231 protein-coding genes, 11 tRNA genes, 3 rRNA genes, 5 pseudogenes, 4 riboswitches and 1 other annotated feature (2 of these 255 running past the window's edge) are annotated in these 230,686 nt (G+C 41.5%); of the genes and pseudogenes, 178 read left to right on the forward strand and 72 right to left on the reverse strand.

What is annotated here, in order from left to right:
• From NST24_RS02475 to NST24_RS02540, 14 genes are all read left to right on the forward strand, one after another.
• Window positions 1-26, forward strand: the 3' end of a protein-coding gene (locus tag NST24_RS02475) for a DMT family transporter (RefSeq protein WP_342462275.1). 907 nt of this gene lie to the left of the window's left edge; only the last 26 of its 933 coding nucleotides appear in the window; its start codon lies off the left edge, out of view; it ends in the stop codon at window positions 24-26.
• 99 nt (window positions 27-125) lie between these two features.
• Window positions 126-1,181, forward strand: a complete 1,056-nt coding sequence (locus NST24_RS02480) for a tartrate dehydrogenase (protein WP_058336788.1) — start codon at window positions 126-128, stop codon at window positions 1,179-1,181.
• Between the two features lie 72 nt (window positions 1,182-1,253).
• On the forward strand, window positions 1,254-3,440 hold the full coding sequence (locus tag NST24_RS02485) for a DNA topoisomerase III (RefSeq protein ID WP_342462276.1): 2,187 nt from the start codon (window positions 1,254-1,256) through the stop codon (window positions 3,438-3,440).
• A 197-nt stretch (window positions 3,441-3,637) separates the two neighbouring features.
• Window positions 3,638-4,720 (forward strand): glycosyl hydrolase family 8, encoded by a 1,083-nt coding sequence (locus NST24_RS02490; protein WP_342462277.1) that lies wholly within the window; start codon window positions 3,638-3,640, stop codon window positions 4,718-4,720.
• A complete protein-coding gene (locus NST24_RS02495; protein ID WP_017358417.1) occupies window positions 4,701-5,552 on the forward strand; it encodes a GGDEF domain-containing protein in 852 nt (283 codons plus the stop codon). Before NST24_RS02490 ends, NST24_RS02495 begins: the two co-directional genes overlap by 20 nt.
• Window positions 5,542-7,257, forward strand: a complete 1,716-nt coding sequence (locus tag NST24_RS02500) for a DUF2334 domain-containing protein (RefSeq protein ID WP_342462278.1) — start codon at window positions 5,542-5,544, stop codon at window positions 7,255-7,257. The genes NST24_RS02495 and NST24_RS02500 overlap by 11 nt, the downstream gene beginning before the upstream one ends.
• Window positions 7,250-8,518, forward strand: coding sequence for a glycosyltransferase (locus NST24_RS02505; protein ID WP_058336784.1), 1,269 nt, complete (start codon window positions 7,250-7,252; stop codon window positions 8,516-8,518). Before NST24_RS02500 ends, NST24_RS02505 begins: the two co-directional genes overlap by 8 nt.
• A 4-nt stretch (window positions 8,519-8,522) precedes the next feature.
• Window positions 8,523-10,604: a cellulose biosynthesis cyclic di-GMP-binding regulatory protein BcsB gene (locus tag NST24_RS02510; protein ID WP_342462279.1), complete on the forward strand. Its 2,082-nt coding sequence runs from the start codon at window positions 8,523-8,525 to the stop codon at window positions 10,602-10,604.
• A gap of 66 nt (window positions 10,605-10,670) precedes the next feature.
• Window positions 10,671-10,818, forward strand: a riboswitch (cyclic di-AMP (ydaO/yuaA leader).
• A 112-nt stretch (window positions 10,819-10,930) separates the two neighbouring features.
• Window positions 10,931-12,757, forward strand: coding sequence for an APC family permease (locus NST24_RS02515; RefSeq protein ID WP_268430348.1), 1,827 nt, complete (start codon window positions 10,931-10,933; stop codon window positions 12,755-12,757).
• Window positions 12,758-12,827: 70 nt separating this feature from the next.
• Window positions 12,828-14,549: a pyruvate oxidase gene (locus tag NST24_RS02520; protein WP_039166136.1), complete on the forward strand. Its 1,722-nt coding sequence runs from the start codon at window positions 12,828-12,830 to the stop codon at window positions 14,547-14,549.
• 194 nt (window positions 14,550-14,743) lie between these two features.
• Window positions 14,744-16,486, forward strand: a complete 1,743-nt coding sequence (locus NST24_RS02525; protein ID WP_153007185.1) for a T7SS effector LXG polymorphic toxin — start codon at window positions 14,744-14,746, stop codon at window positions 16,484-16,486.
• The gene (locus tag NST24_RS02530; protein ID WP_039166134.1) at window positions 16,476-16,922 is read left to right on the forward strand and encodes an MORN repeat protein; all 447 of its coding nucleotides are present in this window, start codon (window positions 16,476-16,478) and stop codon (window positions 16,920-16,922) included. The genes NST24_RS02525 and NST24_RS02530 overlap by 11 nt, the downstream gene beginning before the upstream one ends.
• Window positions 16,923-16,939: 17 nt before the next feature.
• A complete protein-coding gene (locus tag NST24_RS02535) occupies window positions 16,940-17,659 on the forward strand; it encodes an endonuclease V (protein WP_342462280.1) in 720 nt (239 codons plus the stop codon).
• A 72-nt stretch (window positions 17,660-17,731) separates the two neighbouring features.
• Window positions 17,732-17,956, forward strand: a complete 225-nt coding sequence (locus NST24_RS02540; protein ID WP_041507158.1) for a hypothetical protein — start codon at window positions 17,732-17,734, stop codon at window positions 17,954-17,956.
• A 40-nt stretch (window positions 17,957-17,996) separates the two neighbouring features.
• On the opposite strand, the gene NST24_RS02545 is transcribed toward NST24_RS02540, so the two are convergent.
• The 4 genes from NST24_RS02545 to NST24_RS02560 form a co-directional block, all read right to left on the reverse strand.
• The gene (locus tag NST24_RS02545) at window positions 17,997-18,260 is read right to left on the reverse strand and encodes a hypothetical protein (RefSeq protein WP_008346966.1); all 264 of its coding nucleotides are present in this window, start codon (window positions 18,258-18,260) and stop codon (window positions 17,997-17,999) included.
• Between the two features lie 99 nt (window positions 18,261-18,359).
• On the reverse strand, window positions 18,360-18,929 hold the full coding sequence (locus tag NST24_RS02550) for a GNAT family protein (RefSeq protein WP_008346964.1): 570 nt from the start codon (window positions 18,927-18,929) through the stop codon (window positions 18,360-18,362).
• A gap of 67 nt (window positions 18,930-18,996) precedes the next feature.
• Window positions 18,997-20,274: an Nramp family divalent metal transporter gene (locus tag NST24_RS02555; RefSeq protein ID WP_008346963.1), complete on the reverse strand. Its 1,278-nt coding sequence runs from the start codon at window positions 20,272-20,274 to the stop codon at window positions 18,997-18,999.
• Between the two features lie 229 nt (window positions 20,275-20,503).
• Window positions 20,504-20,764 (reverse strand): GlsB/YeaQ/YmgE family stress response membrane protein, encoded by a 261-nt coding sequence (locus NST24_RS02560; protein WP_003214275.1) that lies wholly within the window; start codon window positions 20,762-20,764, stop codon window positions 20,504-20,506.
• A gap of 156 nt (window positions 20,765-20,920) precedes the next feature.
• Between NST24_RS02560 and NST24_RS02565 the strand changes: the two genes are divergently transcribed.
• Window positions 20,921-21,751, forward strand: coding sequence for an EcsC family protein (locus NST24_RS02565; protein ID WP_024720476.1), 831 nt, complete (start codon window positions 20,921-20,923; stop codon window positions 21,749-21,751).
• Between the two features lie 26 nt (window positions 21,752-21,777).
• On the opposite strand, the gene NST24_RS02570 is transcribed toward NST24_RS02565, so the two are convergent.
• Window positions 21,778-22,875 carry a TRAP transporter substrate-binding protein gene (locus NST24_RS02570; RefSeq protein WP_096881033.1) on the reverse strand — a complete coding sequence of 366 codons (1,098 nt, stop codon included), beginning with the start codon at window positions 22,873-22,875 and terminating at the stop codon, window positions 21,778-21,780.
• 67 nt (window positions 22,876-22,942) lie between these two features.
• Between NST24_RS02570 and NST24_RS02575 the strand changes: the two genes are divergently transcribed.
• The 8 genes from NST24_RS02575 to NST24_RS02610 all read left to right on the forward strand — a co-directional run bounded on the left by NST24_RS02575 (window position 22,943) and on the right by NST24_RS02610 (window position 31,634).
• The gene (locus tag NST24_RS02575) at window positions 22,943-24,562 is read left to right on the forward strand and encodes a sensor histidine kinase (protein WP_342462281.1); all 1,620 of its coding nucleotides are present in this window, start codon (window positions 22,943-22,945) and stop codon (window positions 24,560-24,562) included.
• Window positions 24,559-25,242, forward strand: a complete 684-nt coding sequence (locus tag NST24_RS02580) for a response regulator (RefSeq protein ID WP_039166112.1) — start codon at window positions 24,559-24,561, stop codon at window positions 25,240-25,242. The genes NST24_RS02575 and NST24_RS02580 overlap by 4 nt, the downstream gene beginning before the upstream one ends.
• Before the next feature lie 124 nt (window positions 25,243-25,366).
• Entirely contained in the window at window positions 25,367-26,635 is a 1,269-nt protein-coding gene (dctP, locus tag NST24_RS02585; RefSeq protein ID WP_007496516.1) for a C4-dicarboxylate transporter DctP, read from the forward strand.
• 209 nt (window positions 26,636-26,844) lie between these two features.
• Entirely contained in the window at window positions 26,845-27,867 is a 1,023-nt protein-coding gene (locus NST24_RS02590) for an AI-2E family transporter (RefSeq protein ID WP_007496515.1), read from the forward strand.
• 63 nt (window positions 27,868-27,930) lie between these two features.
• A riboswitch (cyclic di-AMP (ydaO/yuaA leader) is annotated at window positions 27,931-28,064 on the forward strand.
• A 77-nt stretch (window positions 28,065-28,141) separates the two neighbouring features.
• Window positions 28,142-29,383 (forward strand): dicarboxylate/amino acid:cation symporter, encoded by a 1,242-nt coding sequence (locus NST24_RS02595; RefSeq protein ID WP_025206789.1) that lies wholly within the window; start codon window positions 28,142-28,144, stop codon window positions 29,381-29,383.
• A gap of 126 nt (window positions 29,384-29,509) precedes the next feature.
• Window positions 29,510-30,436: an ABC transporter ATP-binding protein gene (locus NST24_RS02600; RefSeq protein WP_171465023.1), complete on the forward strand. Its 927-nt coding sequence runs from the start codon at window positions 29,510-29,512 to the stop codon at window positions 30,434-30,436.
• The gene (locus tag NST24_RS02605; RefSeq protein ID WP_024720482.1) at window positions 30,414-31,181 is read left to right on the forward strand and encodes an ABC transporter permease; all 768 of its coding nucleotides are present in this window, start codon (window positions 30,414-30,416) and stop codon (window positions 31,179-31,181) included. Before NST24_RS02600 ends, NST24_RS02605 begins: the two co-directional genes overlap by 23 nt.
• A 117-nt stretch (window positions 31,182-31,298) precedes the next feature.
• Window positions 31,299-31,634: a hypothetical protein gene (locus NST24_RS02610; RefSeq protein WP_017366657.1), complete on the forward strand. Its 336-nt coding sequence runs from the start codon at window positions 31,299-31,301 to the stop codon at window positions 31,632-31,634.
• Between the two features lie 98 nt (window positions 31,635-31,732).
• On the opposite strand, the gene fbpB is transcribed toward NST24_RS02610, so the two are convergent.
• Both fbpB and NST24_RS02620 read right to left on the reverse strand, forming a co-directional pair.
• The gene (fbpB, locus tag NST24_RS02615; protein ID WP_017366658.1) at window positions 31,733-31,882 is read right to left on the reverse strand and encodes a Fur-regulated basic protein FbpB; all 150 of its coding nucleotides are present in this window, start codon (window positions 31,880-31,882) and stop codon (window positions 31,733-31,735) included.
• Window positions 31,883-32,221: 339 nt separating this feature from the next.
• Complete coding sequence (locus NST24_RS02620; protein WP_008346934.1) at window positions 32,222-32,542, reverse strand: thioredoxin family protein; 321 nt, start codon at window positions 32,540-32,542, stop codon at window positions 32,222-32,224.
• A 184-nt stretch (window positions 32,543-32,726) separates the two neighbouring features.
• Between NST24_RS02620 and NST24_RS02625 the strand changes: the two genes are divergently transcribed.
• The 7 genes from NST24_RS02625 (at window position 32,727) to NST24_RS02655 (ending at window position 40,184) form a co-directional block, all read left to right on the forward strand.
• Window positions 32,727-33,809 carry a D-alanine--D-alanine ligase gene (locus NST24_RS02625; RefSeq protein ID WP_056703464.1) on the forward strand — a complete coding sequence of 361 codons (1,083 nt, stop codon included), beginning with the start codon at window positions 32,727-32,729 and terminating at the stop codon, window positions 33,807-33,809.
• 81 nt (window positions 33,810-33,890) lie between these two features.
• A complete protein-coding gene (gene murF / locus NST24_RS02630) occupies window positions 33,891-35,255 on the forward strand; it encodes a UDP-N-acetylmuramoyl-tripeptide--D-alanyl-D-alanine ligase (RefSeq protein ID WP_024720484.1) in 1,365 nt (454 codons plus the stop codon).
• 26 nt (window positions 35,256-35,281) lie between these two features.
• A complete protein-coding gene (locus NST24_RS02635) occupies window positions 35,282-35,974 on the forward strand; it encodes an alpha/beta fold hydrolase (RefSeq protein WP_008346929.1) in 693 nt (230 codons plus the stop codon).
• A gap of 127 nt (window positions 35,975-36,101) precedes the next feature.
• Entirely contained in the window at window positions 36,102-36,440 is a 339-nt protein-coding gene (locus NST24_RS02640) for a n-acetylglutamate synthase (RefSeq protein ID WP_113767287.1), read from the forward strand.
• Window positions 36,441-36,606: 166 nt separating this feature from the next.
• Window positions 36,607-38,106: a DEAD/DEAH box helicase gene (locus tag NST24_RS02645; RefSeq protein ID WP_041092982.1), complete on the forward strand. Its 1,500-nt coding sequence runs from the start codon at window positions 36,607-36,609 to the stop codon at window positions 38,104-38,106.
• A 112-nt stretch (window positions 38,107-38,218) separates the two neighbouring features.
• On the forward strand, window positions 38,219-38,698 hold the full coding sequence (locus NST24_RS02650; protein ID WP_342462282.1) for a PH domain-containing protein: 480 nt from the start codon (window positions 38,219-38,221) through the stop codon (window positions 38,696-38,698).
• Window positions 38,688-40,184, forward strand: coding sequence for a PH domain-containing protein (locus NST24_RS02655; RefSeq protein WP_282746646.1), 1,497 nt, complete (start codon window positions 38,688-38,690; stop codon window positions 40,182-40,184). Before NST24_RS02650 ends, NST24_RS02655 begins: the two co-directional genes overlap by 11 nt.
• Window positions 40,185-40,240: 56 nt before the next feature.
• Here NST24_RS02655 and NST24_RS02660 read toward each other — a convergent pair whose 3' ends face one another.
• Window positions 40,241-40,846: a rhomboid family intramembrane serine protease gene (locus NST24_RS02660; RefSeq protein ID WP_007496491.1), complete on the reverse strand. Its 606-nt coding sequence runs from the start codon at window positions 40,844-40,846 to the stop codon at window positions 40,241-40,243.
• A 94-nt stretch (window positions 40,847-40,940) separates the two neighbouring features.
• Here NST24_RS02660 and acpS point away from each other — a divergent pair, with 94 nt between their 5' ends.
• From acpS to NST24_RS02730, 14 genes are all read left to right on the forward strand, one after another.
• On the forward strand, window positions 40,941-41,306 hold the full coding sequence (gene acpS / locus NST24_RS02665) for a holo-ACP synthase (protein ID WP_017366663.1): 366 nt from the start codon (window positions 40,941-40,943) through the stop codon (window positions 41,304-41,306).
• A gap of 160 nt (window positions 41,307-41,466) precedes the next feature.
• A complete protein-coding gene (locus tag NST24_RS02670) occupies window positions 41,467-42,483 on the forward strand; it encodes an outer membrane lipoprotein-sorting protein (protein WP_007496489.1) in 1,017 nt (338 codons plus the stop codon).
• 135 nt (window positions 42,484-42,618) lie between these two features.
• Window positions 42,619-43,797: an alanine racemase gene (alr, locus tag NST24_RS02675; RefSeq protein ID WP_342462283.1), complete on the forward strand. Its 1,179-nt coding sequence runs from the start codon at window positions 42,619-42,621 to the stop codon at window positions 43,795-43,797.
• A gap of 297 nt (window positions 43,798-44,094) precedes the next feature.
• A complete protein-coding gene (locus NST24_RS02680) occupies window positions 44,095-44,376 on the forward strand; it encodes a hypothetical protein (RefSeq protein WP_003214273.1) in 282 nt (93 codons plus the stop codon).
• 4 nt (window positions 44,377-44,380) lie between these two features.
• Entirely contained in the window at window positions 44,381-44,731 is a 351-nt protein-coding gene (gene ndoA / locus NST24_RS02685) for a type II toxin-antitoxin system endoribonuclease NdoA (RefSeq protein ID WP_003214169.1), read from the forward strand.
• Between the two features lie 114 nt (window positions 44,732-44,845).
• Window positions 44,846-45,676, forward strand: coding sequence for an RsbT co-antagonist protein RsbRA (locus NST24_RS02690; RefSeq protein ID WP_058336383.1), 831 nt, complete (start codon window positions 44,846-44,848; stop codon window positions 45,674-45,676).
• A 4-nt stretch (window positions 45,677-45,680) separates the two neighbouring features.
• Complete coding sequence (rsbS, locus tag NST24_RS02695) at window positions 45,681-46,049, forward strand: RsbT antagonist protein RsbS (RefSeq protein ID WP_003214235.1); 369 nt, start codon at window positions 45,681-45,683, stop codon at window positions 46,047-46,049.
• Between the two features lie 2 nt (window positions 46,050-46,051).
• Window positions 46,052-46,453 (forward strand): anti-sigma regulatory factor, encoded by a 402-nt coding sequence (locus NST24_RS02700; protein ID WP_003214085.1) that lies wholly within the window; start codon window positions 46,052-46,054, stop codon window positions 46,451-46,453.
• Between the two features lie 10 nt (window positions 46,454-46,463).
• Window positions 46,464-47,471, forward strand: coding sequence for a PP2C family protein-serine/threonine phosphatase (locus tag NST24_RS02705; protein WP_017358394.1), 1,008 nt, complete (start codon window positions 46,464-46,466; stop codon window positions 47,469-47,471).
• A 59-nt stretch (window positions 47,472-47,530) separates the two neighbouring features.
• Entirely contained in the window at window positions 47,531-47,860 is a 330-nt protein-coding gene (locus tag NST24_RS02710; RefSeq protein WP_017358393.1) for an anti-sigma factor antagonist, read from the forward strand.
• The gene (rsbW, locus tag NST24_RS02715; protein WP_048001251.1) at window positions 47,857-48,345 is read left to right on the forward strand and encodes an anti-sigma B factor RsbW; all 489 of its coding nucleotides are present in this window, start codon (window positions 47,857-47,859) and stop codon (window positions 48,343-48,345) included. Before NST24_RS02710 ends, rsbW begins: the two co-directional genes overlap by 4 nt.
• A complete protein-coding gene (gene sigB / locus NST24_RS02720; RefSeq protein WP_012009000.1) occupies window positions 48,311-49,099 on the forward strand; it encodes an RNA polymerase sigma factor SigB in 789 nt (262 codons plus the stop codon). The genes rsbW and sigB overlap by 35 nt, the downstream gene beginning before the upstream one ends.
• On the forward strand, window positions 49,099-49,698 hold the full coding sequence (locus NST24_RS02725) for a PP2C family serine/threonine-protein phosphatase (RefSeq protein WP_342462284.1): 600 nt from the start codon (window positions 49,099-49,101) through the stop codon (window positions 49,696-49,698). Before sigB ends, NST24_RS02725 begins: the two co-directional genes overlap by 1 nt.
• A 76-nt stretch (window positions 49,699-49,774) precedes the next feature.
• A complete protein-coding gene (locus NST24_RS02730; RefSeq protein ID WP_342462286.1) occupies window positions 49,775-51,934 on the forward strand; it encodes a Tex family protein in 2,160 nt (719 codons plus the stop codon).
• 19 nt (window positions 51,935-51,953) lie between these two features.
• Here NST24_RS02730 and cmpA read toward each other — a convergent pair whose 3' ends face one another.
• Window positions 51,954-52,088, reverse strand: a complete 135-nt coding sequence (gene cmpA, locus NST24_RS02735; RefSeq protein WP_008346893.1) for a cortex morphogenetic protein CmpA — start codon at window positions 52,086-52,088, stop codon at window positions 51,954-51,956.
• Window positions 52,089-52,187: 99 nt separating this feature from the next.
• Here cmpA and NST24_RS02740 point away from each other — a divergent pair, with 99 nt between their 5' ends.
• From NST24_RS02740 to NST24_RS02820, 17 genes and pseudogenes are all read left to right on the forward strand, one after another.
• A complete protein-coding gene (locus tag NST24_RS02740; RefSeq protein ID WP_342462287.1) occupies window positions 52,188-52,661 on the forward strand; it encodes a SprT family protein in 474 nt (157 codons plus the stop codon).
• Window positions 52,662-52,852: 191 nt separating this feature from the next.
• Complete coding sequence (locus NST24_RS02745; protein WP_342462288.1) at window positions 52,853-53,830, forward strand: thiamine pyrophosphate-dependent dehydrogenase E1 component subunit alpha; 978 nt, start codon at window positions 52,853-52,855, stop codon at window positions 53,828-53,830.
• 20 nt (window positions 53,831-53,850) lie between these two features.
• Entirely contained in the window at window positions 53,851-54,888 is a 1,038-nt protein-coding gene (locus NST24_RS02750; protein ID WP_342462289.1) for an alpha-ketoacid dehydrogenase subunit beta, read from the forward strand.
• 17 nt (window positions 54,889-54,905) lie between these two features.
• Window positions 54,906-56,036 carry a dihydrolipoamide acetyltransferase family protein gene (locus NST24_RS02755; protein WP_342462290.1) on the forward strand — a complete coding sequence of 377 codons (1,131 nt, stop codon included), beginning with the start codon at window positions 54,906-54,908 and terminating at the stop codon, window positions 56,034-56,036.
• Between the two features lie 18 nt (window positions 56,037-56,054).
• Window positions 56,055-57,434 (forward strand): dihydrolipoyl dehydrogenase, encoded by a 1,380-nt coding sequence (gene lpdA / locus NST24_RS02760; protein ID WP_342462291.1) that lies wholly within the window; start codon window positions 56,055-56,057, stop codon window positions 57,432-57,434.
• Between the two features lie 108 nt (window positions 57,435-57,542).
• The gene (locus NST24_RS02765) at window positions 57,543-59,390 is read left to right on the forward strand and encodes a sigma-54-dependent Fis family transcriptional regulator (protein ID WP_342462292.1); all 1,848 of its coding nucleotides are present in this window, start codon (window positions 57,543-57,545) and stop codon (window positions 59,388-59,390) included.
• Window positions 59,391-59,599: 209 nt separating this feature from the next.
• A tRNA-Asn gene (locus NST24_RS02770) sits at window positions 59,600-59,674 on the forward strand.
• A 4-nt stretch (window positions 59,675-59,678) separates the two neighbouring features.
• Window positions 59,679-59,769, forward strand: a tRNA-Ser gene (locus tag NST24_RS02775).
• Window positions 59,770-59,778: 9 nt separating this feature from the next.
• Window positions 59,779-59,850, forward strand: a tRNA-Glu gene (locus NST24_RS02780).
• A gap of 25 nt (window positions 59,851-59,875) precedes the next feature.
• Window positions 59,876-59,950 (forward strand) — tRNA-Gln (locus NST24_RS02785).
• Window positions 59,951-59,982: 32 nt separating this feature from the next.
• Window positions 59,983-60,058 (forward strand) — tRNA-Lys (locus tag NST24_RS02790).
• A 7-nt stretch (window positions 60,059-60,065) separates the two neighbouring features.
• Window positions 60,066-60,148: transfer RNA gene (locus tag NST24_RS02795), tRNA-Leu, on the forward strand.
• A 46-nt stretch (window positions 60,149-60,194) separates the two neighbouring features.
• Window positions 60,195-60,278: transfer RNA gene (locus NST24_RS02800), tRNA-Leu, on the forward strand.
• Window positions 60,279-60,356: 78 nt separating this feature from the next.
• A pseudogene (locus NST24_RS02805) lies at window positions 60,357-60,723 on the forward strand (ATP-binding protein); the annotation flags it as partial.
• 823 nt (window positions 60,724-61,546) lie between these two features.
• Entirely contained in the window at window positions 61,547-61,744 is a 198-nt protein-coding gene (locus NST24_RS02810; RefSeq protein WP_327878021.1) for a hypothetical protein, read from the forward strand.
• Between the two features lie 370 nt (window positions 61,745-62,114).
• A complete protein-coding gene (locus NST24_RS02815; RefSeq protein WP_327878019.1) occupies window positions 62,115-63,176 on the forward strand; it encodes a hypothetical protein in 1,062 nt (353 codons plus the stop codon).
• A gap of 16 nt (window positions 63,177-63,192) precedes the next feature.
• The gene (locus NST24_RS02820) at window positions 63,193-64,653 is read left to right on the forward strand and encodes a hypothetical protein (RefSeq protein WP_327878018.1); all 1,461 of its coding nucleotides are present in this window, start codon (window positions 63,193-63,195) and stop codon (window positions 64,651-64,653) included.
• A 362-nt stretch (window positions 64,654-65,015) separates the two neighbouring features.
• Here the strand turns inward: NST24_RS02820 and NST24_RS02825 are convergent.
• Window positions 65,016-65,285, reverse strand: a pseudogene (locus NST24_RS02825) (tyrosine-type recombinase/integrase); the annotation flags it as partial.
• A 53-nt stretch (window positions 65,286-65,338) separates the two neighbouring features.
• On the opposite strand from NST24_RS02825, the pseudogene NST24_RS02830 reads away from it, so the two are divergent.
• From NST24_RS02830 to NST24_RS02845, 4 genes and pseudogenes are all read left to right on the forward strand, one after another.
• Window positions 65,339-65,513: pseudogene (locus NST24_RS02830) on the forward strand (hypothetical protein); the annotation flags it as partial.
• 59 nt (window positions 65,514-65,572) lie between these two features.
• Entirely contained in the window at window positions 65,573-66,430 is an 858-nt protein-coding gene (locus NST24_RS02835; protein ID WP_327878016.1) for a hypothetical protein, read from the forward strand.
• A gap of 469 nt (window positions 66,431-66,899) precedes the next feature.
• Window positions 66,900-67,694, forward strand: coding sequence for an alpha/beta hydrolase (locus tag NST24_RS02840; RefSeq protein ID WP_327878014.1), 795 nt, complete (start codon window positions 66,900-66,902; stop codon window positions 67,692-67,694).
• Window positions 67,695-67,960: 266 nt separating this feature from the next.
• Window positions 67,961-68,164: a cold-shock protein gene (locus NST24_RS02845; RefSeq protein WP_003214229.1), complete on the forward strand. Its 204-nt coding sequence runs from the start codon at window positions 67,961-67,963 to the stop codon at window positions 68,162-68,164.
• A 278-nt stretch (window positions 68,165-68,442) separates the two neighbouring features.
• On the opposite strand, the gene NST24_RS02850 is transcribed toward NST24_RS02845, so the two are convergent.
• Window positions 68,443-68,904, reverse strand: coding sequence for a CarD family transcriptional regulator (locus NST24_RS02850; protein WP_047947007.1), 462 nt, complete (start codon window positions 68,902-68,904; stop codon window positions 68,443-68,445).
• Between the two features lie 250 nt (window positions 68,905-69,154).
• Window positions 69,155-70,204 (reverse strand): NAD(P)-dependent alcohol dehydrogenase, encoded by a 1,050-nt coding sequence (locus NST24_RS02855; protein ID WP_047947367.1) that lies wholly within the window; start codon window positions 70,202-70,204, stop codon window positions 69,155-69,157.
• Window positions 70,205-70,427: 223 nt separating this feature from the next.
• On the opposite strand from NST24_RS02855, the gene NST24_RS02860 reads away from it, so the two are divergent.
• Entirely contained in the window at window positions 70,428-70,829 is a 402-nt protein-coding gene (locus NST24_RS02860; RefSeq protein ID WP_039169850.1) for a MerR family transcriptional regulator, read from the forward strand.
• Between the two features lie 42 nt (window positions 70,830-70,871).
• Here the strand turns inward: NST24_RS02860 and NST24_RS02865 are convergent, their stop codons facing one another.
• Window positions 70,872-71,603, reverse strand: a complete 732-nt coding sequence (locus tag NST24_RS02865; protein ID WP_268430869.1) for a glycoside hydrolase family 16 protein — start codon at window positions 71,601-71,603, stop codon at window positions 70,872-70,874.
• Between the two features lie 266 nt (window positions 71,604-71,869).
• Here NST24_RS02865 and NST24_RS02870 point away from each other — a divergent pair, with 266 nt between their 5' ends.
• From NST24_RS02870 to NST24_RS02890, 5 genes are all read left to right on the forward strand, one after another.
• Complete coding sequence (locus tag NST24_RS02870) at window positions 71,870-72,448, forward strand: TetR/AcrR family transcriptional regulator (RefSeq protein ID WP_039169846.1); 579 nt, start codon at window positions 71,870-71,872, stop codon at window positions 72,446-72,448.
• Between the two features lie 72 nt (window positions 72,449-72,520).
• Window positions 72,521-73,960 (forward strand): DHA2 family efflux MFS transporter permease subunit, encoded by a 1,440-nt coding sequence (locus tag NST24_RS02875; RefSeq protein WP_058336370.1) that lies wholly within the window; start codon window positions 72,521-72,523, stop codon window positions 73,958-73,960.
• 189 nt (window positions 73,961-74,149) lie between these two features.
• Window positions 74,150-75,043, forward strand: a complete 894-nt coding sequence (locus NST24_RS02880) for an alpha/beta hydrolase (RefSeq protein ID WP_019743361.1) — start codon at window positions 74,150-74,152, stop codon at window positions 75,041-75,043.
• A gap of 150 nt (window positions 75,044-75,193) precedes the next feature.
• Window positions 75,194-75,571 (forward strand): MmcQ/YjbR family DNA-binding protein, encoded by a 378-nt coding sequence (locus NST24_RS02885; RefSeq protein ID WP_159145438.1) that lies wholly within the window; start codon window positions 75,194-75,196, stop codon window positions 75,569-75,571.
• A gap of 111 nt (window positions 75,572-75,682) precedes the next feature.
• Window positions 75,683-76,444 (forward strand): SDR family NAD(P)-dependent oxidoreductase, encoded by a 762-nt coding sequence (locus NST24_RS02890; protein WP_342462293.1) that lies wholly within the window; start codon window positions 75,683-75,685, stop codon window positions 76,442-76,444.
• A 113-nt stretch (window positions 76,445-76,557) separates the two neighbouring features.
• On the opposite strand, the gene NST24_RS02895 is transcribed toward NST24_RS02890, so the two are convergent.
• Complete coding sequence (locus tag NST24_RS02895) at window positions 76,558-77,136, reverse strand: UPF0715 family protein (protein ID WP_342462294.1); 579 nt, start codon at window positions 77,134-77,136, stop codon at window positions 76,558-76,560.
• Between the two features lie 25 nt (window positions 77,137-77,161).
• On the opposite strand from NST24_RS02895, the gene NST24_RS02900 reads away from it, so the two are divergent.
• Window positions 77,162-78,310 carry a type II asparaginase gene (locus NST24_RS02900; RefSeq protein WP_342462295.1) on the forward strand — a complete coding sequence of 383 codons (1,149 nt, stop codon included), beginning with the start codon at window positions 77,162-77,164 and terminating at the stop codon, window positions 78,308-78,310.
• 35 nt (window positions 78,311-78,345) lie between these two features.
• Here NST24_RS02900 and NST24_RS02905 read toward each other — a convergent pair whose 3' ends face one another.
• From NST24_RS02905 to NST24_RS02915, 3 genes are all read right to left on the reverse strand, one after another.
• Entirely contained in the window at window positions 78,346-79,239 is an 894-nt protein-coding gene (locus NST24_RS02905; protein ID WP_045035190.1) for an alpha/beta hydrolase, read from the reverse strand.
• A 56-nt stretch (window positions 79,240-79,295) separates the two neighbouring features.
• Complete coding sequence (locus NST24_RS02910; protein ID WP_019743356.1) at window positions 79,296-79,748, reverse strand: MarR family transcriptional regulator; 453 nt, start codon at window positions 79,746-79,748, stop codon at window positions 79,296-79,298.
• Between the two features lie 103 nt (window positions 79,749-79,851).
• A complete protein-coding gene (locus tag NST24_RS02915) occupies window positions 79,852-80,037 on the reverse strand; it encodes a hypothetical protein (protein ID WP_024719177.1) in 186 nt (61 codons plus the stop codon).
• 137 nt (window positions 80,038-80,174) lie between these two features.
• On the opposite strand from NST24_RS02915, the gene NST24_RS02920 reads away from it, so the two are divergent.
• A complete protein-coding gene (locus tag NST24_RS02920; RefSeq protein ID WP_113767297.1) occupies window positions 80,175-80,780 on the forward strand; it encodes a TetR/AcrR family transcriptional regulator in 606 nt (201 codons plus the stop codon).
• Between the two features lie 31 nt (window positions 80,781-80,811).
• Window positions 80,812-82,014, forward strand: coding sequence for an MFS transporter (locus NST24_RS02925; protein ID WP_024719176.1), 1,203 nt, complete (start codon window positions 80,812-80,814; stop codon window positions 82,012-82,014).
• A 172-nt stretch (window positions 82,015-82,186) separates the two neighbouring features.
• On the opposite strand, the gene NST24_RS02930 is transcribed toward NST24_RS02925, so the two are convergent.
• On the reverse strand, window positions 82,187-82,603 hold the full coding sequence (locus NST24_RS02930; protein ID WP_342462296.1) for a hypothetical protein: 417 nt from the start codon (window positions 82,601-82,603) through the stop codon (window positions 82,187-82,189).
• Entirely contained in the window at window positions 82,600-83,040 is a 441-nt protein-coding gene (locus NST24_RS02935; RefSeq protein WP_144668404.1) for a LytTR family DNA-binding domain-containing protein, read from the reverse strand. Before NST24_RS02935 ends, NST24_RS02930 begins: the two co-directional genes overlap by 4 nt.
• Window positions 83,041-83,201: 161 nt before the next feature.
• Here NST24_RS02935 and NST24_RS02940 point away from each other — a divergent pair, with 161 nt between their 5' ends.
• Complete coding sequence (locus NST24_RS02940; protein ID WP_144668464.1) at window positions 83,202-83,990, forward strand: GNAT family N-acetyltransferase; 789 nt, start codon at window positions 83,202-83,204, stop codon at window positions 83,988-83,990.
• Here the strand turns inward: NST24_RS02940 and NST24_RS02945 are convergent.
• Window positions 83,982-84,455, reverse strand: coding sequence for a GNAT family N-acetyltransferase (locus NST24_RS02945; RefSeq protein WP_144668402.1), 474 nt, complete (start codon window positions 84,453-84,455; stop codon window positions 83,982-83,984). The genes NST24_RS02940 and NST24_RS02945 overlap by 9 nt on opposite strands.
• Before the next feature lie 51 nt (window positions 84,456-84,506).
• Between NST24_RS02945 and NST24_RS02950 the strand changes: the two genes are divergently transcribed.
• Window positions 84,507-84,776 carry a YesK-like family protein gene (locus NST24_RS02950; RefSeq protein ID WP_024719170.1) on the forward strand — a complete coding sequence of 90 codons (270 nt, stop codon included), beginning with the start codon at window positions 84,507-84,509 and terminating at the stop codon, window positions 84,774-84,776.
• 12 nt (window positions 84,777-84,788) lie between these two features.
• Here NST24_RS02950 and NST24_RS02955 read toward each other — a convergent pair whose 3' ends face one another.
• From NST24_RS02955 to NST24_RS02965, 3 genes are all read right to left on the reverse strand, one after another.
• Window positions 84,789-85,313, reverse strand: coding sequence for a GNAT family protein (locus tag NST24_RS02955; RefSeq protein WP_024719169.1), 525 nt, complete (start codon window positions 85,311-85,313; stop codon window positions 84,789-84,791).
• Window positions 85,310-85,705 (reverse strand): VOC family protein, encoded by a 396-nt coding sequence (locus NST24_RS02960; RefSeq protein ID WP_008346708.1) that lies wholly within the window; start codon window positions 85,703-85,705, stop codon window positions 85,310-85,312. The genes NST24_RS02955 and NST24_RS02960 overlap by 4 nt, the downstream gene beginning before the upstream one ends.
• A 68-nt stretch (window positions 85,706-85,773) precedes the next feature.
• Window positions 85,774-86,397 (reverse strand): GNAT family N-acetyltransferase, encoded by a 624-nt coding sequence (locus tag NST24_RS02965; RefSeq protein ID WP_047947336.1) that lies wholly within the window; start codon window positions 86,395-86,397, stop codon window positions 85,774-85,776.
• Between the two features lie 149 nt (window positions 86,398-86,546).
• On the opposite strand from NST24_RS02965, the gene NST24_RS02970 reads away from it, so the two are divergent.
• From NST24_RS02970 to NST24_RS02995, 6 genes are all read left to right on the forward strand, one after another.
• Window positions 86,547-87,098 carry a TetR/AcrR family transcriptional regulator gene (locus NST24_RS02970; protein WP_024719167.1) on the forward strand — a complete coding sequence of 184 codons (552 nt, stop codon included), beginning with the start codon at window positions 86,547-86,549 and terminating at the stop codon, window positions 87,096-87,098.
• A gap of 79 nt (window positions 87,099-87,177) precedes the next feature.
• The gene (locus tag NST24_RS02975; protein WP_024719166.1) at window positions 87,178-87,717 is read left to right on the forward strand and encodes a dihydrofolate reductase family protein; all 540 of its coding nucleotides are present in this window, start codon (window positions 87,178-87,180) and stop codon (window positions 87,715-87,717) included.
• A gap of 108 nt (window positions 87,718-87,825) precedes the next feature.
• Window positions 87,826-88,299 (forward strand): MarR family transcriptional regulator, encoded by a 474-nt coding sequence (locus NST24_RS02980; RefSeq protein WP_041507616.1) that lies wholly within the window; start codon window positions 87,826-87,828, stop codon window positions 88,297-88,299.
• A complete protein-coding gene (locus NST24_RS02985) occupies window positions 88,283-88,906 on the forward strand; it encodes a nitroreductase family protein (protein ID WP_144668398.1) in 624 nt (207 codons plus the stop codon). Before NST24_RS02980 ends, NST24_RS02985 begins: the two co-directional genes overlap by 17 nt.
• Before the next feature lie 17 nt (window positions 88,907-88,923).
• A complete protein-coding gene (locus tag NST24_RS02990; protein ID WP_047947346.1) occupies window positions 88,924-89,976 on the forward strand; it encodes an LLM class flavin-dependent oxidoreductase in 1,053 nt (350 codons plus the stop codon).
• A gap of 350 nt (window positions 89,977-90,326) precedes the next feature.
• Window positions 90,327-90,620: a hypothetical protein gene (locus tag NST24_RS02995; RefSeq protein WP_024719163.1), complete on the forward strand. Its 294-nt coding sequence runs from the start codon at window positions 90,327-90,329 to the stop codon at window positions 90,618-90,620.
• A 45-nt stretch (window positions 90,621-90,665) separates the two neighbouring features.
• Here the strand turns inward: NST24_RS02995 and NST24_RS03000 are convergent, their stop codons facing one another.
• A complete protein-coding gene (locus NST24_RS03000; RefSeq protein WP_041507617.1) occupies window positions 90,666-91,220 on the reverse strand; it encodes an XRE family transcriptional regulator in 555 nt (184 codons plus the stop codon).
• A 111-nt stretch (window positions 91,221-91,331) separates the two neighbouring features.
• On the opposite strand from NST24_RS03000, the gene NST24_RS03005 reads away from it, so the two are divergent.
• Window positions 91,332-91,919: a LysE family transporter gene (locus NST24_RS03005; protein WP_012009044.1), complete on the forward strand. Its 588-nt coding sequence runs from the start codon at window positions 91,332-91,334 to the stop codon at window positions 91,917-91,919.
• A gap of 4 nt (window positions 91,920-91,923) precedes the next feature.
• On the opposite strand, the gene NST24_RS03010 is transcribed toward NST24_RS03005, so the two are convergent.
• The gene (locus tag NST24_RS03010; protein WP_096881064.1) at window positions 91,924-92,475 is read right to left on the reverse strand and encodes a GNAT family N-acetyltransferase; all 552 of its coding nucleotides are present in this window, start codon (window positions 92,473-92,475) and stop codon (window positions 91,924-91,926) included.
• A 122-nt stretch (window positions 92,476-92,597) separates the two neighbouring features.
• Window positions 92,598-93,491 (reverse strand): LysR substrate-binding domain-containing protein, encoded by an 894-nt coding sequence (locus NST24_RS03015; RefSeq protein ID WP_268373957.1) that lies wholly within the window; start codon window positions 93,489-93,491, stop codon window positions 92,598-92,600.
• A gap of 198 nt (window positions 93,492-93,689) precedes the next feature.
• Here NST24_RS03015 and NST24_RS03020 point away from each other — a divergent pair, with 198 nt between their 5' ends.
• The 3 genes from NST24_RS03020 (at window position 93,690) to NST24_RS03030 (ending at window position 95,830) form a co-directional block, all read left to right on the forward strand.
• Complete coding sequence (locus tag NST24_RS03020; RefSeq protein ID WP_342462297.1) at window positions 93,690-94,679, forward strand: aldo/keto reductase family protein; 990 nt, start codon at window positions 93,690-93,692, stop codon at window positions 94,677-94,679.
• Window positions 94,680-94,833: 154 nt separating this feature from the next.
• On the forward strand, window positions 94,834-95,019 hold the full coding sequence (locus tag NST24_RS03025) for a CsbD family protein (RefSeq protein ID WP_012009048.1): 186 nt from the start codon (window positions 94,834-94,836) through the stop codon (window positions 95,017-95,019).
• Window positions 95,020-95,167: 148 nt separating this feature from the next.
• The gene (locus NST24_RS03030) at window positions 95,168-95,830 is read left to right on the forward strand and encodes an O-methyltransferase (protein WP_342462298.1); all 663 of its coding nucleotides are present in this window, start codon (window positions 95,168-95,170) and stop codon (window positions 95,828-95,830) included.
• 36 nt (window positions 95,831-95,866) lie between these two features.
• On the opposite strand, the gene NST24_RS03035 is transcribed toward NST24_RS03030, so the two are convergent.
• The gene (locus NST24_RS03035) at window positions 95,867-96,187 is read right to left on the reverse strand and encodes an AzlD domain-containing protein (RefSeq protein WP_159145448.1); all 321 of its coding nucleotides are present in this window, start codon (window positions 96,185-96,187) and stop codon (window positions 95,867-95,869) included.
• Entirely contained in the window at window positions 96,184-96,909 is a 726-nt protein-coding gene (locus NST24_RS03040; protein ID WP_342462299.1) for an AzlC family ABC transporter permease, read from the reverse strand. The genes NST24_RS03035 and NST24_RS03040 overlap by 4 nt, the downstream gene beginning before the upstream one ends.
• A 296-nt stretch (window positions 96,910-97,205) precedes the next feature.
• Here NST24_RS03040 and NST24_RS03045 point away from each other — a divergent pair, with 296 nt between their 5' ends.
• On the forward strand, window positions 97,206-98,081 hold the full coding sequence (locus tag NST24_RS03045; protein ID WP_342462300.1) for a DMT family transporter: 876 nt from the start codon (window positions 97,206-97,208) through the stop codon (window positions 98,079-98,081).
• A gap of 79 nt (window positions 98,082-98,160) precedes the next feature.
• Entirely contained in the window at window positions 98,161-99,180 is a 1,020-nt protein-coding gene (locus NST24_RS03050) for a S66 peptidase family protein (protein ID WP_342462301.1), read from the forward strand.
• Window positions 99,181-99,218: 38 nt separating this feature from the next.
• Here NST24_RS03050 and gltP read toward each other — a convergent pair whose 3' ends face one another.
• Complete coding sequence (gltP, locus tag NST24_RS03055) at window positions 99,219-100,469, reverse strand: glutamate-aspartate/proton symporter GltP (protein ID WP_024719154.1); 1,251 nt, start codon at window positions 100,467-100,469, stop codon at window positions 99,219-99,221.
• Window positions 100,470-100,837: 368 nt separating this feature from the next.
• Here gltP and NST24_RS03060 point away from each other — a divergent pair.
• The 12 genes from NST24_RS03060 to tsaD all read left to right on the forward strand — a co-directional run bounded on the left by NST24_RS03060 (window position 100,838) and on the right by tsaD (window position 110,086).
• Window positions 100,838-100,914: transfer RNA gene (locus tag NST24_RS03060), tRNA-Arg, on the forward strand.
• Window positions 100,915-100,929: 15 nt separating this feature from the next.
• Window positions 100,930-101,003, forward strand: a tRNA-Gly gene (locus tag NST24_RS03065).
• Between the two features lie 133 nt (window positions 101,004-101,136).
• Window positions 101,137-102,685 (forward strand): 16S ribosomal RNA (locus tag NST24_RS03070).
• Between the two features lie 183 nt (window positions 102,686-102,868).
• Window positions 102,869-105,799, forward strand: a 23S ribosomal RNA gene (locus NST24_RS03075).
• A 61-nt stretch (window positions 105,800-105,860) separates the two neighbouring features.
• A 5S ribosomal RNA gene (gene rrf / locus NST24_RS03080) occupies window positions 105,861-105,976 on the forward strand.
• The 16S, 23S and 5S rRNA genes sit together here with 4 tRNA genes alongside, the layout of an rRNA operon.
• Before the next feature lie 17 nt (window positions 105,977-105,993).
• Window positions 105,994-106,070 (forward strand) — tRNA-Met (locus NST24_RS03085).
• Window positions 106,071-106,119: 49 nt separating this feature from the next.
• Window positions 106,120-106,196, forward strand: a tRNA-Asp gene (locus NST24_RS03090).
• Between the two features lie 278 nt (window positions 106,197-106,474).
• Window positions 106,475-107,452, forward strand: a complete 978-nt coding sequence (gene thiL, locus NST24_RS03095) for a thiamine-phosphate kinase (protein ID WP_342462302.1) — start codon at window positions 106,475-106,477, stop codon at window positions 107,450-107,452.
• A 12-nt stretch (window positions 107,453-107,464) separates the two neighbouring features.
• Window positions 107,465-107,941 carry a tRNA (adenosine(37)-N6)-threonylcarbamoyltransferase complex ATPase subunit type 1 TsaE gene (gene tsaE, locus NST24_RS03100; RefSeq protein WP_256689041.1) on the forward strand — a complete coding sequence of 159 codons (477 nt, stop codon included), beginning with the start codon at window positions 107,465-107,467 and terminating at the stop codon, window positions 107,939-107,941.
• Window positions 107,922-108,611, forward strand: coding sequence for a tRNA (adenosine(37)-N6)-threonylcarbamoyltransferase complex dimerization subunit type 1 TsaB (tsaB, locus tag NST24_RS03105; protein WP_061418121.1), 690 nt, complete (start codon window positions 107,922-107,924; stop codon window positions 108,609-108,611). Before tsaE ends, tsaB begins: the two co-directional genes overlap by 20 nt.
• A 25-nt stretch (window positions 108,612-108,636) precedes the next feature.
• Window positions 108,637-109,065 carry a ribosomal protein S18-alanine N-acetyltransferase gene (gene rimI, locus NST24_RS03110; protein ID WP_008344382.1) on the forward strand — a complete coding sequence of 143 codons (429 nt, stop codon included), beginning with the start codon at window positions 108,637-108,639 and terminating at the stop codon, window positions 109,063-109,065.
• A complete protein-coding gene (tsaD, locus tag NST24_RS03115; RefSeq protein ID WP_024719329.1) occupies window positions 109,058-110,086 on the forward strand; it encodes a tRNA (adenosine(37)-N6)-threonylcarbamoyltransferase complex transferase subunit TsaD in 1,029 nt (342 codons plus the stop codon). The genes rimI and tsaD overlap by 8 nt, the downstream gene beginning before the upstream one ends.
• A 468-nt stretch (window positions 110,087-110,554) precedes the next feature.
• On the opposite strand, the gene NST24_RS03120 is transcribed toward tsaD, so the two are convergent.
• Window positions 110,555-112,477, reverse strand: a complete 1,923-nt coding sequence (locus tag NST24_RS03120; RefSeq protein ID WP_135010004.1) for an ABC-F family ATP-binding cassette domain-containing protein — start codon at window positions 112,475-112,477, stop codon at window positions 110,555-110,557.
• A 138-nt stretch (window positions 112,478-112,615) separates the two neighbouring features.
• Between NST24_RS03120 and moaC the strand changes: the two genes are divergently transcribed.
• Genes moaC through tatC form a run of 4 tightly spaced genes read left to right on the forward strand, consistent with a single transcriptional unit; the run spans window position 112,616 to window position 114,754 of the window.
• Entirely contained in the window at window positions 112,616-113,107 is a 492-nt protein-coding gene (gene moaC, locus NST24_RS03125) for a cyclic pyranopterin monophosphate synthase MoaC (RefSeq protein ID WP_026050052.1), read from the forward strand.
• Window positions 113,108-113,122: 15 nt separating this feature from the next.
• Complete coding sequence (locus NST24_RS03130) at window positions 113,123-113,776, forward strand: redox-sensing transcriptional repressor Rex (protein WP_008355687.1); 654 nt, start codon at window positions 113,123-113,125, stop codon at window positions 113,774-113,776.
• 27 nt (window positions 113,777-113,803) lie between these two features.
• Entirely contained in the window at window positions 113,804-113,983 is a 180-nt protein-coding gene (locus NST24_RS03135) for a twin-arginine translocase TatA/TatE family subunit (protein WP_008344374.1), read from the forward strand.
• Window positions 113,984-113,989: 6 nt separating this feature from the next.
• Window positions 113,990-114,754, forward strand: a complete 765-nt coding sequence (tatC, locus tag NST24_RS03140) for a twin-arginine translocase subunit TatC (RefSeq protein ID WP_096881072.1) — start codon at window positions 113,990-113,992, stop codon at window positions 114,752-114,754.
• Window positions 114,755-114,793: 39 nt separating this feature from the next.
• On the opposite strand, the gene NST24_RS03145 is transcribed toward tatC, so the two are convergent.
• The 3 genes from NST24_RS03145 to NST24_RS03155 are packed head-to-tail and all read right to left on the reverse strand — an operon-like array spanning window position 114,794 to window position 116,403.
• Complete coding sequence (locus tag NST24_RS03145) at window positions 114,794-115,420, reverse strand: NUDIX domain-containing protein (RefSeq protein ID WP_041506696.1); 627 nt, start codon at window positions 115,418-115,420, stop codon at window positions 114,794-114,796.
• Window positions 115,421-115,477: 57 nt separating this feature from the next.
• On the reverse strand, window positions 115,478-115,672 hold the full coding sequence (locus NST24_RS03150) for a YdiK family protein (protein WP_017366710.1): 195 nt from the start codon (window positions 115,670-115,672) through the stop codon (window positions 115,478-115,480).
• Entirely contained in the window at window positions 115,669-116,403 is a 735-nt protein-coding gene (locus tag NST24_RS03155) for a CPBP family intramembrane glutamic endopeptidase (protein WP_045034403.1), read from the reverse strand. Before NST24_RS03155 ends, NST24_RS03150 begins: the two co-directional genes overlap by 4 nt.
• Window positions 116,404-116,632: 229 nt before the next feature.
• Between NST24_RS03155 and groES the strand changes: the two genes are divergently transcribed.
• The 5 genes from groES to NST24_RS03180 all read left to right on the forward strand — a co-directional run bounded on the left by groES (window position 116,633) and on the right by NST24_RS03180 (window position 120,608).
• On the forward strand, window positions 116,633-116,917 hold the full coding sequence (groES, locus tag NST24_RS03160) for a co-chaperone GroES (RefSeq protein ID WP_003214120.1): 285 nt from the start codon (window positions 116,633-116,635) through the stop codon (window positions 116,915-116,917).
• Between the two features lie 56 nt (window positions 116,918-116,973).
• Complete coding sequence (groL, locus tag NST24_RS03165) at window positions 116,974-118,608, forward strand: chaperonin GroEL (RefSeq protein ID WP_007496015.1); 1,635 nt, start codon at window positions 116,974-116,976, stop codon at window positions 118,606-118,608.
• A gap of 375 nt (window positions 118,609-118,983) precedes the next feature.
• Window positions 118,984-119,436: a MarR family transcriptional regulator gene (locus tag NST24_RS03170; protein ID WP_039170043.1), complete on the forward strand. Its 453-nt coding sequence runs from the start codon at window positions 118,984-118,986 to the stop codon at window positions 119,434-119,436.
• Between the two features lie 21 nt (window positions 119,437-119,457).
• The gene (locus NST24_RS03175; protein ID WP_159159415.1) at window positions 119,458-119,976 is read left to right on the forward strand and encodes a GNAT family N-acetyltransferase; all 519 of its coding nucleotides are present in this window, start codon (window positions 119,458-119,460) and stop codon (window positions 119,974-119,976) included.
• A 20-nt stretch (window positions 119,977-119,996) separates the two neighbouring features.
• Window positions 119,997-120,608: an FMN-binding negative transcriptional regulator gene (locus NST24_RS03180; RefSeq protein WP_081114873.1), complete on the forward strand. Its 612-nt coding sequence runs from the start codon at window positions 119,997-119,999 to the stop codon at window positions 120,606-120,608.
• 35 nt (window positions 120,609-120,643) lie between these two features.
• On the opposite strand, the gene NST24_RS03185 is transcribed toward NST24_RS03180, so the two are convergent.
• Window positions 120,644-121,522: a D-alanyl-D-alanine carboxypeptidase family protein gene (locus NST24_RS03185; RefSeq protein ID WP_213406463.1), complete on the reverse strand. Its 879-nt coding sequence runs from the start codon at window positions 121,520-121,522 to the stop codon at window positions 120,644-120,646.
• A gap of 206 nt (window positions 121,523-121,728) precedes the next feature.
• On the opposite strand from NST24_RS03185, the gene NST24_RS03190 reads away from it, so the two are divergent.
• A complete protein-coding gene (locus NST24_RS03190) occupies window positions 121,729-122,154 on the forward strand; it encodes a hypothetical protein (protein WP_017366716.1) in 426 nt (141 codons plus the stop codon).
• 45 nt (window positions 122,155-122,199) lie between these two features.
• Here NST24_RS03190 and NST24_RS03195 read toward each other — a convergent pair whose 3' ends face one another.
• The 3 genes from NST24_RS03195 to NST24_RS03205 all read right to left on the reverse strand — a co-directional run bounded on the left by NST24_RS03195 (window position 122,200) and on the right by NST24_RS03205 (window position 123,954).
• Window positions 122,200-122,550 carry a DUF4064 domain-containing protein gene (locus tag NST24_RS03195; protein WP_277519363.1) on the reverse strand — a complete coding sequence of 117 codons (351 nt, stop codon included), beginning with the start codon at window positions 122,548-122,550 and terminating at the stop codon, window positions 122,200-122,202.
• Window positions 122,551-122,687: 137 nt separating this feature from the next.
• A complete protein-coding gene (locus NST24_RS03200; protein ID WP_342462303.1) occupies window positions 122,688-123,155 on the reverse strand; it encodes a hypothetical protein in 468 nt (155 codons plus the stop codon).
• Between the two features lie 124 nt (window positions 123,156-123,279).
• Window positions 123,280-123,954, reverse strand: a complete 675-nt coding sequence (locus NST24_RS03205) for a hypothetical protein (RefSeq protein WP_041093255.1) — start codon at window positions 123,952-123,954, stop codon at window positions 123,280-123,282.
• A 210-nt stretch (window positions 123,955-124,164) separates the two neighbouring features.
• Here NST24_RS03205 and NST24_RS03210 point away from each other — a divergent pair, with 210 nt between their 5' ends.
• Together NST24_RS03210 and NST24_RS03215 are read left to right on the forward strand one after the other, a co-directional pair.
• Entirely contained in the window at window positions 124,165-124,533 is a 369-nt protein-coding gene (locus NST24_RS03210; RefSeq protein WP_003213878.1) for an RlpA-like double-psi beta-barrel domain-containing protein, read from the forward strand.
• Between the two features lie 73 nt (window positions 124,534-124,606).
• Window positions 124,607-125,656, forward strand: coding sequence for a hypothetical protein (locus NST24_RS03215; protein WP_342462304.1), 1,050 nt, complete (start codon window positions 124,607-124,609; stop codon window positions 125,654-125,656).
• A gap of 218 nt (window positions 125,657-125,874) precedes the next feature.
• Here NST24_RS03215 and NST24_RS03220 read toward each other — a convergent pair whose 3' ends face one another.
• The 3 genes from NST24_RS03220 to gabP all read right to left on the reverse strand — a co-directional run bounded on the left by NST24_RS03220 (window position 125,875) and on the right by gabP (window position 129,532).
• Window positions 125,875-126,249, reverse strand: a complete 375-nt coding sequence (locus tag NST24_RS03220) for a carboxymuconolactone decarboxylase family protein (protein ID WP_146271517.1) — start codon at window positions 126,247-126,249, stop codon at window positions 125,875-125,877.
• A 267-nt stretch (window positions 126,250-126,516) separates the two neighbouring features.
• Window positions 126,517-128,046 carry a multicopper oxidase gene (locus NST24_RS03225; protein WP_342462305.1) on the reverse strand — a complete coding sequence of 510 codons (1,530 nt, stop codon included), beginning with the start codon at window positions 128,044-128,046 and terminating at the stop codon, window positions 126,517-126,519.
• Window positions 128,047-128,143: 97 nt separating this feature from the next.
• Window positions 128,144-129,532 (reverse strand): GABA permease, encoded by a 1,389-nt coding sequence (gene gabP, locus NST24_RS03230; RefSeq protein WP_024719380.1) that lies wholly within the window; start codon window positions 129,530-129,532, stop codon window positions 128,144-128,146.
• Between the two features lie 482 nt (window positions 129,533-130,014).
• Between gabP and NST24_RS03235 the strand changes: the two genes are divergently transcribed.
• The 5 genes from NST24_RS03235 to guaA all read left to right on the forward strand — a co-directional run bounded on the left by NST24_RS03235 (window position 130,015) and on the right by guaA (window position 137,113).
• A complete protein-coding gene (locus NST24_RS03235) occupies window positions 130,015-130,914 on the forward strand; it encodes a cation diffusion facilitator family transporter (RefSeq protein ID WP_008344349.1) in 900 nt (299 codons plus the stop codon).
• Between the two features lie 102 nt (window positions 130,915-131,016).
• Complete coding sequence (locus NST24_RS03240) at window positions 131,017-131,979, forward strand: MoxR family ATPase (RefSeq protein ID WP_144680139.1); 963 nt, start codon at window positions 131,017-131,019, stop codon at window positions 131,977-131,979.
• Window positions 131,976-133,166, forward strand: coding sequence for a DUF58 domain-containing protein (locus NST24_RS03245; protein ID WP_342462306.1), 1,191 nt, complete (start codon window positions 131,976-131,978; stop codon window positions 133,164-133,166). The genes NST24_RS03240 and NST24_RS03245 overlap by 4 nt, the downstream gene beginning before the upstream one ends.
• Before the next feature lie 9 nt (window positions 133,167-133,175).
• Window positions 133,176-135,386 (forward strand): transglutaminaseTgpA domain-containing protein, encoded by a 2,211-nt coding sequence (locus NST24_RS03250; RefSeq protein ID WP_342462307.1) that lies wholly within the window; start codon window positions 133,176-133,178, stop codon window positions 135,384-135,386.
• 185 nt (window positions 135,387-135,571) lie between these two features.
• Window positions 135,572-137,113: a glutamine-hydrolyzing GMP synthase gene (guaA, locus tag NST24_RS03255; RefSeq protein WP_017366723.1), complete on the forward strand. Its 1,542-nt coding sequence runs from the start codon at window positions 135,572-135,574 to the stop codon at window positions 137,111-137,113.
• 82 nt (window positions 137,114-137,195) lie between these two features.
• Here the strand turns inward: guaA and NST24_RS03260 are convergent, their stop codons facing one another.
• The 4 genes from NST24_RS03260 to NST24_RS03275 form a co-directional block, all read right to left on the reverse strand.
• Window positions 137,196-137,681 carry a YbaK/EbsC family protein gene (locus NST24_RS03260; protein ID WP_268356165.1) on the reverse strand — a complete coding sequence of 162 codons (486 nt, stop codon included), beginning with the start codon at window positions 137,679-137,681 and terminating at the stop codon, window positions 137,196-137,198.
• Between the two features lie 88 nt (window positions 137,682-137,769).
• Window positions 137,770-138,828 (reverse strand): helix-turn-helix domain-containing protein, encoded by a 1,059-nt coding sequence (locus tag NST24_RS03265; protein ID WP_342462308.1) that lies wholly within the window; start codon window positions 138,826-138,828, stop codon window positions 137,770-137,772.
• Complete coding sequence (locus NST24_RS03270; RefSeq protein WP_342462309.1) at window positions 138,829-140,490, reverse strand: 2-isopropylmalate synthase; 1,662 nt, start codon at window positions 140,488-140,490, stop codon at window positions 138,829-138,831.
• Between the two features lie 55 nt (window positions 140,491-140,545).
• Window positions 140,546-140,810 (reverse strand) — a binding site (T-box leader).
• Between the two features lie 588 nt (window positions 140,811-141,398).
• Window positions 141,399-142,616 (reverse strand): MFS transporter, encoded by a 1,218-nt coding sequence (locus tag NST24_RS03275; RefSeq protein ID WP_342462310.1) that lies wholly within the window; start codon window positions 142,614-142,616, stop codon window positions 141,399-141,401.
• Between the two features lie 219 nt (window positions 142,617-142,835).
• Between NST24_RS03275 and NST24_RS03280 the strand changes: the two genes are divergently transcribed.
• Both NST24_RS03280 and NST24_RS03285 read left to right on the forward strand, forming a co-directional pair.
• The gene (locus tag NST24_RS03280) at window positions 142,836-143,279 is read left to right on the forward strand and encodes an Lrp/AsnC family transcriptional regulator (RefSeq protein WP_342462311.1); all 444 of its coding nucleotides are present in this window, start codon (window positions 142,836-142,838) and stop codon (window positions 143,277-143,279) included.
• Between the two features lie 27 nt (window positions 143,280-143,306).
• Window positions 143,307-143,472 (forward strand): annotated as a pseudogene (locus tag NST24_RS03285) (GNAT family N-acetyltransferase); the annotation flags it as partial.
• A gap of 54 nt (window positions 143,473-143,526) precedes the next feature.
• Here the strand turns inward: NST24_RS03285 and NST24_RS03290 are convergent.
• The 5 genes from NST24_RS03290 to NST24_RS03310 form a co-directional block, all read right to left on the reverse strand.
• Window positions 143,527-144,354: a hypothetical protein gene (locus tag NST24_RS03290; RefSeq protein WP_342462312.1), complete on the reverse strand. Its 828-nt coding sequence runs from the start codon at window positions 144,352-144,354 to the stop codon at window positions 143,527-143,529.
• A gap of 19 nt (window positions 144,355-144,373) precedes the next feature.
• A complete protein-coding gene (locus tag NST24_RS03295; protein ID WP_342462313.1) occupies window positions 144,374-145,102 on the reverse strand; it encodes a CPBP family intramembrane glutamic endopeptidase in 729 nt (242 codons plus the stop codon).
• Between the two features lie 95 nt (window positions 145,103-145,197).
• Complete coding sequence (locus NST24_RS03300) at window positions 145,198-145,608, reverse strand: hypothetical protein (RefSeq protein WP_342462314.1); 411 nt, start codon at window positions 145,606-145,608, stop codon at window positions 145,198-145,200.
• A gap of 5 nt (window positions 145,609-145,613) precedes the next feature.
• Window positions 145,614-146,066 (reverse strand): LytTR family DNA-binding domain-containing protein, encoded by a 453-nt coding sequence (locus NST24_RS03305; protein ID WP_342462315.1) that lies wholly within the window; start codon window positions 146,064-146,066, stop codon window positions 145,614-145,616.
• Between the two features lie 15 nt (window positions 146,067-146,081).
• Window positions 146,082-146,657 carry a GNAT family protein gene (locus tag NST24_RS03310; RefSeq protein WP_342462316.1) on the reverse strand — a complete coding sequence of 192 codons (576 nt, stop codon included), beginning with the start codon at window positions 146,655-146,657 and terminating at the stop codon, window positions 146,082-146,084.
• Between the two features lie 137 nt (window positions 146,658-146,794).
• On the opposite strand from NST24_RS03310, the gene NST24_RS03315 reads away from it, so the two are divergent.
• Entirely contained in the window at window positions 146,795-147,364 is a 570-nt protein-coding gene (locus tag NST24_RS03315) for a hypothetical protein (protein ID WP_017359832.1), read from the forward strand.
• Between the two features lie 52 nt (window positions 147,365-147,416).
• Here NST24_RS03315 and NST24_RS03320 read toward each other — a convergent pair.
• Window positions 147,417-147,581 (reverse strand): annotated as a pseudogene (locus NST24_RS03320) (Fe3+ hydroxamate ABC transporter substrate-binding protein); the annotation flags it as partial.
• A gap of 179 nt (window positions 147,582-147,760) precedes the next feature.
• Between NST24_RS03320 and NST24_RS03325 the strand changes: the two are divergent.
• A complete protein-coding gene (locus NST24_RS03325) occupies window positions 147,761-148,306 on the forward strand; it encodes a sigma-70 family RNA polymerase sigma factor (protein ID WP_047946429.1) in 546 nt (181 codons plus the stop codon).
• Entirely contained in the window at window positions 148,275-149,720 is a 1,446-nt protein-coding gene (locus tag NST24_RS03330; protein ID WP_342462317.1) for a DUF4179 domain-containing protein, read from the forward strand. The genes NST24_RS03325 and NST24_RS03330 overlap by 32 nt, the downstream gene beginning before the upstream one ends.
• A gap of 18 nt (window positions 149,721-149,738) precedes the next feature.
• On the opposite strand, the gene NST24_RS03335 is transcribed toward NST24_RS03330, so the two are convergent.
• Window positions 149,739-150,926, reverse strand: a complete 1,188-nt coding sequence (locus tag NST24_RS03335) for an MFS transporter (protein ID WP_342462318.1) — start codon at window positions 150,924-150,926, stop codon at window positions 149,739-149,741.
• Between the two features lie 100 nt (window positions 150,927-151,026).
• On the opposite strand from NST24_RS03335, the gene NST24_RS03340 reads away from it, so the two are divergent.
• The 21 genes from NST24_RS03340 to ablB all read left to right on the forward strand — a co-directional run bounded on the left by NST24_RS03340 (window position 151,027) and on the right by ablB (window position 171,481).
• Window positions 151,027-151,905: a LysR family transcriptional regulator gene (locus NST24_RS03340; protein ID WP_342462319.1), complete on the forward strand. Its 879-nt coding sequence runs from the start codon at window positions 151,027-151,029 to the stop codon at window positions 151,903-151,905.
• A gap of 126 nt (window positions 151,906-152,031) precedes the next feature.
• Window positions 152,032-152,133, forward strand: a riboswitch (purine riboswitch).
• A 145-nt stretch (window positions 152,134-152,278) separates the two neighbouring features.
• Window positions 152,279-153,604, forward strand: coding sequence for an NCS2 family permease (locus NST24_RS03345; RefSeq protein ID WP_056408255.1), 1,326 nt, complete (start codon window positions 152,279-152,281; stop codon window positions 153,602-153,604).
• Between the two features lie 206 nt (window positions 153,605-153,810).
• Entirely contained in the window at window positions 153,811-153,972 is a 162-nt protein-coding gene (locus NST24_RS03350; protein ID WP_008344307.1) for a hypothetical protein, read from the forward strand.
• 18 nt (window positions 153,973-153,990) lie between these two features.
• Window positions 153,991-154,173, forward strand: a complete 183-nt coding sequence (locus tag NST24_RS03355; protein ID WP_008344304.1) for a YezD family protein — start codon at window positions 153,991-153,993, stop codon at window positions 154,171-154,173.
• 217 nt (window positions 154,174-154,390) lie between these two features.
• Window positions 154,391-155,188, forward strand: coding sequence for a hypothetical protein (locus tag NST24_RS03360; protein WP_024719394.1), 798 nt, complete (start codon window positions 154,391-154,393; stop codon window positions 155,186-155,188).
• A 377-nt stretch (window positions 155,189-155,565) separates the two neighbouring features.
• The gene (locus tag NST24_RS03365) at window positions 155,566-156,120 is read left to right on the forward strand and encodes a DUF5698 domain-containing protein (protein WP_008344300.1); all 555 of its coding nucleotides are present in this window, start codon (window positions 155,566-155,568) and stop codon (window positions 156,118-156,120) included.
• Window positions 156,117-156,317, forward strand: coding sequence for an NETI motif-containing protein (locus tag NST24_RS03370; protein WP_073414453.1), 201 nt, complete (start codon window positions 156,117-156,119; stop codon window positions 156,315-156,317). Before NST24_RS03365 ends, NST24_RS03370 begins: the two co-directional genes overlap by 4 nt.
• A 79-nt stretch (window positions 156,318-156,396) precedes the next feature.
• Window positions 156,397-156,498: riboswitch (purine riboswitch) on the forward strand.
• 169 nt (window positions 156,499-156,667) lie between these two features.
• Entirely contained in the window at window positions 156,668-157,156 is a 489-nt protein-coding gene (purE, locus tag NST24_RS03375; protein WP_017359824.1) for a 5-(carboxyamino)imidazole ribonucleotide mutase, read from the forward strand.
• On the forward strand, window positions 157,149-158,291 hold the full coding sequence (purK, locus tag NST24_RS03380; protein WP_342462321.1) for a 5-(carboxyamino)imidazole ribonucleotide synthase: 1,143 nt from the start codon (window positions 157,149-157,151) through the stop codon (window positions 158,289-158,291). Before purE ends, purK begins: the two co-directional genes overlap by 8 nt.
• Complete coding sequence (gene purB / locus NST24_RS03385; RefSeq protein ID WP_342462322.1) at window positions 158,288-159,583, forward strand: adenylosuccinate lyase; 1,296 nt, start codon at window positions 158,288-158,290, stop codon at window positions 159,581-159,583. Before purK ends, purB begins: the two co-directional genes overlap by 4 nt.
• A 72-nt stretch (window positions 159,584-159,655) precedes the next feature.
• The gene (gene purC / locus NST24_RS03390; protein WP_007496901.1) at window positions 159,656-160,378 is read left to right on the forward strand and encodes a phosphoribosylaminoimidazolesuccinocarboxamide synthase; all 723 of its coding nucleotides are present in this window, start codon (window positions 159,656-159,658) and stop codon (window positions 160,376-160,378) included.
• Window positions 160,371-160,625: a phosphoribosylformylglycinamidine synthase subunit PurS gene (gene purS, locus NST24_RS03395; RefSeq protein ID WP_008344293.1), complete on the forward strand. Its 255-nt coding sequence runs from the start codon at window positions 160,371-160,373 to the stop codon at window positions 160,623-160,625. The genes purC and purS overlap by 8 nt, the downstream gene beginning before the upstream one ends.
• Window positions 160,622-161,305, forward strand: coding sequence for a phosphoribosylformylglycinamidine synthase subunit PurQ (purQ, locus tag NST24_RS03400; RefSeq protein ID WP_008344292.1), 684 nt, complete (start codon window positions 160,622-160,624; stop codon window positions 161,303-161,305). The genes purS and purQ overlap by 4 nt, the downstream gene beginning before the upstream one ends.
• On the forward strand, window positions 161,289-163,520 hold the full coding sequence (gene purL, locus NST24_RS03405) for a phosphoribosylformylglycinamidine synthase subunit PurL (protein WP_024719398.1): 2,232 nt from the start codon (window positions 161,289-161,291) through the stop codon (window positions 163,518-163,520). The genes purQ and purL overlap by 17 nt, the downstream gene beginning before the upstream one ends.
• Window positions 163,496-164,926 (forward strand): amidophosphoribosyltransferase, encoded by a 1,431-nt coding sequence (purF, locus tag NST24_RS03410; RefSeq protein WP_039168587.1) that lies wholly within the window; start codon window positions 163,496-163,498, stop codon window positions 164,924-164,926. The genes purL and purF overlap by 25 nt, the downstream gene beginning before the upstream one ends.
• Window positions 164,927-165,022: 96 nt before the next feature.
• Entirely contained in the window at window positions 165,023-166,063 is a 1,041-nt protein-coding gene (gene purM / locus NST24_RS03415; RefSeq protein WP_017366751.1) for a phosphoribosylformylglycinamidine cyclo-ligase, read from the forward strand.
• On the forward strand, window positions 166,060-166,629 hold the full coding sequence (gene purN, locus NST24_RS03420; RefSeq protein ID WP_342462323.1) for a phosphoribosylglycinamide formyltransferase: 570 nt from the start codon (window positions 166,060-166,062) through the stop codon (window positions 166,627-166,629). The genes purM and purN overlap by 4 nt, the downstream gene beginning before the upstream one ends.
• Before the next feature lie 15 nt (window positions 166,630-166,644).
• Entirely contained in the window at window positions 166,645-168,183 is a 1,539-nt protein-coding gene (gene purH, locus NST24_RS03425) for a bifunctional phosphoribosylaminoimidazolecarboxamide formyltransferase/IMP cyclohydrolase (RefSeq protein ID WP_008344287.1), read from the forward strand.
• A gap of 12 nt (window positions 168,184-168,195) precedes the next feature.
• Window positions 168,196-169,470: a phosphoribosylamine--glycine ligase gene (gene purD / locus NST24_RS03430; RefSeq protein ID WP_212361077.1), complete on the forward strand. Its 1,275-nt coding sequence runs from the start codon at window positions 168,196-168,198 to the stop codon at window positions 169,468-169,470.
• Window positions 169,471-169,621: 151 nt separating this feature from the next.
• Window positions 169,622-170,263 carry a hypothetical protein gene (locus NST24_RS03435; protein WP_071167948.1) on the forward strand — a complete coding sequence of 214 codons (642 nt, stop codon included), beginning with the start codon at window positions 169,622-169,624 and terminating at the stop codon, window positions 170,261-170,263.
• Window positions 170,264-170,635: 372 nt separating this feature from the next.
• Entirely contained in the window at window positions 170,636-171,481 is an 846-nt protein-coding gene (ablB, locus tag NST24_RS03440) for a putative beta-lysine N-acetyltransferase (RefSeq protein WP_342462324.1), read from the forward strand.
• On the opposite strand, the gene NST24_RS03445 is transcribed toward ablB, so the two are convergent.
• Window positions 171,476-173,134 carry a PucR family transcriptional regulator gene (locus NST24_RS03445; protein ID WP_019743753.1) on the reverse strand — a complete coding sequence of 553 codons (1,659 nt, stop codon included), beginning with the start codon at window positions 173,132-173,134 and terminating at the stop codon, window positions 171,476-171,478. The genes ablB and NST24_RS03445 overlap by 6 nt on opposite strands.
• Before the next feature lie 191 nt (window positions 173,135-173,325).
• Here NST24_RS03445 and NST24_RS03450 point away from each other — a divergent pair, with 191 nt between their 5' ends.
• The 4 genes from NST24_RS03450 to NST24_RS03465 are packed head-to-tail and all read left to right on the forward strand — an operon-like array spanning window position 173,326 to window position 177,310.
• On the forward strand, window positions 173,326-174,690 hold the full coding sequence (locus NST24_RS03450; RefSeq protein ID WP_342462325.1) for an aspartate aminotransferase family protein: 1,365 nt from the start codon (window positions 173,326-173,328) through the stop codon (window positions 174,688-174,690).
• 12 nt (window positions 174,691-174,702) lie between these two features.
• A complete protein-coding gene (locus NST24_RS03455; RefSeq protein ID WP_342462326.1) occupies window positions 174,703-175,389 on the forward strand; it encodes a CoA transferase subunit A in 687 nt (228 codons plus the stop codon).
• Entirely contained in the window at window positions 175,365-176,030 is a 666-nt protein-coding gene (locus NST24_RS03460; protein WP_286068280.1) for a 3-oxoacid CoA-transferase subunit B, read from the forward strand. The genes NST24_RS03455 and NST24_RS03460 overlap by 25 nt, the downstream gene beginning before the upstream one ends.
• Window positions 176,031-176,044: 14 nt before the next feature.
• Complete coding sequence (locus NST24_RS03465; protein WP_342462327.1) at window positions 176,045-177,310, forward strand: peptidase; 1,266 nt, start codon at window positions 176,045-176,047, stop codon at window positions 177,308-177,310.
• A 227-nt stretch (window positions 177,311-177,537) separates the two neighbouring features.
• On the opposite strand, the gene NST24_RS03470 is transcribed toward NST24_RS03465, so the two are convergent.
• Complete coding sequence (locus NST24_RS03470) at window positions 177,538-177,759, reverse strand: DUF2892 domain-containing protein (protein ID WP_008344274.1); 222 nt, start codon at window positions 177,757-177,759, stop codon at window positions 177,538-177,540.
• Between the two features lie 125 nt (window positions 177,760-177,884).
• Here NST24_RS03470 and NST24_RS03475 point away from each other — a divergent pair, with 125 nt between their 5' ends.
• Entirely contained in the window at window positions 177,885-179,627 is a 1,743-nt protein-coding gene (locus tag NST24_RS03475) for an adenine deaminase C-terminal domain-containing protein (protein ID WP_277519370.1), read from the forward strand.
• 532 nt (window positions 179,628-180,159) lie between these two features.
• Complete coding sequence (locus NST24_RS03480) at window positions 180,160-180,474, forward strand: YerC/YecD family TrpR-related protein (RefSeq protein WP_007496879.1); 315 nt, start codon at window positions 180,160-180,162, stop codon at window positions 180,472-180,474.
• A gap of 80 nt (window positions 180,475-180,554) precedes the next feature.
• Here the strand turns inward: NST24_RS03480 and NST24_RS03485 are convergent, their stop codons facing one another.
• On the reverse strand, window positions 180,555-181,070 hold the full coding sequence (locus NST24_RS03485; RefSeq protein WP_025206871.1) for a DUF3916 domain-containing protein: 516 nt from the start codon (window positions 181,068-181,070) through the stop codon (window positions 180,555-180,557).
• Between the two features lie 92 nt (window positions 181,071-181,162).
• Entirely contained in the window at window positions 181,163-182,743 is a 1,581-nt protein-coding gene (locus NST24_RS03490; protein ID WP_277519371.1) for an FMN-binding glutamate synthase family protein, read from the reverse strand.
• Between the two features lie 139 nt (window positions 182,744-182,882).
• On the opposite strand from NST24_RS03490, the gene NST24_RS03495 reads away from it, so the two are divergent.
• Window positions 182,883-183,113 carry a hypothetical protein gene (locus tag NST24_RS03495; protein WP_017366762.1) on the forward strand — a complete coding sequence of 77 codons (231 nt, stop codon included), beginning with the start codon at window positions 182,883-182,885 and terminating at the stop codon, window positions 183,111-183,113.
• A gap of 1 nt (window position 183,114) precedes the next feature.
• On the opposite strand, the gene NST24_RS03500 is transcribed toward NST24_RS03495, so the two are convergent.
• The gene (locus NST24_RS03500; protein WP_342462328.1) at window positions 183,115-183,516 is read right to left on the reverse strand and encodes a DUF2283 domain-containing protein; all 402 of its coding nucleotides are present in this window, start codon (window positions 183,514-183,516) and stop codon (window positions 183,115-183,117) included.
• A 273-nt stretch (window positions 183,517-183,789) separates the two neighbouring features.
• On the opposite strand from NST24_RS03500, the gene NST24_RS03505 reads away from it, so the two are divergent.
• The 5 genes from NST24_RS03505 (at window position 183,790) to NST24_RS03525 (ending at window position 191,186) form a co-directional block, all read left to right on the forward strand.
• A complete protein-coding gene (locus tag NST24_RS03505) occupies window positions 183,790-184,482 on the forward strand; it encodes a heptaprenylglyceryl phosphate synthase (RefSeq protein ID WP_008344257.1) in 693 nt (230 codons plus the stop codon).
• Between the two features lie 57 nt (window positions 184,483-184,539).
• Window positions 184,540-186,762: a DNA helicase PcrA gene (pcrA, locus tag NST24_RS03510; RefSeq protein ID WP_342462329.1), complete on the forward strand. Its 2,223-nt coding sequence runs from the start codon at window positions 184,540-184,542 to the stop codon at window positions 186,760-186,762.
• Between the two features lie 44 nt (window positions 186,763-186,806).
• On the forward strand, window positions 186,807-188,813 hold the full coding sequence (gene ligA, locus NST24_RS03515) for an NAD-dependent DNA ligase LigA (RefSeq protein WP_342462330.1): 2,007 nt from the start codon (window positions 186,807-186,809) through the stop codon (window positions 188,811-188,813).
• A gap of 42 nt (window positions 188,814-188,855) precedes the next feature.
• Entirely contained in the window at window positions 188,856-190,016 is a 1,161-nt protein-coding gene (locus NST24_RS03520; protein ID WP_223255677.1) for a CamS family sex pheromone protein, read from the forward strand.
• Between the two features lie 162 nt (window positions 190,017-190,178).
• Window positions 190,179-191,186, forward strand: coding sequence for a phosphotransferase (locus NST24_RS03525; RefSeq protein ID WP_342462331.1), 1,008 nt, complete (start codon window positions 190,179-190,181; stop codon window positions 191,184-191,186).
• 44 nt (window positions 191,187-191,230) lie between these two features.
• Here the strand turns inward: NST24_RS03525 and NST24_RS03530 are convergent, their stop codons facing one another.
• Window positions 191,231-191,929: an MgtC/SapB family protein gene (locus NST24_RS03530; protein ID WP_169476135.1), complete on the reverse strand. Its 699-nt coding sequence runs from the start codon at window positions 191,927-191,929 to the stop codon at window positions 191,231-191,233.
• A gap of 162 nt (window positions 191,930-192,091) precedes the next feature.
• Entirely contained in the window at window positions 192,092-193,573 is a 1,482-nt protein-coding gene (putP, locus tag NST24_RS03535; RefSeq protein ID WP_039168534.1) for a sodium/proline symporter PutP, read from the reverse strand.
• Between the two features lie 411 nt (window positions 193,574-193,984).
• Between putP and gatC the strand changes: the two genes are divergently transcribed.
• The 3 genes from gatC to gatB are packed head-to-tail and all read left to right on the forward strand — an operon-like array spanning window position 193,985 to window position 197,191.
• Complete coding sequence (gene gatC / locus NST24_RS03540) at window positions 193,985-194,275, forward strand: Asp-tRNA(Asn)/Glu-tRNA(Gln) amidotransferase subunit GatC (protein WP_003213898.1); 291 nt, start codon at window positions 193,985-193,987, stop codon at window positions 194,273-194,275.
• A 14-nt stretch (window positions 194,276-194,289) separates the two neighbouring features.
• Window positions 194,290-195,747, forward strand: a complete 1,458-nt coding sequence (gene gatA, locus NST24_RS03545; protein WP_007496857.1) for an Asp-tRNA(Asn)/Glu-tRNA(Gln) amidotransferase subunit GatA — start codon at window positions 194,290-194,292, stop codon at window positions 195,745-195,747.
• 13 nt (window positions 195,748-195,760) lie between these two features.
• A complete protein-coding gene (gene gatB / locus NST24_RS03550) occupies window positions 195,761-197,191 on the forward strand; it encodes an Asp-tRNA(Asn)/Glu-tRNA(Gln) amidotransferase subunit GatB (RefSeq protein WP_007496855.1) in 1,431 nt (476 codons plus the stop codon).
• Window positions 197,192-197,373: 182 nt separating this feature from the next.
• Here the strand turns inward: gatB and NST24_RS03555 are convergent, their stop codons facing one another.
• Complete coding sequence (locus NST24_RS03555) at window positions 197,374-198,219, reverse strand: TetR/AcrR family transcriptional regulator (protein ID WP_017359798.1); 846 nt, start codon at window positions 198,217-198,219, stop codon at window positions 197,374-197,376.
• 131 nt (window positions 198,220-198,350) lie between these two features.
• Here NST24_RS03555 and NST24_RS03560 point away from each other — a divergent pair, with 131 nt between their 5' ends.
• Complete coding sequence (locus tag NST24_RS03560) at window positions 198,351-201,578, forward strand: efflux RND transporter permease subunit (RefSeq protein WP_342462332.1); 3,228 nt, start codon at window positions 198,351-198,353, stop codon at window positions 201,576-201,578.
• Window positions 201,579-201,806: 228 nt separating this feature from the next.
• Here the strand turns inward: NST24_RS03560 and NST24_RS03565 are convergent, their stop codons facing one another.
• Window positions 201,807-202,760: a nucleoside hydrolase gene (locus tag NST24_RS03565; RefSeq protein WP_342462333.1), complete on the reverse strand. Its 954-nt coding sequence runs from the start codon at window positions 202,758-202,760 to the stop codon at window positions 201,807-201,809.
• A gap of 181 nt (window positions 202,761-202,941) precedes the next feature.
• On the opposite strand from NST24_RS03565, the gene NST24_RS03570 reads away from it, so the two are divergent.
• The 4 genes from NST24_RS03570 (at window position 202,942) to NST24_RS03585 (ending at window position 207,482) form a co-directional block, all read left to right on the forward strand.
• The gene (locus NST24_RS03570) at window positions 202,942-203,850 is read left to right on the forward strand and encodes a diacylglycerol kinase (protein WP_007496845.1); all 909 of its coding nucleotides are present in this window, start codon (window positions 202,942-202,944) and stop codon (window positions 203,848-203,850) included.
• A 61-nt stretch (window positions 203,851-203,911) separates the two neighbouring features.
• Window positions 203,912-205,294 (forward strand): 23S rRNA (uracil(1939)-C(5))-methyltransferase RlmD, encoded by a 1,383-nt coding sequence (gene rlmD, locus NST24_RS03575; protein WP_342462334.1) that lies wholly within the window; start codon window positions 203,912-203,914, stop codon window positions 205,292-205,294.
• Window positions 205,295-205,547: 253 nt separating this feature from the next.
• A complete protein-coding gene (locus NST24_RS03580; RefSeq protein ID WP_286108770.1) occupies window positions 205,548-206,522 on the forward strand; it encodes a tRNA-dihydrouridine synthase in 975 nt (324 codons plus the stop codon).
• 105 nt (window positions 206,523-206,627) lie between these two features.
• On the forward strand, window positions 206,628-207,482 hold the full coding sequence (locus NST24_RS03585; RefSeq protein ID WP_342462335.1) for an SMI1/KNR4 family protein: 855 nt from the start codon (window positions 206,628-206,630) through the stop codon (window positions 207,480-207,482).
• 55 nt (window positions 207,483-207,537) lie between these two features.
• On the opposite strand, the gene NST24_RS03590 is transcribed toward NST24_RS03585, so the two are convergent.
• Complete coding sequence (locus NST24_RS03590; protein ID WP_024718616.1) at window positions 207,538-207,909, reverse strand: hypothetical protein; 372 nt, start codon at window positions 207,907-207,909, stop codon at window positions 207,538-207,540.
• Window positions 207,910-208,090: 181 nt separating this feature from the next.
• Here NST24_RS03590 and NST24_RS03595 point away from each other — a divergent pair, with 181 nt between their 5' ends.
• Window positions 208,091-208,528, forward strand: a complete 438-nt coding sequence (locus NST24_RS03595; RefSeq protein ID WP_342462336.1) for an Rrf2 family transcriptional regulator — start codon at window positions 208,091-208,093, stop codon at window positions 208,526-208,528.
• 64 nt (window positions 208,529-208,592) lie between these two features.
• Window positions 208,593-209,507: an NAD(P)/FAD-dependent oxidoreductase gene (locus NST24_RS03600; protein ID WP_342462337.1), complete on the forward strand. Its 915-nt coding sequence runs from the start codon at window positions 208,593-208,595 to the stop codon at window positions 209,505-209,507.
• Window positions 209,508-209,517: 10 nt separating this feature from the next.
• Here the strand turns inward: NST24_RS03600 and NST24_RS03605 are convergent, their stop codons facing one another.
• On the reverse strand, window positions 209,518-209,718 hold the full coding sequence (locus NST24_RS03605; RefSeq protein WP_045034441.1) for a hypothetical protein: 201 nt from the start codon (window positions 209,716-209,718) through the stop codon (window positions 209,518-209,520).
• A 113-nt stretch (window positions 209,719-209,831) separates the two neighbouring features.
• On the opposite strand from NST24_RS03605, the gene NST24_RS03610 reads away from it, so the two are divergent.
• Window positions 209,832-210,479: a DUF3885 domain-containing protein gene (locus NST24_RS03610; protein WP_342462338.1), complete on the forward strand. Its 648-nt coding sequence runs from the start codon at window positions 209,832-209,834 to the stop codon at window positions 210,477-210,479.
• 33 nt (window positions 210,480-210,512) lie between these two features.
• Here the strand turns inward: NST24_RS03610 and NST24_RS03615 are convergent, their stop codons facing one another.
• Window positions 210,513-211,841, reverse strand: coding sequence for a 6-phospho-beta-glucosidase (locus NST24_RS03615; RefSeq protein ID WP_056408143.1), 1,329 nt, complete (start codon window positions 211,839-211,841; stop codon window positions 210,513-210,515).
• Window positions 211,842-212,045: 204 nt separating this feature from the next.
• Here NST24_RS03615 and NST24_RS03620 point away from each other — a divergent pair, with 204 nt between their 5' ends.
• Window positions 212,046-212,777 (forward strand): MurR/RpiR family transcriptional regulator, encoded by a 732-nt coding sequence (locus tag NST24_RS03620; protein WP_017366780.1) that lies wholly within the window; start codon window positions 212,046-212,048, stop codon window positions 212,775-212,777.
• A 13-nt stretch (window positions 212,778-212,790) separates the two neighbouring features.
• On the opposite strand, the gene NST24_RS03625 is transcribed toward NST24_RS03620, so the two are convergent.
• Window positions 212,791-213,993, reverse strand: a complete 1,203-nt coding sequence (locus NST24_RS03625; protein WP_342462339.1) for an MFS transporter — start codon at window positions 213,991-213,993, stop codon at window positions 212,791-212,793.
• A 146-nt stretch (window positions 213,994-214,139) separates the two neighbouring features.
• On the opposite strand from NST24_RS03625, the gene NST24_RS03630 reads away from it, so the two are divergent.
• Entirely contained in the window at window positions 214,140-214,619 is a 480-nt protein-coding gene (locus NST24_RS03630; protein ID WP_024718610.1) for a YbaK/EbsC family protein, read from the forward strand.
• Between the two features lie 32 nt (window positions 214,620-214,651).
• Here the strand turns inward: NST24_RS03630 and NST24_RS03635 are convergent, their stop codons facing one another.
• A complete protein-coding gene (locus NST24_RS03635) occupies window positions 214,652-215,560 on the reverse strand; it encodes a LysR family transcriptional regulator (RefSeq protein ID WP_024718609.1) in 909 nt (302 codons plus the stop codon).
• 103 nt (window positions 215,561-215,663) lie between these two features.
• Here NST24_RS03635 and NST24_RS03640 point away from each other — a divergent pair, with 103 nt between their 5' ends.
• The gene (locus tag NST24_RS03640; RefSeq protein WP_268418094.1) at window positions 215,664-216,863 is read left to right on the forward strand and encodes an MFS transporter; all 1,200 of its coding nucleotides are present in this window, start codon (window positions 215,664-215,666) and stop codon (window positions 216,861-216,863) included.
• A gap of 63 nt (window positions 216,864-216,926) precedes the next feature.
• Here the strand turns inward: NST24_RS03640 and NST24_RS03645 are convergent, their stop codons facing one another.
• The gene (locus NST24_RS03645; RefSeq protein ID WP_039168562.1) at window positions 216,927-218,006 is read right to left on the reverse strand and encodes a DUF3900 domain-containing protein; all 1,080 of its coding nucleotides are present in this window, start codon (window positions 218,004-218,006) and stop codon (window positions 216,927-216,929) included.
• A 200-nt stretch (window positions 218,007-218,206) separates the two neighbouring features.
• Window positions 218,207-218,356, reverse strand: a complete 150-nt coding sequence (locus tag NST24_RS03650; RefSeq protein WP_008344201.1) for a DUF1540 domain-containing protein — start codon at window positions 218,354-218,356, stop codon at window positions 218,207-218,209.
• Between the two features lie 354 nt (window positions 218,357-218,710).
• On the opposite strand from NST24_RS03650, the gene rfbF reads away from it, so the two are divergent.
• Genes rfbF through NST24_RS03675 form a run of 5 tightly spaced genes read left to right on the forward strand, consistent with a single transcriptional unit; the run spans window position 218,711 to window position 223,492 of the window.
• Entirely contained in the window at window positions 218,711-219,475 is a 765-nt protein-coding gene (gene rfbF, locus NST24_RS03655) for a glucose-1-phosphate cytidylyltransferase (RefSeq protein ID WP_096881107.1), read from the forward strand.
• 4 nt (window positions 219,476-219,479) lie between these two features.
• Window positions 219,480-220,451 carry a GDP-mannose 4,6-dehydratase gene (locus NST24_RS03660; protein WP_025092661.1) on the forward strand — a complete coding sequence of 324 codons (972 nt, stop codon included), beginning with the start codon at window positions 219,480-219,482 and terminating at the stop codon, window positions 220,449-220,451.
• A 12-nt stretch (window positions 220,452-220,463) separates the two neighbouring features.
• Window positions 220,464-221,375 (forward strand): putative nucleotide-diphospho-sugar transferase, encoded by a 912-nt coding sequence (locus NST24_RS03665; protein WP_342462340.1) that lies wholly within the window; start codon window positions 220,464-220,466, stop codon window positions 221,373-221,375.
• Window positions 221,372-222,562 (forward strand): glycosyltransferase family 2 protein, encoded by a 1,191-nt coding sequence (locus NST24_RS03670; RefSeq protein WP_342462341.1) that lies wholly within the window; start codon window positions 221,372-221,374, stop codon window positions 222,560-222,562. The genes NST24_RS03665 and NST24_RS03670 overlap by 4 nt, the downstream gene beginning before the upstream one ends.
• Window positions 222,563-223,492: a putative nucleotide-diphospho-sugar transferase gene (locus NST24_RS03675; protein ID WP_024718603.1), complete on the forward strand. Its 930-nt coding sequence runs from the start codon at window positions 222,563-222,565 to the stop codon at window positions 223,490-223,492.
• A gap of 34 nt (window positions 223,493-223,526) precedes the next feature.
• On the opposite strand, the gene NST24_RS03680 is transcribed toward NST24_RS03675, so the two are convergent.
• Both NST24_RS03680 and NST24_RS03685 read right to left on the reverse strand, forming a co-directional pair.
• On the reverse strand, window positions 223,527-224,765 hold the full coding sequence (locus tag NST24_RS03680) for an MFS transporter (protein ID WP_342462342.1): 1,239 nt from the start codon (window positions 224,763-224,765) through the stop codon (window positions 223,527-223,529).
• 146 nt (window positions 224,766-224,911) lie between these two features.
• Complete coding sequence (locus tag NST24_RS03685; protein WP_342462343.1) at window positions 224,912-226,951, reverse strand: penicillin-binding transpeptidase domain-containing protein; 2,040 nt, start codon at window positions 226,949-226,951, stop codon at window positions 224,912-224,914.
• Between the two features lie 231 nt (window positions 226,952-227,182).
• Between NST24_RS03685 and NST24_RS03690 the strand changes: the two genes are divergently transcribed.
• Window positions 227,183-228,613 carry a DASS family sodium-coupled anion symporter gene (locus tag NST24_RS03690; RefSeq protein WP_024718600.1) on the forward strand — a complete coding sequence of 477 codons (1,431 nt, stop codon included), beginning with the start codon at window positions 227,183-227,185 and terminating at the stop codon, window positions 228,611-228,613.
• Here NST24_RS03690 and NST24_RS03695 read toward each other — a convergent pair.
• The gene (locus NST24_RS03695) at window positions 228,545-228,949 is read right to left on the reverse strand and encodes a hypothetical protein (RefSeq protein ID WP_342462344.1); all 405 of its coding nucleotides are present in this window, start codon (window positions 228,947-228,949) and stop codon (window positions 228,545-228,547) included. The genes NST24_RS03690 and NST24_RS03695 overlap by 69 nt on opposite strands.
• A 91-nt stretch (window positions 228,950-229,040) precedes the next feature.
• Between NST24_RS03695 and NST24_RS03700 the strand changes: the two genes are divergently transcribed.
• A complete protein-coding gene (locus NST24_RS03700; protein ID WP_017360415.1) occupies window positions 229,041-229,268 on the forward strand; it encodes a hypothetical protein in 228 nt (75 codons plus the stop codon).
• Here the strand turns inward: NST24_RS03700 and NST24_RS03705 are convergent.
• The gene (locus tag NST24_RS03705; RefSeq protein ID WP_008344182.1) at window positions 229,249-229,728 is read right to left on the reverse strand and encodes an Hsp20/alpha crystallin family protein; all 480 of its coding nucleotides are present in this window, start codon (window positions 229,726-229,728) and stop codon (window positions 229,249-229,251) included. The two genes, NST24_RS03700 and NST24_RS03705, sit on opposite strands and share 20 nt — an antisense overlap.
• Before the next feature lie 65 nt (window positions 229,729-229,793).
• Here NST24_RS03705 and NST24_RS03710 point away from each other — a divergent pair, with 65 nt between their 5' ends.
• Window positions 229,794-230,051 carry a hypothetical protein gene (locus tag NST24_RS03710; RefSeq protein WP_008344180.1) on the forward strand — a complete coding sequence of 86 codons (258 nt, stop codon included), beginning with the start codon at window positions 229,794-229,796 and terminating at the stop codon, window positions 230,049-230,051.
• 6 nt (window positions 230,052-230,057) lie between these two features.
• Window positions 230,058-230,291 carry a hypothetical protein gene (locus NST24_RS03715; protein WP_008344178.1) on the forward strand — a complete coding sequence of 78 codons (234 nt, stop codon included), beginning with the start codon at window positions 230,058-230,060 and terminating at the stop codon, window positions 230,289-230,291.
• A 35-nt stretch (window positions 230,292-230,326) separates the two neighbouring features.
• Here NST24_RS03715 and NST24_RS03720 read toward each other — a convergent pair whose 3' ends face one another.
• Window positions 230,327-230,686, reverse strand: the end of a protein-coding gene (locus NST24_RS03720; RefSeq protein ID WP_008344176.1) for an amino acid permease. 1,032 nt of this gene lie beyond the right edge of the window; the window shows 360 of its 1,392 coding nt (coding positions 1,033-1,392); the start codon falls outside the window, past its right edge; the stop codon is at window positions 230,327-230,329.

Genomic DNA, 230,686 nt, shown 5'->3' on the forward strand with positions numbered 1-230,686 from the left:
TGATGCAGGATAAAAAGGCGCTTTGATCAAAAAAAGCGTCTTTTGTCCATTGTAAGAACACGCACTCTTTAGTAAACTCAAATGAAACGGTCGACGGTCGACCGATAACAAAGGGGGAAAAATCAATGAAGCATGTTTCAATTGCAGCGATACCAGGTGACGGGGTTGGAAAGGAAGTTGTGCCTGAAGCTATTCGAGTTTTGAAAGCGGTATCAGATGTGCATGGCGGTCTGTCTTTCACCTTTCAGGACTTTCCGTGGAGCTGTGAGTATTATTTAGAGCATGGCGAAATGATGCCAAAGGATGGATTGGAACAACTAAAAGCCTTTGACAGCATTTTCTTAGGAGCAGTCGGAGATGCCAATTTAGTGCCGGATCATGTATCACTTTGGGGATTGCTCATTAAAATTAGACGTGAATTTGAGCAGGTGATCAACGTTAGACCTGCAAAACAGCTGAGCGGCATTCGCTCCCCGCTTGCTCACCCAAAGGATTTCGATCTTCTTGTTGTAAGAGAAAACGGTGAAGGTGAATATAGTGAAATTGGAGGCCGCATCTATCAAGGGGAAGATCAGCTTGCCATTCAAAATGCTGTTTTCTCAAGAAAAGGGACAGAACGAGCCATGCGTTTTGCCTTTCAATTAGCAGAAAAGAGACGAAAGCATGTGACAAGTGCAACCAAATCGAATGGAATCGTTCATACAATGCCATTTTGGGATGAAGTGTTTCAAGACGTAGCCAAGGATTATCCAAAGGTGACAGCAGACTCGCAGCACATTGATGCGCTTTCAGCCTTCTTTGTGACAAGACCTGAGAAATTCGATGTAATTGTTGCCAGTAATTTATTTGGCGATATTTTAACTGATCTTGGGGCAGCCATTATGGGAAGTATTGGCGTGGCGCCTGCTGCCAACATCAATGTAAATGGCAAATATCCATCAATGTTTGAGCCTGTACATGGGTCAGCCCCAGACATTGCAGGAAAAGGAATCGCCAACCCAATCGGTCAAATTTGGACCGCTAAACTCATGCTTGATCATTTCGGAGAGGAAGAACTCGGTACACACCTGCTCGAAATCATCGAGTCAGTCACAGCAGACGGCTTTTTAACGGCAGACATCGGCGGGGCTTATCGAACACAAGAAATCACAAACGAAATCATCAAGCGCTTGAAGAAATAATCCGTCATTAGAACCACATCTCCACGTCTGCTATAATAAAAGGATGGATAGAAGAAAGAGATGTGAAATTTAGTGTCAAAAACAGTTGTATTAGCAGAGAAACCTTCAGTAGGACGTGACTTAGCGCGTGTGCTGAAGTGTCATAAAAAAGGAAATGGTTTTTTAGAAGGAGATCAATACATTGTCACGTGGGCGCTTGGCCACTTGGTGACACTGGCTGATCCAGAAGGCTACGGGAAAGAATTTCAATCCTGGCGCCTAGAGGATTTACCAATTATTCCAGAACCACTCAAGCTTGTCGTGATGAAAAAGACAGGGAAACAGTTCCAAGCGGTCAAAGCGCAGCTGGCGAGAAAAGATGTAAAAGACATTGTCATCGCAACAGATGCTGGACGTGAAGGGGAGCTTGTGGCAAGGTGGATTCTTGAAAAAGCACATGTGAAAAAGCCTCTAAAACGTTTATGGATTTCGTCTGTTACAGACAAAGCCATTCAAGAAGGGTTCAAACGATTAAAAGACGGCAGAGAGTATGACAACTTGTACCGCTCTGCGGTGGCGCGTGCAGAGGCAGACTGGATTGTAGGGATCAACGCAACAAGAGCGCTGACAACGAAGTTCAATGCGCAGTTATCCTGTGGACGTGTGCAAACGCCAACGATTGCTATGATCGCCAAGCGAGAGGAAGACATTCAGCAATTCCAGCCGAAGCCGTTCTTTGGGCTGACTGCACAAGTAGACGGACTGACGCTGACTTGGCAGGATGCAAAGACAAAACAAAGCCGTACATTCCAAGAGGATGTAGTGAAGGAGCGTTTGGCAGCCTGTAAAGGAAAATCTGCAGTGATTGATGCACTGAAAAAAACAGCGAAAAAATCCTTTGCTCCAGGATTGTATGACCTGACAGAATTGCAACGTGATGCCCATAAACGCTACGGTTTTTCAGCAAAAGAAACACTGTCTACACTTCAGCGTCTGTATGAGCAGCATAAGCTCGTCACGTACCCGCGTACGGATTCACGTTTCATTTCGGCAGATATCGTGCCTACATTAAAAGATCGACTCAAAGGAATGAACGTTAGACCTTACGCGCAGCATGTGAATCGCATTTTACAATCAGGCATTAAAGCACATAAAGGCTTCGTCAACGACGCCAAAGTGTCAGATCACCATGCGATCATTCCAACCGAAGAAGAGCTGTATCCAGGTGCATTAAGCGATAAAGAGCGTAAATTATATGACCTGATTGCCAAGCGATTCCTCGCTGTACTGATGACCCCTTTTGAATATGAGGAAACAACAGTGATCGCCAAGATCGGCAGTGAGACATTCACAGCGAAAGGAAAAATTGTGCAATCAGCCGGCTGGAAAGCCGTGTACGATGATTCCTATGAAGACGAGGAATCAGCCGAAGCAGATCAGCACTTGCCGGCATTAACAGAGGGGCAGTCACTTGACGTACGCCAATTAAAAGAGACAAAAGGCGAAACGAAACCTCCTGCTCGTTTTAACGAAGCGACCCTTTTATCTGCCATGGAGAACCCGTCTGCATTTATGGAGAACAAGGAAAAAGACTTAGTGAAAACCCTTGGCGAAACGGGTGGATTGGGGACAGTGGCAACTCGAGCTGATATCATTGAGAAACTGTTTAACAGCTTCTTAATTGAGAAAAAAGGCAAAGACATCTTCATCACATCGAAAGGGAAGCAGCTGCTTTCTTTAGTACCTGAAGATTTAAAGTCACCTGCGTTAACAGCGGAATGGGAACAAAAGCTTTCTAAAATTGCGAAAGGCCAATTGAAAGCTTCTCAATTCATGAGTGAAATGAAGTCATATGCAAAACAAGCCGTATCTGAAATCAAACAAACGAACCAAACCTTTAAGCATGACAACATGACAGGCACACATTGTCCTGACTGCGGAAAACTCATGTTAAAAGTGAACGGTAAAAACGGCACCATGCTTGTTTGTCAGGATAGAGAATGCGGACATCGAAAAAATGTGGCAAAGAAAACAAATGCACGCTGCCCGAACTGTCATAAAAAGCTTGAGCTGCGCGGGGAAGGCGATGGCAAAATATTTGCCTGTGTTTGTGGTCATAGAGAGAAACTGTCTGTCTTCGAAAAACGTAAATCACAATCCAATCAAAAACGAGCCAGTAAGCACGATGTGTCTAAATATATGAAGAAACAAAAGAAAGTGGAAGAACCAATCAATAACGCACTTGCAGAACAATTGAAGAAACTAAAATTAGATCAATAGTTGTGTAAAAACCCATGTAAATTCGCATGGGTTTTTTGTTTGTTCGAGTATTTTGACATGTTGTTTTTCTGTAAATGGGAATATGTAAGCGAAAAGACTCGTAATTTGGTATAAAATATTTATTTTCATTTAAACAGAAACGCTCTATAATAAATCGTTAGATGCTTAGAGAGAACAAGGATTGAAAGGGGACACGAATGGATACACCCATACATCGTACAGCTATCGCTATACTCATTGTCATTCTACTAGGCGGATGTACCTGGAAACAGCAGCAACATTCAGCTCAACCAGAACCTGCAAAGCCAGTATTGTCAGGAGAGTACTTTATGACTCACCACTTAATGACAGATCAAGGCATGATCCGGACCTCGCTTGCGGAGCAGCCTACTTACTTATCAGAATCGCTCGGACTTTGGATGGATTATCTTGTTAGAAAAAAAGATCAAACATCTTTTGATCAACAGGTAGACGTCCTGCGCACTCAATTCTTACTGGAACATGATCTTCTTAGCTGGCAAATCGAATCTCATCAAAAAAGCAAAGTCAATGCTTTAGTTGATGACTTACGTGTAGTAACAGTACTTCAAAAAGCAGATCAATTGTGGCAGAAGTCAGTGTATCAAACCACAGCCAAAAAAATCGCAAAAGCGTTAAAAGACAAAAACATGTTCAAGGGTATGTTGACCGACTATTATGATGCATCGACAAAGCAAACTTCACATACAATCACACTTTCATATCTTGACCCAAAAGCAATCAAAGAACTAGTATCCCTCCACCTATTCACAGAACAAATGATGAACAACCAATTGGCCATTCTAAAAAATGCACCGAGACAAAAAGGATTTTTTCCAAAATCCTATGACATAGCGAAGAAAGTCTACTCGTTTGATCAGGAAATCAACTTGATCGACCAGCTTTATACGGCTCTTTATGCTGAACGTGCACAGGTTGATACAACAGTCATCATGAAATGGCTGAAAACCAACTTCCAAAAGGAAGGAAAACTGTATGGACGATATAAACTGAGCACATTACAGCCAGCAGTGACGTATGAATCACCTTCAGTCTATGCACTGGTGATCTTATATGCACTCAAACAAGGAGAAGATGATTTTGCAAAAGACGTCTATCACCGAATGAAAGAGCTGCAAATCCAAGATCCTCTCAAGCCTTATTACGGAGGCTACATGAACGAAAAAGATACACACTCATTTGATAATTTATTGCCTCTAATTGCAGAAAGGGAGCTTCTAAATGAAAAGGTTATTCAGTAACACCTATCGCACGTATTATACGGTGCTCCTCACGTTTGCGGGACTCATTTTATTTATGGGCTACTTGAATGGACGTGATGCGGAGAGTGTCATGATCATCACACTCACATTTGTCGTGATAGGATGCGGCATTTTATTTGGTATTTTGCCAGCATTGGTTTTTACTTTGTTGATTTTGTTCTTTATAGGAAGCGGGATGTTTTTTACAGAGCTTGGTCACACAAATTCACTCTTTTCTCATCAAACGTTGCAAGATGTCGTGATATGGGGCGTGGCGCTTCTCTTTTTTGCTATTTCTGCTGGAAATGTGCATGAGCGAATAAAAACGATGCGTCACACCATTGACCAACAAAAGAGGGCCATCAAACAATTTGTAGCGATTGACTCAACCACAGGCTTTGACAATGCAGAGCGGATGAGACTCGAGTTGTCTGAGGAAATGAAACGAGCAGAACGATACAAACAGCCATTCGTCTTTATCCTTCTTCATATGCACTACTCAGCGGAATTCAAAACATTATATGGAGAAAAAGAAATGCAGCATCTTTTCCAGCAACTCAGTATGAAGATACGCGAAAGTGTGAGAGAAACCGATAAGAAATTTCGATTATCCGAAGAACGAATCGGGCTGCTGCTCACTCACACACCTGCAGAAAACGTCTCGATCGTTCTTGAAAAGCTAAAGGATAAACTGCAAACGCATGTCCTGCTAAATGGTCGTGAAGTGACCTTAACTTTTCATGTCTGTCATTTAACAAGCAGCTCGGATTATCGGACACCAGAGCAATTTTTAGAAGAACTAGAAAACGAGATGATGATGAATGAACTTTAATGGTTTGACGAAATGTTGTTTGTTAATCGTTCTTTTCTCTATGCTTTCGATCAAAGACAGTACATCAGCCGGTGCACTTGAGAAAGAGTCCAGGACCCTCATCGTCTATTCCACACAATCAGGTGAGACAACGCCAACTGTTCATATGCTTGATGTACTTGTGGGGCATTTTTCCACACGAACGACCATTTTATCTGATGAACAAATCACTGAAAAGAACCTCAATGACTCTCAGCTAGTTATCTATATAGGTGAAGAAAAGAGAACGTTGAAAGCACAAACAATTCGTCTTATAAACGAATCAAAACGCTTAATCGCAATAGGATACAATGCGGAACAGCTTCGTCCATTCTCCAAGCTTACTTTTCACAAACAAGATCACATCAGTCAAATCAAAGATACTGATGATCAAGAATACCGTCAGTTAGAGAGAGGAATCACAGCTCAGACGGTTCAAGGGACAGATCTGCAACGTAAATTCTTATTGAAGAAAAATCAAGCTGAACAGCCATTTGTGATTCAAACAAAAGAAGGTGCGGCATATGTCGGAATGCTAAATATCCTTCAGCACGACAAGCTGCTTGCAGAGGTGCTGGAAAGTCTCCTGCCGGCTTCTAATCAAACGACGACAAAGTACTTACAGATTGGGAAGATTAACCCCGTCACGGAGGAGAAGAAGTTACTTGAACTTGGACGATACGTAACAGCTCGCCATATCCCTTTTCTGCTGGCGGTGACCCCTATATGGATTGATCCAGCAACAGGGGATGAAGTGACGCTCAGTGACCGGCCTAAACTTGTCCACGTGTTAACACAATTGCAAAGCAATGGAGCAAGTGTCGTTCTTCACGGGTTTAGCCGTACGTATCGAACGGAGGAGTCGGGTAAAGGCTTTGAATTCTGGGATGTCAAGTACGATCAGCCCGTTACGTCAAATGAACCAGAGAAAGCTAATCAACAGCTGAACAAAAGCTTTTTTCCAAATGAAAAAGATTTTAATGCGTATAACACATCCAATCAACATCAAGAAGCCATCTATACAGAAGAAAAGCTGACAAAAGGCATTGAACTGCTTGCGCAGCAGGGATTATATCCTCTTGCATTTGAAGTGCCAAATGACGCCATTTCCCTGCAAGGCTATGAAGTGATTTCCCGCCATGTGTCCAGTCTATTTGGACAGGTGCAGCTCTCAGACCGTACATGGAAAACAAGAAGTGCATCACCATTTTTGTCGACACCCGCCATGCTTCATGGCATGACTTTATATCCTGAACAGTCTATAGATACAGCGTCTGACCAAGAAGGTGCAAACATACTGACTGAGCAAACAATTCAATCCTTGCAGCATATCCAATCCGCCGCCATTGGGCTGTCCTATGATGTGGAAGCGGGGATAGATGGGCTGCAAGATGTAATCACACAAATGGATGCGATCCCTTCTAGTGAATGGCTAGATTTAAAGAAAACAAAACAGACTGTTCAAACTCAGAATGTCCAGATCAAAACAACAGGAAATGGACAGATTCAAATAGAGCAATCCAATATAGCTGAACCAAAAACAAACAAACGAAGCGGGATGGAAAATATGCTTCGAATACTCACAATGGTGGTGCTGCTCTTTATTGTGGCATTTGCTTTTTACACATTGTATTTAAGGCTGACGATGAAAAAACGGATCTTTAAGGAGAGAAAATCAGGTGGCTGATATCTTATTTTACCTATCATTAATACTGATTTGGATCATGCTCCTATATCATATGTTTCTGATGCAGGGAGGCTTTCAGCACTATTTAACTTACGAAAAAGTGCTGCCTAAATGGACAAAACAAGGGAAAGATCTGCCGACCGTCAGCATTCTCATTCCAGCACATAATGAAGAAGTGGTCATTCGGCAGACGCTAAAAGCCATGGTCCAGTTATCCTATCCCAAACACCTTCTTGAAATCATTGTGATTAATGACAATTCCTCTGATCGTACAGGGGAGATTGTGCAATCATTTAGTGAGCAATACGATCATGTCCATATGATTGAAACAAAGCCGCCATTTGCAGGGAAGGGGAAATCTACTGCACTGAATGAAGGCTTAAAGGCTTCGACAGGAGACATTATTTGTGTATACGATGCAGATAATATGCCTGAAAAGAAAGCCGTCTACCATTTGGTTCTTGGATTATTGAATGATCCTAAAGCAGGTGCTGTTGTCGGGAAATTCAGGGTCATCAATGCAGCCAAAAACCTCCTGACAAAATTCATTAACATAGAAACGATCTGCTTCCAGTGGATGGCGCAAGGCGGGAGATGGAAATGGTTTGGAATTGCGACAATACCAGGCACCAACTTTGCGATCCGTCGGCACATTTTAGAAGAGCTTGGCGGCTGGGATGTCCATGCACTAGCTGAAGACACTGAATTAACGATTCGTGTGTATAACCTGGGCTATGTGATTCGGTTCTTTCCTGCTGCGATTACATGGGAACAAGAGCCTGAAACATGGAAAGTCTGGTGGCGGCAACGAACACGCTGGGCTAGAGGCAACCAATATGTTGTGCTCAAATTTTTAAGGCAGTTTATGAAATTAAAACGAAAACGAATGATTTTCGATTTATTTTATTTTTTCTTTACGTATTTCTTATTTTTCTTTGGTGTACTGCTCTCCAATGGCATTTTTATCGTAAACTTATTCGTTGATCTTCACTTATCTGTGGGAGCTGTGGCACTCATCCTATGGGGGTTAGCCTTCTTCCTCTTTTTAACAGAAGTAATGATTACGTTAAGCATAGAGAAAACAGAGCTGACCAAACAAAACATTCTCATTGTCGTTCTCATGTACTTTACCTATTCCCAAGTATGGATTGCGCTTGTTGTGTACTCCTTATGTGTAGAGGTGAAAAGCCGATTATTGAAACAAGAAGTGAAATGGTACAAAACCGAGCGTTACAATCAACAACAAAAGAAAAGCGGGTGACATATTGAAATCGTTAAAATGGTTGATTTATATATTAGGATTATCCTTAGCGATCCAGCCTTTTTTCATGGCAGGTCAAGCAATGGCGCAATACAACCGAGTTCAAGTCAAAGATGATTGGGTTCAATCTTCAAAAGAAAGCAAAACAAAAACGCAGCATCTATCAGAAGACGTAGTGACCTTATATGGACAAGAAGACCGCACTGAATTTACCTATCAAGTGGATCAGGAAAAAACAGAGTCAAGCACATTGACGTTCAATATAGAGGCTTCACCATTATTGATTTCACCTTCCTCATTCACTGTTATGATTGATGGAGAGATCGAAAAGACCATCCCTGTATCAGGGAAAAACCAGAAGAAGTCGATTCAAATCAAGTTGAACAAAGCACAATTGAAAGAAGGTACTCATCGCATTCAGGTCACATTTTATGGTGTTTTAAAAGAAGGCGTGTGTATCAACCAAGACACACCTGCTAATTGGCTAAAAGTGTATCCTGAAAGTGAACTTACATTCAAAGGAATCCAGACAAAAGATTTCACATTAGATAGCTTTCCATCACCTTTTATTCAAACAGGTGATCAGAAAGAACAGACAGATATTGTAATTCCTAATTCACCGGATGCAGCTGAATTAGAAGCGGCCATCAAAGTATACCGTACGTTGAAAAACAAAGATCGCCAAAAAGAGATCAAACTTATCCAAGAAAAGGACATCAAGCAAGTGGCGCACCCAACGATTGCTGTGGGAGCTAAAGGAAGCTGGGATGGACGGATGAAATCGATTGAACAAGCTGCAGGAATTAAAACAAAAAGCAGTCATCTTACGGTAGCGATGAGAACTTTGACAGCAAAGAAAACAGAACAGCCCATTTTATTTGTGACAGCGGAAAAGCCTGTGACAATCGCTGGAAAAATCAATGTTCTGACTCTGTCAGAATTAACGGATCAACTGACTGGAACAGACCTAGTGCTTCAAAAGGCTGCAGCTCAAACGTCTAAACCATCTCACAAGATTCGTTTGAAAGATTTTGGCGGAGATGATGTCACGGTTGGGACCAACAAGACGGCATCCGACCACTACTATTATCCGAAAGCGCTACTGGCTAACCAAAAATCAGGTGCAAAGCTCAATCTTTCATTCAAAAAATCTGATACAGCGGCAAGCAAAACAGAACGGTTAACTGTTATGATCAATGACGAACCGCACGACGTACCATTAACAAAACTAGGCAGCAAAGATGCGAATGGATTCTATCATGTCTCGATTCCAGTCGATTCAAAGATACTTCAAAAAAATGAATATATTGATTTGCAATTTGTCACAAGTGGTTTTAAAAACATGGAATCTTGCAGACATACGGATGAAGAAGGCTGGATATTCATTGACAAAAATAGCTCTTTACAAATACCAGAAGGAACAACGAGTGAAAAGCCAGATTTAGCCGCATGGCCGCTCCCGTTCACTTCGAAAAATACATTGATCATCATACCAGATCAAATCAAACGTGAAACAATCAATCAAATGGCCATGTTGACGGAATCTTTTAGTCAGCCAGAAGTAGCTCAATATCATTTAATGAAAACTTCTCAAGTGACAAATGAACAATTGAAAAATCACCCTCTCATTTTCATCGGAGGCATTCAAACATTCTCTCTTCTGAAAGAAAAAGCAGCCGATCTCGTTGTTCCGGTGAAAAAGGATCAGTATGATGTATCTTCTTTCGGCATGATCAACGAAACAACGGCTCGAATTGTATGGACGCAGCCATCTGTTTGGAATAAAGAACAGACAATGACAGTCTTTTCAGGAATGACTGCAGCTGAAGCTAACGTGTCAAATGAAGTAATGCAATTTCTTCAAACAAATACAGAAAAAGCAACAGTTGCAATAGAGAGTAAAAACAAAGGCGTGTTTACTAATCATCAATCCGTCAGTAGCACATCGAGCAGTCTGAAAACAAGTGAAAAACAAAGCAGTAGCGAGTCTTGGATTTACTTTGTGTGTATCGCTGCACTCATCCTTTTGGTGCTTGTGATGATTGTCTATTTCGTACGAAAAAACCGTAAAAAGACTGAGTTCTAAACGATCAAAAGACCTTGAAAAAATCTCTTTACTTTGGTGTCAAACGGGAGTATGATCTCTTTTATAAAAGACCAATCGCTGAATCATTTCGATGAGCGGGGGAACCAATTGTGGTGGTATAAAACACCACGTGGGGTGAATCCTTTTAAGGTAGGGCAAAATCTCATGCGCCCGAATCCGTCAGCTAACCTCGTAAGCGTTAAAGAGAGCAAAGACCAACCTGTGATCTAAACAATAGGCACAGGGGCATTCTATTGCCTCTGTGTCTTTTTGGTGATCCAAATTTTGTAACTCAAATCGTTTGACACTAAAGGAGCGGGCAACACATGTACAGTTTGATGAAGCGTATTTTAATTGGTAAACCATTAAAATCACAGGCAGCAGGAGAACAAAAACTATCAAAAATCAAAGCTTTGGCATTATTGTCATCAGACGCATTGTCGTCAGTCGCATACGGTACAGAACAAATCTTAATTGTTCTATCAGTTGTCAGTGCGGCAGCGTTTTGGTACTCACTCCCGATTGCAGGTTGTGTATTAATTCTTTTAATGGCGTTAATTCTATCTTACCGCCAGATTATTTATGCTTATCCAGAAGGCGGCGGGGCGTATGTCGTCTCCAGCAGAAACTTAGGTGAAAAACCAGGGCTGGTTGCTGGTGGATCATTACTCGTCGATTACATTTTAACCGTAGCAGTGAGTATTTCTGCTGGGACCGATGCAATCACATCGGCTTTTCCAGCTCTATATCCATATCATGTCATGATCTCAATCGTATTAGTCCTAGTGATTATGGTGTTAAACCTTCGTGGACTGACAGAGTCGGCATCTATTTTGGCTTATCCTGTGTACCTATTTGTCTTTTCATTGCTCATTTTAATTGGGGTGGGCGGTTTTAAACTATTAACAGGGCAAGTGCCGCCAGAACCTGAACATACAGCATTTGGCACACATGTATCAGGCATCACGTTATTTCTTTTATTAAAGGCATTTTCGTCTGGCTGTTCTGCTTTAACTGGTGTTGAAGCGATATCTAATACAATTCCATCCTTTAAAAAACCAGCTGCACAAAATGCAGCGAGAACTTTATTGATGATGGGGGGATTACTGGCCGTTCTATTTGTAGGAGTGACATTGCTTGCGTTTGGTTTTGGCATCTCGCCAAAGCCAGAAGAAACGGTTGTGTCACAGATTGCATCAGACACATTTGGACGGACATTTTTCTACTATGTCATTCAAGCTGTCACAGCTTTAATTTTAATATTAGCGGCAAACACAGGTTTTTCAGCTTTTCCATTATTGGCTGTCAACTTAGCAAAAGATAAATATATGCCGCGCATGTTTACAGTGAGAGGAGATCGGCTCGGTTATTCCAATGGTATTATCTTTTTAGGTGTAGCTTCTATGCTGCTTATTTGGCTATTTGATGGGAAAACGGAACACCTCATTCCACTTTATGCTGTCGGTGTGTTTATTCCATTTACCTTGTCTCAGACAGGTATGTGTGTAAAGTGGATTCGTGAAAAACCACAGGGATGGAAAGTGAAAATGCCTATCAATATCGTGGGAGCACTTATTTCATTTACGGTTTTCATGATTCTCATTTTGACCAAGTTCCATCTTGTATGGCCGGTATTTGTTTTCATGCCAATTGTTCTATTTATTTTTTATTCTATTAAGAAACATTATCTGTCTGTTGGAGAACAATTACGTTTATTGAATGAAACCGAGCCTGTCGAAATCAAAGGAAATGTGGTCATCGTCCCAATAGCAGGTGTCACACGTGTCGTCGAACAATCTGTGCAATATGCAAAATCCTTATCAGACCAGGTCATAGCGGTTCATGTATCGTTTGATAAAGAGAAAGACAAGAAAATTGAAGCTGATTGGGAAAAGCTGAATAGTGATGTGCGTCTTGTGATTTTACATTCGTCTTATCGAAGTCTCATTCACCCGCTTGATAAATTTCTTGAAACGATTGAAGCGAAAGCAAATGCACATCAATATAGAGTGATGGTGCTCGTCCCTCAATTTATTCCGAAAAAAAGATGGCACACCATTTTGCATAATCAATCAGCTTTCTTATTAAGATTCCGTTTATTATGGAAACGGGATATTGTTGTCGCCACTCTTCCATATCACTTTAAAAAGTAACAAGAGCAAGTTGAAACGTTTGATCAAAAGGGTGCGGTGGTATGGAGTAAGAAAAAAGGAGTTTTCTCACATGCCGCAAAGAACCGCAGGAAAAGAAGTAACAGCGCTACTAGAAGAGTGGGGCGTGAAACATATTTATGGAATGCCCGGCGACAGTATTAACGAATTAATCGAAGAACTAAGGCATGAATCAAGCAAAATTCAATTTATACAAACAAGACATGAAGAAGTGGCAGCACTTTCAGCAGCAGCTGATGCGAAACTAACAGGCAAACTTGGTGTTTGTTTATCAATTGCTGGGCCAGGTGCTGTCCACTTATTAAATGGACTATACGATGCAAAAGCGGATGGTGCACCTGTATTAGCGATTGCAGGGCAGGTTGCCTCAACTGAAGTAGGCAGAGATGCATTTCAAGAAATCAAATTAGAGCGGATGTTTGACGATGTTGCTGTCTTTAATCAGCAAGTACAAACAGCAGAAGCTCTGCCTGACTTATTGAACCAAGCCATCAAAGCTGCGTATACCCATAAAGGGGTGGCAGTTCTCACTGTCTCAGATGATTTATTTTCTCAGAAAATTAAGCGGAGTCCCGTTTATACATCACCTCTTTATGTAGAGGGAGATGTGCGGCCGAAGAAAGATCAACTGCTAAAGGCTGCTCAACTCATTAACAATGCGAAGAGGCCAGTCATCTTAGCAGGAAAAGGATTAAGAAATGCTAAAGAAGAACTTCTTTCGTTTGCAGAAAAGGCAGCTGCACCGATCGTCATTACACTTCCTGCAAAAGGTGTTGTTCCAGACAGGCATCCATACTTTTTAGGAAACCTAGGTCAGATCGGTACGAAGCCGGCATATGAAGCGATGGAAGAGTGCGATTTATTAATCATGCTTGGAACCTCCTTCCCATATAGGGATTACTTACCGGAAGACACACCTGCCATTCAATTGGATATCAAACCGGATCAGATCGGTAAAAGATATCCAGTAGAAGTGGGGATTGTAAGTGACAGTAAGACTGGTCTTCATGAACTAACCTCTTATATTGAATATAAAGAGCAGCGCGGTTTCCTTGAAGCTTGTACAGAGCACATGATGAAGTGGCGAGAAGAAATGGATAAGGAAAAATCTATTGCCACATCACCGCTTAAACCGCAGCAAGTCATCGCTAGATTAGAAGAAGCGGTAGATGATGATGCCATTCTTTCAGTTGATGTCGGTAATGTGACGGTATGGATGGCACGTCATTTCGAAATGAAGCAGCAGGATTTCATTATTTCCAGCTGGCTTGCCACAATGGGCTGTGGTTTACCTGGCGCAATATCAGCTAAATTAAATGAACCAAATCGCCAAGCCATTGCTGTCTGTGGTGACGGAGGCTTCACAATGGTGATGCAAGATTTTGTGACGGCGGTAAAATATAAACTGCCAATTGTCGTTGTGATCTTAAACAACAACAACCTTGGTATGATTGAATATGAACAACAGGTAAAAGGCAACATCAACTATGGTATAGAGCTGGAAGATATTGATTTTGCAAAATTTGCAGAAGCGTGCGGTGGTAAAGGAATCTCGGTGTCATCACATGAAGAACTAGCACCAGCCTTTGATCAAGCACTTCAAGCTGAGAAACCTGTGATCATTGATGTTGCGGTGACCAATGAACCACCGTTACCTGGTAAAATCACGTACACACAAGCAGCAGGCTTTAGTAAATATTTATTGAAAAAATTCTTTGAAAAAGGTGAGCTGGATATCCCTCCACTCAAGAAAAGCCTTAAACGCTTTTTCTAAACAGCAGGTAGTCGGTCTTCTAATTAGAAGACTGACTTTTTTTGTTGAATAGGTAAAATCATTTCAATTGTCACTTGTTTTCTTCTATATAAAAATATACAGACTGGATTTTTTGCAACTTAAAGCCTATTTTTCCAATTCGGTGAGAAAGGTAAAATAGACTTTATGATCAATAATGGAGGGAGTGGCTTAATCTGGGCAAGATACTTGATGCAAAAGCACTAACCAGTGCCATGGATACAAGGGCAAAACACTATCAGGAACTCCGCGAACAAATGATAGATTTAAAAAAGGCATTACAAGGTGTTGCCAATCTCGGTGACGACTTCACTGGAAAAGGTGCCGATAACATTAAAAGCTTCTACAAAGAACTCGCCGGAAATGTGGACATGTTTATTAGCTTCATTGATAAACAAAAAGCCTTTCATGAAGGTGTTTCTGGAACGCTTGATGATACAAATTTTGGCGGCGACACCTTTGTAGAAGAACACTTTTTAGACAACGCTGTACATATGGGAATCAAGAATGCCAAAAGCATCGTGAAGGATCAAAAAAAGGCACTCAAAACGATTTTTCAAGATATTGATGACCTCATTTCTCTGGAGGTATTTGATAGTAAAACCTTTGACGAAAAGATTGCAGATGCGGAAGATGAGCGGAAGAAAACGGTTAAAGATTTAATAGAACTTGATCAAAATCTAAAAGATGAATATGCTTTGTCAGAGACTGAGGAGAAGGCTACAATGGCATTGTACGCAGAAATGATGAATGCGACAAATGACGGAAAATCCATTTTGCCTATGAATTTTGACAAGAAAGCGTATCAAAATAGCGAAATCTACAAGGCAAAAAGCGATATTGAGAAGCAAACTTCTGAATATCTAAAAATCAAAAAAGATCAAGAAGAAGCCCGCAAGATCGCAAAGGAACAAGAAGCGCTCGCCAACCGTCCTTGGTATGAAAAAGCTCTTGATTACGGAGGAAATATCGTCAATGAACTGACAGGCGTGAACGATGCAAAACGTGCCGCAACAGGTGTCGATCCGATCACAGGTGAAGAACTCACCGCAGGCCAACGAGTCGCCGCAGGCGGCATGGCAGCAGCAGGCTACATCCCTATCGTTGGTTGGGCAGGTCGCATTTTCAAAGGCGGAAAGGCTGTCTATAAAACCACCCAAGCCACGTCAGCCGCAGTCAGAGCGGTCGACATCTACAAGACGTCACAAAAATCTTTTGATGCCCTAAAGACATCCCAAAAAGGTTTATACGGGCTGACCGCGACCAACGGCTTCAGCGAAGCGATTACAGGTCGAGACATGTTTGGAAATAAAGTCTCGAAAGAACAGCAGGAAGCAAGTATGAATGCGGCGCTGGGGATGCTTTTGCCATTTGGGGCGAAAGGATTTCATGGGAAGATGGGTGCTGTAGAGAGTGGAAAACGTATAGATTATTTAAGAAATAAATATGGAACAATCAGTTCTAAAGAATTAAATGAAAGAATCAATTTGCGCGGTGAAACGATGAAAGAGCTAAATAAATTAAAAGGTACTGGTATTAGTAAGAAGAAAATGGGACCTGCTTTTGCTGGAGTTTATGATAAACAAACTGGGAAATATTCTTATGCAATAAATGATTATGATGGAAAGTTACCAGATTTTCATCCCTTAATAAAAAACAAATATGATAAAATGCCAAAAGAGGTTATAGATTCATATGCATTTACAAAAGGTGCGGGGTCACATGCCGAAGTGATTGCATTGAATAATGCCTTAAAGGAAAACCCAGGTGCTAGTTTAGATAATTTTATTTTGAATGTAGTTAGGACCGGTCAAAGTAGAGTGAAACCGGCTGGGATGATGTTTCCACGATGTCCACATTGTGCTTATCTTACGGATGGATCTAAAATTATCACGGAGGTTCCTAAAAATGTTAAATGATATATTACAAAAGGATTTTATTTTAGAAAATGGTACGGAGTTTGAAGAACATTTAGAGTATGGGGGTCCTTACGAACTAGCAATAGTGGAATATACCCCGGATGGTAACGAAAAACTATTTACGGGCTTAGCTTATGATAAATACGAAAATGGAAATATTGAAAGTTATTTCTATGTAGAGCAAGGTGTTAAGCAGGGAAAGTATGTTGAATTTTACTCAAATGGAAATGTGAAAAAAATAGGTAATATGAATAAAAGTGCTGCAGACGGATATCAAGTCGAGTTTTTTGAAAATGGAAATAAAAAGTATGAATCTGAATATATTGCTGGTCGAGAAATGACTTATATAAAATACGATGAAAACGGAAATATTGTAGAGCAAAAAGCAGAACCTGATGAATCTGATTTAAAATACGTCGAAAAATTCAACGATTAATAAGGATAAAGTGATATATGGTTAATCTGGATAATGATAAAATAGATCATTTAATAGAAAAATTTAAAAATGAACAAAAAGCTCTCTTGCCTAAAGTTAAATTGGAAAATAATTTCCGATTAGAAAACATACGGTTTATCGCAGGGGTAGATGTTTCTTATTTTGAAAAAAATGGAAAATCGAAAGGTGTTTGTTGCATAGTTGTATATGATTTGACAGAAAAACAAGTAATTGAAAAAGTGAATAGTTATGGAGAAATAAAGGTTCCTTATATATCCGGATTTCTTGCTTTTCGTGAATTGCCTTTAATTAAAGATGCAGTAAAAAAGCTGACGAAACAAGTAGATATCTATATGTTTGATGGAAATGGTTACTTACATGATAGACATATGGGTATTGCTACACAGGCATCATTTTTCTTAAAGAAGCCTACCATTGGTGTAGCAAAAAGCTATTTGAAAATCAAAGGAATAGATTTTACCCTACCCCAAAATAAAGAGAATGCATACACAGATATTATTATAGATGATGAAATTTATGGTCGAGTACTTCGAACCAGAATGAATGTTAAGCCCATTTTTATTTCATGTGGTAACTGGATTGATTTAGATACAACTACAAAAATTGTGATGAAACTTATTGATAAAAATAGTCGACTGCCGATCCCTGTAAGATATGCAGATATAGAGACACGCATTATTCGAAATGAGTTATTAACAAAAAAGGGTGAAATGTGAAGTACTCATTTTTTAAGATTTAGAAAATGACACTATCGAAACTCAATCACCACAAAAAAAGGGGAATAAACCATGCTATGGATTTTCACGCAAAACGAACAAAGTTTCGTTAATGTTCACGAAGTCACAGTAACCGGTAAAAAGATTGAAGGGTTTATCGCAGGCAGTGATTCTTGGGTCAAGACGCTCGGCAAGTATGACTCAAACGATCGAGCGTCAGAGATCCTTCAAGACATTGTGAAAGTAATTGAAAAAAACCCAAATGGTACGATGACCTATCGAATGCCTCAGCAGTAAAAAAAGAAACCACCTTTCCATCGCGAAAAGGTGGTTTTGTTTATGAAGGTGTTTTGGTAAAGGCTAAAAATAACGGGATGCCTGTGCCGACAAGTGTAGTGGCGAATAGGAACATACCGCAAATGAATAGAAAATGACTGGCTGAAAAGACGAGTGCCAGAATGAGAAACACGATGCTGAGTCCTGCCATGCTATATGATGGGACAAAGCGGCGTTTGTATGTGGCTTTCTTTGTTAGGAATGAGAAGAAAATGCCAAATAATAAAGGGACAATCCATAAGTAAAATAAAATAATAAGAGACATACATCATACCTCGATTTTTTCCTTCTATTTTATCAGATGCCAATCACAACGGATACTACAAAGCTTCACTTTGTAAAATAGTTCATGCAATCGACACAATTAAGTGGGCTGATTGATCGAATTCGTTTTTTGTTTCATATATTCAGGCTGTAAAAGTGCGTACACACAGTGATCGGCAAAGTGGTCGCCTAGCCATTCACATTGTCTTAATATGCCTTCAAGTGAAAAAGATAAACGCTCTGCGATGCGTCTGCTTTTTTGATTATCAACAGCGGCTCTTATTTCAATGCGATGCAGACCGCACTCTTCAAATAAATAGTGAATGACCGCTTTGCATGCTTTTGTCATGATGCCTTTTCCTTGATAGCCTTCCCCGAGCCAATAGCCAATGGAAACCGTCCGATTAATCCAATGAATTTGGTGGGTGCCAATGATACCAACGAGTTCTCCATGTGACCAGATTCCAGCCTGAAAACCATTGTTTTGCAAAGCTTGCTGCATGGCACCTTGAATAAACGCCATGCTGTCTTCTTCTGTCTGCGTCGAATCGACCCATAGCATCCATTCACGTAAGTGCTCTCTTGAGCGTTGGATGAGCAGATACAGACTTCTCGCGTCTCTTGGTTCAAGCAGCCGCATGGATAGATCTTGATCCTGATAAAAAAACATGTGATCACATCCTCTCAAGGGAAATTCTACCACAACCCGATATAAAAGACAGCCTGATCACTGTCTTTTACATAAACGTATCCACAATTAAAAACAGATTAAGTGCGACAACAAGAGCTGCTATCACCCAAGATATTCCGGTCACCCAGCGAGCATTCGTCAAATCGCCCATAATTCGTTTTTTACTTGTAAACAAAATGAGCGGAATTAAAGCAAACGCAATTCCAAAGGATAAGACCACTTGACTCATCACAAGCGCAGATGTCGGATTGACTCCAGATGCAATGATCGCAATAGGTGGAATGATGGTAATCAGCCGGCGGACATACAGCGGGATTCGGTACTGAATAAAACCCTGCATAATAATATCGCCTGACAGTGTACCGACAGAAGAACTGGAAAGTCCGGCTACAAGCAGACCTACACCAAATAAGATCGCTGATACAGGACCTGCGAGAGTTCCAAAATGCTGAAATGCTACATCTAAATCCTCAACAAAAAGACCATTTTTAAAAAATAAAGCAGCTGCTACAATCAACATGCTGGCATTGATGGCGCCAGCAACTACCATCGCAATGAGGATGTCTAAAAACTCAAAACGAAAAATCAGCTTTTTCTCTTTTTCCGTTCTGCCGACGACTCTTCTTTGCGTTAAGGCTGAATGGAGATAGATCGCATGCGGCATCACCGTAGCGCCTAAAATACCAGCGGCAAGCAGTACGCTGTCTGTCCCTTCAAACCTTGGAATGAACAGTCCACCGGCGACACTTGCAAGATCAGGTTTGGCGACAAAGGTTTGTACAGCGAAAGCAATCACGACAACAAACAGCATGCCGGTAATTCCTGCTTCTAACGCTCGATAACCTCGTCTTTGGAGCTCTAAAATGGCAAAAGAACCGATCGCTGCAATAATCGATGCTTCAAGCAGCGGGATACGAAAGAGTAAGTATAAACCAAGGGCAGCCCCGATAAATTCGGCTAAATCTGTGGCGATAATGACGAGTTCGCCCTGAATCCATAAACCGATCGAGACTGGTTTTGGAAACTCTTCTCGAGCAATTTCAGGTAAATTTTTCCCTGTTGCGATTCCAAGCTTTGCAGACAAAGACTGGATGAGTAAGGCCATGAGATTGGATATGAGAATGACCCATAACAGAAGGTAGCCATATTTCGAGCCAGCTGCAATGTTGGTCGCAAAGTTTCCTGGATCAATATAGGCAATGGCGGCGATAAAAGCAGGCCCGAGAAAAGGAAGGAGCCTTCTAAATCCTTTCACCTTTCCTTCAAGTGCACGCTCCGCTGCCACTGACATGTGGGCTTGTGCCTCGATGTATTTGTTTGTCATATGTCATCACCTAGATTCTACAAAGTTTTGCTTTGGCACAAAAAGTTTCCTCGATGCAATTTTTAATCATCATATGCCCATCTTCATGAAAAGTCAACTATCTGAACTAATAGGTTTGTTTATCATATGTAAGTGAAAAAAATAGATACCTTGTCAATCAACACATAAAAAACACCGCCTCTTATCTTAGGCGGTGCATCCTCTGCTTCCTCTTCTTTTGTATCGTTTTTTAAGAAACCCTTGATCCAACGCTGCGGAAGATCAAGCTTAAAATAATGACGAAAATGGCTGCTCCTAAGATCGCTGGAATGATCGCAAATCCTGCCAGACTAGGACCCCACGTTCCAAGTAATCCATGACCAATCCAAGCACCTGCAAGCCCAGCAATCATTGAACCGATCCAGCCTCCTGGTACACTGCCTCCAGCGAGTGCACTCCCAATGAGACCAATGACAATCGCCACAACTAATGAAATCAGAAATCCTAACATGTTGATCACTCCTCTTTTGTTTGTTTACTAAGCAATAACCGTTTTAAAAGAGATTAAAACCTTTCGGAACCACTTCAATGTTCGATACGTATGATGGACAAGGATTGTGTATAATAACAGACATATACTTGAACGGCATCTAAGGAGGCAAATGGCATGGAGGAAAGAGAGTGGCTAAAAGCACAATTAAAAGAGATTGAAAAATGGGAGAAAGACCAGCAAAAGGTATGGTTTTGGGAGAAACTCAGCCGGCTTCCATTTCAAATGCTGGACAAGCTGACCCCTGCCTTTATTCAAAAGAAAATCGGTGTGTTATTAGATGAGATGGGGCACTACATTCAATCAGGCGGTGTCTATTTGACGTCAGAGAAAGGCATTATTCATCAATTTCAAAAGAAATGTGCCGATGAATCGATTCAGCGTATTGAAGATATTGAGGCGGCTCCGATCGAGGTCATGGATGCCATTAGTGATCAGATGGGGAAAAACCGAACAAACCTCGCCACTGTGCAAGGTGCGACAACAGGTGTCGGAGGTATGTTTACATTAGCGGCAGATATTCCGGCTGTCCTCGGTCTCTCTTTAAAAACATTACAGGATATCGCCGTCACCTATGGCTATGATCCGAAAAATAAAGAAGAACGAGTCTTTATCATTAAATGTTTACAGCTGAATTCTGCTGACGTTGTTGGGAAAAAATCAATATTAAAAGAGCTGAAGAGCTATCATGCATCAGAAGGGAAGCACGAAAACATGATCTCTCAAATTCAAGGATGGCGTGAGGTCGTATATAACTACCGTGATTCGTTTGGCTGGAAGAAGCTGTTTCAACTTGTCCCAATTGCGGGTATTTTGTTTGGTGCAGCGTCCAACCGCTCACAGTTAAAAGGAATTGCCGAAACAGGCATCATGCAATATCGAAAGCGCAGAATATTAACAAGATTAGAGGAGCTCGCTCAGCAAGAACAGCGTGACTCCGGCGCATAAAAAAATCCCTTTCTCGAAGGGATTTTTTATTTGGTCTCAGCATCTTCTTCAAACGCTTGAATCGGAGAATATTCATAGCGTGCCCGGAGCTCGCGGATTTGTTTGATCAAGGTTGAACCGATGATCCTTTCTGCTTCATCATACAAAGGATCGAGCGCCTTCATCCATTTTTGCCGCTCTGCTGGTGTTAATTCGTGTATGGCAATTGGAGATTCGCGTTTAATATCCTCCAGCTGATCCTTGTTCATTTGTTCGGCATGTTTTTCATTCCATGCCGTTGTTTCTTCCATCGCTTCGAGTAAAATTCGCTTCGTCTCAGGTGTTTGACGATCAAAAAAGGATTGATCTGTTAAGACGACATACCCTAAATACCCGTGATTACTGATCGTCATATAGTCTTGTATATGATAGAATTTTTTTGAATAAATATTTGAAATTGTATTTTCTTCACCGTCTACTTTTTTTGTTTCTAGCAGCTGAAATGTTGAATTGAACGATTCCTGATAGGGTTTTGCGCCAAGAAGCTTGAATTGCTTTTCAATCATGTCACTTTGCATAATACGGAGAGATTGTTTTTTTAAATCACTAGGCTGCTTGATTGGGCCTTTATTCGAAGTGATTTGCTTAAAGCCATTTGTCCAGTAGGCCATTCCCTTTAGTCCGTCTTTTTGCAGTGTGCCGAACAGTCTCTGTCCAATCGCACCATGTAACCCTTCTTGGACAGCATCGTAGTTAGAAAAGGCAAAGGGCAGATCAAGTGCCAGCCATTCAGGGGACAGCATGCCGAGCTTTGACGTAGACGGAGCAATAAATTGAACTTGATTCTCTTTTAGTGCATTAATTTCTTCGATATCAGAATAAAGACTTCCGTTTGAAAAGATTTGAATGCTGATCCTGCCGTCGGATTTTTCATGAACAAGCTCAGCAAATTTCTTTGCAGCCAGCCCTTTTGGGGTATTATCTGCGACAACATGGCTGAATTTGAACACAAGCTGATCCTTCAGCCCAGTCTGTTCATCATCGAAGATCGTCGCTGATTTAGGCATCATATGATAAAAACCAAAGTATAAAGCGGTTACAAAACCGATGATGAGCAATAGCGTATAGGCGAGTAAATTCTTCATGCGTCAGATCCCCCTTATGTCAAGGATACTTGACAGAGGAAGAATTCGTAAAGATACAGGTGAAAAAATGATGAGAAATCGACTAAAATTACAACAATTATCTATTAGATGGAAGCTCACCATCCTCACATATTTCGTTGTCATTTTTGCCCTTTTAATCGGAGGAATTGTTCTAGTCGGGGGAATTCAGCAAACAGAGGAACGAGAACTTCGAAAAAGGCTCATGAACACGGCAAGAACAGTAGCTGAGATGAATGAGGTAAAGCAGGCATTGGATGATCAGACAAAGGAGCGTGCGCAGTTACAGCATGCCATTGAAGAGATTCGGATTATCCAAGATGCTGACTACATTGTTGTCATGGATATGGATCACGTGCGATTGACACATCCAGTGAAAACAAGGATTGGCCAGCGCTCTGAGGGGACAGATGAAGAACCTGCCTTTGCAGAGCATATCTATTTCTCAGAAGCACAGGGAGAGCTTGGCACAGCCATTAGAGCCTTTTATCCAGTAAAGGATGAAAAATTTAACCAAACAGGGGTTGTACTAGTCGGAAGAACACTGCCGAGTATGGCAGATATATTAGGAGAAATGAAGCGAGATATCCTCATGATCCTTTTGCTCACGCTCAGCTTTGGGCTTGTCGGTTCATTTTTGCTCGCCCGTCATATTAAACAGCAAATGTTTAAGCTGGAGCCACATGAGATTGTCAGAATGCTAGAGGAGCGCACCGCTACCTTTCATTCCATTAATGAAGGGGTCATTGCCATTGATAACCAGCACATGATCACCATTTTTAATGAAAAAGCAAAGCAAATTTTCAGCGTGACTGGTGATGTAGTGGGCCGAAATATTTGGGATGTGCTGTCAGATACAAGGCTTCCAGAAATCATTGACCGCGCAGAACCCGTCTACAATGAAGAAATTCATATGAGCGGAAAGCGGATCATGAGCAGCCGAATTCCGATTGTGATGAAAAAGAAAATCATCGGAGCGGTTGCGATTTTTCAGGACCGGACAGAGGCGGCCAAATTGGCGGAGGAATTAACCGGGGTGAAGAACTTCGTTGATGGCCTGCGGGTGCAAAATCATGAACATATGAATAAGCTTCATACAATTGCGGGATTAATTCAGCTGGGGAAAGCCGATCAAGCACTCGATTTAGCGTTCCAAACGACCGAAGAACAGGAGCATGTGACGGACTTTCTCCACCGTGTAATACAGCATGACGCAGTGGCAGGTTTATTGATGAGCAAGATAAGAAGGGGCAAGGAGCTAGGCATAAAGGTTGAAGTAGATGAAAATAGCAGTCTGCGCGATTTCCCAGAGCGGCTGGATCAGCATGATATGACGAAACTACTTGGCAACCTGATCGAGAACGCCTTTGCCGCGTATGATACTGTAGAAAGAGACACAAAACTCATTTCTATTAGTATTGATCAAACAGAGGATGTCCTCGCGATCTTAATTGAAGATTATGGTTCTGGAATAGAAGAGGACATGATTCCTCATATTTTCGACAAAGGCTTTACTCACGGTAAAGAAGGCGGAACAGGCTACGGACTGTATATTGTAAAAACGATTATCGACAAAGGAATGGGAAATGTAGAAGTCACATCAAGCATCGGCATTGGTACCACCTTCTCAATCGAATTCCCAATGACAATAGAGGAGAGAGACAGATGACTCAGATTAAGGTGCTATTAATTGAAGATGACCCGATGGTGCAAGAAGTCAATAAAGAGTTCATTAAGAGTGTCCCTGGCTTTCAAGTTGCGGCTGTAGCAGGAAATGGCGAGCAGGGCATCCAGCTGATCAAAGACATTCGCCCAGATCTTGTGGTGCTCGATGTGTATATGCCTAAAAAAGATGGCGTCAAAACACTGCAAGACATCAGAAAGCAAAAGATGCAGGTGGATGTGATTGTGATTTCGGCAGCAAAGGACAAAGAGACGATCGGCACCATGCTTCAAAATGGTGCCCGAGATTATATCATTAAGCCATTTAAGTTTGAACGGATGAAAGAATCTCTTGAAAGCTATAAAGCGTTCAAATCAAAAATTCGTACCGCAGCAGAATTTTCTCAAGAGATGCTCGATGATATCATACGAAAGCCTGCAGTTAAGCAGGAAGAGACATGGCTTCCTAAGGGGCTGAATGTGCATACGATGAATGAAATTAAAGCCTATATGCGTCTGCAAGAAGGAGCGCAGTCTGCAGAGGAAGTCGCCAATGCACTTGGGATTGCACGTGTCACGGCACGCCGTTATTTAGACTTCCTTGTAAAAGAAGGCGAGCTGAAATTAGATATGCAATATGGCGGGGTCGGACGCCCTGTGAATAAATATATCGTACATTCTGACTAAGAGACCAAAAAGACCAAAATGTACGATATGTCCATAAGCTTCCCAGCCTTTGATGAAATCGCTATCATTTACCTACAGATAACAGTTAAGCGTTTACATCAAAGGGTGAGGGAGTTGATTTTTTATGAAGAGGCTATTGAAGAACCTGACATTTCAGGTCATTGCAGCTGTCATTATCGGGATCATTGTTGGGATGGTTTGGCCAAACGTAGGGAAAGAAATGAAGCCGCTTGGTGACACATTTATTAATGCAGTGAAAATGGTCATTGCACCCATTATTTTCTTAACCATTGTTCTTGGAATTGCCAAGATGGGGGACATGAAAAAGGTTGGAAAAGTTGGGGGAAAAGCTTTTATCTATTTTGAAGTTGTGACGACGCTTGCGCTTGTCATCGGACTGTTTGTGGTCAATATCATGAAGCCGGGAGCGGGTCTTGACTATAGTAAGCTTGAAAAAGGGGATGTCTCGCAATATACCCAAAATGGGGGACAGGGTATCGACTGGATGGAGTTTGTCACACACATTGTGCCATCTAACATGGTAGATGCCTTTGCAAAGGGAGATATTTTACAGGTCTTATTCTTCTCTATTTTATTCGGTGTTGCGCTCGCTGCACTTGGCGAGAAGGGGAAAGGCATCATCGAATGGCTTGATAAACTGTCGCTTGTCTTCTTTAAAATCATTGGTTACATCATGCGTGCCGCTCCATTAGGGGCATTTGGAGCAATGGCTTATACAATCGGACACTTCGGTTTAGCTTCAATTAAACCACTGGCTAGTCTGATGCTTTCCGTTTATATGACGATGTTCCTGTTTATTTTCGTCGTGCTGAACATCATTTGTAAAATGTATGGCTTCAGCCTGTTCGGTTATCTCCGTTTTATCAAAGATGAAATTTTAATTGTTCTTGGCACAAGTTCTTCAGAATCTGTCTTGCCAAGAATGATGGATAAAATGGAACGCTACGGGTGCTCTAAGTCGGTTGTTGGACTTGTCATTCCGACAGGCTATTCCTTTAACTTAGATGGAACCTCAATCTACTTGTCCATGGCCGTGGTCTTCTTAGCGCAAGTGTTTGGGGTGGACCTATCCATCGGACAGCAAATCACGATTATCCTTGTTCTGATGCTCACATCAAAGGGAGCAGCTGGAGTCACAGGAAGCGGATTTATCGTGCTAGCTTCTACACTTGCTGCACTTCAGGTTATCCCGCTAGAAGGTCTTGCACTGCTATTAGGGGTCGACCGTTTCATGAGTGAAGGAAGAGCGATTACGAACCTGATTGGAAATGGAATTGCTACAATTGTTGTAGCGAAAAGTGAAGGGGAATTTGACGAAGCGAAGAGTAAAACAGCGCTACAGGAAATGCGAAATATCAAGCAGGCTGTTTAGTATAAAAACAAGAAAAAACCGAAACCTTATGTCTACATGGGGTTCGGTTTTTTCTTGTGTAAAAAAAGAAAAAACATAAAAGCTTGATTAATTTAGGACGAATCGTAAGACCTCATTGACCTTTTGTTATATAATTTACAGAAAGATCCGATATAATGAATATGAGATCCAACGAAAAATAGACTTTAGTCCTGGCAGGTGTGTAACGTATGGCGGCATTTTTTAAATTGTTCGAAAAACCTGGTGTCAAGAGGTTTTCAGTATTTGTAGTATTAGCCACAGCATTATATCTATTAAGAGGAATGATGAATTTAATCCTCCTGACCTTCATTTTCACTTTTTTAATGAACCGGTTAGAAGAGGTCATAAGAGGCTTTTTAAATCGCTTCCTGAAAATAGGACAGAAATCAGTCATCACCATTTTGTACATCCTTCTGGCTGGTGGATTGACGTTTGGCGGCTTTGTGTTTGTGCCCATCATTGCTAAACAGGTGGAACAGTTATTTCATTTAGGGAAAAAGATTGCAGATCATCCACAAGATTTACCCTTCTTTGACGTCGTCACCAATGTGTTCGGAGATTTCAAAATATCTTCTTTCTTCGAGAAAGGGTTTAATTTCCTCTATACATACTTAACAGATTTCAGCACGTTCAGTATCCAGGTCATTATGTCCTTAATATTAAGCATGTTCTTCCTGTTCGAAAAGGAACGCCTCATTCAATTCATGAATAAGTTCAAAACGAGTAAAATCTCCGTGTTCTATCATGAAATTGCCTTCTTTGGACGTAAGTTTTCCAGAACATTTGGTAAGGTACTTGAAGCACAGTTCATCATTGCAACAGTTAACTGTGTCTTAACGACAATTGCGCTTGGCATTATGGGCTTCCCGCAATTATTTGGATTAGCGGTCATGGTCTTCTTGTTAGGTTTAATTCCGGTAGCGGGTGTGGTCATCTCCCTCGTTCCACTCAGCATTATTGCGTATACACTTGGAGGCGGAATGTACGTCTTATACATTGTGCTGGTGATCGTGATCATCCATGCCATTGAAGCCTACTTCTTAAATCCGAAGCTCATGTCAGCTAAAACAGAGCTCCCTATTTTCTTCACGTTTATTGTCCTGATCTTTTCTGAACACTATATTGGCATTTGGGGACTGATTATCGGCATCCCAATCTTTGTATTTATCTTAGATATCTTGGAGGTCACGAATAAGGAAGAAAGTAATTAAAAAGTTCATATGAACCTGTTTACAATTTTCTAAAAATAAGGTATAAATAGTATGAAAATATCATATTACCACACGCTTAATCCTTCTAAAGGAATGGGGGACCCAAGTTTTTGGGGTGAATTTTTCTTATTTAAGAAAAAAGGACATCTCTTCGTCCTAACCCGTCAGCTAACCTCATCAGCGTGAAGAGAGTAGACAGTGGTACACGTATGGACACGCAGGCCCACGAGAAGACTCTCTCGTGGGCCTTTTTGACGAGGAAGGGGAGATTTTATTGAAGCTTGCGACGAAAATTATTATTGCTTTAATTGTAGGTGCAATCACAGGACTACTGCTCAACATTTTTGCTCCAAATGTATTCAAAGTGTTAGACCCTTATCTATTTACACCTCTAGGTCAAATCTTCTTAAACCTGATTAAAATGTTAGTTGTACCGATTGTCTTCTTTTCGATCACACTTGGTGTGGCAGGCCTTGGCGATCCGAAAAAACTTGGCAGAATCGGCGTAAAAACCATTACTTACTTTCTACTCACTACGACTTTTGCCATCATTATTGGCATTTCATTGGCCTTACTTATTAAGCCAGGCGCATTTGGCAATTTTGATACGAAAGCGGCAGAATATTCCGCTGAGGAAGCCCCATCAATGGCAGACACACTACTCAATATTATTCCAACCAATCCAGTCCAATCTCTAGTTGAAGGAAATATGCTTCAAATTATCGTCTTCTGTGTATTTTTAGGTCTTGGCATTGCCTTGCTCGGTAAAAAAACAGAAGGTTTGCTGAAGCTGTTTGAACAAGGAAATGAATTAATGATGTATCTTGTCGGTGTTGTGATGAAATTCGCACCGTACGGGACATTCGGTTTGATCGCAACGGCAATTGGCAGTCAGGGGCTCGATGCTATGAAAGCGATGGGACTTTACTTCTCAGTCGTCTTAATTGCGCTGATCTTGCATTTCTTCCTGACCTATGGGTCAACCGTTGCCCTATTAGCAAAACGAAATCCAATGGCATTCTTCAAAGGATTTTCTCCAGCGATGGTTGTGGCATTTAGTACATCAAGCAGTAACGCAGTACTGCCAGTATCAATGGAAACAGCTCAAAAGCGCTTAAAGGTGCCAGAACCTATTTCAAGCTTTGTGCAGCCGCTAGGTGCGACCATTAATATGGATGGTACAGCGATCATGCAAGGGGTTGCGACTATTTTTATCGCACAAGTGTATGGAGTTGAATTAACCCTTGTTCAAATGCTGACAGTTGTCTTAACGGCAGTACTAGCAAGTATTGGCACAGCAGGTGTCCCAGGGGTAGGGCTCATCATGCTAGCCATGGTTTTAAATTCCGTGAATCTTCCTGTTGAGGGCATTGCGCTGATCCTTGGCATAGACCGCTTATTAGACATGGCAAGAACCGTGGTCAATATTACAGGTGATGCAGCATGTGCGGTGATTGTTTCTGAAACCGAGAAGAAACATGAGAAGGAAGCACCAACACCTAATTTATCACTGTAACAACAAAAAGGGCTGACTGGATCAGCCCTTTTTTTCGTGGAACGTCTTGTCTAGCGTGATATACTTTTTACAGGATGAGCGGCCGTAACTGCCGCCATAGGTTTTACATCAGAAGGAGGAACCACTTTGCAGTCTGCTGTTTTACACATAGAGAACGTCGATAAACAAATTGGCCGGCATCAAATTTTGCAACATATTTCGATGGACATTAGGCAAGGGGAAATTGTCGGTTTACTTGGACCAAATGGGTCTGGAAAAACGACCTTGATTCGATTGATCGTTGGCTTGATGAAAAAAAACAACGGCCGGATCATCATGAATGGATATTCTCAAGATGATGATCATCTAAAGGCGATGTCATCTGTTGGAGCGATCATAGAAAATCCGGAATTTTATTCATATTTAACAGGTTTTGAAAACCTTGAGCTGTATGCATCTATGCATGATGGAGTTTCAGAAGAGCGCATTTTTGAAGTGGTAAAAAGAGTTCGTCTGGAGCACGCCATTCACCAGAAGGTCAAAACGTATTCACTAGGGATGAAACAAAGGCTCGGGATTGCACAAGCCATTTTGCATAAGCCCAATCTGCTCATTTTAGATGAACCAACAAATGGGCTTGATCCCGCAGGAATGAAGGAGTTTCGAGAGCACTTGCAAATGCTTGTACAAGAAGAAGGTGTCTCTGTGTTATTTGCTACACATCTTTTGCATGAAGTAGAAGAGCTTTGTGACCGCATGATCATCATCCAAAAAGGACAGATCAAAGCCAATACAAACCTTCGCGACATGGAAGGAAAAGAGCAGGTGCTGATGAATATTCAGCCAGTAGAAAAGGCAGTTTCATGGCTAGATACGCAAGGATATACATATGAACAAAGGGATCAACATGTGCTGGTTCAACTGAATAAAGACCGTGTGCCGGAGCTGAATAAACAGCTTGTCTTAGCAGAATTTGATGTACTTGAAATGACGCCTCAAAAACAATCAATTGAAGAGGCCTTTATGAAATGGACGGAAGGCGGGACGGCAGATGCTTCAACTCATCAAGAATGAACATAAAAAAATCACGAGACAAAAGATCACATTCATTGCACTTGGACTGATTGTTGTCTTTCAATTGACGATGGCTCTAGCATTGAAACGAGTCATTTCCGGGCTTGGCGGGCAAGATACAGTCGCGAACTATTTTGCTTATTCCACGAATGTTGTGTTTATTTTACAAGTGTTCGCTGTCGTGATTGGCGCCACATTGATCTCAACAGAGTTTCAAAAAAGAACCATCAAGTTCTTGTTGATCCGGCCAAAGACAAGGCTTCATATTTTCTTGTCAAAATACATCACGCTTGTGCTGATGGTCCTTTACCTGTTTGTTTTTTATTATGTGTTCGCTTTTCTTTTTGGCCTTATTTTCTTTGGTACTGATTTTGATGAAAGCACTGGGCGGTTATTTCTGCACACATTTGCTGTGATTGGATCACAGTGGGTGGAAGTGGTCATGATGGCAAGCTTTGCTTTTCTGTGCTCAAGTTTGTTTAGAAACAGTCTGATTGCACTTGTGACTTCATTTTTCGTCTTATACGCGGCGAAATCACTAGTGTCGATCATGTCTCTGTTAGAAAATCAGTGGGGGAAGATTCTACTTTTCGCTAATACTGACTTTACACAATACAGTTTTCAAGGTCCGCCGCTCTTTCAGGGCATGAGCCCTCTTTTTTCGCTATTCATTGTAGGGGCGCATTTCGTTTTTTTTGTTGGTGCTGCTTGGCTCCTTTTTTGGAAGCGTGATGTAAATGTGTAAAAATTGTGTCAAATAACAAGAAAAATTCGTGACATCTTTGTGAAAACGAATCTGTATTTCACGATAACCGGCTGATTTTGTCTTATAATAAGACAGAGTCATGGAGGTGGCACTATCGTGAAAAATTTTATTACGGCTTTACCTATTTTGCTGCTGTTGTCGTTTTCGTTTGTGTCTTTTGCCTTCCAGTTTGATCATCTTGTTTATTTCAGACTAGCGCTAGGGATCTTTTCATTAGCGGGTCTTTTCTTTCTGTATACACTTAAAAGAAACATGAAATGGTTCATGGTCTATTTATATGCGAGCTGGATCGTTCTTGCTGCCGTTACGACATTTGAAGAACCCGTGTTTTCACAATTCTTCTTCGGTGGTTTAACGATGACAATGGGTTATCTAACATATATGCTCATCTATTTAGGAATGAAACAAGACCGTGTAGCGAAATCACATTAAAACAAAAGCCGATAAAATCGAAGAATAGATTTTATCGGCTTTTTCTTTTCTTCAGGCAAATAAAAAAGCAGCCATCTGTTTGACTGCTCTTCTTGTGTTTATGATTCACGTCCAGCAGCGGCAAGCTGCTTCTGGTGCTTTTTGTCGATGGTTGCGTATATACTTTCCATCATCTTAGGGTCTCGCATGATCGCTTCTTTGTTTTCTTCAATCAATTGCTGATACGTTTTGATTTTCTTCTTAGACATGTAACTCAACGCTCCTTTGGTAGAATGGACTCTATAAGATTTCACACAGATGAAATTGATAATCATTTTCAATTAGCAACTCCATTATACAAAGCAGAATGTCATAAGTAAAGATTCAATTCAGAAAATTCACGTAACCGACATATTCCCATCCATATCGACGATGAATTCTTTCCCAGGAAATAATCCGCTGTCAAACCTTGTCATGAAATCAGATCAAACATTCCTGCCGATGTTGAAACATTTTAGCCGTACATCTCGTCTTATGAAGAGATTTGATTTAAAAGGATATAAAAAAAGACACCAGCATGAGTTGGCTGATGTCTCCATTCAAATGAGTTATGAAACGTGTTCTTGAAGAAACTCTGTTACTTCTTCAGGTGATTTAGCGTTGGCACTGTGTAAATGACCTGTTTTTTCGCCATTTTTGAAAATTAACAGGCTAGGAATTCCCATGACCTGATACGTTTCCGCTAACTCAGGAAAGTCGTCTTTGTTTATTTCAAACCATTCATTCTGAGCATAAGCCTCTAAGATGTCTGGAATGAACATGTCCATTCTAGTGCAATCAGGGCACCATGTCGCAAAGAATTTAACGATGACCTCTTTGTCTGATTGAATGATTTCGTTGAATTGTTCAGTGCTTGTAATTTTTTTCAATTTGTCACAACTCCTTTTCAATGTCATTTTAATATAAAATAAAGGCGAATGACATACAAATGCTCGGGGGGCGCTTACAACCTTTACAAATCATTTCAATTCCGTAACAACAAAAATTAATTAGAGCATTTTTGCTTGAAAGTGATAAGATAGTAAAGATGAATTTTAGTGGGGGGAGTATCCATTGAAAATAAGTTTAGGATTGGTTTACGGCGGAAAGTCAGCCGAACATAATGTATCACTGCAAACAGCCCTTGCAGTTACGAAAGCACTTAACACTGAGAAGTTCGATATACATCCAATTTATATTACAGAAGAGGGCGAATGGCTAAGAGGAGAAAAACTCACTGAACCAGTATCAAACGTCAAAATGCTTCAATTTGAACAAAATGCAAAGACGTTTTTACCAACTTCTTTAAATGAAAGCATGTTTCCACAGCCTGCATCAGCTGATGAAAAGATTGATGTTGTCTTTCCATTGCTACATGGGCCAAATGGTGAAGATGGGACCATGCAAGGGTTACTTGAACTAATGAATATCCCGTATGTCGGTAACGGCGTTCTCGCGTCTGCTGCGGGTATGGATAAAGTCATGATGAAAGATGTGTTTGCTCAAGCTGGGCTTGCGCAGGCAAAGCATCTTTCCTTCAATAAAAAGGATTATGAGAAAGCCATATCAGACAGTCTAGAACAGGTAGAAGCAGTTCTCGGGTATCCTTGTTTTGTGAAACCTGCCAACATGGGATCAAGTGTCGGAATTAGTAAATGCCGCAGCAAAGAAGAGCTGCAAACAGCATTTGATTTGGCTTTCCAATATGATCGTCGTGTCGTTGTGGAAGAAGGCGTTGTAGGACGAGAAATTGAAATTGGTGTATTAGGAAATGACGAGCCGAAATGCTCAGTCGTTGGTGAAATTGCACCTAAAACAGATTTTTATGACTACAAAGCAAAATATGAAGATGGCGATACAGATTTGATCATTCCTGCGAGTGTGACAGAGGAAGAGTACAAGACGATTCACGATATGGCGATTAAGGCTTTTAAAGCCATTGATGGATCTGGCCTCGTACGTGCAGATTTCTTCCTAACAGAAGAAGGCGAAGTGCTGATCAATGAAGTGAATACAATGCCAGGGTTCACACCTTTTAGTATGTTCCCGCTGCTTTGGAAACATACTGGTGTAGAGTATCCTGAGCTGATTGAGAAGCTGGTGTCACTTGCAATTGAACGCCATCAAGAAAAACAAACCATTAAAACCACTTTTTAATGTAAGAAGCAAGCAGACACTATCCTACAGGTAGTGTCTCTTTTCCTTCAAACGTGAAATGAGAAAGAGAGGCGAAAAAACATGATCAAACGTACAGTGAAACAAGTCGCCCAAATGGCTGGTGGCACATTATCGAATGAAGCTTTTGGCGAAGAACAGATACACGGAGTGACAACAGATACACGAAAAGTATCAAAAGGCGCACTATTTATCCCGCTTATTGGGGAACATTTTAACGGTCACACTTTTGCTTCAAAAGCAGTGGAGCTTGGAGCGGCAGCGGTTCTTTGGAATCAAACAGAAGCGAATCCACCGTTCGGTGTACCTGTCATACTTGTAGAGGATACTTTGACAGCACTCCAACAGCTTGCAAAATCATACTTAAAAGAGGAAAACCCTCGAGTTGTCGGTATTACTGGAAGTAATGGCAAAACAACGACGAAAGATATGATCCATTCTGTCCTACAAACGACATACAGAGTCCACAAAACAGATGGCAACTTTAATAATCACATTGGACTTCCACTGACCATCCTTGCGATGCCAGAAGGAACCGAGATTGCTGTACTAGAGATGGGCATGAGTGCAAAAGGGGAAATCGAATTTTTATCTAAACTCGCTGAACCTGATGCAGCTGTCATCACGAATATTGGAGAATCTCATATGCAGGATTTAGGATCAAGAGAAGCTATTGCAGATGCAAAATGTGAGATCACAAAAGGGTTAAAAGAGGATGGGACTTTTTATTATTTAGGAGATGAGCCTTTACTCCGCCAAAGAGCAAATGCCCTGGCACGCAGCGTAAAAACGTTTGGAGAATCAGAGGACTGTGATATCAAGGTGATTCACATTCACCAACTCGCTGAAGGCACTGAATTTCAAGTGGAGGGATATGCTCAAGGGTTTCTCATTCCTGTATTAGGGAAACACAATGTAAAGAATGCTCTTGCAGCTATTGCAATCGGCCAGCATTTCGGTCTGAATGAAAGACAAATTGCCCAAGGGCTGATGCAAACGAAATTGACAGGCATGCGTCTAGAACTGTTTAAAACAGATAAGGGCATCACGGTTATCAACGATGCGTATAATGCGAGTCCTACGTCAATGAAAGCAGCGATTGATCTTGTAGGAGATATGGATGGCTTTGCTAACCGCATACTCGTTCTCGGAGATATGCTGGAGATGGGCAGTGAAGAAGAGACCTATCATTTTGAAGTAGGGGAGTACATCAAGCCTGAGTTTATTGATCATGTTTTAACGTTTGGCCGTCTTGGCGCATTTATTGCTGAAGGAGCGAAGAAAGCATTTGGAGACGATCGCGTGTCTTCTTATATGGACAAAGAAGAACTGAAGAAAAAACTAGCGGATGTGGCAGGACCTGACGATGTCGTTCTGGTCAAAGCTTCCCGTGGCATGAGATTGGAAGACGTTATTACTGCACTATAAATCAGATCGGCAAAGAAGGTGACAGGGTGATTGGCTGTCTATGTATACACGGTTTTACTGGTGCCCCGTATGAAGTAGAGCCGCTTGCGGAATATTTAAAGCAGACGACAGATTGGACGGTACAATCTGTCACGCTTCCGGGGCATGGGGAGGAACTTCAGCTCAAAGGCATTCTCTATCAGGAGTGGATTGCCACCGCTGAATTAGAACTCTTATCCCTTTACCGAACATGTGACACCATTTATTTGGTCGGCTTTTCTATGGGCGGGATGATTGCCTCATATTTAGCAGCGAAGTATCCAGTGGCCCGTCTTGTTCTGTTAAGTGCTGCTGCTAAATATGTAAACCCAAAACAAATGATTCAAGACACAAGGCAGATGGTGAAGGAATCCTTGTCTGGTTTGATTGATACGAACCCATTGTATGATCGATATCGTCATAAGCTGACGAGTACACCGCTATCAGCAGCTGTCGAATTTATGAAATTAGTGAAGCAAACGAAAGGTTCTCTTGAAAAGCTCCATCTACCTGTCTTAATCGTTCAAGGTGAAAGTGATGGGATCGTCCCCGCTTCTAGTGCAGAATTCATTTATCATAAAATCCCGTCCCGTCAGAAAGAAATGTTCTATTTACCTGATTGTAAACATCACGTTTGTCATGAGCCTTGTGCACAGCAATTGTTTGAGAAAGTCGAACAATTTCTAAAAAAAACAATTTAATCTATAGAAAAGCTAAAATGTGGCTAAACTAATATAAATTGAATCCCACTTGTTAAAATTTGCATCATTTTTGTCGAATGAGTGACAGGCCTATGTTACAATAGGTAAGAAAAGGTGGTCGATTCGGTTGTTTCAATATGACGGAAAAACCTTTATCCCGCAGTCTAATTCGAGTAATGGGGAAGTATCGGAAGGAACCATATTTCAATATCGTCAGGACGGGAATATTTTAACGGGCACATATCAAGGCGGCAGTATTCAATCTGGCGTGCTTGTAGGAACTGTGAATATAGACGGAGCACTTCATTTTAGATATCATCATGTAAGTAAGGATGGCAGCATGAGAAGCGGTTCATGTCATTCCACTCCTAAGCAGCTGGATAACGGAAAAATTCAACTGTTTGAAAAGTGGAAATGGATGGACGGAGATCAAAGTGAAGGTGAATCGGTCATTGTCGAGCAGTAGATATATCCATTTCTGTCTTGTTGAAAAACAAATAGTGTAATGGTAAGATATAATGTAGGGTAATTCGGGCTTTGTATATAATGGACCTGTCCTTTCATACAAAGGGCAGTTTTTAATCATCATTCACGAGATTACTGAAACAGCAATTAGAAGGAGTTTGAATAATTTGACTATAACGTTTCAAGATTTTCAATTAAGCGAAAGTCTCATGAAAGCTATTAACCGCATGGGATTTGAAGAAGCAACACCGATTCAAGCGGAAACAATTCCTCTCGGTCTTCAGAATAAAGATGTCATTGGACAAGCACAAACAGGAACAGGAAAAACTGCAGCGTTTGGTATTCCTCTTGTAGAAAAAATCGACCCAGCGTCTCCAAATATCCAAGCGATTATCATTGCGCCAACAAGAGAATTAGCGATTCAAGTATCTGAAGAGCTATACAAAATTGGCCAAGACAAGCGTGCGCGCGTACTTCCGATTTACGGTGGACAAGATATCGGTCGCCAAATCCGTTCGCTCAAGAAAAATCCTCATATCATCGTAGGGACTCCAGGACGTTTACTCGATCACATTAACCGTCGTACAATGCGTCTTCAAAATGTTGAAACAGTCGTGCTTGATGAAGCAGACGAAATGCTAAACATGGGTTTCATCGAAGACATTGAATCGATCCTTTCAAATGTACCAAGTGAACACCAAACACTTTTATTCTCTGCGACAATGCCTGCACCAATTAAGCGTATTGCAGAGCGTTTCATGACAAACCCAGAACATGTAAAAGTAAAAGCGAAAGAAATGACTGTATCTAACATCCAGCAGTTCTACTTGGATATCCATGAACGTAAAAAGTTTGATACATTGACTCGTCTTCTTGACATTCAATCACCAGAGCTTTCAATTGTTTTCGGCCGTACGAAACGTCGTGTTGACGAATTGACTGAAGCATTAAACCTTAGAGGTTATACAGCTGAAGGAATTCATGGTGACTTGACTCAGGCGAAACGTATGGTCGCGCTTCGTAAATTTAAAGAAGGTTCAATCGATGTGCTTGTAGCAACAGACGTTGCAGCACGTGGACTTGATATCTCAGGTGTTACACACGTGTATAACTTCGACGTACCACAAGATCCAGAAAGCTATGTACACCGTATTGGACGTACAGGCCGTGCTGGACGTACAGGTATGGCGATGACATTCATCACACCACGTGAAAAAGATATGCTTCGTGCGATTGAGCAAACGACTAAGCGTAAAATGGATCGTATGAAAGAACCAACTCTAGACGAGGCAATTGAAGGACAACAACAAGTCACAGTTGACCGTCTACGCACAATCATTAGTGAAAACAACTTGAACTTCTACATGACAGCAGCAGCTGAATTGTTAGAAGATCATGACTCTGTCACAGTGGTTGCGGCTGCTATCAAAATGATGACAAAAGAGCCGGATGCAACGCCTGTTCGTTTGACAGATGAAGCACCAATGATTTCAAAACGCAATCGTAATAACCGCAGCTCTTCTAAACGTAGAGACGGCGGCGGTGGCGGAGGCTACCGTGGAAAAGGTAAGAGCACTCGTTCATCTTATGGTGATAAAAAGCGTTCTTCAAATGACCGCAATCGTTCTTCTAACGATCGTCGTCAAAAGAAATCTTATAACAGCTAACATACAAGAGCGAATCCTTTGCAGGGTTCGCTTTTTTTAACAGGCTTTATGAAACTTTTTAGGCTTTCTTTCGTAATATATTGATAGAAAAGTAAGAGAATGGGGGAAGAATGTGAGAAAACAGCCGCAACGTCAAATCAGCTTAAATGGATTAAAAGTATGGCGTCTTCAAAATGGAATTATCTCATTGATTTTCTTATTCATCATCATTGGGGTATTTGTAGCTAGTTATTATTTTCAATGGCCATATTGGATTGGAGCCATCCTCATCGGTTTGTGGATTTTACAGATCATCTTCGGAATCTGGCTCATTCCGAAAATCCGCCATCACATCTGGCGCTACGAAGTATTTGAGAACGAAATTGAAATACAGCACGGACTGATTCGTGTCACACGTGTCATTGTGCCAATGGTACGTGTTCAGCATGTGGATACATCCCAAGGGCCGCTTTTAAGGCGCTACCGGTTGGCATCTGTTCAAATTTCTACTGCTGCGACAGTGCATGATATTCCGGCACTGGAATTAGAAGAGGCAGATGAGCTTCGCGATTACATATCTCGATTAGCAAGGGTGACGGAAGATGATGTCTGAACCAAAACGTGTACATCCAATCTCGATGTTCATTGATTTTATATCAGATGCTGTATCCATGATCAAAAACTTCATTATCCCTTTTTTCGTGCTTATTTTTGTGAACTCGAATTCAAGTATTCGTTTTTATGCGTTTATCATTCTTGGTGTGCTTCTTTTATGGAAAGCTGTTTCAACCGTTTTAGCATGGAGACGATTCACCTATCGAATGGAAGACGATGAATTTCGAGTAGAATCAGGTGTCATCACCAAAAAGAAAAAGTATATCTCGTTAGAACGAATTCAAACGGTGAATACAAGTGAAGGCATCTTCCAGCGGATTTTCGGTTTGGTTCGGGTGCAAATCGAAACGGCAGGCGGGACGGATGGACCTGAAGTGAGCCTGACGGCCATTACAAAAGCAGAAGCTGAGCAATTAAAGCAATCGATTTTCAACCGGAAGAAAAGCTTGCAACAAGAAGAAATGAATGATGAAAATTTAGATCTAACTGATCCTCTGACAGCGCAACAACCTGTAGAAAAGGAAATCAGTGTTTCCTACCGAATGGGTATACCAGAGCTGCTTTTGGCTGCGACCACTTCAAGCGGAATCGGCGTCATTATTTCTGGGTGTCTCGCCATTTACACACAAATAGATGAAATTCTGCCTTTGGACGGATTCCTCAAACGGTTTTCTTTTTTAAGTCATGCGAGTGTTGAGATTTATGCGATTCTCATATTTATTGCCGTATTGATTGCGTGGATTCTTAGTGTTGGGGTAACAGCCCTTCAATATGCGAATTTTACCGCAAAACGAAAAGGGAAAGACATCATCATCACAAGAGGACTCATCGAAAGGCATCAAATGACCATTCCGCTTGCGAGAATTCAAGCAGTGAAAATCAAAGAAAATATTCTGCGTGAACCATTTGGTTTTGCGACGGTCATGCTTGTCAGCGCAGGAGGTTCCATTACAGAAAAAGAGACTTCTTCTGTCTTATTTCCACTCATACGGAAGAAAAAAATCAATGAATTGTTAACGCAATTTACAGATCAATATCAGCTGGCACCAGAAAGTGAATTGAAAAAAGTGCCGAAGCGTTCACTAAAACGTTATCTGATATCTTACGGATTTGTTCCATTACTTGTAGGTATAATCCTTTCTGTACGTTTTCCACCATGGGGATATTTGGCGCTGATTCCATTACCATTTGCCTTGTTTTTTGGGTATTTAGCCTATAAACAATCAGGATATGTGATCAAAGATCAACTGATTCAATTAACGACAAGAGGTATCGGCAAGACCACCGGAATTGTTTTAAGAAAACGAATGCAAAACTATACGATGACCCAATCCTATTTTCAAAAGAAAGGGCGGGTGGCAAGTATTCACACCTTCGTGAAGTCCTCTGCCTTGCTTGATTCCTTTGGTGTGCATCACCTTGAAGAGGAAGATGCTGCACGTGTATGCGATTGGTATTCCTATGAAACGAATCAATCAACTTAAACCAAAAAATGTCGATCAGCTCCCGTTAAACGGAGTGATCGACATTTTTTATGAGCTTAATAGCGTCGTTTTTTTGAATGGAAGAATAGGGTGATCGGTGCTAGGATCATGCCGCCTATCAATCCAAATAAGTGGGCCATGATGTTGATGTTCGAGTTGACGAACGTCATAATGACAGAAACGCCGAGAATCGTTAAGATGACCTGAGAATTACCACGGTCCATCATATGCGGTTTAAATAGGACAAGATAAAGATAGACGCCAAATAAACCAAATATCGCACCAGAAGCCCCGACATGTACATACTCTAAAGGCTCCACCCAATAGGTTCCGAGATTGCCAATGAATCCAGCACCCAGATAAATCACAAGAAATCGAACCTTTCCAAGCAAATACTCAAGTGCTGGAGCGAATAGGAAGAGCGACATGGAATTGAACAGAATATGTGTCAGACTTCCATGAAGAAAAATAGGCGTTAAAAGCCGCCACCATTCCCCTGCTGCAACACCATAATTAAAACCAACGAGATGGTCCTGCCCAAGCTGGATCATTGGAATAGGGATTGCAAATAAAAGCCATAGGCCGATTTGCAAAGCAAGGATCGCTGTTACGATTGGATACGATCTAATAAATTGTTGAAAGCTCTCCGTTCGAATAAACATAACAAACCCCTTTTGACTAGATAATGGTAAGTTTATAGTAACACGTTTATGAAGCGAACATCCAAATTAGTACGAGTATCATAGGAGGTACCTCATGATTAAAGGAATCGGTATGGATATTGTAGAGATCGGCCGGCTGTCACGAGTGCTTAGCAGGCAGCCCCGTTTACCAGAACGAATTTTGACTTTACGTGAACAGGAAGTCTTTCGCACACTAAGTGAAAAGAGACAGCTGGAGTTTCTGGCAGGACGTTTTGCGGCGAAGGAAGCATTCGCAAAAGCATACGGTACGGGAATTGGTCAGTATGTCAGCTTTCACGACATCGAGATACAAAAAGATGCGAACGGAAAACCTCTCATCAAAAGTGAGAAAACAAAAGAAGACTACGTTCATGTATCCATTACACACACAAAAGAATATGCTGCAGCACAAGTTTTAATTGAAAGGTTGTCAAGCTAGTCTGCATATTGTTTGTCCCCCCTTCATATATTGGGTAGTGCGATAAGGAAGGGCGAGTTGCTAACAGGCTTTGATGGTTCGCGGTACGCAGTTAACTCTTGAGGCGTACTGTTAAAGTCAAACAAGCGGTTTCTTCCTTTTAACACAATTAACGAAGGGGTTGAAAAGGGTGAGAAAAAGCTTTGTTTTGCTTGTAACGGGGATCCTTTTTGTACTGATTCTCTCCGCATGCGGTCAAAAATCTCAACAGGATATCGTTGGAGATTTAAACAAAAAGGCAGAGGAAATGACATCATACAAAGCCAAAGCAAAAATGACCATTGAGACAGGAAATGATCCGCAGGAATACCATGTGGAAATTTGGTACAAGAAGCCGGAGCTTTACCGTGTCTACTTAGAAAATCCGAAGAAGGATCAGAGTCAAGTCATTTTAAGAAATGGCAATGGTGTATTTGTGCTGACACCTTCATTAAACAAAAGCTTCCGCTTCCATAGCGATTGGCCGAACAACAGCAGTCAGGTGTATTTATTTGAATCACTTGTGAAAGACATTAAAAATGACAGTGCAGCTCAGTTCAAAGCAAAAGAGTCGAAGTACGTTTTTGAAACAAAAACCAACTATCAGCACAACCAAATGCTGCCGACCCAAGAGATTACTTTTCATAAAAAAACAATGGCGCCTGCTAGTGTGAAAGTACTGGACAGCGATAAAAAGCCAATGGTGAAAGTAGAATTCTCTCACTTTGAATTCAACAAATCCTTTGACAAAGACGCCTTTGATGAGAAGAAAAATATGACACTTTCTCAAATGGATGTTGCCACAAGTGCAGATCCATCTGACAGCTTTGCTGTGAAAACGCCTGTGGATATGCCAGAGGGCGTGAAGAAAATGGAAGAGAAAGAAATGACAACAGATGCCGGGAAGCGTTATGTGATGACGTATGGCGGAAAGAAATCCTTCACACTCATTCAGGAAAAAGCGCGGGTAGCAGAAGCGTCTACGCCTGTTACGATGAACGGCGAGCCAGTCGATCTTGGCATGACAGTGGGTGTTCTGACAGACAAATCTCTTTCTTGGACATCTGATGGAGTTGACTACTTGATTTCTTCAAGTGATCTATCGAAGGAAGAGCTCTTGATGGTTGCAAAGAGTGTAGAAGGCCAGTCAGCTAAATAAATACCTCAGGCGAGAGCCTTAGATATGAAACATCAGCCCTATACAAGGGCTGATTTTCTTTGATTTGTTTCACTTTATTCCTGATTTTTAGTATCATATGAGGGGATTGAATCATTCAACAGGGAAGTGTGACGGATGAACACAAACGCCTTTTATAGAGACACATGGGCAGAAATTAATTTATCAGCAATCAAGCATAATGTTTCACATATGAAAGATCATATCGGTCAAAATGTTCAACTAATGGCTGTGGTGAAAGCCAATGCATATGGACATGGAGATATAGAAGTGACAAGAGCTGCTCTCAAAGCAGGAGCAGACGTATTAGCCGTCGCCTTTTTAGATGAAGCCATTTCTTTAAGAAATAAAGGCATCAAAGCACCAATACTGGTACTCGGCGCTGTACCGGCTGAATATGTCAAAGTCGCCGTTCGATACAATGTCATCATGACTGCATACTCCATCGATTGGCTGAGAGACGTCACCAACATGATGAAAGGGCAGATGGGACAGCCTATACGATTTCATTTGAAAATAGACAGCGGAATGAACCGATTAGGTGTGAAAACGATTGAGCAAGTGAACGAAGTGAAAAAGCTTGTCAGCGAGCACTCTTATTTACAGCTGGAAGGCGTATTTACTCACTTTGCGACAGCAGATGAAAAGGATGAATCCTACTTTGATCGGCAGGTCGACACCTTTCAAACACTGCTTGAGCCGCTTCATACGGACAAGCTGCTCGTTCATTGCGCCAACAGTGCGGCGGGTCTAAGGTTTAAAGACGTCTTGTTTAATATGGTTCGCTTCGGTATCAGTATGTACGGGCTGTCACCGTCAGAAGAAATCAAGGATGAACTGCCTTTCAAGCTCGAAGAAGCTATGTCTCTTCATACAAAACTTGCCCATGTGAAGCACATTCAAAAGGGTGAGAGTGTCAGCTACGGAGCAACGTATACAGCCAATCAAGATACGTGGATCGGCACGGTTCCAGTTGGCTATGCAGATGGATGGATCCGGAAGCTGGCAGGAACGGAAGTACTTGTTGGCGGAAAGCGCCGGAAGATCGCTGGAAGGGTTTGTATGGATCAATTCATGGTTGAACTGAAAGACAAGCTTCCAGTAGGGGAACCGGTCGTTTTAATTGGTAAGCAAGGAGAAGACATGGTACCAGTCGATGAAATCGCTAAAAGACTTGAAACCATTAACTATGAAGTCACGTGCTCGATTGGCCACCGTGTTCCAAGAGTATATATAGAAGACGGCAAAAGAGTGCAAGTGCGGAATCCACTCCTTCAAGGCGGGTCAAGTTTTTAATAAACAACATTCAAAAAGAACGATAGTCAAACTGACTTCGTTCTTTTTTATTCGACAAAAATAGGGTAAACATTCTCCCTTTTTTAGAGATTTTGGAAATACCGTATGATTTTCGGAAAAAAGCGTATAATGGGAAAGAGGAACTCCATTATCATCTTGATTTACGGGTGGCGAGCCGCTTCATGTTCTAATAAGAAATCATGAAAAAACAGCTTTGCTTGTGCATTGAATAATGGTATGATTAGTCTTGGAATGGATCGAAACGGTATCCGTAAGTTTTGTGGAGGTGTATGTTTTTTGTCTGAATCCAGCGCAACAAACGAAATGAAGATTCGACTGCCGGAGGCTTTAATGTCTGAAATCGAACGAGTAGCAGAGCAGGATAAGGTAACAAGAAATGAATTGATCTACCGAGCGACAAAAACGTATATTCGTGAACGTAATATTCGACAAAATCGTGAATCGATGAGACGCGGCTACATGGAGATGGCGAAAATTAATCTGAATATCTCTTCAGAGGCACAATACGCAGAATTTGAGGCTGAGAATACAGTTGAGCGATTAGTCAGCGGGGGTTAAACATTTGATTGTTAAACGCGGTGATGTTTACTTTGCTGATTTATCTCCTGTTGTTGGCTCCGAGCAGGGCGGGGTTCGCCCGGTATTGGTGATTCAAAATGACATTGGAAATCGCTTCAGCCCGACTGCTATCGTTGCAGCCATAACAGCCCAAATACAAAAAGCGAAATTACCGACTCACGTCGAAATTAATGCAAAGCGCTACGGCTTTGAACGAGATTCTGTCATTCTTTTGGAACAGATTCGTACGATCGATAAACAAAGATTGACAGATAAAATCACACATCTTGATGATGAGATGATGGAGAAGGTTGATGAAGCCTTACAAGTTAGTTTGGCTCTTATTGATTTTTAATATGGTGATACTTGGTTGCTCTATTGGGAGCAACTTTTTTTGTGTTCAATTTTTTTTAACGTTATAATGAAGAAAGACTAAAGAAGAGCTTTAAATGTAAGTAGGGGGTAAAACATGTCGAATCATATCGTGTTAGCTTTTGCAAGAAAGCACCAAAAGGAATTAGAAACAGAGTGGACGGACATTTTAAAACGACTCGGAGAAAAAGAAACGGACATGATGCTGAACGACAAAATGTATGAAACCATCTGTTCGGAATATGTTCAACTCATCATTACATCTCTTTCAGAGGGGGATAATGAAGATTTTGAAGAAAAAGTGCAAAATTTTGCTTTGAAAATCGTTCAAATGGGTATATCACTTAAGTTACTGGCAAACGGTCTAACGGAAATCCGTACACATTTATATGAAAAAATGAACGATGACAAAGATACAACACAAGAAAGTCATGACCTCATCTGGCAAATCGATCGATTCATCACACCCATCCATAATGAGATCTTAAACCAGTATTCCATCTCATGGGAAAAAACCGTCAGCCTTCAAAAAATTGCGCTGCAGGAACTTTCTGCCCCGCTAATCCCTGTGTTTGAGCACATCACCGTCATGCCACTTGTTGGCACAATTGATACAGATCGTGCGAAAAAAATTATGGAGAACCTGCTTAATGGTGTCGTCAAACATCGCTCACAGGTCGTCCTGATTGATATCACGGGTGTACCTGTCGTAGACACAATGGTGGCACACCATATTATTCAAGCGTCAGAGGCTGTGAGATTAGTAGGAGCGAAGTGTTTACTTGTCGGTATTCGCCCAGAAATAGCCCAAACAATCGTTAACCTTGGAATTGATTTATCTCAGGTTACAACAAAGAATACCCTTCAAAAAGGAATTCAAACTGCTTTGGAAATGACAAATCGAAAAATTGTTTCATTGGAGGGATAACCAATTGAGAAATCACCCGAAGATTCCAATCTTAAAATTATATAATTGTCTTCTGATTTCAATACAGTGGGAGCTTGATGATCAAACAGCTCTTCACTTTCAAGAAGACTTACTGAATAAAATTCATGAAACAGGAGCAAACGGTGTGGTCATTGACTTAACATCCGTCGATATGATTGATTCATTTATCGCAAAGGTATTAGGCGATGTGATCACCATGTCCAAGCTCATGGGGGCAAAAGTTGTATTAACAGGAATACAGCCGGCAGTCGCTGTGACGCTTATTGAACTTGGCATTTCACTGGAAGAAATTCAGACAGCACTAGATCTTGAACAAGGGCTTGAGACACTGAAGCGGGAATTGGGGGAATAGATATGAAAGACCAATCCTGTGTAAAAATATTGACGGAATGGGACATAGTCGCAGCAAGACAATTGGGGCGGAATGTTGCAAAAGAACTTGGTTTTGGAACAGTTGACCAAGCAAGAATTACGACGGCCATTTCAGAATTAGCTCGTAACATCTATTTATACGCTGGTAAAGGTCAGATTTGTATAGAAGAAGTGATGGAGCGCGGAAAGCGTGGACTCAAAGTCATCGCAGCCGATGAGGGGCCTGGCATCATGGATATACGTAAAGTAATGGAAGACGGATTTTCTACATCAGGCGGACTTGGAGCAGGCTTGCCGGGCGTCAGAAGACTGATGGATGAATTTAAATTAGATTCCGCACCAGAACAAGGAACTGAGATACAAGCTGTCAAGTGGCTTCGCTAGGAGGGAAACCATGGATTTTAAGGAGGTAATGGAGCAGCGTTATCATCAGCTGCTCAGTCGTTATATCAGTGATTTAACTGAAACATCGCTTTATCAAGCTCAAAAATTTAGCCGTAAAACCATTGAGCATCAAATACCTCCTGAAGAAATAGTGAGTGTTCACCGAAAAGTGATTCAGGAGCTTTACCCTGATTTGCCGGAAGATGTCTTTCATTCACTAGACTTCTTAATTGAAGTCATGATTGGATACGGACTTGCCTACCAGGAGCATTTAACACTAAGAGGCATCCAGCAAGAAATTAAGTCGGAAATTGAAATTGCTGCAAATGTTCAGCAAACCCTTCTGGAAACGAAAATTCCAGAAGGAGACACATTTGATATCGGAGCCATCAGTGTGCCGGCAAAACAGATGAGTGGGGATTATTACCATTTCGTAACAGATCACGATACAATCAATATCGCGATTGCAGACGTCATTGGGAAAGGCATTCCAGCTGCGCTCTGTATGTCGATGATTAAGTATGCGATGGATTCCTTGCCAGAGTCTGGCAGCGGTCCAACGAAAGTGCTCAAAACCCTTAATCGTGTGGTCGAGCAAAACGTAGACCCAAGCATGTTTATCACCATGTTTTATGGCAGCTATAATAAAGAAACACATGAATTTAAGTACGCATCGGCTGGACATGAGCCGGGCTTTTTCTATTGCAAAAAAGAGAATCAATTTTACGATTTAGATGCAAAGGGTCTTGTGCTTGGAATTGCACCAGATTTTGATTATAAGCAGTATGAGAAGCATTTGGACGTAGGGGATATGGTGATCTTATTCTCTGATGGTGTCACAGAATCCAAATCGGAGGATGGCTTCCTAGAGCGTGAGGATATCAAAGCCCTGATATCTGAGAACCTATCCTATTCAGCTCAGGAAATGGTGGATTCCATCTATGACAGCTTACTCAAGCTGCAAGAATTTCAGCTGCATGATGATTTTACGTTACTTGTCCTCAAAAGGAAGGTTTAGAAAGTGCATAGACGGGTATATAAAATTCAAGGAAACAAGAATTTCGAGGTGAATGCATAATGAATATGTCTGTAAAAGAGCATCAAATAGATCAAAAAACAAAAATTAGTGTTAGTGGAGAAATCGATGTATACTCTGCTCCTCAGCTAAGAGAAACACTCATGCCTAAAGCCGAGGCGGGAGAGCATCTAGAGATCTGTTTGAAGGATGTTACGTATATGGATAGTACAGGATTAGGTGTATTTGTTGGGTTGTTTAAAGCAGCTCAAAAAGCAGGTGGAACACTAAAGCTTGAGAACTTGTCAGAGCGGCTTGTAAGGTTGTTTGAAATTACTGGATTAAAGGACATCATTGACATTTCTGCAAAGTCAGAGGGTGGGGTACAATGAACGAAACAGTAGATCTAATCGAGATGAAAATACCGGCAAAACCAGAATATGTAGGCATCATTCGTCTGACTCTTTCAGGCGTAGCGAGCCGAATGGGCTATGTCTACGAAGAGATTGAAGACTTAAAAATTGCCGTCAGTGAGGCTTGTACAAATGCAGTTCAGCATGCCTATAAAGGTGCAGATGGCGAAGATGGAGAGGTAGCGGTTCGCTTTCTTGTCTACGAAGATCGTCTAGAAATCATTGTCGCTGATAAAGGCGGTAGCTTTGACTTTAAGCAAAAGCAGGAAGACCTAGGGCCGTACACATCTGCTCATACGGTGGATCAATTGGCAGAAGGAGGTCTTGGTTTATACTTAATGCAAACATTGATGGATGAAGTCGAGGTGCAAGCAAACTCCGGAGTTACCGTGGCGATGACAAAGTTTTTAAACAGGGAGCGAGTTGACCATGACACAACCATCCAAAACTATGAAACTAACTAAAGATGAAGTGGATCGCCTCATTCAAAGCTATCAATCCAACCAAGACGAGCAGGCGCAGCTGACACTAGTTGAGTGTTATACAAATCTTGTGGATATGCTCGCGAAGAAATACTCCAAAGGAAAAAGCTTTCATGAAGATTTAAGACAAGTTGGAATGATTGGTCTACTCGGCGCAATTAAGCGTTATGATCCACTTGTCGGTAAGTCATTTGAGGCATTTGCCATTCCAACCATTATCGGGGAAATCAAACGCTTTTTACGTGATAAAACATGGAGTGTCCATGTACCAAGACGAATTAAAGAGCTTGGACCAAGAATCAAGATGGCAGTTGATCACCTGACAACGGAAACGCAAAAGTCACCTAAAGTACAAGAAATTGCAGAATATCTAGATGTAACAGAAGAAGAAGTTCTTGAAACAATGGAGATGGGCAAAAGCTATCAAGCGCTGTCTGTTGACCAAGGCGTAGAGGCAGATTCTGAAGGAAGCACTGTGACGATTTTAGACGTCGTCGGCTCACAAGAAGAAGGGTACGAACGTGTAAACCAAAAAATGATGCTTGAAAGTGTGCTTCACGTTCTGACGGATAGAGAAAAAGAAATTATCAATCTCACGTATTTGCAAAATAAAAGCCAGAAAGAAACAGGCGATTTACTCGGCATATCTCAAATGCATGTATCAAGGCTGCAGCGGAAGGCAGTTAAAAAGCTACGAGATGCATTGTCAGAAGATGCGTCTATGGAGCTAGGGTAATGAAGCAGATCGAACAGCATGAGCATGTAAACGCCATTATCTATCAATCGAACAAAGAAGGAAAATCATGCTGCGGGGACAGTTTTTTTATTAAAGCAGATGATGAAGAACTAATTTGTGCTGTAGCAGACGGATTAGGCAGCGGTCAGTTCGCCAATGAATCATCTTCTTTAGTCAGCGAAATTGTCGAAGAATATGGACATGAGGATGTAATAACCCTCATTGATAGATGCAATCAGGCCATGAAAAATAAACGCGGGGCCACTGTAGCCATATTAAAGGTGAATTTTTCCCAACAGCAGTTTACCTATTGTTCGGTTGGTAACATTCGTTTTATCTTGAATGCACCTTCTGGCGACTATATTTATCCACTTCCGACATCAGGATATCTATCAGGTAAACCTAGAAAATACAAAACATACACCTATTCCTACGAAAAAGGTTCGACATTCATTATGTATTCAGACGGGCTGAATGTGCCAAACATGCGAATGTGTTTAAAGCATAGCCATTCAGTTGCAGACATCGCAAAAGAACTTGAAACATACACACATGACAAGAAAGACGATCTCACCTATGTACTTGGTCAGCTTACATGAAATAGCTGACCTTTTTTCTGTTTTGCCGGTTTTTTTGATACACTAAAAGAGAAGACACAGTGAGAGGATGCAAAGTATGAAGACATCTGACTTTTTATTGAAACAAATTGCGACAGAATTAAAGCTTTCAACAAAACAAATTGGAAGTGTGATCCAGCTATTAGAGGATGGCAACACCGTTCCGTTTATTGCACGCTACCGGAAAGAGCAGACAGGCTCACTAGACGAGGTGCAAATTCAAACCATTTCTGAACGCTATACATATATCCAAAATGTGACGAATCGAAAAGAAGAAGTGATTCGCTTAATCGCTGAACAAGACAAATTAACAGATGAATTAAAACAGAAGATCGAACAGGCGCATAAGCTACAAGAGGTCGAAGATTTATATCGACCATTTAAACAAAAACGAAAAACGAAGGCAAATGTAGCCAAAGCAAAAGGACTTGAGCCGCTGGCGGAGTACTTACTGCAGCTGCCAAACGATGAGATCAAAAAGAAAGCATCGGCTTTTATTAATGAAGAAAAAGAAGTCACCACTGCAGAAGAAGCACTAGAGGGCGCCCAGCACATCATTGCTGAACAGCTTGCGGATGATCCTGATATGCGGAAATGGATTCGCAGTGAGACGTACCAAAAGGGAAGTCTTGTCACATCAGGAAAAGACGTTGAAAACGACGAGAAAAACGTCTATGAAATGTATTACGACTATCAAGAGCCGATTAAAAAAGTTGTGCCTCATCGTGTACTCGCGGTCAACCGAGGCGAGAAAGAAGGGATTTTGAAAGCAGCCATCGAACCACCTGCTGAAAATATTCGTTTCTACCTCGATAAACAAGTTTTAAAAGGCAAGCAAACGACGGCGAGGCCTTACATTGAAGCGGCCATTGATGATGCATACAAGCGCTTGATTCAGCCTTCAATTGAACGGGAAATACGAAAAGAGCTGACAGAAAAAGCAGAGGAACAAGCCATTCATATTTTCGCTGAAAACTTAAGAAAGCTCCTTCTTCAACCGCCGATGAAAGGGAAACGTGTACTTGGGGTGGACCCTGCGTTTCGTACAGGCTGTAAATTAGCCGTCGTGGATGATACAGGAAAAGTCCATCATATTGGCGTCATTTATCCGCACCCGCCTGTGCAGAAAAAAGCGGAAGCCAAACAAAAAGTGAAAGAAATCATTCAATCATCCAACATTGAAGTCATTGCGATCGGAAACGGAACAGCCTCAAGAGAGACCGAACAATTCATCGCAGACTTGATCCAAGAGCTGGACCAGCCAGTTTCATATTTGATCGTGAATGAAGCAGGGGCAAGTGTATACTCTGCATCTGCACTGGCAAGAGAAGAGTTTCCAGACTTGCAAGTGGAAGAAAGAAGTGCCATTTCCATCGCCAGAAGGTTGCAGGACCCATTAGCAGAGCTCGTAAAAATAGATCCAAAATCTGTCGGTGTAGGACAATACCAGCACGATGTGAGTCAAAAGCAATTAAACAGCTCGTTAACCTTTGTGGTAGAGACGGTTGTTAACCAAGTCGGTGTGAACGTTAATACAGCTTCACAGGCACTGCTGCAATATGTGTCAGGTCTTTCAAAAGCCGTCGCAGGGAACATCGTCAAGCGCCGTGAAGAGATTGGGAGATTCACAAGCAGAAAAGAGCTGAAGGATATCCCAAGGCTTGGTGCAAAGACTTATGAGCAGTGTATCGGCTTCCTGCGCATCACAGATGGACAAGATCCACTTGACCGCACGGGTATTCACCCTGAAAGCTATAAAGAAACAAAACAGTTTTTACGCATGATTAAGATGACGCCAGACGATCTTGGTACAGAGCAGTTAAAAGAGAAAATCGCAGAGGTCAAGCTAGACGAAGCCGCACAGCAGCTTGACATTGGTCTAATTACACTCCAGGATATCATCGATCAACTGACAAGACCTGAGCGTGATCCGCGCGATGAAGTACCAAAACCTCTTTTGAAAACAGATGTGTTGAAATTGGAGGACTTGAAGCAAGGAATGGAGCTGCAAGGAACGGTAAGGAACGTCGTAGACTTCGGCGCATTCGTTGATATTGGTGTAAAGCAGGATGGACTTGTCCACATTTCCAAGCTAAGCAATCGCTTTGTGAAACATCCGCTTGACGTGGTATCAGTTGGTGACATTGTGACCGTATGGGTAGACTCCGTTGACCAGGCAAAAGGTCGGGTGGCTCTTTCGATGCTAAAACCAGATTAAATAAAAAACGAGGCGCACCTTAGGATGGGGTGTGCCTTGATGTGACTGAATGTTTTTTTCTATAGAAGTACCAGCATTGATTAAGCAATTTGATTTGATAATGATTTTTCTCATAAAATGCTTTCTGCATCTGATTTTTCAGCCAGTTGGGCATCGCCCATTCCTCCTTTGATCAAAACAGTGGGTGTACCTTCAATGTATGCAAAGAGGAAATTGTCCCGTTCGAGGTTTTTATAGAAAGGAACGATCTTGATTGAACGAGAGAGAGTTACAGCAGTTAACAGAAGACATTTCAGAGCAGTTCTTTGGTAAGGCGTTTCGCCATCAGGCTGTTTTCAATCCCCGTTTAAAAACGACAGGCGGGAGATATTTACTTGGAACACACAATATCGAATTGAACCGGCGATACCTAGAAGAACATGGACGAGAAGAATTAATCGGGATCATCAAGCATGAGCTGTGTCATTATCATCTGCATCTTGAGGGAAAAGGCTATCAGCATCGTGACCGTTCCTTTAAAGAGTTATTAAAACAAGTAGGAGCCCCGCGTTTTTGTACAGCGCTAAAGACCGTACAAAATAAACGACGTGGACAGAAGCGACAAGAATATGTTTGCACAGGATGCGATCAGTATTTTATCAGGAAAAGGCGAATTGATACCTCTCGTTATGTGTGCGGCGTCTGCAAAGGAAAATTAAAATGGCAGCGTACAATCGGTTCAGAGTGATATGCATTCCTTTATGGGATGCTTTTTTTGTGAGATGAAGTAGACATATTGAGACAAATAGAGACGCGAGTCTCATTTTGTCTCTTTTTGATCGATGTGAATCGCTCAAATCCTAAGCTTTCAAGCGCCATGATGTTGGCACGCTTTTTGCTTGTATAGAAGTGCAAGCAAAAAAGATAGGAGGTTTTATCATGGAAATGGCACTTACAAAAGAAAAAGCCGTTTGGATGTACCAAAAAATGCAGGAAATTCGCCAATTTGAAGATCAAGTACACACGCTTTTTACAAAGGGGATCTTGCCAGGTTTTGTCCATCTTTATGCTGGTGAAGAAGCTGTTGCTGTAGGAGTCTGCGCTCATCTGAATGAACAAGACAGTATTACAAGTACACACCGTGGCCACGGTCATTGTATCGCCAAGGGCTGTGATCTAAAAGGAATGATGGCAGAAATCTATGGAAAAGCCACAGGTCTTTGTAAAGGTAAAGGTGGATCTATGCACATTGCAGATTTTGATAAAGGAATGCTCGGTGCCAACGGGATTGTTGGAGGCGGCTTTCCACTTGCGTGCGGGGCAGCCCTCACGGCTAAATATAAAAAGAAAAATAATGTAAGCGTTTGCTTTTTTGGGGATGGTGCTAACAATCAAGGGACTTTTCACGAAGGAATCAATCTCGCCGCTATCTGGAAACTGCCAGTCATTTTCATCGCAGAAAACAATGGTTACGGGGAAGCGACGCCATTTTCGTATGCTTCAAGCTGCAAATCGATTGTGGATCGAGCCGCCAGTTATGGTATTCCGGGTATTCAAGTAGATGGAAAAGATGTGATAGCCGTTTATCAAGCAGCAGAACAAGCGATAGAACGAGCAAAAAATGGAGAAGGTCCGACATTGATTGAATGCATGACATATCGGAATTATGGTCATTTTGAAGGAGACGCTCAGCGCTACAAAACCAATCAAGAAAAAACCGAACATCAAGAAGAGAAAGACGCCATCACTCTTTTTAAAAATGAATTATTAAAGCAGCAGCTGCTAACGGATCAAGAAATATCAAGTATTGAAGCGTCTGTAGCAGAAGCGATAGATGAAGCCGTTAGATTTAGTGAAGAAAGTGAATATCCAAATCAATCCGAATTATTGACCGACGTATATGTTTCGTATCAATAAATCTGAAAGGAGAGAGGGAAATGACAAGAGAAATCAGCATGTCTAGTGCTTTGAATGAAGCGATTAAACTGGCAATGAGAAGAGACGAAGATGTCATTTTAATGGGAGAAGATGTTGCAGGAGGCGCTCATGTAGATCACTTACAGGATGATGAAGCATGGGGCGGTGTTCTTGGTGTAACAAAAGGGATTGTTCAGGAATTTGGGCGTGAACGTGTCCTTGATACACCGATTAGTGAAGCTGGCTATATAGGTGCGGCCATGGCAGCTGCTTCAACAGGATTAAGACCAATTGCGGAGCTTATGTTTAATGATTTTATCGGTACTTGTTTGGACCAAGTGCTGAATCAAGGCGCAAAATTTCGATACATGTTTGGTGGAAAAGCAGAGGTGCCTATCACGATTAGAACGACACATGGGGCGGGTTTTAGAGCAGCTGCCCAGCATTCACAAAGTTTGTATGCGCTATTTACAAGCATCCCTGGTTTGAAAGTAGTTGTACCTTCTTCACCATATGATGCCAAAGGGCTGCTGCTGGCAGCCATTGAGGATCAGGACCCTGTCATCTTTTTTGAAGACAAGACGCTTTACAATATCACAGGAGATGTGCCGGAGGGGTATTACACATTGCCGCTTGGTCAAGCAGATGTGAAGAGGGAAGGTTCTGATGTAACCATCTTTGCGGTGGGCAAACAAGTGTATACAGCACTCGAAGCGGCAGAGCAATTGTCTGCTCAAGGTATTGAAGCGGAAGTGATTGATCCAAGAAGCTTGTCGCCGCTCGATGAGGAGGCCATTCTGACTTCAGTAGAAAAAACAAATCGACTTGTCATTGTCGATGAAGCAAATCCAAGATGCGGAATTGCCGCAGATATCTCTTCTTTGATTGCAGATAAAGGATTTGATTTACTGGACGCACCAATCAAAAAAGTGACGGCTCCTCATACACCGGTACCATTTTCTCCACCTCTTGAAGATATATATTTGCCAACACCTGATAAAGTTGTGAACACCGTATTAGAGATGATTGGCAAGAGTCATGACAAGATCTTGAACTAAAGAAAGGAGAGAGGGAGATGGCTGTCGAAGTTGTGATGCCTAAATTGGGCATGTCGATGAAAGAAGGAACGGTATCTGTCTGGAATAAAGAGGTCGGTGAGACCGTAAATAAAGGAGAAAGCATTGCAAGCATCAACTCCGAAAAAATTGAAATGGAGATCGAATCACCTGCTGAAGGAACCATATTGGATATAAAAGTACCTGAGGGAGAAGGTGTACCGCCTGGCACGGTCATCTGCTATATCGGTGAAAGAAATGAACAGGTGGGGGAAAAGAAAGATAGAGACATCCAGTCAAAACCAAAGAAAGAGAGAAAGAAAATCTCCCCTGTTGCCCGTAAAATGGCGAATAGCGCAAACCTAGACATTGATACGCTGGTGGGGACAGGACCAGGTGGAAGAATTACGAAAGAGGATGTGCTTCGTGCACTTCCTGAACGGAAAGAGAAGAAACAAAACGAGACAGTGCAACAGCCTATTAACATGATGCGGAAAACAATTGCCTCAAGAATGATGGAAAGCCTGCAAACAAGTGCACAATTAACCATTACGATGAAAGCGGACGTGACAAAACTGAAAAACCTACAACAACAGCTGAATGAAACAGCCATCGCACGTTACGAGACAAGTTTGACCATCACCGATTTTGTAGCCAAAGCAGCGATCCTATCGTTGTTAGAACATCCTGCGATGAACAGTCAATATCATAACGGAGTTGTCGAAACCTTTGAGAATGTTCATCTTGGGATTGCTGCTGCGTTAGATAACGGATTGGCTGTACCGGTCATTCGGCATGCGGAGCGGTTAACGCTGATAGAGCTGGCGAAGGGCATTAAATTGTATGGTAAAAAAGCACGTGAAGGAAAGCTTCTACATGACGAAATCAAAGGTTCTACCTTTACCATCACCAATCTTGGAGCGTATGGTGTAGAGCATTTCACACCAATTTTGAATCCGCCGGAAGCGGGGATCCTTGGTGTCGGAACAATGTATGACACCCCTGTTTATCGAGAGGATGAATTGTGCAAAGGGACCATCCTACCACTCAGTCTTACGTTTGATCACCGCGTGCTGGACGGGGCGCCTGCCTCTGCATTTTTATCAACGGTCAAAGCACACTTAGAAGAACCAATATCCATTCTTTTATAGAAAGAAGGTGAATGTACCATGACACTGGTCATTATAGGAGGCGGACCAGCAGGTTATGTGGCGGCCATAACAGCCGCCCGTTTTGGCAGAGAGGTTGTGTTAATTGATCAAGGTCAGCTGGGAGGTACCTGCCTCAATGACGGCTGTATCCCGACCAAAGCACTTTTGCAAAGCGCCGATATGTATGAGCATGTGAAATCGGCTGGACATTTTGGAATTGAGCTTCCAGAACATGAGCCTAGCATTCAATGGAATGCTGTCCAAAAGCGGAAACAGTCTGTCGTCAAGCAGCTCACTGATGGTGTTCGTTACTTGATGAATAAAAACAAAATTACCGTGGTAAATGGGAAGGCTTCATTTCTATCAGCACATGAGCTATTCATAGAAAGTGAAGGAAATTCTGAAATCATTCAAGCAAAACAAATCATTATTGCAACAGGGGCTGTGCCTGCGGCTTTACCGTTTGCACCTTTTGATGGCGAATGGATCATTCACAGCAAGGACGCCATGTCACTTTCTTCGATCCCAGATTCACTTTGTATCATTGGGGGCGGGGTGATTGGCTGTGAGTTTGCGAGCATCTTTAGCAGAATGGGATCAAAGGTTGTTATGGTTGAACGGGCAGTGCACATTTTACCAGAAGAAGATCGTGATACAGCACAATGTCTTCACGAGCAGCTCGAAGAAACGGGTGTAAACATTTTGACGTCCGCCACAGTCAAACAGCTTGATTCCTCTTCAAGAAAAATAGTGGTGGAGAATAATCAAGGAGAGCGGTGTGACATCCAGTCGGATCTTTGCTTAGTGGCGATTGGCAGAACCCCGCAGCTAGGAGAGTTGAACCTGGATCAGGTTGGTATTGAATTTGATAGAAACGGAATCTATGTCAATGAACATATGCAAACCAATCTCCCGCATATCTATGCGTGCGGTGATGTGACAGGTGGGGTTCAGCTTGCTCATACTGCCTTTCATGAAGGAACGGTTGCGGCATCCCATGCATCAGGTGAACATCTAAAGGTCAATGAACAAGTGATTCCGAGGTGCATCTACACCTCTCCAGAAATCGCGCGTGTTGGTTTAAATGAAGAGCGTGCTAGAAAACAATATGAGGAGATTCGGATCGGGACATGTGCATTTTCTGCAAATGGGAAAGCATTAATCTTAAATCAACCAGCCGGTCACGTAAAGGTCATTGTAGAACCGCAATATCAAGAAATATTAGGCGTTTCAATCATTGGACCGAATGCAACAGAACTGATTGGACAAGCGGCGGTGATGATGCATGCAGAGTTGACCGCTGATACATTAGAGCAGTTTATTGCGGCACATCCGACACTTTCAGAGGCAATACACGAAGCCGTTCTGCAAATCATTGGAAGAGCGGTGCACTGCTGAAAGAGACTCCTTTTCTATCCAATTGACTTCTTGGGTTAGCCAATGATGATTGAAAGCGCTTTTATGTTTATCTATAATGAATAAAAAGCCCCCAGAGGAGAGGATGGAATGAATCCGACGCCTTGTTATTTAAATACGTGGAAACGTTTTGTTCGTGAAGGTTTGCTTGATCAGTCTCGTCTGAATAAGAGAGTGGCAGAATCATGGCACAGGTGTAAACAGGCAAATGTGAATCCGTATTTAGATAAAGGACAGTCGTTGTTAGAAAAGGAACGATTCAGTGCCCAAAAAAAGAAATATTCATTATTCCTAAATGCGGCTCTTCCTTACTTAAATAAAATCAATCAGCAATTAAAAGATTCTGATATGCTGGCCTTACTCATCGATGCAGATGGTTATGTGCTAAGTCTGACAGGAAGCGAAAGAACGATGGTGGAAGCCAGAAGAATTAATTTTATGGAGGGTTCACGCTGGACTGAAACAGATGTAGGGACAAATGCGATCGGAACGGCACTCGTCATCGGAGAAGCGGTGACGATCAACGGAACGGAGCATTTTTCTATCGCCTCTCATCATTGGAGTTGTTCAGCTGCTCCAATTCGCGATGCGGACGGTACGATCATAGGGGTGATTGATATCTCCTGTATGACGGATAACAAGCACCCTTTTATGCTTGGAATGGCTTCAACGGTTGCTTATGCCATAGAGAGAGAAATTCAAGTCGAGCAAAAAAGGAGAGAGATGGAACTGATCACTCATTGTCTCCAGCAGGTGGAAGCAGATGAACCGTATGTGGTCTGTAATGAAAAAAAGCAAATTGTGTCTGCCAGCAGGTCGATTAGAGATCGATTTTCAGACTGGCATGGAATGGATGTTGATCGGCTTAAGGATCATTCATTTGTTATCCGGGGAAAGCAGATCATTCAATCAGAGCAAGATGGGAAGGTGCTAGGCATATCCCTTTCTCTTGAAGAAGCAGCGAAAAGCAGCATGACCGTTTCTTTTGCTCAATTTCCCGGGGAATCAGGAACAAGTAAGGTATTTCAACAGACGCTTAGTGAGATGAAGAGAGCGGCACAAACAGATGCTCATGTGTATATTTGGGGAGAAACAGGGACAGGGAAGGAACTCGCCGCTAGAGCCATTCACTCCGCCAGTGAAAGGCATAAAGGGTCGTTCATTGCTGTTAATTGCGGAGCCATTCCTGAAAGCCTGTTAGAAAGTGAGCTGTTTGGCTATGCTGAAGGTGCTTTTACAGGAGCAAAACGTCACGGAGCTAAAGGGAAATTTGAACAAGCCCATAAAGGAACACTCTTTCTAGATGAAATAGGCGAAATCCCATATGCGATGCAAGTAGCGCTTCTTAGGGTGATAGAAGAAAGGGCAGTCGTACCGCTCGGCGGGACACACGAAATCCCTTTGGATATTCGAATCATTACAGCGACTCACCGTAATATGAACGAACTGCTGAAAGAAGGAAAAATACGAGAAGACTTGTATTACCGTCTTCATGTCTATCCGATCAATATCCCGCCGCTTAGAGAAAGAAAAGAAGACATTCATGATTTGTATCGTTATTACCAAAAGAAGCATCACTGGAATGCAGCGTTTCCTGAATCATTTTTTCAGAAATTACAGGCGTATCATTGGCCAGGGAATATACGAGAGCTTTTTAACCTGTTTGAACATCTAAGGGTCCTCTTTCCGAAAGGTGGATGGATTGGTGAATCGCAATATGCTTCAGTATTAGAGACGATTGATCAGAAAAAACAGAAGCTGCATCCAGCAGAGCCACCCGAGACTTCAAAAGAACTCACATTCAGGGAACGCATTCAAAAGCAAACAGTGATAGACGCACTGCATAAAACAAAAGGTCATGTGTCAGAAGCAGCGAGGTTAGCAGGAGTGCCAAGAAGTACTTTTTATAAGTGGATGCGAAAGTTTCATCTGTCTTAATCTTATGAGGAAGGCTGAATCAAGGCCCTTGGTCTACGTGGAGGTCGGGGGCTTTCTGCCAAGTTAAACAAATGGCATGGAAAAAGGCTTGACTGTTATATTAGTATATGTTAAATTATAAAAGCCGTCGCAAATGGAGCAGGAATGAAACGTTTAAAAATTCTTGACACATTTTTCTGGCATAGATATAATGAAACATGTCTTATTATTCCGCAGTAGCTCAGTGGTAGAGCTATCGGCTGTTAACCGATCGGTCGTAGGTTCGAGTCCTACCTGCGGAGCCATAATGGAGAAGTACTCAAGTGGCTGAAGAGGCGCCCCTGCTAAGGGTGTAGGTCGCGCAAGCGGCGCGAGGGTTCAAATCCCTCCTTCTCCGCCATTATCATATGGCCCGTTGGTCAAGCGGTTAAGACACCGCCCTTTCACGGCGGTAACACGGGTTCGAATCCCGTACGGGTCATGTTTTCTTTTTTATGTTGATTCGTTGGGCTATAGCCAAGCGGTAAGGCAACGGACTTTGACTCCGTCATGCGTTGGTTCGAATCCAGCTAGCCCAGCCATTTTTTTATATATGTTTTTCTGCATAGCAGATGAGCCATTAGCTCAGTTGGTAGAGCATCTGACTTTTAATCAGAGGGTCGAAGGTTCGAGTCCTTCATGGCTCACCATTGTCACGCGGGTGTGGCGGAATTGGCAGACGCGCTAGACTTAGGATCTAGTGTCTTTATGACGTGGGGGTTCAAGTCCCTTCACCCGCATTGTTTTTAAACAGTGCACTTATGAATATATGAGCACATCATACACGCGGTCGTGGCGGAATGGCAGACGCGCTAGGTTGAGGGCCTAGTGGGTGAATAACCCGTGGAGGTTCAAGTCCTCTCGGCCGCATCTAAGAAACCAAAGGTTATAGACCTTTGGTTTTTTTGTCTTATCTAAATGTAGCTGGCAGGATAGTTCAAGCTTCACCAAAAGCAAAAAATAGAGTATCAAATGAATGAGAGCGTATTAGGTGCGTTCTTACATTAATGCTAAGTTCTCCTTCTCACAATCAACAAAGGATGCTTTACATGATGATGACAAAGGAAACTTTGGTGTCGTTTTTGCATTTGACGAACCGAGTGAAAGGGAAGATGTCTTAAAATGGGTGAATCTTGAACCAAGTGAAGAAAATCAAAAGATGCTTGGATCAATGTTTCAAGGCCAATGCTTGTTTAAAGATATTTATGGGCGTACCTCTAAAATCTCAATTGAATGCTTGTTTGAAGAGTGGATGGGTGCTTTAAAGACCCTCAATAAAAGTGAAGTGGTATATGCTGAAAAGATGTATTTATAAATACCATGAGGGTTATAAATGATTACACTGTTTTATATGTAATTTGTTGTTTTATTTATGCGAATATATGTTATTTGTATTTTATTGATGCTATAATGAACTTGTCATTAAACAAAAGAATTGCAATTGAAGTGCAGCTAATGAGTGACTCTTTTTTTAAAACTTAAGCGCAACAAATAATTAAAAAACTCTTACTTTCTGATGATGTCTGCTTTGAGTAGACGGAGGAAATAAAGAAAGACCCGAAAATCGGGTCCATCTGTCACGCTTGCTTCTGTTTTAGTAATAAACAAATCGACATAGACGATGCGGCTATACTAAAACAATTGGAAATCAGCTCAATAGCAAGCATTAAGTTCACCTCGCTTTCGAGGGACTATTGGGAATACATGCTACTTGCGATAGCGTGTATTCTTTTTTATTGTACATCTTTTTGACTTTAGTTGAAACCCAAAAAAAGTGACTGCTAGATTAGCAACCATGTTTTTCTTTTTATAACTACAATTTTGTTTAACAAAATGCAATGATTAAAGGGAAAGGGAAATTAATAGCCACAAAAAATGAATTTGATTGTATAAAAGAAAAGCTTTAAAAATGTAGTCGTTCATAAATGAGCGGCTTTTTTTATTAAGAAATTAGGAGGTTGAAATGAAGAAGAGAAACTTTATAATTACTTTCCTAGCTCTAATGATGTTGGTTTCTTCTATAACTTTGTTGTCACAGGCTATTACTCAATATTTGATCACATTGGTTTAGTAGGGACCGATTCTGAAACGTGGAGTAAAGTTACAATCCAAGTTTTGTATTCTTTAAAAGTAGGCAAATGTATGGTGATATTGAAGACTTTGCGTTAGAAGCAGCTGAATACTTTAGAAGAGCTGGAAGATTTGAAATGGCTAGTGACTATTATCATATTGTCAATCTAGCTAGAACAAAAATTAATAAAGGAGAAATCATATATGAAAATAAAAATGATTATCTTGGTTTTGATGATAGTCGGGAGCATAGCTATCTCGGGTGAATTAACAAAAAGTGAAAATGCTTATTTTGAGAAGCCGTTAAAGGAGAATTTTAAAATATTAGCTGAAAGAGTAGGAATTTAAAATAAATTTGAAGAAATTAGATATCTTTAATACACACTTGAATGTCTTACTTTTGCCACTAAATATTGAATGCACCTTACTTCGTAATAAAGTGCATTTTATTTTTCCTAAACTTAAAAGCCCAATCTAAATAACCGATAATATTTCTATGGAAGTTTTTAATTGCTTCACAACAAATGGTAATCAACTTTTATAGAGAGAGAAATTATTTAGAGCTTTTAAGAATATGCTAAGTCATCATGTGTTTTAATTTCTCTTTCCAAATATTTTTTGGGAGGAAATAAATAAATGACGAATGTAAGAAGAATCTTTGATAGTATTCACCACATGGATATTAAGCAGAAAAAAATCACTGGAAAGGCTAATAATCATCCATCATTAGATAGATTTTTACAAGATCTTATGTATGATATTTTATCAAAAGAAGATAAGCGTTATTATATTTTTAATTCTGAAACAGTCGAAATAAACACACTAATATCTGGAGTGTTTGAACAAGATATAACTCAAGGTTCGTTAGATACTGATTTTCTCAAAGATGTTTGTAATACTATTGCTAATAGAGCTCTTGAAAAACATATCAATGCTCAGGAGAAGCATAGTATGATAAACATACAAGAGGGAAGTTTGATTCAATCACTAATTGAGTATGAATCAGAGTTGTATTTTCTGATTACAAAAGTAGAGCATGAAAACTTTTTGGATTCAGATAATTTCAGAGAAATTGTTGGTGTTCCTTATAATAAGAAGACAAGGAGTTTAAAATCTTGTTTAATTAAATTTGACGATGGAATAACAGATATTATAGTAACTGATACAAATACAACAATCGCAGCTTATTGGTACAGAGAATTTCTTGAATTAAAAGAATTGAATACAGATGGAAAGAATACTTTAAAGGCGTTTATGGCATTTGATAAAATTCTTAAGAAAGATGTATTAAAACAATCGGAGGCTGACTATACTCAGTTATATAATAGTCTTCTTGGTTATTTTAGAAATCATCAAAATTTTGCTGTTACAGGGGTTGTAAAGGAAGTTTTAGAAGAATATATTCCTGAAAATCCAGCAAAAATTAAGAACGATAAACTAATTGAAAAATTTCAAAATGAAATGAAAAAAGGAAAATTTGATACTAAGTTCACAATAGAGAAAACTGCAATTAAGAAAAGAATGAGAACGACATACAAAGTCAGTGAAAAAGTTGAAATTAGAATTAATGGGCATATTGAAGATCTTCGAGATAAAATATATGCTAAAAAAGATGAAGCACAAAATAGAGTTATTATCGTTAAAGTTGATGACGAAGAGAAATATAACGAGACATTTAGACTTTTAAAATTTAATTGATTAAGAAGGTGAAAGCTTGGATGTGATAAGGTTCCTGAAAGAGCATCTAAATCTTAAAATTATTAAAATCATTGAAGATTTAGATAGATGTGAAATTTTTATGCAAATTAATAAAGGTTCAACAGCAGAAGACTTTGAATTTTTAACTGAGGTTTTTTCTTGGATACATGAAAGAGATAGGGTGAATATTGATTTTAAAATAGATGATATCTTAGAGACCACTGTGAGAACTGCGGAGGATGTAAATGTTTTTATTGAAGAGATTGATGTTGCGATCGAACTGAATAATGAATCAGATTTGTTTTTGATTGTAAATATAATGAAAGGGTGTATTGATAATTCATTAACTCTTTATGATTTCTCTTCTTTTCAAGACTATTTCATGAATATGAGTTTAAAAACAATATTGGTTAAGTTCAATAATTTAATCAAAAGAGAAAACAGACTAAAATTTGAAGTTCAACATGAAGGGATTGAAGGTGGAACTAGAAGTTTTTATTTTTCGTCAACCAAAAATTTTCCAAACGAACCACCATTTGAAAGACAAAGAGTTATTTCAATAAGAAATAGAGTTAGTAACTTTGTTGAAAATTTCGCATTATATCTAATACCTCAAGATTTTAAATTGATAGATGCTAACAGTTTAGGAAGCTTAGAAAAAATTTTTAATAACTTGAATAACATATTCTCATTTGCTTTTCTTTCTAATAAAGTTGTTATGTTCAGTGATGATAATAATATTGTTGACTTTGAATTTTTAGGACATAGAGATTTAAATTTCACTATAGATTATAAGAATTTGAATTTCGATAATGATGTTATAACCTCAATATATCAATGGGTTTATGAAGGTTTACATCCATATGATAAGTTAGGATTAGCTAGAAATACAATAACAAAAGAATGTATTATAAAAGGTGACGGGAGAATTATTCTTCGTAAAGATTGTTTTAATTCATTAAAATCAAGTTACCAGCTATTTCAAAAAGAAAATATAGAAGAATATATAAGAGTTAAAGACACTCTATCTGATATGCTTATTTCTTTAACACAACAAACTAGTCAGATAGTAAGTGGGCTAGCTTCGTCTTTAAAAAGTAACCAACTTTTAATCGTTACTTTTTTCACTTCTATAGTTATACTCAATGCAATTTCAGAAAATAAAATTGAAGAGATTTTTACTAAAGATATCACTGTGATTTCATATGCAATTTTAATTATATCTTTTTTCTTTTTATTATCTTCAAAGTGGTATGCATGGATGGAACGTAGTAGATATAAAGTGCAATATAACCGTCTTAAAAAGATGTATAGTGATATTCTAAGTGATACAGAAATTAATGAGATTTTCGACTCTGATAGTGCTTATAATGAGGACCTCTTATTCTTAAAAAAGAAAATTTGGTTATTTACTATAACTTGGCTTTTGGAAATATTAATAATTTTGGGGACGATATTGTATTTAACAATCTGTTAATAATCTCAGAGATCAGTGATATGGGATTGTAACAGATTTTTTGTGTTTTCATAAGACCGCCGAAGCATAATCTAGAAAAATATATTAATATTTTAATATAGAGCTATAACCTAAATGTTCTTGAAAAACTCAATTCCCTATATAATAGATAACATAGAGAAAAAGAGTGTAATGAAATCAGCTTTTCGTAAGTGATAACAAAAACTTTATAGGTTGAGGGCCTAGCGGTGAATAACCCGTGGAGGTTCAAGTTCTCTCGGCCGCATAAAAAATAATCCCAAGGGTTTAATCACCTTTGGTATTATTTTTATGCGGAAATACAGCTATGCGAGAAGACTTGATTACCAAAACCCACCAGTTAATTAAAGTAATTCATCCAAACGGTCGGCAGTTTCTTAGGAAAAAGGTGTCCGTAAGAACTTATTGTGAAGACACGGAACAATGTCCTGATCGTTCTTTTATTATTAAATAATCTTCCCCTTGATGGATAAGCAAAGCTACATGTGAATGCCTCAAGTCATGGAAACGGATAGCTCCACATGTCTTCATCGACACATCTGTTTTATTTTTCTGCTGAAAATATCTTTGGTAGGGGATCTATCTTTGTATTGAAACATATAACTTTCTTCTGATGGGACTAATAAATTCTTTGAACTGCTTAGATTTCATACAAAAAACAGTGCTGGAATGCCTACATTAAACTATTGTTGTGGAAGGTGAAAGGGTCAGGGGTTTTTCTGAGTACAGATATACCTTTTATAAAACGAGGTACTGCCGAATGACCAAGAACAAGTGTATACGGAGAAACGCAGCAAAAAAGGGTGTTACATCTTGTAGCATTCTTTTTACTTTTTATCTAAAAAAGGAGAAATATATATGTTAAAATAACTTTAAATTCCTTTTTTAGTTGGAGATTGCAATGTCAAATCTTGTTTTAAATACTTTCACTTCCTTTAGTTCTATTTGTTATCCAAAAGATCTGAAAAAGGCTGCTGGCTTAAATGCTGCCAAGTTTCAAATATATATGATCATCCGTATACCTAAGATAACAATAGATTCAAACTCCTTAAAAGTATTTAGAAGTCATATAGAATTAGTTTTGAAATTTAAAACAGATTTTGGTGCCTTTAATGAAACGATAAAATGTCAATTTTCTTGTGATCGTGATCATACTATGTTCAATTATGAGATTGATAAATTAGGGAAGACTTTAAAAATCAAAGATGGTACAGATGAAGTTACTTTTAGGGCATTATTTCTACAAGGGAAATTTTCAAAAGCTATTCCCGCTGAAGTGCTTTATATCGGAAGAGCTTATGGGAAAAATGGAAATAGAACAGCGTTTGATAGATTAAAATCACACGAATCTCTTCAAAGAATTCTTGCAGATCATACTTATGAAGAAGTTATTGGGGATATTGCTATAGCTTTATTTGAAATCAATGCAAAGTTGATTGGTGAATTCATAGATATGGCAAATCCTTCGGAAGATATCTTTAACTTAGAATCTGTACTCTTATTAAAGAATCCGATAGCTATGAATCAAGTGATTAATATTACTGAAGCTGCCTTGATAAATTTTTTTAAACCTAAATATAATGATATATTAAAGAATAACTTTCCAGACAAAACTCACACAAGTTATAATGAATCTTTTAAGTTAAGGTATACATCAGTTACTGTAGAAGTTGATCAGGAGACTTTAAATATTAGACTTTTCACTAAACATAATAAATATAGCCCTTACGATTTAATAACGTATGTTCTTACTCCATAAGTTATTCTCTATATTATTTGCACATAAAAAGGATGTTACAGATGTAGCACTCTTTTTTATTTTCCTTGAAAAGAAAAGGCAAATAGAAAGCGAGATTTTGAGGTGAGGGAAGTTTTGAAAAGTATTAATGAATAAGCCTGTAAAGTTCCTTGTGGGGGATGAAAATGAGCCGAATTATGAAAAAATCACTCATTCTATTTATGAAAGAGCAATTAGAGACACATTGTGTATAACCGAATCAATTAGGACGGTTTACTTAATTGTTATGTCTCGAATGAACATTGGTATTTGTTATAATGAATTGAAATAATATAAAATTATTCATATTATTTGATCTTGTTAGAAGGTTTTTGAGGGCTCCTAACATGGTTTCCTAACAAAGACTTTATTCACTTTAACCTATGTTGAAGCAAAACAACAAAAAATCTTGAGATTACTAGGGAAGCGCTAGAAAAGGGGATGCAAATACATGTCAATTTACCATAAAGTCATTGGAGAAGGATTTCCGATCGTGATATTGCATGGTTGGACACTTGACCATCAAGTGATGTTCCATGCATTGGAACCGGTATTTGAAAAACAAAGCGGTTGGAAGAGAATATACATAGACTTACCGGGGATGGGACGTTCAGAGGCGCATCCATCTATTCAGAACTCTGATGATATGTTAGAAGCGGTATTGCGTCTTTTGGATGAGCTGATCCCTGATGAACAGTTTATTGTTTGCGGTTATTCATATGGAGGATATATAGCTAGAGGTATCGTTCATTCACGCCGGGAAAACATTCGTGGGTTGCTGCTGATAGCGCCAATGACTATACCCGAATTTGATAAAAGAGTTGTTCCAGAGAAGACCGTTCTGAAAAGTGACAGTCACTTGATTTCACAACTGTCTTCAGAAGAGGCGGATGAATTTTGCTCCATGGCCGTTGTGCAAGGAAAGATGGAATGGGAAAGATTCCGCGATGAAATTTACCTTCCTTCTAAACAAACAAATCATGAATTCATCAATAACATTCTTCAAAATGGATATGGCTTTACCTTCGATATTTCTTCTGAATTTCAGTATCCTACGCTCATTATGACAGGGCGTCGGGACAATGTCGTCGGATATCAAGATGCGTGGCGGTTGATCGAAGACTATCCAAGGGCCACTTTTGCAGTGCTTGATATGGCTGGCCACAACCTGCAGATTGAACAACCCGATGTGTTTCATTCATTAGTCCATAACTGGTTAAATAGACTTGAGCCGGAAAATGTGTAGTATTTATCAATAAGAGTTTACTGGAGTGAGACGGAACTAGATTATTCTTTTTACCATCAAGCCACCTCTCTTATTTGAGTCACTATATCATGTGTGATATGCTTTTAAATCAACAAATTGCAATAATTTCCGATTCATGTTACAATAAGAATAATTATTTTTGTTCGGCGTAAAGGATAGCATGAAGAAAGACTTTTCGTCTTGAGGATACTTTGGGCAAGGATAGTATAATACATTGTGTGGTAACGCACTAGGAGGCAACAAACATGGAACAAGGTACAGTAAAATGGTTTAACGCAGAAAAAGGTTTTGGATTTATCGAACGTGAAGAAGGAGACGATGTATTCGTACATTTCTCAGCTATCCAAGGTGACGGATTCAAATCTTTAGACGAAGGTCAAAAAGTAACTTTTGACGTAGAGCAAGGTTCTCGTGGAGCTCAAGCTGCTAACGTTCAAAAAACTGCTTAATCTTCATTTTTTAAAACAGGTTCTCTGTAGAGAGCCTGTTTTTTTGTGTTTTCATTTATTTCTGCAATAAAAAACCCTACTCAGCGTACAAGTAGGGAGATGTTACAAGGTAATCGTAAAAAAATTCATGCTTCAAAGGTTTATCAACAGTATAGCATATTGGATTTACAATATGCGGAATTTGCTTAAATAAATTCTTTTTTCTTTACTGGTCGAAGATAGAGGGATTTGTTCGTAGAGAAAATGTATTCAAAAAATGGGGAAGCAGGTAGACAATATTAGCAGAAACTCTTGATTTGTTTTTCAGTGATTCCTTTGATGACTTCTAGCTCACTAATCAAATAACCATAAGCATCGTCGAGCATTTTCTTTTCGCTTGCATTCAGTTTTTTTTCTTTCTTCATTCGCATGAGATCACGTACCACTTCAGCGCCTTCTAGTATGTCGCCCGTTTTGATTTTGTCGGTGTTGATTTTATATCTCTCTTTCCATGGCAATAACTTATCTGATGTTCCATTTTGAAAAGTGTGCATAATGTTCTTTAAGGCAAGTATATCTGTAACAGGTCTTATTCTTGACCTTGACATCTTCCTTGTAGGAATCATCACTTTCATATGGCTAACGGCCATCTTAATGACATAATACTGTTGTTTTTCATCAGAGAATTCTTTTTCTTCTATGGCTTCAATTATACCTGCTCCGTGCATTGGATAAACAATGTTATCACCAATTTGAAACATATCATCCGCCTCCATATCATGTATCTACTTTAAGGGTACCACACTTAGAGGTAAAATAATCAAATTTTTAATGATAACATGTTTATTTATTTTTTGTCAATAAATTTTGTTCTGAAAAAGAGAGATTTTTTCATGTGAATTTCGGATGGTTTTTGATCATATCCTCAAGAATCCTTGCTACAAGAAAAACAGAATATCCACCATTAAAAAAAGACCAGCCATTGAGCTGGTCTTTCCAAATAGAATTCGATCATAATGTCGAAATATCAATCACAAACCGATAACGCACATCACTTTTGAGCACACGTTCATATGCTTCATCGACTTGGTTTGCGTTGATCATTTCAATTTGTGGTGCGATATTGTGAGCAGCTGCGAAATCGAGCATTTCTTGTGTTTCTTGGATGCCGCCAACGAGTGAGCCGGCGATGCTGCGACGTCCCGTAATTAATGAAAACACATGGAAGTTGTCTGGCTTTGGTGGTGCACCGACGTTTACTAATGTTCCGTCAACACGAAGTAAGGACAAATAGGCATCCACGTTGATATTGGCAGAGACGGTATTGAGAATGAGATCATATTGACCGGCTAGTGTCTTAAACGTATCAGGGTCACTTGTAGCAAAATAGTCTTTTGCACCAAATGACAGGGCCTCTTCTTTTTTATTCAAAGAACGACTTAATACAGTCACTTCTGCGCCAAGTGCGCGTGCAAATTGAATGGCGACATGACCTAGACCACCCATTCCGACAATCGCCACTTTTTTGCCAGGCCCAGCCTTCCAGTGTTTTAACGGAGAATACGTTGTGATGCCGGCACAAAGAAGGGGGCTGGCGACATCGAGGGAAAGCTGGTCAGGAATATTGACAACAAATCGTTCTGTCACAACAATTTTCTGACTGTAGCCGCCGTAAGTTGGTTCTCCATCATAATCCAGGTTATTATAAGTTTGAATGACTCCTTTCTTGCAATATTGTTCATCTCCATTTTGGCAATATTCACATGTACCGCAAGAATCGACAAAACAACCGACGCCTACACGATCACCAATGTTGAATTTCGTGACAGCATCCCCAACAGCTGAAACAACTCCAGTAATCTCATGACCCGGAACCATTGGGAAAATACCGCCGCCCCATTCATCAAAGGCACTGTGGATATCTGAATGACAGATCCCGCTAAACTGAATATCAATTAAAATATCATGTGGACGAAGTGCTCTTCGTTCAATGGTTGTCCGTTCAAAGTTTGCTTTTGCATGGGAAACACTTAAAACGTTTGATTGGTGCGTCTGACACATTCTTGATCATCCTTTCAAAAGTAAGATTCGGTCCTTCCTCTATACTGTACGTCTTAAAGTGAACTTTAAGTCAACATAGAACCCTCTGATCGCCTCAATTCAGGCTTTAGCATCAACCTTGAATCAAGATTTGAGCCAAAAGTATCTTGTCTTCTCGATAAAAATGGAGATGATGGGAAAAGGGAGATCGTCAAGTAAGAGAAAGAAGAGAAGGGTGAAAACAATGAAAATAGCACAAGCCGCCAAACAGCTCGATTTATCTACTGCTACGCTCAGGTATTATGAGAATATAGGTTTAATTAGACCGATCAGGCGTGATGAAAATGGTGTTCGTGATTATACAGAAGAAGATATTCAGTGGATAGAATTTATTAAATGTATGAGAAATGCGGGTCTGTCAATTGATGCTCTTAGAGAATATACGGCTTTATTTATCGAGGGAGAGGATCGTACATTGTCCTCAAGGAAGAGTATTTTGGTCAATGAGAGAGAAAGACTCGTAGACAAACAAAAGGAAATCGAAGAAACGATTAAACGGTTAGATTACAAGATCGAAAGTTATGAAGATATTATCCACAGTTATGAACAAAAACTAGTTCATCAATTAAAAACGAGCTCTATTTAAATGAAGAAAAACCTGTGACTTGTCACAGGTTTTGTGATGTGGTTATCTTTTTGTGTAACGCACCCAATTGTAATGAGCGTAAAGTGGAGTAACACCGTTGTAGGAGCCGAGCCATTCATCGACACCTGCACCATTCCATAAGTTCATCATAATCTTTCCAGGTGTTTGAGGGATTTGAGTAGTAGCCGTATGTTTTAATTGACCGTCCACATACCATTTAATTGAGTTAGGCTGCCAGTCAAATGCATACGTGTGATAAGAGTTTGCTGCATCAAAACCAAGGTTGACGATTTTTTCATGATTTCCGACACCATTGGTATAATAGTTAAACTGAACCTTTGTTGTATCTTTTCCTAGAAATTCGATGTCGATTTCATCCCAAGGCGTACCATCAGTCGGTCCCGTATAAGTAAAGAACGAAGACACGATCCCAACATTTTTGGCTGGTTTCATGTTTACTTCATATAGCCCATAGCCGTACGTTTGAACGGAGCGGTTTTCTCCGCAGTCAAACTTATTATACGAAGGACTTGTGAGCGATAATCGCATTTCCCCTAACGACGTCATGGAGACATTGTTTGCGCGCCACGTACAGTTAAACATATTTCCGTTCGAGTACCCATCGGCTTTTTGCCATAACCCGGTATTATAGTTGTTGAACGGTTCATAAAACGACCCACCCGTTTGTGCCGAGGCACTTGCAGCAAATGTGGACAAACTTAAGAATAATCCAGTGACAAGCAGCATCAACATTCGTTTTACACCGTAAGACATGTAGGCATTCCCCTCTCTTTTTGAAAGCGTTTTCTTTTTGATCATACATGATTCTCTCAAAATGGAAAATCGGTCTAAATAATGATAAACAGTGTGTTTTTTTAATAGAATGAAAAGAAAATTGATAGGTAAAAAATAATGATTGACAAAGCGGACAGTTGTCCGTAAGATAATACCGGTACAATTGTCCTAATGAAAATGAAAGAAATTTGATTTACACATAGAGATATATGCAAGGTGGATGAAGGTAAAGAAGGTGAAGCATCATGGAAAAGGATATTGGAAAGGAAATTGAAGAGGTCGCTTTTTCTTTGTTTCAAGAGTTTGGTGTAGAGAATGTCAGTATGCATAAAATTGCTAAAACAGCTGGTGTTGGACAGGGTACTCTTTACCGCCGATATGCCAATAAAAGTGATTTATGCCTTTCGATCCTTGGAGAAAAATTTGAACAACTGATCCCTGCGTTGCATCTTTACTTAAGTAAAATCAGTGATCAGCCGGTTCGTGAGCGTTTACGATATGTTCTTGAAGAAATTCATCTCATCGTCGGTCATCATTTAGATTGGATTCGCATGCTCACAATCTCTGGGAACTTAGAGCAGACAAGTAAAGTATATGATTGTCATTACAGTCAATCACTCAAACAAATCATTCGTGATTTGCTCGAGGAAGCGAAAGTAAAAGGAGAAGCGAACATACAAGACATTGAGTTGACGACATTATGTATGTCCTCTCCAATGACGCCTGAACTCATGTTCTATATTCATGAATCTGGCTACTCAATCGAAAAAATTGCACAATTCGCTGCGGAAAAACAAATTTTATCTGTTTTTCAACGACAATGAAGTGGCTCATTTCTGACTAGCCTGACTTCCTAAGATTGCTCAATATTGAAAAAGAAAAGGAGCCAACTTAATATGAACAAACAGCAAACAGCAGCTTCCGACATTCGAACGCTGCCCATTATTATTTCATTTATCACAGCTGGATTTATTGGACTGTTCAGTGAAACGGCACTCAACATGGCGCTGAGAAGTTTAACATTAGACTTTGGTATTGAAGCAACGACTGCTCAGTGGCTTACAACCGGCTATTTATTAACACTAGGGATTCTTGTTCCAATTTCAGGCCTCATTCTTCAATGGTTTACAACAAGACAGCTTTTCATAACTTCACTGGTCTTTTCGATCATCGGTACATTTATTGCGGCCGTTGCACCAGTCTTCAGTATTTTAATGGTGGCACGTGTGGTGCAGGCAGTAGGAACAGCTTTGCTCCTTCCATTGATGTTTAATACGATTTTGGTTATCATTCCGCCTCATAAAAGAGGTAGATCAATGGGGATTATCGGTCTTGTCATTATGTTTGCCCCAGCAGTTGGTCCAACGGTCTCTGGTCTCATTCTTAAATCGTTAACATGGCATTGGATTTTTTGGATTTCGCTTCCGTTATTAGTTGCTGCACTCGTATTTGGGTATATTTTTATGCAAAATATTACGGAACCCACAAGACCGAAAATCGACATTTTATCGATTGTGCTATCAACCATCGGTTTCGGTGGAATTGTGTATGGCTTTAGCAGTGCTGGTGAAGGCGGCGGCTGGAGCAGTATGCATGTGATTGTGGCGATTGTTGTAGGTGTCATTGGTATTCTTGTGTTCGCCCTAAGACAGTTAAACATGAAAGAACCGATGTTGAATTTAAGCCCATTTAAATATCCAATGTTTGTGATCGGGTTACTTCTGATCTTAGTGTGTATGATGGTGATGCTGTCTGCTATGATGATTTTGCCATTATATCTGCAAACGTCCTTGGCACTTTCTACATTTACAGCAGGTTTAATGCTATTACCAGGTGGAATTATCAATGGACTGTTATCGCCAATCATGGGTGGGCTTTTTGATAAATTTGGGCCGAAGTGGCTTGTCATCCCAGGCCTTGTCATCGTTGCAGCGACCATGTTTGGCTTCACGAACTTAAGTGTGAATACGTCCATCGGTTATATCGTGACGCTTCATATTACGTTAATGATAGGAATTGCGATGATCATGATGCCTGCCCAAACAAATGGATTAAATCAGCTGCCGCCAGAGCTATATCCACACGGTACAGCGATTATGAATACATTGCAGCAAGTGTCAGGAGCGATTGGGACTGCGGTTGGTATCTCGATCCTTTCATCAGGAGCGCGCAGTTTTATGGAAAATGTGGCTGATCCCGCAAATCCAGTCAATCAGCTGCTCGCCTTTACAAATGGCGTCCAGCATGCCTTTATCTTTGCTGTCATCATGACAGTGATTGGCTTGGTGATTGCTTTCTTTATTAAACGAGTGAAAGTAGAACAACAAGTATCATAATATATGAAAAGCACTGAGGACTTAGCGCCGCAGTGCTTTTTTTATTACTCATAGGGGTGAATGTTTGTTTCAAAGGAGCTGAAAATGGGGAGATAGATAAAAAGCAACGACTCTCTGACGACATTGAAGGAAAAGGCGAAATTCGTAACGAATGGATAGAGATAAAAGAATAAGATAGGAGCTGAGATCATGAACTTAGACGAACAAATTAAAATGGCTGAGTCATTGCGTCAACCAGCTGAAGATTCATTAGCTGGTCAATCAGAACTTAAGCCAGTCCACCCTCCTGAAGTGAACAAAATGGAATATGATATCCCAACGGGTGCTGGTGAAACAAAGGTGTGGGTATTTAAACCTGTGAAAACATTGAAACAACCCCTACCTGTTTTCGTCAATTTGCATGGGGGCGGTTTTATACTTGGAAGTGCTGAAATGGATAATCATTGGTGTCCGGTCATAGCAGATCGTGCGGAGTGTATCGTCGTCAATGTGGAATATCAGCTGGCACCGGAACACCCTTTTCCGGCCGCTCTTCATGAATGCTACGATGTGATGAAATGGTTATATGAACATCCTGATGAACTACAAATAGACCCAAATCGATTAGCCATTGGCGGTCATAGTGCAGGTGGGAACTTGGCAACAGCGGTTTGTTTGCTTGATATCCAAAAAGGGAACAAACTTCCGATTGTCTATCAAGTGCTTGACTATCCACCGCTTGATTTGGCTACTGATCCAGCACAAAAGCCAGCGTTTGAAGAAGCAATTCCAGTTGAAATGGCGAGACTGTTTAATGCCTTCTACCTGCAAGGTCAAGATCCGCACAATCCGCTCGTTTCTCCAGTCTTTGCAGAGAGAGAAGTCTTAGCACAAATGCCCCCAGCTCTTGTTATCACAGCTGAGAAGGATTCACTAGCTGAAGAAGCTGAGCATTATGCGGACAAGTTAAAAGAAGCAGGGGTAGATGTCACATACAAACAATTTAAAGGAGTCCCTCATGCGTTCACTCATGCCGGAGATTTAGAGATAGCTGAAGAGGCTTGGCATCTGATGAGCGATCAGCTTAAGAAGGCGTTTGAATAAGAAATATTCGGATATCAGTAAAAAGCACAGACCTTTTTGTCTGTGCTTTTTTTGTGTTCTTGCTGACGTCTTGAAAAGAAGTGTAGATACAACAATCGCAGCAGTCGATATAATAGTAAGATAGAAGACATCTAAAAAGGAGCTAATAGAATGAAAAAAGAGACACTACAGGCATTTTGTCTTTCTTTACAAGGAGCAACCCACGACTATCAACCTGAGTGGCAGGCAGATCGTTATCATGTAGGTGGAAAGATGTTCGCCATGATGGGGGGAGACGTCGATCGCAAGCCAGTCATCACTTTAAAATGTGATCCGCAACGCGCTGAAGAATTAAGAGAAATGCATGAAGGAATTATTCCCGGCTATTACATGAATAAGACGCATTGGAATTCTATTTATCTTGATGCAGATATTCCATCTTCATTTGTCGAAGAGCTAATTGAACATTCCTATCAACTGGTTTTTCACAAATTAACAAAAAAAGCTCAGCAGGCTATCCTCCAACATGATTCAAAAGAAACCGATTAAAAGCTGAACGTTCAGTTGTTCATGACTCTTTGAATCTCTTCAAAATTGACTAGAGTCACATGCTCTCGCTATACTTTAAACAGCTAGAAGATACGAATAGGGGGATATACAATGGGCTATACAGTCATTACAGGGGCAAGTTCAGGTATTGGGTATGAAACGGCTTTGGCCTTTGCAGCAAGAGGAAAAAATCTGATCTTAGCTGCACGCCGGCTTGATAAACTCCAAGAACTGAAAGAAAAGATTCTAGAAACATATCCCGATATTCAAGTGAAGGTCCAGTCTGTTGATTTAACAGACAGAGAGCAAGTGTATTCTTTCTATGAGTCATTAGCTGGTGATGAGCTGGATACGTTCATTAATAATGCTGGGTTTGGCCATTTTGGTTCAATAGGAGAGCAGGATGTGAAAAAAATTGGGGACATGCTTCATCTCAATATTGAAGCGTTAACAATTTTATCCACTCTGTTTGTCCGTGATTATGAGCAAAAAGCGGGGACGCAGCTAATCAATATCTCTTCAAGAGCGGGTTATACCGTCGTCGGCAATGCTGTCACTTATTCAGCCACGAAATTTTATGTGAGCGCCTTTACAGAAGGGCTGGCCCTAGAATTGAAAGAAAAAGGAGCCAAATTACAGGCAAAAGTATTAGCGCCTGCTGCGACAGAATCGGAATTTGCAAAGCGTTCATTAGATGTCGATCAATTCGAATATGAAGGCACTATCAAGAAATATCACACATCAAAAGAAATGGCAGCGTGCTTGCTTGAGCTTTACGACAGTTCAAAAACAGTTGGTATCGTTGATGGGAAGACATTTGATTTTGAATTGAAGGACCCCATTTTTTCACACGCTGGCACAAGCATGAAATAAAAAGTTCCAATCACTGAGGATAGATTCTCTTAGTGATCAGCAGGATACCGAGCCGAAAGATGTCTTGGATAATGTGGAGCACTGTCAACACATACTAGAATAGATAAAAACACCTACACATTAGGTGTTTTTTTTATACTTCTTTGATGAATGAAAGAATCGCAGGTCCAGTAGATGAGACTGCTGACAATCATGATCGGAAGGGATGTGGAGCTCTCAATTCCATCCATAACAAAAAGCATGACAATCATTGCTATCAGTAAGTAAGCCGCTAAATAAAGAGGATGAAAAGCCTTGGGCTGTAAAGAGAACAACAACTGTAAAGGTACCGCAAAGATGAAATAATAAACAAAAAAGATGGGAGTGTAAAACATCATAAACGCAGGCTCGCCCTGAATCGGTGGATATAAACATACGAACAAGCTGAGTAAAATGGAACTGAAGAATAGTGTGAGTAGGATTTTGTAAAATGGTTGAACGGAACGCACTGTATGTACTCCTTTTTTGTAAGATTTCCTATATTTTATCATAAATGGGTTGAGAACAATTTCTGAAGTCAATTTAGGTATTATGATATAAATAAATTTTGATAATAGTGTCCTTTTTCCTTTATTTGGTTCTGTGACTTTCACCTCATGCTGATGAATGAAGGAATGGTATAAAGTAAACCCTATAGACAGATAATTATTCATCACATTTAAGAAAAGAGATGATCTTATGAACGTAACAAAATGGTTTGGTGCTGCCCTTCTTTCTGTTTCACTATTGGTGACCGCAGCTTGTGCGAACGATAGCACTCAAGAGAATAATCAAATTAATCAAGAAAGCACTACCAGTGAAACAAAAGAAAAAAACACGGCTGTTGAGACAGGGAACAAATCTTTATCCAATATTAAGGTGTTGGCAACAGGCGGAACGATTGCCGGTAGTTCAGATAGTAATACAGATACGACTGGATATAAATCTGGTGCACTTGGAATCGATAAAGTCATTGCTTCCGTACCGCAGCTGAAGAATATTGCAAATGTTACGGGTGAGCAAGTAGCGAACGTCGGCAGTGAAAATGTGGATAACGCTCTTCTTTTAAAATTAGCGAAACGAGTCAATCAGCTTTTAAATGATGATCAAGTGGATGGCATTGTGGTGACACATGGTACAGATACATTAGAAGAAACGGCCTATTTTTTACATTTGGTTGTAAAAAGTAATAAGCCAGTGGTGGTCGTGGGTTCCATGAGGCCAGCATCTGCCATTAGTGCGGATGGCCCGCTTAACCTGTATCATGCAGTGAAAATTGCTTCGACAAAAGAAGCCAAAGGCAAAGGTGTAATGGTGACATTAAATGACCGAATTGCCTCTGCTCGTTTTATTACGAAGACAAATACCACCACAACCGATTCGTTCAAGTCTCTTGAGCAAGGGTACATTGGAGAAGTGGCGGGTGAAGTTGTCTCTTTTTATAACGAACCGACAAGAAAACATACAGCTGACAGTGAATTCGATATTTCAAAGCTAAAAGAGCTGCCGCAAGTGGATATCTTATACGGCTATCAAAATGATCAAAAGTATGTGTATGATGCTGCGGTTAAAGCAGGAGCGAAAGGCATTGTCGTTGCCGCCGCAGGAAATGGAACGATGTCAACAGAAGCGATCAATGGGGCAACAGATGCAGTGAAGAAAGACGTGGTGATCGTGAGGTCAAGCCGTGCAGGAAATGGCATTGTCACACATGAAAAAATGGATGATGAACATCATTTTGTCTCATCGGATTCATTAAATCCACAAAAAGCCCGCATTCTACTCATGCTGGCTCTGACGAAAACAAAAGATCCAGATAAAATTCAATCCTATTACGAGCAGTATTAAAAAGAAAAAGACCCGACGTATCATTGGGTCTTTTTTTATATGTGTACCTGATGTTCTGCCCGTTTTTTTAAAGAGAGTAAAATGTCTCTCCAAACATCATCTATATCAGTAAGAAAATGTCCTGCTTGCTCGATATAGTGCGTTTTGGCGTTTGGAATGTTGGGAGCCATTCTTTCTATCTCTGCAAAAGGGGCCATCTGATCCTCTTTTCCATGCCAGACATCCACAGGGATTTGTATATCTTTCATATCGAATGCCCATGACCGTGAGAGTAAATCTGGTTCATGAATACATTCATCAACCGATTGACGAGTAGCTTCGTATAAATGCATCATCATCAGCTCCAGTTGCTCATCGGTTTGAAGAAATTGCCGATCCGAAGGATGTAAATGTTTGTTCCCTTTTTTCGTTAGTTTCTTGAATTTCTCTGGTTTTTTTTCAATTAGTTTTTTCTGAGCGCGATAACTTGCCTTTAAGAGCCAAGGCATTCTTTTACTGAGGAAAAAGGCAATCTTGTTCTCTTTTAGCATACTTTTAGGCGGTTTACCATCCTGAAATGGGGTGGTACTTGAGACGAGAGCAGCCGAAAGAATGCGATCTGGCAATTGATAGGCACAACCAGCAGCGAATGCCCCGCCTCCAGAGACACCAATCACTGAAAAATGGGAGATGTCAAGATGATCGGCCACTTCCTGTACGTCTTTTGCCCAGTCTAAAATGGTACGGTTAGGTTGCGGATCAGATAAACCAAAACCAGGTCTGTCTAAAGAAATGAGACGAATGCCAAGCTCTTTTGAGATTGGATCATCATCTAAAAACATCACTCTCGATCCAGGTGTCCCATGAAAAAAGAATACTGGGAATCCTTCAAGATCACCGTATTGAGACAAACCAATATGACGTCCATCTTGCAAATGAATCCTGTCCATATGATCATCCCCTTCATCGTTTATCTAGCTTACATATTCATGCATGAAAGGCCGGGTTAAGGCGTTTCTTTCGCAATTTGATAGATTTTTTCGTAAAGCGATAATAATGTTTTTAGATCTTCTTTTGAAAGCTTGGCATAGTATTTTTGAATAAGATGTAGCTGAATTTTTTCAATATCTTTATGATAGTCATGGCCCTTTTGAGCAAAATCAACAATGATTTCTCTACGGTTATGTGGATTAATCTCTCTTTTCACATATCCAAGCTGTTCAAGCTTTGATATGAGCTGGCTAGCGGCACTAGATGAAATGGAGAAATAATCAGCTAGTTCATTGATTGTTCTCGTCTTCGACCGCAGCAATTCAAGTGTCAGTTCTTGTTTGCTTGTTAAATCTGCATACTCATTTTTTAAGAATCGTTGATACTCTTCTACATAGATAGAGCCTAGCGCGTTTGAGTACTCAATGATTTTTTTGCTGTAATGAATGATATCCTCATCCAATGACATCACCTCTTTTCTCCTATATTATATGCGATCTTAATATTTAAGTGAAGTTAAATGTTAAGAAAAATTAAATAAAAGAGGGATAGATGTGATGAGAAAATGACCTCTACCTCCACTTTCTCATCAACAATGGACAAAGAATACTTCCTGTTATCCCTAAGCATTCATAAAACATAGTTGGTTTGATTTTGAACATGTAGTAGGCTAAGGTGGCAATGAATAGATCATAAAAGAAAAACAAGTATACGTCCTTTTTGGTGATGGCATAAATGATCGTTTTGTTTGTTTTCACTTAGATTCACTCCTTAGGAAGTCGATGCCTTTTTCATTGTATTATGGGCGATCTCCATTTATAATAAAAAAATAAACCAACTGGTCGGTTTTATTTGTCCGTGTGAAGAAAAGCAAGGTAGAAGGGATTGTTCATAGATGACAAGTACACAAAGCGGGGCTGGAAAAAGTGAAAAGACGAAGCAGAAGATTGTCACCGCTTCACGTGATTTATTTGCGAAAAAAGGATATTCTGAAACATCCGTGCGAGATATTCTAGAGGCGGCTGAGATTAGTAAAGGCAACCTCTATCATCATTTTAAAGGAAAAGAGTTTTTGTTCCTTCATATTATGGAAGAGGATCATCGATTCATGATGGAGACGTGGCATGAAGAGAAACAAACGCTGCACCGGGCCATTGATAAGCTCGCAGGGTTTGCAGAGCTGCTTAGTCAAATGGGGATTAACTATCCTTTAATGAGAGCAAGTGAAGAATTCTGTGCCAGTGCATTTACATCAGATGAAGTCATGGAGCGTCTGAACAAAATTGATGTGGACTTTGATGATGTGATGAGAGACATCCTGCTTGAAGGAAACGAAGATGGCAGCTGGTCGATTCAGCATGTTGAATCAAAAGTGAAAATATTACTTTCCGTATTCTACGGATTAGACGTGTTATATAGAAATGACACGATGCAGCAGAAAAAGGAATTACAAAAAGAGGCGATCTCATTGTTTATTCACGGAATCAACCATCATGAGTAACAAGTGAGTCAGTAAAGGGGAAACAAACATCATGCAAAAACCGATTCGTGAGCAAAAAGCCGTACTTGTTATTTTATTAAGTAATATATTTATTGCGTTTTTAGGTATCGGTCTGATTATACCTGTCATGCCGCTCTTTATGAATGTCATGCATTTAACGGGCAGTACGATGGGATATCTTGTGGCGGCGTTTGCTGTTGCACAGCTTATCGCATCACCTATTGCGGGAAGATGGGTAGACCGATACGGAAGAAAGATCATGATTGTGTCTGGGCTGTTTCTATTCGCGTTATCAGAACTCGTTTTTGGCCTTGGGACACATGTTTATGTTCTGTATTTTGCAAGGCTTCTAGGCGGTATTAGTGCGGCATTTATCATGCCGGCTGTCACTGCCTATGTCGCTGATATCACAACCGTTCAAGAAAGATCAAAGGCAATGGGGTATGTATCCGCTGCTATTAGTACCGGATTTATCATCGGCCCGGGAATTGGCGGATTTATTGCAGAATATGGCGTTCGCCTGCCGTTTTTCTTTGCAGCAGGGATTGCATTTATTGCTGTGATTTCGTCTATGTTTATGCTGAAGGAGCCATTAACAAAAGAAGAGCGAGAAGAGCAAATGGATCAAGTGAAGGAATCGAGCTTCTTTAAAGACTTGAAAAAATCGATTCATCCAAGCTATCTCATCGCCTTCATCATTGTCTTTGTGCTGGCGTTTGGACTATCTGCATATGAAACGGTCTTTAGCTTGTTTACAAATCACAAGTTTGGATTTGGTCCGAAGGATATTGCGATTATCATTACCGTCAGTTCAATTGTAGCCGTCATCATCCAAGTCCTCGTGTTTGGTAAAATGGTGAATGCGCTTGGGGAGAAACGAGTTATTCAACTATGCTTGATTGTTGGAGCAGTTCTCGCTTTTGTTTCCACAGTCGTGTCAGGCTTTATGGTTGTGCTGATCGTGACGTGTGTGATTTTCCTTGCGTTCGATTTATTGCGCCCTGCACTCACGACCTTCTTATCAAAAATCGCTGGCAATCAGCAAGGATTTGTCGCAGGGATGAACTCTACCTACACAAGTCTTGGTACGATCTTTGGCCCGGCACTTGGCGGCATTTTATTCGATCAAAATATTCATTTCCCATTCCTGTTTGCGGGTGTTGTCTTATTTCTTGGATTGGGCTTAACCCTTATTTGGAAGGGGAAGGCGACAGAAGAGGCATCAGGAGAATAATGAAAAGCAGATACTACCAATGCTTGTGTCTAGTGAGGAAATAATCCTTTTCCTAAAAAATCCTGTTGATAATTTACTAGTAGATTAAAAAATAAAGTAATAAAATGGAACACCAAAGATTTATTCAAAAATCTTTATTGAAAAAAGTGAGACCTTTTTTAGGTCTCTTTTTTTAAGGCTGCGGCTTCAGGTGATTCAGTGCCTGCGCCAGTTTTTGATTTTGTTGCTTTTTGTAAAACAGAAAGGCGATGATATGGCCTATTAATGTGAGAAAGGCTATACCGATAAAATAAGGCATGATCCATTCGAGCAGTGTAGTCGAATATAAAGCGACGGCTCCTACTTGAAACCCTAAATTGACGACAGTGGAGATGAGAATGTTGATGGGTGCTGGAAAGGTAAAGTAGTTCCATAGTAAAGGATACATGACCCCAAAGACGATGCCTGCCAGAGTACCGATGCCAATGATGTGCCACACGTAATGAAAAGGGATAGAGGATGACCATTGAGTGATTGACAGGATGAGTGTCAGCCATACGATAGAGACAAAAGCTGTTTGCATAAATTGATGTTTTAGTTCCTTGATCATTTGAATCGCTCCTTTATATATTTGGCGTAATGACGACTGACGGTGTAGCTGTTTTTCGAGATGGTTTCGACCTCTAAGCGAGCGTACGTACCAGCGACAAAGCTGTCGACTTGCGCTAAATTGAGAATGACTGCATTGTTGATACGATAGAAATGTTCACGCTCTAACGACTTCAGATTCTTCAGCCGTTTACTGAGAAAATACGTCGTACCCTGAGTCGTGATCACCTTTGACAGATGTCCAAGCGCAGAGATCGCTTCAATTTGTTCTAATGGTAAAAGAGACTGCCGATCATTTTTTGGATCTTTGACCGTTAGAGATGTACTAGTCTCCATCATTGATGCCATCTTTTGTAAACGTTCTTGATTATGTGGATGGCTGATGACGTCTACTTCCGTCACATCCTTTTCTTGATTCCAGATCAAACGAAATTTCATTCATAAACCTCCTCTCACAATGAGCATAGCAATAGATGAAAGCGAATGCGATTGAATGTTGCTTTGATGCAGAAGAATTCTTTTTGTTGCAAAGATTCACCGCGTGTCTGCGGCTTTCCTTTATAATGAAAAGATACTCGTTCGTGAATGGAGGAATGATGTTGTATCTTGTAGATCAACAAAGGACAGGAGCGGTAAAAGAGGAAATTCGGCGGATTGATCCTGCCTATCCAGTGTTCGTAGATGCGATACTCGATGGCGTGATACAAGGAGATTTATATGTGGATCACCGAGATCACCCGTGTGTCTATTTTGCAGGGACAACAACCGGCATTTATTATGTCGCAGGCAAGACAGAAGCAGCACTCTCATTATGTTCAACGTTCATTGTGGATGTTTATAAAAAGCAGAAAAGAGAGAACGGACGTTTCACTTTGTTTTCAGCAAATCCAGCATCAGATGAGATGATGAAAAAATGCTTCGGTTCCCAACTGAATGAAATGCAAAGACATACGTATTCTTATGACTTGACCTCTCCTGATCTGATTGTGCCTAATCAAGACGAAATGATCAAACGCACGAATGAACAAGTCATTGCCGCAAGCAAAGTATTCCCATCCAGCTATTATGAAGCATATTGGGGAGGAGTAGATCACTTTTTATCTAATGGCATCGGAGTTGCCATCTTAAATGGTGAAGATGTGGTCAGTGAATGTGTCTCTATTTTTTTAAGTGAAAAACGTGTGGAAATCGATATTTGGACAGATGAAGCCTGCCGTGGAAAAGGGTTGGCTTTGTTAGCAGCTCAGCAAATGATCAGCATCTGTGTTGAAAAAGGGAAGACACCGCATTGGGATTGCGATGTCCATCATGCAGCCTCGGCCAAATTGGCAGAGAAGCTAGGTTTTCATTGGACAAAGACGTATCGTTTATTTTATGCCTCACGCTGAAAAGGTTTTGAGATACCAAGCATCCATGGCAGAATGCTCTGAGCCTTCAATCGGTGCAGGAAGAAGAGAGAAGTCATACCGTTGATAAAGACCAGTAGCAGCTGTTAATTCACTGCGGGTTTCTAAATAACAAGCATCGTAGTATGTAGCAGCATATTGCAGGGCCATATCCATCAGTTTCTTGCCCGCACCTTTGCCTTGTGCTTTTGGGCTTAAATAAAGCTTTTGCAGCTCACAAATGCCATCTGTGAAAGGGGCAATGCCAACGCCACCAACAATTTCACCATGTTCTTCGGCAATCCAATAGGCTGCATGAGTCAATGATTGATAGTAATCGAAAAGCTGATCAAGGTGTGGGTCTGTGTAGGCTGTACCTTCAATCGCAAGATTCGCTGATTCTAATGACTGGCGGATAATGGCCGCGATAAAAGGATTGTCCTGCTTTTGAATCGGTCTAATATTCATTGGAAAAACCTCCGTTGTCATAGGATAAAAAAGAAAAGGAGTTGATGCGATATGTTCTGGCTACAAACCGCTATTTTTACTGTCATTGTACTCTGTCTCTCGTGGTGGGCAGGAAAAAGACGCAGGCATCGCCATGCCGGGCTGATTGTTCCGATATGTATCACCTTGTTTGGATTGCTGTTATTGATCGGCAGTTTCTTCATTGGCAGATGGGAAGGGATGGCGCTCAGCATATCAAGCGTCTCTATCGTTCTCTCTTCTATCATTTGTTTGATCATCGTTACAGGGGTTCATTTGTTTAAAAAAGATGACCCATCGTAGGCTGGGACATCTTTATGATTTGATTCTATCGTATTCCTCACGAAGGATGCCCATCATGATGACATCCGAATAAGCACCGTTGAAATAGAGCGCTTGACGTCTTTTTCCTTCATATTGAAATCCGGCTTTCTCATAGCTTCGAAAGGCTCGTGGGTTATGGGAAAAAACTTCAAGCTCAAGCCGATTGAGTTCTAACGTCTCAAAGGCAAATGTTTGGACCATCCGAACAGCCTCAGTGCCATATCCTTTGTGAAAATGCTCTGGACCATGTAGCGCAATGCGGAAACTTGCCGTATGGTTTATCGGATCAATATCCACAATCGCCGCATCCCCGATCATTTCTTTCGTGTCTAGCAGACAAATGGCAAAGTCTCGTCTACTGTCATCCAGCAGAAAACGGGTATAGGCTGAACGAATTTCTTCTAGTGTGAACGTTTTGCGTGTGCCAGTCATATAAAGTGTTTCTGCATGCTGGCATCCCCTATGAATACCAGGATAATCTTTTTCTTCAATCGGTCTCAAAAATAATCGAGTCATGATGGATCAGCCTCCTCTATATATCGGGAGATTTCAATTAAGTTCATATCAGGATCACGGATATAAATGGATTCAATCGGACCTAATGCACCAGAACGTCTGACCGGACCTTCTTCAATTGGAACAACCTGCTTTCTAAGATGAAGCAATAAACTGTCTATATCTAAATCGGTGATAAAACACAAGTCAGCAGATCCAGGCTGGGGATGAGCAGCTTTTGGTTCAAATTCATGACCCGCTTCATGAAGGTTAATCTTTTGTAAGCCAAAACGAAGGGCTTTACGGCCTTCTCCAAAAGTTTCTTCCTTCATTCCTAATACGTTTGTATAAAAGCGAATGGTTTCCTCCATATGTTGAACAGTCAACACGATATGATCAAGTCGTCGTATCATCAGTCTCTCCTCCAAGTATGATCATTGTCTGAACTGCTTCTATTATATCATCCCTTGAAGAAGATACCTTATTTGATCACGGTTTTATAACTCCAGCTTTCTAGGGACATCTCTTCTCCGTGCAGTACTCTCTCATCAAACTCCGTCCACCCATTTTTTCGATAGAAATGACGATTGGCCTCGTTGTGTGTAATCAGTGTGAACAGTCCGCCGCCTTGCCGGGCGATAAAGGGGAAAAGACATTGCTTTAACATACGGCTTCCAAGTTTTTTTCCTTGTTGGTCTTTTGCAACGACAAGAGCTTCTAAATACCAGTAAGGTTTCTTTAAGGAAGAACACGCTTTTTTTGCCTCCTTTAACATACGGAACACATGCTGAATCGCCGATATGCCGCCAGTAAAGAGCAGCTTTAAGCCACCAGATAACACATAATCCATGAGTCCTGGTTCAGGAAGACGGGGATGTTTTAACAGGGCGGCAGACACAATTTTCTCGTTCTCAACCCCGACCAAACAGATTTGATGCTGAAAATATACCCTTGTATTGATCAAATGCAGCTGACGGGCGAAAGCAGCACGCTTGGTAACCTTTTCGCATAATAAATCAAAAAATGAATAGTTCTGAAATGAATCATCTAACAACGCTGCCACTTGAGGCAGTTCATCCTCTCTAGCAAGTCTGAATTGAAGCATATGATGGCCCTCCTTTTTTGAACAGATATAGATTATTGAACATATGTCTATTATAATAAGAGGAAAATAAACCGAACATCGGCAATGAATGATCTCTTGTTCATAAATAGACAGGTATAGCCAGATTGTTCAAAAATGGAGGGTGTTTGATGAAGGACAGACGAACAATCAAAACCAAAAAGGCGATACGGGAAAGCTTTCTTGAGCTTTTAAAGGAAAAAGATGTTCAACAAATTACAGTATCAGAGCTATCTAGAAGAGCGGATTTAGGAAGAGGGACCTTTTATTTGCACTACCAAGATGTATTTGATTTGCATGAACAGCTTGAGAAGGAACTATTCGATCAGCTTGGCGGACTATACGATGAATCGTTTCCAAGCCAGGACCCGCTTGATATGCTGTCCTTTTTAAACAAAACAACTGAGTATTTAAAAGAAAAACAATTCATGATGACGTTATTTGTCAAACCGAATAGCCCAACGACGAATCAATTTAAATCGTTTTTTAAAGAAAAAATCATGAAAGAGTGGCAGCTTGATCAGCGTCAAATTACGGAGCATGAACAGATTGTGGCCTCATTTGTTGTGTCTGGTGTTGTTGGTGTACTGGAGGAATGGATTCATGAAGGGATGACAGTCGAAGCGGGGCAGCTTGCACACATCTTGTACAAGCTTCTCATGAAGGTAGAACAGGAATCGTAAGAAACGAATTAATCATATACTCTTTTTCTTTCCTGTCTGTTAAGATAAGAATGTATGTTCTTAATTGAAGTGGGGAGTGGTGAGATTGAAAAGGAAATTACTATTTTATGGGGCAATGAGCATTGATGGATATTTAGCAAGGGATGATCACCGTTTAGATTGGCTCATAGGAACAGAGGGCGAAGAGGATACGAGATATGAGGAATTTTATGCTTCAGTCGATACGCTGATCATGGGACGGAACACATATGAACAGGTTCTAAAGCTCTCACCTGATGGGTTTCCTTATGAAGACAAGACATGTTATATTGTTTCTCGCACTTTACAAGACAGTCATACAGGAACCCGTATCATTCGTGAAGATGTTCTCTCATTTATCCACAACTTAAAAAATGAAAAAGGGCAGCATATCTGGATAGTAGGAGGCGGGGAACTGCTTCAAGCATTATTAAAAGAAAAATTAGTCGATGAGCTGTATCTCCAAATCGCACCTGTCATGATTGGAAAAGGAATCCCTCTTTTCCCTCCAACTGAACAGGAATCTAGATTTTCATTACAACAAGTGAATCAATACAAACAAATTGCTGAAATGCATTTTGTGTTAAAAGAAGACCACTAAATCAAAGGGGTCTTTTTTTAATCAAACAAACACGTTGACAAGAAAATATCCTAGTGTTAGGATAAATTTATCCTAGTTTTAGGATTTATTGAAAAAGGAGTAGTTGCCATGGTGAAGCAAGATCAGGAATTAGACTTAAGGCTTTTCCGAGTATGGATGAAAGCCTACCATGCCCTTTTTGCAAACATCCAAAAAGACATTGAACGTTATGATATCGGATTTGAAAACTTTCAAATTCTTGAATTACTGTATAGTAAGGGACCGCATCCCGTCCAAAAAATTAGTGAGATTCTATCCATTCCAAGTGGGAGCATCACCTATGTGGTCAACAAATTAGAAAAGCAAGAATTAGTCAAAAGACAATGTGCACCTTCTGATAAACGTGTATTCCATGTATTACTGACAGATAAAGGGAAGCAGCTATTTGACGATATTTTTCCAAAACATACAGATGTCATTTCACAAAATCTGTCCTTTATCGAAACAGAGGAAAAAGAACAGCTCATTGAATGGTTGAAAAAAATCGGTTTAGGTGCAAAACAACTTCACGAAAAGGGGAAACAAGATGACACACAGCTTTGATACATTGGTACGTGAAAGACGATCAGCATCAAATTTTTTGCCAAATATCTCGATTTCGAGAGAAGAGCTTAATAGTATCTTTGAAGAAGTGAAGCTGGCACCTTCAGCCTTTAATTTACAGCATACGCAATATGTCGTCGTCCAATCAGAAGCGCTTAAAGAGCAAGTAAGAGATGCTGCATTTGGACAATATAAGGTGCATTCCGCTACAGCAGCGATCATTGTACTCGGCGATCCGAAAGCTTATGAGCAAGCAGGAAACATTTATGAAGGCCTAAAAATGCTCGGCATCTTAAATGCGCAACAATATGAGGAAATGGTCAGAGAGACGATGAGTTTTTATGTGCAGAGAGGATCAGACTTTCAGAAAGAAGAGGCGATTCGCAATGCTTCATTATCTGCCATGCTATTTATGCTTGCCGCCAAAAACAAGGGATGGGATACTTGCCCAATGATCGGCTTTGACCCCGAAGCAATGAAAAAGGTGTTAAACATCGAATCAGATTTGGTTCCTGTATTAATGATCACGCTCGGAAAAGAAAAAGTAGAGAGCAGACAAGCGAGAGGCTATCGCAAGCCGGTCTCTGAATTTGTGACATATTTATAAGATAGGGGGTTCCATTCATGGAACTAGGAATTAGTACATTTGTAGAAACAACACCTGATTTTCAAACAGGAAAAACAGTCAGCCACGCACAGCGTATTCGTGAAGTAGTAGAAGAAATTATTTTAGCAGATCAAGTGGGTCTCGACGTTTTTGGTGTAGGAGAGCATCATCGTGAAGATTTTGCCGCATCAAATCCAGCAGTCGTATTAGCAGCTGCGGCAACGCAAACAAAGAATATTCGTCTGACAAGTGCCGTAACTGTTCTTTCATCGGCAGATCCTGTTCGTGTGTTTCAAGATTTTGCGACATTAGATGGCCTTTCTAACGGTCGTGCAGAGATCATGGCTGGCCGTGGATCATTTATTGAATCGTTCCCGCTATTTGGCTATGACTTAGATGATTATGAAGAATTATTTGAAGAAAAACTAGATTTACTGTTGAAATTACAGCAGTCAGAGCGTGTGACGTGGAGCGGTAAGCACCGTCCAGCCATTCAGGATGTCGGCGTATACCCAAGACCTGTTCAAGATCCGCTTCCCATCTGGATTGGCAGTGGAGGAAACAGAGAATCTGTCGTACGTGCTGGATTATTAGGATTACCACTTGTCCTTGCCATTATTGGCGGTAGCCCTAGACAGTTCGCACCGCTAGTGCAGCTCTACAAGCAAGCTGCGATTCACGCTGGACATGATCCTGAGAAATTAACGGTGGCATCCCATTCACATGGATTTGTTGCGGAGGAAACAGAATTAGCAGCAGATCAATTCTTCCCTTCTACAAAGCATGTCATGAATACATTAGCAAGAGAACGAGGCTGGGGACCTTATACCCGTTCTACATTCGATGCAGCAAGAACATTAGAAGGTGCATTGTATGTAGGAGATCCAGATGCCGTGGCAGAGAAAGTGATTCATCTGCGAAAAAATGTAGGCATTACGCGCTTCATGCTGCACGTACCGGTCGGTTCGATGCCGCATGATCAAGTGCTGAAAGCTATTGAGTTATTTGGAAAAGAAGTGGCTCCTAAAGTAAGAGAAGAGGTTGCCCGCTGGGAAGCAGAGCAAGCATAACAAAAAAGTCGATCAAGTGAATAGGTTTGATCGACTTTTTCTTATGCTTAAGGATCAATAACACATGGTTTCACTGTAGGGCATGAAGCAGCAGAAGCAAATGGTGTGGCCGTCAAGGTGAAGAGGAAAACAAGTTGAAAACAGATAAGCCATTTTTTCATGAAATCACCTCCGTTATCAATTGTTTCACTAGAACGAGGTGAGGATAAAAGCATAGAAGTATGTAACACCCTCTATCCAGCATAAGACAATCATATCATAATTTTCAAAAAAATGAAAAAATAACTTACGAAAGTTCTAAATTATGGTATGGTTAATATGTTCAACAAAAAAAGGGAGGGATTTTTTGTATGAAAAAGGTCATAACTTCTGTTTTGGTTGGAGCAATTGTTTTAACGGGTGCGGGTGTCACCGCTGTCCCGGTAGAAGCGAAGGGGAAAGTAAGCAGTGAAGTAACGGTACAAGCAAGTCGAACCGTCTCGGAAACGAGAACATATACGACGTCAAACATCCCATCAAGTATTACATATGCAAAGGATGGATGGGTCGGTATTCTCTATCAATCGTCAATTGAAGAGTTAGGTTTAGGAAAATATAGAGTTACCTTTACTGGAACGGTTGTACGCGATCCAGGATTTAATTAAATATAAAATGTAAAGCTGACAGGTGGACAAGCCTGTCAGCTTTTTTTAATGGGGATAATAAAGAATCATTTGCAGCCTGACCATTTGTTCTCCAATTTGTTTATATGTATGAGTTCGGTCTGCTTTAAAACGAATGGAGTCGCCGGCTTTTAAGCGATACTGTTCATCTCCAATGGATATATCAAGCGATCCCTCAAAAACGGTAATCAATTCCTCTGTCCCGCCAATGTGCTCATTTGCATGTAGCGACCCGCCAGGATCAATTTCTACTCGGTACACTTCAAATTTCCCTCGATCATCAAAAGGAAAAGTCGTATATACGCGATATCTCCCGTCATCTTCCGTTAAAATCTGTGCATCCTCATGGCGTACTACTTTGATTTCAGGCTGTGGTGCATGGATGAGCTCACTAAAAGATACCTTTAATCCGTTTGCGATTTTCCACAAAGTCGTGATGGTAGGGGTTGATTCTCCTCTTTCAATTTGTCCAATCATGGTTTTGCTGACACCAGTTAATTCTGCCATCTTTTCGAGGCTTAATTTCTTTTGGTCTCTAAGAAGCCTCACATTTTTAGAAATAATCGATTGTACATCTTCCATGAAAAAAACTCCTTTCTCTATTTACTTTATAAAGACCAAACGTTACAATAAAGCGTAACATACGTAATGAAGTAATTAAAGTCTTAATAACGTACAAGGGAGGCGGCAATTTTGATTCTTTCTATGTTGATCTATGCTTTTGTGAGTAGCTTTACCCCAGGGCCAAACAATATCATGGCCATGGTGTTTACGAATAAATATGGAGTTAAGCAAACATTTCGTTTTTGTTTAGGTGTGGGTATCGGATTTCTCGTTATTTTGTGTTTGAGTTGCTTTTTTAATATCATTCTCTATCAAGTGATGCCGAAAATAGGGTGGGTCATGGCGTTCATTGGAGCTGCATACATGATTTATTTAGCGGTCAAAATCATGAAAAGTAAAGGCGGGGATGACGAAACACTTGATCGTTACAATCATTTTGTCCCTGGTATGATGCTGCAATTTATCAACCCAAAAGCGATTTTGTATGGATTGACCGTGATTTCAACATTTGTTTTGCCATATGGACAATCTAATATGCAGTATGTCATATGGACGCTGATTCTCGCACTTATTGGTTTTCTCGGTACATTCAGCTGGAGCCTATTTGGCTCTTTGTATAAGCGGTTTTTGACTGCTTACGAAAGACCGTTCCAGTATGTCATGGGGCTGCTTCTAATTTACAGTGCGGTTTCAATGGTATGGGGCTATGTCATGTAAGGTGTCAGAAGCTTGGCCGCTGCCTGCCCATCACAACAGTATTGTAATAAAGTCCATCTGCCAGACGTTTATCATTTTTTAATACCCCTTCAATCAGAAAGCCATGGTGCTCATATAAGCGAATGGCTTTTTGGTTCGTTTCCAGCACTTCAAGTGACATCTTCTGAATGCCTTGCTGATCTGCCCAGTCAATAGAAGCGGCTAAAAGCTCTTTGCCAATGTGATAGCCCCAAACATCCTTTTGAATGGCGACGCCAAAAGTCACTTTGTGAGCAAAGCGTTTGAGTGAATGTCCCTCACATCTTGAGAAGCCAACAATGTCTCCTTCAATATCAGCGACCAAAAATAAATGCCTGCTTTGTTTGGTATCCTCTTGAATCAACACCTCGAAATCTTTTTCATGAAGAAAGGCTTCGCCTGGTTCACGGTCTAAATATTCTGTTTCACCATCGATTTTCAGCCTGAGCGCTGATAACTGCTTGGCATCGCCAATTGCAGCAGACCGAATACGATAGGTCAAGTCACGAACAGTAAATATGTTTTCAGCGATAATCATAGAACACCAACCTTTCTTGTCGTTATGTCTATCATACCTGAAACGTGTACATAGCAGGTGAAAGCTTTTAAGCCTGTCTTATAAAACATTATTTTTTAATCCAGCAGGCTCTGGCTGGATTCTCATGATTTAGCCTGAGAACTTAAATAAGCTTCTCTCACAACTGTTAAAAAGTGCTCAGCGACGGTTGACGTTTCATCATGTCTCCATGAAACATATAAATTTACTCTTGGTGTCGTTTCTTGGATTTTTCTATAAACAACCCCTGAGCGTTTTACGCTTTCTACTGAGGATGGAACGACAGAGATTCCCATTCCTGCAGCAACTAAATTCACAATCGTATGCATTTGAATAGCTTCCTGAACTACGTTTAAACTTATGTTATTTTCCCAAAAGTAACTGATAATTAAATCGTAAAATGCAGCACCTAGATGACGCGGAAACATGATAAATGGTTCATTGGCTAATAAATGAATTGGAACTTTGTGAAATGAAGCTAAAGGATGGTTTTCTGGCAAAACCAAGCTTAAGGATTCCTCACAACAGATTTCTGAGGTAAGTATCTTATTATTTTGGTTAGAACGAATAAATCCTATTTGAATTTCTTTCTTATGTAGTGCTTTTAACTGCTGTTCTGTAGCCATTTCACATAAGACAAGATGAATGTTAGGGAAACTTTCTCGAAACCTTTTAATAATATCAATCACAATATCAGTAGAATCAACGAAACCGATCGTTAAATGCCCTATTTTTCCGTCATCTGCAAGTTGTGTTGCTTTAATCGTTCTATCTACTTGAAGGAGCGTACGGCGGGCTTCTTCTAAAAATACTCTCCCCGAATCTGAAAGTTCAACCTGTCTTCTCGTTCTATGAAAAAGCGTAACACCTAACTGTTCTTCTAATTTGCGAATTTCTTGACTTAATGGAGGCTGTGCCATTTTAAGACGTTCAGCTGCTCGGCTAAAATTTAGTTCTTCAGCAACCATTATAAAATACCGTATTTGTCTCAAATCCATCTTTAAGCCCCCAGTAAATTTCATACTTGCTTATTGTGTAAAATGATGAAGAAGGATTGTTATTAAACAGTTTTGCGCTTTTTAATGGAACTATTTTAATTATATAAAATATATATATATCTATCAGTATATATATATTATACATATTAATGGCCTCTTTTTATAATGAAAGTATTCTTTCAAAAGGGGGACATTGTTATGAAGTATAGTAAACTTGGAAATAGTGGATTAACAATTAGTAAACTTGCATACGGAAATTGGATTAATCATGGTGGTAAGATAAATGAAGATACTGCCCATGATTGTGTGAAAGCTGCTCTTGATGTTGGTATTACGACGTTTGATACTGCTGATGTTTATTCAGACACCAAGGCTGAAGAGATACTAGGCAGGTCTTTAAAAGGGATCCGGCGTGAAAGCATTGAACTTTGTACAAAAGTATGTCATCCAACCGGTACTGGGAAAAACGATAGAGGATTATCACGCAAGCATATCATGGAAAACTGTCATGCCTCTTTGCGACGTTTACAAACGGATTATATTGATATTTACTATGCACACAGGTTTGATCCAACTACGCCTCTGGAAGAAACGATGTTAGCTTTTGCTGATCTAGTAAGACAGGGAAAAGTGAACTATATTGGTGTAAGTGAGTGGACAGCAGAACAAATTACTCGAGGGGCAGTGCTTGCCCGAGAGCTAAATGTTCCTCTAATCGCCAGCCAACCTCAATACTCCATGTTATGGAGAATCATTGAAAGTGATGTAATACCGACCTGCCAGCGTGAAGGACTTGGGCAGGTCGTATGGTCGCCTTTGGCCCAGGGAATCCTTACTGGAAAGTATCTCCCTGGAAAATCACTTCCGACTAATTCACGTGCTAACTCAACTGCTGGAAAACCTTTTTTTAAAAACCTTGCTCAACGCTGGATGAATAATAACACCTTAGAGGCGATCCAAAAGCTTAAGCTTGTCGCACAAGAGGTTGATCTTACTCTCGCTCAGCTTGCGATAGCATGGGTACTGCAAAATCAGAACGTTTCTGCAGCAATTATCGGTGCTTCTAGTCCAGAACAGGTGAGGGAGAATGCTTTAGCATCTGAGGTGAAAATTGAAGCTGAATTGATGAATCAAATTGATGAAATTCTAGGTGATCTGGTCGAGTACGATCAGAGTAAAACAGGTTAAAGCTTTTAAGTCTATCTTATAGATCATTATTCTTTAATCCAGCCGACCTTGGCTGGATTTTCTTGTTGCTGTAGTTTCATGGGATCGCACACTCAGATGTTTTGTATTTGTCAAAAAGGCTAAATGAATAGTATCAAATGTGGAGGTGGAACAAATGAGTGAAGAAAAAGGACATATGGATAAAGCAAAAGGAAAAACAAATCAAGCCAAAGGTCAATTGAAAGAGAAGCTTGGCGAAGCAACAGATCATCAAAAACTGAAGTCAGAAGGGAAAAAGGATCAAGCCAAAGGAAAGCTTCAAGATAAAAAAGGGGATTTGAAAAATCACCTGAACGAGTAAATTCGAATACAGGACACTGCTTTATGTCTCCCTCATGACATGTCTTTCATCAATAAAATGAATAGATGTGTGAAAAGAATTGATTATACGCGCTCACTATCATCATGTAGACTTATAACAGAAGACATGATCAAGGGAGATGGATGAGATGAAGCAAGTATGGGGGAAAGTTGACGAGTATATCACAGATAAGTTGATTCCTAAAGATGATGTTTTGGAGCAAGCTCTTACTCATAATAAGCAAGCAGGTCTGCCAGAAATTGATGTGTCACCAGCTCAAGGGAAAATGCTTTATTTATTAGCAAAAACTAAGAATGCAAAGCGTATTTTAGAGATCGGGACACTCGGTGGATATAGTACCATTTGGTTGGCGCGTGCTCTTGAAGAGGATGGAGAACTCATCACACTAGAGGCTGTCAGCCATCATGTACAGATCGCGCAGCAAAACATCAGCAGAGCGGGCTTATCGGAACGGGTGAGCATTTTGCAAGGAAAGGCATTGGATACGCTACCTCAGTTAAAAGAGAGGGGTGTGCTTCCGTTCGATTTGATTTTCATTGATGCAGACAAACCAAACAACCCGAAATATTTGAAGTGGGCGTTACATTTCTCAAAAAAGGGAACAGTCATTATTGCAGACAATGTGGTCAGAAATGGAGCAGTTCTTCATGCCTTTGATCAAGATGAGCGAGTGAAGGGAACGCGTGAATTTTTCGATTTACTCAAACAAGAGTCGAGAATTGAAGCAACCGCTATTCAAACTGTTGGCGAAAAAGGCTATGACGGCTTTATATACGGTATCGTAAAATGACAAAAAGCTTAACCGCATCCGGTTAAGCTTTTTCTATTAGAAAAACCATCTAGCTGTGCCCATCAGCATGACGCCTACTAGAACGGTGAGGGACAAGCTTTTTGTCCAAATAGCGATTAACACAGTTGGAACCAAGACAGCAAGGTATATCCAGTGAATGGTGACGCCTGCTGTAGTATGTATGAAAAGATGTTCTGCAATTAAAGCGGTAAATATACAAATAGGAATAAACGATAACCATTTGAGCACCACTTCTGGCATCTGGATACTCCTTACAAATAAAAATGGAACGACTCTTGGGATGATGGTCACAATCATACAGCCAAGAATGAGCCATAACATAAAACTGCTCATCATTTATCTGTCACCACCCCAATAGTGGCAACAAGCACAGTTGCCAACAAAACAGCCACGTGTGAAGGAACAAAATGAAGCAGCACAAACATCGCAACAAACATATATAAAACAAGTGACAAGCGATGGGTTAGCTTATTTTTTGGCACCGTCTGTAAAGAAAGAATGAGCAGCGCAGCAAACATCGCGGATAGGGCAAAATCAAGACCAAGCGCCTCTGGATTTGAAATCCAGTGTCCGAATATTCCGCCAAGTGTACACGCAGCAATCCAGCATAAATAAGCCGTAATATTCAGTCCATGCATCCATCTGTTATTAAATTTTCCTTGCTGTGCTAATTTATTCATCGCTACGCCAAAGGATTCATCAGTAAGCAGAAGACCAAACCCGATGTTCTGCTTTACAGAGTAGCGTGTAAAATGGGGGGCAAGCGTAAGGCTGAGTAACAAATGCCGTAAATTGACAATGAACGTGGTGAAAATAATAGCGGAAAGGGGGCTTCCTGTCACAAGTAATGCACAGATGATAAACTGTGAAGCGCCAGCATAAATAAAGATAGAGAGCAGCGCGATTTCCCATATACTTAACTGCGAACTAATGCCAACAATTCCAAAGGCAAACCCAATGCTCATATAACCAAGCAAGGTTGGCACACAATCTTTTATTCCCTCAAGAAACGGTTCGTTTCCGGCAGTGGGAATGTGTTTCCTAGCTTCAACATCCAAAGACCTCTACTCCTTTTCTGTGTAAACCTCAATTGTTGTACTTACTATAAGAAAACGAATTCATCATGTCAATCCTATTGAACTTCTATTATATGAAGAAACATGGCGATAAAAAAGGATTGAAGTGAACCAGATTTTGTTATAAAGTAATCAGAAAATAAAAACAATTGGGGTGACTGATATGCAATGGAAGCCTTTATTTGAACATGATGTACCAAATCACCTCCGTCCATAACGGAGAGTGATCTCCGTTTGTGGATATCGCAGTGAATATATCCAGTAACGGAGGGGAAAAAATGAATGAAAAATATATAGGAGCCCTTTACTTAGCGTTAGCTGCTAGTATTTGGGGCGGTATGTATGTAGTGGTCAAAGTAACAGTTGCGGTGGTCCCGCCACTTGAGCTTGTCTGGATGAGATATGCAATAGCTGGAGTCGTTCTTGTGTTCACGATTTGGCGTTTGGGTTACTCTTTTCGATTAGACAAAAAGGATATACCGCTGATTGTGGCGATTGGATTGATTGGCAACTTTCTTTCGATCGTGACCCAAGAAATTGGCACGATGTATACGTCTGCACAAATGGGTGCCGTCATCACATCGGCCACACCTGCTTTTATGGTGCTTTTCGCTTTCTTTCTATTAAAAGAATCATTCACAGTGAGAAAGTGTGTCTCCATTCTGCTTGCTACAGTAGGTGTGCTGACGATGATTGGGCCTGTCGCTGTTCAAACGGATGAGTTTGTTGGCGGTCTTTCACTGGTTATTGCTGCATTAACATGGGCGCTGATGTCTGTTCTTTTGAAACGAGTTCCAGGAAAGTATCCTCAAGTAGTGACGACAACATATGCGATCATTGTGGCCTTTATCGTATTAACACCACCTGTCTTGTTTCGTTTGCCTCATCTTGATGTGCAGCAAATGGCAAGACCGGAAATATGGGGCGGCATTCTGTATCTAGGTATCATCTCAACGGCCCTTGCTTTCTTTTTGTGGAATAGAGGGCTTCAACTGATGGACGCTTCAAGCGGTGGTCTTTTTTTCTTCTTTCAACCAATCGTTGGCACGGTTCTTGGATGGCTGCTTCTAGATGAAGAGATGGGCTTACGTTCGTTTGTTGGGATTTTGTGTATTTTCGCAGGTGTATATACTGTCCTGCGTCAGAGAGAGTAAGACGAGATTCCCCTTGGAGAAGGGGAATTTTCTTTACAAAGAATAGATGAGAGACTCATAGAAGGTGGAGGTGAGCAGGATGATCCAGTATCCGCATTTGAAAAAGGGACAAATAATTGGTGTGACAGCACCATCCTCAGGTGTACAACCCTCTTTGCATGAGATGTTTCAACTGTCTTGCGATCGGATGAAAAAAAGAGGCTATGAAGTCATATGTGGAGAGACAGTATGGCAGCAGGAAAAAGCGAAATCAGCCCCTGCAATCAAACGAGCAAATGAGTTACAGCGGATGATGACTTGTCATGAGATTGACCACATCATCCCGCCATGGGGCGGACAGCTGCTTATTGAAGTGTTAGAGCATATTGATTTCTCAGTGATGCAAAAAAAGTGGATTCTTGGTTACTCTGATACAAGTCTCCTTCTATTAGCTTTGACCTTAAACACAGGCATTGCGACAGCGCATGGACCGAACCTTGTGGATCTTCAGGGGGAAGAGCTTGATCAGGTGACGGCTATGTGGGAACAAATACTTTCCACTCCAGAGAAAAAGGACGTTACTCAATTTTCTTCTGATATGTATCAAAAGGAATGGCAGTATGACCATCCAAGCATTCATGTCTTTCATTTAACCGAGCCAACCGCATGGCGTACTGTTGATCACTTAGAGACGACGATGAAGGGAAGACTGATGGGTGGCTGTATTGATGTGATCCGGCACTTAGCTGGCACGCCTTTTGGAGATGTCAAAGCTTTTCAAGAAACATACCTGAAAGGTGAACCCATTCTATGGTATTTTGAGAACTGTGAATTAAATGCTGCGAGCATGAAGAGGTCTCTTGTTCAATTAAAACTAGCAGGCTGGTTTGATCATTGCTCTGGCATCATGTTTGGCAGGAGTGCAGTGGACACTCCTGTGGAAGGATATGAATATACGGATCTATATGAAGAATTGCATAAGGAATTACACATACCGATTGTTTACGATATTGATTGTGGACACGTACCTCCGCAAATGACCCTCATTAACGGAGCATATGCGGAGGTGCAGTTGCAACAAGAAGGTAAAGCCGTGCTGAAGCAGACATTTTTGCCATAAAAAAAGGAAAGGGCGACCCCTTTCCTTCATAAAAAACATTACATTCCTTTTGTTTCTTCACCTGCTTTTGGAACTTCCCATGCAGACTCTCGGAATACTTTTTCCCATTTAGAAACGACAATACAGGCAACCGCATGTCCAGGAACATTCACGCCTGTTCGAGCCATATCCATAATCCGGTCAACCCCGGCGATAATAGCGACACCTTCTGCTGGCAGACCTACTGCATGAGCTGTTGCCAAAAGAACGACAAGTGAGCCAGACGGGACAGCTGCAATGCCTTTACTTGTTAAAACAAGGACAAGCATCATGAGGAGCTGCTGTGATAAACTCATATCGACACCAAACGCTTGTGCAAGAAACACACAGGAAACCGATAAATATAAACTTGAACCATCGCAATTAAGAGAAAGACCTGACGGGATGACGAAGGAAACGATTCTTTTTGGACAGCCGTATTTCTCCATTCGTGACATGAGCTGTGGAAGAACAGTTTCTGTACTTGTAGTAGAGAAGGCAACCAAAAACAAATCCCAAATCATTTTCAACACTTCGAAGTAGTTAAAACGGAAGATCAGTGCGACAAGAGGGAACAAAACAAATAGAATAATAAACAATCCTAAGAAGACAGTGCCAACAAGTTTCATCATAGGAATGAGTAAAACAATGCCGTATTGTCCAACAGAAGCTGCCATTAATGCTAAAACTCCAATAGGAGCTGTCACCATGACCATTTGTGTGAGCTTAAACATAATTTGTGCTACTGATTCAAAGAAGGTAAGGACAGGAGCGGAAGCTTTCCCAATGCCGCTTGCGGCTACACCGAATAAAATAGCGAAGAAAATCACTGCTAGTAAATCATTCTGAGCCATGACATCGATGATATTGGTTGGAATGATGTCTAAAACCATCTGTTTAAAATCGACGACCTTTTGAGTATAACCATCGAGTTCCCCAATATCTTTCTTAGCTAATTGAGAGAAATCGAGTCCAACGCCTGGCTTTAACACGTTGGCCAATAAAAGCCCAATTCCAAGAACGATGGTCGTAATGACTTCAAACCAAATGATTGTCTTTAATCCGAGACTGCCCATTTTCTTCATTCCACCGCTGCCAGCTGCGCCGATGACAATCGTAGAGAAAACAATAGGGACTACAATCATTTTAATTAATCGGATAAAGCCATCCCCAATGGGCCGCAGTGCCATTCCGAAATCAGGGAAGAAGTGGCCGATAAGAGCTCCTATCACCAAAGCGATCATGATTTGAAAAGCGACAAACTTTTTCATCATCTCCTACCTCCTTTAAATGCATGGAAATATTAAGAATTTTCCAATAAATAAAAATTCTAGGTGACCATGTTTTGTCCTCCTTTGGATTTAGAAAGATTTTATTTAAGAATCATTAGAATTATGAAGAAAGAAATGAAAATAGGGCGATTGAAACTCTATTTATCTAACAAAAGAGCACTTCTTAAAAAACATTAAACTTTTTTAGAAAAATGTATTGACCCTTTTGTATGATCCATGGTATATTTTTATTCGTCGCTGATGACGCATCTGAAACACTGATGCTCAGACAGATACGACAAACAAACTTTAAAAAGATGTTGACTTAATAAAAACGATATGTTAAGATAATTAAGTCGCCTGATTAAGCGCCCGTAGCTCAATTGGATAGAGCGTTTGACTACGGATCAAAAGGTTAGGGGTTCGACTCCTCTCGGGCGCGCCAATAACATTTAACCATGCGGGTGTAGTTTAGTGGTAAAACCTCAGCCTTCCAAGCTGATGTCGTGAGTTCGATTCTCATCACCCGCTCCATTTTAAAAGATGATCTTTGAAAACTAAACAAGACAAAACGTACCTGTTAATTCGAGTTTTTATAAAAAATCCTATGATACATCATAGGTAGTCAGTCAAACGCTGACGAAAAACAAAACTTCGGTTTTGTACTTTTTCGGAGAGTTTGATCCTGGCTCAGGACGAACGCTGGCGGCGTGCCTAATACATGCAAGTCGAGCGGACAGAAGGGAGCTTGCTCCCGGATGTTAGCGGCGGACGGGTGAGTAACACGTGGGTAACCTGCCTGTAAGACTGGGATAACTCCGGGAAACCGGAGCTAATACCGGATAGTTCCTTGAACCGCATGGTTCAAGGATGAAAGACGGTTTCGGCTGTCACTTACAGATGGACCCGCGGCGCATTAGCTAGTTGGTGAGGTAACGGCTCACCAAGGCGACGATGCGTAGCCGACCTGAGAGGGTGATCGGCCACACTGGGACTGAGACACGGCCCAGACTCCTACGGGAGGCAGCAGTAGGGAATCTTCCGCAATGGACGAAAGTCTGACGGAGCAACGCCGCGTGAGTGATGAAGGTTTTCGGATCGTAAAGCTCTGTTGTTAGGGAAGAACAAGTGCAAGAGTAACTGCTTGCACCTTGACGGTACCTAACCAGAAAGCCACGGCTAACTACGTGCCAGCAGCCGCGGTAATACGTAGGTGGCAAGCGTTGTCCGGAATTATTGGGCGTAAAGGGCTCGCAGGCGGTTTCTTAAGTCTGATGTGAAAGCCCCCGGCTCAACCGGGGAGGGTCATTGGAAACTGGGAAACTTGAGTGCAGAAGAGGAGAGTGGAATTCCACGTGTAGCGGTGAAATGCGTAGAGATGTGGAGGAACACCAGTGGCGAAGGCGACTCTCTGGTCTGTAACTGACGCTGAGGAGCGAAAGCGTGGGGAGCGAACAGGATTAGATACCCTGGTAGTCCACGCCGTAAACGATGAGTGCTAAGTGTTAGGGGGTTTCCGCCCCTTAGTGCTGCAGCTAACGCATTAAGCACTCCGCCTGGGGAGTACGGTCGCAAGACTGAAACTCAAAGGAATTGACGGGGGCCCGCACAAGCGGTGGAGCATGTGGTTTAATTCGAAGCAACGCGAAGAACCTTACCAGGTCTTGACATCCTCTGACAACCCTAGAGATAGGGCTTTCCCTTCGGGGACAGAGTGACAGGTGGTGCATGGTTGTCGTCAGCTCGTGTCGTGAGATGTTGGGTTAAGTCCCGCAACGAGCGCAACCCTTGATCTTAGTTGCCAGCATTCAGTTGGGCACTCTAAGGTGACTGCCGGTGACAAACCGGAGGAAGGTGGGGATGACGTCAAATCATCATGCCCCTTATGACCTGGGCTACACACGTGCTACAATGGACAGAACAAAGGGCTGCGAGACCGCAAGGTTTAGCCAATCCCACAAATCTGTTCTCAGTTCGGATCGCAGTCTGCAACTCGACTGCGTGAAGCTGGAATCGCTAGTAATCGCGGATCAGCATGCCGCGGTGAATACGTTCCCGGGCCTTGTACACACCGCCCGTCACACCACGAGAGTTTGCAACACCCGAAGTCGGTGAGGTAACCTTTATGGAGCCAGCCGCCGAAGGTGGGGCAGATGATTGGGGTGAAGTCGTAACAAGGTAGCCGTATCGGAAGGTGCGGCTGGATCACCTCCTTTCTAAGGATATATGGAGCAGCGTACGTTTTTCGTCTTGTTTAGTTTTGAAGGATCATTCCTTCAAAACATGTCTCTAGCGAGACAGGATTGTTCTTTGAAAACTAGATAACAATAAGTAATACATTCACATTGAATGCAATGCAAAGTTCATCACACATAGTGATTCTTTCTAAAGTAAGAAATGGTTAAGTTAGAAAGGGCGCACGGTGGATGCCTTGGCACTAGGAGCCGATGAAGGACGGGACGAACACCGATATGCTTCGGGGAGCTGTAAGCAAGCTTTGATCCGGAGATTTCCGAATGGGGAAACCCACTGCTCGTAATGGAGTAGTATCCATACTTGAATACATAGAGTATGAGAAGGCATACCCGGGGAACTGAAACATCTAAGTACCCGGAGGAAGAGAAAGCAAATGCGATTCCCTGAGTAGCGGCGAGCGAAACGGGAACAGCCCAAACCAAGAGGCTTGCCTCTTGGGGTTGTAGGACACTCTATACGGAGTTACAAAGGAACGATATAAGCGAAGAGGTCTGGAAAGGCCCGCCAAAGAAGGTAACAGCCCTGTAACTGAAATGTTGTTCTCTCCAGAGTGGATCCTGAGTACGGCGGAACACGTGAAATTCCGTCGGAATCCGGGAGGACCATCTCCCAAGGCTAAATACTCCCTAGTGACCGATAGTGAACCAGTACCGTGAGGGAAAGGTGAAAAGCACCCCGGAAGGGGAGTGAAATAGATCCTGAAACCGTGTGCCTACAAGTAGTCAGAGCCCGTTAACGGGTGATGGCGTGCCTTTTGTAGAATGAACCGGCGAGTTACGATCCCGTGCAAGGTTAAGCAGAAGATGCGGAGCCGCAGCGAAAGCGAGTCTGAATAGGGCGCATGAGTACGTGGTCGTAGACCCGAAACCAGGTGATCTACCCATGTCCAGGGTGAAGTTCAGGTAACACTGAATGGAGGCCCGAACCCACGCACGTTGAAAAGTGCGGGGATGAGGTGTGGGTAGGGGTGAAATGCCAATCGAACCTGGAGATAGCTGGTTCTCTCCGAAATAGCTTTAGGGCTAGCCTCAAGGTAAGAGTCTCGGAGGTAGAGCACTGATTGGACTAGGGGCCCCTACCGGGTTACCGAATTCAGTCAAACTCCGAATGCCGATGACTTATCCTTGGGAGTCAGACTGCGAGTGATAAGATCCGTAGTCGAAAGGGAAACAGCCCAGACCGCCAGCTAAGGTCCCAAAGTATACGTTAAGTGGAAAAGGATGTGGAGTTGCTTAGACAACCAGGATGTTGGCTTAGAAGCAGCCACCATTTAAAGAGTGCGTAATAGCTCACTGGTCGAGTGACTCTGCGCCGAAAATGTACCGGGGCTAAACGTATCACCGAAGCTGCGGACTGTTCTTACGAACAGTGGTAGGAGAGCGTTCTAAGTGCAGTGAAGTCAGACCGGAAGGACTGGTGGAGCGCTTAGAAGTGAGAATGCCGGTATGAGTAGCGAAAGACGGGTGAGAATCCCGTCCACCGAATGCCTAAGGTTTCCTGAGGAAGGCTCGTCCGCTCAGGGTTAGTCGGGACCTAAGCCGAGGCCGAAAGGCGTAGGCGATGGACAACAGGTTGATATTCCTGTACCACCTCCTCACCATTTGAGCAATGGGGGGACGCAGGAGGATAGGGTAAGCGCGGTATTGGATATCCGCGTCCAAGCAGTTAGGCTGGGAAATAGGCAAATCCGTTTCCCGTGAAGGCTGAGCTGTGATGGCGAGCGAAATTTAGTAGCGAAGTTCCTGATTCCACACTGCCAAGAAAAGCCTCTAGCGAGGTGAGAGGTGCCCGTACCGCAAACCGACACAGGTAGGCGAGGAGAGAATCCTAAGGTGATCGAGAGAACTCTCGTTAAGGAACTCGGCAAAATGACCCCGTAACTTCGGGAGAAGGGGTGCTTCTTAGGGTGTTAAAGCCCCGAGAAGCCGCAGTGAATAGGCCCAGGCGACTGTTTAGCAAAAACACAGGTCTCTGCGAAGCCGTAAGGCGAAGTATAGGGGCTGACGCCTGCCCGGTGCTGGAAGGTTAAGAGGAGCGCTTAGCGTAAGCGAAGGTGCGAATTGAAGCCCCAGTAAACGGCGGCCGTAACTATAACGGTCCTAAGGTAGCGAAATTCCTTGTCGGGTAAGTTCCGACCCGCACGAAAGGCGCAACGATCTGGGCACTGTCTCAACGAGAGACTCGGTGAAATTATAGTACCTGTGAAGATGCAGGTTACCCGCGACAGGACGGAAAGACCCCGTGGAGCTTTACTGCAGCCTGATATTGAATGTTGGTACAGCTTGTACAGGATAGGTAGGAGCCTTGGAAACCGGAGCGCTAGCTTCGGTGGAGGCATCGGTGGGATACTACCCTGGCTGTATTGACCTTCTAACCCGCTGCCCTTATCGGGCAGGGAGACAGTGTCAGGTGGGCAGTTTGACTGGGGCGGTCGCCTCCTAAAATGTAACGGAGGCGCCCAAAGGTTCCCTCAGAATGGTTGGAAATCATTCGCAGAGTGTAAAGGCACAAGGGAGCTTGACTGCGAGACCTACAAGTCGAGCAGGGACGAAAGTCGGGCTTAGTGATCCGGTGGTTCCGCATGGAAGGGCCATCGCTCAACGGATAAAAGCTACCCCGGGGATAACAGGCTTATCTCCCCCAAGAGTCCACATCGACGGGGAGGTTTGGCACCTCGATGTCGGCTCATCGCATCCTGGGGCTGTAGTCGGTCCCAAGGGTTGGGCTGTTCGCCCATTAAAGCGGTACGCGAGCTGGGTTCAGAACGTCGTGAGACAGTTCGGTCCCTATCCGTCGCGGGCGCAGGAAATTTGAGAGGAGCTGTCCTTAGTACGAGAGGACCGGGATGGACGCACCGCTGGTGTACCAGTTGTTCTGCCAAGGGCATCGCTGGGTAGCTATGTGCGGACGGGATAAGTGCTGAAAGCATCTAAGCATGAAGCCCCCCTCAAGATGAGATTTCCCATTCCGCAAGGAAGTAAGATCCCTGAAAGATGATCAGGTTGATAGGTCTGAGGTGGAAGCGTGGTGACACGTGGAGCTGACAGATACTAATAGATCGAGGACTTAACCTATATTCTAATGTGAAAAATGAACATTGTTATCTAGTTTTGAGAGAACATTCTCTCCATCAGGTTTGGTGGCGATAGCGAAGAGGTCACACCCGTTCCCATACCGAACACGGAAGTTAAGCTCTTCAGCGCCGATGGTAGTTGGGGGTTTCCCCCTGTGAGAGTAGGACGCCGCCAAGCTTGTCATTTTATATCGTCGCGGGGTGGAGCAGTTCGGTAGCTCGTCGGGCTCATAACCCGAAGGTCGCAGGTTCAAATCCTGCCCCCGCAACCAAATTATTTTACCTATTAAATAGGGAGTACTCATTGAGTACAGCCAAAATGGTCCGGTAGTTCAGTTGGTTAGAATGCCTGCCTGTCACGCAGGAGGTCGCGGGTTCGAGTCCCGTCCGGACCGCCATTTTTATGACTTGTAAACGAAAACGTATAGTTTCGTTTTTTTTTATGTCTTTTTCTTTCAATAAGTATCCTAGATGCAATGAAACTCCTTGTGTTTGGCTACACTAAATGTGATAAGAAAAGATTATGACTTCAACAAACAACGCCTGGTTTTTTTATACCAGGCTTTCTTTATATCGTTTTTAGTTGGAACCGAGGCTCATATTCGCTACACTAATACTAACTGTGTCTGACATCATGTTTGCTCAATCAGTTGATTGTATGAAGGGGCTGTCTTTTATGGATGAATTTGATCTTATTCGCCGAATTACACCAAAAGAAACGCATCAGCGTTCTTTGATCATGGGCATCGGTGATGATGCTAGTGTTTATCAACCTCATTCACATTGTGAAGAGGTCGTTTGTGTTGATACAATGGTAGAGCATGTCCATTTTCGATTTGATTTTTCCACACCCTTTGAGGTTGGATTTAAAGCGCTGGCAGTGAATATCAGTGATATCGCAGCCATGGGAGGGACCCCTAAGTATTATCTTGTATCAATCGCGATCCCGCCTCATGGGGATGAAGCAATTGTTGCAGCTTTTTACGAGGGAATGAAAGCATTGGCTGACAGATATCATATGGATTTAATCGGTGGAGATACTGTAGCCACCCGCAGTGACTTTGTCATCACAGTAACGGTCATTGGTGAGATTCCAAAGGGAACAGCCTGTTACCGTCATAGTGCTCAGACAGGAGACGTTGTCTTTGTCACAGGTGAACTAGGTTCATCAGCTGCTGGGCTATCCCTTTTAATGAATGAAGTAAATGCTGAACATTCGATTGACACTGCTTTTTTTCTAGAGCGACACAAAATGCCGCAGCCGCATATTGCTGCTGGCCTTATTTGTTCAAGCTTTCCCCGGGTGACCTTGAATGATGTAAGTGACGGATTAGCGAGTGAGCTGAACGAAATAGCGGAGGCCAGTCGTGTAACGCTGGAAATTGAAGCTGATCAGCTCCCAAAACATCCACATCTACCGTTGTTACATAAAGAGTGGCTTGAATGGGTCTTGTTCGGTGGAGAGGATTTTGTCTTAACTGGTACGATTCCTGAAACGGATTGGAAGCGATTTGAGACGCAATGTAAAAAAGAACACATTCAGGTCACGCGTATTGGACAAGTCAAAGATGATCGAGCGTCCAGCGTTATTTTAAAAGACCATGATCAACAAACAATTTTAATGAAAAAAGGATATAATCATTTTAAGAAATGAGGTGACTCCACCATGAAGATAACGTGGACAACAAAAGGTGCGGATGAGACGAAACGAATTGCTGCTGCCTTGGCTACACTTGTGATGCCCGGCGATGTCTTAACATTAGAAGGAGACTTAGGCGCAGGTAAAACGACTTTTTCAAAAGGTTTTGCAGAAGGCTTAGGTATTACCCGTATCGTCAACAGCCCTACTTTTACAATTATTAAAGAATATACGGATGGCAGACTGCCACTTTATCATATGGATGTGTATCGTATGGAAGATGCGGAAGAAGATATTGGACTGGGCGAATATTTTGAGGGGGAAGGTGTATGTTTGGTTGAATGGGCACATCTCATTGAACCTCAATTGCCTTCATCGTATTTAAAAATTGAAATGCTGAGAACAGAACGTGAAGAAGAACGTCATCTCACGTTTTATGCAAAAGGGGAGCGCTATGAGGCCCTTTGTAAGGAGATGAAAGACATTGACCATACTGGCAATTGATACGTCAAACCATACACTCGGAATAGCTCTTGTCCGTGATGACACTGTGGTTGGGGAAAGTATTACGTACTTAAAGAAGAATCATTCAGTACGTGCAATGCCGACAGTTGAAGCACTGATGAAAGAATGCGGCGTAGCACCGAACGAATTAAGCAAAATTGTTGTAGCCAAAGGACCCGGTTCTTACACTGGCGTTAGAATCGGTGTGACCATTGCAAAAACACTTGCTTGGACGCTGTCTATCCCGATAACTGCTGTTTCAAGTTTGGAAACGCTGGCGGCAAATGCTCGATATTTTGATGGAATGATTTCTCCTATATTTGATGCAAGAAGAGGACAAGTTTATACAGGGTTATATACATTTGAAGGTGGAAAGATAAAAGAAGCGAAACCAGATCAAAATATCCTGCTCACTGATTGGCTTCAAGAGCTGAAAAAGGAAGGGAACTCTGTTTTATTTCTTGGACATGATGTGCATCTTCATCAAGAGAATGTTCTCTCCATACTTGGAGAAACTGCTGTGATCGCAGACGAGGCATTTCACAACCCAAGACCTTCAGTGCTCGCATTTTTAGGAGCAGACCGCCCTGCTGAAGATGTCCATCAGCTTGTTCCTAATTATATTCGTTTGGCAGAAGCGGAAGTGAAATGGCTTGAAGGACAAAAATAATCTCAACACAGTAGAGATGCGAAGAATGACAGTAGAGGACATCCCAGAGGTATATACGATTGAAGTGCATTCGTTTACAGCGCCTTGGAAAAAAGAGTCGTTTGTCTATGAAATTCTCCATAACCAATACAGCCATTATTTCCTCATTGAAGAAGATGGTCAGCCTGTTGGGTATTGCGGCGTTTGGATTGTCATGGATGATGCACAAATTACGAATATTGCGATTCTCCCTGAGCACCGGGGAAAGGGATACGGGGAAGCGCTGCTTCGATATGTCATGGAATTTTGCAAAGAAAAAAAGACAGATCATCTTTCACTAGAAGTGCGGGTATCAAATACGCCAGCACAATCCCTTTATGAAAAGCTCGGTTTTAAACCAGCTTCTATTCGAAAGAATTATTATACGGATAACGGGGAAGATGCATTAGTCATGTGGGTGAAGATAAATGAGTGAAAAAAAAGATCGATTCATATTAGGTATAGAAACAAGCTGTGACGAAACAGCTGCGTCCATTGTGAAAAATGGGAAAGAGATCGTAGCGAATGTTGTCGCTTCACAAATAGAAAGTCATAAACGATTTGGCGGCGTGGTACCAGAAATCGCTTCAAGGCATCATGTGGAACAAATGACGATCGTATTAGAAGAAGTCATGACGCAGGCCAATATGACCTTTCAGGATTTAGACGCCATTGCTGTGACAGAAGGTCCGGGCTTAGTTGGTGCACTTTTGATAGGTGTCAATGCAGCCAAAGCATTGAGTTTTGCACAACAAATTCCGCTTGTTGGTGTTCATCATATTGCTGGACACATTTATGCGAACCAGCTCGTTGGTGAACTGGTGTTTCCTTGTTTAGCTCTAGTCGTCTCTGGTGGGCATACTGAGCTTGTTTTGATGAAAGAGCATGGGTCTTTTGAGGTCATTGGTGAAACGTTGGATGATGCGGCTGGAGAAGCGTATGACAAAGTAGCTCGGACGATGGGTCTGCCATATCCAGGAGGACCTCATATTGATCGATTGGCACATGAAGGGGAGCCAACGATTAAGCTTCCTCGAGCGTGGCTTGAAGAAGGGTCTTATCATTTTAGCTTCAGCGGTTTAAAATCAGCGGTTATCAACACACTACACAATGCGTCTCAAAAGGGCGAAACCATTGCGCCAGAGGATTTGGCTGCAAGTTTCCAAGAAAGCGTGATTGAGGTGCTGGTTGGAAAGACCTTAAAAGCGGCTGAAGCGTATGGTGTGAAACAAGTCGTTCTAGCTGGCGGGGTTGCTGCCAATAAAGGTCTTAGAGAAGCCCTTACTTCAGCATTTGCGAAGTTGCCTGAAGTGAATGTCATGATTCCGCCATTGTCTCTTTGTACAGACAATGCAGCCATGATTGCTGCTGCGGGAACCATTGCATTTGAAAAGGGAATAAGAGGCGACATGGCAATGAACGGTCAACCTGGACTGCCGCTTGTCTCCTATGAATAAGAACTCCTGTGGATACAGGAGTTTCAGCGTGTAGACAAACCCTCGCATTCTTTGTCAGTCCTGCGTGCTGGTGCTCACGAATATGAAATTCGCTCCGCGCCAGTACTCGTCCTTCCTAGGGCTGCAAAGGTTTTCTATCACGCTGAAAAGAAGACAAAGGGCTAAAATCAAGTTCATTTTAGCCCTTTGTCAAAAATTTGGAACTCCTGTGGATATACAGGAGTTTTTTCTATTGAAATGAAAGCGATTTATTCACATGTAAACGTTATATATCCACAATTGTTAGAAAATTCGTTTTAAAATGAAGAGAATGTGTATAAATGTGATCTTTTATGTGGATATGTGATTAAAATGCTGTGGATAAAGTGGATAACTTTAAAATATTTAAGAATAATCAAGATGTTATTGTGGGTATCATTGTGGATAAAGATTCTCACCTTAAAAAAAGAGCACCCGTTAGGGCACTCTTTATGCATCTGATAGATCTTCCCATTCCGCAAAAAGTGATTCCATCTCTTGATTGAGCGCATCATTTTCTGTTTGAATGGCTTGTACTTTCTCGTGATCTTGGAAAATAGCAGGATCACATAGAAGCTCTTCGTTTTCACCGAGCTTGTCTTCGATGACAGCGATACGCTCTTCAATTTCTCCAATTCGGCGCTGCTTTTGTCTTTCTTTCTTTTTGAGTTCTTTCTCTTCTGCATAGGAAAGTTTTGCTGTTTCTACTGGTTTTTCTGCTTGTTTTTTATGCGTCTCCTGAGTTTGGAGTGCTTCAAGCTCTAATTGTTCGTTTTTCTTTTCAAGATAATAGTCGTAGTCACCAAGGTATTCTTTTGTTTCATTTGGTGACAACTCGAGAACTTTAGTTGCCAGACGATTGATAAAGTAACGATCATGTGAAACAAACAAGATGGTGCCTGGATAATCTATTAGTGCATTCTCTAATATTTCCTTACTGTCCAAATCAAGATGGTTCGTCGGCTCATCGAGAATGAGGAAATTGGCTTTTTGGAGCATCAGCTTTGCCAGTGCAAGTCGTGCTTTTTCTCCACCACTTAAAGCATGTACAGGCTTTAAGACGTCATCACCTGAAAAAAGGAAGTTTCCTAAACAAGTCCGAATGTCTTTTTCAGTCATATGGGGATAATCATCCCAAAGTTCATTTAACACTTTCTTGGAGGATGTCAGCTTGGCTTGTTCCTGATCATAGTAGCCAATCGTCACATGAGAACCAAAGCTGATCTCGCCTTTTACTGGTTTTAACGTATCCGTTAAGGTTTTTAAAAGAGTTGATTTCCCGATACCGTTAGGACCGATGAGTGCCACGCTATCTTCACGTTTAATATGAAAAGATAGTGAGGAGAGGAGCGGCGTTTTTTGATCGTAACTAATATCGAGATCATGCACCTTCAGCACGTCATTTCCGCTTTGCCTCATAATATCAAAATGGAAGTTTGCGGATTTTTCATCTCCTAACGGCTTATCTAAACGATCCATCCGTTCCAGCTGTTTCCGCCTGCTTTGAGCACGCTTTGTGGTGGAGGCTCTTGCTAAGTTGCGATCCACGAAATCTTGAAGCTTCGAAATTTCTTCTTGTTGTTTTTCATACAGCTTCATATCACGCTCTAGCTGCTCAGCTTTTTGGTCAAGATACTTACTATAGTTCCCAGCGAACTTTTTCATCGCTGTTCTTGACACTTCATATACATGGTTCACGACTTTGTCTAAGAAGTATCGGTCATGGGAAACGATGAGGATGGCTCCTGTATAATTTTGCAAATACTGCTCAAGCCATGATAAGGTATCAATATCTAGATGGTTGGTTGGCTCATCCAAAATCAAGAGTTCTGGTTTCATCAATAATAGCTTTCCAAGCGCTAGACGGGTTTTCTGACCGCCGCTTAAGGATTGGACGGTTGTATGGTCTTCAAAATGACTAAAGCCGAGTCCGTGTAAAATGGAGCGGACATCTGCTTCATATTGATAGCCGCCTTGATCTTTAAAAGCTTGCTGCAGTCTGTCATAGGTTTTCATTAGAGAATCTAATTCTGTTCCTGTGGAAGAAGCCATTTTCTCTTCTATGGTTCTCATCTCTTGTTCCATTTCTTTTAAATGATCGAAAACGGATAGTAGTTCGTCTTTTAGCGTACGTGTAGACGTCACATCTGTATGCTGTGCTAGATATCCAATGGATAGGTCTTTCGGTTTGATGATCTCACCTTGTTCGTAAGACATTTGACCGGCAATGATTTTTAAAAGCGTAGATTTTCCTGCACCGTTACGACCGACAATGGCAATACGATCCCTCGCTTTGACTTCCAATTTTATATTCGTTAAAACGGTATCAGCGCCAAACGATTTGGACAGCTGATTCACTTGTAGAATCATCATGTAACTTCACCTCTGCTATAATATGTTAAGTGTAGCTTATCAGCAGTAAACCGGCAAATCTTACATACGGCTGCCATGGTCAAATGAAAGACAGATAGGAAAAAATAGTGTATGATTTGAGTGAGGGAGCGTTGAAAGATGAGTCAATTTAGCCACTTTAACGAACAAGGAAGAGCAAAGATGGTCGACATTAGTGACAAATCGTCTACAGTGAGAACTGCCGTTGCTGTTTCAAGCGTTCGTATGATAAAAGAAGTATTTCATCAAATACAAAAGCATGACATTGGAAAAGGGGATGTGCTGTCTGTCGCACAGGTAGCTGGCATTATGGCAGCAAAGCAAACGTCTAGCATCATTCCAATGTGTCATCCGCTTGCATTAAAAGGTGTCGATATCTCCTTTGATTGGGAGGAAGACGGAAATGCGTACATTCTGAACATACAAGTACAGGTGAAAACAAAAGGAAGTACGGGTGTGGAGATGGAAGCGCTCACTTCTGCCTCAGTATGTGCACTGACCGTTTATGACATGTGCAAAGCAATAGACAAAGGGATGATCATCGGCCCGACCTATCTAGTAGAAAAAACAGGCGGGAAAAACGGTGATTTTCACAGAGCATCTGATATTTAAGTTGGAGGATCTTATATGAATATAGACCAGTCAAAAATTCCACAAGCGACAGCCAAACGTTTGCCGCTTTACTACCGTTTTTTAAAAAATCTGCATGCATCAGGAAAACAAAGGGTGTCATCGGCAGAGCTTAGTGATGCAGTCAAAGTGGATTCTGCCACCATTCGCCGAGATTTTTCTTACTTTGGTGCACTTGGGAAGAAAGGGTATGGCTATAATGTCGATTACCTCTTGACCTTCTTTAGAAAGACCCTTGACCAAGATGAAATGACGAATGTCATGCTCATCGGTGTCGGGAATTTAGGGACTGCTTTTTTACACTATAATTTCATTAAAAATAATAATACAAAAATTTCAATGGCTTTTGACGTCAATGAGAGTAAAATAGGAAGTGAGATAGGCGGCGTGCCTGTCTATGATTTGGATAAGCTTGAAGAGCATGTGCAAGAGGTAGGAGATATTCCTGTTGCGATTTTGACAGTGCCTGCCGTAGCAGCTCAATCCATTACAGATCGTTTGATTGCCCTTGGCATCAAAGGAATCCTTAACTTTACGCCGGCTCGATTGAATGTGCCGGAACACATTCGAATTCATCATATAGATTTGGCGGTTGAACTTCAGTCTCTTGTGTATTTCTTAAAGCATTACTCTGTTACACAGGAGGACTGACGAAAAGGGGTAAAGGGGGTGGAGCAAATGGGTCCGATCGGTCCTGGAAGTTTGGTTCTGATTGCGGTTGTTGCGCTCATTATTTTTGGGCCGAAAAAGCTTCCTGAATTAGGAAGAGCAGCAGGAGATACATTACGTGAATTCAAAAATGCCACAAAAGGTTTAGCTGATGATCAGGAAGAAAAAAAGAAAAAAGAAGATCAGTAGAATAGGATGAGCTTCATGAATGTCAAAGATATGCCGCTTATGGAGCATATTGTGGAACTGCGAAAACGTTTAGTGATCATTGCGATGTTTTTTGTCACCTTTATGGTGGCAGGTTTTTTTCTCGCTAAGCCGGTCATTGTGTATTTACAAAATACCGATGAAGCGGCCACACTGACATTGAACGCGTTTAAGCTCACAGATCCACTGTACGTGTTTATGCAGTTCGCTTTTGTCATTGCTCTTGTTTTGACGTGTCCCGTGATCTTATATCAGCTTTGGGCGTTTGTGAGTCCTGGCTTATATGAAAAAGAAAGAAAGGTGACACTTGCTTATATTCCGATTGCACTGCTTTTATTTCTGAGCGGTGTGGCTTTCTCTTATTTTATTTTGTTTCCATTTGTCGTCGATTTTATGATACGGATGTCAAATGATTTACATGTGGAGCAAGTGATTGGGATTCATGAGTATTTTACATTTCTGATGCAGTTAACACTTCCATTTGGCTTTTTGTTTCAGATGCCTGTCGTGTTGATGTTTCTCACTAGACTTGGTATCATTACACCGATGTTTTTATCAAAAATACGGAAGTATGCCTATTTTGTCCTCCTTGTCATTGCCGCACTTATTACACCGCCAGAGCTCGTTTCTCACCTCATGGTTACCTTGCCAATGCTCGTTTTGTATGAAGTGAGTATTGTCATTTCAAGAGTGACCTATCGCAAAATGCAGCAAACAGAGACAGAGGAGAAAGAAAATGATGTTGTCTCATAAAAAAGCATCGTGATCCAAATAGGGGTCACGATGCTTTTTCTATTGTGAAAGAAATTGATTGATTGCTTGAAAGAGATGCTCATAATAGGCAGGTTGATGCGGGACAAAATCATGTACACGGACCTCTCTCTTTTCCTCACGTCGCTTGCCGTCTGCATCCACTTCAAAGCCCTCGATGTTCATTTTTTCGCATTCTCTACTTAAAAGCTGCTGTGCATCCATCAACCTTGCTCTATAAAGTCCAGCAACTTCTTCTTTCTGTAGATGGACATCCATGTGCTCTTTTTGATCCATATAAAAATACACATGGCAAAACTCACGATCGGTAAACGAAGGCATATGGATTTCATCTTTAATAACACCAGCAAAGGTAAGGTTCTCAAACGAGATGGAGAGACCAAGCTCTTCTTCGACTTCTCTGATGCCATCAGAAGGCTGTTCATCTGCGAGAAGGTGGCCTGCTGCGGTGATATCAAGTAGAGAAGGGAAATCCTTTTTGGAGGGACTCCTCAGCTGAAAATAGAGAAACACTGTGTCATCTTCCTTTTTTAAAAGCCAGAAATGAAAGGTTTCATGCCAAAGGCCCTCAGCATGGATATCAGATCGAGCGGCTGTACCAATCGTTTCATGCTGATTGTTCATGATGTTCAGTTTTTCGTGTTCCATGAAAACATGACCTCCATAAAAAAACCATTTTCCAAACGGCGGAAAATGGTTTTTGCTTTATTTTTGCTGCTGTTTTTTCATTTTGACAGAAAAAGCAAACATTTTTAACGCGATATTGATATTATAGGCCGCAAACACCATCAGCAAAATGCTGTAAAATGACCACATGTCACCTGGATTTTGAATGGCCATATAGGTGAACGCCACACCTACGGCAAAATAAATAATGCCCCATACGACAGGGTTTCTCATGAGAAAAAGCCTCCAATAATCATTTGCATTGTTTGAGATTGTTCTTCAATCATTTTTCTTACTGGCTCAATCTGCACAAGGATAACGAGCGAATTCATCAGCATATGAGCACCGATGGGCACAATGATTCGTTTTGTTTTCGCATATAAAAAGGCAAATGTAAAGCCCATTGCGGTATAGAGCAAGATATGTGGGAAATCATTGTGTACAGCAGCAAAAACCACTGAACTGACAAGTGCGCCAATGAAAAAATTCGTTTTTTCATAAACCACACCAAAAATGATTTTTCGAAAAATGATTTCTTCTAATATCGGTCCAATCAGAGCGATGACGATTACAAGCCATGGAACTGCATCCATAATGGCTAAAATGTTTTGAGTATTTTCGGATTCTCGGCTAATGCCAAATGCATATTGTTCAATCGCCCCCGCAATGGATTGTGCAAAGAGGGAAAGAAAGAAACCGCCAATGATCCAAGCGATTGCCACGCCGACTGATGCCGGTGCTTCATTTCGAAGTGATGTTTTTGGCACAGTCCGAAGAATGAGCAGAATAATGATTAATCCGACACAGAAGCTAATGATTGTCCAGGTTCCTGACAATTCAGAGAGCTCTGCTTGTGTCATCGGTGTCTGAATGTATCCTAACCATTTCATAATGAACACATAAGGAATCGCAGAAACCTGCACCAATATATACGTTAAGATGATGTACCAATATTGTTTTTTCAAGTAACGAAAACCCCTTTACTAAAAGAACTAGATTTATTGTAACACAAGTCTTCTTTTTCGTTGAAAAGGAAAGAATCGGTGATAAAAAAAGATCATGAAAGCGTAAAAATTTTTAAAGGTTTTTACTTGAAATTACAGAAGACATTCTTTATTATAATAAATGTGTTAGCACTCGTTGATGATGAGTGCTAAAAAAGACTACATATAAAAATTGAGGAGGTTGTTTCTTATGTTAAAGCCATTAGGCGATCGCGTAATCATTGAACTCGTTGAATCTGAGGAAAAAACCGCTAGCGGTATTGTCTTACCGGATTCTGCAAAAGAAAAACCGCAAGAAGGTAAAATTGTTGCAGCAGGTTCAGGTCGTGTACTTGAAAGTGGTGAGCGCGTTGCGTTAGAAGTAAACACAGGCGACCGCATTATCTTCTCAAAATATGCAGGTACTGAAGTGAAATATGAAGGAAAAGAATATTTAATCCTTCGTGAAAGCGACATTTTAGCTGTTATTGGTTAATCACATAAACAAAGATTGAGATATATTTCTAAAAAGACTGAGGAGGTTTCGTTATTATGGCAAAAGATATTAAGTTCAGTGAAGAAGCACGTCGTGCGATGTTACGTGGTGTAGATGCACTTGCAGATGCTGTAAAAGTAACTTTAGGACCTAAAGGACGTAACGTGGTTCTTGAGAAAAAATTCGGTTCTCCACTTATCACAAATGATGGTGTAACGATTGCAAAAGAAATCGAATTAGAAGATGCATTTGAAAACATGGGTGCAAAACTTGTGGCAGAAGTTGCAAGCAAAACAAACGATGTAGCTGGTGACGGTACTACTACTGCAACGGTTCTAGCTCAAGCGATGATCCGTGAAGGTCTTAAAAACGTAACAGCTGGTGCAAACCCTGTTGGCGTTCGTAAAGGAATCGAAGAAGCAGTGAAAGTAGCACTTGAAGGCTTGCATGAGATTTCTAAACCAATCGAAGGTAAAGAATCAATTGCTCAAGTTGCGTCTATTTCTGCAGCAGATGAAGAAGTCGGCAGCCTAATTGCTGAAGCGATGGAGCGTGTAGGAAACGACGGCGTCATCACAATTGAAGAATCTAAAGGTTTCACAACTGAGCTTGAAGTGGTTGAAGGAATGCAGTTTGACCGTGGATATGCTTCACCATACATGGTCACTGATTCTGATAAGATGGAAGCGGTTCTTGAAAATCCTTACATCTTAATCACTGATAAAAAGATCACAAACATTCAAGAAATCCTTCCTGTACTTGAGCAAGTCGTACAACAAGGAAAACCATTATTGATCATTGCTGAAGATGTAGAAGGCGAAGCACTTGCAACACTTGTTGTGAACAAACTTCGTGGAACATTCAACGCAGTGGCAGTAAAAGCACCTGGATTCGGTGATCGTCGTAAAGCAATGCTTGAAGACATCTCTGTTCTAACTGGTGGAGAATTAATCACAGAAGACCTAGGACTTGACCTGAAATCAACTGAAATTGGTCAGCTTGGCCGTGCGTCTAAAGTGGTTGTTACAAAAGAGAACACAACGATCGTAGAAGGATCAGGAGATTCTGCTCAAATCGCAGCACGCGTGAACCAAATTCGTGCGCAAGTAGAAGAAACAACTTCTGAATTCGATAAAGAAAAATTACAAGAACGTCTTGCAAAACTAGCTGGTGGTGTTGCTGTCATCAAAGTTGGTGCTGCAACTGAAACAGAACTAAAAGAACGTAAACTACGCATTGAGGATGCACTGAACTCAACTCGTGCAGCAGTTGAAGAAGGTATCGTATCCGGTGGTGGTACAGCACTTGTGAATGTATACAACAAAGTTGCTTCCATCGAAGCTGATGGTGACGTTCAAACAGGTGTGAACATCGTTCTACGTTCTCTTGAAGAGCCAATTCGTCAAATCGCTCACAACGCAGGTCTTGAAGGATCAGTCATCGTTGAGCGCTTGAAAAACGAAGAAATTGGCGTAGGCTTTAACGCAGCAACAAACGAATGGGTAAACATGATCGAAAAAGGAATCGTTGACCCAACAAAAGTCACTCGCTCTGCACTTCAAAACGCAGCTTCTGTAGCAGCTATGCTTCTTACAACTGAAGCAGTCGTAGCTGACAAACCAGAAGAAGGCGGCTCAGGCGGCGGAATGCCGGATATGGGCGGCATGGGCGGAATGGGTGGCATGATGTAACACCCCCGAAAACCCCTTGAAATATAGGGGTTTTTGTTTTGTCTATTTTTTGGTTAAGAGCGTTAAATGAATTGAAACTTTCACCGCTTTACATCCGTTAACTAAAGAGACAGTGATTTTTTGGTTTTATCTAACATAAAGAGATGATTTTCAAAAGAAAAGCGGTGATCATATGGGCTTTACGACTTGGGTGGCAATTATTGTTGCACTGGCTGTCGTATTTGGATTGTTTGGATCGAAGAGGCGTGATAAATAAAGAAAGAGTTGAAAACCCACTTTCAATTAAGAAGTGGGTTTTTTGTTGCAAATACAATATTAATCAATTATACTAACTTTAGTTATTTGTTGTAAATGCAATAAAAGGAGTCGAGGTATATGAAAGAAATTTTGCGGGAGATCGGCGTGATTGCTCGCGCGCTTGATTCCATTAGTAATATTGAATTTAAAGAGTATGATTTAACGAAGGGGCAGTATTTGTATCTTGTGCGTATTTGTGAGGAGCCTGGCATCATTCAGGAAAAACTAGCGGAAATGATTAAGGTGGATCGAACTACGGCTGCTCGGGCTATTCAAAAATTAGAGCTGCATGAATTTATTGAGAAGAAACATGACTCAGCGAATAAAAAAATCAAGAAATTGTTTCCAACTGAGAAAGGGAAAGCCGTCTATCCAATGATCAAACGAGAACATGATCATTCAAATCGGGTAGCGCTGGATGGGTTTTCTGAAGAGGAAGCGGAACAGATTTATCAGTATCTTTTGAGGGTGCGAAAGAATATCGAAAAAGATTGGGAAGATGTGAAAAAAGGCAAAAAGAGAAGCTACTAATGACTAAGGAGGGGTTACTTCATGACCGTCACGCTCATTCGGTGTAATGAACAACATATAAAAGATCTGCAAAAAATAGGAATCGATACTTTTATAGAAACGTTTCAGGAGCAAAACAAGGCGGAGCATATCGACGCATATGTGAAGACAGCTTTTCATTCGAACCAGCTGCTAAAAGAATTACAACATCCCTTTTCACAATTTTATTTGGTTCAAGTAAATGGGCGTCTTGCTGGTTATTTAAAGGTCAATATGGACGATGCACAGTCAGAAGAGATGGGTGATGACACATTAGAAATTGAACGCATTTATATCAAACAGTCCTTTCAAAAACTAGGATTAGGTCGATATTTAATGAATCAAGCCTTTGAAATTGCAGAGAAACATCATAAACGTGATGTTTGGCTTGGTGTGTGGGAGCATAATAAAGCCGCCATGGCATTTTATCAAAAGCTTGGGTTTGTTCAAACAGGGGTGCATGCTTTTCACATGGGAGACGAGGAGCAAATGGACTTCATTATGACCAAAACATTGAGATGATCAAAAAGGGGGAAGGGAACATGCATATACCATCATTTTTTCAAGTGAAAGATATGGAGAAAATCAAATCATTTATTCAATCCCATTCATTTGCTACAGTTGTGACGACAACGAATGAAAAGCCCATTGCGACCCATATTCCAGTGAGTTTTCATCAAATTGGCGATTCGTATGTGATCTCAGGGCATATGGCGATTGGAAATCCTCAGTGGAAAACGTTTGAAGAGAACGAGAAGGTGCTCGTCATTTTTCAAGGGCCGCATGCTTACATATCCTCTTCGTGGTATGAGAAAGAAGCCGTACCGACGTGGAATTATCAAGCTGTACATGTATATGGAAAGGCTGCACTGCTTGAAAAATCAGAACTGGTCAAGGAATTAACAGCGATGCTGGAGACATATGAAAGTCATAGAGATCAGCCAGTGCTGTGGGATACGTTATCTGAGGAACTGCTAGAGAAACAAATGAAAGGGATTGTGGGCTTCAAAATCATCATTGATGAAGTTCAAGCTGCTTTTAAGTTAAGCCAAAATCGCCATGAAAGAGATTATGCTCGTATTATTGAACAGCTGGAAGCAGAGGGTGAAGTGGAAATGGCGGCTGCGATGAAAAAGAGAGAAGAGAATATATGAAAAGAGCACTCTGAAGAAAAAGAGTGCTTTTGTTGTTATCCTTTTATGTTCAAATATTCTTCAAGGGTTTTGCCGCTCTTTTTCACTTTTTTTGCATTTTTTGATCCGAGGTATCTGAGGTGCCATGGTTCATATTGATAGCCTGTCACTTTTTCTTTACCTTTCGGATAGCGGATGATAAAGCCAAATTCATGGGCGTGTTTGGCCAGCCATTTCGCTTCTTTCGTATTGGCAAAAGAATCTTCAGCCCAATGTTTTGAATTGGCACCGCCGATATCAAAAGCAAGGCCGGTTTGATGTTCGGAATAGCCTGGTCTTGCGCTAAATCGATCTGCTTGTTTTTTGCCATGAGAGGCGACGTAATTGTTGTACAAGACACGCTGACGGTCGTATGAACGGAAGGTGCTAAAAGCGGTGAGTCGGATGTTTGCTTTTTTGGCTTTTGCTGTCATAGCGTTTACAGCTTTTCTCGCTTGTTTGTTTTCTCCGGGATTGTATGAAGATGGTAGTCTATGTTTCTTATTCACAACCAATATCCCTTTTACATACGTACCTGGCGTTTTAGTGGAAGGAGCAGCATATGAAGCTGGCGAGCTTTTGCCTGCTTTTTTGATATATTGAGAACTGACGTAACCCGTCTTTCCTTTATACTTTGTTTGAATCCATGAACCATTCTTTTTAAGATAAGGAATCCTTTTCCCTTTTGGAATGGTCAATATCACTGAATATTTTGTTCCAGGTCCCTTGCGAAGATGAACATTCGCTGTTGTCACGTATTTCGGTGCAGCTGCTTTTGCGACTGGTGTCGCATGAGTCATGTGTAAAAAGGGCAGCTGGACAGGAAAGATTCCAAGCCCAAGTACGAGAACCACACTGACAATAATTCCTTTGATCCACGGGTGTTTCATCTTCATTTCTCTCATCCCTTTCAATCTACTAACATACATATATTGAGATAGATTGAAATAAAGTGCAATGGTTTTTTTATGCCAATTGAGATTGAATCATATCATTAGGTTCTCTTTTTTGTTTAAAATTACATAAAAAAATCCACTATTTCCATAAAAAATCAGCTGAATTCCTTATAATAAAAGTATCTGAGAACGGGGAGTGAGTCGAGATGGACCAAAACGTGCTGCAAATGGATCAAGACAGATCAGAGAATGAATTCGCGGTTCTTAATATATCTTCTAAAGAGATTGGTGCTCTATCAAAGGGAGCAGCGGAGCAGATTTTACAAACGGGAGATACGGACCGTATTCATCAGCTGATGTACGTTCCGATTGAAAAGAAAGAAGATTTGAATTGGCTGATCCAATGTGTTGGGGAGGCGCTAAAGAATGAAGTTGGTGATGACGTTGCACTAGAAGTAGCTGATTTGCTCTATTTCTTTGTCATTCCGTATTATGGGAAGTATATGTTGAAAGATCGTCATTTGTATGAGTATATCGATCATTTGCTGGTACGATTAGCATCTAGAGCTCACTCGGATATTGACACGCTGATTGATATCATAAGAGAAGATTTAAATGAAAATATACAATAAAAGAAGCTTGTAGAGCGACCCTCTACAAGCTTTTTTATATCAACTTTATTCAGCTGGAACTGTTTTGACAGGCTCTTTTCTAAACACACCCATGCATCCTGCAATGATGATTAAAACAGCTGGAAGGATAAAGAACATAGAAATAGAAATAATACCACCAACAGCAGATACTAATAATAAAATCCCGCCAAGCTTTGCTTTTTTCTTCACGATAACAGATGCCACAATCGCAAGAATAGAGAAAAGCATCGCTGCCCAGCCTAATCCTGTGATTTGACTCGTACCTGATTCACTAAATGCTGCATCGAGTCCTCCAAAGGCAATGGCAAACATTGCACCGAAAAATCCAAAAATACCTCCAATTAAACCTAAAACAAATTCTGTCGTTCTTTTCATGATACTTTCCCCCGATATGTAAATAAGAATTATTGGTACTTAAGAACCAACACAATCTTACTCATCGGCATTCTTTTCACAATGTTAATAGTTTTGTTAAAAAAACAAGAAAATCCATAAAGAATTTTCTTGTCCAATTACTGGGCTCTCTCCCAGGTAATCTTTGTTTCATTTGTTGTTTTCTTTCCTTTTGCCAGTACTTTTCCGTTTTCCTGTTTCACGGTAATGTTTAGGTCATAAAAGGAGTAGAGGGCGCCGAGGCTGTCATTTTCCGGTTTATGCAGGTTGTTTTCCTTTTCAGTGGATGCACCAATAGCTAGTGTTTTGGCAAAGTTCAAACCAATGACTTCAGCGTAATCAGTATTGGTCTCAGATGAAGCCGTCACGTTTAAGGAAATGACTTTTTTCTTTTGATCAACGGTGATCGCTGTGTCTTTTACGAGCTTTGACTGCTCCATGACCTCTTTCGTTTCATTTTGAATGCGTTCATTAATCGTTGGAAGTGCCGTAGATTCTGTTTTTTCTTCTTTTGCCGTATTTGAGCAAGCTGCTAGGATAGAGAAGGTTGCAACAAGACTCATGAAAACAAGTAGACTTTTTCTCACGTTCTTTCTCCTTTGTTCTTCAAAGTATGTATGCTTATGTTACCACGAATTGATGTTTTGATTAAAAGAGAAGTGTTGATAAGCTGTGAACAATCAAAAGCACCCAAAGTTGGGTGCTCGTGTTTTATTGTGCTGAAAGGGTTGTACTAAGTGGGATAGACGAAATGACCGTGAATTTTGGAGCCGGAGCACCAGATTCTAGATTTTTGCGTAAAAGAGATGATTTGACGGTGCCGTCCCATTTTTTGTAGACACTTCCAGATGTATTTGCACGAAGCTGTACATTAGAAAAGCTTGCTTGCGAGTAGCTGTTTGTTCCATTATCTTGTACGCCGTGTACCATTTTGACGACATCGAGGTCTTTCAGACGACTAGGGTTGAAAACAGGCTGTTTATAACGCAGTTTCCCGTTGACGTATAGTGACACTGTGCCATCACCATTGTTGATGAGCTTTAAGTTGACACGTGCACCATCTTTAATACTTGAATCGTATTCGCTGTTCCAATATTGACTGCCGCCTTGGGAGCCGGTGCCCAGGAATACCTTATAACCAGAAGATGTTTTTGAAATCCCGCTCTCAACAACGGCAGAACCGAGACCAAGATACCAGTCGGCATAGCCATTTTTAATAGTGGCTGTTTTTGGCAGCACAATATCAGCCGAGATACCTGACCATTTGGCTTCATCCGTTTGTGTCACGATGGCGCCGTGACGAGGACCAGCCGCAGAGGCAGGAATACTTGAAAGCATCAATACGAAGGTCAAACTTACACTCAAAACGATGAACCACTTTTTCATGAAAATTCCTCCTTATCTTTGATTCATTTCTATTATATAAAACAAAAGGGAGGGATCTACTGACAATGTTCTGGCTGTTTTTGGTGAAATTTATGAACAAAATCGGTCATTAAGTGGTCAACTTGTATTCGAATTGTAATGTGACTGTAAAATAACTGGGTGCATCTTCATGTATAATAGGGTCAGAAACCAAATACGGAGGATTTTTTAATGAATAAAAAGCTTATCGCGACAATCGTAACAGTAGCTAGTTTATTTTTAGCGTTTAGTTTCTCACATGGAGCAAGTGCAAAAAAAGTAAGCGGCAATATTACATGGTATAATGGTGTCGGTAAAAAAGGCGCAGATGGAAAAAAACTCGGTCATTGGGATGCAGCAACAAAAATGGGATTTGACGTACCGAAAAAAGGTACAAAACTAAGAGTGACAACAAAAGCGAAACCACATAAAGTGATTACAGTATATAAATATGATGTAGGTAGAATGCCAAACGCAGTATTAGACGTAAGTCCGAAAGCATTCAAAGCACTTGGGTATAAAACAAGTAAAGGTGTCGTCAAAGGGCATTACACTTATTAATACATAGGCATGCAAAGAAGCGGGAAAAGTTCATTTTCTGGCTTCTTTTCTTGTGGAGAGGGTCTGAAAGTCAATGAAAAAATCAACATGGTGGATCATCACAGTAATTGGAGTCGCAGTAATTGCGGCCGTCATCTTCTTCATGATGAAGCCGGGGCAAGAGGCAAAACATGCAGGAAAAGTGAAAACAAATCAAGATGCAAAAGACGAATTGCTTGTTTCATTTACGGATCAAAAGTTAAACAATACTTATTACTTGCATGACAAGGCGCTTCATACAGAGAAACTGACAGCATATCCTTCAATTGCTTATGATCAGGCGAAACAGCTTTTATACTATACGTATACAGATGAAGACACACAAAAAGTAAGTATACGGGAATTGAATGTGAAAATGGATAAAGAAAAAACGCTCTTTACGAGTGACGATTCAATCGACAGTATGAGACTTTCTGGTGACGGAAAACAGTTATATCTAAGGTATAACAAGGATTCAGGTGAGCAATTTTATGTAGCGTCTTTTGATTTGAAAACACAGAAAGTGAAAGTGTTATATCCAGAAAAAAGTGATGATGATACGGTGAGTTCTTTTGCTTATGATCCAGCATCAAATCTGTTGGCCATTCAGCATTATTCGTTAAAAGAGGATTATAAAAAGACGGATGAGGCAAATGAAAAAGGAATGGATCCTGAACCAACGACCATGAATATTACCCTACAAACAGGTGAGAAGGGAAAGCGAATTGCACGTATTTCTCAAACCATCAATGATATTTCTTTTTCACCAGATCATAAAAAACTCATTTATACAGAAGTGAAGGTTCGAAATGAAAAAGAAGTATCATCTATTAAGGTGATGGATGTAGATACAGGAAAAACAAAGACACTTGTTAAAAACAGCCAAGATGTGCGTATTTTAAGTGCTGCCCAGCCGCAATTTTCTGCGGATGGTACATCTGTTTATTTCTTAGGTGTTGCAAAGAACGCAAAGGAATTAAAGGATGACACAGGACGAAAGGCGAAGGTCAGAACTATTTTTGAATATGATATTAAGAAGAAAACAGTAGAAACCGCTTGGGAGAAAGAAGGCGGGATTGTTAACAATTTCACTGTCAATCGGTAAAAGGTGCGCGTTCAGTTATTTTATATAACTGGACGTTTTTTTATTTTGTCATGGGATGTGTCGGTGAAAAATGCGGATTTGTGAAATGAACATCACTTTTTAAGCAGGGAAATGAGTGGTATTTTGATATTTTGCTACTGTGACAGAATCAGCGTAAGAGAGTAAAGTAAGTGGAAATAAAAAAACGAGAGGACAGAAGACTTCTCGTTTTCTCTTATTTATTTATTGTTTTCATCTAGTAAGTTTTGAAAAATAAACAAGGCATTAATGGAATGAGGGAATCCTACAACCTTTGTACAGTGCTTAATGATCTCCATAATCTCTATAACAGAGAGCCCGATATGTAATGCTTGTACAAAATGAGCTTTTAACTCTTCATCACAATCACCTTTTGCAATGAGAGCCGATAATGTGCTGATGGCCTTCTGTTTTTCATCTAATATGAAGTGATTGAATTCTTTTTGTTCACCGAGTTCAATTGTTAGTTGTTCAATGTTTGATCGAATGCTCTCGTTTTCATGAATTGAAAGCTTCTCCCTGTTACCTGCCACTGTTTCTTGCTTGACCTGGCAAGTCTCTTTTTCTTCATTCAAATTGAACTCCTCCGTTTTTTATGACGATTTTCTATTTGTTCGTGCTTGGTTTCTTAAGTGCCTTTTGATAGAGGTAATGGGTATATAGTAGTATTATCGGTTTACTTCGTCAACTTTTTAAGTGTGGAATGTTCAAAAAAATGCCATTCATGCGATACATTGTTCGTTTTTTCTCATGGAGATTGAAAAGAAAATAGAGGGCTAATATATAGAAGCTGTTAGCCCTTTTTATATTACGCAATTAAGAGAGAGGAGGTTTCATATTTACTAAATGATATCCATCGGCCGCATCATGTCATAATCTTCGTGTTCTAAAATGTGACAATGCCACACATATCGTCCGCTATACGGGACAAACCGAGCTATGATGCGAATGACTTCACCAGCATGCGCCTGAATTGTATCCTTGTAGCCTTGTTCATGCAAAGGAGGCGCTTCATTTGGTCCCGTGTACACGATTTCACCAGTTGATTGATAGATGTCTGTATCGAATGGTCTTCTATCAATCACCCGAAATTGAACAAGATGTAAATGAATAGGGTGTGTGCCCCTTGTTGGGTTGACAATGTTCCATACCTCTACACTACCAAGTCGAGGATTTTCCGTGACAGGATCATTCCAAAACCGGTTATCTAGTAATAAAATCGGGCGCCCATATTTATCTTGTGTGCCAGTAAGCGTTAGTGTTCGCTCGTTATCAGCTCGGCTCGGTCGGAGCGGTGGAAGTGGTTTGAAGATCGGACGTAATGTTTTAGCTGCTCTTCCTTTGAGCGGACGAGTGACTTTAAACTGCATAATGTTCGCATCTGTTTCTGGATTGACTTCCTGACCGCAGCCTGCCGTATTTTTTAAAATAATCGTTTGGTTTTCGTAAGCTGAGAAGTCGATGATGACATCAAAACGTTCAGCAGGTGCAATGCTAAAAGATTGGTGATGAACAGGTCTTGGCAAAAAGCCGCCATCAGATCCAATTTGTAAGATTGTGGCGTCGTTATCTAGATGAAGCTCGTAAGTTCTTGTGTTGGATGCGTTTAAGATACGAAAACGATATTTTCGCGGCTCTACTTCTAAATACGGCCATACTTTTCCATTGACTAAAATCGTTTCCCCGCAAAAAAATGGCACGATAGAGGGATCAGGAAGGTCACTATCTTCTGGTGTGTTATTTGGTCTACTTGGGTAAAACAGTGCGCCATCCTCCTGGAATGTCCGGTCCATGATCATTAAAGGGATATCATATTCATCTTTCGGTAATTCGAGTGATTTTTCAAACGCATCTGAGATCAAATAAAAGCCAGCTAATCCGGCGTATACATTTAATCGTGTTAATGCCATGGCATGATCGTGATACCACAATGTGCATGCTTGCTGGTGATTAGGGTATTCGTAAACCTCTCGTTCAAAGAAGGGACCGGTCGCTTCAAAGTCTCGCGAAAACCAAGCCTCCGGATAACCGTCACTGCTTGCAGGTGTCACGCCCCCATGCAGGTGAACGACTGTTTTGACTTCGGGTTCATCATGATGTCCAGCGTGAATGGTATGATCGACAGGCAGGAAGTGTTTCAGCGGCAATTTGTTCATCCATTTCACTTTGACCTTTTCATTTCGATTCGCTTTAATGGTTGGACCCGGCAAACTGCCATTATAGGTCCATAGCTTGGTTGGGGGCAGATCTCTATGAACTTTTAGGAACACCTCCTCCATAGCGATTTCATAATACGTTTGTCTTGGGTTTTTTTTGACGGGCTCTGCGACTTCTGGAATTGGCAGCTCGTCAACAAACTTTTCTAGGTTCATGTTGACTAATCCTCACTTAAAATCAATTTGATACATTATAAGTGCGGACATCCAAATAGGTGAATAAAATAAAAAAACCCGCTTTTCAGCGGGAGAATTAAGGGTGTTTATTTTCAAGCGCTGCACTTGCAGGCACTTTTTTATTCGGTTTAAAGATGAAGTAGGCGGCTAGTACACCGATGGTAATGATGCTTGTCAGTATGAGCTGAGGTCTCATCGATTCGATAAACAGCATAGAGGCCAAGATGGCGCAGATGACCAAAATGGTAAAGTACGTAAGGTATGGGAACAGCCACATTTTGATTTTGAGTTGTTCTGGATTTTCTTTTTCAATTTTACGACGCATTCTTAATTGTGAAACGGCAATCACCAAGTAGACAAGAAGTGCAATGGCACCAGAGGCATTGACTAGAAATAGAAAGATGGTTTCAGGGTAAAAGTAGTTCATCATGACGGCAATATAGGAAAAGAAGGTACCTGCGACTGTCGCTGCTACAGGGACACCGCGTTTGCTGATTTTCATAAAACGTTTTGGTGCTTCGCCTCTTTCAGCTAATGAATAAAGCATTCTGGACGTTGTGTATAGGCCGGAGTTTAAACAAGAAAGAACGGCTGTTAAAACAATGACGTTCATGACTTGAGCGGCTGATGGGACACCGATGTATTCTAATACTGCAACGAACGGACTTGTTAAAATATTCGCCGAATTCCATGGGAGTAAAGTGACAACGACGGCGATCGACCCGACGTAGAACACAATAATACGCCATACAACTGAACGGGTAGCTGTTGTCACAGATTTGACAGGGTCTGCTGATTCACCTGCGGCAATTGCCACAATCTCGGTTCCCATGAAGGAAAAGATGACAACGACAATCCCGAGGAGTACAGAGCCGAACCCGTTTGGAAGGAAACCGCCATTTCCCGTTAAATTAGCAAGACCTGCAGTATGATGACCGCCAAAACCAAAGATAAATGCAAAACCAATGAGTAGGAAGAGAATAATGCTGACGACTTTAATCAATGAAAACCAATATTCAAATTCGCCAAAAGATTTAACAGAAAAGATATTTGTCAAAGTTAAGAGGATTGTGAGGATAAGACTTGTGAGCCAAACAGGTGCATCTCCATACCAATATTGAATAATGGCAGCACCGGCAATGGCCTCAATGGCGATGACGATGACCCAGAAGAACCAGTAAAGCCAGCCGATTGTAAACCCGGCCCACGGGCCGATGGCGTCGCTCGCATATTGTGAGAAAGAGCCGCTTGTCGGATAGGCACATGCCATTTCTCCAAGCATTCTCATAATAAAGATGACCAGAAGTCCGGCAAATGAATAGGAAAGAATCGATCCAGGCCCTGCAGAATGAATGACAGCACCACTACCAACAAATAGCCCTGCCCCAATGACCCCGGCAATGGAGATCATTGAAATATGTCTTGTCTTAAGGTTTTTTTGAAGACCGTTTGTCATGTTGGACATTTCTTTACCTCCAAACATTTCTCTTTTATTCGAGAGTTTGTTTTTAGAATATTTTAAATTTTATCATACTGAATTGTCATTCAGCATTGGACAGGTTATCAAACTGACATTTCAAACCTCTTAACATGATGTTAAAAAGTATAAAGGATTTGAGAGATTATGTTCCCTCATTTTCCTCTGTCCATTCTTAAAAATAGCATAAGAAGGAAGAAAGAAAAGTTGTGTTTTGAAATAAAACTATTCTGACAATTAGATAGTAGAGTCATTTTGTTCTTTTTCATTTTTCGGAGTGGTTTTGAAAAACATTGATGGGAGTAGGTCTTGAGGTCAATTGACCTTATAAAAATAAGTTTGCTTAGGTCAACACATTTCTATGTATCCTATTTTGCTGATTCAAGCGAATCATGTTGCTGTAGACCCACACGGGCTTGGCTTTGTAAGATAAATATAGAAAAGTAATGTGTGAGGAGGCGCTGTTCGGTATGGAGCGCTACAACGAATTAAGACAAGGTGAAACAGGTGCTTGGGTCAGCATTATAGCCTATGTGATCTTATCTGCTGTCAAACTGATCATTGGGTATGTGTTTCATTCAGAAGCCCTTTCCGCAGATGGCTTGAATAATACGACAGATATCATTGCTTCGCTTGCCGTATTAATTGGGCTGCGTATTTCTCAGAAGCCACCTGATGAGGATCATCCATACGGTCATTTTAGAGCTGAAAATATTGCGTCACTTGTGGCTTCCTTTATTATGATGCTTGTCGGGCTTCAGGTTTTGCTGAGTGCAGGCCAGTCGCTTTTCTCATCAGAGCATCAAACGCCTGATATGATTGCAGCTTGGACGGCAGCAGGAAGTGCTGTTGTGATGTATGGTGTGTATATGTATAACCGTAAACTGTCTAAACGAATTAATAGCCAGGCGCTATATGCGGCAGCGGCTGATAATAAATCAGATGCTTATGTGAGTATCGGGACGTTTGTCGGAATTATCGCCTCTCAATTTCAGCTGGCGTGGGTTGATACGCTTGCTGCGTTTGTGATTGGCTTAATTATCTGTAAAACGGCGTGGGAGATTTTCAGAGATGCGTCTCATTCGTTAACGGACGGTTTTCATATAAAAGATATGTCTAAATATAAAGAGACGATTGAAGCGACACCAGGAGTGGGCGATTTGAAAGACATTAAAGCTCGTTACCTTGGAAGCACCGTCCATGTGGATGTGGTCGTTGAAGTAGAACCGCATTTAAACATCGCAGAAAGCCATGATATTGCAGATGAAATTGAACGCAGAATGAAGCAGGAACATGATATTTTACACTCTCATGTTCATATGGAACCAGCAAGTGAGCCTAAAGAGGAGCAGAAGTCTTTTCCATCGTGAGAAGGCTTCTTTTTTCTACGTGTTGATGTTTCATGCAAATGCGCGTTGTATGGTAAAGTTAGACTATATGAAAATTGACGGAAACGTGATAGGAGGATCAGGATGGCATTTGATGAACCGATGCATTCAGATTTACAAAAAATCGTAGATAACATCAATAAAGTGATGGTGGGGAAAAAAGATATTGCGATATTAAGCCTTGTTGCGATTTTGGCGAAGGGGCATGTGCTATTAGAGGATGTGCCTGGCGTTGGGAAGACCATGATGGTTCGTGCTCTGGCAAAATCCATTGGGTGTGAGTTTAAGCGAATCCAATTTACGCCTGACCTTTTGCCTTCAGATGTAACAGGTGTGTCGATTTATAATAAAAAGACAAACGAGTTTGAATTTAGACAAGGACCGATTATGGGGCAGATTATTTTGGCTGATGAAATCAACCGAACCTCTCCTAAAACACAATCAGCCCTTCTTGAAGCGATGGAAGAAGGCAGTGTCACAGTGGACGGAGAAACGATGCCGCTGGCAGATCCTTTCTTTGTGATGGCTACGCAAAATCCAGTGGAGTATGAGGGAACCTATCCACTTCCAGAGGCGCAAATGGACCGTTTCTTATTTAAGCTGCAGATGGGGTATCCAACCATGCTGGAGGAGCTTGAGGTGCTGAATTTGCAGGAGAAACAATCGCCAATTGACACGCTTCAGGCAGTCATGACAAAAGATCATATCCATGCTTTGCAGCAAGCGGTTCAGACCGTACATGTGGAGGCATCGATTAAAGAATATATTGTTGAAATCGCCCAAGCGACGCGAAATCATCCGTCTGTCTATTTAGGCGTGAGCCCAAGGGGTTCAATTGCATTGATGAAAGCGGCTCAGGCGTATGCGCTGTTGAACAGGCGGGATTATGTGATTCCTGATGATGTACAGTATTTGGCGCCTTACACATTGCCGCATCGTATGATTTTGACATCAGAAGCAACATATGAAGGGAAGAAGGCGGAGACACTGTTGCGACAGATGATTGAGCATATTGGCGTACCAGTTCAAAAGTCGATGACTCAATGAAGTCACGTAATCGTTTAGCTTTTTCACTATGGTTACGGGTGATGATGCTCGTCATTCTCACGGCAGCAGCCTTTTGCTATGCCATGTTTCAGGGCGGTTTTGTGAGCTGGTTCCTTTTTTATGCATTTTCACCATATGCTTTGTATGCTTTGTTGTTTGCCCTTGTTCCACTTCGTGCCACAGCCAAAAGGACATTACAGCATACCCGGTTAAAGGCAGGAGATGTGCTGTCTGTTGACCTTGAAATCAAGCGGACGAATTTATTTCCGTACGTGTACGTCATACTTGAGGATGACCCGCCGGATACCTTCCATTTACAGGAACAGATTGAAATGAAGCGAATGATCTTTCCATGGTTTCGGAAAACGTGGCGATTTTCGTATCAATTTAATGACATCATGCGGGGAGAGCATCAATTGACGGCGGTTAGAATCAAAACGGGTGATATGTTTGGGTTTGTTGAAAAAGAAGTGATTCTTCCACTAGAGAAAACATTGCTTGTGTATCCGAAAATATTGGATATTCCGGTTGAATCTGCTGCATCGGTGAATGAAAATGGAGGCAAAGCATTGCACTCTTGGTTAAATGAACCGACAAATGTGACAACAGGTGTGCGTGAATACCAGCAAGGAGACCGTTTCGCTTGGGTGGACTGGAAGACAACAGCTAGAAGAGGTCAGCTTATGACGAAGGAGTTTGAACAGAATCAGACAAAGGATCTGGTGGTGTTTGCTGATTTTACAGATGAAGCCGCTTTTGAAACGATTGTGTCTATGGCCGCATCGGTTCTGCAAACGGCTGTGAAAAAAGGGGTGCCGGTAGGCCTTGTCCCGCTTGGGGATCAGCACTTATTTCGAGTGGATCAAGGAGAGAGGCATTTACAGGACATGCTCTACTATTTAACAAAGGTGCAGTATCAGCCTTCTCGTGCACCTGATTATCAATCATTAACATCGAGTGAGCACCAGCAGACAGGAAAGTATGTGGTGACAGGTCATCTGCAAGAAGAGCTTGCTACCATTTTACTTGGGAATCGAAACAGAAAGAACATCACCGTTCTTTTAGTGAAGAGAGCCGTTGATCGATTGACGGCAAAAGAAAAACAGCTTGTGGACCGGCTTAAAGCTTCTGGGATACACACGACCCTTTTATTTGAGGACCGGCTGCACGAAAGAACTGTGAGGTGACAAACATTTATGCTGCATATGCATCAGCGGCAAAGCCGTTTTGAGTTGTTCATCTATTATGCTGTCGCATTTCTGCTGCTTTGGGAGTGGCTTCGTCCGCTTCAAGATTTTACAGAGACGAGTCATACGTCTTATTTCATCATTTTTATAGGGCTTACGTGTTTGTTTACGTTCTTTCGATTGAAGTGGTATGTGACGTTTCCTATTTGTGCTGGATTGATCTTGCTCGCATTATATTTGATTTTTTATCAATCAGAGCCAAGTTATCTGCCTGCGCTGTTTGCTGATATTAAAGATAATATTTCTTTGATGAGCATGGGCATGTGGAGTGACATGTATCCGTCTTTCCGCACATTGTTGTTTTATATTTTGCTTTGGCTACTTGTTTATTTGCTTCATTATTGGGTTGTGTATCAGCAGCGTATCTTTTTCTTTTTACTGATGACGATTGTATATGTCACGATTCTTGATACGTTTACGCCTTATGATGCGACTTTTGCGATCGTTCGAATTATGGTATTTGGCTTTTGTTTGCTTGGCCTGCTCTATTTCGACCGACTTCGTTTGGCTGAAGGTGTGCGGGTGTCACAGAAAGCGCGTCTCAATTGGTTCTTACCCATGCTGGCGCTTGTTCTTGTATCAGCATCACTCGGTGCTTCTTTGCCAAAATCTGATCCGAAATGGCCTGACCCTGTCCCGTTTTTTAAAGCGGTCACGAATCAAGATGGTTCCACCGGGCAGAATAAGGTGGGATATAGTACGGATGATTCGTCGCTTGGGGGACCGTTTAGTGAGGACCGTACACCGGTATTTAAATGGAGCGGAAAAGAGCCGTCTTATTTTCGTGTAGAAACAAAAAGTATTTACACGGGGAAAGGCTGGGAGGATGCTTCAAATGATACGAAACCTACTCGGTTAAAAGGGAATGAAGTGCCGAACCGGTGGTTTACCAATCGCGTGAAAACAGAGGAGCATGAAACGAGAGTCGATATGGAATCAAATTATCGATTTAATCATGCTGTTTATCCAATTGGTACGGTTATGCTGACGCCAATGGAAAACATTCCACTGCAAATGATGGGCAAAACGGAGAAAATTGTCCCGTCTACTCAAAACCCGCCCAAAAATTTAGGGAACTATCGAGTCAGCTTCTTATCACCTACATTTATCCTAGAGGACTTGCAGCGGATCAAAGTACCGACCAAGCAGCAAGTGAACCAGCAGGTCGGACGTGAATACTTGCAGCTCCCATCCTCGCTGCCAGAGCGTGTGAAAACATTGGCGAACAGCTTAACGGAAACGAAGGATAATATGTATGATAAAGCAAAAGCGATTGAGGATTATTTAGGATCTGCGAAGTTTTCATATGAAACCCAAAATGTCGCTGTGCCTGGGCGTGACGAAGACTATGTGGATCAGTTCTTATTTGATACGATGATTGGCTATTGTGATAACTTTTCAACCTCTATGATTGTCATGCTTCGCTCGATTGGAATTCCGGCGAGATGGGTGAAAGGGTACACGTCAGGTCAGTTATATGAAACACAAATGGATGGAAACAATGTGTATGAAGTGACCAATAACAATGCGCATTCATGGGTAGAGGTGTATTTTCCAAACCGTGGCTGGGTGACATTCGAACCGACAAAAGGGTTCACGAACCCAGAGACATTTACGAATGAAACCACGGCTAACAACGACCAAACAGATGATCAACAGGATGAAAAAGATCAGCCCGCATCTGATCAACAAGAAAACGAGCCGACACAACAGCCGCAGCAACAAGAACCAGAACAGGGGGCAAAACAAGAGGAACAAGCAGCTAAAGCAAAGCCAAGTATGGTTCATGTTGGTTCAATCTTGGGCTACGCAGCAGGTGTGATTGTCTTTCTTGGTTTCATAGGCTGGATGCTTTACCGGTTCAGAGCAAGATGGCTGCCAATCTTTATTGTGAGAAAGGTAAAACGTCTGCCAGATGAGGAAGCTTTTTTCTACGCATATGCTGCTTTATTAAAACAGCTAAGGCGGCGCAGAGGGATCGAGAAAAAGCCAGGCATGACGCTAAGAGAATTTGCTTCTTTGATCGATGACAAGGAAGGGAATCATCACATGTCTGAGCTAACGCAGTTCTATGAGCGGGCGCTCTATCGACAAGAAGATGCGTCGGCGCTTTGGCGGCAGTCGGTGAAGTTATGGGAAAATTTAATAAACAGGAGATAGTCTTGACCCCGTACCTTCCTGTTGTTAGAATAGGTGAATATTAAAACCTTCTAAAATACATGAAATTGAAGCGTTCGGATGTGAGTCTGGGCGCTTCAAAAGCGTGATTTACACTGAGAGCAGGTTTTCTCCTCTCATTTTTTCTGTGCGTTTATAAAAACTATATTGGACATAGAGGTGACACCATGACAAATTTAGTAAATGAAATGATTTTGGTTCTCGATTTCGGTAGTCAGTACAATCAGCTGATCACTCGCCGTATTCGTGAATTTGGTGTGTACAGTGAGCTTCATCCGCACACTTTAACTGCTGAAGAAATTAAAGAAATGGCGCCGAAAGGAATCATCCTTTCTGGTGGACCAAACAGTGTATATGATGAAGGATCTTTCCGCTGTGACGAAAAGATTTTTGATCTAGGTATTCCGGTTCTAGGCATTTGCTACGGCATGCAGCTGATGACTCACTATTTAGGTGGGAAAGTAGAAGCGGCTAGCCAGCGTGAATATGGAAAAGCAGACATCCATATTAACGGAACACCTGCTTTATTCAAAGACCTTCCAACGGATCAAGTCGTTTGGATGAGCCATGGTGACCTTGTCGTTGAAGTACCAGAAGGCTTTACAGTTGATGCAACAAGTGCACATTGTCCAAACTCAGCGATGAGCTTAGCTGAGAAGAATTTCTATGGCGTTCAGTTCCACCCAGAGGTACGTCACTCTGAGTATGGAAATGATCTATTGAAGAACTTTGTCTTCGGCGTATGTGAGTGCGATGGCAAATGGTCAATGGAGAACTTCATTGAAATCGAAATGCAGAAAATCCGTGAAACAGTAGGTGACAAACAAGTATTGTGCGCACTAAGCGGCGGTGTAGATTCATCTGTTGTGGCGGTATTGATCCACAAAGCCATCGGCGATCAGCTGACATGTATTTTCGTTGACCACGGTCTTCTTCGCAAAGGCGAAGCAGAAGGGGTTATGAAAACATTTAGCGAAGGTTTCAACATGAACGTGATTAAAGTAGATGCGAAAGATCGCTTCTTAAACAAGCTAAAAGGTGTGTCTGATCCTGAGCAAAAACGTAAAATCATCGGTAACGAATTCATTTATGTATTCGATGACGAATCGGACAAGCTTAAAGGAATCGACTACTTAGCACAAGGAACTCTTTACACAGACATCATTGAGAGTGGAACAGCAACGGCACAAACAATCAAATCTCACCACAACGTTGGCGGTCTTCCAGAAGACATGCAGTTTGAATTGATTGAGCCACTCAATACACTATTCAAGGATGAAGTTCGTGCTCTAGGGTCAGAGCTAGGTATTCCAGACGACATCGTATGGAGACAGCCATTCCCAGGTCCAGGACTAGGAATCCGTGTACTAGGTGAAATTTCTGAAGAAAAACTAGAAATCGTCCGTGAATCGGATGCGATTCTACGCGAAGAAATTGCCAACTTCGGCCTTGAGCGCGACATCTGGCAATACTTCACAGTCCTCCCAGACATCCGCAGCGTAGGTGTCATGGGTGACGCAAGAACATACGATTACACAATCGGCATCCGTGCTGTTACGTCTATTGACGGTATGACGAGTGACTGGGCAAGAATCCCTTGGGATGTACTTGAAAAGATCTCGACTCGTATCGTGAATGAAGTGAAGCATGTGAACCGCGTGGTGTATGATATTACGAGTAAGCCGCCTGCTACGATCGAGTGGGAATAGTTATAATAGAGCTAGAAACCTTTGTGTATCAAGGGTTTCTAGCTCTTTTTTATGTTTAATTGCAGCACTTTTTCCTTCCATTTTATTGTATGAATTCATCGTTCCATCCCTTACACACATCAATCCATTGTGTATAACCGGAGTGTTTTTCTAGTTGTTTGATTGTGAGTTCAATAGCACTGTTACTGCTGCCGCAGGCTGGATAGACTGTCTCAAAACGTTTGAGTGACATATCTAAATAAACAGAAACACCATTCTTTATAGCAAAAGGACATACTCCGCCAATTTCATGACCGACCAAGTCAACGACCTCATGAGGAGGCAGCATTTTCGCTTTTGTTTTAAAATATTCTTTGAATTTTTTGTTATCAACTTTTGCATCGCCAGAGGTCACAACTAAAATAGCTTGTCCATTTACTAGAAAGGAGAGTGTTTTTGCGATTCTTTCAGGTTCGCAGCCCAATGCAGAAGCAGCCAAGTCTACGGTTGCACTAGATACTGAAAATTCCTGAATTCGAGTATCCATCTCATATTGTTTAAAATAATCTTTTACTTGCTTGATTGACATGATGATGTCTCCTTTTTATTCGTATTGATTTGACATTTTCTTGATTTTAAAATTTTACTTTAAAGATAAGTCTCATACATTCTGCTCATTATGTTCTATTATTTAAACGATATTGATGTGGTGTTAGGTGATACTTTTTCTTAAATAAACGAATGAAATGCTCTACATTTTGATAACCAACGGCTCCCGAAATATGATCCACTTGTAAATTACTCCCGGTTAGCATTTCGCAGGCTTTGTCCAATCTTATTTCTTGTCGAATCTCACGAAATGATTTGCCGAGTTTACGAGCTATATATTTTGACAGATAAGATTGTGAAAGGTTAAATTTCTCTGCCATCTTCTGGAGTGTTATATGCTCACAACACTGCTGAATATATTGAAGCATTTGAATCATACGTATATCACTATATTGTTTGACCTGAATGACGTTCATATGACTTGGTTTGAATCTTAATAAGAGACATAATAATATCTCAAACAAATTATTCATAATCAACTGGTAACTAGGAAATCGATTGTGATTTTCTATAAATAGTTGAAGAGAGCAGTCTAGCAAGTTTTTATCCAAGTGACTATGGAAAATAAGAATATGTTTATTTTCTTTTATATACAATGCATTCAAAAAGAACTCTGAAATGACATGATTTCCTTTTAACATTTTAAAAAACACTTTTTGAAAAGTACTTTTGCGGATCATGATTTGTATTGCGATTGTATTCTCCATTACAAGTGGCTTGTGTATTGTGTCAGGTGGAATAAAGGCAATATCTCCTGATTTTAAAACGATTTTTTTATCTTCCACTTCTATATACATCTCATTTTCCAGAACATAGATCATCTCAAAGAAATCATGGATAGCCGACAATTGAGGCATAAAACGGCTATACTTTCTCACTTCGATATCTTTTTCCTGACCTAACCACATGGTATCCTCTTTTTCAAATTCGTTCTGCCCTCTTAGCAAAAATTCTTCTATATATATTTGCTTTTGCATGAAATTTTTTTGATCATAATCCTTCAAAAATAATTGCAATGATTGATTGTCATGCTTTTTCTGTTGGTATTGTTGATAAAAGATTTCTTGTTCGTTATATTCTCTTAAATATTGCATCGCTTCATGTTTTTCAAGTTTATCTGTTTCCATCTACATCCAAACCTCTAGTTTATTTACTGCAACCACCAGGGCCTTTACTGTTGCTTCAATAATATCTTTATCAATTCCAGCACCCCAATGCATTTTTCCTTGATTTGAAATACCAATCTGTGCACAGGCTTTTGCTTGAGAATCGTTGCCCAAAGAATTCTGTTCATAGACTTCCAAATCATACTCGAGATGAAAATGTGCTTTTAACGCATTACTGATTGCATCTAAACTTCCAGTGCCAGTTCCTTGTATGTCTATTTGTTGATGATCTCTCAGCAAAGTTAAGGAGACTTCTTGCTTCTCTCCTTTATGAAATTGATAATCGATCAGCTGGAAATGAGGGTGGAAATCAACATACTGCTCTTTAAAAACATGATATATTTCTTCGACAGACAATTCCCTATTTGTCTGATCAGATACTTTCTTCGCTGCATATCCCATGGCTTCATTCATTTGATAAGGAAGTTGAATGCCATAATTTGTTTCTAGGATATAACCTATGCCACCTTTTCCAGACTGGCTATTGATTCGAATCACATCCGTTTGATAATTCCTCCCCAGGTCAACTGGATCTACTGGGATATACGGAACGTCCCATTTATCAACATGATGTTCCTTTCTATATTTCATACCTTTAGATATCGCATCTTGATGTGACCCAGAGAATGCGGTGAAAACCATCTCACCAGAATATGGCTGTCTCTCATGAACAGTGATTTTTGTTAGTTTTTCATATTTTTTACGAATCGCTTCTAGGTTATTGAAATTCAATTGTGGATCATAGCCTTGTGAATACATATTCATCGCCAAAGTAATCAAGTCTACGTTCCCTGTACGTTCACCGATACCAAATAATGTACCTTCGACTCTTTCTGCGCCAGCTAGCACACCAAATTCTGCATCACTCACCCCAGAGCCACGGTCATTATGTGGATGAACCGATAATGTCACACTGTCTCGGTAAGACAGATTTTTGTGTATATACTCAATCTGACTTGCAAAGATATGAGGCATTGAATATTCAACTGTTGTCGGAATATTGATGATCGCTTTGTGATGTGGTGTCGGTTTCCAAATATCTAAAACACTATTACAAATATCTAACGCATAATCCACTTCTGTTCCTGGAAAGCTTTCAGGACTATATTGAAAATAAATGTTACTTTTTGTTTTTTCGGCCAGTTCTTTTACTAAAATAGCGTCATCAATGGCAATTTGTTTAATTTCATCTTTTGTTTTCTGAAATACTTGTCGGCGCTGCGCTTCTGAAGTCGAATTATATAAATGAACAATCGCTTTCGGTACCCCCTTAATGGCTTCGAAGGTTCGGCGGATAATATGCTCTCTTGCTTGTGTGATCACCATAATCGTGACATCGTCTGGAATCATATGACGATCAATCAGTGTCCGTAATAGCTTAAACTCCGTATCATTAGCAGCTGGAAATGCGATTTCAATTTCTTTAAAACCTATCTCTACTAGTAGCTGAAACATTTCCAATTTTTCTTCTAAGTTCATAGGAATAGGTAATGCTTGATTTCCATCCCGTAAGTCCACACTGCACCATATCGGAGCACGTTCTAATGTTTCTTTTTTCACCCAATCATAAGTAAGGTTCGGTGGCAAAAAGTATTTCTTTTCGTATTTTTTGTGGTTAAACATGATCGATTCCTCCTAGTAAATAGAATAAAAAAAGTCCTTCATCTCCAATATTTTCATTGGAGACGAAAGACTTCTTCTTACGCGGTACCACCCCTGTTTCATGATAACTTTACATTACCATGCCCTTATTCGGATACAGATTGTTATATCTTATATCCTTCCCATATAACGGTAGGGTGCCGACCTTAACTACATCAATCATTTTCAGTTCACTAAGGCTACTCTAAGGTGAGTTCCCTGCCTTTATGTTATTGCTTCTCATCAACCAGCAACTTTCTGAAAACATTTCGGCAAGTACTATTCCTTATCATCGCATTCTCATTTTTCTGATTTTTTCTATTATACCAAGATGACAAAAAAGTGATAGTGGTAGGGATATCTTTTTTAATTGATTTTTTTTGTCCTGTGGGTGTCTGATCTTTATTTTACTTCTGTTTTAATGGTGAAAGTGAAGTCTAGAATAACTAGCGTGTTTTGCTAGAATTTGAAGCGGTAATTCATCTTTCAGATTAATTTAACATGTCTTGAATGGTTTTCTCATGCTCTAATAGGACAACCGAGCACCTCTTTACCTTACGAGTTTAGTATAACGGAAATCATTTTTAAGAAACTGGACTTTTTGTGCTATGTTGCAAGATCAAAGAACGGAGGATAAGCATTTTTAGAAATAAATAAGAAACCCTTGTACATTCCTGTTGGTTCGTAAAGGTGAATATGAAAGCCATTTAAAATACATGAAATTGAAGCGTTCAGTCTAGACGCTTCAAAAGTGTGATTCACGCTGAGACCAGATTTTTCTCTCATTTATTCTGTCAAACTATAATGAATAAATCTCAACTCGTATCGTAAATGAAGAGAAGTATATGAACCGATATGAAGGTGAAGCCACTTACTGAAATAAGGGGATTCTAGCTCTTTTTCGTTTTTAAATGAAATCCATAAACATTTGCACGAAACACTACTAGTAATCCAAGTGCAATGAGGAATACCATGACCAATGGAATAGAACTTACGTCAAATGATTCCATCAGAATGGCTCCAATTGCACTCCCGCCGCCAATAGCCAGATTCCAAACAGTAACAAGCATAGATTGAGCAAGATCAGTACCTTGTTTCGCATGATCTGCTATTGCTGTCTGTGTGAGTGTTGCTGCTCCCCCAAAGGTTAATCCCCATAAAGCAACAGCAACATAAATGATTGTAGGCTGACTAATTCCGATACCTAACGCTAATGATGCCAATCCAAACCCAGCAAGACTCATTAAAACCAAAGTGCGTAATATTCGTTCAATGAATATACCTATCATCCAGATTCCAATTAAAGATGTAACACCAAAAATGAGTAAGACCAAATCAACCCGCTGGGAAAGGCCTGCTTCTGATAGATATGGTGCAATGTAAGTATAAAGTATATTATGGGAAAGTACCCAAGCCAATACAACAAACAGAATGGGACGAACACCAGGAGTAATAAATACCTTGAATAGGCTCGTTCGCTTTTCTGAAGTTTGTCCAGGGAAGTCTGGTATTTTCCATATAATCCATAAAATTGATAATACAGCTAGTAATGACATGATACCAAAGACAGTTCGCCAACCAACAAGGGAGCCAAGAAGTGTCCCAACAGGTAGACCAAAAGCTAATGCAAAAGAAGTACCAATCATAGCTATAGCCATAGCTTTTCCTTTCAATGACTTCGGTGCCATCAGCCGTGCATATCCCGCTGTCATTCCCCACAGTATTCCCGCCGTTACACCCGCAAAGAAACGAACGATTAGAGTTAAAGTCAGACTAGAAGAAAGGGCTGTAATCGTGTTAAATACAAGGAATCCAGTCATACATAAAAGAAGCAATGGTTTCCTACGCCAACTTTGTGTTGCTGCTGTAAGTGGAATAGCTGCAATGAGTGAGCCAAAAGCATAAGCCGTAACAAGTTGACCTGCTAGGGATTCTGACACACCAAGTCCTTCACTGATCGGTATCAATAGACCTGCTGGCATTGTTTCCGTAAGAACACATATGAATCCAGCCATAGCAAGTGCAATTAAGCCAGCCCAAGGTAGACGTTCTGAAGGTGATGTATAAGGTTTTTGATTTGGTTTAGTTAAATTAAAATGGTTATCCATTTGTAAAAGCCCTCCTGATTCGTTAATGAAATCAATTATACTAACAGGCAGTTGAGTTTTACATATGATAATCAAGGTATTAGTATGTATTTAACTTTGAAATTAAGGAAATTAAATGATATTGGTTTTGAATTATAATATAATGATTTGTAGAACATATCATTCTAAATAGTTATGGTGAAATGTCAGTATCATCTAATGATATGGAGGGATTATTACATGGATAGTATTGATAGAAATATATTAGAATGTTTACAGTCAGATGCTAGGTTGTCAATGACTTCCCTTGGAAGATTGATAGGGCTGTCTCAACCAGCAGTTACAGAAAGGGTGAAAAGATTAGAAGAGCAAGGGGTGATAAAGGGGTATAGTGCTGTCGTTTCAAATGAGAAAGTTGGAAAACCCATAGTGGCTTTTATCCTTTTCCGAACCACCACATGCAATCATTTCGTTGATTATTGTAAGGAGGCTTCACAAGTAGTAGAATGTCACCGAATTAGCGGAGAATTCAATTATTTGATTAAAGTAGTAGCCGAATCTATAAGGGATCTTGAATTATTTGAAAATGAGAGTATGAAGTATGGGAATTCCACTACATTGATTTCCTTATCATCACCCATAGAAAGCAAACCTTTGATACCAAATTTAATAGAAAACATTTAAGGACAAGCTTCATATGCTAACTGGCATGAAACAACGGACCTCAATCAAAAAATGAATGCGGTGACGATTGGCTATTTCTTGGCGGAGGAACATTGGGGGAAGGGCATTGCAACAGAAGGGGGTCCCTACACTAGTGAAATGTATGTTTGAAGAGATTGATATCAATGGAATTCAAGCGGAGGTTAAGCCGGCAACGAAAGTCCTTTTTGAAAATAAAAAAGCGAGCACTGAGCTCGCTCATTATGGTTTATTTCAATTCGTTGGAAAATCGAATCTGCCTATCTTCTAGTTCATCATAAAATGTGAAGTGTTGTAATTTCAATTCTTCACAGACTTTTTTGATAATCCATTTGCCCCGTTCTTCAATCCTAATATTGACTTTATGTAGGTACTCACTTAATTCTTGTTCATTTTGAGGTTTTAATTGATTGTAATTTCCTATACCTGCAAAATGACCTTCCCAAAATTCACTCACTGTCCATTCTTCATCTTTGTTCACATAAGGTTGAAGGAAATATCGTTCGACGAACTCTTTCCAACAGCCTAATGGTTTAAAGAATTCAAATAGTGAATACATCGTAACATCCCAATAATCTTGGGAGAAACAGTTTCGACCGGTATTCATCCAATGAGGTAATACGGTGAAATTCCCAATGCAGTGGGTGTCAGTAGCGAATTTTTCAAACTTATGTTTGATATGAGAATAATAAGTTAGTGTTTTAGAATGATTGAAAGTCGTTATAAAGGAATTCATTGTTTCTCCACGGATCAAGTTGTAACGGTCTAAATTAAGCTGTGATTTAGGCTCTGGCTTATAATCAGTACTCCAAAGTAATTGATAAATATAAAAAGGTTCTTTATCACAGTCAGCTTTACGACCAGTTTTTTTAGTGACATTACAGATTCCGATTTCTTTCAGTGTACGGCTTTTATAATCTAATATTAACTCAATTGATGATCTATCTTTCGGTATCGGCTCTTTGATATAACTTTGTTTAAAATCCCATTCCCAAGGCTTGATTTCAAGTTCTTCACACTTTTCAAACCAGCCTTCTATCCATGTGTTCCCATTCATTTCTTTCCTCCTCTTTTCATTATCTATTGAACACTTTTTTCATTCTTAATCTTCTCCACAACACCACCGCAAGAACAAGCAAAATGCCACATTGAATCGAAAGTAAAAGCATTTGTAATTCCACAGGCGTTTGCCCATTTGTGATTTGATCCACGATATTATGAACGGCATGCCATAAGATCACCCATTGCAGACTGTTCGTGAGTGCAACGATTTCAGCTGCAACGAATCCAAATAAAAAGGCGAAAAGGATTTGTGCCACTGTTAATGTGAGGCTTTTTCCGCTTAGTAGATTCGCAGCATGACCAAGTCCGAATAGTACGGCGGAGCCCCATATGGCAGTGCTCAAGTTAATTTGTTTTAAATATTGAAACAGAATGCCTCGAAAGATTCCTTCTTCAAAAAGACCGACACACACCATGAAGAAACAAAGTGCTAGAAAGGAAGAAACAGTTAAATCCTTGTTGAATCCAGCAATAAACGGAATGGCCTCGATAATAAGGAGCGGAAATATCCACATCCCAAAAGAGCCTTTTCGAAAACCTATTTCTTTCAAGTGAAAACGACTTTTTTGAATAATGAATAGAAGTAAAAGACACCCAGCTAGCATGGCGCAGCCATTGATGAGATAGATGGTCATCGGATCGGTTACTTCTTTGATAGATAAATAGACACCTGCACTTGTTGGAATGATTAAAGAAAAGAGCAGTAGAAGTACTGATTTTCGAATGATTGTGATTGGTTTCATGTGTTGATTCCTCCTCTAACGTCAGAGTATTGGAATCATGCAGAAGTCACAATGAAATCTTCCTAACATGTCAATATTTAGCCCTAAGATGCACATTAAGATGTTGTTCGTTTCTTTCGTTGCTGTAAAAGTTCGTTGATTTCCTCAGCGGTTGCTTGATCTTTTTTATACAATAGGTACTTGATCACAAAGAATAATGCCATGACCACAAGGAAATTCACGATAAATGAAAGGGAGCTGATTTCACCGCTCACAATCATGATGGTTGTTATAATCATACACATCACAAGGACGATATATAGAATTTGTTGAAAAAGAATCCGTTTATGACTGTACGTTTGTTTTGGGTATAGCAAGAAGGTCAGGGCGCTTGAAAAAAAGGAACTGAACATGATGGCTTGTAAAATATAGATGGGCATCGTTCCAAACGTGAAACAGTAAATCAATACAAGTGCAGTAAAGATCATACAAAATGTGATCAAAAGATTTGTGATATAACGTTTCATCCTGTTCACTTCCTCCGTAATCCAAGCTTCTCTTTTAATGCTTGGATATAAAAACGTGAAATCATTACTTTTTCTTTATTTGTAAGGCTTGCTTCAAAACGGCCACTCGTTTTAGGAGAAATAGCGGCAATAGAATCTATATTCAGAATCATCGATTTTGAAATCCTGACATAATCGTGCGCTTCAAGCTGTTTTTCAAGTTCAAATAACTTTTCCTTTAAGAGAAACACTCCATCTGACGTATACAAGAACGATCTTTTATCAACGCTTTCTATATATAAAATTTCGTGATAATAGACCTTTTTCACTCTTTCTTTCGTTGGTTCTTGTGCTAAGAAATAGGGGGCTGACTGCTCCACTTGCTGGACAAGTTTTTCAATCGCCGGATTGAGTTCATAAATGTGAAAAGAAACATACTCTGGTTGCGGCTTTTGGATGAAATGAATATCCGTTTTCATTTGTTTCTCCTCTGTTTAATAGGATTTTTCGTAATCTCTCTTCAAAATTGAATACATATACACATCATCGAATCCCTTCTGACCCAATTCATACTCTCTTAATAAACCCTCTTGTACAAAATGTATCTTCTCCAATAATTGAACAGAAGACGCATTTGCTGGATCAATGATGGCTTCAATCCGATTCAAGTTCATCTCCTGAAATCCATACCGCAACACCGCAGTAATCGCTTCCTGCATGATGCCTTTTCGCCAATGATCATGGTGTAATTCATAGCCAATTTCCGTACGGCGGTGCTGTTTTTCTAGATTGAGAAAGCCGCAGCTGCCGATGATGGCTGGATTTTCTTTTAGAGAAATGCCCCAGCGGATGCCTGTTTGTTCTTTGAAGATATTGTCATACCACTTGATTTCTCCTTTTGTGTCTTCGATGGTTTCATGTGCATCAATGCCCATGTAGCGGCAGACAGTTTCATTGGATAAATAGATGTGCATATCCTCAGCATCTGTGATCGTTGCTTGTTTTAAGATCAGTCTTTCGGTATGTATCGTTGGAAATGATTGTGGAAATATCAGTTTATGTCTAGTCATATGTATCTCCTATAGTTTATTTTATTTAAATTATACCTGTATTGGTACAATTTGTGGAATACTCTGATATAATATGAATTTATCATTGGGGTAATCATTTACATTCGAATTTTACTAAAAAAAAGAGGATAAAAGAAATGGGCATTTTTCTGATCATGATTTGTATCATGATGATCACCGTATCTTTAATGATTTATTTATTTAAAAAGGGAGCCTTTCGTTCTAAGGTCTTAGTGATAATAGGTTCTGTTTTAGGTGGAGCCATACTAGTTGTCTGGATAGCTATGTTTTTTAATTTTCACTCTATCACTTTAACAGATGAATCGATAGGTCATTTTAAGATCGGTCAAACATTTAAGGGAGATCATCATTTTGTTGAGAATTCTCAATTCTCTCATCAAAAACAGACGGTCTACATGGAAAAAGAAAATGAAGATTTTGTCGTATCAGTTGATCAACATCATCGAGTAACATCTATTTACAATCAGTCAACTCAAAAAAGTTTTCAAACATCTAAGGGTGTTACAATTGGGGCAGATTATTCATCTGTGATACAAATGTATGGAAATCAATTCAAGCAGCTTTGGTTTGTCGAAGGGTATAGCAAAGGTATACAATACCAAGATCAATCAAATGGCATCATTTTGGAGTTCTTTTTCAATGACGAGACACTAGCACTCATTGAACTTCGCAGTAAGCGGGAGTGAAATAGTAGAAAGTAAAAACGAGCATTCTATTGAAATGCTCGTCTTTATGCTGTTTTTCATAACATGCCTTACAATAAAAAACCCCTTCATTTCTTAGCCAAGCCTTTACTTCTGTCATTCCTCGTCTCTTTGGATAGACCAGCTTAACGTACACTTCTTCGTTACCTTCTATTTTCTTTTGGCAGCTAGCACAAGCAGGTTCTTCAAATAGAAACAATCAATATCCTCCTTTTTGTAGATATTTCTTCCATTATATCAAATGTTCAACATGATCTTTGCTGCCCAATCTTCACTTTCTCGATTTCTGTCCGACATATGCTAAGTAAAAGAAATTTTTGTTTGTTGAAACCGTTTGTGAGAAAGCTTGCTCTAACAGGTGTAGGAGGTGTGGATGAGATGAAGCAAGTGCGTCTAATTAAAAAAGCACAAAAAGGGAATGTCCCAGCATTTGAGACATTAATGCTGATGTATCAAGAGCGTTTATATAAAACGGCTTTTCTCTACACAAGAAATAAAGAGGATTCGTTAGATGCTGTTCAGGAGACGGTCATTAAAGCATTTAAACATTTATCTGGATTAAAAGAACCGGCTTATTTTTCTACATGGCTGACTAGGATTTTGATTCATACGATTTTTGCGATGAAGAAAAAGCAGCAAGATGTTGTTCCGTTTGAACAGCAGCATGAGAGCGTTGAGCGGCATGATTTTTTGGAAGACAAGCTCGATTTAAAAAATGCACTTGATGTGTTAGATGAGCAATATCAGCTCGTGATTCAGCTATTTTATTTTCAAGATTATTCAATTTCGATGATTTCTGAGCAGATGGGTGTGCCTGAAGGAACGGTCAAAACGCATTTGTATCGAGCAAGAAAGTTATTAAAGCAAACATTGGAGAAGGAGGAGAGTGTCGATGGAACGAAAAGAAATGAAAAAGCTTTATGATGAGATTGATGTACCAAAGGTTGAATTGACCTCTGCGGTTCGCCAAGCAATAGGAGATGTGAAAACGGAAAAGAAAAGACGTTGGTTCACATGGAATTGGAGAACGCCAATATATTCTGCCATCGTACTAATCGTTCTTTATTTTTCATCCGGCTTCCTTTTTCCTTCTCTTAATACAGCGATGGCTCGAGTGCCGTTTGTTGGACAGTTATATATGATGTTTCACGATAAAGTAGGAATGTCTCTTTTTCAGAGTGAGTTGGTGAAGCATGTCAATGAGGGGGCTGAATCAAGAGGGGTTACTGTGAAAGTGAACAGTGTGTATTATGATGCTGGGCGGCTTGTTTATACGTTTACTGTGGAGAATTTCCATACAAATGAAGATTTTATACCGATCAACATTGATTCAGATCAGATCAATGAAAATTTCCAACCAGATACAAGGGGTCCAGAGTTGAAAAAACTAAAAGATGGTCGATATGCTGGACGAATAGAATTCTTTACAAATGGACAAATGATTAAGCAAGGTCAAAAAGCACAACTCGTGATTTCGAAAATTGGAGATATTGTAGGGAATTGGCGATTTGAGTTGCCTGTGGTTAAGCAAAAAACCATCTTATTAGCAGGACAAAAAGAAGTATCTATTTTAAATGGACGTTATCAATTGAAAGATATCAAGGTGGAAAATGGAGTGAATTCCTCTGTGATTCAATATACGATTGATTACAATGGTATCGCAAAAGACGATGAAGTTTTAATAGATAGAATGAGAGATAATTTAGGAAATAAGTACAGACTTGAGACTGGGACAAGATTTGAGGAAAAACAACTTTCAAACAAAAAAACTAGGATAAATCATATGACAATCTTAAATCAGCCAATCGATCCAAAGGCAACAGAACTAACATTTTTTACTACTTTATGGGTAGAACATGAAGAAAGTAAAATCATTCCCCTCCAGACGAAGCTGCCTATTCAGTTCAAGACAAAGCATTATGGGATTGGGATTAAAATTAATAAAATTGAGCAAAAAGGCCGTTCTGTGATAGTAGATTATCAATTTACTGGAGTAGGCCAGAAAGAATTAGATGAAGGTGTGATGAAGAATGCAGGGGAATGGATAGGATTAGGCGATGTTAAAAAAATGAAATCATGGTCAGACCCTGAAGCAGATTATGAGAACGGATATTATTTGAAAGGGAACAATGCAAAGGTGACCAATTTAAAGACAGCTTCTATGCAATCCACCTTTGATTTTGATGTAAAGGAGTTAGACAAATTATCATTAAACCATTTTTCATTTAAGGATTATGGGCTGTATCTTGATCTGTCAAATCTGAATCTGTTGGCACCACAAAAAGATATAACGGTAACCATTCCAGTCAAAAAAGAAACATCAAAAGCTAATCGATAAATCAGAAAGCGAACATAATTACACATGTTCGCTTTTTATCTGTTGATGCAGCAGTCGATGACGATTGAACGAGTACCGAATCAACATCAACGCAACAAAACTGGCTAGCCCGCCTATCCAACTTAAATTCGTTACATTTGTATATTGAATAATCAGACCACCCATTGACGATCCAAGCATCATGCCGATATTCATAATTGCTGTATTAAAGCTCAGCACGGTTTCCGATGTTTCGGGTTTTAGGGAGATGAGATAAAATTGCTTCGCTGGTGTTGTTGTCCATGTGGCGGTGCCCCAAATGGCGAGCGTGATGAAGACGCCAACTACAGAAAATTGTGTAAAAGATAATGCAAAGAGCATGAGCATCTGAACCGTGATGCTGATTGAAATGGTTCGGTTTGGTCCCCATTGATCGACGGCGTATCCGCCAAAGCGTGAGCCAATAAAAGCAGAGATTCCTAAGACAAGCAAGGCAATGCTTGTCAGTTCAAGTGTAAATCCGGATGTCTGTCGCAATAATGGCGAAATGTAAGCAAATACCATCGTGTAACCTAAAATCCAAAAGGCTGTCGTGGCTAAGCCGCTTAACACCCTGCGGTCTTGAAGAATTTGCATTTGCTGCTTAAATGGCACATGGGAATGTCCCTCCATAGGCGGTAATAATCGATACAGAAGAAACAAGAGACAAGCGGTTCCTATTGCAATGATGAGAAAAATGGCATGCCAATCTACATATCCTGCTAAAAATGTTCCAATCGGTACACCGAGTACTAGTGAAACTGTAAATCCAGTGATCACCGTGGCCATCGCACTCCCCTTTTTTTCTGGCGGGGCGAGCTGCGCTGCATAATTTGTTGCGAGTACAATATATAAGCCGCCACTCATGGCCATGATGACCCGTGAGAGCATGAGCAGCATAAAGTGATAGCTAAAAAAGGCAAGCACATTCCCTGCTATAAACATGGAAATTGCCGATAAAAGAACCTTTTTTCGATTCAATTTCGATGTGGCCATGACTAAAAAGAGGGCACCCACGGCATAAAAAAGAGAATAGATGGTGATAAGCTGTCCCGCAACCGGGATGGAGATGCGCAGATCGTCAGAAATGATGTCCAGTATGCCTGATACGACGAATTCTGAAGTGCCTGTGACGAAAGAACCGACGGCTAAAAGAAATATGAGCAATGGATAAGATGTACTTTTCATTTTGAACCCTTCCTTTATGTTGAAACGTTGTATTCATTTTAAATTCCGTGCTAACATAAGTAAAATTGATGTTTTTCATGAAAGGGATGAGTGAATACTCATGAGCTTTGTTCGATTCGAGACGATGGCTAAGGTGGTCGAGCTAGGCAGTTTTACCGCTGCAGCTGAAGCATTAAATATGACACAGTCTGCCGTGAGTCATGCGGTGGCAAGTTTAGAGACGGAGTGGGGCGTGTCTTTATTCGTACGTGACCGAAAAAAGGGCATTACGCTGACAGACATCGGTGAAACCCTTCTTCCGCATATAAGAGAAGTGCTAAATCGAGTAGAGAAAATTCAGCAGGAAATTGCGCTCACCAAAAATATTGAATCTGGCTTGATTCGGATTGGAACATTTGCCAGTGCATCCGCTTGTTTGTTGCCAAAACTGCTTGTGAGCTATCAGAAAAAGCATCCAAAGATTGAATTTAAATTTTATGAGGGGACATATGAAGAAATATTGGAGTGGCTCGATTCTGGCATTATTGATGTTGGGTTTGTTGTAAAAGGTAAAGCGGATGAAGCGTTTCATCTATTGCCACTTATGAAAGATAAAATGGTGGTCGCCTATCACGAAAATCATCGTTTTAAGCAGCATCCAATTGTAGACATGGAAGAATTAGCGGACGAACCGTTTATTATGCCAACTGGCATGTATCAGTCCCATGTAGAGGATATTTTTTCAGAGGCGCAAATCAAGCCGTCTATTTTATTTGAAGTGCATGATTGTACGACCATTGCCCGCATGGTTGGGGAAGGACTTGGTGTGACGATAGGTCCTGAGTTATTCCTAAAAACGCAGCAACTTGTGCAGATCAGTCATCTGAATGTATCGCATCATCGTGAGGTGGCGCTTGCCTGTCCATCGCTCACGCAAGCTTCTCCTGCTGTGAAGGCATTTTTCGATGTAGCAGAAACGGCTTTTGCCAGAATTCAGTGATGGGTGTATAAAGAACTAGATGTGATTTTCCAAATTCGTGTAATAAGACGAATGAAGCGGACATTTCTTTGAAAAATGTTCGCTTTTTGTATTGTGTTTTAAAAATGAAGTTGGTACAATAGACACAGAAATCAAATAGATAGAAGTCGTATAATGGCGGGGATATGGCCCGCAAGTTTCTACCAAGCTACCGTAAATGGCTTGACTACGTCAATTCACACTCGTTTGATATAAATCATGCATTGTTCTTGTTTGATGTCACGGTCTGAATTCACATTGTAGTCAAGCGTCCCAAAAACTGTTGGGGCGTTTTTTATTTGACTTGTGAATGGGACAGACTAAAGCAAAAGGACATGAAGGGAGTCAGTTGGCTTTGAAACAGTTTTTTCAGTTTGATGAGTTAGGTACGAATTATCGCAGAGAGATCATCGGCGGTTTAACGACATTTTTGTCGATGGCTTACATCTTGTTTGTTAATCCGATCACACTTGCTTTAGTAGCAGTACCGGATTTTCCAGATAAATTACGAATTGATCAGGGGGCTGTCTTTACAGCTACAGCGTTAGCTTCTGCGGCAGGTTGTTTCCTGATGGGATTGATCGCCAGGTACCCGATTGCGATTGCACCAGGTATGGGGCTGAATGCGTTCTTCGCTTTCTCAGTTGTTCTTGGTATGGGGATTTCATGGCAGGCAGCACTTTCCGGTGTGTTTGTTTCAGGATTGATTTTCGTTGCTCTTTCTTTAACAGGTTTTCGTGAAAAAATCATCAATGCCATTCCGGCTGAGCTGAAGCTGGCGGTTGGTGCAGGGATTGGTTTGTTCATTACATTTGTAGGTCTTCAAGGCTCTGGCATTATTGCCAATAACGATAATACGCTCGTTTCGATTGGGAATATTCATAGTGGTCCTGTCCTGTTAACGGTATTTGGGATCATTGTGACTGTCATTTTAATGGTTCTTCGTGTGAATGCAGGTGTCTTCATTGGGATGCTTGTGACAGCTATTGCTGGGATGATCCTTGGTCTTGTACCAGTTCCATCTCAAATTGTAGATAGCATTCCAAGCTTGTCTCCAACTTTTGGTCAAGCCTTGATTCACTTGCCAGACATCTTCTCCATTCAAATGCTTGTGGTTATTTTAACGTTCCTATTCGTTGGATTCTTTGATACAGCTGGTACACTTGTGGCTGTGGCAACGCAGGCTGGTTTAATGAAAAATAATGAGCTGCCGCGTGCAGGAAAAGCGCTTCTGGCGGATTCTTCTTCTATCGTCGTCGGTTCTGTTCTTGGTACATCAACGACGACGTCTTATGTTGAATCTAGTTCAGGTGTTGCTGCGGGTGCCCGCTCTGGTTTTGCAGCTGTCGTGACAGGTATTTTCTTCTTACTTGCGATGTTCTTCTCGCCGCTTTTATCTGTCGTGACACCGAATGTAACGGCACCTGCTTTAATCATTGTCGGTGCACTGATGGTAGCACCTCTTGCAAAGATCGCATGGGATCGTTTTGAAATTGCGGTACCGGCTTTCTTAACCATGATTATGATGCCACTCACATATAGTATTGCAACAGGGATTGCGATTGGTTTCATTTTCTACCCGATCACCATGATCTTTAAAGGAAAAGCAAAAGAAGTGCATCCAATTATGTACGGCCTGTTTGTCATCTTTATTCTATATTTTGCTTTCTTAAATCATTAATGGTTTGTCTGAAACAGCAGCTCATGGAGGCTGCTGTTTTTTGTAGGGAAATTTTAAAAACATAGTTGACTTATAGGAATTATGTGTTTATGATAAAAAGACATAATTCGCTGATTGGATCACCAAAGGCGCTTTGATTTCCTTTTTTCTATAGAAGGGTTCAGAGTGCCTTTTTTCTTGCATTCATTATAACGGGAGGGGATGACTTGTCACGCTGGCTTAGGCAGGTGATTGAGCGGAAAAAGCAGGTATTGATTGAGCAACTCCTTTTATGGGGGCATGAAGAAAAACATGAAGCGCTCATGCATTATACGATTCATGAGCTGGAAAATGAGGTTCTCTATTTAAAAGAGCGAAAGCAAAATTAGTGGGATGGGGGATGAGCGATGGATGAACAAAAGCTGAATTTTATTTTATCTGCCTTAAAAGGGATTGAATACGGGTCGGTGGTGATCACCATTCATAATGGACAAATTACACAAGTCGATACGACAGAAAAGACTCGTTTCCCCGCACACCAAGAGAATCTTCGGATTCAGAAAGCAAAGCAGGGGCGCTATCGTTCATGAAAAGTAATGAAAGATGATGAAAAGCTGATCCACTCATCAGCTTTTTTGTTTTGGCTTAATTTCTCTCCATTTAAAACCTCTTCATTCTTTTATCCGTCTATTCGTATGAACGTCAAGGAATCTTGACTGAATAGAGAGACTCCGCTACTTTAATAGGAGTCATCCGGACAGGTCACCTGAGCCTGTGCGGATTGTCTGAGATAGGAGTTGATATGGGATGTTAGAGAAAGATCAAGAGCAGGTCACATCTGAAACGAAAAACGAAAATGAAGAGCCATCAATAGATCAAGAAACGAGGCAGTCCCGCCTCAGCCGCAGCGCTGCAAAACGTGGAAGAACGGCTAAGCCAGCTGATGAAGAGCGTTCAGCCATTCAGCGCATTGCAAGAAGTGTAGGAGGTGCGTTTAAGCGCTATGGCTCATATGGGCTCGCGATGTTAAAATCACCGAGCCGTGCGATCCATCAAGCGGACACTTTACGCATGAAGTACGCCTGGATTTCAATTGTGTTATTCAGTGTGTTTTTTGCTTTAGGCAACTACGTTCAATTAAAGGCGTCAAAGACCCGTTTATTAGGTTTTGGTATTCATTATTCTTTTGGTGACGCCTTTTTGAAGGTAGCGGTCTTTACACTCATTTTGTTGACACTGATGATGCTGACGGTTTGGGTGCTCGGTAAGTACATGCTGAAAGGGAACATATCGCTGAAAGAAGTGATCATGAAGTTCGGTGCCGTGCTTGTGCCGGTTTTGGTTTTATCTATCCTTTGGCTTGTATTTGCCATGCTGAATATTCCATATGTAACGGTGATTTTATCCGTCATGATGTTTTTTGGTCTTCAGCTGATTGCCATTGTGCTCTTCCGCTCCATTCAATCCGAGCAAGAAGCTGTGCGGGGAGACTTGATGTATGCCGGCTGGGTCTTTTTGTTGATTGAGCTCGTCATCATTGCCCTTTTATGGGGCATTGTCGGAGAGTATTTGATCCCATCACTTGTTCCAGTTCGGTTTGGATAAAAACACGTTTCAGCGTGTAGACAAATCTTTGGAATCGACTGTAATCCTGCGTGACGGTGCTCACGAATGTGAAATTCGCTTCGCACCGGTACTCGTCCTTCTTAGAATTCAAAAGTTTCTATCACGCTGAAAAGAAGACAGAGGGTTAAAATAATATTCATTTTAGCCCTTTATCAACCATCTAACGCCTCCTTTTGAAAAAGGAGGTTTTTCATGTTGAGAAGAGGAAAAAACGGGTAAACTCTTGGTAACAAAGACCACCCCTTGTTGTCGAAAGATATATGTGTTTTTCTCGCGCAAATTTGATTGTATCAAGGTTTGTTCTCTAGTAGAATATGGGGTGCTTTATTTGATTTTTAGTGCAGGGGGTTCGAATCGTGCTTCAACAACTTTTATCCAATGCGTTCACCATGGTTTTGATTATTTTAGTGATTAACATTGTTTATGTCTCTTTTTCCACTATGCGTTTAATTTTAACAATGAAAGGCAGAAGGTACGCAGCCGCTTTTGCTGGTACTGTCGAGATGCTGATTTATGTCATTGGTTTGAGTATCGTATTAGATAACTTAGATCAAGTACAAAATGTCATTGCGTATGCGCTAGGTTATGGAATTGGAATCATTGTCGGGATGAAAATTGAAGAGAAGCTGGCACTTGGCTACATTACTGTGAACGTGATTACAAAAGAAATCGATCTAGATCTCCCAAAACAATTGAGAGAAAAAGGATATGGCGTCACCAACTGGGTAGTAGGAGGTCTTGAAGGAGACCGGTCAGCGATGCAAATTTTAACACCGAGAAAATATGAACTGCAATTATATGAAACGATTAAAACGCTTGATTCAAAGGCGTTTATCATTTCGTATGAGCCCAAAACGATTCATGGCGGCTTCTGGGTGAAGGCTGTGAAGAAAAGGAGAATTAAAGAATGACCGCAAAACCAAAGAAAAAGAAATTCTACGTGGAAGACAACATGACGATTGAGCAAGTGTTGTCCCAGATGGCGGACGAAGGCTACTCACCTGTCCGACGAATGGAGGAGCCCATCTTTCAGGAAAAGAAGGAAAATGGGTCGATTCAGATCATTCCGATTGGGAAAAAAATCGTATTTGAGGGAAAAATACTCTAAATCCGAACATTAAAACGACGACTTCATAGATTGTTCGATAAATCCGTTGACATCATGAACATCCGTTGTTAAGATAAACATGAAATCAAAACACGAGCCTCATATAATCTTGGGAATATGGCCCATAAGTTTCTACCCAGTTACCGTAAATGACTGGACTATGCAGGATAGTGAACAAAACTGACATGGCGTTTTAAAAGCGAACAGCGCTTACCATGGCCCGGTTTGTGTTGCTTCCTAACAATGCAATACAAACCGGGCCTTTTTGTTCGGCGTTTGACAAGCTACTTAGGTTTGGGAAGCGTGTCAAACGATACAAAATCGAATAATAGCTTAAAGGTGGGGACAAAATGAAGCCGCTTGTAGGTGTCATCATGGGAAGTACATCTGATTGGGAAACAATGAAACATGCGTGCGATATCTTAGAGGAATTAAACATTCCGTATGAAAAACAGGTTGTATCCGCACATCGGACACCTGATTTGATGTTTGAATATGCGACTGAAGCAAGAGGTAAAGGACTCAAGGTCATTATTGCCGGTGCTGGAGGCGCAGCACATTTACCGGGGATGGTCGCAGCAAAAACGACACTGCCGGTCATTGGTGTGCCCGTACAATCAAAAGCATTAAACGGGCTGGATTCCTTATTATCCATCGTTCAAATGCCAGGCGGTGTACCTGTTGCTACAGTGGCAATCGGCAAAGCCGGTGCAACAAATGCAGGCCTTCTAGCTGCACAAATGATTTCAGCATTCGATGAAGCCGTTGCAGCACGCCTTGAAGAAAGAAGAGAACAAACAAAACAAACTGTATTAGAAAGCAGTGATCAGCTTGGCTAAGCAGACCATTTTTCCAAACGCAACCATTGGTATCATCGGCGGCGGACAGCTTGGCAGATACATGGCCGTCAGTGCAAAGCAAATGGGCTACCGGGCAGCAGTTCTTGACCCTGTCACACTTTCTCCTTGTGGACAGGTTGCTGATACAGAAATTACAGCCGCATACAGTGACCTTGAAGCGATCAGGCAGCTGGCGGACATCAGCGATGTGGTCACATATGAATTTGAAAATATTGATTATGATGCACTCAATCAGCTGAAGGAAGAGGCGTATTTACCGCAAGGAAGCGAACTCCTTCTTTTAACCCAAAACCGTGAAACGGAGAAAAAAGGGATTGTAGATGCAGGCTGTGAAGTCGCCCCTTATCGCATCGTTCATGATGAGAAGGAGCTGAAAGATACAGTAAGTGCGCTTGGTTTACCAGCTGTGCTGAAAACATGCAGAGGCGGTTACGACGGTAAAGGACAGTTCGTCATCAAAGAGAAGGATCAGCTTCATGAAGCGGCTGCACTTCTCACGCATGGAACGTGCATTTTAGAAAGCTGGGTTCCTTTCCAAATGGAACTGTCCGTGATTGTGACGCGGTCTGTTCATGGGGAAATTGCGACATTCCCAGTCGCTGAGAACATTCATAAGCACAATATTTTATTCCAAAGCATCGTGCCTGCACGGGTAGATGGCAGCATTCAAGAGAAAGCAAAAGAGCTGGCAACAACGCTTGCTGAAAAGCTAGGGCTGGTCGGTACGCTTGCTGTTGAACTGTTCCTGACAAATGAAGGGAAGCTGCTCGTCAATGAACTGGCACCGCGCCCGCATAACTCTGGACATTACACATTGGATTTATGTGAGACGAGTCAGTTTGAACAGCACATTCGCGCCATATGCGGTTTGCCGCTTGGCGGAACAGCTCTTTTATCAGAGGGTATGATGGTGAACTTGCTGGGCGATGAAGTGGACATCCCAAAAGAACATCCTGAGCTTTTAAAGGAAGCGAAACTTTATCTATATGGTAAACATGAAGTAAAAGCCGGCCGCAAAATGGGGCATATGACATTTATGAAACAGCTTGATGATGAATGGATGGCAAACATCACAAAGATATGGACTGAAAGAGATGGAGGAAACGGGAAATGATCGAACGTTACGCACGACCAGAAATGTCAGCAATCTGGACAGAGGAAAACAAATTTAATGCATGGCTTGAAGTAGAAATTCTCGCTTGTGAAGCTTGGGCAGAGCTTGGTGTTATTCCAAAAGAAGACGTTGTGACTATGCGTAAGAATGCAAGCTTTGATATTGATCGTATTTTAGAGATTGAACAAGACACGCGCCATGACGTGGTTGCCTTTACGCGTGCTGTATCTGAATCTCTAGGAGAAGAAAGAAAGTGGGTTCATTACGGGCTAACATCTACAGACGTAGTGGATACGGCGCTTTCATATCTATTAAAACAGGCGAACGATATTTTGCTCAAGGACATTGAGAGATTTGTTGACATACTAAAAGAAAAAGCAAAAGAGCACAAATATACAGTCATGATGGGCCGTACACACGGTGTACACGCTGAACCGACAACATTTGGCTTGAAGCTTGCTCTTTGGTACGAGGAAATGAAGCGTAACTTAGAACGTTTTAAACAAGCTAAAGCCGGCATCGAATACGGCAAAATCTCTGGTGCTGTTGGCACATATGCGAACATCGACCCGTTTGTTGAGCAATATGTATGTGAGAAACTTGGCATCAAAGCTGCACCAATTTCAACCCAAACCTTGCAGCGTGACCGTCATGCAGATTACATGGCAACCCTTGCTTTAGTGGCAACAAGCATTGAGAAATTTGCTGTTGAAATTCGTGGTCTTCAAAAGAGTGAAACACGTGAAGTAGAAGAGTTCTTTGCAAAAGGACAAAAAGGATCATCAGCGATGCCTCATAAACGAAACCCGATCGGTTCTGAAAATATGACGGGGATTGCCCGTGTCATCCGTGGTTATATGCTGACTGCTTATGAAAATGTACCGCTTTGGCATGAGCGTGATATTTCTCATTCATCTGCTGAACGCATCATTTTACCAGATGCAACGATTGCACTGAACTATATGCTGAACCGTTTCTCTAACATTGTGAAGAATTTGACGGTGTTCCCTGAAAATATGAAACGCAACATGGACCGCACACTTGGCTTGATCTACTCTCAGCGTGTTCTGCTTGCACTTATTGATACAGGTATGGCACGTGAAAAAGCATATGACACGGTTCAGCCAAAGGCGATGGAAGCTTGGGAGAAACAAGTACCATTCCGTTCATTAGTAGAAGCAGAAGAGAAAATCACTTCACGCTTAACACCTGAACAAATCGCTGACTGCTTCGATTACAACTATCACTTGAAAAATGTCGATATGATTTTCGAACGTCTAGGTCTTGCGTAAGAAATGGGCCGCCTGCTAGTCAGGCGCCTAATCCTGAAAATTGCCAACATTCAAATTAGGAGGCCAATCTGAATGACTGTGAAACAAGAACTTCTCTACGAAGGCAAAGCGAAAAGAATCTATCAGACCGATGACGAGCATATTTTATATGTCGAATATAAAGACTCAGCTACAGCATTTAACGGTGAAAAGAAAGCGGAAATTGAAGGCAAAGGCAGACTGAATAACGAAATTTCTAGCTTGATTTTTCAAATGCTACATGAGAAAGGGATCAACAATCACTTTGTGAAACGCCTATCTGAAACAGAACAGCTCATTCAAAAGGTAGACATCGTACCGCTTGAAGTCGTTGTGCGAAACGTGGTGGCAGGCAGTATGTCAAAGCGTCTTGGGATTCCAGAGGGAACGAAACTGGACACACCTTTGATCGAGTTTTACTACAAAGATGATGCACTTGGTGATCCGCTCATTACAGAAGATCATATTCGCATTTTACATGCAGCGACACCTGAGCAGGTCGAGGAAATGAAACAAATCACAAGACAAGTGAATGAAGAATTGAAGCAAATCTTCTCAGATTGCCATGTGAATTTAATTGATTTCAAGCTTGAATTCGGAATAGATCACGAGAATCGTATTTTGCTAGCTGATGAGATTTCACCTGATACGTGCAGGCTTTGGGACAAAGACACAAACGAAAAGCTTGATAAAGACGTGTTCAGACGAAACCTGGGCGGCTTAACAAATGCATACGAAGAAATTTTCAAAAGACTTGGAGGCCATAAACATGTATAAAGTGAAAATTTTTGTCAGCTTAAAAGAGAGCGTTCTTGATCCACAAGGAAGTGCCGTGCAGCACGCTTTGCACAGCATGTCTTATCAGGAAGTAAAGGATGTCCGTATCGGGAAATATATGGAGCTAGTCATTGAGAAATCAGAACGTGACTTAGATACAGTGGTCAAAGAAATGTGTGAAAAATTGCTTGCCAATACGGTGATTGAAGATTACCGCTATGAGGTGGAGGAGGTTGTCGCACAGTGAAGTTTGCAGTGATCGTCTTGCCTGGCTCTAACTGTGATATCGATATGTACCATGCGATTCAAGATGAGTTAGGTGAACAAGTTGAATATGTATGGCACGACGAAACGAGTCTTGATGGTTTTGACGGTGTACTCGTACCAGGCGGTTTCTCTTATGGGGATTACTTAAGATGTGGTGCGATTGCTCGTTTTTCTAACATCATGCCGGCTGTGAAAAAAGCAGCTGCGGAAGGAAAACCTGTTCTTGGTGTTTGTAACGGGTTCCAAATTCTTCAGGAGCTTGGCATTTTGCCAGGTGCAATGAGACGGAATAAAGATCTAAAATTTATCTGTCGTCCAGTTGAACTCATTGTAGAGAACAACGAAACGCAATTTACAAGCGGTTATCAAAAAGGTGAATCGATTACGATTCCTGTAGCACACGGTGAAGGTAACTTCTACTGTGACGAAGACACGTTAGCGAAGCTGATTGAACGAGGCCAAATCGCTTTCACTTACGGTGACGATATTAACGGCAGTGTCAATCGAATTGCAGGTGTAACGAATGAACAGGGCAATGTACTCGGCATGATGCCGCACCCTGAGCGCGCGGTTGACTCATTACTAGGCAGCGCAGACGGACTTAAATTGTTTCAATCTATCGTGAAAAATTGGAGGGACACTCATGTCACTACTGCTTGAACCAAGTCACAAGCAAATTAAAGAAGAGAAATTGTATCAGCAAATGGGATTGAGTGATGAAGAATTCGCTTTAATCGAATCCATTATTGGCAGGCTGCCAAACTACACAGAAACAGGTATCTTTTCTGTCATGTGGTCAGAGCATTGCAGTTATAAAAACTCAAAGCCTGTTTTAAGCAAATTCCCGACAAAAGGAGAGCATGTTCTTCAAGGTCCTGGGGAAGGCGCTGGAATCGTTGATATTGGAGACAACCAAGCGGTTGTATTTAAAATCGAATCACATAACCATCCATCTGCAATTGAACCGTATCAAGGAGCGGCAACAGGTGTCGGCGGAATCATCCGTGATGTATTCTCCATGGGGGCTCGTCCAATTGCGGTATTAAACTCTCTTCGTTTTGGTGAACTGACTTCACCGCGCGTGAAGTACTTGTTTGAAGAAGTAGTGGCAGGGATTGCAGGCTATGGAAACTGTATCGGTATTCCAACAGTCGGCGGAGAAGTTCATTTTGATCAAAGTTATGAAGGCAATCCGCTCGTTAACGCGATGTGTGTAGGGTTAATCAACCATGAAGACATCAAGAAAGGGCAGGCAAAAGGTGTTGGCAATACGGTCATGTACGTTGGTGCTAAAACGGGACGTGACGGGATTCACGGTGCAACATTTGCGTCTGAAGAATTTTCTGATGAATCAGAAGAAAAACGTTCAGCAGTTCAAGTCGGCGATCCGTTCATGGAAAAGCTTTTGCTTGAAGCATGCCTTGAAGTCATCAAAAATGATGCGCTTGTGGGCATTCAAGATATGGGAGCGGCTGGCTTAACTAGCTCAAGTGCAGAGATGGCAAGTAAAGCCGGTTCAGGTATCGAAATGAACCTAGACCTGATCCCTCAGCGTGAAACAGGCATGTCAGCGTATGAAATGATGCTGTCTGAATCCCAAGAGAGAATGCTGTTGGTCATTGAAAAAGGCCGTGAGCAAGAAATCATTGATATTTTTGAAAAATACGATCTTGAAGCAGTCTCAGTCGGTCATGTGACAGACGATAAAATGCTTCGTTTACTCCATCAAGGAGAAGTAGTGTGTGAGCTTCCAGTTGATGCACTTGCAGAAGAAGCACCGGTTTATCACAAGCCGTCAAGTGAGCCTGCATACTATCGCGAGTTTTTAGAAACAAAAGTGGAAGCTCCAGCGATCACAGATGCAGCAGATACGTTGAAACAGCTGTTAAAACAGCCAACGATTGCGAGTAAAGAATGGGTTTACGATCAATACGACTATATGGTTCGTACAAACACAGTCGTTGCACCTGGCTCTGATGCGGGCGTGCTCAGAATCCGTGGGACGAAAAAAGCTCTTGCGATGACAACAGATTGTAACGCACGTTATCTCTACCTTGATCCAGAGGTTGGCGGGAAGATCGCCGTCGCAGAAGCTGCACGTAACATTGTCTGCTCAGGCGCTCGTCCGCTTGCAGTAACAGATAACTTGAACTTCGGTAACCCGGAGAAACCAGAAATCTTCTGGCAGATTGAAAAGTCTGCTGACGGCATTAGCGAAGCTTGCCGTACATTAAGCACACCGGTCATCGGCGGTAACGTCTCTTTATATAACGAGTCAAATGGAACAGCCATTTACCCAACGCCAGTTATTGGCATGGTTGGTTTGATTGAAGATACAGCTCATATTACGACTCAATCGTTCCAACAGGCAGGCGATGTGATTTTCGTCATTGGTGAAACGAAGGAAGAATTCGCAGGCAGTGAGCTTCAAAAAATGACAGAAGGCCGTATTTACGGAAAAGCACCAGAAATTGATTTGGATGTAGAACTGGCGCGTCAAGAAGCCCTGTTAGCAGCGATTCAAAACGGACTTGTTCAGTCAGCACATGATGTCTCTGAAGGCGGTCTTGGTGTAGCTCTAGCTGAAAGTACATTTGGAACAGATGGTCTTGGCGCTGATATCCAGCTCGATCTAAACAGCGCTGCATCACTATTCAGTGAATCACAGTCACGTTTTGTCGTCACAGTGAAACCAGAAAACCGCGAAGCGTTTGCTGCGGCTGTGCAAGATGCAAAAGAAGTCGGAACGGTCACAAATGATGGTGTATTCACTGTCAAAAATCAAGAAGGACAACAATGGATTCATGCGGCAGTCAACGAGCTTGAACGCGCATGGAAAGGAGCGATCCCATGCTTGCTGAAATCAGAGGCTTAAACGAAGAATGTGGCGTCTTTGGGGTTTGGGGACACGAAGAAGCCCCGCAAATCACATATTACGGATTGCATAGCCTTCAGCATCGAGGACAAGAAGGTGCGGGAATTATTGCAACAGACGGTGAAAATCTGACGTCACACAAAGGCCTTGGACTGATTACGGAAGTGTTCCAAAATGGTGAGCTTAAGGATTTAAAGGGAAAAGGTGCGATCGGACACGTTCGGTATGCGACAGCAGGCGGAGGCGGCTTTGAGAATGTGCAGCCCCTCTTCTTCCGCTCGCAAAACAATGGCAGTCTTGCCCTTGCTCATAATGGAAACTTGGTCAATGCAACGCAATTAAAACAGCAGCTAGAGAACCAAGGAAGTATTTTTCAAACGTCTTCTGATACCGAAGTGCTCGCTCACTTAATTAAGCGCAGCGGATATATGGATTTGAAGGATCAAATCAAAAATGCTCTGTCTATGTTAAAAGGAGCTTATGCTTTCCTAATCATGACGGAAACAGAAATGATCGTAGCGCTTGATCCGAACGGATTACGCCCACTTTCACTTGGTATGCTTGGGGATGCTTATGTTGTCGCTTCTGAAACATGTGCCTTTGATGTCGTCGGTGCTACCTATTTACGAGATGTAGAGCCTGGCGAAATGCTGATCATTAATGATGACGGCTTAAAATCTGAGCGTTTCTCGATGAACATTAACCGCAGCATGTGCAGCATGGAATACATTTATTTCTCAAGACCGGACAGCAATATCAATGGCATCAACGTGCATAGTGCGAGAAAGAATCTTGGCAAGAAGCTTGCAGAAGAAGCACATGTCGAAGCAGATGTCGTGACAGGTGTGCCAGACTCCAGTATTTCTGCAGCGATTGGTTATGCCGAAGCAACAGGTATTCCATATGAGCTAGGTTTAATTAAAAACCGTTATGTCGGCCGGACATTTATTCAGCCGTCTCAAGCATTGCGTGAGCAGGGCGTGCGCATGAAGCTGTCTGCTGTGCGCGGGGTGGTCGAAGGCAAACGTGTCGTCATGGTGGATGATTCCATCGTACGCGGAACCACAAGCCGCCGGATTGTGACGATGCTAAGAGAAGCGGGAGCGACGGAAGTGCATGTACGCATTAGTTCACCGCCAATCGCTCATCCGTGTTTTTATGGAATTGATACGTCTACACACGAAGAGCTGATTGCATCATCTCATTCAGTGGAAGAAATTAGACAGGAAATCGGTGCAGACACCATTGCATTTTTATCTGTAGACGGTTTAATGGACGGGATTGGCAGAAAGTATGATGATCCGCAGCGTGGTCAGTGTTTAGCATGCTTTACTGGAAAATACCCGACCGAAATTTATGAAGATACTGTCCTTCCTCATGTGAAGGAAACAGTCCTGACGAAATAATCGAATAATGGAGCAGCAGTCAACGTGATTTGATATGCTGCTCTTTCATTCTGCCGAAAATACATGAAAGACAAGCAGATAAAAGGAGTGAATGGGATGTCAGAAGCATATAAAAACGCCGGTGTCGACATCGAAGCAGGATACGAAGCCGTTAAACGAATGAAAACACACGTAGAACGTACAAAAAGAGCAGGTGTCATGGGGGCTCTAGGCGGATTTGGCGGTATGTTTGATTTATCTGAACTGCCATACAAAAAGCCCGTTCTTGTCTCAGGAACAGATGGTGTTGGTACGAAATTAAAGCTAGCATTTTTAATGGATCAACACGATACGATCGGTGTAGATGCTGTTGCTATGTGTGTGAACGATGTACTTGCACAAGGGGCAGAGCCGCTCTTTTTCTTAGATTACTTAGCAGTTGGAAAAGCAGATCCTTTGAAAATTGAATCCATCGTCAAAGGTGTAGCTGACGGATGCGAGCAGTCTGGTTCAGCGCTTGTCGGCGGAGAGACAGCAGAAATGCCGGGTCTTTACACAGAAGAAGAATATGATATTGCTGGATTTTCTGTAGGTGTCGTTGAAAAGGATGAAATCGTCACAGGTGAGAACATCAAGGAAGGTCATTTGCTGATTGGACTCAGCTCTAGCGGAATTCATAGCAATGGCTATTCTCTTGTACGAAAAGTATTGCTGGAAGACGCAGGTCTAGACCTTCACCAAACGTATGAACCTTTTACAAGACCGCTTGGAGAAGAGCTGCTGGAACCGACGAAGATTTATGTCAAGCCTGTTCTTAAACAAGTGAAAGCTGGCAAGGTTGACGGTATGGCACATGTGACAGGCGGTGGCTTTATTGAGAATTTACCACGTATGCTACCTGAAGGACTTGGTGTTGAGATTGATAACGGCTCATGGCCGGTCCCGCCTATTTTCTCCTTTATCCAAGAAAAAGGGCAATTAAAAGCAGAAGAGATGTTCAATGTATTTAATATGGGCATCGGCTTTGTCCTAGCCGTCAAAGAGGATGATCTTGTGGATGTGATCAGCGGACTTGAACAAGACGGAGAGAAAGCCTTTCTTATCGGACGAGTTCAAAAAGGAGAAGGCGTCACTTTCGGTGGTGGAAGCCTCTCATGAAAAAGTTTGCGATCTTCGCCTCTGGAAGCGGGACAAATTTTCAAGCCATTATTGATACGTTAAAAGAAGAACAGTGGCCGGCAAAAGCCGCCATTGTGATCTGTGATAAACCGGGTGCGAAGGTGCTGGAGCGGGCAGAGAAAGAGGGCATTCCGTCCTTTTCTTTTACGCCGAAGGCTTTCCCGAGTAAAGCCGCTTTTGAGCAAACCATCATTGAACAGCTGAAGCTGCATGAAGTGGAATGGATTTTTCTCGCTGGGTATATGCGACTGATCGGTCCGACATTGCTTGATGCATTTAGAGGGAAAATCGTGAATATCCACCCTTCTTTACTGCCAGCATTTCCTGGACTCGATGCGATTGGACAAGCCTATCATGCAGGAGTCAAAGTGGCAGGCATCACGGTTCATTATGTCGACGAAGGCATGGATACCGGCCCGATTATTGATCAAGCAGCCATTCATATTGAACAAGGGGAAGACCTTGAATCCATTGAAAAAAGAATGCATGAATTAGAACATACACTATATCCAAAAGTGATCAAATCACTTTTAGAATTATCTTAATGAGGTGACAAAGGCATGACGATCAAACGCGCATTAATCAGTGTTTCCGATAAAACAAATCTTGTACCTTTTGTGAAAGAACTAACAGAACTTGGCGTTGAAGTGATTTCAACTGGTGGTACACACAAACTTCTTCAAGAGAACGGCATTGATGTGATTGGTATTTCTGAAGTGACTGGCTTCCCAGAAATCATGGACGGACGTCTCAAAACGCTTCATCCGAACATTCACGGTGGACTGTTAGCAGTGAGAGAAAACGATGAGCATATGGCACAGATCGAAAAGCACGGCATTCAGCCAATTGATCTTGTCGTTGTGAATCTATATCCATTCAAAGAGACCATTTCCAAAGACGATGTCACGTATGAAGAAGCGATTGAAAACATTGATATTGGCGGACCGGGTATGCTTCGTGCTGCTTCTAAAAACCATCAGGACGTCACGGTGATTGTAGACCCGCGTGATTATGATTCTGTCGTTCAACAAATCAAAGAAGGCGGCGTATCACTAGAGAAAAAACGTGAGCTTGCAGCAAAAGTATTCCGTCATACAGCTGCTTACGATGCCCTGATTGCGGATTATTTAACGAACTTTGTTGGTGAAACAGAGCCAGAACAGTTCACAGTCACATTTGAGAAGAAACAATCTCTTCGTTATGGAGAAAACCCGCACCAAGCGGCGACGTTCTATGAAAATGCACTTCCAAGCAAAGGCTCTTTAGCTACTGCAACGCAATTACATGGAAAAGAACTTTCCTATAACAACATCAAAGATGCAGATGCAGCTCTTCAAATTGTACGTGAATTTACGGAGCCAGCGGCTGTGGCTGTAAAGCATATGAACCCATGTGGTGTTGGGACAGGGGAAACGATTGCAGAAGCATTTGATCGTGCATTTAAAGCAGATGAAACATCTATTTTCGGCGGCATTGTGGCGCTTAATCGTGAAGTAGACAAGCAAACGGCTGAGGTGCTCCATACGATTTTCTTAGAAATCGTCATCGCTCCATCGTTTAGCCAAGAAGCACTTGACGTGTTAACAGCGAAAAAGAACCTTCGTCTACTAACATTAGATGTAGAAGCAGATCTTGGGAAAAAAGAAAAGCAGCTCACAAGTGTTCATGGTGGATTGCTCGTTCAGGATATCGACACATACGGCTTAGAGGAAGCAACGATCTCTATTCCAACGAAAAGAGAACCGACTGAAGACGAATGGAAAGACTTAAAGCTCGCTTGGAAAGTCGTCAAGCATGTGAAATCAAATGCCATCGTTCTAGCGAAGGATCAAATGACAGCAGGTATTGGTGCTGGTCAAATGAACCGTGTTGGCTCGGCCAACATTGCGATTGAGCAAGCAGGTGAAAAAGCGAAAGGAAGCGCACTAGGATCTGATGCGTTCTTCCCAATGGGCGATACAGTGGAAGCTGCTGCAAAGGCAGGCGTCACAGCGATCATCCAGCCAGGTGGTTCCATTCGTGATGAAGAATCAATCCAAAAAGCAGATGAATACGGCATCGCCATGGTCTTCACTGGCGTTAGACATTTCAAACATTAAGGGGATGACAGTGTGAACGTATTAATTATCGGCAGAGGCGGAAGAGAGCATACCATCGCATGGAAAGTGAATCAAAGCGAACTTGTCAGCCAAGTATTTGTCGCACCCGGCAATGATGGAATGACAGACGCTGCGAAGCTTGTCCCAATCGACGAGGGAGATCATGAGGCGTTAATTCGTTTTGCAAAAGACAATAACATCGGTTTAACAATTGTCGGTCCAGAGGTTCCTTTAATTGCAGGTGTCGTCGATGCATTTGAAGAAGCAGGTCTAAAGGTATTTGGACCGAATGCAAAAGCCGCAGTCATTGAAGGCTCAAAAGAATTTGCAAAAGACTTAATGAAAAATTATGAGATCCCGACAGCCGCTTACGCCACTTTTACATCGTTTGAAGAAGCGAAGGCATATGTGGAAGAAAAGGGTGCCCCAATTGTCATTAAAGCAGATGGGCTTGCCGCAGGAAAAGGCGTGACAGTTGCAATGACGCTTGAAGAGGCAATCAACTGCCTGCATGACTTTTTAGAGGATGAAAAGTTTGGCGATGCGAGTGCATCGGTTGTCATTGAAGAATTTTTAACAGGTGAAGAGTTTTCTCTGATGGCCTTTGTCAATGGAGAAAAGGTGTATCCGATGGTGATCGCACAGGATCATAAACGGGCATTTGAAGATGACAAAGGACCAAACACCGGCGGGATGGGCGCTTATTCACCGGTTCCACAAATTTCTGATGAAATCGTACAAAAAGCGGTGGAAGACGTCGTCAAACCAGCAGCTCGCGCGATGGTGCAGGAAGAGCGTTCGTTTACAGGCATTTTATATGCGGGCTTAATGCTGACACCAGAAGGCTCTAAGGTCATTGAGTTCAATGCACGCTTTGGCGACCCTGAAACGCAAGTAGTGCTTCCTCGTCTTGAATCAGATCTAGTTCAAGTCTTCCTAGACATTCTAGATGGAAAAGATGTGGACTTGCAGTGGAAAGACACAGCCGCTGTCAGTGTCGTTCTTGCATCAGAAGGATACCCGGAAGACTACGCAAAAGGCACACCAATCGGTGCTTTGCAAACAACGGTCTCTGATGTCGTCACCTTCCACGCAGGAACAAAAAAGGAAAACGATCAATTCGTCACAAATGGCGGCCGTGTAGCAAATGTGACCGCATTTGACGACACATTTGAAGCGGCAAGATCAAGAGTGTATGAAGCGGTTGAAGAAATCATTCAGCCAGGTTTATTTTATCGCCGTGACATTGGCGCCCGTGCGCTGAAGGCTGCGGGGAAAACTACATGATTATACTAGACTCTCTCACTATGTGAGTGGGTCTTTTTTTATATTATAAAACTCACAGATAAACCTTAAAATTACTTTAAATGTATAAAAAAACCTTTTTATTTTCATTTTAATGTTATAAATTTAATATATTACAAAGGGAGGTATAATAATGAAAAAAGTGATTTCATCAGTTCTTCTAGTTCTCGTATTAGTAAGCTCAGCTTTTGCTATTCCTGCACCAACTTCTGCTAAAGAATTTGGTTCTATCAATCTTAATAAGGTTCATAATTTAGGTAAAACAGGAAATACCAAAATTGAAAAAATTTCATATGATCAATATGTTAAGGAAGTATCCAAATCAAGGGGTATCTCTAAGAAAGAAGTTCAAAAATCTTCTACAAATTTATCAAAGAAACAATTTAGTACAGCTGCAACAAAATACAGTATGCATAAAATGACAATTGTTCAGGATGTAGGTTTTTTATATCAACCTAAAGTTCAAATTTATGCTTGGACATATGCGAGTGGATCATTTGTACAATTTAAATATATTGAAGATATAGACTTAGACAGATATTCTAGCCTTGGTTCAAAACATTTTGCTGGTAAAGTTAAAGCAAAAATAACTTCTCCAACTGCTATTTGGTGGTATGTAAATGGAGACTTCTATAATAATGGAACCACTAATGTATCAATAAGTGGAAGTGGTTCTGCAGCAGTAAAAGGGGTAACAGTAACTGGTAGTTTCTCAGTTTCTAAATCTTCAAATCATTACAAATATTGGAATAATAGTGGTACTAAACATCGTTAATTATAGAAATTATTTTCTGAAATTTTCGAGAAAATTGGTTTAATCAAAACACCTTTCTATCTGACGAGATGGAAAGGTGTTTTTTCTTCTTTTGATGATTAGAAGGGATATAGCCCGAATTTGGAGAAGTGTTATTGGATGACCCATTCACGAGGAGGCAACATGGAATTTAAGGCAATTATTCTCTTTGCAATATTCATGATCATTTTATTTCTCATAAATATAAATAACATTATGTTATTTGCCATTAAACACAATAAAATGAAAAAAGCTTCAGCCATTAGTTATATGATCCTATCCATTTTTTCTGGCATTGCTATTTCTTCATTTTTAATTTGGAAGTTTTTCATTAGCTAAGAGGGGAATGAGTGTATGGTGCAATTGAAGAAACTTGCAAACGAGCGTTTTTCTGCTTTGATCTGTATGGATCCATTCAATGAGCGAATTCGTTTGGATGACTATAGCGGCAGGGTGCAGGATGTGATTCAGTCCGTGCTTCAGGAAGCGGCGGACTGCAAGGCGTCTAAGGTTATTGTAAAAGTAAGGCGCGAGCATATGCCTCTTTTTTTAGCAAAAGGCTTTCGGCTTGAAGGCGTGTTTTCTCATTATTTCCTCGGAAGTGATGCGTACGGCATGTCGCTCTTTCTGACCGAAGATCGAATGAACAGCCCATTTTGGCTGAAGGAAGATGAAATCGTTGCGTCTATTCAAGAAAAGCCGATTAAAAAAGACCAAGGCGTGTGGCAGGATGAGTATGTGATGAGGAAAGCCGGTCCAGAGGATGTGCACAAGCTGGCAGCGCTCTATGATACGGTCTTTGAAACGTACCCCACGCCAATGAACGAGCCAGATTACATCCGAAAGGTAATGGAGGAAGGGACGGTTTTTTATGCCGTTGAACATGACGGTCAACTTGTAAGTGCCGCATCCGCTGAAATCAATGCACCGTATGGTCATGCAGAATTAACAGATTGTGCAACCCTTCCCACATACAGAAAACTAGGATTCATGCATCATTTGATTCTAGCCCTCGAACAAGAGCTTCAATCCATGCACATTTATGTCTTTTATTCTCTTGCCCGTGCACTGTCCTATGGAATGAATCAAGTATTTTATCAGCTCGGGTATACATACACCGGACGCTTTCAAAACAACTGCTATATTTTTGACAAAATTGAAGATATGAATCTATGGGTCAAAACGCCAAATGAATCATGAGATGGTTCTCATCTGATCAAGCAGACCAGATAGGCGGTACGCCATGATACTCAGCTGCAGCTTCATCCGATCATCAGTGGATTTGAGGCTGCAGCCTGTTCTCGTTTCAATTTGTTTCAACCGGTAGCTTAACGTATGCCGGTGAATAAACAATTCCCCCGCTGACTTTTGAATATTTTCATTGTGTGCCAAATACACTTCGAGTGTATGAATGAGGTCAGCTCCTTGTTTTTTTGTATAAAGCAGCGGGCTTAACAGCTCCACGTAAAAGTCATGCAAATTCATTCCGGCTTCGTTCATTTCAAGCAGCATCCCATATAGACCGAGCTTCTGATAATGAATGATGCTGTCATCTGTTTTCAAAAGAGGAAGAAGCCTTGCTGCATACTGGGCTTCTTTTGCACTTTTAGCAAAGAGACTGATCTGGTCGTAGGCTCTTCCAATGCCAATCACAATGGGATGGACGGGGAAAAAATAAGACCAAGTACTGCGGCATTCTTCTGATGCGCGATACCAATTTGTTTCTTGATACGTGCTTTTCCCTGCAGGCGTCAAGACGAAAATGGAATCAAGCCTTGCCTTTAATAAAAAAGGAATTTGTCTGCGTTCAAAAATGGATGTGAGCAATTGGGATAGGCGCTGCACCATTTGATGGTCGAGCTGTGTGTGCTGATGCTGAAATTGAAAGTAGATGACGACTTGTTCTTCGCTCATATCATATTGCAGCTTTCTTGCTTGTTCGATGACATAACTTTCTTCTGTGTATTGCTGTTGCAGCATATCATCCAATAAATGCCCCTGCATTTGGTTTTCTGTATCTTGAATGGCTTTTTGTTTCAACCATTCAATCGCATACACCGCACCGGCATGCTCAATGGCGATGGCATCGAGATGGTGCCACGTCTCTTTTTTCTTTAACGCCACAATGAACCCGAAAATATCCCCCATTGCAATCACAGGGCATGCCGCTAGAACAAACGCACCATATGTGTCATAGACGAGCCGGCCTTTTTCCTCTGCCTGCTTGAGCAGAGAAGAGGTTTCAATCGGTTCGTCATCTGTTAGAAAGCCAAAAGCAGGAGAATAGGTCACTTCGTCTGTTTCGAGATGAGCTGCTGTTTGGTGCAAAAACACATCCAGTACGACGATATTTGCCGCTGTGAGATGTGCCAATTCATCTGTAATTTGCGTGACATTTTTATTGCTCACATTTAAATGGGTCAGTCTTTGATGAATCGCGGAAGAATATTTGAGCTGATGGAGCTGACTGCTGACGATTTGTTCTAGAACGGCTTTTGTGATGTCTGAAAAATTGACATGGGGCGGAATCTCGATGAGTGGAATACCGCTATTTTCGGCGGCTTCAATGAGTGATGCGGGAATTTCCGTTAAGTACACGCCTTTATAAATGGCAATGGCTGAAAGACGATGAGATTGAATTAATTTTTCAAGCCGGATGCGTCTTTCTTTATTTTCTGTCAGTCCAAATCCAGTTGTAACAAGTAATTCTCCTTCGGAAAGTCTAGACGTGTCCTCAATAATTTCCACAATGGTCACCCACTGGATAAGACGATCCAGTCCATTTTCTCCAGCAAGCAGTTTGGTTTCTTTCATCATATCGAGCGAGAGTGCATCTTTGACGAGAATCGCCATAGACTCATGACCTCCTTTTGAACACTCTTATACACCATGTATAAAAAACACATGTGAAATTCGGGCATATGGCGAATGGAGGATGACTGCCCTCTTGATTAAGCTAATCTTATACCAAGTATACAAAATTTTCTTGCGATTCATGTAAAAAGAAAAGTGCAGCTGCTGACAAGAGAGGGAGGAATGACAAAGTGGAGACCCGGGATTACTTAATCAAACCGATGTTAAATCAGCAATATCCTGTGGCTGTGAGAGGAGAGGGGATTTATTTATATGATCGAGACGGAAAAAAATATATAGATGGCTCATCAGGGGCAGTCACGGCAAGTATTGGACATGGCATACAAGAGATTATTGAGGCGATGACGGAGCAAGCGAAAAAGGTGAGCTTTACGTACAGGTCACAATTTACGAATGAACCAGCGGAAGAACTAGCATATGAATTGAGTACACTTTGCCCAGGTGATCTGAACTGGTCTTTTTTTGTAGGGAGCGGTTCAGAGGCAACGGAGACTGCTATGAAAATGGCGATTCAGCATTGGCAGGAGCAGGGGAAGACGGAAAAAAATCATATCATCTCAAGATGGATGAGTTACCACGGCATTACATTAGGGGCGCTGTCAATGTCAGGTCATATTGCAAGGAGGGAGCGCTTTGAACCACTGCTTGAAAAGCACCCAGTGCTGTCACCGCCCTATAGCTACCGGTCATGGCTGCCAAAGGAAGACAGCAAGCAGGTCGAGTGGTATGTTCAAGAATTTAAGACCGTCATCCAGCGTATAGGAAAAGAGAGGATCGCCGCATTGATTGCTGAACCGATTGTTGGCGCAGCGGGAGCGGCGCTCCTGCCGCCAGACGGATATTTCGAAGCGATGAAGCGTGTCTGTGAAGAAAACGACATTTTAATGATCGCAGATGAAGTCATGACGGGCTTTGGACGAACTGGGAAAATGTTTGCGATGGAACACTGGGGCACGGTACCAGATATCATGGTTCTCGGAAAGGGCATGAGCGCAGGTTATTCTCCAATCGCAGCAGTTGTCTCAACGGATCGTGTGATGGCACCGATTATCAGCGGCTCCGGCTCTGTCATGGCAGGGCACACATATAGTGCCAATCCGCTTTCAGCAGCCGTTTCATTAGCGGTCATTCGATATATGAAAAAACATCAGCTTCCCGACCGGGCAGACCTTTTTGGGCGATATCTGATGAATGCTTTAAAAGATCTGCAAGTAAATCATTCCATCATAGGAGATGTGAGAGGGAAGGGATTGCTTATTGGCATTGAGTTTGTCGCAGATCGTTTATCCAAAACGCCATTTCCTGCACATGCTCAGATAACCAATCTCGTCGTTGAAACGGCAAAACAAAATGGACTGCTGGTGTATCCAGCAAGCGCTGGAGAGGATGGGGTTGGAGGCGCAGCGGTTATGATCGCACCGCCGCTTTCCATCACACAGCAGGAAATGGATGAACTCATTGATTTATTCGGGCAGACCATCACACAAGTCGAACAAGAAGTGATCAATCGAGGGTTTTTCCCATCTGCTATGTAAGGAGGAACGAACATGAACAAAACTGTGGGTTTGGATGAAGTGATGACGCGATTAAAAGATGGCATGAACATCATGTTTGGCGGATTTGGCGGCGTGGGTTCACCACCATCGTTGATTGATGCCATTTTGGAAGCAAATATTCAAGATCTGACATTGATCGGAAATGATGCAGGTTTCCCGCAAATTGGTGTGGGCCGGCTCATCACAGAAGGAAGAGTGAAAAAAATCATCGCCTCCCATATCGGCTCAAATCCCATTGCCGGACAGAAAATGCAGGCTGGTACATTAGACGTTCATTTTTATCCGCAGGGCATTCTTGCAGAAAAAATCAGAGCAGGCGGAATGGGGCTGGCGGGCATTGTGACAGATGTTGGGATGGATAGCCTGAATCTCGATGAGAAACAATTGGTTCAATTGAATGGGAAGAATTATATGTTAGAGCCTGCGCTTACAGCGGATATTGCCATCGTCAATGCCTACAAAGCAGATGAAGTGGGAAACCTGATTTTTGATAAAAGCGCACGGAATACAAACCCGATTGTGGCGATGGCAGGAGACTGGACCATAGCGGAGGCAGAAGAAATTGTGGCAGCAGGGCAGCTCGATCCAGAGGAAATCGTGACGCCAGGCGTATTTGTGAATCAAATCGTGCAATCAAAAGGAGTGAACTGGACATGGGCATGGGAGACATCGATTTAAGACACCGCATTGCCAAAAGAGCAGCACAAGAAATTGAAAATGGCATGATTGTGAATCTTGGGATCGGCATTCCGACCCTAGCGGCAGATTACATTCCATCACATTACGAGGTGTGGCTGCATGCAGAAAACGGCATTATGGGGGCAGGAGCCTCGCCTTTGCAAGGGGAAGAAGATCCGAATTTGTGCAATGCCGGTGGTTTTCCCATTACGTTGACAAAGGGCGGCTCGTACATGGACAGTACGACTGCTTTTGGCATCATCCGAAAAGGCATGCTGGATATGACGATTTTGGGTGCACTTGAAGTAAGCAGCCAAGGGGATCTTGCCAATTGGATTGTACCGGGGAAAAGAGTACCGGGTATGGGCGGAGCGATTGAGCTGGCACAAAAAGCGAAAAAAGTGGTCGTGGTGATGAGCCATCTGGATAAACACGGTCGATCTAAAGTGAAAACGGCTTGTACATTGCCATTAACCGCTAAAGCGTGTGTCGATTTGATTATTACGGATATGGCGGTTATTGAGGTCAAGTCTCAGCTGCTCATTTTACGTGAAGTCATGCCGCCATTTCAGCCGGAAGATGTCATAAGAGCGACTGAAGCGCCATTAATTTTAGCGCCTGATGTCAAATCTGTTGTGTAGAAAGGATGAACGACTTGCAGCCAATAACACGTATCAGAAACTGGATGAAAGAGCATCAGGATGAAGCCATTACGCTTCTTCAGCAAATGGTGCAATGTGACAGCACCCAAGGAAATGAAGAAGACGTGCAGCAGATCGTGGCCAATAAACTGTCCGCCATTGGCTTTGATGTAGACGTTTGGGAAATTGGCGGTGATGAATTACTAGAGCATCCTTATTTTTATTCCCCGCGCCGAGCTTTTCAGGGGAGTCCCAACGTTGCTGGGCGATTGAAAGGAAAAGGTGGCGGCAAATCGATTTTATTAAACGGGCACGTAGATGTGGTTCCGGCAGGAGATACGAATCAATGGACATATCCGCCTTACAGCGGGCATATCATAAACGGGAGACTTTATGGACGCGGGGCAACAGATATGAAAGGTGGAAACGTTTCTTTACTCTTTGCGCTTGAGGCACTGCATGCGCTTCAGATTCCCCTGAAAGGAGATGTGGTGTTTCATAGTGTCGTCGAAGAGGAAAGCGGCGGAGCAGGCACACTTGCTGCGATATTGAAAGGGTACACAGCGGACGCTGCCATCATTCCAGAGCCAAGTCATATGAACATTTTTCCACTTCAGCAAGGATCAAAGTGGTTCAGGCTGCATATTAAAGGAAGGGCAGCTCATGGCGGAACAAGGTATCACGGTGTTTCTGCTATTGAAAAGAGCACGGTGGTCCTTTCTCATATAGCGGCACTAGAAAAAGAAAGAAATCAGCGAGTGACGGAGCCGTTGTTTCAGCATATCCCGATTCCAATTCCAATCAACATTGGGAAAATTCAAGGCGGTGATTGGCCGTCCTCTGTCGCAGATCTTGTCACAATGGAAGGCAGGCTTGGTGTGATGCCAGGTGAGACAGTTGAGCAGGCAGAGAAGGAATTAGAAAATTGGATGACTGGACTCGCTGAAAAGGATGATTGGTTTCAAGAACATCCTGTGGAGGTGGAGTGGTTTGGTGCTAGATGGCTTCCAGGGTCAATCGACTCTGATCACCCGCTTTTAGGTCTATTGAAGGAACAATATGTAGAGGTCATGCAGCACCCGCCAAAGGTGGAAGCCGCCCCTTGGGGGACAGACGGCGGATTACTGTCACAAGCAGCGGATATCCCAATCATTGTGTTTGGACCTGGAACGACAGAGCTTGCCCATTTCCCGAATGAATCCATTGAGATCAAACATGTGATTGAAGCAGCAGAAATCATTGCTGGTACGTTGGTCAAATGGTGCGAAGCAGCGGAATGATTCACACACAAAAAAAAGAAGGCTGTCTACTCAGCCTTCTCCAGCGTGCAGATAAACCCTCGCATTCGCCCGCTGGTCTGTGCGCCGGTGCTCACGAATGTAACATTCGCTCCGCTCCGGTGCTCGCCCTTCCTAGACTTCAAAGGTTTTCATGTCACGCTGAGGAAGACAAAGGGATAAAATAAAAATCATTTTAGCCCCTTTGTCAACGATCTGACGAAGGCTGTCTACTCAGCCTTCTCTTTATGTGTATTCTGCTGTTCACACATATAGGTCACTGGACAAAAACGAAGAATACCAGAGCCCAATTTTAATCCGCCGAGCATGATGCCAAAAAGCAGCATTTTACTCCATGGTTTTCGAGCATATAAGGATCCAGCTACAGTACATATCGTCATTCCGCAGGCAATTCTCATGAGCGCTTCCATTAAGCCAAGATTAGGTTTCATTGCAAGTGATTCTCCTTTTTTAAATTATTTTAAGTGTGATTTCAAGAAATTGTAACGTTTCATTAATGCGTAACGTGGTTCGTTATGTTACGATAGGGCTAATACAAATGAAGGAGAGTATGTGAATGTCCGAACGTACTTTTAATTGGAGAAACAATGACATCCGCACACAAATCGATGTAGTCGACTCAAAAATAGTTCCAACACTCCTTTTAACGAATGGACTCGTGCTAAACCCGTTTTTGAAGCAATGGGTGAAGGCAAATATTTGGATACATGATGATCGAATTGTTTATGTCGGAGCAGAGCTTCCTCAAAATAAATCAGCTAAACGTGTGATTGATTGTGAAGGTAAATACATTGTGCCGGGGTATATTGAACCTCACGCGCATCCGTTCCATATTTATAATCCCCAATCACTTGCAGAATATGTGTCTCAATTTGGCACAACAACGATGGTCAGCGATAACTTATTTCTTCTTTTGCAAAGCAATGAAAAGAAAGCGCTTTCCACTCTATGTGAATTAAAAAAGCAGCCATTTCAGTATTTCTGGTGGTCTAGATACGATCTTCAAACCGAGGTCAGGTATGAAGATGAGATGCTTCCTATTAACTATCGGAAAGAATGGATTGATCACCCCGACGTCCTTCAAGGCGGCGAATTAACGAGCTGGCCAAGATTAATGGACGGTGATGATCTCATTTTATATTGCATGCAAGAAACGAAGAAGCAGAGAAAACGAATTGAAGGGCATTTCCCTGGGGCTTCTGAGAAAACGCTAACAAAAATGAAGCTGTTTGGAGCGGACAGTGATCATGAAGCAATGAATGCAGACGATGTGCTCAAACGCTTGTCTCTAGGTTATCATGTGTCCTTGCGTCATTCTTCCATCCGCCCAGATTTAGTGAACATTTTAAGGGAATTGCATGAGCGTGACTTTAGGCACTACGATCACTTTTTCTATACAACAGATGGATCAGCGCCTCACTTTTATGAAGAAGGCATGATCAATCGTCTCATTTCCATTGCCCTTGAAGAAGGCGTGCCTACTATTGATGCGTACAATATGGCGACTTTTAACATTGCGAAATACTATCAAATTGATGACTTATTAGGCGTGGTCGGTCCTGGCCGATTGGCTTCTTTGAATATTTTAGATGATCCGATGAATCCAAATCCAGAAACGGTGATTTCTAAAGGGGTAATCCTGAAATTAGAGGGGGAGAACCAGCATCAATTCCAAGAGACAAAATGGGAAAATGGTGGGCTTGAACCATTAGATTTAAGCTATGACCTGACGATGAGTGACTTGCAATTCTCAATGCCGCTTGGTGTCAAAATGCGCAATGCTGTCATCATGGAGCCTTATACAGTGGAGATTGATAACTCTGTCAACCAGCTGTCCTGTGACCATGATCAAAGCTTCTTCAGTTTGATTGATCGAAGAGGCGAGTGGCGCGTGAACACAATGTTAAAAGGATTTGCAAACAAGGTGCAAGGCTTTGTCAGCTCATTTTCAACCACTGGTGACATTTTAGTGATTGGGAAAAATAAAGATGATATGATGCTTGCTCATAAGCGAATGAAAGAAATTGGCGGTGGAATTGTGCTCACAGAAAACGGGAAGATTTTGCATGAAATCCCGCTGCAATTATCAGGCTGTGCATCAGCTGAACCGTTTGAAACGGTTCTTCAGCAGGAGCAAACGTTACGCGAGCTACTCATTGAGCGAGGGTATCCATTTGACTGCCCGATTGATACACTTGTCTTTTTCCAAAGCACACACTTGCCGTATATTCGAGTGACGCCAAGAGGAATATTTGATGTCATGAAAAAAACTGTACTCTTTCCGTCTATAATGCGTTAAAATATAACAGAGTGGAGCTGTATCATATTTGCTAGATTTCTGACCGCTGTTATAGGGCAGGAGTAAGCAAGAGATCTCTTCGCTGCTAGATATGGTGACAAAGCATAGGGCTTTGACATGACGAATGAAGTGCCCAATTGTAAAATGAATCTGTCGGTTACGCTGGCCGACCAACATATTTTGAATAATTAAGCAAGGCGGGGCGCAGGTTTATCGTCTCGCCAAGCTTTCTACACATACTATTTTTTTAGGGAAAGACTTAACAGAGCAGAAGTGTTCTAGATATCGGAGGCAAACAAGTTTGTCAGATTGTCGCACAAGGAATATGACAAAACTTGTCGAATTTGTTTACGATAAAGAAGCTTCGGCTTACGAAAGAACCTGATGGCATTTTCAGCGTAGAACCAAACCTGTCATGATTCGTTCAAAGCTCATTGCTGAGGTTGAAAAAAATGAGTCAGGAAAGATACCGCTTTCTCGGAAAAGTCAGTGCGGAGCGGTGTGCCAATAGTAAAGGAGAAGATGTATAAAGATGCAAATTGATAAATTAAGGGGCAAAAGCTTAGATCAGTTATTCAACTCCATCTTATCCCTTAAAGACCTGGAAGAATGCTATCGATTCTTTGATGATTTGTGTACCATCAATGAAATTCAATCTTTATCACAGCGTCTTGAAGTAGCACGTATGCTTCGCGAGGGAAATACGTATCATAAAATTGAGACGGAGACAGGTGCAAGTACAGCCACTATCTCACGTGTCAAACGCTGCTTGAACTACGGAAACGATGCCTATACGATGGCACTTGACCGCGTAGCAGAGCAACAAGCAACGGACGAAACAAAATAAAGCAGCTTTCACTGCAAACATTCTTTATGATTTGTCGTTTTGAAGTTGAACAAGTAAGAGCCATTTCATTTGAAATGGCTCTATTTGATGTCATCAAGTTCTCCCATAAACCATCGTTCACCTTCATAGGACACTTCATCGTCATCAGTGATCACTTCCTTAAAACCGATGGTTCGCATATTTTGTGCAACAGATAAATCCCATTCTTTTTGAATATTTCTCTGATCGGAAAGGGGAAGCCATGTCTGATACTCATCTTGTCTGTTGAAGAAATCTTTCACATAAGAATCCCCTTTAAACACAATGATTTGTGAATGCCATAATCCAGGCAGATCGACTGCGACCACGACACGATATATGTCCCCGTCGTTTGGTTTCAAATCAATGAGATGCTCAGCTCTATTCAATAGAGTTTGAATGCATAGACGTTTGATCTTTTTCGGTGTTCTGTTGGAAGTCATAAAATCATAAGCCGCTGGTAGAGGAAGGTGCCAGTAGTCAGAAACATTCGCCGGAAACGACTGCGTATTTGCGTTCATTTCTTTTATGATCTGTTGAGTCTTTCGTTTCATACCGCGGACCTTTTTTTCACGCATACTCTTTCTCCTTATCAAAGATCTATTAATTTCTTTATACGTGATTGAGCAAGAATGTCAACGAAAAAAGGTGTGGAAACGCACCTTTTAAGCTAGACAGACTGCTCTGTGCCTGAGAACATAGGGACTTCACTTGTCTGGCCGTTTTCTTGTCTAAAAATAATATGTTTTTCGTTAAAATGAATAGGTGATTCGATTCCAGCTGCTGCGCATAAATTAAACAAACCTTCTCTAAGGGACAGGATATAATTGCAGACGCGGTATTTCTTTTCTTCAATGGATAAACCTTTTTGCAGCTTTGGATCTGTCGTGGCAACCCCAACTGGGCATTTATTCGTGTGGCATACTTGCGCCCGAATACAGCCAACCGAGAACATCAAGCCCCGTGCGATATTGACAAAGTCAGCACCCATGGAAAGGGCAATCGCAATTTTATCAGGTGAGAGAAGTTTGCCAGAAGCAAAGAGTTTTACCTGATCTCTGACACCGTATTCCTTCAATATTTGATGAACCATTGGGAGTGCCGTGAAAATGGGCAGCCCTGTGGAATCTGCCAATTCATGAAAGGATGCACCAGTGCCGCCTTCTCCGCCATCTACTGTAATGAAATCAGGATGCTTTCCGCTTTTTTTCATGTACGCTGCAAGTTCCTCAATGTTTTCTTTATGTCCGACCACAAGCTTGATGCCGACAGGCTTTCCGCCTATACTTCGCAACTGTTCAATGAAATCAAACATATCAGGAATGGAGTGAAACATCTCGAACCGGTTCGGACTGTCAATGGATTGGTGGGGCGGCAATTTACGGATGCTTGCAATTTCTTCGGTGACCTTTTCACCGTCAATATGTCCGCCGCGCGTTTTAGCTCCTTGAGCCAGCTTCAGCTCAAAGGCTTTGACTTCCTCGTGCTCGCTTTTTTTCTTAAACTCTTCAAAGGAAAAAGCGCCATCCTCTGTTCTCACGCCAAATAGACCAGGCCCAATCTGGCATATAATATCAGCTCCGCCTTTGAGGTGATAGGGAGAAAGCCCGCCTTCACCTGTGTTCATCCACGTACCGCCAGCCATCTTTAATCCTGAGGATAATGCTGTAATGGCCCTGTCGCCTAAAGATCCGTAGCTCATGGCTGACTGACCAATCAGGCCTTTTACACGGAAAGGCTTTTGACATGTGTGCTCGCCTATCACTTGTACATCGTCTTGATGGAGATAGTAAGGTTTTGCTTCGACCTCTTTGGTATGTTCACTTCTTCTCAGTAAATTGTCTTGATCGATCTGATACACTTTTGTTTGGATTTTTTCAGATTGATCGATGCGTAACTCATCTCGCTGCTTTGGAAATAGGACGTTGCGAATATAGTAACCAGGCTTGTCAAAATCACGTTTTGATCCAAAGCCCATTGTCCGGCTTTTGTACTTCCCAGACATGACAGCTTGCTCGTATTCTCTTCTTGAGAAAGGAAGCTCCTCTCGATCATTTAGAAACAGATATTGACGAAGCTCAGGTCCTATTTTTTCAAAAATAAACCGTAGCTTTCCAATGACCGGATAATTTCGTAGGACAGAATGCTCTTCCTGTTTTTCATCTCGCATCCAAATCCAGATGAATAAAATGATTGGTATGATGAAAAAAATCACTAATAATGCGCCAATGACAATGAAAGTTGTTGTCACGAAAATCCCCTCTTTTCTCTATCATTACTGTTGTTATTCCACTTTTCATTGAAAGAGAAACCACTTCAACAGATTGTGACGTTTAGAAATGAAAAGGCGGGGTAACTTACAATTAAGATCATAAGGGGAGGGAACATACATGAATAAGCGTCCGAATGCGTATGTACTTGCAGGATTAGGGGTTGGTGGTGCAGTGTTATTAGCAGTGAAAAATAAACAGCATCTCAAAAAATGGGCAAGCATGTTCCGCTCAGATGAAAAGGTTCCTGAAAAAGCTGGTCACCCTGATCCGTTAGATATTCAAGACAACAAGATGGTCGATGAAGGGGCCATGACATCCGTCCATTATTTTAATGAAGTGAGACAATAGTTTAGAAAAACCGTTTTGACCATTCAAAACGGTTTTTTCTTGTCTTTTTTTTGATGTGATATCGAAGAGGAGCGACAATTGTAAAACCGATCAACCCTTCGTGATCAGGCGTCGAGAAAAGAAATTCAATGCCCGATAAATGATAGGTTGAGAGAACTTCCTGATCCGTAAAACGTAACGAAAGGTCGTCCTCATAAACGGGTGTGTGCTTCAACACCTTGGCTTCTTCTGCAAATAACTCCAGTCCAGCCACTCGGCCCTCTTTGTCGATGTCTACGTTCACACATTCATTCACGTCTAATTCAATGGTTTCTTTGATTGTCCCGATTCGAGGCGGGATGAGATAGATGTATCCGATGTCGATCGTTTGATCATATGTGATGGTTCTTTTCAAATCATTCACCTGCTTGGTCGATAGTAAAATGTTCCTTTCATGTATAATATCATGTGATGAGATGAAGTAGCTCTCATTTCAGTTCAGCACGCATCTATTGATCTCCTTCAGCTCCTCTTGAAGTGGAGCTTTTCATATAGTCTCCATTCACCTCGCCTAAAGTGAAAATCGACTATTTTCAAAAGAATGAAACTTTTAGCTGAAGGAGGTTACCCATTTTTTGCGGTGTCTGATTTTGTTATAATATTTAAATGGAATGAAACGAATGGAGGAACGTTTTTCATGTATGATGTTACCGAGTGGAAGCATGTCTTTAAACTCGATCCAAATAAAGAGATTTCCGATGAACAACTTGAAGCGATTTGTGAATCCGGTACGGATGCCATTTTAATTGGCGGCAGTGACAACGTGACAGAAGACAACGTGCTGCAACTAATGTCAAAGGTACGCCGCTTTCTTGTGCCATGTGTCCTTGAAATCTCGACACATGAGATGATTGTGCCTGGCTTTGACCTGTATTTTATCCCCACTGTGTTAAACAGCGCTCATCCTGATTGGATTGTTGGTCTGCATAAGGATGCGATGAAGGAATACGGTGATTTGATGTCAATGGAAGAGATTGTGCCGGAAGGATATGTCATCTTAAACGAAGAGTGTAAAGCGGCTAAGCTGACAGAGGCCAATACGGCACTGGATATAGATGACGTAAGGGCATATGCAAGAGTGGCAGAGCACTTGATGAAACTGCCCATCTTTTACTTAGAATACAGCGGGACGCTTGGAGACATAGAGCTTGTGAAAGAAACCAAAGCAGTGCTACATGAAACGGTTCTATTTTATGGCGGCGGTATTGAAAGCGAAGAGCAGGCGAAAGACTTTGCACAGCATGCAGACGTTGTCGTAGTGGGAAACGTCATTTATGACAATTTTAAAGAAGCGTTAAAGACAGTCGACGCAGTGAAAAAGTCATCATAGTCAAACAAGACGAAACGGGTTAAAATAGAACATAAGTTCGAATTGGCGGTGAATGAAATGAATGAAATATCGAATCATCTATTAGAAGGGCTGAATGACGCGCAGAAAGAAGCGGTCAAAGCAACAGATGGGCCGCTGCTACTGATGGCAGGAGCAGGTAGTGGAAAAACACGAGTGCTCACGCATCGAATTGCGTATTTAATGGCAGAAAAGCATGTGGCACCGTGGAATATTTTAGCGATTACCTTTACAAATAAAGCAGCAAGAGAAATGCGTGAGCGTGTACAAGCCATTTTAGGGCCTGGTGCGGATGACATTTGGATCTCTACGTTCCACAGCATGTGTGTGCGCATTTTACGACGCGATATTGACCGTATTGGTGTGAATCGCAACTTTTCTATATTAGACACATCTGATCAGCTTTCAGTCATTAAAAACATTTTAAAAGAACGAAATATCGATCCTAAAAAGTTTGATCCACGTAGCATTTTAGGTTCAATCAGTAGTGCAAAAAACGAACTCATTGACGCAGAGGAATACGCTAAAACTGCTGGTGATTTCTATGATCAAGTGGTCAGCGACGTCTACACAGATTATCAAAAACGATTACTCAAGAACCAATCACTCGATTTTGATGATCTTATTATGATGACGATTCGTCTGTTTGAGCGGATCCCTGAAGTATTAGAACACTATCAGCGAAAATTCCAATACATTCATGTCGATGAGTATCAGGATACAAACAGAGCGCAGTACATGCTTGTGAAATTGCTCGCTCAGCGTTTTCAAAATATATGTGTGGTCGGTGACTCGGATCAGTCTATCTATCGCTGGCGTGGAGCGGATATTACAAACATTCTTTCCTTTGAAAAAGATTATCCGTCCAGTGAAGTGATTTTGCTTGAGCAAAATTACAGATCGACTAAACGTATTCTGAATGCCGCAAACACGGTCATTCAAAACAATTCAAACCGTAAGCCAAAAAACCTTTGGACAGAAAATGACGAAGGAGCGAAGATTGCCTATTACCGCGCAGATAATGAATTCGGGGAAGGTCAATTTGTCGCTGGAAAGATTCGTCAGCTCCATCAGAGCGGCAAACGTAAATTATCTGATTTTGCGATCCTCTATCGAACGAACGCCCAGTCACGTGTCATAGAGGAAACGTTAATGAAGGCAAACATTCAATACAACATCGTCGGCGGCACGAAGTTCTATGACAGAAAAGAGATCAAGGACATTTTGGCATACTTACGCATTGTGGCAAATCCAGATGACGATATTAGCTTTGCACGCATTGTCAACGTACCAAAACGAGGAATTGGGGCGACTTCTGTTGATAAAATTGCCGCATACGCAGAAATGAATGATCTCTCTATGTTTGAAGCACTTGGTCAGGTGGATTTCATTGGACTCAGTGCAAGAGCAGCCAATGCACTTGATGAGTTCAAGCAGCTCATTGATCAAATGACAAATATGCAGGATTATTTATCTGTCACAGAATTAACGGAAGAGATCCTAGAGAAAACAGGTTACCGTGAAGCGCTGAAGATCGAAAAAACGATTGAGGCACAAAGCCGTTTAGAAAATATTGACGAGTTTCTATCGGTCACTAAAAACTTTGAAGAACAAAATGAAGATAAATCACTTGTCACCTTCCTGACAGACCTCGCCCTTGTCGCAGACATTGATAAGTTGGATGAGGCTGAGGAAGAAGATCAGGATGCGGTCATTTTAATGACCCTCCACGCAGCAAAAGGACTTGAATTCCCTGTTGTGTTCTTAATGGGAATGGAAGAAGGCGTCTTCCCGCACAGCCGTTCATTAATGGAAGATGCCGAGATGGAAGAAGAGCGCCGTCTTGCTTATGTAGGGATCACACGGGCCGAAGAAGAGCTTTATTTATCAAGTGCGAAGATGAGAACGTTATTCGGCCGGACGAACATGAATCTGGAATCACGATTTATCAGAGAAATACCAGCTGATTTATTGGACAACCTAAATGAGAAAAAAGAAACGAAAACACCATTTGGCCAAACGAGAGAAAGACCGCAAAGACGAGGGCCTGTCTCACGTCCCCAAACGCAAACCATTCAAAACACAGGCGGCGGCAGCATTGGTTGGGCTGTCGGTGATAAAGCCGCTCATAAAAAATGGGGCGTTGGCACGGTTGTGAGTGTAAAAGGTAGTGGGGATAGTACAGAGCTTGATATTGCCTTCCCAAGCCCTACAGGCATTAAGCGTCTCCTTGCCGCATTTGCGCCAATCGAAAAGCAATAAACTGATAGGACTGACAAAACGGATGAAGTGAAAGGAAGAAGCAGATGGATAAAGAAGCAGCGAAACGCCGGATCGAGGAACTACACCAGATTTTGAATCAATACAACTACGAATATCACACACTGGATCGTCCAAGTGTTCCTGACGCTGAATATGATGCGCGGATGCGTGAGCTGATTTCTCTGGAGGAAGAATACCCTGATTTAAAAGCAACGGATTCACCCTCGCAAAGAGTAGGAGGTGCTGTTTTAGACGCCTTCCAAAAAGTACGTCACGGTACACCGATGCTCAGTCTCGGCAATGCGTTTCATGAACAGGACCTTCTTGATTTTGACCGCCGGGTTCGTCAGGCAGTCGGTGACGACGTCGCTTACAATGTCGAGCTGAAAATTGACGGACTCGCTGTTTCTCTCCGTTATGAAAATGGCGTGTTTGTCCGGGGTGCCACGCGGGGTGATGGGACAACAGGTGAGGATATTACCGAGAACCTCAAAACCATTCGTTCCATCCCGCTCAAAATCAATCGGCCTCTGTCGATTGAAGTGAGAGGCGAGGCATTTATGCCAAAACCTTCTTTTGAAGCCCTTAACGAAAAAAGATTGCAAAACGAAGAAGAGCCGTTTGCGAACCCGCGTAATGCGGCTGCTGGCTCACTTCGTCAGCTCGATACGAAAATTGCAGCGAAACGAAACCTTGATATCTTCGTCTACAGTATAGCGGAGCTTGATGAAATTGGTGTTGAAACGCAAAGCGCAGGACTTGATCTTCTCGATGAGCTTGGCTTTAAAACGAACAAAGAAAGACGGATGTGCCAAACCATTGAAGAAGTGATCGACCTCATTGAAACACTGAAAACAAAGCGTGCTGATTTCTCATACGAAATCGATGGCATTGTTATTAAAGTCAATTCATTGGCTCAGCAAGAAGAACTAGGCTTCACAGCAAAAAGTCCACGCTGGGCTGTTGCGTACAAATTTCCGGCCGAAGAAGTCGTGACGAAGCTGATTGATATTGAACTAAGTGTGGGGCGTACTGGCGTCATCACCCCAACAGCGATTCTTGAGCCTGTAAAAGTGGCAGGAACGACAGTGCAGCGTGCTTCTCTTCATAATGAAGATTTGATCAAAGAGAAGGATATCCGCCTTTTTGATCAAGTGATTGTCAAAAAAGCGGGCGATATTATCCCAGAGGTTGCAGGTGTCCTTGTTGATCAGCGAACAGGAGAAGAAAAGCCGTTTCACATGCCGACTGAATGTCCAGAGTGTCATAGTGAGCTGGTCAGAATTGAAGGAGAAGTGGCGCTTCGGTGCATCAATCCACAATGCCCCGCTCAAATACGTGAAGGACTCATTCACTTTGTGTCTCGTAATGCGATGAATATTGATGGGCTAGGCGAGCGAGTCATTACACAACTTTTCAAAGAACAGCTTGTCTCTCGTGTATCAGACCTTTACCGTTTAACAAAAGAAGAGTTGATTCAGCTAGAACGAATGGGCGAAAAATCAGTCGATAACTTACTGCGTTCGATCGAGCAATCGAAAGAAAACTCTCTTGAACGTTTATTATTTGGACTTGGTATTCGATTTATTGGTTCTAAAGCAGCGAAGACGTTGGCCATGCACTTTGAGGATATCGATCAGTTAAAACAAGCAACGAAAGAACAATTACTTGAAGTAGATGAAATTGGTGAAAAAATGGCCGATGCAGTCGTCACGTACTTTGAGAAAGAAGAAATACTAGATCTGCTAAATGAACTAAAAGAACTTGGGGTCAATATGACCTACACTGGGCCAAAACCGGTGAAAGTAGAAGAAAGTGATTCCTACTTTGCAGGAAAAACGATTGTGCTGACGGGGAAATTAGAAGAAATGTCGCGAAATGATGCAAAGGCAGCGATCGAAGCATTAGGTGGCAAGTTAGCAGGTAGCGTAAGTAAAAAAACAGACTTAGTCATTGCCGGCGAAGCAGCTGGAAGTAAGCTGACAAAGGCAGAAGAACTCAATATTGAAATTTGGGACGAAGCCAAAATGCTCGAGGAGCTAAAGAAATAAGAGGAGTGTTTTCTATTGAAAAAGTTGCTATTGCTGCTGACAATGCTCACACTGGTATTGTCAGCGTGTGCACCTTTTGGGGGAAAGGATGAGGAAGAGGTCACACAAAAAACGGATGAAACGAAAGAAACAGCGATCATCCCAATGTACAACATCTCTGATTCCTATTACAAAATGGTGCTGCCGTTTAAACAAGGAGCGGCAAGAGGACTAACAGCAGAGCGTCTCAATACACGCTTAGACATTGATGAATTTGAAACAGGACTCATGCGCCTGGCAACAGAATCATTCAATACAAACGACTATCTGTTCCAAGAAGGACAGCATTTAGATGAAGATACTGTTCTCAGCTGGCTTGCCCGCAAAAAAACAGGCAGTGATCTGAAAAAAGCTGAAAAAGAAGACAAAGACTTTAAGAACTTAGGCTTAAACCCTGCTCTTCCAAACTCAGGTTCAACAAAGTCAAAAAATGAAAATAGTCCAATCTACTTAGCTTCCATGCTAGAACATAATTACTTAATCAGAAAAGATAAAAATAGCTTACAGCTTGGCGGGGTTGTCATCGGTCTTGCGCTTAACTCTGTCTATTATTATCGCGAAAATATCGGTGATCCTCAGCAAGAGGTGACCATCGATTCATCGAAAAATTCAAAGAAACTTTTAGCAGAGGGCGAAAAAATTGCGGAACAAGTCATTAAACGCCTTCGTCAAATGGACGGACTGCAAAAAGTCCCAGTCATGATTGCTCTTTATAAACAAGCACCAAAATCATCTATTGTTCCAGGAAACTTCATCGCTAAAACCGATGTAAAAGCAGGATCAGCTGATATTGGCAGTTGGGATACGATTAAAGAAGAGAATGTCTTCTTCCCTTCAGATAATGCCAAGAGCAGCTACAAAGATGATTCAGAGCGATTTGACCGCTTCAAGACAAAGGTAGAAGACTACTTCCCAAATTACACAGGTGTGGTAGGCAAAGGTTTCTATAAAAACGGGAACTTGCAAAAAATGAAAGTAGAAATTCCAATGCAATTCTACGGAAAAACAGAAGTCGTGGCATTCACGCAATACTTAACAGGTGAAGTCATGGATTACTATAAGAGCACCAATATAGAAATCAACATCACCTCTTCTGATCAGCAAGAAGCCCTCATCACAAAAAATGCTGAAGATAAAGAACCAACGGTCCATATATATGACTAAATAAAAACCGCCTTTTGCGGTTTTTTATTTCTAATTAGAGGAATTTTTCAACTTTTGTCAAAGTATGTGAAGAAACCAAAAGGAAAGGCAGGTATGTTGATGCTCGTATAAATGCTGATTACCGTCATGTATAAGTAAAAAGACGATAAAAGGAGAATCAGCATGCATAAAGAAGTAAAAGCACGATACGATGAACAAATGGTCTTAAAGAAAGCGGCTCTACTCTATCATTTTCAGCCAGAACAGGTCACATTTCTAGCCGATGCAGAAAATTATGTGTATGAATATACGGATGAAAAAGGGTCGAGTTATATATTGAAAATTACCCATACCATTCGCCGCTCCCGCACATATATTCTAGGAGAAATGGACTGGATTCGGTATTTATCTCAACATGGAATCTCAGTAGCTAAACCGGTTTTATCCGCAAGAGGAAAAGATGTTGAAGCGATTCCCGATCAAGCAGGAGGCGCTTTTTTGCTGAGAGTGTACGAAAAGGCGCCCGGCAGAAAAGTGACCGAAGCAGATTGGAATGGACAGTTGTTTCAAGCGTTAGGAGCCTATACTGGGCGTATGCATCAAACGACTAAACAATATCAAGTGAAAGATCCTCGCTATAAGCGTCAAGAGTGGTATGAGGAGGAGCAATTAAAGCTTGAAACGTATATTCCTTCTGATCAAACGGTTGTGTTGCAGAGAAAAGATGAACTGATGCAAAAGCTTCACCAGCTCCGAATATCCAAGGATGTCTATGGACTGGTGCATGCGGATTTACATCACGGGAACTTCCATTATCATCAGGGAGAAATCATTGCATTTGATTTTGATGATTGTGGGTATCACTGGTTTATCAATGATATAAGCATTTTGCTATACAACGTTCTTTGGTATCCGGTGATTCCGTATGAGGATAAAGCTGAATTTACGGGTGAATTTATGAGCCATTTTCTCAAAGGCTATCGACAGGAGAATGAGCTTGATGACGCATGGCTGGCGACAATACCAGATTTCCTTATGCTGCGTCATATGCTTATTTATGGGCTTTTACATCAAGCATTTGATCTCCGAACACTAAGCGCTGAAGAAAGTGCCATGCTGGTGCGTTTTCGAAAGGAGATTGAGGACAAAACCCCAATTACGCCTTTTGACTTTCATCAGCTAACAACATAAATAGAAAGCCCCTTGCTGTTTCACATAGCAAGGGGCTTTTTATCCTAAACCGTATCACACTTCACACCAACAACGCCTTCTAAATCTTTAATATCAAAGTACACATCGGTTGTATAGCGGTCTTTATGTACGCGAACACGTACTTCCATGATCGGATAGTCTTTTTCCTTTAAATCATCAATACGTACAGAATGAATACGAATATTGAGTGCTTTCATTTCTTTTAAAATCTCTGTCATGCGGTTTCGATCAGAAAGTGACATTCTGATGCGGATTTCTTTTTCCTGTAAGCGAATGGGTCCAATCCGCTGGAAGAGCCAAGGTAAAAATTCCACACTGACAAGAATAAAGAAAAGACTGAGGAAGGCTTCTTTATAAAAACCTGCACCTGTTGCAACCCCAAGTCCTGCTGCTCCCCAAATCATCGCAGATGTCGTAAGACCTGAGATGACGTCATTGCTTTTGCGAAGAATCACACCTGCTCCAATAAAACCAACACCAGATATAATTTGCGCCGGTAACCTGAGTGGGTCCATTTGAAGCTTAGAGACTCGAGGGAAATTGTAGGCTGCATCAATGCTGATGATGGTTAATACGCAGGAGCTGACAGCAATGACAATACACGTTTTCAGCCCAAGCGGCTTTTTCTTAAGTTCGCGTTCAAGACCGATGATCAAACCGATTAAGGTGGCAACGGCTAATTTTAAGACCGTATCCCATTCAATTGTCCAAAACATGCGTATCGCTCCTTTCACTTCATGTACGTTTCACATCATGTATATGATCTTCTCACAGCCCATATGGCTGCACAACTTCTATTTTATTCAGAAACGGGAGAAAGAAAAGCATTTTATTTAAAAATAAAGAGAGTCATCCGCATAATGCAGATGACTCCTCGTGTCTGGTTATTTTGTTTCTTCTTCGAGATGGTCTTCCATTTTGCTAAATAGCTTTTTAGAAGCTTTAGACGGTTTATTTGTTAAGAGGCTGACAATAATAGCAGTCAAACCACTTAAAATAAATCCAGGAACCATTTCGTACAATCCAGTCGTGTTGTTTAAGCCTGTTGAAATCCAAACGAGAACGACAACAGCCCCAACAATCATTCCGGCTAAAGCGCCATGATGATTCATTCGTTTCCAGTATAGACATAACAAGATGACTGGACCGAATGAAGATCCAAATCCAGCCCAAGCATAACCGACAAGGTCAAGAATAGTATCACTTGGGTTTAGAGAGAGACCAATGGCAACAATCGCTACGACTAGTACAGAGATACGTCCAATCATCACAAGTTCTTTGTCAGAGGCTTTTCTTCTAAAGAATGTACGGTATAAATCCTCTGTCATCGCACTTGCAGTGACAAGCAGCTGAGAAGAAATTGAACTCATAATTGCAGCTAAAATGGCAGAAAGTAAAAATCCAGTAATATATGGATGGAATAACACTTTAGAAAACACAATAAAGATGGTTTCTGGGTCCGCCAAAGTGGTGCTTGTTTCATGAACATAAGCGACACCGACTAAACCGACAGATAGTGAACCAATGACAGACACAATCATCCAGCTCATACCGATACGACGTGCTGGCTTTAAATCTTTTACAGTCGTAATCGCCATAAAGCGAACAATAATGTGCGGCTGTCCAAAGTAACCGAGTCCCCAAGCGAGGAAGGAAATAATGCCAATGACGCTCGTTCCTCTAAAAATATCAAGCAATTTAGGGTCAATCTGTTGAATATCATTGAATGTGGCAACAGGTCCACCTAATTGAGTAAAGGCAACGATCGGCACGAGCACTAATGCTAAAAACATAATAGCTCCTTGAACAAAATCAGTTAAACTAACTGCCAAAAAGCCGCCGAATAGTGTGTACAAAATCACGATACTAGAAGTTAAGATTAAACCAAACATATAATGAGCACCAAACGCTGATTCAAATAAGCGTCCGCCTGATACCATACCTGATGAGGTGTAAAGCGTAAAGAAAATCATAATGATGACAGCTGAGACAGCTTTCAATAAAGTAGATGAGTCTTTAAACCGTTTGTCAAAAAAGTCTGGAATGGTAATCGCATCATCAGCAACTTCTGTATATGATCTCAATCGTGGCGCTAGGAAAAGATAGTTTAAGTAAGCCCCACTAATTAAACCAACAGCAAGCCATCCAGATGAAAGACCAGTTGTATACATAGCGCCTGGAAGCCCCATCAGCATCCACCCACTCATATCAGCTGCACCAGCAGATAGAGCCGTTACATAAGGACCTAACCCGCGTCCGCCTAACATATAATCATTCAAGTCGTTTGTTTTTCTGAATGCATACCAGCCAATGGCAAGCATTCCAATAAAATAAATAGATAGAGAAATTACAATCTCAATACTCATGTTTCCATATCACCTTTTTCGTATTAATTTGACATCACCTCAATCAAAATATACAAAGAACAGCCTATTGAACTGTCTGCTCACTGCTATGGTTACTTAACCTATCAGAGTATTCCCAAGTGATCAACCTTCTTAAACATCCTCATCATACAAAAAAATACGTGTATGCGTGATAAGCGTCTATATGTAAGCGCTTACTCAATTAAATAAAAGAAAAAATTTTCTGAAAAATAAAAAGTCAGCTTGATGAATATTTTAGACAATGGCTGCACCGCAATGGCATATTAGTGGACAAAGCCTTTCTAGGCGTCCTCGTAAAGTTGCTTTAGAACAGTAAAATTTGATATGATAAAGTGTATATGACTTATGATCATGACCACGAACACGTATCATTTTTGGAGGTGAACCTGCATGTCAAGAATTTCAATAGAAGAAGTAAAGCATGTTGCGCATTTGGCACGGCTTGCGATTACAGAAGAAGAAGCTGAGATGTTTACAGAACAGCTTGATAGCATCATTTCATTTGCAGAGCAGTTAAACGAGGTAGATACGGAAAACGTTGAACCAACAACACACGTATTAAAAATGAAAAACGTCATGAGAGAAGATGTTCCGAATAAAGGTCTTTCCATTGAGGCAGTCATCAAAAACGCGCCTGATCATAAAGACGGCTATATTCGTGTGCCATCAATTTTGGACTAAAGGAGGCCTGAGGCATGTCACTGTTTGACCACAAAATTTCTGAATTAAAAGAGCTTTTACATAAAAAGGAACTGTCTGTTTCTGATTTAGTGGACGAGTCTTATAAACGAATCCATGAAGTAGACGGGAAAGTACAAGCATTCCTAGCGCTGGACGAAGAGAAAGCACGTGCGTACGCAAAGGAATTAGACGAGGCCGTTGGTGAAAAGGACGAGCTTGGTCTATTGTTCGGTATGCCGATCGGTGTCAAAGATAACATCGTGACGAAAGATTTACGTACAACGGCATCAAGTAAAATCTTGCAAAACTTCGATCCTATTTACGATGCAACTGTTGTGAACCGCTTAAGAGAAGCGGAAGCTGTCACAATCGGTAAATTAAACATGGACGAATTTGCGATGGGATCTTCTACGGAGAACTCAGGCTTCAAAGCAACGAAAAACCCGTGGAATTTAAATACAGTTCCAGGTGGATCAAGTGGTGGCTCAGCAGCATCTGTTGCAGCTGGAGAAGTACCATTCTCTCTTGGATCGGATACAGGCGGCTCCATTCGCCAGCCGGCATCATTCTGTGGTGTTGTGGGTCTTAAACCAACGTATGGCCGTGTATCTAGATACGGTTTAATCGCATTTGCTTCATCATTAGATCAAATTGGGCCGATTACGCGTAATGTTGAGGACAATGCATATGTTCTTCAAGCGATTTCTGGTGTTGATCAAATGGACGCAACGAGTGCAAATGTCGATGTCCCAGACTTTCTTTCTTCATTAACTGGCGACATCAAAGGCTTGAAAATCGCTGTACCAAAAGAATATCTTGGTGAAGGTGTTGGCGAAGAAGCAAAAGAGTCTGTTCTTCAAGCGTTGAAAGTATTAGAAGGACTTGGTGCGACATGGGAAGAAGTGTCTCTTCCGCATTCTAAATATGCGCTTGCGACGTACTACTTACTGTCATCTTCAGAAGCATCTGCAAACCTTGCGCGTTTTGACGGTATTCGCTATGGCTACCGTACAGACAATGCAGACAACCTGATTGATTTATATAAAAATACCCGTTCTGAAGGCTTTGGAGACGAAGTGAAACGCCGCATCATGCTTGGCACATTCGCTCTAAGCTCAGGATATTACGATGCATACTATAAAAAAGCGCAAAAAGTCCGTACGCTGATCAAAAAAGACTTTGAAGATGTTTTCGAAAAGTATGATGTCATTGTAGGACCAACAACACCAACTCCGGCATTTAACATTGGTGAAAAGACAAGCGATCCACTCACGATGTATGCAAACGACATTTTAACGATCCCTGTTAACCTTGCAGGCGTACCAGGAATCAGTGTGCCTTGTGGATTTGCAAATGGTCTTCCGTTAGGACTGCAAATCATCGGTAAACACTTTGATGAAGGAACCGTTTACCGCGTGGCTCACGCTTTCGAACAAGCAACAGATCATCATAAAGCAAAACCTGAACTGTAAGGGGTGAATCAGAATGAACTTTGAAACGGTAATTGGACTTGAAGTCCACGTAGAGCTCAAAACACAATCAAAAATTTTCTCAAGCTCACCGACGCCTTTTGGTGCGGCTGCCAATACGCAAACAAGTGTCATCGATCTTGGTTATCCTGGCGTACTGCCTGTGCTGAACAAAGAAGCGGTGAACTTTGCGATGAAAGCAGCAATGGCACTGAACTGTGAGATTGCAACTGATACAAAATTTGACCGTAAAAACTATTTCTATCCTGATAACCCAAAGGCGTATCAAATTTCTCAATTTGATAAACCGATCGGTGAAAACGGCTGGATTGAAATTGAAGTAGACGGCAAAACAAAACGAATTGGTATTACACGTCTTCATTTGGAAGAGGATGCAGGAAAACTGACGCACACAGGCGACGGTTATTCACTCGTCGATTTCAACCGTCAAGGAACACCGCTTGTTGAAATCGTATCTGAGCCAGACATTCGTACGCCAGAAGAAGCGTATGCTTACTTAGAAAAATTAAAATCTATTATTCAATATACAGGCGTCTCTGACTGTAAGATGGAAGAAGGCTCACTGCGCTGTGATGCGAACATTTCTCTTCGTCCGATCGGCCGTGAAGAGTTTGGAACGAAAACAGAGCTGAAGAACTTAAACTCATTCGCATTCGTCCAAAAAGGTCTTGAGTTCGAAGAAAAACGCCAAGAGCAAGTATTGCTTTCTGGCGGATTGATCGAACAAGAAACTCGCCGCTATGACGAAGCGTCTAAAAAGACGATCCTCATGCGTGTCAAAGAAGGCTCTGATGATTACCGCTACTTCCCAGAACCAGATTTGGTGGAGCTATACATTGATGACGAGTGGAAAGAACGCGTAAGAGCATCCATTCCAGAGCTTCCAGACGAGCGCCGCAAACGCTACATTGATGAACTTGGACTTCCTGCATATGACGCAATGGTACTGACGCTGACAAAAGAAATGTCTGATTTCTTTGAAGCGACCATTTCAGAAGGTGCTGAAGCGAAGCAAGCATCAAACTGGCTCATGGGTGAAGTATCTGCCTACTTGAACTCGGCTCAAAAAGAGCTGGAAGATACGAAGCTAACGCCGCAAGGACTGGCTGGCATGATCAAGCTTATCGAAAAAGGAACGATTTCTTCTAAGATTGCCAAAAAGGTATTCAAAGAACTTATCGAAAATGGGGGCGACGCAGAAACAATCGTCAAAGAAAAAGGACTTGTCCAAATTTCTGACGAAGGTGCACTGCTCAAACTTGTCACAGAAGCTCTTGATAACAACCCGCAATCCATTGAAGACTTCAAAAATGGAAAAGACCGTGCAATTGGTTTCTTAGTCGGACAAATCATGAAAGCATCGAAGGGACAAGCAAACCCACCGATGGTCAACAAGATTCTTCTCGAAGAAATCAAAAAACGCTAAATCGCAAAAACCGCCTCATTGGAAGAGGCGGTTTTTTGTTGATGGATATGACAGGGTCTTATCACAGATTCAGACCACCGCCGTATATCAATTCATTGGTTCTTTTTTTATAATGAAGCATAAGCTTTAGCACATATTCGAAGGGGATAAAGGTGAACTAAAGTGAACATCGCCACGTATTGTCATTGGAGGAATAGCTTCAATTGTTCCACAGCTCTTTGGACAGCGGAGTCCTCACACGTTTCTAAATTTGTCAGCATCCCTTGAATGACCGGCTTGCGAGGCTCATCTTTGGCCAATTCTTCTTCAATAACTTCAATGGATACAAGGGTATCATCCGAAAGCAGATGCTCAGATTTTAACAATCGAAGCTCTTCTTGAAGAGTAGCGGCATTTGGCGCTTCATCATCCCAAATGTTTTGCTTCAGAATCGGCTTCGCATGAGAACGAAGAAGCCCATGTACCAAATCATCAAATCGGTCGAGAATAAAGGATGAGAGCTCATCACATGATAATTGCATCTGATCTTGCAAAAGCAGTACTTGCACATAAGATTGGATGATTCCTTGAATCATGACTGACAGGTCAGTTATATATGGTTCGATCTCCTGTCCATACGTGGTCAAAATAGAAATTTGGATTTCATCATTCATCTGTTTTTTAACCGTTTTTGAATACTTTTTAATTTGCTGGTTTTCCGGAATAATGTTCTCGCTGAGGATCAAAATGATAAAATCCTTGTTCTCAGCAAAGTGCTGGAACTGTTCAGCGATTTGTTTCTGAAAGATATCTCTAGGCGCAAGATGTTGATTTTCTTTTCGAATCTTTTCAATACTTTGCATAGACGTGTCGATATAATATTCAAACGCTCTGTTGAAAAGCTGTTCTTTTGATTTGAAATGCAAATAAAATGCACCTTTAGAAATTCCGCATTCATCTGCAATTTCCTGAATGGTCGTAGAAGAAAAACCTTTTTTCGCAAACAACTGAATGCTTGCTTTAATGATTTTTTCTTTTTTTTCGTTCATGAAATAAGGCCCCTTCAGCTTTAGAATGTTACGTCAAACGCAAGTGAAATGGTTGACGGCATTGTATATCACCGTTTATTATGATATAGAATGACCAGTCAGTCAATACATAAAGGAAAATGGAGGACATAATGAATTCGATCATCAATTTTGTATTAAAGAACAAGTTCGCTGTATGGCTCATGACGATTATCGTAACAGTTGCTGGTCTATATGCCGGATTGAATATGAAACAAGAATCAATCCCGAATATCAACACTCCAGTCATTACGGTTTCTACAACGTATCCTGGCGCAACGCCGGACGAAGTATCAGATAAGGTGACAGATCCAATTGAGAAGTCGATCCAAAATCTCAATGGGGTGAATGTGGTCACTTCTAATTCTTTTGAAAATGCCTCATCGATTCAAATCGAGTACGATTACAATAAAGATATGGATGAAGCAAAGAAGGAAATTGAAGATGCCATTAGCAATATCAATTTTCCAGAAAATGCAGAAAAACCAAAAATCGCACGTTTTAGCATCAATGCGATTCCAATCTTAGCTCTTAGTGTCTCCGGTGATAAAGAATCATTACAAGACCTGACACAAAAAGTGGAAAATGACCTTATTCCTTCTCTTCAAGGTTTAGATGGTGTCTCTTCTGTCGAAGCTTCTGGACAACAAATCAAAGAAGTAGAATTTTCTTTTAAACAAAAGAAATTAAAGGAATATGGTTTAGATGAAGAAACTGTCCAAAACATGATCAAAGGCTCTGATGTCAATGTACCTTTAGGGTTATACACATTTGGCAACAAGCAAAAATCAGTCGTAGTGGATGGCAATATTTTAAGTGTTAAAGATTTGAAAAACATGCGAATTCCTGTTACACCAAGTGCAAGCGGCGGTGCGGGAAGCGCAGGAGCTGGGGCGTCTTCTAGCGGCTCAGGAAATGCAGGAGCTCAAGGTGATGATCAACAGGCTGGAAGTGCAAGTCAGCAGCAGGCAGCAGCAGCTCAGCAGCAAACTGGTACAGGTGCAGCAAGCGGTCAATCGGTAGAGCTGCCGACGATCAAACTTTCTGAGATTGCAGATATTAAAGTCGTAAAAGATGCAGAATCGATTTCTAGAACGAACGGAAAAGATAGTATCGGTCTGCAAATTGTCAAAGGCTCTGATGCCAACACAGTGAGTGTAGCAGAAGCAGTCACAAAAGAACTTGAAACATTCAAAAAAGACAATAAAGGAATCAAAGTCAGCACGACATATGATCAAGCAGAGCCGATTAAAGAATCTGTCAGCACAATGCTGAACAAGGCGATCATCGGAGCAATCTTTGCGATCATTATCATCATGTTGTTCCTTCGAGATATCAAATCAACATTAATTTCGGTCATCTCCATTCCGTTATCCCTGTTGATTGCTGTTTTATTATTAAATCAGCTAGATATCACATTAAATATCATGACACTTGGTGCCATGACAGTCGCCATTGGACGTGTTGTCGATGACTCGATTGTCGTCATAGAAAACATCTATCGACGAATGGCGTTAAAAGATGAACCGTTAAAAGGAAAAGCACTCGTTAGAGAAGCCACAAAAGAAATGTTTATTCCGATTATGTCTTCGACGATTGTCACAATTGCGGTATTCTTGCCATTAGCGCTAGTGGGTGGAATGATTGGTGAACTATTCATCCCATTTGCATTAACCATTGTGTTTGCTCTAATGGCTTCACTACTTGTCGCCATTACAATCGTTCCAATGATGGCTCATAGCCTATTTAAAAAGAACCTGTACGGCAAAGCGAAAAAGGTAAAAGAACACAAACCAAGCAAACTTGCTGGTGGTTATAGACGTGTACTCAATTGGACATTGAACCATAAATGGATCACGTCAGGAATTGCGATTTTGATGCTGGTCGGAAGCTTATTCCTCGCACCACTTGTCGGTGTCAGTTTCTTACCACAGGAAGCAGAAAAAACGGCAATGGTGACATACACGCCAGAGCCTGGACAAACGAGAGAACAAGCCATTGCTGAAACGAAAAAGGCAGAAGATTACTTAATGAAACGTGATCATGTCAATACGGTTCAATATTCATTAGGCTCTTCAAATGCACTGACAGCAAGTGTTGGTGGAAACTCTAACGGTGCATTATTCTTCGTACAATACGACGATGACACACCGAACTTTGATAAAGAAAAAGATCGTGTGGTTAAAGCCCTTCAAGACAAAACGTCTAAAGGGGAATGGAAATCACAAGACTTCTCATCTGCTGGCGCAAGCAATACAGTGACGTACTATGTGTACGGTGACAAAGCAAGTGATATTGAAGGCACAGTCAAAGATGTCGAGAACATTTTAAAAGATGAGAAGAACTTGAAAAACGTCAGCACAAGTTTATCTGAGAAGTATGACGAATATACGTTTAATGCAGATCAAGAAAAACTGGCGAAACTAGGCTTGACCGCTTCACAAATCGCACAGGCGATCGCTCCTCAAAGTAATGAAACAACGTTGACGAAAGTAACAGAGGACGGCAAAGAACTAGATGTGAAGCTTCAAACGGAAAAAGATGAATACAAGAGTAAAAAAGATCTAGAGAATAAAAAGATCACAACACCAACAGGACAACAAGTCCGAATTGGCGATGTGGTGAAAGTGAAAGATGGCACAACAGCAAACACTGTGACAAAGCGTGATGGGAAGATTTACGCTGAAGTATCTGGTGACATGACAACAGACGACGTATCAAGTGTGACACAAGATGTCCAGAAGAAAGTTGACAAGCTTGATTTAAAATCTGGCGTTACGATTGATACAGGCGGTGTAAGTGCGGATATTGAGGAATCCTTTACACAGCTAGGACTCGCAATGCTTGCAGCGATTGCTATTGTATACCTCGTTCTCGTCATTACATTTGGCGGAGGTCTTGCACCATTTGCGATTCTGTTCTCACTTCCATTTACGATTATTGGTGCACTCGTTGGATTGTTTGTAGCGAAAGAAACCATCAGTTTAAATGCCATGATTGGATTGCTGATGCTGATCGGAATCGTTGTAACAAATGCCATTGTCTTGATTGACCGAGTGATTCATAAAGAAAAAGAAGGACTTTCAACAAGAGAAGCCTTACTTGAAGCAGGTACAACAAGATTACGCCCAATCTTAATGACGGCACTTGCGACAATTGGTGCATTGCTGCCACTCGCATTAGGTTTTGAAGGCGGAAGTCAGATCGTATCAAAAGGACTTGGCGTCACCGTTATTGGCGGTTTAACAAGTTCTACACTTCTCACATTGGTCATCGTGCCAATCGTGTATGAAATCTTAAGCAAGTTTAGACGTAAGAAAAAGTACGCTGAAGAAGAGTAAGAGGAAGCCCCGCTCATGAGCGGGGCTTCAGCGTGTAGACAAACCCTCTCATTCTTTGTCAGTCCTGCGTGCCGGTGCTCACGAATGTCAAATTCGCTCCGCGCCGGTACTCGTCCTTCCTAGACTGCAAAGGTTTTCTATCACGCTGAAAAGAAGACACAGGGCTAAAATCAAGTTCATTTTAGCCCTGTGTCAACAATTTGAGCCCCGCTAATAAGCGGGGCTTTTTTATGATGAAATCTGACAAACCGCTTTTCTCATAAGCTCTTCAAAGGCCTCGAAAAAGACATCCCGATCAACGTGGTCAATGACTTGAATCGATTTTCCATCTGGATGTTCTTCAGTACGTCCTTGTCTTGGTGTTTCGGTATAAACAATTGCATTCATTTCTTTTGAACGGGTAAATGAGGTGGATGCAAGAGTGATCGTTGTCAGCACATCCCATAAGTAGTAAGTCGAGTTCGTTTCGTGATGAATGAGAGGCGGACAAAAGGCATAACATTGTCCAATAAAGTCAATCCCGATGTGAGAGCGAAGGGAAGCCCATCGTTGACGGACATCGAGTGTGAGCGGGACTTGATTCGTGCTTTCCAGTGCGACCATTTCAATTGGAAAACGCTCTTGAAATACGGTGCTCACAGCATAAGGGTCCCAAAAAGCATTCCATTCTGCTGTTCCATCATGCTCAGGTTCTTCGACATTGCCTTTTTCAAGGAATGTGCCGCCCATCCATACCAGTTTCTCAATTTTATTTGAGATGGAAGGATCTTCTTCTAAGGCGCGTGCAAGGTCTGTGAGCGGTCCTGTAAAGAGCAGCGTAACAGGTTCGGTTGACTTTTTCACCGTTTCAATCAGGTGAAGATGTGCAGGAAGCTTAGATACTTTTGTATCAACAGCGCCTTTTTCATTTAAAATCGGCAGGGCATCTACATAAAAAGCATGCATACGCCATTCCTTTGGAAATGGATTGACACCTCTAGAATTGGAAGCGGCTATTTCAATCTCATATGGGCTAAATCGATCAATAATTTTCTGAGAGGCGCTCAGCGCAGGCTCTAAATAACAATCAGCAGGAATCACAGACATCCCGATCACTTTCAGGTGTTCCATTTGAAGAAGTAGAAATAAGGACACGAGATCATCAACACCGCCGTCATGGTTGAAATAGACAGGCTTTTTCATGGCATACCATCCTTTTCATCGTTTTCTTTTATCTTATCAGAATGCTGATCTGCTGAGGGAAACGTACCGTGAGATTTCAAATATTAGGGGGTTGTTCTGTTGCCATTTTCAAATCTCATAGTATAATTAAAGGTTGTTAGTGGTGAAAATAGATTGCATAATGATAATAGGATGATGATGAATGAAACGTGCTCGAATTATATACAATCCGACATCTGGACGTGAACTCTTTAAGAAGAATTTACCGCAGGTTTTGCAAAAATTTGAACAGGCTGGTTATGAAACATCTTGTCATGCGACGACATGTGCAGGAGATGCAACACAAGCTGCCGAAAAAGCCGCACAGAGAGATTTTGATTTAATTGTAGCAGCTGGTGGAGACGGCACGATTAATGAAGTCGTCAATGGATTAGCACCGCTTGAAAAAAGACCAAAATTAGGAATCATTCCAGTTGGAACGACCAATGACTTCGCAAGAGCACTTGGCATTCCAAGAGAAGATATTTTAAAAGCGACAGATGCCATCATTGATGGTGTAGCAAAGCCGCTTGATATTGGTAAAGTGAATGGACAGTATTTCATTAATATTGCGGGAGGCGGCCGATTAACAGAGCTGACCTATGAAGTGCCTAGTAAGCTGAAAACCATGCTAGGACAACTTGCGTATTATTTGAAAGGCATGGAGATGCTTCCTTCCATTCGCCCGACAGAAGTCGAAATTGAATATGACGGCAAATTGTTTCATGGAGAAATCATGCTGTTTCTTGTTTCACTAACAAACTCAGTAGGCGGCTTTGAAAAGCTCGCACCAGATTCCATTCTAGATGATGGGATGTTTGACCTGATCATTCTAAAGAAGGTCAATCTAGCAGAAGCCATTCGAGTGGTCAGCCTTGCACTTCGAGGCGAGCATATTCATGATAACAATGTCATCTACGCAAAAGCGAATCGCGTGAAGGTAGATGTAAAAGATAAAATGCAATTGAATTTAGATGGTGAATACGGCGGCATGCTGCCAGGTGAATTTGAAAATCTGTATCGCCATATTGAATTTATTGTGCCAAAAGCAACAGCTGAAAAAATAGGGTGAAGACTAAACTTGGTTCCTTATGGCGACCAAGTTTTTCTTTGCAAATGAGGTGATAAAATTGGTGAATATGAAACCGCCTGTTGAAAAGAATGAATACTACAATGTAACCTTCGAAGATTTAACGCACGAAGGTGCAGGTGTAGCGAAAATTGAGGGTTTCCCAGTGTTTGTACCGAATGCCCTTCCTGAGGAACAAGGGAAAATCAAAGTCACACGTGTCAAAAAAGGATTTGCTTTTGGACGACTCATGGAGCTGACAAAGGAAAGTCAGCACAGGCAAGATGCGCCATGTCCTATCTATAAGCAGTGCGGAGGCTGTCAAATTCAGCACATGAGCTATGAAGGCCAGCTGCTTTTTAAACAGAAACAAGTAAAGGACGTATTGGAGCGGATCGGCAAGCTTGATATGAGCCGTGTAAAAGTTCATCCTGTACTCGGCATGGAAGACCCTTGGAATTACCGAAACAAAGCACAAGTACCAGTTGGCGAACGGGAAGGCGGACTTGTTGCAGGATTTTATCAGCAGCGTACCCATGAAATCATTGATATGGAAAAATGTTTGATCCAGCAATCAGAAAACGATGAAGTCGTTCAAGCTGTCAAAGAAATATGCCAAGCGTTCGGTATCAAAGCATATAACGAAGAACGTCATAAAGGCTGGCTTCGCCATGTCATGGTTCGCTACGGTATTGCAACAGGTGAAATGATGGTTGTGTTTGTCACAAGAACGGCTGATTTTCCGCAAAAGCAACAAGTGATTGAGCAGATTATAGCACGCTTCCCACACGTTCGGTCAATTGTACAAAACGTGAATTCAAAGAAGACAAATGTCATTTTCGGAGACGAAACAACCGTTTTATGGGGCGAAGAATACATTTATGACACGATTGGCGACATCAAATTTGCCATTTCAGCCCGCTCCTTTTATCAAGTGAATCCAGCTCAAACAAAGATGCTTTACGACAAAGCCCTTGAATATGCGGAGCTGCAAGGCGAAGAAACCGTCATTGATGCCTACTGCGGAATCGGTACGATTTCCTTATTTCTCGCACAAAAAGCAGGCAGAGTATATGGCGTAGAAATTGTGCCAGAAGCGATTGAAGATGCAAAACGCAATGCTGCCTTAAACGGGATTAACAACGTTGAATTCGCAGTCGGTGAAGCAGAAACTGTTATCCCAAACTGGTACAAAGAAGGTATCAAAGCAGATACGCTAGTGGTCGATCCACCAAGAAAAGGCTGTGATGAAGCACTGCTTGATACGATTTTAAAGATGAAACCAAACCGTGTTGTGTATGTGTCCTGTAATCCTGGGACGCTAGCTCGTGATTTGCGTATTCTTGAAGATGGTGGGTATGTGACGGAGGAAGTGCAGCCGGTGGATATGTTTCCGCATACGAGTCATGTTGAATGCGTTGCTAGTCTTGTGATTCAACAGTCATAATGTATTGGAACATCCCGATTTCGTGATATAACACCGATATCGGGATATTTTTATTTTGGCTGCCCTTTACTTGAATACAAAACGGTAATTATAGGTCGAAAATTAATTTTTACCCCTTATTTGGTTTTGAAATGTCCTTTTTTGCAATTTTGCCTAGTTCATATTAAAGTATATAATGATAAAAATTGCTGAAAGAATTTACAGAAGGACATGCCCCATAAGGCGCTATGTCATGAGAGGAATTGGATGAAAGATGAGTAAAAATTTCTGGCGTGATTTACCACGGCCATTTTTTATATTAGCACCAATGGAAGAAGTGACAGATGTTGTGTTTCGTCATGTTGTGAGTGAGGCGGCGAGACCTGATGTGTTTTTTACAGAGTTTACGAACAGTGAGAGCTACTGCCACCCTGATGGCATTCAAAGTGTGAAAGGCCGTTTAACATTTACAGAGGATGAGCAGCCGATTGTTGCTCATATTTGGGGAGACAAGCCTGAGAACTTTAGACAAATGAGTATTGGAATGGCGGAGTTAGGATTTCAGGGGCTTGATATTAATATGGGCTGTCCTGTCCCAAATGTCACGCAAAACGGGAAGGGCAGTGGATTGATTCTTCGCCCAGACGTTGCGGCAGAGCTGATTCAAGCGGCAAAAGCAGGGGGATTACCTGTTAGTGTGAAAACAAGACTAGGGTTTACTGAGGTCGATGAATGGCGTGGTTGGCTCAGACACATTTTGGAGCAAGACATTGTGAATTTATCGATTCATCTTCGTACTAGAAAGGAAATGAGCCAGGTAGATGCGCACTGGGAGCTCATTCCTGAAATTAAAAAACTTCGTGATGAAGTAGCACCTGATACGCTTTTGACGATCAATGGTGATATTCCTGACCGTCAAACTGGCTTAAAGCTTGCTGAACAGTATGGAGTGGACGGAGTGATGATTGGACGTGGGATTTTTCATAACCCATTTGCCTTTGAAAAAGAGCCGAAAGAGCATACGAGTGACGAACTGTTAGGTCTTTTAAGATTGCATCTTGATCTTCATGATCAATATTCCTCATTAGGCTTGCGTCCATTTAAGGCACTTCATCGTTTCTTTAAGATTTATGTGAAAGGGTTCAGAGGAGCAAGCTTCCTAAGAAACCAATTAATGAACACATCATCAACAGATGAAGTGCGTGCAATGCTAGATGAATTTGAAGCGAGAAATCAAGAACATTCATGATCAACAAGAGGAGGGGGAACCCTTCTTTTTTTTATGAACAGGACTATTAAACTAGTTTTCCCAAATGGTAAAATGAGATAGAAATAACAATTGGAGGTATTTTATTTGAAACCATTTTGGGACACAGACAGAGAAAGTGAAGAGACATTTAAGAAAATCAATGAAAAAGGCATTGCAAAAGCAGAAAAGAAACTAGGCGTCACCTTGCCTGATACATATAAGAAGCTTATCCTCGAACAAAATGGCGGTTATACCCTACATAATGCTTTTCCAACAGACCAGCCGAATGGATGGGCAGAGGATCATGTGTCATTTGATCACTTAAGAGGAATTGCCAAAGGCGAAGGTATTATGGACAGTGATTATTTAATAGAAGAATGGGAATTGCCTGAGGGGCTTGTACTGATTTGTGGGGATGGTCATACGTGGATCGCTTTGGATTATAGAGAAACAAAGGAACATCCGCCGGTTCATTACTTTGATCTAGAATATGAGACGGATTTTAAATTAGCGGATTCGTTTGATGAATTGATTGCGGGGCATTATACCGCAGAGGATAGTGAAGATGATGAAATGTCAGATGAAGAATGGCTGGCTGAATATGAAAAACAGAATAAACCATTATCAAAAGAAGAAGTGAAAGATATCTTTTTAACCAAAGACCCTGAGCAACTTTCAAAAATCGCTAATTTCCAAGTGGAACAAATTGATGATATCAAGTGGATTTTTTCTGAAGTAGAAACATATATGGATAGCCTTCAGAACGAAGAAATGTTAACGACTGCTGGCTGGGCAATCAATACGATCTTTATAATGAATGACGAAATGATTAAGCAGCATGCTGATGTTGTCGAGCATGCACGTCGTTTTGCGAAGCATTTGAGTCAATCAGAAATAGATGAAATGCCCCACATTGCCTTTAATATATCAATCGCATTGGAATTTGATTTAGAGGAATAAGTATCTATCATTTTTAAAATAGACCCCCTTATCAAAAAGGGGGTCACCAATTCCTTTACTCCGCACTCTCCTCAACCTCACGGCTATCTTCTGTTTCACCAATATAAATAGGACCGTTTGCATGGTCGATTCGGATTGGCCATTCGTATGGGACTTGCAGGCGTCGTGCGATGGCTCTCCAAAATTTTGCAGAATCAAATTCTAGTTCTTGAAAGTCTTTAAGCAATTCTTTATAAGAAGATCCATCAAATTGAATGTACGAGTCTTGCAGACGCATAAAGGCGTAATGTCTCACTTCTAATGCTGCCGCAGCTTCCATTTCTTCTTCTGTTGCTTCGCCAATGATTGTTCCTGCGGGTGGAAGCATGTCGTATACGTTAAATTCCTCTTCTTCTTCGTGTGCTGCATTGTGCTGTTGATCTGACATTTTTTTCACTCCTTCTAGTCTTCATCAAGCTTTTATTCGTGCTTACTTCTATTATCGGAAGGAAATGCGAAATGTGGAATGAAAAAAGAAGCAGATCCACAATACTTGCTTTTTCTTCTTGAATCTTTTATGATCAATTACAGATATAAAAGGTCTACAATAGATAGAAAGGAATGTTTCTATGAAATATTCTAAAGCGACCAACTATGCGCTGCATACGATGGTATTTTTATCCCTTGCACCAAAGGGGAAAGCAATAGGCGTTGAGCCTCTCGCCAAGATGCAAGATCTTTCACCTACCTATTTATCTAAAATTTTAACAAAGCTTGTGAAGGCAGGATTGATTGAATCAACACCTGGCGCAAAAGGTGGTTACACCATTCTGAAAAAGAAGGAGGACATTTCGTTTCTAGACGTCATTCAGGCGGTAGAAGGACAAACCCATTTATTTCGTTGTTCTTTAGAACATGATTCTTTCATGCCTCATGATGGCTGTTTGATTGAACAAGTCATGCAGGATGTTGAAACGAAAATGCAGGAGACGTTAAGTCAAAAGCGGTTAGTTGATATTGCAAGCCAAATAGAGCAGACAGAAAAAAATCCATTTTTCATCATGTGATTTTTTTGAACCAATTATAGATATTAAGAGTCTTTAAAATCTTGAATAAAAAGGAGAGATTGACATGTTATTAGATTGTGCCATTATCGGAGGCGGACCAGCCGGATTAAATGCAGCACTTGTTGTGGGGCGGGGCAGAAAACAGGTCATGATATTCGATGACGAGATGCCAAGAAATCGAGTGACTCAGGAATCACATGGATTTATTACAAACGATGGAATGACACCGTTTGAGATCAGACAAGCAGGAGAAGCGGATCTTCAAAACTACCCTAATATCCAAATCAAACGAAGCAGAATTGTGGAGATACAAAATCATGAGGACAACTTCGCGTTAATGACACAAGAAGGAGAAAGATTCGAAGCGAAAAAAATCATTTTGGCCACAGGACTTCAGGACATATTGCCAAAGATCAACAGGATTCATGATGTGTATGGAAAGACGTTGTTTAGCTGTCCTTTCTGCGATGGCTGGGAGCTGAAGGACAAGCCACTTGCCCTGATTGCAGAGAACCAGCGCGCTTTGCATATGGCGAAACTTCTTTCCAATTGGACAAAGGATTTGATTGTGTTTACAAATGGACAGCAAGTGTTAGCTGAAGAGGAGAAAGCACTGCTATCAGCACATTCTATTCAAGTTATTGATGTGCCAATTGTAGCGATCCATCATGACAATGGTCAGCTACGCTCTCTTCAGCTTATAAATGGAGAGATAGTGATAAGAGAAGGCGGATTTGTCGCAAGTGATTTCAAGCAGTCAACCCCTTTTGCTGAAAAACTAGGCTGTCAAATGACGGAAAATGGGGGCATTGAAACAGATATTCTTGGGCGTACAACCGTCAGCGGTATTTTTGCATGTGGTGATAATTTAGGCGGACCTGCTCAGCTTGTTCTTGCAGCAGCAGCTGGAAGTCAGGCAGGAATGGGCGTGATTCATGAACTTGTGCAGGAAGAGTTTCAACAAAAAACATCTCTGTAAAAAGAGATGTTCAGCGATGAGCGATTTTCCGTTTTGCTAAGACGTGAGCAGTCCATTCAAAAAGTGCGTAGATGACAAAGAAGATTAGGATCCAGCTGCTGACATCGACCCATACATTGTTGATTTGAATGATGTTCGCCTGATCAAGTCCAGTCTGTATCCACATCGTGATCAATGCGGTGAGGAACACCTGTAAAAACCATTTTTTCAATTGGTCACACCTCCATCTCTTTCTATCATATAAGAAATGACAGTTTATTTCCAATTGAATTTCCATCAGTTTCAACGGTAAAATAAGAAATAAAACCAATGGAAGGACATGAGATGAGCGATCAAACCAATCGTTTTTTAAAAAGTCATTTTCCTGATCTTGTCCTCACACCGCCTCTTTTTTATAGGTGGCCTTTTGGTCTTCGCTTTGAAGTGGCAGATTGGTCATTAGGAGAAGAAGCGGTTGTATTAGAAAAAGCAGGCGATCGGGCTTTAAAAATTGTCAGATATGCTTTTGATCCAGAAGACGATATTCTACTTGTCACGGATGTCTATACGCAGCATGAACATGAATTAACGAAGCAAAAGCTCCTAGTTTATCAGAAATATGCCGACCGACAAGTGCGTCACCGATTGCGTCACGAGCATTTGACCTATATACAACCAAAACAAGAAGAAACAATGAAAATAGAGAGATTTACACTCAAGTGTCAGTTGCAAGATATTCGATTGCGCCCGCTATTACAAGCCATATGCCAAGAGGATTTCTACAAACCGAATCAAATCATGAAAGGAAAGCTTGGTTATGACATTTATCTCATCAATCTCTCAAAACAGATGATTTTCCACTTATATGATGATCGAGGCTGTGATCTTATTGCGGCAGATCCAGAACATCTGTGTCCAGTTTATGAAGGTTTACAGCACTGGCTCTTAGACTATGACCGTGCTCAGATGGATCAGTTGTTTGCCGGGAAATAAGAAAAACCGCACTTTGACAAGTGCGGCTTCTTTTTATGCTTCGACTTTATTGAAAAACTGTGGCAGATATTCTTTGTGTGCTTCTAGCATTTCATCTAGGATGCTTTTTGCAATGGCATCTGATGGGACGAGCGGATTGATGGTCATGGCGACAAGTGCTGTGTTGTAGTCGCCTGTCACGGCTGCTTCAGCGGCTACACGTTCAAAGGATTTAATTTGAGAAATAAGTCCTTTGACAGCGACCGGCATTTCACCAACAGCGATTGGTTTTGGGCCGTCTTTTGTGATGACACAGTTCAGTTCAACGGCAGAATCATTTGGAATGTCACTGATGGCGCCATTGTTGATCGTGTTTACAGGCTGAATGTCATGCTTGTCGTTATAAATGGATGCGATCAAGTTACATGCTGCATCACTGTAGTAAGCACCGCCTCGTTTTTCAAGCTGTGGCGGCTTAATATCAAGATCAGGATCTTTGTAAAGCTCGAACAGGTCATTTTCTAGTGCACGGACGACTTCTGCACGAGTTCCCTCATTTTCTGCTGCTTTTTTCTCTTCAGCCAACATATCACTTGTTTTGTAATAGTAGCGGTGGTACGGACAAGGAATCACGCCAAGCCCTTTTAAGAAATCAGCATCCCACGGAATGGCGTGAATGTTGTTCATCGACATCGTAGAGTTTGGATCTGCCATGTCTTCGATCACTTGATCCATGATGCTTTTGCCATCTAAGAACACGTTCAGTCCAAAGACCATATGGTTTAATCCAGCAAAGCTGACTTCGACTCTGCTTGCGTCAACATCAAGTCCTTTGGCGATGCCCATGCGAATGCCGATTGGTACGTTACATAGTCCAACGACTTTGCGGTGGTTTGAATAGCGAAGTACGGCTTCTGTGACCATACCAGCTGGATTTGTGAAATTCACAAGCCAAGCATCCGGGCATAATTCTTCAATATCTTTCACAATCTCAAGAATGACAGGGATGGTGCGCAGGCCCTTGAATAGACCGCCTGGACCGTTTGTTTCTTGACCAATGACATCATATTTTAAAGGAATACGTTCATCCTTCATACGTGCTTCCAGTAATCCGACGCGGAATTGTGTTGTGACGAAATCAGCGTCTACCAGTGCTTTCCGGCGATCTAAAGTTAAATGAACCTCTATTGGAAGCCCTGCTTTTTTCACCATGCGTTTTGCAAGATTTCCGACGATCTCAAGCTTTTCTTTACCTGCTTCGATATCGACGAGCCAAAGTTCGCTTATTGGAAATTCCTCGTACCGTTTAATGAATCCTTCGACAAGTTCTGGTGTATAGCTTGATCCTCCGCCGATTGTGACAACCTTTAATCCTTTTGCCATGTTCTGCACCTCCGAATAATGTAACGCACAATGTTATAATAGAGTGAATCAATCTTTTATCATTTGTTTGTACATCTATAGCTTATCGTGAGAGTACCTTGTGCGTAAACGGTTTCAGCGTCTTTAGGCAAGGGTGCCCTATTTAGAGATTTGTTACATAAAAGAAACGTGTTGTGTCATGTTGTTGGAGAAAGGGGAAGTCAGATGTTTTCAAGTGAGGTCATTTCCAGCTTTAATGAACTAGAAAGCGCTTTATACCGATACATTATGGAAAACAGTGAAAAAGTCGTCTATATGAGAATTCGTGATTTGGCAGATGCCGCACATATATCGACCTCATCTGTCCTTCGCTTTTGTCGAAAAGTGAATTGTGAAGGCTTTTCAGAGTTTAAGGTGAAGCTCAAAATGTATTTAGAAGCAGAACAAACACCTTCTTTGAAAAGCACGCAGCATTTCTTGTATGAATTTATCGAACGGACACTTAAAGGAGATTTTGAGGAGAAGATTAAAGAGGCAGCGAAGCTCATTGCGGATGCAAAAAATGTGCTGTTTATTGGGACGGGCAGTTCTGGTATTTTGGCGCAGTATGGGGCAAGGTACTTTTCAAGTCTGGAGAAATTTTCGTTTTACATCAATGATCCATTTTTCCCGATGAATATGCAGTATTTAGACAATAGTGTCACCATTGTGCTGTCGGTATCAGGAGAGAACAGTATTACGATTGATCATATTTCGAAACTTAAAAGAGAAGGCAGCACGATCATTAGTATTACTAACAATCAGCACTGTACAATTTCTCGTATTTCTGACTTAAATATTGCTTATTACGTTACAGACGAACGAGTCCATAGAGCAAACATTACTACACAGACACCCGTTGTATATATCCTAGAAGCAATGGCGCGTGACATGTTTGCGATGTTAAAAGAAAAGTAAAAGAGCCGCTGCCTTAAACAGCCGCTCTTTTTTTCTGCATCATGAAAGTGGTGATGGCAATCCCGGAACAGATGAGAACAAACAGTCCGCCTAACAAATACACAAATCTCGCTCCGAATGTATCCGCAATTAATCCAACAAAGAAAATAGATAAACTGACAGACATAGAAGAGAGAACGTATTGAGCCGAATACACCTTTGATAACTCATGGACTGGCGTTTCCGTTTGGAGGATGGTTTGCTGCGAAACATCCCGAATTTGATAAGCAGGCCCCATTAAAATACAAAGCAGCAATGCAAGCCATGGCAGGCTGTTTAGCGAAAATAGGATCGTCAGCACTGCATAAATAAAAGAGCCCGCTGCCATAAAGAGGAGAAGTTGTTTTTGAATAAACTGACTTAGCCATGCAGCCATGAGTCCGCCTATAATGGCACCTATATAATATGCGGCATTGATATATCCCCACCATTCCGCACCTTCATTTAAAACAAGTGTGACAAAGGCAAGCGTAACCGGTCCGACCCACAAAGCACCTGCAATATTTTCACTAACATCCATGAAAGTCAGGGTGCGAACCGTTTTGTTTGTCCAAATGATTTTCCAGCCATCCTTGAACCCGTTCATCTTATTTTCTTTTTGAACCGTGTCTTCTTGCTTGAGTAGAGAAAAAACAGGGAGGATCAATAGATAAGACAACACAATCATGAAACAGGAAGCCCACATTAAATAAGATGGACCAATCAACAGGACGAGCATTCCAGTAAACGAATAGCCGGCGATTTGAACAGATTGATAAAAAACGGAGGCTGTACTGTTCGCTTTCACAAGCTGATTTTCTGGCACAAGCATCGGCATGATGGCCTGTAATAAAGGGCTGATGAACCCGCCTGTGATGGAAATCAAAACGAACGCACTAAACAGCCAGATCAGGTGCTGCTGAAAGAAATCAAATTGGGTCGTGAATACGACGAGCATTCCAATACGTAAAAGAGGGACCCATTTCAATAGACGCTTGGCTTGAAAGAGTTCTGTCAAAACAGGAGAGAGGAGCCCAGCCAATAGCTGACATAGTGTTCTTATGAGCGGAAATACAGCCGCATAGGCGACAGATTGTGTATCTTGATAAATAACCAATGTGACTGTCATCAAAAATAGAATATCACTTAGCATGAGAAGGCTTTTACTGCCTGTATAACACCAAAACTTATTTCCCATATCCAACCGACTCCTTTTCAAAAACAAGTTCAGTATAGCATGTTGGCGAAGTGTGCAGAGGTTTTCCATTGAAAAATACATCTTAAGGATGAGAGGATTGTGATAAGCTAAATGAAAGGACATTGTAAGGAAAGGGGTTCAATCCATTGAAAAAATTACCAGCACATGACTTTTTGGACAAGCATGGCATCCCGTATGACATCAAAACATTTTCTGCCGACACAGAGAAGGGCGCAGCGAATGTAGCGGCTGCTCTTGGTTTTAGAGAAAGACAAATGATCAAAACATTGATCTTTGAAACAGGGGAAGGGGAGCAGCTGCTTGTGATGGTTGGTGCTGACCAGCACATCAAATCAGGGAAACTAAAGAAAGCCGCAGGCTCTCGCAATATCAAAATGGCTTCACCAGACACGGTGCTTGAAGTGACAGGCTATCGCATTGGCTCCATCCCGCCATTTTGTTGGCAGCCTGAAGGGTTCCGCACGATTATCGAAGCATCGCTATTAGAAGAAAAGATATTAGGCGTTGGAGCAGGAGAATGGGGAAATGAAATACTCATCACACCAGAACAATTAGTGAAAGCCTCAAAGGCGGTCCCATTTGATCTAGTTCAACCATCCGAATAGAAAAAGTGCCTGTTGCTGAAGCAGGCACTTTTTTAATTGGAGTCAGGTGCTATAAAGGGTCCGATGTCTTTCATTTGCAGAAAAGCATTCACCGTCCTATTTTCCTCAAGGTCATTCGCCCGTTTGCAGACCACAACAGGTCTGATAATGTCAATTCCTTCGATATACACGCGCCCAATCTCTCCACGTTCTAAGCTTCGCTGAACAGCGTCACGAGGAACAAGGGTGATGCCATAGCCAGCTTTGATCATTTGAATGGCTTCGTGGACACCACTGAATTGTAAATCAACGGTCGGTTTTTTAATTCCTTTAGCGGTAAAAAGGGAAAAAAGCTTGTCTCTCGTCGAACTGCCTTCTTCTCGCATTAAAAAGGGTTCATGGCTTAGGCGTTCTAGGGGGACGGTTTGTCCATTTAACGGGTGATCCACAGGCACGATAAAGTCATAACTTAAATCAGTTAAGTGAGAGGTGTGAAGATTTTCGTCGTGCAGATCCTCTATTACGGCGATCGCCACATCTGATTGATATTGAAGCAGGCTTTCGATCACTTGAGCGGAGTTTCCGCTTTTTAATTCAATGTCTGTCTGTGGCGATGATGTTTTAAAAGAGGCAAGCCAATCAGGCAGTAAAAAGTTAAGTGGTACGTAGGTAGAAGCAATTCTGAGTCTTCCTTTTTTTCCGTTTTGCAGAAGGGTGATCTGATATTCTACTTCTTTTTCCGCCTCGAATACTTGCCGGGCATATGGATACAGGATCTTTCCCATCTCTGTCAGTGTAATCCCCCGGCCGTTTCGTTTGAAAAGACGAAAGCCGATCTCTCGTTCAATGCTTCGTAATTGTGCTGTCACAGCCGGCTGCGTCAAAGACAGCACGTCTGCCGTTTGTGTGACACTTTTTGTTTCGGCTACCTTTGCAAAAATACGGAGGGCATGTAAATTCATCTTTGCACCGCCTATCAATTATTTTGATGATTCAATCAAAAACATTCATTAGATTTATTATAAGGTATCCCTTATCGTAAAGGTAGCGAAGGGGGAAGAAAAAATGGATCGTCGTCAAAAGCAAGTGGTGTCAATTGCGCTCATCACAGCATTTGCCCTTATTGGGGATTCAATGCTCTATATCGTTCTCCCGGTCTATTGGAAAGAGATTGGTTTATCATCCATTTGGGAGGTGGGGTTACTGCTGTCTATCAACCGATTCATTCGTATCCCGCTAGCACCTGTCGTATGGTGGCTTTATCGATTTATCCCAATGAAGACCGGTGTACTGATCGCAATTATGATCGCGTCAGTGACCACGATATTATATGGTATGAGTGGATTTTGGCTGCTATTGATTTGCCGCTGTGCATGGGGTCTCGCTTGGACGTTACTCCGTATGAGTGGGATGAGGGTCTTGGCTGAAATAGACGAAGGCTCACAAGGACATTTGACGGGTCTTTATAATGGGCTTTACCGGCTTGGCAGTTTATTTGGCATGTTATTTGGGGGAATCCTTGCCAGCTTGATCGGTTTTCAGTCCATGACGCTTGTCTTTGGCTTACTCACATTAATGGGCTGCATTTTTTATGTATCGTTGGATGAAATTGAAAAGAGAGAAGGCACGCAGGTGTATCATGGCATCAAACAGAAGTGGTTTACACGAGATGTGGTAAAAGTACTGATAACAGGCATGCTGATCGCACTGATCATCCAAGGTTTATTCGCATCCACGCTGAGTCATGTCATTGAAGCAAAGATTAACCAAGATGAATTGACTCTGTTTGGCTTTGTCATCGGAGCTTCGGCTTTAAGCGGTGTTATTCAAGCACTCAGGTGGGGATGGGAACCATTTCTCGCACCGAGAACGGGCAAATGGTTTGATCGTCTTGTGATGAAGGAACGAATGTTATGCTGGATGTTTCTTTCATTTGGAGGTCTCAGTTTTCTTGTGATCATGCTGAAGGTAAGCGGCTGGTTTGTATTTATGCTGCTTTTGATGCAACTGATGGCAACAATTGTCACAACGTTCACCGATACACTTGCCTTTCAAAAAGCTTCTGCTCAAACAGATAAGAACCGCTTTCTCGCCAGCTATTCTTTTGTTCAAGATATGGGGGCTGCTTTAGGACCTTTGTGTGGGTATACGTTGATCGAGTTTTTCGGAACAAACAGCGTCTTTTGGCTGATGCTTATCATAAGTTTAATGCTCGTCAGCATGTGGATAAAAAGCGGGCAGCATGTTTCTTCTAGTGCAGTGTAAGAAATAAAGCGTTATATAAAAAACTGCCTCATGCAGCTAATCGCAGGAGGCAGTCATATTCTCTTATTCTAAGTCTGAATCATAGGCTTTTTGCGTGAGTTGGCTGACGACCTCTTTCAAGCCATTGGGTTTATGGAATTCAACAGGTGTGCTTCCTTTTTCAAATACAATTTGATCTGCTTCAACGAGCACGACATATCGATTGTTGACCTTTGCAATATGAATCGAGTGGCCGAAGTCGGCTAAAAGTCCTTTAATTTCTGTTTCGCCTAGACGCATCTTCATCGTGATATCAGGCGTTTGTTCAACAATGTGTGAAGCCGCTAGCGTGACCTGTTCTGTATCGAGTGTTTCCCGAATCTCCCGTTTTTCACTTGCTTCCCATATTTCAAGGTCCTCTTCAAATTGTTTTAATTCTTCACTTTCATCCTGAAATGTTTCAAATACATGTTCCTGCACCATATTCATGACCTGTGATTTCATGATTTCAGGCATCGATTCCCCGTATTCGACGAATTTTAGAAAGTCCTCAAAATAACGAGCGTGTGAGGATTGGTGAATTTTCACTTCGGCTTCCTCTGTCATGCCCTCTTCTGGCATAAACGGGTATTGAATCGATTTCATGTTTTTTGTTGTAATCGCCATTTCTACTTTTTTGATCAAGGTAGATGTATCAGCAATAGAAGCGACTTTCTGTTCAAAATCGCATTTCATGATAAAGACAAAAGAGTCATCGAAATATTTTTTAGGAACCGCAGATGCAACCAGAAACACGCCGCCTCTGACAGCACTTGTATCTAAATAGGTGCGAACAAATTGTTCACTGCATTCGTTAAATACTTCTTTTGTATCTGCAAATCTCGTCTGATGAAATAAATTGTAGTTTGGATTTGAATCGAGTTCATGCCCGGGTTCGACAATAAATCGGCCAATTTTAGTCGGTACTTGCTCAGACTTAGGGTGTCTGTCCACTTTTCGTTTGACGATTTTTTTAAGCTCACCATCTAGAAAGTCTTTCAGCTCACTTTGTTCAAATTCTTCTTGGTTTAATGTTTGGTAATGTTTAAACCGTTTATTTGCTTGTTCCTCTTTGCCTTCTATTTCAACCACATAGAATGATAGAAAACGTATCGTAAAATCCACTGATTGTTCACCACTTTTTCTTCTTTGGATATGTTGAGTATAGAAAAAGGAGTGAAAATCGTCAACGAATGGAGAAATATCGTGTCATTATTTCCCGAGAAATGTTTCGTGAAAAACGCTTGATAATAATTATCATTCTTGATAGAATGATAAAAGAAAAGAAGGAACCTGCCAGTTCCTTCATCTCAGAAAATCATGTATTATTTTGTTTCAAATGTTTCGCAATCCGTTTCAGCATTGCGAGTCACGTCAGTCATTGTGCTTTTACCAATTTTAATGGTAGAAGCTGTACAGCTGTTGTCAGCCCAAAAACGGCAAGAGTTCACTTCACAAAGTACATTTTGTGCCATGGGAATTCACCTCCGTGATTCATATTAAGAATGAAGCAAGCTGCCACTTGAGTTCATTCAATCTAGTAGTCTCTTTATCGAAAGAGGCTGTTTGTGCTGTATATGCACATGTTTATCATACCATCTACCCTGAAAATATACAATTTAAACTTTGAAAGAGCGAGAATGCAAATCTCGCTCTTTTTTGTTTGTAAAAATAGTTAAATGCTAGGTGGCATCCTCTCTTATTCCAACATATGAATAGAGTAGATTCAAAACCTGATGTCGGACAAAGTATAAGGGTACATGTACTGATTTTCCGCATGAAGATAGGGTTTTCAATCAAAAATTTTCATAGAGAGATGAGGGGAGAAGATGAAAGCAGTCATTCTCTGCGGAGGAAAGGGAACGAGAATGAGTGAGGTCACACAAGCGCTTCCTAAACCACTTGCTATGATCGGAGATCGGCCTATTCTATGGCATATTATGAAAATCTATCAGTATTACGGTGTAGACGAGTTTATCTTATTGCTTGGATATAAAGGAGAGAAAATCAAAGAGTATTTTCTCAACTACGACTGGCGGCATCACAGCATGCAGCTGGATATGTCGACAGGGGAAATAAAGCTTTTAGGGAATTCGGAGAACTGGAAAATCACTTTTTTAGATACGGGTGAGAATACGATGACAGGCGGGCGGTTAAAGCAGGTACAGGATTATATTGGTGATGAGACATTTATGATGACGTACGGGGACGGACTTGCCAATATCAATATGTTTCATTTGCTCAAGCGCCATCAAGAGCTTGGAGCAGCTGCCACTGTCACAGGAATTGAAAAGAAATCACAGTACGGCACGCTGAAGGTGTATAACGGGATGGCACAATCCTTCTCTGAGAAGACAGACAGTATCGGGATGATCAATGGAGGATTTTTTGTGTTGTCTCCAAAGGTTTTTGATTATTTAACAGATGATGATCAATGCGTCTTTGAAGCAGAGCCTCTTCAAAATCTGGCGAATGATGGTGAACTTGCAGTCTATGAGCACCACGGATTTTGGACAGCAATTGATACGTATAAAAACTTGAAAGAAATCAACGGCATGTGGGCAGATGGAAAACAACCATGGAAGGTTTGGTGACAGCATGAGCGGATTTTGGAATGGGAAAAACGTATTTGTGACCGGGTGTACGGGATTGTTAGGGAGTTACCTCGTCAAGGAATTGATTGATCAAGGAGCAAACGTAACAGGGCTTGTACGTGATCAGGTGCCAAGATCGAACTTATATCAAGGCAGTCAATTTGAAAAGATGAATGTCGTCCAAGGCGCACTGGAGGACATGCAAACGATAGAACGTGCGTTAGGAGAATATGAGATTGATACAGTCTTTCATTTGGCCGCCCAAGCGATTGTTGGGGTCGCAAATCGTCACCCAGTTTCTACATTTGAAGCCAATATTTTAGGAACATGGAATGTGCTGGAGGCATGCAGAAGGCAGCCGCTTATCAAACGAGTGATTGTGGCATCGAGTGATAAAGCATACGGGGATCAAGAACAGCTTCCTTATGATGAAGACATGCCGCTTAACGGCAAGCACCCATATGATGTGTCAAAAAGCTGTGCAGATTTAATTTCTCACACGTACTACAACACATATGGTCTTCCGGTTTGTATTACGCGCTGCGGTAATTTATATGGAGGCGGGGATTTGAATTTTAACCGAATCATTCCGCAAACCATCCAGCTGGTGTTAGAGGGAAAGGCGCCAGAAATTAGAAGTGACGGAACCTTTATCCGTGATTATTTCTATATTGAAGATGCGGTCAAGGCTTATTTACTGCTAGCTGAAAAAATGGAGGAAAAAGGGCTTGCAGGAGAAGCATTTAACTTTAGTAATGAAATTCAGCTGACTGTGCTTGAGCTCGTTGATAAAATCTTAAAGGCGATGGGCAGTGAACTAAAACCTCGTATTTTGAATCAAGGAACGCATGAGATTAAGCATCAATATTTATCAGCAGAAAAGGCGAGAAAGCTGCTTGATTGGAAGCCTGATTACTCCATTGATGAAGGGTTAGAAAAGACAATTGAATGGTATCGCGAATTCTTTCAAAAATAGAGGTGTATACAGATGAACAGCATATATTGTACGGTTCTATCAAGTGGAAGACTTTATCAAGCCATTGCGTTTTTCTTATCGTTGAAGCAAGTAGAAGATGATGGTGTCATCAAAACGTTATGTATGGATGATGCTGCATTTGATTTGCTTCATCAAATGAATTTCCCGCATGTCGATCTTGTTCATGTGCGTGAGCTTGAAACGCCGGAGCTTCTAGAGATCAAAAAGGAACGAAATGATTCGGAATATTGCTGGACATTAAAACCGATTTGGATTGAGTGGCTATTTAAGCAGGACCAGGCGGAGGAAGTGACGTATCTTGATGCGGATTTGTTCTTTTATGAGAGTCCACAAGTGATTTTTCAAAACCAGCCTGATGCCTCTGTGCTTCTATCAAGAGGGGATATTGTCATTCCAAGCTTTGATCCAGAGGAAGTGAAGATGCTTCAGAAACTTTTAGGGCGCTATAATTCAGGGTTCCTGCATTTTAAAGGAGATGAAGCCGGCCGAAAGTGCCTGAGCTGGTGGAAAGAAGAATGTCTAAAAGAATGCAAAAATGCGCCTGGAGAGGGGAAATTTGGCGATCAAGGGTATTTGGATCATATGCCGGTGCTGTTTGAAAAAGTAGAAGATATTCAAACAAAGGGTGTGAATATTGGTCACTGGAATTATGGCCAGCATTCTTATCAGGAAGAGAATGGACGTATTTTGCTTGAGGATGGAAGCCCACTCATTTGCTATCATTTCAGTGGTTTTCGGATCTTAAGCAAAGATGATATGCAGCAAATCCATGAAAAAGGAAGAGATGACTTGCCATTTTTCCAAGAAGCCTATCGGGAAGTGCTGCGTCATGTGATTGAATCGGTAGAACAAGTCAATCCGATGTTTAACGGCTATGCCAAACTGGAGGAGGATGGCGCATGAATGAAAAGCCGAAGGTCAGCGTCATTATTCCGAGTTATAATGCGAAAGAGCGTTTAGAAGGGAGCCTTTTTTCCTTAACGCTTCAGGAAACCGATATTCCATTTGAGGTCATTGTCGCTGATAATGGGTCAACGGACGGCACGATGGAAATGCTCGAAAACATTGAGGTGAACTTTCCATTCAAAAAGGTGCGTATTCCTGTCAATCAAGGAATTGCCAAGGGGCGCAATCATGCCATTCGTGAGGCAGAGGGAGACCTTTTAATATTCCATGACAGCGATATGTTGGCAGAGCCCCAATTTATTCAAAAGCACGCAGAGGCACATGCTGATCATGAGGACCGTGTCATTTGCGGTGTATGCTGGAAGCGAATCTACCGTTATTTTTACACCGGTTTTGATCAAGATCATGTGAATCGATTAAAAAAACAAGGGCTATATCAGCGGAAAATGAAAGACAAAACGTCTCTTGTGTCGATGGAGGAAGTGAAAAGCGGCGCATTTCTAGAGAGAAGCTTCGACTTGCAGTCCGAATTTATTGATATCCTGAAAGACATTTTAAGCACGTACGACTATGATTTAAGTTCTTATCAATTGCCGTGGCGATTTTTTATCACAAATAACTCTTCCGTCAAGCGAAAGCATGTCATGAAACTAGGGATGTTTGATGAAAAAATCGTTCGATACGGGTTTGAGGATTATGATTTAGGCATTCGTCTGCATCAGCTTGGCCTCTCATTTGAACTGCGTGAGGATATTTTGAGTGTGCATCAGGAACATCCAAGTAATTTAACGTCATTCGATGACATCAAATATAACATTTTGTATATGTGCGAGAAGTACAACAATATTGATTCGATTGATGTTCATCTGGCTTTCTCTGGACCATTTTCTCATACCGTGACAAATGATATCGTGAAAGACATTCGCCAGCTGCGTAAGAATGAAGCATATGATGATCTGCTCGCTTATTTTTTGGAGCTGCTTCATATGATCACAGAGCGGAATGTGGGCATTAAACGTGATCAAAAGGACGTGCTGACGGCAAAGCATTTCCCTTTGAAAAAGCTGTCAGAGGCGGCTCAGCTTGCCAAGCAGGAACATGGATGCACGGTGCTGGCCGAGGCCATTCAAGGGCTCACAAAAGAGCTGCTGCATGTTGACTTGTTCCAAGTGGATGTGTTGTAGATGGCATCCTATCATTTCACAACCATTGTGTCGAATACCCATGTATTTAAGCTGCTGGCGCTGATTCATTCACTTGAGCAGACGGCTCAATCATACAAACTTTCTGTCTTATGTGCTGATCCTTTGGCTTACAAGGTGTTAAGTCAGTTTCCTCATCCACATGTCCAATATGAACAGCTTGAAGATGTGGAAGATGATTCGCTGCGAAAAGCAAAGGCGGATCGTACGTTCCATGAGTATTGCTGGACGCTTAAGCCTGCGTTTCTACTCAAAATTCTTGAGTCCTCTGATGCAGATTATCTCGCTCATTTGGATACGGATTTGTATTTTTATCATGATCCAGAGGCGATATTTGCAGAAAATCCACTCGCTCATGTATTTTTGACAGATCATATGAATTCCAAGCGATTCTATCACTTTTATGAATTATCCGGCCGTTTTAATACTGGGTTTGTAGGCTGTCGAAACACAGATGTGGCCAAACGGGCTGTGACGCAGTGGAAAGAGAACTGCATTGCGCACTGTACAGTAGAAATGGATACGGAAAAAAAGACATATGGTGATCAGCGGTATGTTGAAAGATGGGTCGATGATTTTGAGGGTGTCCATGTGGTGGCATCTAAAGGTGCCAATGCAGCGATTTGGAATATTGAAAACTATAAGCTATCCGTTGTGAAAGGAGATATGTATCTCGACGAATGTCCACTGCTGTTCTATCATTTTTCTGCCTTTACGATCATTGATGAAAATACCTTTAATCTGAATTGGTATTACTATATGACAGAACACACTCTTGTAGATCATTTGTATATTCCGTATGCTGATTTGATTCATCTGAAAATTAAACAGGTGCAAAAGGTCTTTCCAGACTTTCAGCAGGGGTTTATTGCAAAGAAGCATGTTCCGGACACGCATTTTTATGAGATATGAAAAAACCGCTCCTTTATTGAGCGGTTTTTACCTTTTATGATTCATTCCATTTGGCTATGGTCTGATCGCTTGGCAGTAAGAAGGCTAGGATGCCTAATATCGGTAAAAAGGCGACACCGATCATGGTAGGCGTTAAACCGACTGCATCAATTAATGAGCCGAGGGCAACGGATCCAATCGCTCCCATACCAAACGCAAGCCCAACAGTTAAACCAGACATTGTGCCAATTTTCCCGGGAAATAGTTCTTGGGCATAGACCACGGTGACAGAGAAGCTTGAGGTCAGAATGATCCCAATGAGTCCAAGTAAAACATAAGCAAAAACTGGTCCGGCAAATGGGAGAAGCAGGGCAAGCGGAAAGGATGCTAATAAAGAAATTAAAATGACGGTTCTCTTGCCGAAGCGGTCTGCAAGCGGCCCGCCTAAAAATGTCCCAATCGCACCCAATATAAGAAATAAGAAAATATAAGTTTGTGATTCCTTAATCGTCAAACCATATTGTTCAATCGCATAAAACGCATAGAAATTCGAGATCGCATTTCCATACCAAGAACGCGCGAAAATAAGAAAGACGATAATGCCAAGTGCTGTGAGCGCTGACTTGCGGTGAAGTTCAGATCTTGCTGCTTTTGCAGGCGCTTTTTTCGCTTGTGCTCGAATGGTTTGAAGCTTTCTTGCGTACCATCTCGAAATATAGAGAAGGAAACCGACAGCAATCATTCCAACAATCGTAAACCAAGCCACACCTGGCTGACCGAGAGGGACGAGCATTAATGCAGCGATTAGCGGAGCAAAGGCTTGACCTGTATTTCCACCGACTTGATAGATAGATTGAGCAAGACCGCGTCTAGGACCAGCTGCCATGTTGGCAACCCGTGAGCCCTCTGGATGGAAAATCGCAGAGCCGAGTCCAATAAAGACGACGCACAGTAGGATGGTCGCAAATGATGGCGCAAACGCAAGGCCGAAAATGCCGACAGCACTTGAAAATAATGCGATAGGCAGTGCATAGGGCATCGGCCGTTTATCTGTGTACCACCCGATCGCAGGCTGCATGACAGAGGAGACCATATTTAATGTAAAGGCGATCAGCCCTAATTGAGTAAAGGTCAGCCCCATTGAGCGTTCTAAAATAGGGAACATGGCAGGAATCACGGCTTGCAATGTATCGTTGAGCATATGGCAAATACCAATAATCAATAAAATAGGATAAACCGTTGAACCGGTGACCGCTTTTTGAGGTTTATTCTTTGTTTGAGCAGCAATAGCCAATGAGACTTCCTCCTTTCATTCAACTTGTTTTCTTTTTTTCATTCTCCTCATTTTATTCATAAGGTGAACTATAAAACAATAGCAAATTGTCATGATTTAGAAAAAAAGAGACACATGCGCTTGATGGAGCGTGTGTCTCTTAAGGGTTATTTATAGAAAGAAGCGATGACAGGCTTCATTTTTTGAATGACAAGTCCACTGCCTCCACGGTTTTTCACACCTTCAATCATGCCGACGAGGACGTAATCTTCTTTTTTAGGATTAAACGCAAGTAAAAATCCATTTTCAGTACCGTCTGTCGCACCTTGTTTGCTCTTTAGTTCCGCTGTTCCGGTTTTAGCGGCTATATCAGCCCCTTTTATTTGCAACGAGTGAGCGGTTCCGTTTGAATTGGTGACGACTTGAGTTAGTGCATCCTTCACCGTATTTGCTGTATCTTCTTTGATGATCTGTTTTGGTGATGCTGTTTTTTCATCCTGAATGACTCGAGGGTACACAAGCTTTCCTCCTGTTGCAAATGGAGAATAGGCATGTACTTGTTCAATTGGAGACATGAGTAATTCTCCTTGGCCATATGCTGAGTCGGCAAGTAAGATGTCTGATTGGATCCCGTCGTTAGACACTTGTGCTGGCTTCATTGTAAACGGCATGTTTAAATCATCACCAAACCCAAATGTTTTCACTTTTTTCTCGTAAGTATCTTTGCCGATTTCAAGGGCTTCCTGTCCAAAATAAATATTATCTGAGTACACGAGGGCATCGACCATATTGACTTGTTCTTTGTCATGAACCCGTGTAATGCGATAATTTCCCCATGATTGATCCTTTTGCCATTTCAGTCCATGAATGGTGCGCACTTTATTAGGTTTTGTGACACCTGTTTCCAGTCCAATCGCTGCTGTAATGGTTTTGAATGTAGATCCTGGTGCATATCTGCTCGCATATCGAGCTTGGAATGGGAGATCAGGATTTTCACTGTATGCTTGATATTGTTTAGGCGTGATCCCGTTGGTCATTAAATTGACATCGTAAGAAGGGGTGCTAACAAGCGCTAATAAATCACCTGATGATGGGTTCATAATGGTGACAGCCCCTTTTTCACCTTTCAGCTGTTGATAGGCTTTTTTCTGCAAAGATGCATCAATGGTCAGCTTGACGGTTTTCCCGTCTTTTCGGTTTGTTTTTTGTAATGTTTCTTCAATACCTGTTTCATCATGGATAATGAGGATGCTTCCGCCATCTTGTCCTCTTAAGTTCTTGTCAAATGTGAATTCAAGGCCGGTTTTGCCGATGATTTGATCCGCCTTTAAGGCTGGATTTCTTTTGATATCATCCGCATTTGCTTTTCCCACATAGCCTGTCAGATGAGCAGCGGCTTCGTTATAAGGATAGTAGCGCATTTCCTTCGTTTGATAGGTGACGCCATTTATGTCTTTTGGAATCGGCTTTTGCTCTAACATAGACTTTAGCGGGACAAATGTATCATCTGTGACCCATGCTTGTTTCAGCTGATTTTGAATCAGCTCTTCATCTATATCAAAAGCGCTGCTGATTTTTTTGATGTTGCTTTCTTTTTCCGTGTCTGTCCCGAGCTTTCCAGGGATGATGCCAAGTGCGTGTCCACCAGTTGTTTCTGCTAACGTGCGCCCTTTTCGATCTACAATATTTCCGCGTACCGCAGGATCCGTTGTCACTTTGATGGTGTCACCCTTTTCCATTTGCGGGAAGATGAGATTTGGTTTCCAGTCTACTTTCCACTCGTTATCCTCTTCGGAGAGAACGCCCTTGTAAGAGAGTTTGTTCAGTTTTCCAAGTGACGTTTTCATCGTGACTTCATAGGTAAATTGATACCCATTTCCTTTGTCCTGTTTTTCTACGTTGACGTTTGAGACGTTTAGATCATTCGCACCGATGCCGCTAAAGATATGATCGTATTTTTCGGCAAGTTGTTTTTTAGAAAAGTCATTGGCTTTCAGAGAGCCGCTTGTGACCTCATCTGCCAATTTTGTGAATTCTTTTTTCTCCAGATGTTTCGTAAAGGATTCAGCGGCTTTCAGCGCCTCTTTTTCTTTTGAGAAAAGCGTATCTTTTAAGAAAAAGAGAGCAGCAGCAATCGCGATGATGCTAAGAAGGGGAATGATGACTTTTTTCTGTTTCCAAAATGATTTTCGTTGATCTGTATACAATGAAAACACCTCAATTTTTGATTAGATCCTCTATAGTTTACAGTTACTGTGTAGGATTTGTATAGTTTCTCCTATGAATATAGACCAAGACATGAAGTGGAAATATGAAGCAAGACACAGTTGCTGCTTAAGGATCTCTTCATTTTTTCTTATGATTTAAAGGATTTTTTATGTGATCATCGAATGTGAAAAATTAGAAAAAATTAAAAACGTTTTCATGAAGGAGGAATTGTGATCGTTTATAAAAAAGTGAATCTAACTGGACTTGTTCTTGGACCGATCTTCTTTTTGCTTATTTTTTTGCTCATTCCAGAAAGTGAATTGACCTATGCACCAAGAGTGGTACTGGGCGTTACGGCTTGGACTGCGACATGGTGGGTCACAGAAGCTTTGCCTATACCGGCTACCTCTTTATTGCCCATCATCCTTTTGCCAACACTTGGCGGGCTATCGATGGAGCAAACATCAAGAGCTTATGGAGACCCGATTGTTTTTATGTACATGGGCGGATTTATGATTGCCATTGCTATTGAAAAATGGAATTTACATAGAAGAATGGCCTTACATATTTTAAACATCATTGGCACAAGAAGTGACCGCATTGTATTAGGGGTTATGATGGCAACGGCCTTTTTATCTATGTGGATTTCAAATGCAGCCACAGCACTGATGATGCTGCCTGTGGCACTGGCTGTGATTAAAGAGGTGAAGGCGAACGATATTTTGTCTGGTGCATCTCTTGACCGATTCAGCAAAAGCATCCTATTATCGGTCGCTTATTCAGCCTCTATTGGCGGACTGGCGACACTCGTTGGGTCTGTGCCAAATGCTGTTTTTGCAGCGATGTCAAAAAAGCTGTTAGATCGAGAAATTATGTTTTTTGAATGGTTTTTGTTTGGTTTTCCGGTGGCGGCTGTTCTGCTCATTCTCTTATTTCTGTATTTGACCAAGATACAGTTCAAGGTAGAGCACACAGGGGAAATGGGAGCAGCGTTTATACGGAAGGGTTTAGAGGATTTAGGCAAAATGAAACAAGAAGAAAAATGGGTTTTTGCTATTTTTCTTATGACGGCTTTTTTATGGATTTTTAAAATCTTTTTGTTTGGCGGGCTTCCTGTCTCGGATACGTCGATCGCAATCTTTGGGGCGATGCTGTTATTTCTCATTCCAGCGACAAATGGAGAGAGAATACTAGAATGGCAGGATATGAAGCAGTTGCCATGGGGGCTTTTGCTTTTGTTTGGAGGCGGGCTTTCGCTCGCTACAGGATTTGCGGAAACGAATCTAACAGGATGGATCGGGGAAAATTTACAGCATTTAAATGGGCTGTCGTACCTCATGCTGCTAATTATTTTAACGGCTTCTATTTTATTTATGACCGAAATTATGTCTAATACAGCAGTTGCGAACATGATCATTCCGATTACAGTAGGGCTTGGACTTGCAATTGGCATGGAGCCGTACGGCTTAATGGCTGCGGCTGCGTTAGCTTCCTCATGTGCGTTTATGTTGCCAATTTCCACACCGCCAAATGCGGCTGTCTTTAGTGCGGACGTGCTGAAAATATCTGATATGGTCAAGGCTGGCTTTTGGCTAAATGTGATCAGTATAGTAGCGATTGTGCTTGCGGTTTATTTCTGGCTTCCGGTCGTGCTGAGATGAAGACTTTGATCGAATGGAGACTTTGGGTGTTTTTGTTTCTTTTGGCTTCGGTACTGAAGTTGCCTTTTTGAGGTGCGGGTCCTTTGGCGTGTAATAGGTGGCTCCAATGTTGAGTCTGCCTTGAAGCTGGTCAATGGAAAGCTCACCAAACTCTAAATGGTAGTCAATTTTGTCCACATGCAGTGATTCAATGTGAATGTGCGTATCCTCCGAGACAGGCGGAGCAGGTGCAGACATTTTCTGCTCAAGAGCGGTGAGTCTTTTTTCCAGCTCGACGACAGATGGGGATGGACTGGCTTCGGTTTTTTTAAAGAGTGATTGAATGAAATGTTTCAAGTGGACCACAACCTTTTCTTTCGCCTTGCTCTAGTCTATGGAAAAGCTGCCCGGTATATACTTATAGAGACACATGAAAGGGGAGAAGTGCATGCTGCCTACACGCATTCAGATTACCCATATGAAGACGAATACGATTGGTACAGGGTCCTCGATGACATTCGGTTCGACGATCGTACGAAATCACTGCTCGACGATCAAAAGAAACAATGGTTTTGGTGAACAAAATGCCGATGGCGTGATCACGATCTTGCCGATTGAAACGATTGATGATCGTGATCTAATAGACGCAGTCAGTATCAATATTCGTCATCTATGATTATCGCAGTTGCTTTTCCTTCATCCTTTTGCAGGCGAATGTATAGCACGCCGTCTTTAAAGGCCGCATTCATTTGACCAAGAATCATATCTGGGAGCCGAATTTTTCTTTCAAACGGACCATACTTTCCTTGTTTTTGACGAAAATCCTGTTCGTTAAAAAAGGAAAAACGCTGTCCTTTTACAACTAAATATTCACCATATGACAGCACCTGAACATCTTCCTTCCGGTAGCCAGGCAGATAAATTAAGTACTGAAATTCAGTAGGGGTTTCCACAATGTCGACTGGTGGAAACGATGCATCTGTTCCTCGCTGATCTTGCTGCGAGAATGTAAAGGGAGACGGACCATTTGCCATAAAGGGAGATCTTTGCTCATCATCGAATATCATTTTCCAAAAATCATCTCCATGCATTTGCTGGGCAATGTCCATCCACTGCTTCATTTTTTCGAAGTCCATGTGAAGACCTCCTGTTAACATACTTGATGGGTGCTCGCATATACCTATAAAAAGGAGGTTTATCTGTGGTTCAACCAACTCCGTATATCAATATTAATATTTTCATGTTAAAAATTAATTCCTTTGAAAATGCGTCGGCGGTGAATGTCGGACAAAATTTGTTAGCAGAGTGGCAAAACTCAGATAAAAAAAATCAGGGGTACGGACAGAATTTTGGAGATGCCAGCGGTTTTGTCGGAACAAAGAGCCATGTAGATGATCGAGATCAAGTGGACTCACCTGCCTCTTTTTCGCCAGCAGCTAAACCTATTCCAAGGAAGTGATGTGTGATGTTATTCTCACCCTCAGTCGTCAATGTCGGTGCTTTTAAAATCAATGCAATGGATCGGGGGGCATCACTGACGCTAGGACCTTATCAGCAGATCGATTATTTTCTCTCGATGAAATTGAACCAGGGTTTTGGTGAGGACAATGGAGATTGTTCACCGCTTGTCATTCCGATTTCAAGCGTACTCGATCCAGATATGGTGGATTCGAATTCAGTGAAAAACAGTGTGATTTAAACAAAAAAGAGACCGGGATACCCCGTGTCTCTTTTCTATTGTGTTTGATTCAGATGGCTTTTGCGTCTTGCATAGGTGAAGTACACAACGACACCAATGGCTACCCAGATGAGGAAGGCTCGCCATGTCTCCCATTTCAGTGTGGCAGCCAAGATCATACAAATGACCGCACTAATGATGGGAAGGACAGGAACAAAGGGTACTTTAAACGCTGTTTTCATATTCGGATGTTTTTTCCGGAGTATGATCACAGCGATCGAGATCACCGTAAAGGCCGCAAGTGTACCGATGCTGACTAAATTAGCAAGTGTTGATAAGTTGACGAAACCAACGATACATGCCGCAACAGCGCCTGTCAGCCAAGTGTTGGCAACCGGTGTCTTCGATTTTGGATG

This window comes from Bacillus sp. FSL R5-0286 (assembly GCF_038593245.1).
Taxonomy (GTDB): Bacteria; Bacillota; Bacilli; order Bacillales; family Bacillaceae; genus Bacillus; species Bacillus altitudinis.

What these genes read in the sequence shown, in the direction of transcription:
- NST24_RS02480 (WP_058336788.1), top strand. Translation starts at nt 126, where the DNA reads ATGAAGCATGTTTCAATTGCAGCGATACCAGGTGACGGGGTTGGAAAG.
- NST24_RS02490 (WP_342462277.1), top strand. Translation starts at nt 3,638, where the DNA reads ATGGATACACCCATACATCGTACAGCTATCGCTATACTCATTGTCATT.
- NST24_RS02495 (WP_017358417.1), top strand. Translation starts at nt 4,701, where the DNA reads ATGAAAAGGTTATTCAGTAACACCTATCGCACGTATTATACGGTGCTC.
- NST24_RS02500 (WP_342462278.1), top strand. Translation starts at nt 5,542, where the DNA reads ATGAACTTTAATGGTTTGACGAAATGTTGTTTGTTAATCGTTCTTTTC.
- NST24_RS02515 (WP_268430348.1), top strand. Translation starts at nt 10,931, where the DNA reads ATGTACAGTTTGATGAAGCGTATTTTAATTGGTAAACCATTAAAATCA.
- NST24_RS02520 (WP_039166136.1), top strand. Translation starts at nt 12,828, where the DNA reads ATGCCGCAAAGAACCGCAGGAAAAGAAGTAACAGCGCTACTAGAAGAG.
- NST24_RS02530 (WP_039166134.1), top strand. Translation starts at nt 16,476, where the DNA reads ATGTTAAATGATATATTACAAAAGGATTTTATTTTAGAAAATGGTACG.
- NST24_RS02535 (WP_342462280.1), top strand. Translation starts at nt 16,940, where the DNA reads ATGGTTAATCTGGATAATGATAAAATAGATCATTTAATAGAAAAATTT.
- NST24_RS02540 (WP_041507158.1), top strand. Translation starts at nt 17,732, where the DNA reads ATGCTATGGATTTTCACGCAAAACGAACAAAGTTTCGTTAATGTTCAC.
- NST24_RS02545 (WP_008346966.1), bottom strand. Translation starts at nt 18,260, where the DNA reads ATGTCTCTTATTATTTTATTTTACTTATGGATTGTCCCTTTATTATTT.
- NST24_RS02550 (WP_008346964.1), bottom strand. Translation starts at nt 18,929, where the DNA reads ATGTTTTTTTATCAGGATCAAGATCTATCCATGCGGCTGCTTGAACCA.
- NST24_RS02555 (WP_008346963.1), bottom strand. Translation starts at nt 20,274, where the DNA reads ATGACAAACAAATACATCGAGGCACAAGCCCACATGTCAGTGGCAGCG.
- NST24_RS02560 (WP_003214275.1), bottom strand. Translation starts at nt 20,764, where the DNA reads ATGTTAGGATTTCTGATTTCATTAGTTGTGGCGATTGTCATTGGTCTC.
- NST24_RS02565 (WP_024720476.1), top strand. Translation starts at nt 20,921, where the DNA reads ATGGAGGAAAGAGAGTGGCTAAAAGCACAATTAAAAGAGATTGAAAAA.
- NST24_RS02570 (WP_096881033.1), bottom strand. Translation starts at nt 22,875, where the DNA reads ATGAAGAATTTACTCGCCTATACGCTATTGCTCATCATCGGTTTTGTA.
- NST24_RS02575 (WP_342462281.1), top strand. Translation starts at nt 22,943, where the DNA reads ATGATGAGAAATCGACTAAAATTACAACAATTATCTATTAGATGGAAG.
- NST24_RS02580 (WP_039166112.1), top strand. Translation starts at nt 24,559, where the DNA reads ATGACTCAGATTAAGGTGCTATTAATTGAAGATGACCCGATGGTGCAA.
- dctP (WP_007496516.1), top strand. Translation starts at nt 25,367, where the DNA reads ATGAAGAGGCTATTGAAGAACCTGACATTTCAGGTCATTGCAGCTGTC.
- NST24_RS02590 (WP_007496515.1), top strand. Translation starts at nt 26,845, where the DNA reads ATGGCGGCATTTTTTAAATTGTTCGAAAAACCTGGTGTCAAGAGGTTT.
- NST24_RS02605 (WP_024720482.1), top strand. Translation starts at nt 30,414, where the DNA reads ATGCTTCAACTCATCAAGAATGAACATAAAAAAATCACGAGACAAAAG.
- fbpB (WP_017366658.1), bottom strand. Translation starts at nt 31,882, where the DNA reads ATGTCTAAGAAGAAAATCAAAACGTATCAGCAATTGATTGAAGAAAAC.
- murF (WP_024720484.1), top strand. Translation starts at nt 33,891, where the DNA reads ATGATCAAACGTACAGTGAAACAAGTCGCCCAAATGGCTGGTGGCACA.
- NST24_RS02655 (WP_282746646.1), top strand. Translation starts at nt 38,688, where the DNA reads ATGATGTCTGAACCAAAACGTGTACATCCAATCTCGATGTTCATTGAT.
- NST24_RS02660 (WP_007496491.1), bottom strand. Translation starts at nt 40,846, where the DNA reads ATGTTTATTCGAACGGAGAGCTTTCAACAATTTATTAGATCGTATCCA.
- acpS (WP_017366663.1), top strand. Translation starts at nt 40,941, where the DNA reads ATGATTAAAGGAATCGGTATGGATATTGTAGAGATCGGCCGGCTGTCA.
- alr (WP_342462283.1), top strand. Translation starts at nt 42,619, where the DNA reads ATGAACACAAACGCCTTTTATAGAGACACATGGGCAGAAATTAATTTA.
- NST24_RS02690 (WP_058336383.1), top strand. Translation starts at nt 44,846, where the DNA reads ATGTCGAATCATATCGTGTTAGCTTTTGCAAGAAAGCACCAAAAGGAA.
- NST24_RS02700 (WP_003214085.1), top strand. Translation starts at nt 46,052, where the DNA reads ATGAAAGACCAATCCTGTGTAAAAATATTGACGGAATGGGACATAGTC.
- NST24_RS02705 (WP_017358394.1), top strand. Translation starts at nt 46,464, where the DNA reads ATGGATTTTAAGGAGGTAATGGAGCAGCGTTATCATCAGCTGCTCAGT.
- NST24_RS02710 (WP_017358393.1), top strand. Translation starts at nt 47,531, where the DNA reads ATGAATATGTCTGTAAAAGAGCATCAAATAGATCAAAAAACAAAAATT.
- rsbW (WP_048001251.1), top strand. Translation starts at nt 47,857, where the DNA reads ATGAACGAAACAGTAGATCTAATCGAGATGAAAATACCGGCAAAACCA.
- sigB (WP_012009000.1), top strand. Translation starts at nt 48,311, where the DNA reads ATGACACAACCATCCAAAACTATGAAACTAACTAAAGATGAAGTGGAT.
- NST24_RS02725 (WP_342462284.1), top strand. Translation starts at nt 49,099, where the DNA reads ATGAAGCAGATCGAACAGCATGAGCATGTAAACGCCATTATCTATCAA.
- NST24_RS02730 (WP_342462286.1), top strand. Translation starts at nt 49,775, where the DNA reads ATGAAGACATCTGACTTTTTATTGAAACAAATTGCGACAGAATTAAAG.
- cmpA (WP_008346893.1), bottom strand. Translation starts at nt 52,088, where the DNA reads ATGCCCAACTGGCTGAAAAATCAGATGCAGAAAGCATTTTATGAGAAA.
- NST24_RS02745 (WP_342462288.1), top strand. Translation starts at nt 52,853, where the DNA reads ATGGAAATGGCACTTACAAAAGAAAAAGCCGTTTGGATGTACCAAAAA.
- NST24_RS02750 (WP_342462289.1), top strand. Translation starts at nt 53,851, where the DNA reads ATGACAAGAGAAATCAGCATGTCTAGTGCTTTGAATGAAGCGATTAAA.
- NST24_RS02755 (WP_342462290.1), top strand. Translation starts at nt 54,906, where the DNA reads ATGGCTGTCGAAGTTGTGATGCCTAAATTGGGCATGTCGATGAAAGAA.
- lpdA (WP_342462291.1), top strand. Translation starts at nt 56,055, where the DNA reads ATGACACTGGTCATTATAGGAGGCGGACCAGCAGGTTATGTGGCGGCC.
- NST24_RS02765 (WP_342462292.1), top strand. Translation starts at nt 57,543, where the DNA reads ATGAATCCGACGCCTTGTTATTTAAATACGTGGAAACGTTTTGTTCGT.
- NST24_RS02810 (WP_327878021.1), top strand. Translation starts at nt 61,547, where the DNA reads ATGTATGGTGATATTGAAGACTTTGCGTTAGAAGCAGCTGAATACTTT.
- NST24_RS02815 (WP_327878019.1), top strand. Translation starts at nt 62,115, where the DNA reads ATGACGAATGTAAGAAGAATCTTTGATAGTATTCACCACATGGATATT.
- NST24_RS02835 (WP_327878016.1), top strand. Translation starts at nt 65,573, where the DNA reads ATGTCAAATCTTGTTTTAAATACTTTCACTTCCTTTAGTTCTATTTGT.
- NST24_RS02840 (WP_327878014.1), top strand. Translation starts at nt 66,900, where the DNA reads ATGTCAATTTACCATAAAGTCATTGGAGAAGGATTTCCGATCGTGATA.
- NST24_RS02845 (WP_003214229.1), top strand. Translation starts at nt 67,961, where the DNA reads ATGGAACAAGGTACAGTAAAATGGTTTAACGCAGAAAAAGGTTTTGGA.
- NST24_RS02850 (WP_047947007.1), bottom strand. Translation starts at nt 68,904, where the DNA reads ATGTTTCAAATTGGTGATAACATTGTTTATCCAATGCACGGAGCAGGT.
- NST24_RS02855 (WP_047947367.1), bottom strand. Translation starts at nt 70,204, where the DNA reads ATGTGTCAGACGCACCAATCAAACGTTTTAAGTGTTTCCCATGCAAAA.
- NST24_RS02860 (WP_039169850.1), top strand. Translation starts at nt 70,428, where the DNA reads ATGAAAATAGCACAAGCCGCCAAACAGCTCGATTTATCTACTGCTACG.
- NST24_RS02865 (WP_268430869.1), bottom strand. Translation starts at nt 71,603, where the DNA reads ATGTCTTACGGTGTAAAACGAATGTTGATGCTGCTTGTCACTGGATTA.
- NST24_RS02870 (WP_039169846.1), top strand. Translation starts at nt 71,870, where the DNA reads ATGGAAAAGGATATTGGAAAGGAAATTGAAGAGGTCGCTTTTTCTTTG.
- NST24_RS02875 (WP_058336370.1), top strand. Translation starts at nt 72,521, where the DNA reads ATGAACAAACAGCAAACAGCAGCTTCCGACATTCGAACGCTGCCCATT.
- NST24_RS02880 (WP_019743361.1), top strand. Translation starts at nt 74,150, where the DNA reads ATGAACTTAGACGAACAAATTAAAATGGCTGAGTCATTGCGTCAACCA.
- NST24_RS02885 (WP_159145438.1), top strand. Translation starts at nt 75,194, where the DNA reads ATGAAAAAAGAGACACTACAGGCATTTTGTCTTTCTTTACAAGGAGCA.
- NST24_RS02890 (WP_342462293.1), top strand. Translation starts at nt 75,683, where the DNA reads ATGGGCTATACAGTCATTACAGGGGCAAGTTCAGGTATTGGGTATGAA.
- NST24_RS02895 (WP_342462294.1), bottom strand. Translation starts at nt 77,136, where the DNA reads ATGAATAATTATCTGTCTATAGGGTTTACTTTATACCATTCCTTCATT.
- NST24_RS02900 (WP_342462295.1), top strand. Translation starts at nt 77,162, where the DNA reads ATGAACGTAACAAAATGGTTTGGTGCTGCCCTTCTTTCTGTTTCACTA.
- NST24_RS02905 (WP_045035190.1), bottom strand. Translation starts at nt 79,239, where the DNA reads ATGGACAGGATTCATTTGCAAGATGGACGTCATATTGGTTTGTCTCAA.
- NST24_RS02910 (WP_019743356.1), bottom strand. Translation starts at nt 79,748, where the DNA reads ATGTCATTGGATGAGGATATCATTCATTACAGCAAAAAAATCATTGAG.
- NST24_RS02920 (WP_113767297.1), top strand. Translation starts at nt 80,175, where the DNA reads ATGACAAGTACACAAAGCGGGGCTGGAAAAAGTGAAAAGACGAAGCAG.
- NST24_RS02925 (WP_024719176.1), top strand. Translation starts at nt 80,812, where the DNA reads ATGCAAAAACCGATTCGTGAGCAAAAAGCCGTACTTGTTATTTTATTA.
- NST24_RS02930 (WP_342462296.1), bottom strand. Translation starts at nt 82,603, where the DNA reads ATGATCAAGGAACTAAAACATCAATTTATGCAAACAGCTTTTGTCTCT.
- NST24_RS02935 (WP_144668404.1), bottom strand. Translation starts at nt 83,040, where the DNA reads ATGAAATTTCGTTTGATCTGGAATCAAGAAAAGGATGTGACGGAAGTA.
- NST24_RS02945 (WP_144668402.1), bottom strand. Translation starts at nt 84,455, where the DNA reads ATGAATATTAGACCGATTCAAAAGCAGGACAATCCTTTTATCGCGGCC.
- NST24_RS02950 (WP_024719170.1), top strand. Translation starts at nt 84,507, where the DNA reads ATGTTCTGGCTACAAACCGCTATTTTTACTGTCATTGTACTCTGTCTC.
- NST24_RS02955 (WP_024719169.1), bottom strand. Translation starts at nt 85,313, where the DNA reads ATGACTCGATTATTTTTGAGACCGATTGAAGAAAAAGATTATCCTGGT.
- NST24_RS02960 (WP_008346708.1), bottom strand. Translation starts at nt 85,705, where the DNA reads ATGATACGACGACTTGATCATATCGTGTTGACTGTTCAACATATGGAG.
- NST24_RS02965 (WP_047947336.1), bottom strand. Translation starts at nt 86,397, where the DNA reads ATGCTTCAATTCAGACTTGCTAGAGAGGATGAACTGCCTCAAGTGGCA.
- NST24_RS02970 (WP_024719167.1), top strand. Translation starts at nt 86,547, where the DNA reads ATGAAGGACAGACGAACAATCAAAACCAAAAAGGCGATACGGGAAAGC.
- NST24_RS02980 (WP_041507616.1), top strand. Translation starts at nt 87,826, where the DNA reads ATGGTGAAGCAAGATCAGGAATTAGACTTAAGGCTTTTCCGAGTATGG.
- NST24_RS02985 (WP_144668398.1), top strand. Translation starts at nt 88,283, where the DNA reads ATGACACACAGCTTTGATACATTGGTACGTGAAAGACGATCAGCATCA.
- NST24_RS02990 (WP_047947346.1), top strand. Translation starts at nt 88,924, where the DNA reads ATGGAACTAGGAATTAGTACATTTGTAGAAACAACACCTGATTTTCAA.
- NST24_RS02995 (WP_024719163.1), top strand. Translation starts at nt 90,327, where the DNA reads ATGAAAAAGGTCATAACTTCTGTTTTGGTTGGAGCAATTGTTTTAACG.
- NST24_RS03000 (WP_041507617.1), bottom strand. Translation starts at nt 91,220, where the DNA reads ATGGAAGATGTACAATCGATTATTTCTAAAAATGTGAGGCTTCTTAGA.
- NST24_RS03010 (WP_096881064.1), bottom strand. Translation starts at nt 92,475, where the DNA reads ATGATTATCGCTGAAAACATATTTACTGTTCGTGACTTGACCTATCGT.
- NST24_RS03015 (WP_268373957.1), bottom strand. Translation starts at nt 93,491, where the DNA reads ATGGATTTGAGACAAATACGGTATTTTATAATGGTTGCTGAAGAACTA.
- NST24_RS03020 (WP_342462297.1), top strand. Translation starts at nt 93,690, where the DNA reads ATGAAGTATAGTAAACTTGGAAATAGTGGATTAACAATTAGTAAACTT.
- NST24_RS03025 (WP_012009048.1), top strand. Translation starts at nt 94,834, where the DNA reads ATGAGTGAAGAAAAAGGACATATGGATAAAGCAAAAGGAAAAACAAAT.
- NST24_RS03030 (WP_342462298.1), top strand. Translation starts at nt 95,168, where the DNA reads ATGAAGCAAGTATGGGGGAAAGTTGACGAGTATATCACAGATAAGTTG.
- NST24_RS03035 (WP_159145448.1), bottom strand. Translation starts at nt 96,187, where the DNA reads ATGATGAGCAGTTTTATGTTATGGCTCATTCTTGGCTGTATGATTGTG.
- NST24_RS03045 (WP_342462300.1), top strand. Translation starts at nt 97,206, where the DNA reads ATGAATGAAAAATATATAGGAGCCCTTTACTTAGCGTTAGCTGCTAGT.
- NST24_RS03050 (WP_342462301.1), top strand. Translation starts at nt 98,161, where the DNA reads ATGATCCAGTATCCGCATTTGAAAAAGGGACAAATAATTGGTGTGACA.
- gltP (WP_024719154.1), bottom strand. Translation starts at nt 100,469, where the DNA reads ATGAAAAAGTTTGTCGCTTTTCAAATCATGATCGCTTTGGTGATAGGA.
- thiL (WP_342462302.1), top strand. Translation starts at nt 106,475, where the DNA reads ATGGATGAATTTGATCTTATTCGCCGAATTACACCAAAAGAAACGCAT.
- tsaE (WP_256689041.1), top strand. Translation starts at nt 107,465, where the DNA reads ATGAAGATAACGTGGACAACAAAAGGTGCGGATGAGACGAAACGAATT.
- rimI (WP_008344382.1), top strand. Translation starts at nt 108,637, where the DNA reads ATGACAGTAGAGGACATCCCAGAGGTATATACGATTGAAGTGCATTCG.
- tsaD (WP_024719329.1), top strand. Translation starts at nt 109,058, where the DNA reads ATGAGTGAAAAAAAAGATCGATTCATATTAGGTATAGAAACAAGCTGT.
- NST24_RS03120 (WP_135010004.1), bottom strand. Translation starts at nt 112,477, where the DNA reads ATGATGATTCTACAAGTGAATCAGCTGTCCAAATCGTTTGGCGCTGAT.
- moaC (WP_026050052.1), top strand. Translation starts at nt 112,616, where the DNA reads ATGAGTCAATTTAGCCACTTTAACGAACAAGGAAGAGCAAAGATGGTC.
- NST24_RS03130 (WP_008355687.1), top strand. Translation starts at nt 113,123, where the DNA reads ATGAATATAGACCAGTCAAAAATTCCACAAGCGACAGCCAAACGTTTG.
- NST24_RS03135 (WP_008344374.1), top strand. Translation starts at nt 113,804, where the DNA reads ATGGGTCCGATCGGTCCTGGAAGTTTGGTTCTGATTGCGGTTGTTGCG.
- tatC (WP_096881072.1), top strand. Translation starts at nt 113,990, where the DNA reads ATGAGCTTCATGAATGTCAAAGATATGCCGCTTATGGAGCATATTGTG.
- NST24_RS03145 (WP_041506696.1), bottom strand. Translation starts at nt 115,420, where the DNA reads ATGGAACACGAAAAACTGAACATCATGAACAATCAGCATGAAACGATT.
- NST24_RS03150 (WP_017366710.1), bottom strand. Translation starts at nt 115,672, where the DNA reads ATGAGAAACCCTGTCGTATGGGGCATTATTTATTTTGCCGTAGGTGTG.
- groES (WP_003214120.1), top strand. Translation starts at nt 116,633, where the DNA reads ATGTTAAAGCCATTAGGCGATCGCGTAATCATTGAACTCGTTGAATCT.
- groL (WP_007496015.1), top strand. Translation starts at nt 116,974, where the DNA reads ATGGCAAAAGATATTAAGTTCAGTGAAGAAGCACGTCGTGCGATGTTA.
- NST24_RS03170 (WP_039170043.1), top strand. Translation starts at nt 118,984, where the DNA reads ATGAAAGAAATTTTGCGGGAGATCGGCGTGATTGCTCGCGCGCTTGAT.
- NST24_RS03175 (WP_159159415.1), top strand. Translation starts at nt 119,458, where the DNA reads ATGACCGTCACGCTCATTCGGTGTAATGAACAACATATAAAAGATCTG.
- NST24_RS03180 (WP_081114873.1), top strand. Translation starts at nt 119,997, where the DNA reads ATGCATATACCATCATTTTTTCAAGTGAAAGATATGGAGAAAATCAAA.
- NST24_RS03185 (WP_213406463.1), bottom strand. Translation starts at nt 121,522, where the DNA reads ATGAAGATGAAACACCCGTGGATCAAAGGAATTATTGTCAGTGTGGTT.
- NST24_RS03190 (WP_017366716.1), top strand. Translation starts at nt 121,729, where the DNA reads ATGGACCAAAACGTGCTGCAAATGGATCAAGACAGATCAGAGAATGAA.
- NST24_RS03195 (WP_277519363.1), bottom strand. Translation starts at nt 122,550, where the DNA reads ATGAAAAGAACGACAGAATTTGTTTTAGGTTTAATTGGAGGTATTTTT.
- NST24_RS03205 (WP_041093255.1), bottom strand. Translation starts at nt 123,954, where the DNA reads ATGAAAAAGTGGTTCATCGTTTTGAGTGTAAGTTTGACCTTCGTATTG.
- NST24_RS03210 (WP_003213878.1), top strand. Translation starts at nt 124,165, where the DNA reads ATGAATAAAAAGCTTATCGCGACAATCGTAACAGTAGCTAGTTTATTT.
- NST24_RS03215 (WP_342462304.1), top strand. Translation starts at nt 124,607, where the DNA reads ATGAAAAAATCAACATGGTGGATCATCACAGTAATTGGAGTCGCAGTA.
- NST24_RS03225 (WP_342462305.1), bottom strand. Translation starts at nt 128,046, where the DNA reads ATGAACCTAGAAAAGTTTGTTGACGAGCTGCCAATTCCAGAAGTCGCA.
- gabP (WP_024719380.1), bottom strand. Translation starts at nt 129,532, where the DNA reads ATGTCCAACATGACAAACGGTCTTCAAAAAAACCTTAAGACAAGACAT.
- NST24_RS03235 (WP_008344349.1), top strand. Translation starts at nt 130,015, where the DNA reads ATGGAGCGCTACAACGAATTAAGACAAGGTGAAACAGGTGCTTGGGTC.
- NST24_RS03240 (WP_144680139.1), top strand. Translation starts at nt 131,017, where the DNA reads ATGGCATTTGATGAACCGATGCATTCAGATTTACAAAAAATCGTAGAT.
- NST24_RS03245 (WP_342462306.1), top strand. Translation starts at nt 131,976, where the DNA reads ATGAAGTCACGTAATCGTTTAGCTTTTTCACTATGGTTACGGGTGATG.
- NST24_RS03250 (WP_342462307.1), top strand. Translation starts at nt 133,176, where the DNA reads ATGCTGCATATGCATCAGCGGCAAAGCCGTTTTGAGTTGTTCATCTAT.
- guaA (WP_017366723.1), top strand. Translation starts at nt 135,572, where the DNA reads ATGACAAATTTAGTAAATGAAATGATTTTGGTTCTCGATTTCGGTAGT.
- NST24_RS03260 (WP_268356165.1), bottom strand. Translation starts at nt 137,681, where the DNA reads ATGTCAATCAAGCAAGTAAAAGATTATTTTAAACAATATGAGATGGAT.
- NST24_RS03265 (WP_342462308.1), bottom strand. Translation starts at nt 138,828, where the DNA reads ATGGAAACAGATAAACTTGAAAAACATGAAGCGATGCAATATTTAAGA.
- NST24_RS03270 (WP_342462309.1), bottom strand. Translation starts at nt 140,490, where the DNA reads ATGTTTAACCACAAAAAATACGAAAAGAAATACTTTTTGCCACCGAAC.
- NST24_RS03275 (WP_342462310.1), bottom strand. Translation starts at nt 142,616, where the DNA reads ATGGATAACCATTTTAATTTAACTAAACCAAATCAAAAACCTTATACA.
- NST24_RS03280 (WP_342462311.1), top strand. Translation starts at nt 142,836, where the DNA reads ATGGATAGTATTGATAGAAATATATTAGAATGTTTACAGTCAGATGCT.
- NST24_RS03290 (WP_342462312.1), bottom strand. Translation starts at nt 144,354, where the DNA reads ATGAATGGGAACACATGGATAGAAGGCTGGTTTGAAAAGTGTGAAGAA.
- NST24_RS03295 (WP_342462313.1), bottom strand. Translation starts at nt 145,102, where the DNA reads ATGAAACCAATCACAATCATTCGAAAATCAGTACTTCTACTGCTCTTT.
- NST24_RS03300 (WP_342462314.1), bottom strand. Translation starts at nt 145,608, where the DNA reads ATGAAACGTTATATCACAAATCTTTTGATCACATTTTGTATGATCTTT.
- NST24_RS03305 (WP_342462315.1), bottom strand. Translation starts at nt 146,066, where the DNA reads ATGAAAACGGATATTCATTTCATCCAAAAGCCGCAACCAGAGTATGTT.
- NST24_RS03310 (WP_342462316.1), bottom strand. Translation starts at nt 146,657, where the DNA reads ATGACTAGACATAAACTGATATTTCCACAATCATTTCCAACGATACAT.
- NST24_RS03315 (WP_017359832.1), top strand. Translation starts at nt 146,795, where the DNA reads ATGGGCATTTTTCTGATCATGATTTGTATCATGATGATCACCGTATCT.
- NST24_RS03325 (WP_047946429.1), top strand. Translation starts at nt 147,761, where the DNA reads ATGAAGCAAGTGCGTCTAATTAAAAAAGCACAAAAAGGGAATGTCCCA.
- NST24_RS03330 (WP_342462317.1), top strand. Translation starts at nt 148,275, where the DNA reads ATGGAACGAAAAGAAATGAAAAAGCTTTATGATGAGATTGATGTACCA.
- NST24_RS03335 (WP_342462318.1), bottom strand. Translation starts at nt 150,926, where the DNA reads ATGAAAAGTACATCTTATCCATTGCTCATATTTCTTTTAGCCGTCGGT.
- NST24_RS03340 (WP_342462319.1), top strand. Translation starts at nt 151,027, where the DNA reads ATGAGCTTTGTTCGATTCGAGACGATGGCTAAGGTGGTCGAGCTAGGC.
- NST24_RS03355 (WP_008344304.1), top strand. Translation starts at nt 153,991, where the DNA reads ATGGATGAACAAAAGCTGAATTTTATTTTATCTGCCTTAAAAGGGATT.
- NST24_RS03360 (WP_024719394.1), top strand. Translation starts at nt 154,391, where the DNA reads ATGTTAGAGAAAGATCAAGAGCAGGTCACATCTGAAACGAAAAACGAA.
- NST24_RS03370 (WP_073414453.1), top strand. Translation starts at nt 156,117, where the DNA reads ATGACCGCAAAACCAAAGAAAAAGAAATTCTACGTGGAAGACAACATG.
- purE (WP_017359824.1), top strand. Translation starts at nt 156,668, where the DNA reads ATGAAGCCGCTTGTAGGTGTCATCATGGGAAGTACATCTGATTGGGAA.
- purB (WP_342462322.1), top strand. Translation starts at nt 158,288, where the DNA reads ATGATCGAACGTTACGCACGACCAGAAATGTCAGCAATCTGGACAGAG.
- purC (WP_007496901.1), top strand. Translation starts at nt 159,656, where the DNA reads ATGACTGTGAAACAAGAACTTCTCTACGAAGGCAAAGCGAAAAGAATC.
- purS (WP_008344293.1), top strand. Translation starts at nt 160,371, where the DNA reads ATGTATAAAGTGAAAATTTTTGTCAGCTTAAAAGAGAGCGTTCTTGAT.
- purL (WP_024719398.1), top strand. Translation starts at nt 161,289, where the DNA reads ATGTCACTACTGCTTGAACCAAGTCACAAGCAAATTAAAGAAGAGAAA.
- purF (WP_039168587.1), top strand. Translation starts at nt 163,496, where the DNA reads ATGCTTGCTGAAATCAGAGGCTTAAACGAAGAATGTGGCGTCTTTGGG.
- purM (WP_017366751.1), top strand. Translation starts at nt 165,023, where the DNA reads ATGTCAGAAGCATATAAAAACGCCGGTGTCGACATCGAAGCAGGATAC.
- purN (WP_342462323.1), top strand. Translation starts at nt 166,060, where the DNA reads ATGAAAAAGTTTGCGATCTTCGCCTCTGGAAGCGGGACAAATTTTCAA.
- purH (WP_008344287.1), top strand. Translation starts at nt 166,645, where the DNA reads ATGACGATCAAACGCGCATTAATCAGTGTTTCCGATAAAACAAATCTT.
- NST24_RS03435 (WP_071167948.1), top strand. Translation starts at nt 169,622, where the DNA reads ATGAAAAAAGTGATTTCATCAGTTCTTCTAGTTCTCGTATTAGTAAGC.
- ablB (WP_342462324.1), top strand. Translation starts at nt 170,636, where the DNA reads ATGGTGCAATTGAAGAAACTTGCAAACGAGCGTTTTTCTGCTTTGATC.
- NST24_RS03445 (WP_019743753.1), bottom strand. Translation starts at nt 173,134, where the DNA reads ATGGCGATTCTCGTCAAAGATGCACTCTCGCTCGATATGATGAAAGAA.
- NST24_RS03455 (WP_342462326.1), top strand. Translation starts at nt 174,703, where the DNA reads ATGAACAAAACTGTGGGTTTGGATGAAGTGATGACGCGATTAAAAGAT.
- NST24_RS03460 (WP_286068280.1), top strand. Translation starts at nt 175,365, where the DNA reads ATGGGCATGGGAGACATCGATTTAAGACACCGCATTGCCAAAAGAGCA.
- NST24_RS03470 (WP_008344274.1), bottom strand. Translation starts at nt 177,759, where the DNA reads ATGAAACCTAATCTTGGCTTAATGGAAGCGCTCATGAGAATTGCCTGC.
- NST24_RS03475 (WP_277519370.1), top strand. Translation starts at nt 177,885, where the DNA reads ATGTCCGAACGTACTTTTAATTGGAGAAACAATGACATCCGCACACAA.
- NST24_RS03480 (WP_007496879.1), top strand. Translation starts at nt 180,160, where the DNA reads ATGCAAATTGATAAATTAAGGGGCAAAAGCTTAGATCAGTTATTCAAC.
- NST24_RS03485 (WP_025206871.1), bottom strand. Translation starts at nt 181,070, where the DNA reads ATGCGTGAAAAAAAGGTCCGCGGTATGAAACGAAAGACTCAACAGATC.
- NST24_RS03495 (WP_017366762.1), top strand. Translation starts at nt 182,883, where the DNA reads ATGAATAAGCGTCCGAATGCGTATGTACTTGCAGGATTAGGGGTTGGT.
- NST24_RS03505 (WP_008344257.1), top strand. Translation starts at nt 183,790, where the DNA reads ATGTATGATGTTACCGAGTGGAAGCATGTCTTTAAACTCGATCCAAAT.
- pcrA (WP_342462329.1), top strand. Translation starts at nt 184,540, where the DNA reads ATGAATGAAATATCGAATCATCTATTAGAAGGGCTGAATGACGCGCAG.
- ligA (WP_342462330.1), top strand. Translation starts at nt 186,807, where the DNA reads ATGGATAAAGAAGCAGCGAAACGCCGGATCGAGGAACTACACCAGATT.
- NST24_RS03520 (WP_223255677.1), top strand. Translation starts at nt 188,856, where the DNA reads ATGCTCACACTGGTATTGTCAGCGTGTGCACCTTTTGGGGGAAAGGAT.
- NST24_RS03525 (WP_342462331.1), top strand. Translation starts at nt 190,179, where the DNA reads ATGCATAAAGAAGTAAAAGCACGATACGATGAACAAATGGTCTTAAAG.
- putP (WP_039168534.1), bottom strand. Translation starts at nt 193,573, where the DNA reads ATGAGTATTGAGATTGTAATTTCTCTATCTATTTATTTTATTGGAATG.
- gatC (WP_003213898.1), top strand. Translation starts at nt 193,985, where the DNA reads ATGTCAAGAATTTCAATAGAAGAAGTAAAGCATGTTGCGCATTTGGCA.
- gatA (WP_007496857.1), top strand. Translation starts at nt 194,290, where the DNA reads ATGTCACTGTTTGACCACAAAATTTCTGAATTAAAAGAGCTTTTACAT.
- gatB (WP_007496855.1), top strand. Translation starts at nt 195,761, where the DNA reads ATGAACTTTGAAACGGTAATTGGACTTGAAGTCCACGTAGAGCTCAAA.
- NST24_RS03555 (WP_017359798.1), bottom strand. Translation starts at nt 198,219, where the DNA reads ATGAACGAAAAAAAAGAAAAAATCATTAAAGCAAGCATTCAGTTGTTT.
- NST24_RS03560 (WP_342462332.1), top strand. Translation starts at nt 198,351, where the DNA reads ATGAATTCGATCATCAATTTTGTATTAAAGAACAAGTTCGCTGTATGG.
- NST24_RS03565 (WP_342462333.1), bottom strand. Translation starts at nt 202,760, where the DNA reads ATGAAAAAGCCTGTCTATTTCAACCATGACGGCGGTGTTGATGATCTC.
- NST24_RS03570 (WP_007496845.1), top strand. Translation starts at nt 202,942, where the DNA reads ATGAAACGTGCTCGAATTATATACAATCCGACATCTGGACGTGAACTC.
- NST24_RS03580 (WP_286108770.1), top strand. Translation starts at nt 205,548, where the DNA reads ATGAGTAAAAATTTCTGGCGTGATTTACCACGGCCATTTTTTATATTA.
- NST24_RS03590 (WP_024718616.1), bottom strand. Translation starts at nt 207,909, where the DNA reads ATGTCAGATCAACAGCACAATGCAGCACACGAAGAAGAAGAGGAATTT.
- NST24_RS03595 (WP_342462336.1), top strand. Translation starts at nt 208,091, where the DNA reads ATGAAATATTCTAAAGCGACCAACTATGCGCTGCATACGATGGTATTT.
- NST24_RS03600 (WP_342462337.1), top strand. Translation starts at nt 208,593, where the DNA reads ATGTTATTAGATTGTGCCATTATCGGAGGCGGACCAGCCGGATTAAAT.
- NST24_RS03610 (WP_342462338.1), top strand. Translation starts at nt 209,832, where the DNA reads ATGAGCGATCAAACCAATCGTTTTTTAAAAAGTCATTTTCCTGATCTT.
- NST24_RS03615 (WP_056408143.1), bottom strand. Translation starts at nt 211,841, where the DNA reads ATGGCAAAAGGATTAAAGGTTGTCACAATCGGCGGAGGATCAAGCTAT.
- NST24_RS03620 (WP_017366780.1), top strand. Translation starts at nt 212,046, where the DNA reads ATGTTTTCAAGTGAGGTCATTTCCAGCTTTAATGAACTAGAAAGCGCT.
- NST24_RS03625 (WP_342462339.1), bottom strand. Translation starts at nt 213,993, where the DNA reads ATGGGAAATAAGTTTTGGTGTTATACAGGCAGTAAAAGCCTTCTCATG.
- NST24_RS03635 (WP_024718609.1), bottom strand. Translation starts at nt 215,560, where the DNA reads ATGAATTTACATGCCCTCCGTATTTTTGCAAAGGTAGCCGAAACAAAA.
- NST24_RS03640 (WP_268418094.1), top strand. Translation starts at nt 215,664, where the DNA reads ATGGATCGTCGTCAAAAGCAAGTGGTGTCAATTGCGCTCATCACAGCA.
- NST24_RS03650 (WP_008344201.1), bottom strand. Translation starts at nt 218,356, where the DNA reads ATGGCACAAAATGTACTTTGTGAAGTGAACTCTTGCCGTTTTTGGGCT.
- rfbF (WP_096881107.1), top strand. Translation starts at nt 218,711, where the DNA reads ATGAAAGCAGTCATTCTCTGCGGAGGAAAGGGAACGAGAATGAGTGAG.
- NST24_RS03660 (WP_025092661.1), top strand. Translation starts at nt 219,480, where the DNA reads ATGAGCGGATTTTGGAATGGGAAAAACGTATTTGTGACCGGGTGTACG.
- NST24_RS03665 (WP_342462340.1), top strand. Translation starts at nt 220,464, where the DNA reads ATGAACAGCATATATTGTACGGTTCTATCAAGTGGAAGACTTTATCAA.
- NST24_RS03670 (WP_342462341.1), top strand. Translation starts at nt 221,372, where the DNA reads ATGAATGAAAAGCCGAAGGTCAGCGTCATTATTCCGAGTTATAATGCG.
- NST24_RS03675 (WP_024718603.1), top strand. Translation starts at nt 222,563, where the DNA reads ATGGCATCCTATCATTTCACAACCATTGTGTCGAATACCCATGTATTT.
- NST24_RS03700 (WP_017360415.1), top strand. Translation starts at nt 229,041, where the DNA reads ATGCTGCCTACACGCATTCAGATTACCCATATGAAGACGAATACGATT.
- NST24_RS03705 (WP_008344182.1), bottom strand. Translation starts at nt 229,728, where the DNA reads ATGGACTTCGAAAAAATGAAGCAGTGGATGGACATTGCCCAGCAAATG.
- NST24_RS03715 (WP_008344178.1), top strand. Translation starts at nt 230,058, where the DNA reads ATGTTATTCTCACCCTCAGTCGTCAATGTCGGTGCTTTTAAAATCAAT.